The 230,686-nt window shown below is 47.7% G+C and carries 228 protein-coding genes, 1 tRNA gene, 4 pseudogenes and 1 riboswitch (2 of these 234 cut by a window edge); of the genes and pseudogenes, 97 read left to right on the forward strand and 136 right to left on the reverse strand.

Going from position 1 to position 230,686, the window contains the following annotated elements:
• Positions 1–3,105 carry the 3' portion of a multidrug efflux RND transporter permease AcrD gene (gene acrD, locus K9N75_RS15090; protein WP_064573299.1) on the forward strand. It extends 42 nt beyond the left edge of the window, so 3,105 of the gene's 3,147 nt are visible here — the last part of the coding sequence; its start codon lies off the left edge, out of view; it ends in the stop codon at positions 3,103–3,105.
• A 205-nt stretch (positions 3,106–3,310) separates the two neighbouring features.
• Here acrD and K9N75_RS22920 read toward each other — a convergent pair whose 3' ends face one another.
• Positions 3,311–3,379 carry a hypothetical protein gene (locus K9N75_RS22920; protein WP_488175268.1) on the reverse strand — a complete coding sequence of 23 codons (69 nt, stop codon included), beginning with the start codon at positions 3,377–3,379 and terminating at the stop codon, positions 3,311–3,313.
• 299 nt (positions 3,380–3,678) lie between these two features.
• On the opposite strand from K9N75_RS22920, the gene K9N75_RS15095 reads away from it, so the two are divergent.
• Genes K9N75_RS15095 through K9N75_RS15105 form a run of 3 tightly spaced genes read left to right on the forward strand, consistent with a single transcriptional unit; the run spans position 3,679 to position 5,854 of the window.
• The gene (locus K9N75_RS15095) at positions 3,679–4,065 is read left to right on the forward strand and encodes an ArsC family reductase (protein ID WP_095661664.1); all 387 of its coding nucleotides are present in this window, start codon (positions 3,679–3,681) and stop codon (positions 4,063–4,065) included.
• Positions 4,062–5,192, forward strand: a complete 1,131-nt coding sequence (gene dapE, locus K9N75_RS15100) for a succinyl-diaminopimelate desuccinylase (RefSeq protein WP_039188170.1) — start codon at positions 4,062–4,064, stop codon at positions 5,190–5,192. The genes K9N75_RS15095 and dapE overlap by 4 nt, the downstream gene beginning before the upstream one ends.
• On the forward strand, positions 5,189–5,854 hold the full coding sequence (locus K9N75_RS15105; protein WP_039188169.1) for a M15 family metallopeptidase: 666 nt from the start codon (positions 5,189–5,191) through the stop codon (positions 5,852–5,854). The genes dapE and K9N75_RS15105 overlap by 4 nt, the downstream gene beginning before the upstream one ends.
• A gap of 452 nt (positions 5,855–6,306) precedes the next feature.
• Here K9N75_RS15105 and K9N75_RS15110 read toward each other — a convergent pair whose 3' ends face one another.
• From K9N75_RS15110 to K9N75_RS15170, 13 genes are all read right to left on the reverse strand, one after another.
• On the reverse strand, positions 6,307–6,684 hold the full coding sequence (locus K9N75_RS15110) for a HumD family translesion DNA polymerase (protein ID WP_224451791.1): 378 nt from the start codon (positions 6,682–6,684) through the stop codon (positions 6,307–6,309).
• A 275-nt stretch (positions 6,685–6,959) separates the two neighbouring features.
• Positions 6,960–8,048 (reverse strand): tail fiber domain-containing protein, encoded by a 1,089-nt coding sequence (locus K9N75_RS15115; protein WP_224451792.1) that lies wholly within the window; start codon positions 8,046–8,048, stop codon positions 6,960–6,962.
• Between the two features lie 62 nt (positions 8,049–8,110).
• A complete protein-coding gene (locus tag K9N75_RS15120; protein WP_095661880.1) occupies positions 8,111–9,109 on the reverse strand; it encodes a DUF6453 family protein in 999 nt (332 codons plus the stop codon).
• A 44-nt stretch (positions 9,110–9,153) separates the two neighbouring features.
• Positions 9,154–12,330: a TipJ family phage tail tip protein gene (locus K9N75_RS15125; protein ID WP_224451793.1), complete on the reverse strand. Its 3,177-nt coding sequence runs from the start codon at positions 12,328–12,330 to the stop codon at positions 9,154–9,156.
• Between the two features lie 55 nt (positions 12,331–12,385).
• Positions 12,386–13,006, reverse strand: coding sequence for a tail assembly protein (locus K9N75_RS15130; protein ID WP_224451794.1), 621 nt, complete (start codon positions 13,004–13,006; stop codon positions 12,386–12,388).
• Positions 13,006–13,737, reverse strand: a complete 732-nt coding sequence (locus K9N75_RS15135; protein ID WP_224451795.1) for a C40 family peptidase — start codon at positions 13,735–13,737, stop codon at positions 13,006–13,008. The genes K9N75_RS15130 and K9N75_RS15135 overlap by 1 nt, the downstream gene beginning before the upstream one ends.
• Before the next feature lie 4 nt (positions 13,738–13,741).
• The gene (locus K9N75_RS15140) at positions 13,742–14,497 is read right to left on the reverse strand and encodes a phage minor tail protein L (protein WP_224451796.1); all 756 of its coding nucleotides are present in this window, start codon (positions 14,495–14,497) and stop codon (positions 13,742–13,744) included.
• Between the two features lie 63 nt (positions 14,498–14,560).
• Positions 14,561–14,902: a phage tail protein gene (locus K9N75_RS15145; RefSeq protein ID WP_061554354.1), complete on the reverse strand. Its 342-nt coding sequence runs from the start codon at positions 14,900–14,902 to the stop codon at positions 14,561–14,563.
• A gap of 63 nt (positions 14,903–14,965) precedes the next feature.
• The gene (locus tag K9N75_RS15150) at positions 14,966–15,253 is read right to left on the reverse strand and encodes a type II toxin-antitoxin system HicA family toxin (RefSeq protein WP_061554353.1); all 288 of its coding nucleotides are present in this window, start codon (positions 15,251–15,253) and stop codon (positions 14,966–14,968) included.
• 12 nt (positions 15,254–15,265) lie between these two features.
• Positions 15,266–15,562, reverse strand: coding sequence for a DUF1902 domain-containing protein (locus tag K9N75_RS15155; protein ID WP_061554352.1), 297 nt, complete (start codon positions 15,560–15,562; stop codon positions 15,266–15,268).
• Positions 15,563–15,719: 157 nt separating this feature from the next.
• Positions 15,720–16,571, reverse strand: a complete 852-nt coding sequence (locus K9N75_RS15160) for an ORF6N domain-containing protein (RefSeq protein ID WP_224451797.1) — start codon at positions 16,569–16,571, stop codon at positions 15,720–15,722.
• Positions 16,572–16,647: 76 nt separating this feature from the next.
• Entirely contained in the window at positions 16,648–17,298 is a 651-nt protein-coding gene (locus K9N75_RS15165; protein ID WP_224451798.1) for a BRO-N domain-containing protein, read from the reverse strand.
• Complete coding sequence (locus K9N75_RS15170) at positions 17,288–17,461, reverse strand: Arc family DNA-binding protein (RefSeq protein ID WP_131020467.1); 174 nt, start codon at positions 17,459–17,461, stop codon at positions 17,288–17,290. The genes K9N75_RS15165 and K9N75_RS15170 overlap by 11 nt, the downstream gene beginning before the upstream one ends.
• A gap of 115 nt (positions 17,462–17,576) precedes the next feature.
• Here K9N75_RS15170 and K9N75_RS15175 point away from each other — a divergent pair, with 115 nt between their 5' ends.
• Positions 17,577–17,951: an Arc family DNA-binding protein gene (locus tag K9N75_RS15175; RefSeq protein ID WP_131020468.1), complete on the forward strand. Its 375-nt coding sequence runs from the start codon at positions 17,577–17,579 to the stop codon at positions 17,949–17,951.
• Between the two features lie 21 nt (positions 17,952–17,972).
• Here the strand turns inward: K9N75_RS15175 and K9N75_RS15180 are convergent, their stop codons facing one another.
• From K9N75_RS15180 to K9N75_RS15285, 22 genes and pseudogenes are all read right to left on the reverse strand, one after another.
• Positions 17,973–18,407: a zinc ribbon domain-containing protein gene (locus K9N75_RS15180; RefSeq protein WP_131020469.1), complete on the reverse strand. Its 435-nt coding sequence runs from the start codon at positions 18,405–18,407 to the stop codon at positions 17,973–17,975.
• Positions 18,408–18,509: 102 nt separating this feature from the next.
• Entirely contained in the window at positions 18,510–19,037 is a 528-nt protein-coding gene (locus K9N75_RS15185; RefSeq protein WP_131020470.1) for an Ail/Lom family outer membrane beta-barrel protein, read from the reverse strand.
• A gap of 165 nt (positions 19,038–19,202) precedes the next feature.
• Positions 19,203–19,715, reverse strand: a complete 513-nt coding sequence (locus K9N75_RS15190) for a zinc ribbon domain-containing protein (protein WP_131020471.1) — start codon at positions 19,713–19,715, stop codon at positions 19,203–19,205.
• A 63-nt stretch (positions 19,716–19,778) separates the two neighbouring features.
• On the reverse strand, positions 19,779–22,841 hold the full coding sequence (locus K9N75_RS15195) for a phage tail tape measure protein (RefSeq protein WP_224451799.1): 3,063 nt from the start codon (positions 22,839–22,841) through the stop codon (positions 19,779–19,781).
• A gap of 323 nt (positions 22,842–23,164) precedes the next feature.
• Positions 23,165–23,778 (reverse strand): annotated as a pseudogene (locus K9N75_RS15200) (Rha family transcriptional regulator).
• Positions 23,779–23,921: 143 nt separating this feature from the next.
• The gene (locus K9N75_RS15205; protein ID WP_263481235.1) at positions 23,922–24,134 is read right to left on the reverse strand and encodes a DUF1799 domain-containing protein; all 213 of its coding nucleotides are present in this window, start codon (positions 24,132–24,134) and stop codon (positions 23,922–23,924) included.
• A gap of 86 nt (positions 24,135–24,220) precedes the next feature.
• On the reverse strand, positions 24,221–24,574 hold the full coding sequence (locus tag K9N75_RS15210; RefSeq protein WP_193065879.1) for a phage tail assembly chaperone: 354 nt from the start codon (positions 24,572–24,574) through the stop codon (positions 24,221–24,223).
• Positions 24,575–24,706: 132 nt separating this feature from the next.
• Positions 24,707–25,357: a phage tail protein gene (locus K9N75_RS15215; protein WP_008814335.1), complete on the reverse strand. Its 651-nt coding sequence runs from the start codon at positions 25,355–25,357 to the stop codon at positions 24,707–24,709.
• A 74-nt stretch (positions 25,358–25,431) separates the two neighbouring features.
• On the reverse strand, positions 25,432–25,869 hold the full coding sequence (locus K9N75_RS15220; RefSeq protein WP_224451800.1) for a hypothetical protein: 438 nt from the start codon (positions 25,867–25,869) through the stop codon (positions 25,432–25,434).
• 7 nt (positions 25,870–25,876) lie between these two features.
• Positions 25,877–26,296 carry a phage tail terminator-like protein gene (locus tag K9N75_RS15225; protein ID WP_193065877.1) on the reverse strand — a complete coding sequence of 140 codons (420 nt, stop codon included), beginning with the start codon at positions 26,294–26,296 and terminating at the stop codon, positions 25,877–25,879.
• Entirely contained in the window at positions 26,297–26,884 is a 588-nt protein-coding gene (locus K9N75_RS15230) for a hypothetical protein (RefSeq protein WP_131020481.1), read from the reverse strand.
• A gap of 2 nt (positions 26,885–26,886) precedes the next feature.
• A complete protein-coding gene (locus K9N75_RS15235; protein WP_131020480.1) occupies positions 26,887–27,237 on the reverse strand; it encodes a hypothetical protein in 351 nt (116 codons plus the stop codon).
• A gap of 1 nt (position 27,238) precedes the next feature.
• Positions 27,239–27,721, reverse strand: a complete 483-nt coding sequence (locus K9N75_RS15240; RefSeq protein ID WP_224451801.1) for a DnaT-like ssDNA-binding protein — start codon at positions 27,719–27,721, stop codon at positions 27,239–27,241.
• 5 nt (positions 27,722–27,726) lie between these two features.
• A complete protein-coding gene (locus tag K9N75_RS15245; RefSeq protein WP_131020478.1) occupies positions 27,727–27,933 on the reverse strand; it encodes a hypothetical protein in 207 nt (68 codons plus the stop codon).
• A 39-nt stretch (positions 27,934–27,972) separates the two neighbouring features.
• Positions 27,973–29,121: a major capsid protein gene (locus K9N75_RS15250; protein WP_224451802.1), complete on the reverse strand. Its 1,149-nt coding sequence runs from the start codon at positions 29,119–29,121 to the stop codon at positions 27,973–27,975.
• Positions 29,122–29,134: 13 nt separating this feature from the next.
• Positions 29,135–29,887 carry a DUF6651 domain-containing protein gene (locus K9N75_RS15255; RefSeq protein ID WP_224451803.1) on the reverse strand — a complete coding sequence of 251 codons (753 nt, stop codon included), beginning with the start codon at positions 29,885–29,887 and terminating at the stop codon, positions 29,135–29,137.
• A 129-nt stretch (positions 29,888–30,016) separates the two neighbouring features.
• Positions 30,017–30,481 (reverse strand): DUF2829 domain-containing protein, encoded by a 465-nt coding sequence (locus K9N75_RS15260; RefSeq protein WP_131019417.1) that lies wholly within the window; start codon positions 30,479–30,481, stop codon positions 30,017–30,019.
• 53 nt (positions 30,482–30,534) lie between these two features.
• A complete protein-coding gene (locus tag K9N75_RS15265) occupies positions 30,535–30,711 on the reverse strand; it encodes a GnsA/GnsB family addiction module toxin (protein WP_131019416.1) in 177 nt (58 codons plus the stop codon).
• Positions 30,712–30,753: 42 nt separating this feature from the next.
• Positions 30,754–31,866 carry a phage minor head protein gene (locus K9N75_RS15270; RefSeq protein ID WP_224451804.1) on the reverse strand — a complete coding sequence of 371 codons (1,113 nt, stop codon included), beginning with the start codon at positions 31,864–31,866 and terminating at the stop codon, positions 30,754–30,756.
• Positions 31,850–33,259 carry a DUF4055 domain-containing protein gene (locus K9N75_RS15275; protein ID WP_224451805.1) on the reverse strand — a complete coding sequence of 470 codons (1,410 nt, stop codon included), beginning with the start codon at positions 33,257–33,259 and terminating at the stop codon, positions 31,850–31,852. The genes K9N75_RS15270 and K9N75_RS15275 overlap by 17 nt, the downstream gene beginning before the upstream one ends.
• A gap of 3 nt (positions 33,260–33,262) precedes the next feature.
• Positions 33,263–34,822, reverse strand: coding sequence for a terminase large subunit domain-containing protein (locus K9N75_RS15280; protein WP_224451806.1), 1,560 nt, complete (start codon positions 34,820–34,822; stop codon positions 33,263–33,265).
• Complete coding sequence (locus tag K9N75_RS15285) at positions 34,819–35,400, reverse strand: terminase small subunit (protein ID WP_046457132.1); 582 nt, start codon at positions 35,398–35,400, stop codon at positions 34,819–34,821. The genes K9N75_RS15280 and K9N75_RS15285 overlap by 4 nt, the downstream gene beginning before the upstream one ends.
• Positions 35,401–35,428: 28 nt before the next feature.
• Here K9N75_RS15285 and K9N75_RS15290 point away from each other — a divergent pair, with 28 nt between their 5' ends.
• Positions 35,429–35,659 carry a hypothetical protein gene (locus K9N75_RS15290; RefSeq protein ID WP_224451807.1) on the forward strand — a complete coding sequence of 77 codons (231 nt, stop codon included), beginning with the start codon at positions 35,429–35,431 and terminating at the stop codon, positions 35,657–35,659.
• A 43-nt stretch (positions 35,660–35,702) separates the two neighbouring features.
• On the opposite strand, the gene K9N75_RS15295 is transcribed toward K9N75_RS15290, so the two are convergent.
• From K9N75_RS15295 to K9N75_RS15400, 22 genes are all read right to left on the reverse strand, one after another.
• Complete coding sequence (locus K9N75_RS15295) at positions 35,703–35,897, reverse strand: hypothetical protein (RefSeq protein ID WP_224451808.1); 195 nt, start codon at positions 35,895–35,897, stop codon at positions 35,703–35,705.
• Between the two features lie 2 nt (positions 35,898–35,899).
• On the reverse strand, positions 35,900–36,094 hold the full coding sequence (locus K9N75_RS15300; RefSeq protein ID WP_224451809.1) for a hypothetical protein: 195 nt from the start codon (positions 36,092–36,094) through the stop codon (positions 35,900–35,902).
• Between the two features lie 300 nt (positions 36,095–36,394).
• Positions 36,395–36,613: a hypothetical protein gene (locus tag K9N75_RS15305; protein ID WP_224451810.1), complete on the reverse strand. Its 219-nt coding sequence runs from the start codon at positions 36,611–36,613 to the stop codon at positions 36,395–36,397.
• 31 nt (positions 36,614–36,644) lie between these two features.
• Positions 36,645–36,887 (reverse strand): hypothetical protein, encoded by a 243-nt coding sequence (locus K9N75_RS15310; RefSeq protein WP_224451811.1) that lies wholly within the window; start codon positions 36,885–36,887, stop codon positions 36,645–36,647.
• Positions 36,888–37,471: 584 nt separating this feature from the next.
• The gene (locus K9N75_RS15315; RefSeq protein WP_224451812.1) at positions 37,472–37,999 is read right to left on the reverse strand and encodes a DUF2514 domain-containing protein; all 528 of its coding nucleotides are present in this window, start codon (positions 37,997–37,999) and stop codon (positions 37,472–37,474) included.
• Positions 37,996–38,610, reverse strand: a complete 615-nt coding sequence (locus tag K9N75_RS15320; protein WP_224451813.1) for a glycoside hydrolase family 19 protein — start codon at positions 38,608–38,610, stop codon at positions 37,996–37,998. Before K9N75_RS15320 ends, K9N75_RS15315 begins: the two co-directional genes overlap by 4 nt.
• A complete protein-coding gene (locus K9N75_RS15325; protein ID WP_375374062.1) occupies positions 38,600–38,851 on the reverse strand; it encodes a phage holin family protein in 252 nt (83 codons plus the stop codon). The genes K9N75_RS15320 and K9N75_RS15325 overlap by 11 nt, the downstream gene beginning before the upstream one ends.
• Positions 38,852–39,067: 216 nt before the next feature.
• A tRNA-Glu gene (locus tag K9N75_RS15330) sits at positions 39,068–39,151 on the reverse strand.
• A gap of 277 nt (positions 39,152–39,428) precedes the next feature.
• Positions 39,429–40,055, reverse strand: coding sequence for a hypothetical protein (locus K9N75_RS15335; protein ID WP_224451814.1), 627 nt, complete (start codon positions 40,053–40,055; stop codon positions 39,429–39,431).
• Entirely contained in the window at positions 40,052–40,255 is a 204-nt protein-coding gene (locus K9N75_RS15340; RefSeq protein ID WP_224451815.1) for a phage NinH family protein, read from the reverse strand. Before K9N75_RS15340 ends, K9N75_RS15335 begins: the two co-directional genes overlap by 4 nt.
• Positions 40,252–40,614: a RusA family crossover junction endodeoxyribonuclease gene (locus K9N75_RS15345; RefSeq protein WP_224451816.1), complete on the reverse strand. Its 363-nt coding sequence runs from the start codon at positions 40,612–40,614 to the stop codon at positions 40,252–40,254. Before K9N75_RS15345 ends, K9N75_RS15340 begins: the two co-directional genes overlap by 4 nt.
• Positions 40,611–40,901 carry a hypothetical protein gene (locus K9N75_RS15350; RefSeq protein WP_149228823.1) on the reverse strand — a complete coding sequence of 97 codons (291 nt, stop codon included), beginning with the start codon at positions 40,899–40,901 and terminating at the stop codon, positions 40,611–40,613. Before K9N75_RS15350 ends, K9N75_RS15345 begins: the two co-directional genes overlap by 4 nt.
• Positions 40,888–41,067, reverse strand: coding sequence for a hypothetical protein (locus K9N75_RS15355; RefSeq protein WP_224451817.1), 180 nt, complete (start codon positions 41,065–41,067; stop codon positions 40,888–40,890). Before K9N75_RS15355 ends, K9N75_RS15350 begins: the two co-directional genes overlap by 14 nt.
• Complete coding sequence (locus tag K9N75_RS15360; RefSeq protein WP_224451818.1) at positions 41,060–41,359, reverse strand: phage protein NinX family protein; 300 nt, start codon at positions 41,357–41,359, stop codon at positions 41,060–41,062. Before K9N75_RS15360 ends, K9N75_RS15355 begins: the two co-directional genes overlap by 8 nt.
• A 211-nt stretch (positions 41,360–41,570) precedes the next feature.
• Entirely contained in the window at positions 41,571–42,020 is a 450-nt protein-coding gene (locus K9N75_RS15365; protein WP_224451819.1) for a DUF1367 family protein, read from the reverse strand.
• A gap of 3 nt (positions 42,021–42,023) precedes the next feature.
• A complete protein-coding gene (locus K9N75_RS15370) occupies positions 42,024–42,224 on the reverse strand; it encodes a DUF4014 family protein (protein WP_127908280.1) in 201 nt (66 codons plus the stop codon).
• 5 nt (positions 42,225–42,229) lie between these two features.
• Positions 42,230–42,589, reverse strand: coding sequence for a phiTE_015 family protein (locus tag K9N75_RS22925; RefSeq protein WP_511177105.1), 360 nt, complete (start codon positions 42,587–42,589; stop codon positions 42,230–42,232).
• The gene (locus K9N75_RS15380; RefSeq protein ID WP_224451820.1) at positions 42,535–42,885 is read right to left on the reverse strand and encodes a DUF551 domain-containing protein; all 351 of its coding nucleotides are present in this window, start codon (positions 42,883–42,885) and stop codon (positions 42,535–42,537) included. The genes K9N75_RS22925 and K9N75_RS15380 overlap by 55 nt, the downstream gene beginning before the upstream one ends.
• A gap of 199 nt (positions 42,886–43,084) precedes the next feature.
• Positions 43,085–43,786: a replication protein P gene (locus K9N75_RS15385; protein WP_224451821.1), complete on the reverse strand. Its 702-nt coding sequence runs from the start codon at positions 43,784–43,786 to the stop codon at positions 43,085–43,087.
• Positions 43,783–44,721 (reverse strand): phage replication protein O, encoded by a 939-nt coding sequence (locus K9N75_RS15390; RefSeq protein WP_224452621.1) that lies wholly within the window; start codon positions 44,719–44,721, stop codon positions 43,783–43,785. Before K9N75_RS15390 ends, K9N75_RS15385 begins: the two co-directional genes overlap by 4 nt.
• 126 nt (positions 44,722–44,847) lie before the next feature.
• A complete protein-coding gene (locus K9N75_RS15395) occupies positions 44,848–45,189 on the reverse strand; it encodes a CII family transcriptional regulator (protein ID WP_224451822.1) in 342 nt (113 codons plus the stop codon).
• Positions 45,190–45,294: 105 nt separating this feature from the next.
• Entirely contained in the window at positions 45,295–45,504 is a 210-nt protein-coding gene (locus K9N75_RS15400) for a helix-turn-helix transcriptional regulator (protein WP_061553970.1), read from the reverse strand.
• 115 nt (positions 45,505–45,619) lie between these two features.
• On the opposite strand from K9N75_RS15400, the gene K9N75_RS15405 reads away from it, so the two are divergent.
• Positions 45,620–46,285 carry a LexA family protein gene (locus K9N75_RS15405; RefSeq protein ID WP_224451823.1) on the forward strand — a complete coding sequence of 222 codons (666 nt, stop codon included), beginning with the start codon at positions 45,620–45,622 and terminating at the stop codon, positions 46,283–46,285.
• Between the two features lie 120 nt (positions 46,286–46,405).
• Entirely contained in the window at positions 46,406–47,446 is a 1,041-nt protein-coding gene (locus K9N75_RS15410) for a P63C domain-containing protein (protein ID WP_224451824.1), read from the forward strand.
• 40 nt (positions 47,447–47,486) lie between these two features.
• Here the strand turns inward: K9N75_RS15410 and K9N75_RS15415 are convergent, their stop codons facing one another.
• The gene (locus tag K9N75_RS15415) at positions 47,487–47,861 is read right to left on the reverse strand and encodes a hypothetical protein (RefSeq protein ID WP_115103005.1); all 375 of its coding nucleotides are present in this window, start codon (positions 47,859–47,861) and stop codon (positions 47,487–47,489) included.
• A 546-nt stretch (positions 47,862–48,407) separates the two neighbouring features.
• Here K9N75_RS15415 and K9N75_RS15420 point away from each other — a divergent pair.
• The 23 genes from K9N75_RS15420 (at position 48,408) to K9N75_RS15535 (ending at position 59,856) form a co-directional block, all read left to right on the forward strand.
• Positions 48,408–49,010 carry an HNH endonuclease gene (locus K9N75_RS15420; RefSeq protein WP_224451825.1) on the forward strand — a complete coding sequence of 201 codons (603 nt, stop codon included), beginning with the start codon at positions 48,408–48,410 and terminating at the stop codon, positions 49,008–49,010.
• 460 nt (positions 49,011–49,470) lie between these two features.
• Positions 49,471–50,022, forward strand: coding sequence for a pentapeptide repeat-containing protein (locus K9N75_RS15430; protein WP_224452622.1), 552 nt, complete (start codon positions 49,471–49,473; stop codon positions 50,020–50,022).
• Positions 50,023–50,054: 32 nt separating this feature from the next.
• Positions 50,055–50,270 carry a hypothetical protein gene (locus K9N75_RS15435; protein ID WP_224451827.1) on the forward strand — a complete coding sequence of 72 codons (216 nt, stop codon included), beginning with the start codon at positions 50,055–50,057 and terminating at the stop codon, positions 50,268–50,270.
• A gap of 241 nt (positions 50,271–50,511) precedes the next feature.
• Positions 50,512–51,513 (forward strand): hypothetical protein, encoded by a 1,002-nt coding sequence (locus K9N75_RS15440; protein ID WP_224451828.1) that lies wholly within the window; start codon positions 50,512–50,514, stop codon positions 51,511–51,513.
• 30 nt (positions 51,514–51,543) lie between these two features.
• Complete coding sequence (locus K9N75_RS15445; RefSeq protein WP_224451829.1) at positions 51,544–51,663, forward strand: protease FtsH-inhibitory lysogeny factor CIII; 120 nt, start codon at positions 51,544–51,546, stop codon at positions 51,661–51,663.
• Between the two features lie 118 nt (positions 51,664–51,781).
• The gene (locus K9N75_RS15450; protein ID WP_224451830.1) at positions 51,782–51,988 is read left to right on the forward strand and encodes a hypothetical protein; all 207 of its coding nucleotides are present in this window, start codon (positions 51,782–51,784) and stop codon (positions 51,986–51,988) included.
• Positions 51,985–52,245 (forward strand): hypothetical protein, encoded by a 261-nt coding sequence (locus tag K9N75_RS15455; RefSeq protein ID WP_224451831.1) that lies wholly within the window; start codon positions 51,985–51,987, stop codon positions 52,243–52,245. Before K9N75_RS15450 ends, K9N75_RS15455 begins: the two co-directional genes overlap by 4 nt.
• Positions 52,226–52,909 (forward strand): Rad52/Rad22 family DNA repair protein, encoded by a 684-nt coding sequence (locus K9N75_RS15460; protein ID WP_224451832.1) that lies wholly within the window; start codon positions 52,226–52,228, stop codon positions 52,907–52,909. The genes K9N75_RS15455 and K9N75_RS15460 overlap by 20 nt, the downstream gene beginning before the upstream one ends.
• The gene (locus K9N75_RS15465; protein WP_224451833.1) at positions 52,909–53,370 is read left to right on the forward strand and encodes a single-stranded DNA-binding protein; all 462 of its coding nucleotides are present in this window, start codon (positions 52,909–52,911) and stop codon (positions 53,368–53,370) included. The genes K9N75_RS15460 and K9N75_RS15465 overlap by 1 nt, the downstream gene beginning before the upstream one ends.
• A gap of 12 nt (positions 53,371–53,382) precedes the next feature.
• The gene (locus K9N75_RS15470) at positions 53,383–53,895 is read left to right on the forward strand and encodes a hypothetical protein (protein WP_224451834.1); all 513 of its coding nucleotides are present in this window, start codon (positions 53,383–53,385) and stop codon (positions 53,893–53,895) included.
• 194 nt (positions 53,896–54,089) lie between these two features.
• A complete protein-coding gene (locus K9N75_RS15475; protein WP_224451835.1) occupies positions 54,090–54,470 on the forward strand; it encodes a hypothetical protein in 381 nt (126 codons plus the stop codon).
• Positions 54,457–55,014 (forward strand): ASCH domain-containing protein, encoded by a 558-nt coding sequence (locus tag K9N75_RS15480; protein ID WP_224451836.1) that lies wholly within the window; start codon positions 54,457–54,459, stop codon positions 55,012–55,014. Before K9N75_RS15475 ends, K9N75_RS15480 begins: the two co-directional genes overlap by 14 nt.
• Positions 55,007–55,852 carry a hypothetical protein gene (locus tag K9N75_RS15485; protein ID WP_224451837.1) on the forward strand — a complete coding sequence of 282 codons (846 nt, stop codon included), beginning with the start codon at positions 55,007–55,009 and terminating at the stop codon, positions 55,850–55,852. The genes K9N75_RS15480 and K9N75_RS15485 overlap by 8 nt, the downstream gene beginning before the upstream one ends.
• On the forward strand, positions 55,852–56,340 hold the full coding sequence (locus K9N75_RS15490) for a hypothetical protein (RefSeq protein WP_149228804.1): 489 nt from the start codon (positions 55,852–55,854) through the stop codon (positions 56,338–56,340). The genes K9N75_RS15485 and K9N75_RS15490 overlap by 1 nt, the downstream gene beginning before the upstream one ends.
• Complete coding sequence (locus K9N75_RS15495) at positions 56,340–56,528, forward strand: hypothetical protein (protein ID WP_149228806.1); 189 nt, start codon at positions 56,340–56,342, stop codon at positions 56,526–56,528. Before K9N75_RS15490 ends, K9N75_RS15495 begins: the two co-directional genes overlap by 1 nt.
• Entirely contained in the window at positions 56,529–56,831 is a 303-nt protein-coding gene (locus tag K9N75_RS15500; protein ID WP_224451838.1) for a hypothetical protein, read from the forward strand.
• Between the two features lie 211 nt (positions 56,832–57,042).
• Positions 57,043–57,327, forward strand: a complete 285-nt coding sequence (locus K9N75_RS15505) for a DUF5405 family protein (RefSeq protein WP_043494718.1) — start codon at positions 57,043–57,045, stop codon at positions 57,325–57,327.
• A 25-nt stretch (positions 57,328–57,352) separates the two neighbouring features.
• The gene (locus K9N75_RS15510; RefSeq protein WP_130974003.1) at positions 57,353–57,544 is read left to right on the forward strand and encodes a DUF4060 family protein; all 192 of its coding nucleotides are present in this window, start codon (positions 57,353–57,355) and stop codon (positions 57,542–57,544) included.
• Entirely contained in the window at positions 57,541–58,107 is a 567-nt protein-coding gene (locus tag K9N75_RS15515) for an MT-A70 family methyltransferase (protein ID WP_224451839.1), read from the forward strand. Before K9N75_RS15510 ends, K9N75_RS15515 begins: the two co-directional genes overlap by 4 nt.
• Position 58,108: 1 nt before the next feature.
• A complete protein-coding gene (locus K9N75_RS15520) occupies positions 58,109–58,327 on the forward strand; it encodes a hypothetical protein (protein WP_035503968.1) in 219 nt (72 codons plus the stop codon).
• A 47-nt stretch (positions 58,328–58,374) separates the two neighbouring features.
• The gene (locus K9N75_RS22840) at positions 58,375–58,587 is read left to right on the forward strand and encodes an excisionase (protein ID WP_375374063.1); all 213 of its coding nucleotides are present in this window, start codon (positions 58,375–58,377) and stop codon (positions 58,585–58,587) included.
• A complete protein-coding gene (locus K9N75_RS15530) occupies positions 58,526–59,593 on the forward strand; it encodes a tyrosine-type recombinase/integrase (RefSeq protein ID WP_224451840.1) in 1,068 nt (355 codons plus the stop codon). The genes K9N75_RS22840 and K9N75_RS15530 overlap by 62 nt, the downstream gene beginning before the upstream one ends.
• 77 nt (positions 59,594–59,670) lie before the next feature.
• A complete protein-coding gene (locus K9N75_RS15535; RefSeq protein WP_008814137.1) occupies positions 59,671–59,856 on the forward strand; it encodes a YpfN family protein in 186 nt (61 codons plus the stop codon).
• Positions 59,857–59,921: 65 nt separating this feature from the next.
• Here the strand turns inward: K9N75_RS15535 and ypfH are convergent, their stop codons facing one another.
• The 7 genes from ypfH to dapA all read right to left on the reverse strand — a co-directional run bounded on the left by ypfH (position 59,922) and on the right by dapA (position 70,166).
• The gene (ypfH, locus tag K9N75_RS15540) at positions 59,922–60,608 is read right to left on the reverse strand and encodes an esterase (protein ID WP_224451841.1); all 687 of its coding nucleotides are present in this window, start codon (positions 60,606–60,608) and stop codon (positions 59,922–59,924) included.
• 312 nt (positions 60,609–60,920) lie between these two features.
• Complete coding sequence (locus tag K9N75_RS15545; RefSeq protein WP_064573289.1) at positions 60,921–63,710, reverse strand: autotransporter YaiT-related protein; 2,790 nt, start codon at positions 63,708–63,710, stop codon at positions 60,921–60,923.
• A gap of 343 nt (positions 63,711–64,053) precedes the next feature.
• A complete protein-coding gene (locus tag K9N75_RS15550) occupies positions 64,054–66,027 on the reverse strand; it encodes a tRNA(Met) cytidine acetyltransferase TmcA (RefSeq protein ID WP_096080534.1) in 1,974 nt (657 codons plus the stop codon).
• Positions 66,028–66,131: 104 nt separating this feature from the next.
• Positions 66,132–67,010: a KPN_02809 family neutral zinc metallopeptidase gene (gene ypfJ / locus K9N75_RS15555; RefSeq protein ID WP_008814141.1), complete on the reverse strand. Its 879-nt coding sequence runs from the start codon at positions 67,008–67,010 to the stop codon at positions 66,132–66,134.
• A gap of 327 nt (positions 67,011–67,337) precedes the next feature.
• Positions 67,338–68,051 carry a phosphoribosylaminoimidazolesuccinocarboxamide synthase gene (gene purC / locus K9N75_RS15560; protein WP_039188164.1) on the reverse strand — a complete coding sequence of 238 codons (714 nt, stop codon included), beginning with the start codon at positions 68,049–68,051 and terminating at the stop codon, positions 67,338–67,340.
• A gap of 164 nt (positions 68,052–68,215) precedes the next feature.
• Positions 68,216–69,268 carry an outer membrane protein assembly factor BamC gene (bamC, locus tag K9N75_RS15565; RefSeq protein ID WP_064573286.1) on the reverse strand — a complete coding sequence of 351 codons (1,053 nt, stop codon included), beginning with the start codon at positions 69,266–69,268 and terminating at the stop codon, positions 68,216–68,218.
• A gap of 16 nt (positions 69,269–69,284) precedes the next feature.
• On the reverse strand, positions 69,285–70,166 hold the full coding sequence (gene dapA / locus K9N75_RS15570; protein WP_008814144.1) for a 4-hydroxy-tetrahydrodipicolinate synthase: 882 nt from the start codon (positions 70,164–70,166) through the stop codon (positions 69,285–69,287).
• A gap of 137 nt (positions 70,167–70,303) precedes the next feature.
• Between dapA and K9N75_RS15575 the strand changes: the two genes are divergently transcribed.
• Complete coding sequence (locus K9N75_RS15575; RefSeq protein WP_072036023.1) at positions 70,304–70,882, forward strand: glycine cleavage system transcriptional repressor; 579 nt, start codon at positions 70,304–70,306, stop codon at positions 70,880–70,882.
• Entirely contained in the window at positions 70,882–71,352 is a 471-nt protein-coding gene (bcp, locus tag K9N75_RS15580) for a thioredoxin-dependent thiol peroxidase (RefSeq protein ID WP_008814145.1), read from the forward strand. Before K9N75_RS15575 ends, bcp begins: the two co-directional genes overlap by 1 nt.
• A 67-nt stretch (positions 71,353–71,419) precedes the next feature.
• On the opposite strand, the gene K9N75_RS15585 is transcribed toward bcp, so the two are convergent.
• Positions 71,420–72,484: an AI-2E family transporter gene (locus tag K9N75_RS15585; RefSeq protein ID WP_008814146.1), complete on the reverse strand. Its 1,065-nt coding sequence runs from the start codon at positions 72,482–72,484 to the stop codon at positions 71,420–71,422.
• 378 nt (positions 72,485–72,862) lie between these two features.
• Here K9N75_RS15585 and bepA point away from each other — a divergent pair, with 378 nt between their 5' ends.
• From bepA to K9N75_RS15600, 3 genes are read left to right on the forward strand one after another with little or no spacing between them, the layout of a single operon-like run.
• A complete protein-coding gene (bepA, locus tag K9N75_RS15590) occupies positions 72,863–74,347 on the forward strand; it encodes a beta-barrel assembly-enhancing protease (RefSeq protein WP_020303645.1) in 1,485 nt (494 codons plus the stop codon).
• A gap of 9 nt (positions 74,348–74,356) precedes the next feature.
• A complete protein-coding gene (arsC, locus tag K9N75_RS15595) occupies positions 74,357–74,713 on the forward strand; it encodes an arsenate reductase (glutaredoxin) (RefSeq protein WP_008814148.1) in 357 nt (118 codons plus the stop codon).
• A 13-nt stretch (positions 74,714–74,726) separates the two neighbouring features.
• Positions 74,727–75,320 (forward strand): GNAT family N-acetyltransferase, encoded by a 594-nt coding sequence (locus tag K9N75_RS15600; RefSeq protein WP_008814149.1) that lies wholly within the window; start codon positions 74,727–74,729, stop codon positions 75,318–75,320.
• A gap of 358 nt (positions 75,321–75,678) precedes the next feature.
• Here K9N75_RS15600 and K9N75_RS15605 read toward each other — a convergent pair whose 3' ends face one another.
• The 10 genes from K9N75_RS15605 to K9N75_RS15650 form a co-directional block, all read right to left on the reverse strand.
• Positions 75,679–76,488 carry an SdiA-regulated domain-containing protein gene (locus tag K9N75_RS15605; RefSeq protein ID WP_224451842.1) on the reverse strand — a complete coding sequence of 270 codons (810 nt, stop codon included), beginning with the start codon at positions 76,486–76,488 and terminating at the stop codon, positions 75,679–75,681.
• Between the two features lie 126 nt (positions 76,489–76,614).
• Positions 76,615–76,752: a hypothetical protein gene (locus K9N75_RS15610; protein ID WP_224451843.1), complete on the reverse strand. Its 138-nt coding sequence runs from the start codon at positions 76,750–76,752 to the stop codon at positions 76,615–76,617.
• Positions 76,753–76,961: 209 nt separating this feature from the next.
• Positions 76,962–77,231 (reverse strand): hypothetical protein, encoded by a 270-nt coding sequence (locus K9N75_RS15615; RefSeq protein WP_224451844.1) that lies wholly within the window; start codon positions 77,229–77,231, stop codon positions 76,962–76,964.
• A 378-nt stretch (positions 77,232–77,609) separates the two neighbouring features.
• Complete coding sequence (locus K9N75_RS15620) at positions 77,610–78,176, reverse strand: hypothetical protein (RefSeq protein ID WP_224451845.1); 567 nt, start codon at positions 78,174–78,176, stop codon at positions 77,610–77,612.
• A gap of 22 nt (positions 78,177–78,198) precedes the next feature.
• Complete coding sequence (locus K9N75_RS15625) at positions 78,199–79,344, reverse strand: hypothetical protein (protein ID WP_224451846.1); 1,146 nt, start codon at positions 79,342–79,344, stop codon at positions 78,199–78,201.
• A 17-nt stretch (positions 79,345–79,361) separates the two neighbouring features.
• A complete protein-coding gene (locus tag K9N75_RS15630; protein WP_224451847.1) occupies positions 79,362–80,075 on the reverse strand; it encodes a fimbrial biogenesis chaperone in 714 nt (237 codons plus the stop codon).
• A 35-nt stretch (positions 80,076–80,110) separates the two neighbouring features.
• Entirely contained in the window at positions 80,111–83,110 is a 3,000-nt protein-coding gene (locus K9N75_RS15635) for a TcfC E-set like domain-containing protein (protein ID WP_224451848.1), read from the reverse strand.
• A gap of 85 nt (positions 83,111–83,195) precedes the next feature.
• The gene (locus tag K9N75_RS15640) at positions 83,196–83,771 is read right to left on the reverse strand and encodes a hypothetical protein (RefSeq protein ID WP_224451849.1); all 576 of its coding nucleotides are present in this window, start codon (positions 83,769–83,771) and stop codon (positions 83,196–83,198) included.
• Positions 83,772–83,985: 214 nt separating this feature from the next.
• Complete coding sequence (locus K9N75_RS15645) at positions 83,986–84,255, reverse strand: PapB/FocB family fimbrial expression transcriptional regulator (protein ID WP_224451850.1); 270 nt, start codon at positions 84,253–84,255, stop codon at positions 83,986–83,988.
• 144 nt (positions 84,256–84,399) lie between these two features.
• Complete coding sequence (locus tag K9N75_RS15650; protein WP_224451851.1) at positions 84,400–85,245, reverse strand: helix-turn-helix domain-containing protein; 846 nt, start codon at positions 85,243–85,245, stop codon at positions 84,400–84,402.
• 827 nt (positions 85,246–86,072) lie between these two features.
• Here K9N75_RS15650 and K9N75_RS15655 point away from each other — a divergent pair.
• The 5 genes and pseudogenes from K9N75_RS15655 to K9N75_RS15675 all read left to right on the forward strand — a co-directional run.
• Positions 86,073–86,300, forward strand: a pseudogene (locus K9N75_RS15655) (IS21 family transposase); the annotation flags it as partial.
• A 109-nt stretch (positions 86,301–86,409) separates the two neighbouring features.
• Positions 86,410–86,691 (forward strand): hypothetical protein, encoded by a 282-nt coding sequence (locus K9N75_RS15660; protein WP_224451852.1) that lies wholly within the window; start codon positions 86,410–86,412, stop codon positions 86,689–86,691.
• Positions 86,642–86,902, forward strand: a pseudogene (locus tag K9N75_RS15665) (integrase core domain-containing protein); the annotation flags it as partial. The gene K9N75_RS15660 and the pseudogene K9N75_RS15665, both read left to right, overlap by 50 nt.
• 104 nt (positions 86,903–87,006) lie before the next feature.
• Positions 87,007–87,372 (forward strand): hypothetical protein, encoded by a 366-nt coding sequence (locus tag K9N75_RS15670; protein WP_224451853.1) that lies wholly within the window; start codon positions 87,007–87,009, stop codon positions 87,370–87,372.
• 237 nt (positions 87,373–87,609) lie between these two features.
• The gene (locus K9N75_RS15675; protein WP_224451854.1) at positions 87,610–88,158 is read left to right on the forward strand and encodes a hypothetical protein; all 549 of its coding nucleotides are present in this window, start codon (positions 87,610–87,612) and stop codon (positions 88,156–88,158) included.
• Positions 88,159–88,262: 104 nt separating this feature from the next.
• Here the strand turns inward: K9N75_RS15675 and pstB are convergent, their stop codons facing one another.
• The 3 genes from pstB to K9N75_RS15690 all read right to left on the reverse strand — a co-directional run bounded on the left by pstB (position 88,263) and on the right by K9N75_RS15690 (position 93,016).
• Complete coding sequence (gene pstB, locus K9N75_RS15680) at positions 88,263–89,075, reverse strand: phosphate ABC transporter ATP-binding protein PstB (protein WP_224451855.1); 813 nt, start codon at positions 89,073–89,075, stop codon at positions 88,263–88,265.
• A gap of 66 nt (positions 89,076–89,141) precedes the next feature.
• Positions 89,142–90,815, reverse strand: a complete 1,674-nt coding sequence (pstA, locus tag K9N75_RS15685; protein WP_008814157.1) for a phosphate ABC transporter permease PstA — start codon at positions 90,813–90,815, stop codon at positions 89,142–89,144.
• A complete protein-coding gene (locus K9N75_RS15690) occupies positions 90,812–93,016 on the reverse strand; it encodes an ABC transporter permease subunit (RefSeq protein WP_224451856.1) in 2,205 nt (734 codons plus the stop codon). Before K9N75_RS15690 ends, pstA begins: the two co-directional genes overlap by 4 nt.
• Positions 93,017–93,184: 168 nt before the next feature.
• Between K9N75_RS15690 and ppk1 the strand changes: the two genes are divergently transcribed.
• The gene (gene ppk1, locus K9N75_RS15695) at positions 93,185–95,251 is read left to right on the forward strand and encodes a polyphosphate kinase 1 (RefSeq protein WP_004091971.1); all 2,067 of its coding nucleotides are present in this window, start codon (positions 93,185–93,187) and stop codon (positions 95,249–95,251) included.
• A gap of 24 nt (positions 95,252–95,275) precedes the next feature.
• Positions 95,276–96,799: an exopolyphosphatase gene (ppx, locus tag K9N75_RS15700; RefSeq protein WP_008814159.1), complete on the forward strand. Its 1,524-nt coding sequence runs from the start codon at positions 95,276–95,278 to the stop codon at positions 96,797–96,799.
• A 128-nt stretch (positions 96,800–96,927) separates the two neighbouring features.
• Here ppx and K9N75_RS15705 read toward each other — a convergent pair whose 3' ends face one another.
• The 3 genes from K9N75_RS15705 to phoB form a co-directional block, all read right to left on the reverse strand.
• Positions 96,928–97,884, reverse strand: a complete 957-nt coding sequence (locus K9N75_RS15705) for a PstS family phosphate ABC transporter substrate-binding protein (RefSeq protein WP_039188147.1) — start codon at positions 97,882–97,884, stop codon at positions 96,928–96,930.
• Positions 97,884–99,233 carry a phosphate regulon sensor histidine kinase PhoR gene (gene phoR / locus K9N75_RS15710; RefSeq protein WP_020303640.1) on the reverse strand — a complete coding sequence of 450 codons (1,350 nt, stop codon included), beginning with the start codon at positions 99,231–99,233 and terminating at the stop codon, positions 97,884–97,886. The genes K9N75_RS15705 and phoR overlap by 1 nt, the downstream gene beginning before the upstream one ends.
• Positions 99,234–99,342: 109 nt before the next feature.
• Positions 99,343–100,032, reverse strand: a complete 690-nt coding sequence (gene phoB, locus K9N75_RS15715) for a phosphate response regulator transcription factor PhoB (RefSeq protein WP_224451857.1) — start codon at positions 100,030–100,032, stop codon at positions 99,343–99,345.
• A gap of 218 nt (positions 100,033–100,250) precedes the next feature.
• Here phoB and sbcD point away from each other — a divergent pair, with 218 nt between their 5' ends.
• Positions 100,251–101,510, forward strand: a complete 1,260-nt coding sequence (sbcD, locus tag K9N75_RS15720) for an exonuclease subunit SbcD (RefSeq protein ID WP_224451858.1) — start codon at positions 100,251–100,253, stop codon at positions 101,508–101,510.
• Positions 101,507–105,193 carry an AAA family ATPase gene (locus tag K9N75_RS15725; RefSeq protein ID WP_224451859.1) on the forward strand — a complete coding sequence of 1,229 codons (3,687 nt, stop codon included), beginning with the start codon at positions 101,507–101,509 and terminating at the stop codon, positions 105,191–105,193. Before sbcD ends, K9N75_RS15725 begins: the two co-directional genes overlap by 4 nt.
• A 201-nt stretch (positions 105,194–105,394) precedes the next feature.
• On the opposite strand, the gene K9N75_RS15730 is transcribed toward K9N75_RS15725, so the two are convergent.
• Positions 105,395–105,751, reverse strand: a complete 357-nt coding sequence (locus tag K9N75_RS15730) for a DUF1294 domain-containing protein (protein WP_008814166.1) — start codon at positions 105,749–105,751, stop codon at positions 105,395–105,397.
• A 261-nt stretch (positions 105,752–106,012) separates the two neighbouring features.
• Here K9N75_RS15730 and K9N75_RS15735 point away from each other — a divergent pair, with 261 nt between their 5' ends.
• The 5 genes from K9N75_RS15735 to ptsP all read left to right on the forward strand — a co-directional run bounded on the left by K9N75_RS15735 (position 106,013) and on the right by ptsP (position 112,411).
• Positions 106,013–106,336, forward strand: coding sequence for a PTS fructose transporter subunit IIB (locus K9N75_RS15735; RefSeq protein WP_008814167.1), 324 nt, complete (start codon positions 106,013–106,015; stop codon positions 106,334–106,336).
• 48 nt (positions 106,337–106,384) lie between these two features.
• Positions 106,385–107,641: a PTS fructose transporter subunit IIC gene (locus K9N75_RS15740; RefSeq protein ID WP_224451860.1), complete on the forward strand. Its 1,257-nt coding sequence runs from the start codon at positions 106,385–106,387 to the stop codon at positions 107,639–107,641.
• A gap of 97 nt (positions 107,642–107,738) precedes the next feature.
• Entirely contained in the window at positions 107,739–108,848 is a 1,110-nt protein-coding gene (gene ypdF / locus K9N75_RS15745; RefSeq protein ID WP_224452624.1) for an aminopeptidase, read from the forward strand.
• Positions 108,845–109,888: an aminopeptidase gene (ypdE, locus tag K9N75_RS15750; RefSeq protein WP_130976066.1), complete on the forward strand. Its 1,044-nt coding sequence runs from the start codon at positions 108,845–108,847 to the stop codon at positions 109,886–109,888. Before ypdF ends, ypdE begins: the two co-directional genes overlap by 4 nt.
• Before the next feature lie 27 nt (positions 109,889–109,915).
• Positions 109,916–112,411, forward strand: coding sequence for a phosphoenolpyruvate--protein phosphotransferase (ptsP, locus tag K9N75_RS15755; protein ID WP_224451861.1), 2,496 nt, complete (start codon positions 109,916–109,918; stop codon positions 112,409–112,411).
• On the opposite strand, the gene K9N75_RS15760 is transcribed toward ptsP, so the two are convergent.
• The 3 genes from K9N75_RS15760 to K9N75_RS15770 form a co-directional block, all read right to left on the reverse strand.
• A complete protein-coding gene (locus K9N75_RS15760) occupies positions 112,408–113,289 on the reverse strand; it encodes an AraC family transcriptional regulator (RefSeq protein ID WP_224451862.1) in 882 nt (293 codons plus the stop codon). The genes ptsP and K9N75_RS15760 overlap by 4 nt on opposite strands.
• A 56-nt stretch (positions 113,290–113,345) precedes the next feature.
• Entirely contained in the window at positions 113,346–113,828 is a 483-nt protein-coding gene (gene sbmC / locus K9N75_RS15765) for a DNA gyrase inhibitor SbmC (RefSeq protein ID WP_224451863.1), read from the reverse strand.
• A gap of 164 nt (positions 113,829–113,992) precedes the next feature.
• Complete coding sequence (locus K9N75_RS15770) at positions 113,993–114,541, reverse strand: hypothetical protein (protein WP_130961463.1); 549 nt, start codon at positions 114,539–114,541, stop codon at positions 113,993–113,995.
• 286 nt (positions 114,542–114,827) lie between these two features.
• Between K9N75_RS15770 and K9N75_RS15775 the strand changes: the two genes are divergently transcribed.
• Positions 114,828–116,153, forward strand: a complete 1,326-nt coding sequence (locus K9N75_RS15775; protein ID WP_130974228.1) for an MFS transporter — start codon at positions 114,828–114,830, stop codon at positions 116,151–116,153.
• Positions 116,154–116,221: 68 nt separating this feature from the next.
• Here K9N75_RS15775 and mak read toward each other — a convergent pair whose 3' ends face one another.
• Positions 116,222–117,127, reverse strand: a complete 906-nt coding sequence (gene mak, locus K9N75_RS15780) for a fructokinase (protein ID WP_008814176.1) — start codon at positions 117,125–117,127, stop codon at positions 116,222–116,224.
• 301 nt (positions 117,128–117,428) lie between these two features.
• Between mak and rdgC the strand changes: the two genes are divergently transcribed.
• Complete coding sequence (rdgC, locus tag K9N75_RS15785; protein WP_008814177.1) at positions 117,429–118,340, forward strand: recombination-associated protein RdgC; 912 nt, start codon at positions 117,429–117,431, stop codon at positions 118,338–118,340.
• Between the two features lie 188 nt (positions 118,341–118,528).
• The gene (locus tag K9N75_RS15790) at positions 118,529–119,140 is read left to right on the forward strand and encodes a GntR family transcriptional regulator (protein WP_130996463.1); all 612 of its coding nucleotides are present in this window, start codon (positions 118,529–118,531) and stop codon (positions 119,138–119,140) included.
• An 84-nt stretch (positions 119,141–119,224) separates the two neighbouring features.
• On the opposite strand, the gene fucO is transcribed toward K9N75_RS15790, so the two are convergent.
• The 8 genes from fucO to K9N75_RS15830 form a co-directional block, all read right to left on the reverse strand.
• Complete coding sequence (fucO, locus tag K9N75_RS15795) at positions 119,225–120,376, reverse strand: lactaldehyde reductase (RefSeq protein ID WP_224451864.1); 1,152 nt, start codon at positions 120,374–120,376, stop codon at positions 119,225–119,227.
• A gap of 18 nt (positions 120,377–120,394) precedes the next feature.
• Positions 120,395–121,294 (reverse strand): dihydrodipicolinate synthase family protein, encoded by a 900-nt coding sequence (locus K9N75_RS15800; RefSeq protein WP_224451865.1) that lies wholly within the window; start codon positions 121,292–121,294, stop codon positions 120,395–120,397.
• Between the two features lie 90 nt (positions 121,295–121,384).
• The gene (locus K9N75_RS15805; protein ID WP_224451866.1) at positions 121,385–122,485 is read right to left on the reverse strand and encodes a mandelate racemase/muconate lactonizing enzyme family protein; all 1,101 of its coding nucleotides are present in this window, start codon (positions 122,483–122,485) and stop codon (positions 121,385–121,387) included.
• 232 nt (positions 122,486–122,717) lie between these two features.
• Entirely contained in the window at positions 122,718–123,713 is a 996-nt protein-coding gene (locus K9N75_RS15810; RefSeq protein WP_039188117.1) for an aldo/keto reductase, read from the reverse strand.
• 126 nt (positions 123,714–123,839) lie between these two features.
• Positions 123,840–125,195, reverse strand: a complete 1,356-nt coding sequence (locus K9N75_RS15815) for a PTS transporter subunit IIC (RefSeq protein ID WP_114445506.1) — start codon at positions 125,193–125,195, stop codon at positions 123,840–123,842.
• 11 nt (positions 125,196–125,206) lie between these two features.
• Positions 125,207–126,061, reverse strand: a complete 855-nt coding sequence (locus K9N75_RS15820) for an amidohydrolase family protein (protein ID WP_224451867.1) — start codon at positions 126,059–126,061, stop codon at positions 125,207–125,209.
• A 237-nt stretch (positions 126,062–126,298) separates the two neighbouring features.
• A complete protein-coding gene (gene ppnP / locus K9N75_RS15825; protein ID WP_004091927.1) occupies positions 126,299–126,586 on the reverse strand; it encodes a pyrimidine/purine nucleoside phosphorylase in 288 nt (95 codons plus the stop codon).
• Between the two features lie 127 nt (positions 126,587–126,713).
• The gene (locus K9N75_RS15830) at positions 126,714–127,667 is read right to left on the reverse strand and encodes an aldo/keto reductase (protein WP_008814178.1); all 954 of its coding nucleotides are present in this window, start codon (positions 127,665–127,667) and stop codon (positions 126,714–126,716) included.
• Positions 127,668–128,067: 400 nt separating this feature from the next.
• Between K9N75_RS15830 and K9N75_RS15835 the strand changes: the two genes are divergently transcribed.
• The 16 genes from K9N75_RS15835 (at position 128,068) to K9N75_RS15910 (ending at position 152,026) form a co-directional block, all read left to right on the forward strand.
• A complete protein-coding gene (locus K9N75_RS15835) occupies positions 128,068–129,357 on the forward strand; it encodes an MdtA/MuxA family multidrug efflux RND transporter periplasmic adaptor subunit (RefSeq protein ID WP_008814179.1) in 1,290 nt (429 codons plus the stop codon).
• Positions 129,357–132,506, forward strand: coding sequence for an MdtB/MuxB family multidrug efflux RND transporter permease subunit (locus tag K9N75_RS15840; RefSeq protein ID WP_224451868.1), 3,150 nt, complete (start codon positions 129,357–129,359; stop codon positions 132,504–132,506). The genes K9N75_RS15835 and K9N75_RS15840 overlap by 1 nt, the downstream gene beginning before the upstream one ends.
• The gene (gene mdtC, locus K9N75_RS15845) at positions 132,503–135,601 is read left to right on the forward strand and encodes a multidrug efflux RND transporter permease subunit MdtC (RefSeq protein WP_224451869.1); all 3,099 of its coding nucleotides are present in this window, start codon (positions 132,503–132,505) and stop codon (positions 135,599–135,601) included. The genes K9N75_RS15840 and mdtC overlap by 4 nt, the downstream gene beginning before the upstream one ends.
• Before the next feature lie 97 nt (positions 135,602–135,698).
• Positions 135,699–137,123 carry a multidrug transporter subunit MdtD gene (mdtD, locus tag K9N75_RS15850; protein WP_061059746.1) on the forward strand — a complete coding sequence of 475 codons (1,425 nt, stop codon included), beginning with the start codon at positions 135,699–135,701 and terminating at the stop codon, positions 137,121–137,123.
• Positions 137,120–138,502: an envelope stress sensor histidine kinase BaeS gene (gene baeS / locus K9N75_RS15855; protein ID WP_008814183.1), complete on the forward strand. Its 1,383-nt coding sequence runs from the start codon at positions 137,120–137,122 to the stop codon at positions 138,500–138,502. Before mdtD ends, baeS begins: the two co-directional genes overlap by 4 nt.
• 26 nt (positions 138,503–138,528) lie before the next feature.
• Complete coding sequence (gene baeR, locus K9N75_RS15860; RefSeq protein ID WP_174705394.1) at positions 138,529–139,233, forward strand: envelope stress response regulator BaeR; 705 nt, start codon at positions 138,529–138,531, stop codon at positions 139,231–139,233.
• A 173-nt stretch (positions 139,234–139,406) separates the two neighbouring features.
• Positions 139,407–139,748, forward strand: coding sequence for a YegP family protein (locus K9N75_RS15865; RefSeq protein ID WP_004091895.1), 342 nt, complete (start codon positions 139,407–139,409; stop codon positions 139,746–139,748).
• Between the two features lie 342 nt (positions 139,749–140,090).
• A complete protein-coding gene (trhP, locus tag K9N75_RS15870; protein WP_224451870.1) occupies positions 140,091–141,464 on the forward strand; it encodes a prephenate-dependent tRNA uridine(34) hydroxylase TrhP in 1,374 nt (457 codons plus the stop codon).
• A 649-nt stretch (positions 141,465–142,113) separates the two neighbouring features.
• On the forward strand, positions 142,114–143,013 hold the full coding sequence (yegS, locus tag K9N75_RS15875; RefSeq protein WP_008814186.1) for a lipid kinase YegS: 900 nt from the start codon (positions 142,114–142,116) through the stop codon (positions 143,011–143,013).
• Between the two features lie 220 nt (positions 143,014–143,233).
• A complete protein-coding gene (gene manD, locus K9N75_RS15880; protein ID WP_039188102.1) occupies positions 143,234–144,448 on the forward strand; it encodes a D-mannonate dehydratase ManD in 1,215 nt (404 codons plus the stop codon).
• A 16-nt stretch (positions 144,449–144,464) separates the two neighbouring features.
• On the forward strand, positions 144,465–145,484 hold the full coding sequence (locus tag K9N75_RS15885) for a Zn-dependent oxidoreductase (RefSeq protein ID WP_039188101.1): 1,020 nt from the start codon (positions 144,465–144,467) through the stop codon (positions 145,482–145,484).
• A gap of 96 nt (positions 145,485–145,580) precedes the next feature.
• Positions 145,581–146,864 carry an MFS transporter gene (locus tag K9N75_RS15890; RefSeq protein ID WP_224451871.1) on the forward strand — a complete coding sequence of 428 codons (1,284 nt, stop codon included), beginning with the start codon at positions 145,581–145,583 and terminating at the stop codon, positions 146,862–146,864.
• Between the two features lie 216 nt (positions 146,865–147,080).
• Positions 147,081–148,646 carry an MFS transporter gene (locus K9N75_RS15895; protein ID WP_224451872.1) on the forward strand — a complete coding sequence of 522 codons (1,566 nt, stop codon included), beginning with the start codon at positions 147,081–147,083 and terminating at the stop codon, positions 148,644–148,646.
• Between the two features lie 11 nt (positions 148,647–148,657).
• Positions 148,658–150,127, forward strand: a complete 1,470-nt coding sequence (locus tag K9N75_RS15900) for a mannitol dehydrogenase family protein (RefSeq protein WP_224451873.1) — start codon at positions 148,658–148,660, stop codon at positions 150,125–150,127.
• Between the two features lie 10 nt (positions 150,128–150,137).
• Complete coding sequence (gene yiaK, locus K9N75_RS15905; protein WP_224451874.1) at positions 150,138–151,163, forward strand: 3-dehydro-L-gulonate 2-dehydrogenase; 1,026 nt, start codon at positions 150,138–150,140, stop codon at positions 151,161–151,163.
• Between the two features lie 155 nt (positions 151,164–151,318).
• Entirely contained in the window at positions 151,319–152,026 is a 708-nt protein-coding gene (locus K9N75_RS15910) for a GntR family transcriptional regulator (protein ID WP_008814193.1), read from the forward strand.
• 36 nt (positions 152,027–152,062) lie between these two features.
• On the opposite strand, the gene K9N75_RS15915 is transcribed toward K9N75_RS15910, so the two are convergent.
• The 5 genes and pseudogenes from K9N75_RS15915 to K9N75_RS15935 all read right to left on the reverse strand — a co-directional run bounded on the left by K9N75_RS15915 (position 152,063) and on the right by K9N75_RS15935 (position 159,970).
• Entirely contained in the window at positions 152,063–153,019 is a 957-nt protein-coding gene (locus tag K9N75_RS15915) for a LysR family transcriptional regulator (protein WP_039188090.1), read from the reverse strand.
• A 225-nt stretch (positions 153,020–153,244) separates the two neighbouring features.
• Positions 153,245–153,922 (reverse strand): respiratory nitrate reductase subunit gamma, encoded by a 678-nt coding sequence (gene narI, locus K9N75_RS15920; RefSeq protein WP_224451875.1) that lies wholly within the window; start codon positions 153,920–153,922, stop codon positions 153,245–153,247.
• The gene (gene narJ, locus K9N75_RS15925; protein ID WP_061059742.1) at positions 153,919–154,641 is read right to left on the reverse strand and encodes a nitrate reductase molybdenum cofactor assembly chaperone; all 723 of its coding nucleotides are present in this window, start codon (positions 154,639–154,641) and stop codon (positions 153,919–153,921) included. Before narJ ends, narI begins: the two co-directional genes overlap by 4 nt.
• Positions 154,638–156,197 (reverse strand): nitrate reductase subunit beta, encoded by a 1,560-nt coding sequence (narH, locus tag K9N75_RS15930; RefSeq protein ID WP_224451876.1) that lies wholly within the window; start codon positions 156,195–156,197, stop codon positions 154,638–154,640. Before narH ends, narJ begins: the two co-directional genes overlap by 4 nt.
• A pseudogene (locus K9N75_RS15935) lies at positions 156,194–159,970 on the reverse strand (nitrate reductase subunit alpha). The gene narH and the pseudogene K9N75_RS15935 overlap by 4 nt, the downstream one beginning before the upstream one ends.
• A 472-nt stretch (positions 159,971–160,442) precedes the next feature.
• Here K9N75_RS15935 and K9N75_RS15940 point away from each other — a divergent pair.
• Positions 160,443–160,895: a hypothetical protein gene (locus K9N75_RS15940; RefSeq protein ID WP_008814199.1), complete on the forward strand. Its 453-nt coding sequence runs from the start codon at positions 160,443–160,445 to the stop codon at positions 160,893–160,895.
• Positions 160,896–161,134: 239 nt separating this feature from the next.
• Here the strand turns inward: K9N75_RS15940 and K9N75_RS15945 are convergent, their stop codons facing one another.
• On the reverse strand, positions 161,135–162,550 hold the full coding sequence (locus K9N75_RS15945) for a NarK family nitrate/nitrite MFS transporter (RefSeq protein ID WP_224451877.1): 1,416 nt from the start codon (positions 162,548–162,550) through the stop codon (positions 161,135–161,137).
• Between the two features lie 327 nt (positions 162,551–162,877).
• On the opposite strand from K9N75_RS15945, the gene narX reads away from it, so the two are divergent.
• Positions 162,878–164,656: a nitrate/nitrite two-component system sensor histidine kinase NarX gene (narX, locus tag K9N75_RS15950; protein WP_061059740.1), complete on the forward strand. Its 1,779-nt coding sequence runs from the start codon at positions 162,878–162,880 to the stop codon at positions 164,654–164,656.
• Between the two features lie 31 nt (positions 164,657–164,687).
• Positions 164,688–165,350 (forward strand): two-component system response regulator NarL, encoded by a 663-nt coding sequence (gene narL, locus K9N75_RS15955; protein ID WP_008814202.1) that lies wholly within the window; start codon positions 164,688–164,690, stop codon positions 165,348–165,350.
• A gap of 66 nt (positions 165,351–165,416) precedes the next feature.
• Here the strand turns inward: narL and K9N75_RS15960 are convergent, their stop codons facing one another.
• On the reverse strand, positions 165,417–166,052 hold the full coding sequence (locus K9N75_RS15960) for a DsbA family protein (RefSeq protein WP_374057959.1): 636 nt from the start codon (positions 166,050–166,052) through the stop codon (positions 165,417–165,419).
• A gap of 234 nt (positions 166,053–166,286) precedes the next feature.
• Entirely contained in the window at positions 166,287–166,748 is a 462-nt protein-coding gene (locus tag K9N75_RS15965; protein WP_008814204.1) for an inhibitor of vertebrate lysozyme family protein, read from the reverse strand.
• Between the two features lie 196 nt (positions 166,749–166,944).
• On the opposite strand from K9N75_RS15965, the gene K9N75_RS15970 reads away from it, so the two are divergent.
• Positions 166,945–167,799 (forward strand): hypothetical protein, encoded by an 855-nt coding sequence (locus K9N75_RS15970; protein ID WP_008814205.1) that lies wholly within the window; start codon positions 166,945–166,947, stop codon positions 167,797–167,799.
• Between the two features lie 68 nt (positions 167,800–167,867).
• Here K9N75_RS15970 and K9N75_RS15975 read toward each other — a convergent pair whose 3' ends face one another.
• The 6 genes from K9N75_RS15975 to upp form a co-directional block, all read right to left on the reverse strand.
• Positions 167,868–168,746, reverse strand: a complete 879-nt coding sequence (locus tag K9N75_RS15975; protein ID WP_020303637.1) for an endonuclease/exonuclease/phosphatase family protein — start codon at positions 168,744–168,746, stop codon at positions 167,868–167,870.
• A gap of 218 nt (positions 168,747–168,964) precedes the next feature.
• On the reverse strand, positions 168,965–169,765 hold the full coding sequence (gene thiD / locus K9N75_RS15980) for a bifunctional hydroxymethylpyrimidine kinase/phosphomethylpyrimidine kinase (protein ID WP_008814207.1): 801 nt from the start codon (positions 169,763–169,765) through the stop codon (positions 168,965–168,967).
• Positions 169,762–170,598 carry a hydroxyethylthiazole kinase gene (thiM, locus tag K9N75_RS15985; RefSeq protein ID WP_130954324.1) on the reverse strand — a complete coding sequence of 279 codons (837 nt, stop codon included), beginning with the start codon at positions 170,596–170,598 and terminating at the stop codon, positions 169,762–169,764. The genes thiD and thiM overlap by 4 nt, the downstream gene beginning before the upstream one ends.
• Positions 170,599–170,630: 32 nt before the next feature.
• A riboswitch (TPP riboswitch) is annotated at positions 170,631–170,727 on the reverse strand.
• Positions 170,728–170,847: 120 nt separating this feature from the next.
• Positions 170,848–171,555: a DnaA inactivator Hda gene (gene hda, locus K9N75_RS15990; RefSeq protein ID WP_004091837.1), complete on the reverse strand. Its 708-nt coding sequence runs from the start codon at positions 171,553–171,555 to the stop codon at positions 170,848–170,850.
• Between the two features lie 81 nt (positions 171,556–171,636).
• Positions 171,637–172,929, reverse strand: a complete 1,293-nt coding sequence (uraA, locus tag K9N75_RS15995) for a uracil permease (RefSeq protein ID WP_004091836.1) — start codon at positions 172,927–172,929, stop codon at positions 171,637–171,639.
• 207 nt (positions 172,930–173,136) lie between these two features.
• Positions 173,137–173,763 (reverse strand): uracil phosphoribosyltransferase, encoded by a 627-nt coding sequence (gene upp, locus K9N75_RS16000; RefSeq protein WP_035503097.1) that lies wholly within the window; start codon positions 173,761–173,763, stop codon positions 173,137–173,139.
• Between the two features lie 302 nt (positions 173,764–174,065).
• Between upp and purM the strand changes: the two genes are divergently transcribed.
• The 3 genes from purM (at position 174,066) to speG (ending at position 176,481) form a co-directional block, all read left to right on the forward strand.
• A complete protein-coding gene (purM, locus tag K9N75_RS16005) occupies positions 174,066–175,106 on the forward strand; it encodes a phosphoribosylformylglycinamidine cyclo-ligase (RefSeq protein WP_224451878.1) in 1,041 nt (346 codons plus the stop codon).
• A 12-nt stretch (positions 175,107–175,118) separates the two neighbouring features.
• Positions 175,119–175,757, forward strand: coding sequence for a phosphoribosylglycinamide formyltransferase (purN, locus tag K9N75_RS16010; protein WP_039188582.1), 639 nt, complete (start codon positions 175,119–175,121; stop codon positions 175,755–175,757).
• A 166-nt stretch (positions 175,758–175,923) separates the two neighbouring features.
• On the forward strand, positions 175,924–176,481 hold the full coding sequence (gene speG / locus K9N75_RS16015) for a spermidine N1-acetyltransferase (protein ID WP_008814211.1): 558 nt from the start codon (positions 175,924–175,926) through the stop codon (positions 176,479–176,481).
• 67 nt (positions 176,482–176,548) lie between these two features.
• On the opposite strand, the gene dld is transcribed toward speG, so the two are convergent.
• The 4 genes from dld to cysJ form a co-directional block, all read right to left on the reverse strand.
• Positions 176,549–178,294 carry a D-lactate dehydrogenase gene (gene dld / locus K9N75_RS16020; RefSeq protein ID WP_224451879.1) on the reverse strand — a complete coding sequence of 582 codons (1,746 nt, stop codon included), beginning with the start codon at positions 178,292–178,294 and terminating at the stop codon, positions 176,549–176,551.
• Between the two features lie 156 nt (positions 178,295–178,450).
• The gene (cysH, locus tag K9N75_RS16025; protein ID WP_064573213.1) at positions 178,451–179,182 is read right to left on the reverse strand and encodes a phosphoadenosine phosphosulfate reductase; all 732 of its coding nucleotides are present in this window, start codon (positions 179,180–179,182) and stop codon (positions 178,451–178,453) included.
• A gap of 39 nt (positions 179,183–179,221) precedes the next feature.
• Positions 179,222–180,952 carry an assimilatory sulfite reductase (NADPH) hemoprotein subunit gene (cysI, locus tag K9N75_RS16030; RefSeq protein WP_039188575.1) on the reverse strand — a complete coding sequence of 577 codons (1,731 nt, stop codon included), beginning with the start codon at positions 180,950–180,952 and terminating at the stop codon, positions 179,222–179,224.
• Positions 180,952–182,754, reverse strand: coding sequence for an NADPH-dependent assimilatory sulfite reductase flavoprotein subunit (cysJ, locus tag K9N75_RS16035; protein ID WP_039188572.1), 1,803 nt, complete (start codon positions 182,752–182,754; stop codon positions 180,952–180,954). The genes cysI and cysJ overlap by 1 nt, the downstream gene beginning before the upstream one ends.
• 556 nt (positions 182,755–183,310) lie before the next feature.
• Between cysJ and queD the strand changes: the two genes are divergently transcribed.
• Positions 183,311–183,670, forward strand: a complete 360-nt coding sequence (queD, locus tag K9N75_RS16040; protein WP_008814216.1) for a 6-carboxytetrahydropterin synthase QueD — start codon at positions 183,311–183,313, stop codon at positions 183,668–183,670.
• A gap of 65 nt (positions 183,671–183,735) precedes the next feature.
• Here the strand turns inward: queD and K9N75_RS16045 are convergent, their stop codons facing one another.
• Positions 183,736–184,050 carry an ElaB/YgaM/YqjD family protein gene (locus K9N75_RS16045; RefSeq protein ID WP_008814217.1) on the reverse strand — a complete coding sequence of 105 codons (315 nt, stop codon included), beginning with the start codon at positions 184,048–184,050 and terminating at the stop codon, positions 183,736–183,738.
• Positions 184,051–184,342: 292 nt separating this feature from the next.
• On the opposite strand from K9N75_RS16045, the gene alaC reads away from it, so the two are divergent.
• On the forward strand, positions 184,343–185,557 hold the full coding sequence (alaC, locus tag K9N75_RS16050; RefSeq protein ID WP_008814218.1) for an alanine transaminase: 1,215 nt from the start codon (positions 184,343–184,345) through the stop codon (positions 185,555–185,557).
• A gap of 711 nt (positions 185,558–186,268) precedes the next feature.
• Here the strand turns inward: alaC and K9N75_RS16055 are convergent.
• The gene (locus tag K9N75_RS16055; RefSeq protein WP_008814219.1) at positions 186,269–187,402 is read right to left on the reverse strand and encodes a 3-phenylpropionate MFS transporter; all 1,134 of its coding nucleotides are present in this window, start codon (positions 187,400–187,402) and stop codon (positions 186,269–186,271) included.
• Between the two features lie 305 nt (positions 187,403–187,707).
• On the opposite strand from K9N75_RS16055, the gene K9N75_RS16060 reads away from it, so the two are divergent.
• The gene (locus K9N75_RS16060; RefSeq protein WP_008814220.1) at positions 187,708–187,869 is read left to right on the forward strand and encodes a hypothetical protein; all 162 of its coding nucleotides are present in this window, start codon (positions 187,708–187,710) and stop codon (positions 187,867–187,869) included.
• 22 nt (positions 187,870–187,891) lie between these two features.
• Here K9N75_RS16060 and K9N75_RS16065 read toward each other — a convergent pair whose 3' ends face one another.
• Positions 187,892–188,692 carry a CDP-diacylglycerol pyrophosphatase gene (locus K9N75_RS16065; protein WP_020303634.1) on the reverse strand — a complete coding sequence of 267 codons (801 nt, stop codon included), beginning with the start codon at positions 188,690–188,692 and terminating at the stop codon, positions 187,892–187,894.
• Position 188,693: 1 nt separating this feature from the next.
• Entirely contained in the window at positions 188,694–189,365 is a 672-nt protein-coding gene (gene queE, locus K9N75_RS16070; protein ID WP_008814222.1) for a 7-carboxy-7-deazaguanine synthase QueE, read from the reverse strand.
• Positions 189,366–189,634: 269 nt separating this feature from the next.
• On the opposite strand from queE, the gene hutI reads away from it, so the two are divergent.
• The 7 genes from hutI (at position 189,635) to K9N75_RS16105 (ending at position 195,370) form a co-directional block, all read left to right on the forward strand.
• Positions 189,635–190,882 carry an imidazolonepropionase gene (gene hutI / locus K9N75_RS16075; RefSeq protein ID WP_224451880.1) on the forward strand — a complete coding sequence of 416 codons (1,248 nt, stop codon included), beginning with the start codon at positions 189,635–189,637 and terminating at the stop codon, positions 190,880–190,882.
• Positions 190,879–191,832 (forward strand): formimidoylglutamase, encoded by a 954-nt coding sequence (gene hutG, locus K9N75_RS16080; protein WP_224451881.1) that lies wholly within the window; start codon positions 190,879–190,881, stop codon positions 191,830–191,832. The genes hutI and hutG overlap by 4 nt, the downstream gene beginning before the upstream one ends.
• A gap of 12 nt (positions 191,833–191,844) precedes the next feature.
• Positions 191,845–192,579 (forward strand): histidine utilization transcriptional repressor HutC, encoded by a 735-nt coding sequence (gene hutC / locus K9N75_RS16085; RefSeq protein WP_008814225.1) that lies wholly within the window; start codon positions 191,845–191,847, stop codon positions 192,577–192,579.
• Positions 192,576–193,175, forward strand: a complete 600-nt coding sequence (locus K9N75_RS16090; protein ID WP_039188556.1) for a HutD/Ves family protein — start codon at positions 192,576–192,578, stop codon at positions 193,173–193,175. The genes hutC and K9N75_RS16090 overlap by 4 nt, the downstream gene beginning before the upstream one ends.
• 137 nt (positions 193,176–193,312) lie before the next feature.
• The gene (locus tag K9N75_RS16095; RefSeq protein WP_004091802.1) at positions 193,313–194,230 is read left to right on the forward strand and encodes an SPFH domain-containing protein; all 918 of its coding nucleotides are present in this window, start codon (positions 193,313–193,315) and stop codon (positions 194,228–194,230) included.
• Positions 194,230–194,688 (forward strand): NfeD family protein, encoded by a 459-nt coding sequence (locus K9N75_RS16100; protein ID WP_008814227.1) that lies wholly within the window; start codon positions 194,230–194,232, stop codon positions 194,686–194,688. The genes K9N75_RS16095 and K9N75_RS16100 overlap by 1 nt, the downstream gene beginning before the upstream one ends.
• 124 nt (positions 194,689–194,812) lie before the next feature.
• Positions 194,813–195,370, forward strand: coding sequence for a hypothetical protein (locus K9N75_RS16105; RefSeq protein ID WP_224451882.1), 558 nt, complete (start codon positions 194,813–194,815; stop codon positions 195,368–195,370).
• A gap of 34 nt (positions 195,371–195,404) precedes the next feature.
• Here K9N75_RS16105 and cueR read toward each other — a convergent pair whose 3' ends face one another.
• Entirely contained in the window at positions 195,405–195,809 is a 405-nt protein-coding gene (gene cueR, locus K9N75_RS16110) for a Cu(I)-responsive transcriptional regulator (protein WP_008814228.1), read from the reverse strand.
• 125 nt (positions 195,810–195,934) lie between these two features.
• On the opposite strand from cueR, the gene copA reads away from it, so the two are divergent.
• The 3 genes from copA to ybaK all read left to right on the forward strand — a co-directional run bounded on the left by copA (position 195,935) and on the right by ybaK (position 200,424).
• On the forward strand, positions 195,935–198,694 hold the full coding sequence (gene copA, locus K9N75_RS16115; RefSeq protein WP_224451883.1) for a copper-exporting P-type ATPase CopA: 2,760 nt from the start codon (positions 195,935–195,937) through the stop codon (positions 198,692–198,694).
• A gap of 107 nt (positions 198,695–198,801) precedes the next feature.
• Positions 198,802–199,614, forward strand: coding sequence for a TraB/GumN family protein (locus tag K9N75_RS16120; RefSeq protein WP_096080506.1), 813 nt, complete (start codon positions 198,802–198,804; stop codon positions 199,612–199,614).
• 330 nt (positions 199,615–199,944) lie between these two features.
• Positions 199,945–200,424 (forward strand): Cys-tRNA(Pro)/Cys-tRNA(Cys) deacylase YbaK, encoded by a 480-nt coding sequence (gene ybaK, locus K9N75_RS16125; RefSeq protein WP_008814231.1) that lies wholly within the window; start codon positions 199,945–199,947, stop codon positions 200,422–200,424.
• A 41-nt stretch (positions 200,425–200,465) separates the two neighbouring features.
• Here the strand turns inward: ybaK and K9N75_RS16130 are convergent, their stop codons facing one another.
• The 3 genes from K9N75_RS16130 to ushA form a co-directional block, all read right to left on the reverse strand.
• Entirely contained in the window at positions 200,466–201,185 is a 720-nt protein-coding gene (locus K9N75_RS16130) for an acid phosphatase (protein ID WP_004091793.1), read from the reverse strand.
• A gap of 213 nt (positions 201,186–201,398) precedes the next feature.
• Entirely contained in the window at positions 201,399–201,611 is a 213-nt protein-coding gene (cspE, locus tag K9N75_RS16135; protein ID WP_004091792.1) for a transcription antiterminator/RNA stability regulator CspE, read from the reverse strand.
• Between the two features lie 359 nt (positions 201,612–201,970).
• Positions 201,971–203,623 (reverse strand): bifunctional UDP-sugar hydrolase/5'-nucleotidase UshA, encoded by a 1,653-nt coding sequence (gene ushA / locus K9N75_RS16140; RefSeq protein WP_224451884.1) that lies wholly within the window; start codon positions 203,621–203,623, stop codon positions 201,971–201,973.
• A 325-nt stretch (positions 203,624–203,948) separates the two neighbouring features.
• On the opposite strand from ushA, the gene K9N75_RS16145 reads away from it, so the two are divergent.
• Both K9N75_RS16145 and ybaL read left to right on the forward strand, forming a co-directional pair.
• Positions 203,949–205,172, forward strand: coding sequence for an MFS transporter (locus K9N75_RS16145; protein WP_008814233.1), 1,224 nt, complete (start codon positions 203,949–203,951; stop codon positions 205,170–205,172).
• Positions 205,173–205,673: 501 nt separating this feature from the next.
• Positions 205,674–207,371 carry a YbaL family putative K(+) efflux transporter gene (ybaL, locus tag K9N75_RS16150; RefSeq protein ID WP_224451885.1) on the forward strand — a complete coding sequence of 566 codons (1,698 nt, stop codon included), beginning with the start codon at positions 205,674–205,676 and terminating at the stop codon, positions 207,369–207,371.
• Between the two features lie 641 nt (positions 207,372–208,012).
• Here the strand turns inward: ybaL and K9N75_RS16155 are convergent.
• The 5 genes from K9N75_RS16155 to K9N75_RS16175 form a co-directional block, all read right to left on the reverse strand.
• A complete protein-coding gene (locus tag K9N75_RS16155) occupies positions 208,013–209,314 on the reverse strand; it encodes an inosine/guanosine kinase (RefSeq protein WP_008814235.1) in 1,302 nt (433 codons plus the stop codon).
• Positions 209,315–209,416: 102 nt separating this feature from the next.
• Complete coding sequence (gene hemH / locus K9N75_RS16160; RefSeq protein WP_039188548.1) at positions 209,417–210,391, reverse strand: ferrochelatase; 975 nt, start codon at positions 210,389–210,391, stop codon at positions 209,417–209,419.
• 141 nt (positions 210,392–210,532) lie between these two features.
• The gene (gene adk / locus K9N75_RS16165; RefSeq protein ID WP_004091785.1) at positions 210,533–211,177 is read right to left on the reverse strand and encodes an adenylate kinase; all 645 of its coding nucleotides are present in this window, start codon (positions 211,175–211,177) and stop codon (positions 210,533–210,535) included.
• A 217-nt stretch (positions 211,178–211,394) separates the two neighbouring features.
• Positions 211,395–212,534, reverse strand: coding sequence for a beta-galactosidase BglB (gene bglB, locus K9N75_RS16170; RefSeq protein WP_008814237.1), 1,140 nt, complete (start codon positions 212,532–212,534; stop codon positions 211,395–211,397).
• Between the two features lie 62 nt (positions 212,535–212,596).
• Positions 212,597–214,174, reverse strand: coding sequence for an MFS transporter (locus K9N75_RS16175; protein ID WP_224451886.1), 1,578 nt, complete (start codon positions 214,172–214,174; stop codon positions 212,597–212,599).
• A gap of 573 nt (positions 214,175–214,747) precedes the next feature.
• On the opposite strand from K9N75_RS16175, the gene K9N75_RS16180 reads away from it, so the two are divergent.
• The gene (locus K9N75_RS16180) at positions 214,748–215,650 is read left to right on the forward strand and encodes an acetamidase/formamidase family protein (protein WP_130996439.1); all 903 of its coding nucleotides are present in this window, start codon (positions 214,748–214,750) and stop codon (positions 215,648–215,650) included.
• A gap of 8 nt (positions 215,651–215,658) precedes the next feature.
• Positions 215,659–217,002, forward strand: a complete 1,344-nt coding sequence (locus tag K9N75_RS16185; RefSeq protein ID WP_224451887.1) for an APC family permease — start codon at positions 215,659–215,661, stop codon at positions 217,000–217,002.
• Between the two features lie 303 nt (positions 217,003–217,305).
• Here the strand turns inward: K9N75_RS16185 and htpG are convergent, their stop codons facing one another.
• The 6 genes from htpG to K9N75_RS16215 form a co-directional block, all read right to left on the reverse strand.
• A complete protein-coding gene (htpG, locus tag K9N75_RS16190; protein ID WP_224451888.1) occupies positions 217,306–219,174 on the reverse strand; it encodes a molecular chaperone HtpG in 1,869 nt (622 codons plus the stop codon).
• Between the two features lie 175 nt (positions 219,175–219,349).
• Entirely contained in the window at positions 219,350–219,955 is a 606-nt protein-coding gene (recR, locus tag K9N75_RS16195) for a recombination mediator RecR (protein ID WP_008814242.1), read from the reverse strand.
• Entirely contained in the window at positions 219,955–220,284 is a 330-nt protein-coding gene (locus tag K9N75_RS16200; RefSeq protein ID WP_004091772.1) for a YbaB/EbfC family nucleoid-associated protein, read from the reverse strand. Before K9N75_RS16200 ends, recR begins: the two co-directional genes overlap by 1 nt.
• A gap of 50 nt (positions 220,285–220,334) precedes the next feature.
• Positions 220,335–222,338, reverse strand: a complete 2,004-nt coding sequence (gene dnaX, locus K9N75_RS16205) for a DNA polymerase III subunit gamma/tau (RefSeq protein WP_008814243.1) — start codon at positions 222,336–222,338, stop codon at positions 220,335–220,337.
• 381 nt (positions 222,339–222,719) lie between these two features.
• Positions 222,720–223,271, reverse strand: a complete 552-nt coding sequence (apt, locus tag K9N75_RS16210; RefSeq protein WP_004091760.1) for an adenine phosphoribosyltransferase — start codon at positions 223,269–223,271, stop codon at positions 222,720–222,722.
• 187 nt (positions 223,272–223,458) lie between these two features.
• Complete coding sequence (locus K9N75_RS16215) at positions 223,459–223,839, reverse strand: DUF454 family protein (RefSeq protein ID WP_174705393.1); 381 nt, start codon at positions 223,837–223,839, stop codon at positions 223,459–223,461.
• A gap of 129 nt (positions 223,840–223,968) precedes the next feature.
• On the opposite strand from K9N75_RS16215, the gene priC reads away from it, so the two are divergent.
• The 3 genes from priC to rsmS all read left to right on the forward strand — a co-directional run bounded on the left by priC (position 223,969) and on the right by rsmS (position 225,048).
• Positions 223,969–224,511: a primosomal replication protein PriC gene (gene priC, locus K9N75_RS16220; protein WP_224451889.1), complete on the forward strand. Its 543-nt coding sequence runs from the start codon at positions 223,969–223,971 to the stop codon at positions 224,509–224,511.
• 99 nt (positions 224,512–224,610) lie between these two features.
• Entirely contained in the window at positions 224,611–224,859 is a 249-nt protein-coding gene (locus K9N75_RS16225; protein ID WP_008814246.1) for a GlsB/YeaQ/YmgE family stress response membrane protein, read from the forward strand.
• Positions 224,860–224,868: 9 nt separating this feature from the next.
• Complete coding sequence (gene rsmS / locus K9N75_RS16230) at positions 224,869–225,048, forward strand: pleiotropic regulatory protein RsmS (protein ID WP_224451890.1); 180 nt, start codon at positions 224,869–224,871, stop codon at positions 225,046–225,048.
• 55 nt (positions 225,049–225,103) lie between these two features.
• Here the strand turns inward: rsmS and mscK are convergent, their stop codons facing one another.
• From mscK to acrR, 3 genes are all read right to left on the reverse strand, one after another.
• Positions 225,104–228,469, reverse strand: coding sequence for a mechanosensitive channel MscK (mscK, locus tag K9N75_RS16235; RefSeq protein ID WP_008814247.1), 3,366 nt, complete (start codon positions 228,467–228,469; stop codon positions 225,104–225,106).
• 177 nt (positions 228,470–228,646) lie between these two features.
• Positions 228,647–229,000 (reverse strand): DsrE/DsrF/TusD sulfur relay family protein, encoded by a 354-nt coding sequence (locus K9N75_RS16240; protein WP_008814248.1) that lies wholly within the window; start codon positions 228,998–229,000, stop codon positions 228,647–228,649.
• The gene (gene acrR, locus K9N75_RS16245; protein ID WP_008814249.1) at positions 229,000–229,704 is read right to left on the reverse strand and encodes a multidrug efflux transporter transcriptional repressor AcrR; all 705 of its coding nucleotides are present in this window, start codon (positions 229,702–229,704) and stop codon (positions 229,000–229,002) included. Before acrR ends, K9N75_RS16240 begins: the two co-directional genes overlap by 1 nt.
• Positions 229,705–229,843: 139 nt before the next feature.
• Here acrR and K9N75_RS16250 point away from each other — a divergent pair, with 139 nt between their 5' ends.
• Positions 229,844–230,686: the 5' portion of an efflux RND transporter periplasmic adaptor subunit gene (locus K9N75_RS16250; protein ID WP_008814250.1), read on the forward strand. The gene runs 348 nt beyond the window's last position; 843 of the gene's 1,191 nt are visible here — the first part of the coding sequence; it begins with the start codon at positions 229,844–229,846; its stop codon lies off the right edge, out of view.

Raw genomic sequence — 230,686 nt, forward strand, 5'->3', positions numbered from 1 at the left:
ATTGCCATTATTATCAGCCTCACTGGTCTGTTAGCGATAAACACTCTGCCTGTTGAGCAGTATCCAAACCTCGCCCCTCCAACGGTACGCATCAGTGCATCCTATCCGGGGGCTTCTGCTCAAACACTGGAAAATACGGTAACACAGATTATCGAACAAAATATGACCGGCCTAGATGGCTTGTTATATATGTCATCTCAGAGTAGCAGCACCGGCAGCGCCTCAATCACCCTGACCTTTCAGGCTGGAATAAATCCTAATGAAGCGATGCAGCAGGTGCAAAACCAGTTGCAAGGCGCGACGCGTAAGCTGCCACAAGATGTGCAGCAACAAGGTGTGACGGTTTCAAAGTCTGGCGATAGCAGCCTAATGACCGTTGCCTTTGTCTCAACCGATCACAGTATGACTCGGCAAGATATTGCTGACTATGTCGCCAGTAATTTACAAGATCCTATCAGCCGTATCGACGGCGTGGGTAGCGTGGACGCCTTTGGTTCCCAGTATGCCATGCGTATCTGGCTCGACCCCAACAAGCTTAATAACTATAAACTGACAACCCAAGACGTTGTTACTGCGATTAAAACCCAAAACAATCAGATTGCCGTTGGGCAAGTCGGTGGAACACCATCCGTCAATGGTCAGGCATTGAATGCCACCATGAATGCCCAATCACAACTGCAAACACCAGAACAATTTCGAGATATCACCCTCAGAGTCAATACCGATGGTTCTTATGTCACCCTAGGGGATGTTGCTACTGTTGAACTAGGGGCAGAAAATTACGATTATCTGAGTCGATACAACGGAATGCCAGCGTCGGGTATGAGTATCAAACTGGCTTCTGGTGCCAATGAACTCGCTACCGATAAACTGGTTAAAGCCAAGCTCACTGAGCTAGAGCAATATTTTCCACACGGCTTAAAAGTCGAATATGCCTATGAAACAACGCCATTTGTACAGGAATCCATCAAGGATGTTGTGAAAACGCTGTTCGAAGCCATTTTCCTCGTGTTCCTGGTGATGTATTTATTCCTACAAAACTTCCGAGCAACCTTAATCCCCACGATTGCGGTACCGGTCGTATTACTTGGCACCTATGCAGTGCTGTATGCCTTTGGCTTCAGTATCAATACCCTAACGATGTTTGCGATGGTGCTTGCCATTGGGCTTCTGGTGGATGACGCCATCGTGGTGGTGGAAAACGTCGAACGCGTGATGACCGAGGAAGGGTTATCCCCCCGAGAAGCTACGCGTAAATCGATGGCACAAATCCAAAGCGCTTTGGTCGGGATTGCCTTAGTGCTTTCCGCTGTATTTGTGCCAATGGCTTTCTTTGGTGGCACAACCGGTGCTATTTATCGCCAATTCTCCGTGACTATCGTTTCGGCGATGGTTTTTTCTGTTTTAGTCGCCTTAATTTTGACGCCGGCACTCTGCGCTACTTTGCTTAAGCCAATTAAAAAGGGTGAGGTTCACGGCCACAAAGGCTTTTTCGGCTGGTTTAACCGCGTGTTTGAGCGTAGTACTCATCAGTATGAAAACGGGGTCGCCCGCATTGTACGCAACAGCGGACGTACCATGCTGTTATACCTGTTGATTATCGTTGGCTTAGCATTCGCGTTCACTCGTTTACCAACCTCTTTCTTACCCTTGGAAGACCGTGGCGTCTTCATGACCCAGATCCAGTTACCCGTTGGATCAACGCAACAGCAAACACTGAAAGTCGTGGAGAAAGTCGAAAATTATCTGCTGCAAAGTGAGAAAAAAAACGTCGTTTCCGTATTCTCTATTATTGGCTCTGGCCCGGGCGGTAACGGTCAAAACGTTGCACGTATGTTCGTACGTTTGAAGCATTGGGATGAACGCTCCAATCCCGATGACTCTTCATTTGCCATTATCGATCGCGCAACCGCTGAATTTAATAAAATTAAGGAAGCTAGAGTTTTTGCGAGCAGCCCACCAGCGATCTCAGGATTGGGTAACTCGGCAGGTTTTGATATGGAGCTCGAAGATCATGCGGGTCTTGGGCATGCTGAACTCATGAAGGCGCGTGACACCTTGTTGGCCGCGGCGGCAAAAGAACCTCAGCTCACCCGTGTTCGCCACAACGGTTTAGACGATAGCCCACAGTTGCAGGTCAACATTGATCAACGCAAGGCGCAAGCGCTAGGCGTTAATATTGATGACATCAACAACACGTTAAAAACGGCTTGGGGATCAACTTACGTTAATGACTTCCTAGATCGTGGCCGTGTCAAAAAGGTCTATGTTCAAAGCGCGGCCCCTTACCGCATGCTGCCAAGTGATATCTATAGCTGGTACGTCAACAACAATAATGGCGAGATGGTTCCATTCTCTGCTTTCGCCAACAGCCAGTGGACCTATGGCTCACCACGACTGGAACGATACAACGGTAATGCAGCGCTAGAAATCGTCGGCGAAGCCGCTACGGGGATTAGTACCGGTACAGCGATGGATATTATGGAGCGCCTTGTCAGTCACCTACCTAACGGTATCGGTTTAGAATGGACAGGCATGTCCTATCAGGAACGACTATCTGGTGCACAGGCTCCGGCGCTTTATGCAATTTCGCTACTTGTGGTGTTCCTGTGCTTAGCGGCGTTATATGAAAGCTGGTCCATTCCATTCTCGGTCATGTTGGTCGTACCATTAGGGGTGCTGGGTGCCGTATGCGCAACGTGGGTGCGTGGGTTGGAAAACGATGTTTATTTCCAAGTTGGTCTGCTAACGATCATTGGTCTTTCCGCTAAAAATGCCATATTGATTGTGGAATTCGCCAATGAACTACATCGTTCAGGGAAAGACTTACTGGAGGCAACGCTGGAGGCGTGTCGTCTACGTCTACGCCCTATATTGATGACGTCGTTAGCATTCATCTTTGGTGTATTGCCAATGGCGATAAGTCATGGCGCTGGCTCAGGCAGCCAACATGCGGTCGGGACTGGCGTATTAGGTGGAATGTTTACCGCGACCATCCTTGCCATCTTCTTTGTGCCAGTATTCTTTATTTTGGTTCGCCGCCGCTTTCCCGGAAAAACGGCGTCCGCTATAGAACCAGATGAAATCATCCCGCCCAAAGAATAATCACTAAACCATCACCCTCTCCCGATGGCGGTGGTTTAACGCTGACAAATAAAAGGCAGCCCGCGGGCTGCCTTTTATTTGGGTGAAACCATGGTGTTTGGCTTGTCACAAATTATCAAGAATATTCGTTTAAAACGATCCACAAATTACCAACGGTTTTAAACTTATAGCCTCTACCTCGAGGGACTTTCTGACCAGTTTGTGATTACTGGTGCTTGTTTGACAACATGGCGTCAATAAACGCTTTCCAGTTGCTTAGTTCTGTATCAATCATATTTACGTCTTTGGTGGCTTACAAAATTTAGTACCCGATCATGATAACCTTTTACAGACCAATGGTGAATATTTGACCTAGTCGATATTTCTATAAGAACGACCATTAGGAAGCACTATTTAGATAAAGCGCAGCCTCAATTTACACAGTCGGAACACTCTTAGCGCTAACACTCTGGATCATGAGCTCTTTTTCCCGCATTATGTGTTAAATAATTTAACAACATCAACAAGTCAGGGTCTGCGCTACGCACCATGAATTCGCCAGATCGTGAGCTTAGACACAGGTACTCTTGCCGCATGACAGCAAATTTAGAAAAAGCACCTCTTTATCTTTATGGCATCAAGAACTGCGACACCATCAAAAAAGCCCGAAAATGGCTTGAAGAGCAACAGGTGGTCTATCAGTTTCATGATTATCGTGCCGATGGTTTAGAGCCGGCTCTGCTAAACACTTTTATCGCCCAATTAGGGTGGGAAGCGTTACTGAACACGCGCGGAACGACATGGCGCAAGCTGGATGAATCCTTACGCAACAGCATCACCGATGCCGATAGCGCAGCAGCATTAATGCTGGAACATCCCGCAATAATCAAACGCCCACTATTGGCACATAATGACCACATGTTGTTGGGATTTAAACCGGAGCAATATGCACATTTTTTAGCTGAGGAGAAAATACGATGACCTGCCCAGTACTTGAGCTCACTCAGCAGTTAATCAAATGCCGTTCTGTTAGCCCTGAAGATGCAGGCTGCCAAGAACTATTGATTGAACGTCTGCAAGCAATTGGTTTTACCATCGAAGATATGACATTTGGTGACACCCGTAACTTTTGGGCTTATCGCGGGGGTAATGGCCCAACGCTTGCATTCGCCGGCCATACCGACGTGGTACCAAGCGGGGATGAATCCAAATGGACCAATCCACCTTATGAACCAACCCTGCGCGACGGTATGATATACGGCAGAGGCGCAGCGGATATGAAAGGTTCGTTAGCAGCCATGGTCGTTGCGGCTGAACGCTTCATCGAAGCCAATCCTCACCATCAGGGGCGTCTGGCTTTCTTAATCACGTCAGATGAAGAAGCTAGCGCGGTAAACGGCACCGTAAAAGTGGTGGAAAAGCTGATTGCGCGTCAGGAGAAGGTCGAATATTGCTTGGTTGGAGAACCGTCTAGCACCGAGAAAGTCGGTGATGTGGTCAAAAATGGCCGCCGTGGCTCAATGACGGCCAACCTTTATATTCAGGGCGTACAGGGCCATGTTGCCTACCCGCATTTGGCCGATAATCCCATTCATAAAGCCGCTCCTATGATAAATGAGTTGGTCAATGAAGTTTGGGATGAGGGGAATGAATTCTTTCCCCCTACCAGTATGCAGATCGCGAATATTGCCGCGGGTACGGGTAGCAATAACGTGATCCCTGGCGAGTTATATATACAGTTTAATTTCCGCTTCAGCACGGAGTCGACCGTCGATTCGATTAAGACGCGGGTCAAAGCGCTGCTCGATCGCTACCAACTCACCTATAGTTTAGAGTGGAACGTCTCAGGCTTGCCTTTCCTAACCGCACGCGGTCATTTGGTCGATGCTGTCGTCAATGCCATTCAGCATTATGGCGAAATTACGCCGCAGTTACTGACCACCGGTGGAACCTCTGATGGACGCTTTATCGCACAGATGGGTACTCAGGTCGTTGAACTGGGGCCGGTCAATGCCACGATTCATAAAGTGGATGAGTGCGTTCATGCCGCAGACCTGCAAATGCTGAGCCGTATGTACCAAAGAATAATGGAGCAACTCGTCGCATGATCACGCCGGAAATGCTGACCGGACAAAGCACCGAGCATCTTGCCGTACTTTGTGGGAACCATCGTTTACAACCTGAGGCCGTTAAGGCTTTTCAGGCATTGCAATGCGCAGCCAAAGAAGCGGGATTTAATTTACAACCCGCCAGCACATTTAGAGACTTTGCTCGACAGCAAACTATTTGGAATGCGAAATTCAATGGTGAACGCGCTGTTCTCGATGAAAATAGCCAGCCACTGGATATCACAACGCTGACGGATGGTGAGTTATGCTGTGCAATTTTACGTTGGTCTGCACTTCCTGGCGCTAGTCGCCATCATTGGGGAACCGATCTCGATATCTATGATCCAGATCTTTTACCCGATGGGAAAAAACTTCAGCTTGAGCCATGGGAATATCTGGAAGGGGGATATTTCTATCCATTAAATCAATGGCTTTCAGATAATATGGATCGTTTTGGATTTTACCGCCCATTCGGTGATAAGCAGCAAGGTGTTGCGGTAGAGCCTTGGCATCTCAGCTATCGCCCCCTCTCCTCCTTGGCTGAGCATCAGCTAACGAAAGAGGTGCTCAAAAAAGCATGGCAAGATAAACACATTGCGGGTTCAGAATGGCTTATTCCACACCTGTCAGAGATTTTTTCCCGCTTTATTGCCATAAAATAAGCCTTACTTATATGTTTTAAACCGCCTGAATGGGCGGTTTTTTGTCTTAAGCTCAAGAAATTTATACATAATTGAGTGTTACCCCGTACTATTTTTATTGCGGAAACCCCGCATAACTTTACCTCTGAGGTTGTATACTTAACGCAGAGTGAATGGTGTCATGCAGAAAAACGGTTATTAAAATCCGTTTCACCGATGTTAGGTGGTTCGAATCAATGATGCATGGCTAGAATGGCAGCAACGTTGCAGTTCAGCCATTTAATTAGTCCAAAATTTAAGGTGGTAGCTATGCAATGGTTAGCCGCCACAAAACAAATAATAACTATATTTATCAATAACATGAAATCAATTTAGCTTGAAAAATATACGACAATTTACTACAAAACACTACATTTCAGGTCAATATACATCAATAACTTAGATGCTCATTTTGACCTGAAATTCTCCCCTCATCACATACACGGATTCTCATCGAACTCGCTCATCGACATGTCATTGACGACATGCGTCACCACCCCGAATATTTCAAATCCTGTTTCTTCATCTGCGAACGTCACATCATCATAATTTTCCAGTTTCGCCAAACAAGGCACCGGCATCGTTAACAATCTACGCAATACAAATTCACCACATAGCGCAGCAACAACAACGCTTCCGTGTACGGCCCTTTTTGAGCTATCGATCACTAGTAGCGCATCTTTCAGCACACCAGCGCTAGGACAATAGTCTGGACACTTCATAAAGTATGTTGCATGCGGTGTTTTAATGTATAGCTCGTCCAGACTGATTGGCTTGTCTGTGTAGTCCGCTGCCGGAGATGGGAAGCCCATATATCACCTCACAATATACTGTTTTTTTATACAGTATATTTACTGTATAGGTCGCTGTGAAGAGGCTTAGGAGGAGAAAGAGGGAAGATTCTGATTAGGTAGGAATTAAATATTTTGTAAGACTAAACCTTATTGTTACTCTGCTTTATCTCTGTATTATCCGCGCCTGACAATATCCATTTGAATCACTTAAACGCATTAGCGATCCACTGGTATTGTCTCTGCGCCGGAGTCTTGCATACGCTCCGGCGCAAACTTATGAAGTACTAGCAGGCTCATTCATTACGCAAAAGCAGATCTACCTTTTTCTTCAAATCTGCTAACGCCATACCCAGCTTTTCCCTCTCCGACTTCTCAGCCTTTAAGGCTGCAACCAGAAAACCAATCACCCCCATAGGCTCAACACCATAGGTTAAGTTATTTAAATCACTATCAGGTTCAACACCTTCCACCTCCCCTTCGTCGTTATATTTGGGGACTAAAGGCGATTTTGTGCTGATGATATCAGGGAGGATTTCTTTAAATTCCTGAGCAATGATCCCAGCAGATGGAAGCCCGCTATCTTTGAATAGGTAAGTATAACCGTTAACTTTGTCCAATTTTTCAAGCGGGTTTTCAATCGGTTCAATGTTATCTTTTGCATCTCGATCACACGTCTGAATAAGTGAAACGCATGATATGTTTCCTTGCGTATTAAAATCCCCGTTTTGACGCATAGAAAAATATTTTTCGGTTCCCGGCTTGGTTGCATTAGTTGTTACAAAGACCAAATCGCCAAAATTCTCACAAAACCAATAGGCCATTTGCAATAGTGTGGATGGATACTTAAACCCATATACACCCCAGCTGCTAGAGCTAGTAATTACGTGCACTGAGCCACCAACGTCTATTGGGGTAGTAACTCTCCCGCCTCCTTTATTATTCACCGTATCCCATCTTGGGTCGGTTTTAATATCGTTTATTTGTGTGACTATTCCACCCCATGCGGGGCCAGTAAAACTGCTGCCATCTGGAAGTTTTACGGTGACATTCCCTGTCGCACTAAATACCTGCTGCCAATTCTGTTTATCGTAATTCAGTCCACGCAGAGCCTGCGCTGTTTCTGCTGCAAGTTGCGCAGTAATAGCGTTCATTGTATCGCGCGGTACTGCTGACCATGCTGCACCCGCTTGAGTTGGCCCGTCATAATTTTTGAGCAGCGTAACGCCGGTGGCACTATTTACGGTTTTAACTGGCAGCGTATAGGTCACTCCACCCACGACAGAGACGATAAAGTCCCCTGCCTTTAAATCTGTGGTAAACGCCGTTCCTGCACCCAATACCGCTGCAGAGTTATTTGTTAATGTTATTGTTCCGGCTGACATAATGGCCTCTAAATGTATGAAATAAAAAACCCGCGCTCGGCGGGCTTATGGATTTTTAGGATCTAGACGTTGTGGTATAGAGTGGCGTCAAGTATTGGGCATGGAAGTGGATAATTGGCAATATTTGGCGTGGCGCCCCCCGTATTCAGACTGGTGTATTGATTTCGCGCTGACCGGCCAGATCCCACATTCCTACCATTTATCGTGAAACCTCGAATGGGTATAGTCCATAGGCCATTATTGATGGCGTCATAGCCGCAACGTCCCAGCGGTATCATTGGCTTATCTACGCCAGTATCGACGGTACCCGTTCCAATGTTTTTCGTTGTTACTTTTGAGAATGGAATATGTGCACTGCTATATACCAATCTCCCCGACTTATTCCAGATTGCTAGTCCATACTTCGGCAATGTTAGATTGGGAACTTCTCCGAACGCCGTGAGGTAAAGAGTCGTTGCGGCCGTTGATGAAATAGTTTTATCTGCATGGTTCATTTCAACCACTGCAGATGGGTTACTCCACCAGCCAAATACTGCATCTCCGGATCCGGCTATATCTGATACGTTAATCGTCGCATTAGCTGCAATAGAGCGCACGGCGTTGGCACGAACATAGCCGATTTTAATTGTGTCTGTGATAGCCTGTGGTGATGTGCCACCAAAGAATGCTACCCCATATGAATTACTACTTATTTTCGGGAAGGTTGTTGTTTGGTATACGCTAATTGATAGCGGTGCCTGCTGCGCACCAGGAGCATCGAGTTTAGTATTGAAATTTATAATCAAATTACTACCACTACGAGTAAATCCGGTAACGCTAACAAAATCCACGCCGACATAGGGCGATGGCGCAATGATTGCCGCGGTTGATACGTTGTATATCAGCACGATTTGCGCCGATTCTGGCACGCCCCCCAACACATTGAAGGTCATAGAGGTCGCAGTTGTATAAGCAAGATTAAATTCAAGCTTTGTAACAAACGTCAACATGCCGCTTGCAACGTCGGCAAGGTTAAACATCCTCCCCGTATTTGGGTTTCTCACCGCTAGACCGTAAGCCATATCTCCACCTTAAAAACAAAAGGTGGCCTAAGCCACCCAGGGAATTACCAAACGCCCGTTAATCTTCCAAATTGCGCCAAAACCACACCATTTTCATCCCTAGATGTGATTGTTTGGTTGGTCTGTTTCATTGCCCCCTGACCCGGTGTACTACCGTAGTTCTCAAAGGTACCATTTCTAAAACCAATTCTTAACCCAACGCTATTCTCAACAAAGTTATCTGATTGTAGATAGTCAGCAATTTTTGCCGATCCTATAGAAGCCTTTTGAATAAATGCGTCATCGATGAACACCTGCCCATTAACAACTGCAAACGGTGAGTACTGGGTATTACCGCTTCCGCTCATTAAAACAAACTGATCGGCATTGAACCCTATGCGAGTAACAACTGGTTTCCCTGTAGGTGCCAACACGGCTATCGACATGCCTGCATTATAAAAAACACCATTTATGCGAACGCCAGCTTTAAGAGCATGAATTGCCGTTGCACCATCAGCATCTACAGTTGCCGTTAGCTTGTCTTCAAGGACAGAGGTCACATCCTCAAACTGCGCCTGAACCTGAGTTTTCATCTCGGCCATAGCCCTATCAACTTCGGCAATCGTTGTCTTTACTACCAGAATATCCGCGCGAACCTCCCCGTATTGTGCCCACTGATGCTCTACAGTGGCGTTATTGGCCAGCGCATTTTGTATGATCCCTTCAATATTCGTATCAATATCACTGGTTAGCTTCTCACCATCTTCAGAGGTTAAAAATTCATCCCCAATGCCCTCCAGATAATCCCCCGCGTTACCGTTTGACGCACCACGGATCCACCCCGTCCAATCCCCTTGATTACCAGTACGATCAACAAGGCGCGCGCTATACCAAAACTCCTGCCCAGCCTTTAATCCAGTTTGCGTATAGCTTCGCTGTGGATAAGGAATATCAGAAAGCAACATGGCATCACCGCCGCCAGCGGTTGTGGAGTATTGAATTTCAGTTTTTAGCGTATCTTCAGCACCATCTGGAAATCCCCAAGAAAGCAAAATCCCCCACAATAGTGGATCAGCCTTGAAACCTACAGGCAACGGCGGCTTCCCTTCTTTCCCATTTAGAGTTATCTCTAGTGATGTATTCCATGGCGATGATATTTCGCTAGCGTTTATAGCCCGTACGCGAACACGATAACGCCCCGCGTAAATCCCTGTAACATCAAAGCCAGTAACGGAGGAGCGTGGCATGCTTATCCAGTTGCCATTGTCCTTGCACCACTCAGCCACATAAGCAATCGCATTGGGTGCGGCATCCCACCCTGCATGCATTGTAGTTACCGCTATACCCTGACTAACGATTGAATTGCTAGTGATTTGAATATTAGCTGGCGGAGCCTGCACACCTGGTGGAATTACCGTTATCGGGCGATCATCAATTTTCGCACCAGTATCAATGCGGGCGTATTTGTCAGGGTCATGCTCAACACAGGAAATATTGAAAGTGTTATCGTTGTTATCCTCAATGCTGATAACTCGATATAACTGAATAGCTAGGTCGTCAGCCTCAATACCCCAAATTGCCTCTGGTTCTGGCGTTTCACTATAGGCGGTTGAAACAGTGACAATGTCACCATTTACGGCAGTTATTGTGCGAGATTGCAATGATCCAGATGGCAAATTGACCTGCAGGCGTTCCCCTTCCTTGGTATCTGGCTTGCGGTCTAATTTAATGTTTCTGCCATTTACAGCAGAAATTCTCCCACTGTAGACACGCCCTGCTCTACGCTGGTCAGGAAGGCCAATAATATAACCGGGCATGGGTAACTGTCCCTCTAGCCCAGTAGTGAAGCTAGCGGCACCATCCTTGCTGTTGGTTAGTATGGCCCATAACCCCCTACGCCTAGCTTCGGTTTGGCGAGTGCAGCCAATCGCTGATAATTCAATTTGATTCACACTATACCGACGCATTAGTTCAATATCAGAAACAGCCTCAATTTCGTCCTGATAGTTGGTTGTAGGGTTTGACCAACTGATTAATGCCTGGGTAACGCGATTGCGCTGGCTGCCGCCTGTGTAGTTAATCTTTCCAATGATATTGGCGTGGGTGAAGTTGCGGAACACATCCCTTGGCATGTCCGCAATAACTGAAAGTTGGTTGTTCATCCATGAAGTCATACCTCGGAAGATCCCAGCTATATCGCGCAGCACTGTAAAGGCATCCGCTTGCGACTGAATGTATACGTCGCACATATAGCGCGGTTCCATTCCATCACCACCACGACCATCCGGTACCAACTGATCGCAATATTGAGCGATACGATAAAGCTCCCATTTATCAACCTGCGCAATACCCAGCCGGCGACCGAGCCCAAATCGCTTTTCAATAATTAAATCAAAAAGAACCCACGCAGGATTGTTGCTAACGGCAAATTTAAAAGTTCCATCCCAGCTCGCAGCATAGGTTCTTGTTCTTGGATCATAACTGGTTGGAACGCGGATTAACCTTCCTTCTGGTCGGCAACTGATTTTAGGGATGTTCGAGAAAAGCCTAGAATCAAATTCAACAAATAATAATGCTGTATTCGGATAGCGTAATTTGGCGTCAATAACCTCCGCGATAGCTTCAATCATTGACTTACTGGCTATTTTTGCACTCGTAGAGTCGGCGGTGATGCGTCGAATGCGCACTTGCCATCCGGTATTAGCCCTAGGTAGGTTAATGCGATGACTACGCTCGTAAAGCGTTGTAGTTTTGCCATCTACCGCCGTTTTTAATACCGTCTCATAGGGCCCGCCATCTACGGATAAATCGATTTCGTATTGAACTTTATAACCTACCAAGTCACCGTTATCTTTTTGCTCTTGGAGTGCGGGAAACCCAAGGCGAATACGAACAGCAGATAACTGCGTGTTGTTAATGGCGCGGATCCACGGCTGTGATTTTTTTAATTCGGTGTTAACCGTGATTTCATTTTCTACGCTTGGGATCCCTTTGATATACGTCTGCGCCTGCGTACCTGGCCGATATTCCCATGTAACGCCCGGAAAATTATTGCTTCCGTCAGCGTTTATAATTGGCGTTCCATCCAGATAGATATGCTTACCATCCAACGTACCGCCCAGTTCGCCTTCCGCAAGCGCTAAAAGAATCTTTGCGCGGGCAACTGACTGTAGGCTATCTGGTGATTCTGAAGGCTGGCGACCACTACCGCCTCCGCCTTTGTTACCTTGGATTAATTGCATAATTCCTCGCATAAAAAAAGGCCGCCCGTAGGCAGCCTATTTGATTCTTTTAACGCTATTGCTGATCTTCAGCGTAAATGCCTGCCGAAGCGATGGCACCGCCTATTTCGCGGTTATTGTCTTGCGTATAAAGGACGCCAACGGGATTGCCTTGCGTCGTGGTATTCACTGGCCCGCCGAAGGCGTAAGACGGTTTATTATCTGGACCCTCACGCATTGAAAGGCCCGTTGGTTGTGGTGCTATCATCTGCATGACACCACCGATAGCCATAGACGCACCAATTAGTGCCGTATTCCATGCCGCAGTGGCACCTATCACACCAAAGCCCACGGGCCCTAATGCAATAGCACCAGCAATTAAAGCCACACCAAGAATAGTCTGAAATACACCTCCGCGCTTACTCCCTGTGATTATTGGAGCTATGCGTATTTCTAGGCTTCCTGAATTATCGGACAGCTCACCTTCACCTATATTCTTCTTTCCTTTAAAGATGGCGTATTCCAAGCCACGTTGGGCGGAGGAATTCATGAAGGACTCAAAGCCTGGGATAATGACTGATAGCGCTTTTACCGCTTCTTTCGGTGTTTTGACCGCAAGCCGATGCACTCGACCAAACGTGCTACCCAAAACACCGTAGAGCCGAATGGTTTTTAATTCTTCATCTAATTCGCTCATCACATCAAATCCTTATATCTAACGATTTTCATCGTGCGTTCGACCCAATAGCCACCGTACGGAACTCTTTGGCTAAGCTGCCCATACATATGGTGTAATAACATTCCATCCTCAACCAGTATCCCAGCGTGGCTCCATTTATTGGATTGCACTTGCATCATGATCATATCGCCTTCGCGCGCAGGGCCTTCAAACTCACGAAAGCCGCATTCATACCAGCAATCTTGATAAAAGTTTTCTTCGTACCCGTCTTCCCACCATGGATATTCAACACTGTAATTGGGCAGTTCAATCCCATGATTCATGCGGAAATAGTCGCGAATCAGTGACCAGCAATCAGCGTGACCAAGGTCAAATTGACGTCCAATTAATGGCCTGTCGCCGCGCGGGTAAATTGTTCTTACGTCCCCTTCCGGCCATGATGCGATAACCCAAGGTAGGTTGGTTTCATCGCACAGGTTTTTATCGCGCTCAGAGGGCTGAGTAGTGGCATCAGGGTGGCTATGCACAATAGCAGTGACCGTTCCCCAGTCTTCCGCCGTTGCGTAGTCCTCCGGCGACAGAATAAAACCGTATTCTGGCCCTTCTTTTTTGTTCTCATTCGGCAGGAGGATATTACGGCAAGGGAAATAACGTTCTACGCGGGATTTTTGGGCAACTACGCCGCAGCACTCCAGCGGGTAAGCCTGTTTGGCGTGGGCCATGATGGCCGCTAACGTTTTATCTTGCATTGGTCTATCTCCGAATCAAAGAGCTACCAGGAAAACCACCGAAATCTAATTCGGCCATTTCTCCAAAACGTAATTTACAAGATGATAAACAACCTGAGCATGCATCTTGGCTGGGATCGTCCGTTGGTTTATCGTCCATGGTAAACATGCCGTTTTGTCCCGCATATGAGCAGCCAATACCGGTGCGGTATTCGTTATTCATGGCCCATTGGCAAAGCGAGTGAATTTGTCGGGTAGGAATGCGCAGGCCTTGTAAGTCGATCGGGCTACTTAACGTAAATTCGACTTGTTCGTCGTTTTCACCGCTTCGGCTATCGATGAAGAAAACCTGCGTAAATTCTTGTTCTGGATCGGCTTCGGGATTACCTTCTGGAAAATTGCGCGCATCTAAATAATGTTTGAATGTTTCGTGAACGGTCACTTTCGCTTGAACCATATCTTGATAAGCAATGCACATAGCGCCGATCGTGCCGTCTAAGTTTGCTACTGTTAATTTAGGCTCTGCCGCTGTTCCATCTGTTGAATATGAAAGGCCGGAAAGCTCACACGGCCACGCGCCATATTCTTTACCTTGCCACCATATCGACTTCGCTTTTAATTTCGACTCGTCCCCGCCGGCTGCCGCGATTTCCTCCGGTGTATGGGGAATAGTGTCATTATGAAAGCGCAGGATCCCTGCGTTGAATGCTTCGCCATCAACTTCAATAAGTCGAATGCGGTTACCTGGTTCAAGCTTTTGAACGTCGCTAGTAATTTCCATGATTACCCCATAAAAAAAGGCTATCCGAAGATAGCCCTTTGTTTTGTGATCGATTGATGCGCTTTACGGCGCGTATGATTGTTCGAATGTAGCCGATACCGTCATTGTTTTGCCGCCCACTGGCGTTGCCCTGATAGAGTCACTAGCAATGCGATATAACCCCTGTTTGCCATATGGCGGCGTCCAGATAAAGGACTTAATCACATGGCGCCGAACGAAGGAAAGGATCGGGAGCATTTCACTTTCTAAGCCACTGAAGCTTAAAGGCCAGCTTTGTTGCTCTGGGTTAATACCATCGGCGGCTACTTGCTCGTAACCATCGCCAAACTTGACCGTTCTAACGCGCTGACTAAAAGAGCCTTCCGGCTGTCCCTGCGTTCGCCATGTGAATGTTTCTAAGGCCATTTGACGTTCTCCAGTCGTAAAAAAACCCGCACGAGGCAGGTTTATGGGAATTAGCATTTAAATCTATTCGCTTGCTTCTAAGCCTAGCTCGCTAAGTGTTGCATCACCTCGGCATAGGGCGTGGAATTTTCTAGCGTTAACACCAGATTGATTTGCCATCGACTTTATCAGATCCCTTGAGAAGGGTGAGTGGTGCTTGTCGACTGTGACTACATATTTTTTTCTTTCTTTTACCGCAACCCATTGCTCATGAGATGTTCCCTTTTTGGGTTTCATCTCAAAGCCAAGCAACCTTAATCCATAAATTACTTCATCATATTTTAGTGGCGTGAGTTTCTTTACAAAAAACATAGTAGTGAGCCACTAAGATGGAATGTTGCATGGTTCATTGAACAATTTCCCATTCTTTTGAGAAAAGAACATTCGGAACCATACAGAAAAGTATTTCACCCATAGTGAAACTGGTGCTTTTCTCTTGTTCAGTAGGTCGATAGTGAATTCGGGCTCTGAAATAGCCTCTTCTACAAAGTCAGTGATTTGCGACTCGAGCTTGCTCATCGCCTCTTGAATTGTATCCGCTTGAGCGGCAAGGGAGAGATCTAAGCAAACGGCAACATAGACGCCATCCTGACGGTACGCCATGCAACGTAAGTACTTCATACAATCTCCATAATTAACCTTTGGTTTACGTAAAGAGTATAACCAAGGCTATACCATTACTACAAGTATTACTGTATTTGACGCGGTATTCGCTGTGGGATTTAAGAAAAACCCGCACTTAGCGGGTTAGGGTAGGAGCCTACACTTTTTTTGTAGGTCAGATTCCGATCGTAGCCAGCAATTTACCAAATTGTGAATTATAAAAATGCGGCTGAGTTTCGCGAGGGTTGCGATCGCTCGTTACATTCTTTCCAAACCGCAATCCGGATTCAGTAATATTCCAGAATTCCTTTTCCCCACCTTTGCTACTAGCACGCTTCATCTTCTGAATAATTCCATTTTTCTGAAGTAACTTATTAACTGATGCGGCAGATAAGCTAACGCCTGATGCCTTAAGCAAATGCGTTAAAGAGAAGGTTACCTCACTAGAGCCTCCTTCATTAGGTGCATCAATCCCATAGCTAGGTAGAGTATCTGGAACTCCATAGTGTTCAAAAGTCTTACGTAGCATTTGTAACTTGCCAGTCTGCGGCAAATTTAGCATTCGAGCAGCAGACTCGTTAAGCATCATGTGCATTTGAACTTTTGCCGAAGCATCACCATGACTAAGCATATGCTGCACAGGATGAAAATATGCCGTCTCCATCTGCTCAAAAAAATCCCAAGCCTCATCGGTATCAATGATCTTGGACATGCGAGCTGCGCCCTTTTCTGTCCATAGCGTGATTGACCTAGCTCGCTTACCAACAGAGTAACCATCAGTTACTCTGTTCTTGAATTCCTTCAACTCTGAGCCAGTCAAAAGGAAATAATGTTTACCATCTTCGAAGTGATCGAGGTTTCTAGATAGGTTATTACGGATATTTACTTCATCTGTACCGTAGCCAGCAGCCAGTGTCTCAGTAGTGACCACCCGAACTCCCTTCCATTCAATTACTGGAAAAGTATCAGGATCGACAGTAGGTAAATAGTTTGCTACATTTACAGCAGTTGATGTTGATTGTTGCATATAAGACTCCAATCATTAGTTGATGTAAGCCGCCAGCTCCACACTGGCGGTTTTTCTTTATGCGTCACCGCATAAATCAGTGAGTTAGCTTGCTTTTCTCCGCTCTATCAAGTCCAAGGTGTATTCCGTAAGTTAATGAACCCAGAGATTTGAGGTGATCAACCAACTCAGCCGCTACAGGCGAGTTTATAGCCCTCAGTGCTGGGTCTAGCCGATGACACCATGTTTCGTAGATAAACTTAAAATGCTTGCGAGCAACTGTCATATTCCTTGCGTGCATCTCAAAATCGAAAGCTGGATTAACGTTCCCCTGCGCCACTTCGCGATCCAGAATATCCAGCACCCAGCGGCGGAACTCTTTGGCAACAGTGGTGCGTGAAAACATCCCCATTAGATGTGCGCTGCGAAGTGAGAAAACCCGAGAATCCTGTACTCCACCGGGGGTGGTCACTTTAACCACCCCTGTCATATTCACTGTAAATTCATCTGCATGTTTGCGATAAAGACGGTGGATTGCTTTATCATCAGAGTACCCAAGCGCTTCACCAACTTCTGCGGCTGTCAGCCAGATTTGCCCTGCCATCTCCATGTAGGAGAAGTTGGTATTGTGGAAAGTTAATTCTTTGTTCTGTATACTGTTCATGTCGGTTTTCTCGCAATGATTACTGACGTTAGAAACCCCGTTCGTGTTCGCGCACTGCGGGGTTTCGCTATTTTTACTGACCATTCGCCCTTTCCTCTCTCAAGCAACGAGCCAAGCGCTGCACAATCGCAGAGTTAATTGAAATACCATCCATCTCTGCCATACGACGGATTTCTTCTTTCATGCGCTCAGGTAAGCGCAGTTGAAAACTTTGGCTTTTACGCCCTGTATACATTACGTCGCTCATTTATTACCTCTCATCGAGTGGTGTCAAGTTGGTGCTAGAACCAATTTAGCACTATTTATGATGATGTCAAGTAGGTGCTACTATGATAAAAATTTGCATCACAGGGTCTGTATCAATGAGTAAGTTTCCAAGCCAAGAGATGGATAGATTCAATATTCGCCTGCCATCAGGAATGAGAGAAGCTATAGCCGAAAGGGCTAAAGAGAATGGTAGGTCAATGAATACAGAGTTAATATTCATCATTGATGAAGCTTTGAAATCACCTATACCATCACAAGTTGATAATTCTAGGTTCATGAAAACCTACAAAGACCTAGCAGAAAGAAAACCATCAAATCCAGAAGAGTTTGAGAAATGGGAAAGGGAAATGACTGACGTTACATTCTTCCTCATGGAGCAGATAACTTCTTATACCCAGATGTATCAGGCTCTAAAAAGTCTTCATAACACCTCTATGGTAGATGTATTCAAAAACAAAAAGCCCACCTAGTGGGCTTTGTTCTTTCCGTTATTAGTTTCGGTACAGAGCTATTGATGCAATTATGGCTGAGAACACTACCAATACTAGGATAATTGGATACTTCATGTTTACGCCATCAAGTCGACTACTTTTGACTTCGCTCTGTTCATTGCGCTCACTAGATTTCACAGATGTAAGGCTGCTACCACAGTGTTTGCATTTGATAGCCTCTGTACTTACAAGCTCGGAACAGTATGGGCATTTTACATGGCTTAGAGTTGCCTTTAACCTCTCACCAAACATAGCAAGCAACAGTCCACAAAGGACTATCAAGCCACCAACAATGATATTATTTTGCTTAGCCGCCAATAGCCCTATGTTATTAACCCTATAACCACCATCAATCACTACGCTAGCATCCATGAATAGCGCGGAAATCAACCACGCCAATCCAATACCCATGACAACAAAGCCAAAAACCCTCATAACCCATCCTCGTAAAGTGCATATAACAATATGGTAGCAGAGGTAAGGTTGGGAGTGGTGTAAATAAAAGCCCACGTATGTGGGCTTTGTCATTATGATGGATTAGAATCGATAGCCAACGCCGATAACGAAGGTATTAACCTTCACCTCATCAAGCTTGCTGTATTCATATGATGCATCGATAGCTACATTAGGGATTGGATTAAACTGCAAGCCAAGCCCATACATCATTGAGGTTTTGCTTTGGCTTTCAGACTGACCGAAAGCGGATGCTTCAATTTTCCCCTTTGCCGCACCGATTAATCCATAAGCACTGATGTATTCATTAAAGCGAAATGAAGGGCCACCAGCAAGTGAGTAATAGTCAAGCGTCCCCGAGCCAACTTTACGACTTCCATAATAGAAGTCGTAATCCTGAGTGGTGTAAGTGAATGAGCCAATAAAGCCAATCTTGTCATTCATCTCATACCGATATTTTAAGTTAAAACCTTTTGGATTCTCATCTAACCCAATATCGTCCTGCTTCGCATTGCTTTGTGCATATCCAGCAGAAATAGTGCTTTCACCAGCAGCTTGGGCGCTAATTGGCAATAAAGGTAAAAGTAATGACGCTAATAATATTCTCTTCATGTTTTCATCCTGAAATGTAAAAAATCAATTTATATTATCAGGTGATATCGCGATGATAAATAAAAATATAAATAATAACCAAAGGTAATATATTGGTATTGCCTAACCCAATACCAATATTTAGATAGCAAATTAATTATTTATTAATGTTTTATTTTTCTATATTTAAACATTCATATCCTTATTGATAAAGTCAATAAATAATGCATATTGTTTCTTATTAGTGAAATTTTTCACTTGCTCTAGTTTTGAAATCACTAATGGATCTTCCATCCCTGAACCACTCATAGCCAATGCAGCTATTTCAGAAATTGTGTTTTTATTGAAATCCTTTCCTGCCCATACATCTTCTGCCGAAAATTCTCGTTCCAAAATGCTGACATCGTTTTTTTCAAGAACCCCATGCTCAACAACCAATGGAACATCACTGCCGCAATGTTTGCATTTAACAGCCTCACCCTTAATTAATTCTGCACAAAATGGACACTTTTTCATTCCATTATTGATGCTATCGGTTTCAATTTTTTTAACATCAGGCTTCATAAGCATGGAGTGAATTAAGGCAACAATGAACAACAGAGTTCCATAAATCCACCATATGATAAATGAACGCCCTTTTCTTTGCGCAATGAATGCAGGAATAAGACCTATGAGTACGAAACTAATGAATAACTCCACACACTTACCCTCTGTAATGATTTGTCACATCATAACAGAGGGGCTTAAGGTAGAAGAAAATGTTTATCGCCCTACCTTGTTTTGAATTGCAGTTGTTATGCGCCCAGACTGACCCAAAGCCCTATCTAGTTGCTGAGAGACTATCGCTATCACTTCATTTTTTGCTGCTTGGCTAATAGCCTGATTTTGCTGCGGGCTACCATTCTGTTGCTGTTGCTGACCTTGAACGACAATATTCATACCACTTAAATCAACGGCAACGCCACCAGCACCAGAGCCGCCAGTTAAGCCAAACATTGGGGCTCGACTCATTGACTGAGAGCCAACTAACCCACCATTTGCATAGCCGCGCATCAGCGCGTAAAGATTATCCGTACCGATCCGGCTCGTTGATTCCTTGGTGAAAACAAATTCACCACCATGGACAATGCCTTTAGGCTCATGCTTTCCACCATCGCCTGTATATCCACCTTTATCAAAACCACCAAATCCAGTAGGCAATCCCATTGCACCAATGCCGCCAACTGAACCTGAAGAACCACCAGAGCCCATGCCAGCCCATCCAAGCGCCGCCTGAACCGCGTAAGCCACCAGCATCTGGTTTATAACCTGCAAAATCATCTTAAGGATTGATGTTCCAAACTCCTTAATATTTGCCCTGCCGGTCGTTGCCATTTCAGTCGCCATATCTGAAAGGCCCTGCATTGTGGTTTGGCCTATCTGTGCAGTTGACTGAAATACATTAAGAGCATTTTCGGCAAACTGGGCGATACCGAGATTTAACCCGCCAACAAAGTCCAGATCGCGAGCATCGGCTTCGCTAAATCCCTTATATAGTTCCTCTTTGGCTTTGTTATATTCGGCTGTGATTTTTGCTAACTGAGCCGCATCGGTAATACCCTCTAGTGATTTGTTGTAGGTCTTATTTAGCTGCGATTCTTGCGCTTCACGCTGCGTTCCCTTCGTGGTTTTCCCGAAACTCTTCTCCGCTTGCTTATTACGCTCTTCAATCTCTTTAGCGTAATCGCTCATCGTCTTCATAGCCTTTACGGCTTTATCGCGCTGCGCGTTCTCCTTGGCGATATTTGCTTCAAGCTGAAGGCTTGCGCGGATTTCGCTTTCACGCGAAAGCAAAGACTTTTGATCGGCGGTTAGAATGGATTTGTTTTTCAGGTCTGCAATCTGCTGATTAAATTCAAGCAAGCGGCTTTCTTGCTGCGTCATTTTGTCAGTGATTGAAGATTGCCCACGTAAAACCGCTAGACGCTGTTGGCTAGCTGCTAATTCCTTTGTAGCGGCATCATCTGTGATCGCCTTGGCGGCTTTTGGCTTTTTAGTCTTACGGGCTTGGGCTTCGGCAAATTCTATATTTTCGCGCTTTATTGCTGCGTCTTTGGCTTCCTTAGACGCATAACCGCTGCGGATCTCCAATAGTGTGCGCTGGTGCTTTTCCTCGGCCGTTTCATATTTCTTATTCAATGCTTGGGTAGCATTATATTCACGCTTTTGGCGATCCTGTTCGTTTTGTTCTGCTTTATCCTTGGCGACTTTTATATCGCGTTGAAATTTTTCCTCCTGAAGTGTAGCAATCTCGGCGCTAGTATCTACGCCCACATTTACATCAGCCATACCTAGCGCGCGCGCCTTGGATGCTTTCTGTAAGCGTTCGATCTTGTCTTCGATAGTATCTTCACGGCCTACGCCCAGCATCGCATCCCAAGCGCTTGAAGCAATGCTTTTGATGCTATTCCAGCCAGTTTCTAAATATCCGAGACTATCGGTAACATCTGCCGCGCGCTGCTGCATTGTGTCTGCGTAAGCATCCATAGCCACGCGGGCAGCTGCCGTTACATTCCCCGTTTCCGATAGCTTGGTGATGCTTTCCAACTGCGTAGCGGTCAGGAAGTGCAATTGCTTGTCTAAATCCTGCGCCGCGCGCAATGGATCTTCCTTCAACCGCTTGAAGTTCTCGATCGTGGCGCCTACTGATTGGCCGGTGGCCTTCTCCATAGCCAGCGCCGAGCGTGTAACGCTTTCCAGCTGGTTAGCGCCAAAAGCGCCAGTGCCAACAACCTTAGCCAGCGCCGCGGCCGCCGCGCCCTGCATTCCGCCGGATTTAGCTATGGTTTTAGCCATTTCATTAAGGCGATCAGTCGTCACACCTGCGTAATTGCCAGTTAGGATCAGCTGTTTGTTAAACTCTGTGCTTTCTTGGGCTCCTTGATAGTAAGCAACACTAAGCGCTATGGCTGCTGTAGTGATCCCTCCGACTAATAACCGCATTGGGGTTAGTTGAGAAGCTAAAGCCTTTGCTGCGTTACCGATCCCTCCGAAAGAGTCTTTAATCTGCCCCCCCTGCTGTATAGCTATCATATAGATAGGCATACCAGATGCGAGAGACGTTACAACGTCGGTTATCTGCATAGGGAGTTGGCGCATTGCTTGGCGGTATTGGCCTGCCGAGATGGTGCTGCTCTTCCAAGCGTTTTCTTGCTGCTTAAGGCTTGCAATGAATGGTGCGGCTTCTTGGGTGGCACCTAATTGAGCGGCTTTATAGGCTAAAATCTCTGAGTTAGTTTTACCCTGAGTTTCTGCCTGCTCCCGCAACCGGCTAATAAACGACTCTTTGGCTACGGTAGCTAGCTTATCAGCCTGCGCCGCTTCTTTAGCGGCCTTACCTGCGGCGCTATTCTCATAAACTGACCGCTCTAAAGAATTCGTAAGGTTATCGATCCCCTTCACACTGGCCGCATAATCAGCAGGATCGATAAGCCCTTGGCGGAGGCCTTCGCGTAGTTTGTCTGACATTGCCGCCAAGTTGTCGAATGCCACGCCAACCGGATCCACTCGACCACGTATGGCCACCAGCTCGCGCTGTAACCCTTGGAGTTCTTTTGTTGTCCCTTCATAGGAACGACGAACCTGTTCACGGATAGCAGATCCAGCGGCAAAGGATGCGTTAACATCCTTAACTTTTGCCGCTGTTTTCGTGTTTGAATCATTCAGGCTATCTGCCGCCGTTGCCGCTTTATTACTGGAAGCAGAGAATTTATCTAACTCATTTGCAGCGCGTTCTATGCTGCTGGTATCCGCTACAAGCGAAATCCTGCCAATTTCATCGGCCATATAGCCCTCACAATTTATTTATCCTATAAAAAAGACCTCACTTAGGTGAGGCCTTGTTAATTTTGGAGGCAGCTAAAGAGCCGTTGTGAAAATGACTCTCAACTTATTGATTTTTATTCCAAGGCGCTATTTAGCACCTTGCTTAAGCAGCAGATGAAGACGTATCTAACCCTCTGATTTCATTAATTTCTGTCAGAAAGCCAGATTTACCAAATAACTTCTTACTCAATGCAGACATGTATTCAAGCACGTCAATCTGCCTAAGCCATGCGGATTTCAAATCCGACTATCCCAAACTCTTCAAGTGTAGTGGCTATTCCCTATCAGGCTGCTTTATCCGGTAATCCGGGTATGGTGATTTGGCTCTTCTGCTCGATTCGTTCAATCTTGGCTAATAGAGCTGGTTTCTTTACTCGTCCCCAGCGGTTCAGTAATCGCCCTGACATGCTGGCAACATCTTTCTCTTTCATGTATTCGAGCATGACGGCGTTACGTTCTGCTTCATAGCTTTCGCTGTATTTTCTTAGCTCGCTGGTCATCCAGTTGAAGGCGTTAATGTAGGCCTCTTTAACTGCATCAGCCTTTGCCCCATTGAAGCCCATGACCAGCATGACAAAGCCGCTGAAGTCCATGCGGTAATACTTTTGCTTCTTATCAAATATCCCTAACTCATTGATTTTCTCGACAACCCAAAAGTGGGCCTTCGTGAAATCAGCCGAGCAGTGAAGGTTTTCCAGTGCGCGAATAACATGTTGATGTCTTTTGCCAAATGCCTTGGCGATCTGGAATGTGTCGGTAACCGGCTCACCTTCTGCCGCCGACACTAGCTGACGAAAATCAAAATCAGGGATGGCCTGTAAATTGTTCATAGCGTTTGCCTTACTTTGAGATGAACCTTTGCCGCATAGGAAATCAGTCCATCGAGGCTCGCCAGCACTAACTGACTTCCTCAAAGGCTCATTTCAAAGGGTAGGGTTCGATGTGGTTATTTGCGCTGCGGTGCGCGGTGAAATGCATATAAAAAAACCTCACCGAAGTGAGGCTCTGTTAGGGTTGGATAAGGATTTTTAGGGTATTAAATCATGTATTTTTATGAAGTAGCCTAAGTGCGGCGGCTTCCATAACTCTAAGATCACTCAACGCGCTTGCCTCGTCCTCTACTCCTTTCACCTTCATAAGCCACGGCAGGCAGTTATAATCCAAGCCGCTAACGCCATTCATGCCGGTTCGCCATTGCGTAGCCATGCATATGAACACGTTAAAGGCGGGTGCAATATCCGGCCAGATTTCCACGATTTCATCATCGTAATCATCGGGGCTAAAGCCAAAGGCGTTATTTATGGGGATTTCAGGCGTATAGAATGCCTCGGCAAGCGCTATTAGTTTTTTTCGCGGATCGCCATCATTTCGCGGGTGTAGGCACTGGAAATAGAATCAAACGCGCGCGCGTAGTTTTCCAAAAGGGTGATCACATTATCGCGATTGAACTCTTCCGGCAGTTCCCAGCCTTGGCAAATTTCCATCAAATAATCCGCGGTGGGCTCATTGGTAAATTTATTCTCTTCACGTTGCGCGGCGAGCTTTTCGCTTAGCGCTTTTTCTAAGGATTCAAGCTCTGCGCGTTGTTTATTCTTGAATGTAATGATCAGTTCGCCATCATCATCTCCAGCACGGGGAATCATCACTGGAATGGAGAAGGTAGGGTTAGGGTTGAAGCAGACTTTTTTAGCCATGAAAATTGTTTCCTATTGAATTAAATTATTTCGGATATCGGAAGGAATAGCCCGTCAGTGCGGGCTATTGGCATTAAATAAACATTGTTATTTTTTTGGTGCGGCGGCGCTCGCTGGCGCAGTAGCGCTAGCCTATTTATAGGCAGTCAAACCAGATTGAAGGTTTAGCGTTGCCGTGACCGTTTCAACCGTGTTCACCGCAGTGTTAGGAATATCGTTAAAGGATGCCTTAGCAGACCAGTAGCGATTCTCTTTTGCCTTCGGCACAAACATGTAAGCGGCTAAGGTGTCTTGCGAGCTATCCGCTTGTCGCAATAGGTCATAAAACGGAAGGCTTGAATCATGGGCAATTGTGTATGTTTGGACGCGGGCAGTTTTGAACGTGTTTACGTTGCGCTGCGTTGTATCGGATAAGAACTGAAGCTGTATGCTCTGCTGTTCACCACCTGAGCTAGCCACTTCAGTAATTTGAGACATTTCCTCCCATGACTTAATGACTCGGAAGCTACCTGCGCCGCCACCAGCGGCAAAATCGCCGGTGTTCAACGTATTAATGTCTTCGAGCGTTACAGAGGATTCAGAGGCTTCTTTAACTCGCGCGATAACCTCATCAAGACCAGGCCACGCCGAGCGGATGTGAATAATATCGCCGGCTTTTGCCTTGGTTGCTTCGGCAGTAGTGAAAACAGTTTCGGCCGCGTTGGTTGCCGCGGTGACGGTTTCGGCTTCCGCATAAGTTTTAGCCAGATAAACATGCGAGCCATTAGGCAATGCAAATCCCATAGGGAATACTCCAATTTTAGGTATAAAAAAACCGCCCTAATGGCGGTGTGTTTGGTTTTGCTTGGTGCGGAATGTTATCTACCGTTTAATGCTTGCCAGATAGAACCGCCGGGGCGTAAGGCCGTTGAAATACCAGTGCGAATTAATGCATTGATATCTCCGTTGGATAATTGCTTTTGCCCTAATGGCAAGTCCTCAGCATAAGGCGCCTGTTCAATAGTGAAAGCGGGGGCATAGTAGACGGGCTCGCCATTTTTCGGCTTTTCAAATTCCTTACTATTGGCGATCGCGCTTTCGATAACTTCGCTAACGTTGGCAGCTGTAACAGCCTTCTTATTGATAAACGCTTCATTAATGAAAACCTTCACTGATTCGGATTGCACCTCTTTCGATTCGGTACCAGTACCCAGCAAGCCAGCTGGCAGGCGTTCAACCAGTTCGAGAAGATGCGAAACCTTAGCGATCGCCGCGTCAATATCGCTGCTATCAATTTTGATTTTAATTTCTGCCATGATTATTTCATCCTGTAACGGTGTCGGCCCGATAATCGATATTAACGGGGATTAAATAACGGGTATCACTAGGAAGCGGCCGCATTCGATACGGTACCGATTCAATGTATGCGGTAAATTCGCCGCTGGTTAGCTCCAAGCCGGCCGGAAAGGCTTTCAGGATACTATCTGCCACCTCTCCCGCTTTCGTCTTTCCTGAGCCTGCAGGCGCTACCACGTCCACTTGAAACACGCCGCGGAAGACTTGCAGCGCGCCGGCAATATCAATGCCAAGCGTTTTAGCAGGCAAGATATGCGAGCGCAGATAAACCGCCCTACTATCTTTTGGCTTGAATGGTATGTTCTCCATCGCAATTTCCAATCCTAGCGAGGAGGCAATAGCAGCCAGTTTTGTTTCTAAAAGCTGCGTTATGAGTGTCGTTGACATTTAGCCCTTAACCTCCTGAATAGCCTCTTTTAGAATTGCTGGGGCATCTTTTGCAACAATACGGATCATGCCATTGGGGGCCTGCTGGGAATGACCTTCTACCTCCAACCGGTATGCATACGGCACGTTATTCACAAAGTAGATAGCCTTAGCGCCGACCTTAAACTGCTCTAACACCATATTGCCAACGGCCATGGTCATTTTTCCACTTGGATCAATGCGCCCTGTCTCTCCACTAGGCTCATTACCTATACCAATCTGCCAGTTACCTTTAAAGCGCCCAGCTCTATATTCTGGCGGAGCCTTAATATCCATGCTGTCAGAGATACGGGATTTCTTTTTAAGCCTTCCCGTTTTGGTTAGATTGGCCGGATCAAGCTTGGCGGCTTCATTGGCCTCGAATACCGCGACGTTATATTGCATAGCAGTCTGGTTAATGGCCCATAACTCAGGATTACCAACGGGAGACATATCGACAAGACGCCCGAGAATTTTAATCCCCGTTCGTCTTACAACCTCTTCCATCTTTACCTTGGATCCCTCAACGAAGAGATTGATTGATGACATGAACTGATCGCTATTTGCCATAGTTACGCCCTTAGTTGGGGTTTATATAAAATGACAACGCCAGCCGGTTTGATAGGATTTGGCTGTATAACTCGATATCGTCTACCATCTACATCAATCCAATCACCTATCTTTATTTCAGTTTCAGCAGTGGCTGCGATTTGAAAATCCCCTGATTCAATCAGTGTTCCATCGATTTCACTTAGCTTGTATTGCACTACAACCCCAGTGATCGATAAGGTTAGTTCGGGAGTTTCAATCTCGATACCACCCACACTTTCGGCCCCGCCGCCGCGCAAAAGTGAGAATTTTTTACCATTCTTAGCAATCAATTTAACGGCTCTCTTCTGAGATTTTTGGTAATTAATTGCCATGCTACCCCCTGACTACACGAATCTGCCCTGCGCCGGTAATGAATCCCTTTAATGCCCCATTTAGCCATGTTATTTTTGGTGCCGAGGATGTTGTTCCTTCTGCGTAAGTAACGCTGATAGCGCCGGATATTGACTCCTGAATAACATCACCACCGCCGTCAATCACAGGAGCTAAATCGATATTTTGTGCATCAATAGCTAATCTGCATTGAGACTGCACTATCTGTTTCGGTATCGCATTATCAATAATCGGATAACCATCAAACATAATACCCGTCCGTGGCCATGCTAGCGGCTGATCACCAGACTTACGGTTTCCCTTCCATGAAAGACCTGCCAGATAGTCCATTGCTTGCATCAGTAGTTGTTCGCAATCATCATCGCTATCAGGGATTTCATAGCCACGTGTTTTGGCATATCCCCTCAGGTCTTCTAAGCTGGCGTAACTATCAAATAATGGCGAGTTTAAATCAGTCACTAGCATGGTATTTACTCCCTAATCATCCAGCCTTCAGATTTCCACTGTTCAACACTATCAGGATGAACATCGGCTTCATGCGAATGAACGCCATCTGGATCGCGATGCATTTTGATAAATTTAACTTTGGTTTTCTTAGGTGGGACTGGTTCTTCTACGTTTGGTTTTTCCATATCACCAGTATCTTCATTGCCCAATTCAGTATTTTCGCTAGCCATTTAACACCTCGATTGAAAGGGCCGAAGCCCTTTTTTATATTATCCAAGGATTAGCGTGCTGTGCTCAGCCTTAACCGATGCCACACCCCAAGCTAAGCCAACTTCGTAGCGAACCTGACGGTATTGACGGTACAGAGCGATTTGGAAGGTGATACCGGAAACCGGATCCGTAACATTCATAACGTCATCGGCAGTATCTCCACCCTCTGGCATTGCTGGGGTTCTCGATGCCAGAATGAAGGCATTGCGATCAAATGCCATATTTGCTGTATAGGCACCACCCACGGTAATTTCCGCATTATCAGCAGTATCTTGCTTTAAGCCAGGCGCTGACAATGTGATTACTGATGATGTTGCAGCGGCCACAACATATTTATGATCATCACCGGCAAAGGTAACAATCTCACCAATCTTCACGGTACCTGTTCCAGTATCCACGGAAATCAGACGATCACCTTCTTTGTGCCCGCCAGCCTTGTTAACCAAGTAGCCAGTTGCAGAACCACCAGCGACACGTTTAACACCAGCGGAGTTATGAAGATTAAAGCCTTCAATGCGCCCAATAATACCCTCACGCAGCAACTCTTCCGTACCTGCTTCGTTAGCCTTAAATAGAACTGACTGCTTACCACGGATATTAGAGATGGCAGCGGAGCCTAGCACCATCTGCAGATCGGTAGTTGGCGCACCGTTATCCTCGAGCACACGACGAGCATCAGCAAAGTCGGATAAGTCCTCCTTAATGCCAAATGGCGTGGTACCAGCGGTACCTACAGCGCGGGATGAGCCGTAATATAGCGCACCAATATCGCTATCAACCTCATTGGCAAGCGCACGGAAAGCCTGCTTGAACTGATCAGCAAGGATTGTGTTGTAGGTTCCTGATGGTCCAATTGCCAATTGCTCTTCGCCATTCCATTGAACGGGAGCCATTTTTGATTTGGTGATTTTCACCTGTACATTACTAATTACCTGACCAGCATCGCCGGCAGCAGTTGGACCCGGTACGATATCAACAGTTTTCGCTACGGGTGCGACTGGAGCAGTGACGTCCTGATCTTTAGCTGCGGCATCCGCTTTAGTGTTACGGGCAACGGCTGGAATAAAGCCAGTCTGCTCACGTGAAACGACATCAAGAGCGGTATAGATGGTGGGGATTAATCCAGTTAGTGTGTTGTTTGCTGCCATTTTATTACTCCAATTAATCTACGATTGTCGTTCCGTCTTTGAGCGCTGCGTTTTTGCCCGCCATATCTAGCGCATCAAACGCGGAACGTTTAAGGGTTTTTTGTCCTTGCTGGTGTTGAGTTTGTAATGCCCCACCACCGCTATTACCGGTTGCCTTTAAGATGTGGTCTTTCTGTGGGTACTGCTCCACTAAAAACTCTAGCGCCTCATCAAAGTCAGCTAATTCACCAGGTTTGGTGCGAGAAAAAACTTTGTTTCCTGATGGGTCATACGCCACAACCTTTCCATCTTCGATTTTGAATGACTGACCAAATCTGGCCTGAACAAAATCAGCAGGAATGGCTACCTTATCTTTAATGAAAGACGAGCTACCGAAGCGACCGCCAATCATTTCTTTATAAAGCTGCTCCTCCAGTGTTTTGGCTTTATTGCCAGCCTCATCCAATTGCGTTTGAAATGCTTTGGTGATCTCGGCCTTAACCTGATCTACCGCACCAGCATCAATCAACTTTTTCTGGTCAATTTTTGTTAGTGTCTCGATTGCCTCCAGCGCTTTGGCTGGATCTGAGATACCCGCAAATTTTGCAAGTTGAGATTCAGCCAGCTCCTTTGCCTCTCGGTGTGTTTTGGCTTCACCGTTCAGCGCAGAGATTTTGCTTAATGCGGCTGTAGCGTCGAATGGAATTTCTTTTCCGTCGTCATGGGTATAAACAGGCATGCCATTTTCAACAACTACATTTCCTTTATCGTCTAACTTTAACTTCATGATTTTTCCTCTGGCTTTCCAGCCGCTATAGAAGGTCATCCGACCCGTTCGTCGCTTCGCATCCGCTATCGACAGGCAATAAAAAAGCCACCCGCGGGCAGCTAGTCATAATTAACTAAAGTGTCGCTATTAAATAATTTGCCAGTCATCAGCTAACACATCAGTCTGACTAGCCAACCACGGAACAATCTTCTCATCAGCGGTTTTCATGCCAATCCATGGAAGTTTAGTGGCATCACTAAGCGGGAGGTTGTCAACGTCATAATCCTCAGGGGAGACCAATCCTAGCCACATATCTTTCCCATTCCATCCAGTACGAGAAACTAACATTCCAGCCTTTAGAGCTTCAATAGCCAGGCCAAAGCTTACCCCTGAGACCGGGCGGTATGCTTTATTGAATATCTCTTTTGGGCTCCAGCTTACATAGCCATCAAAGCGCTCGGTATTAGGCTTTCCACCATCCAAATACTCAACCAAGTAACCTTCATCTGCGCCATTCTCATCATCAGGGAGTTTCCAGCCTCGAAAATCGTTATACGCCTGACGAGTCATGGGAACTGCATTAATTAATTTTGTGCCAATATGTTTATTCATTTAATCACCTTGATATAGTTTACTATCTAGCTTATTTGAGCGTTATCATCCAATTAAATCAGCGTCATGCGTACTACTGGTTCTATCTGGCCCCCTAAAGCTTGGGCTTGGTGAATCTCCACTTCCACAACACTTAGTCCAGTTTTTTCCTTCAACTCTATGATTTTTTTTCCGATAAGCTCTGAAATCTCGCCTTCAATACGTGATTTAATTTCTGCTGCCGTTGCCATGGATATCTCCAGATAAATTTCATATTAATAATGCATTAGTTTTCACAACCCAGCTTCTTCAAATGCCCTAGCATCTAACTCTCGCAACTGTTCTAGCGTGAGCCATTCACCCTTATCAGAATAGAAAGAGTCGTAGCTCATACCACCATCCTTAATTAGCTGGTAGCGTACGGGGCCAAGAACCTGAGTTTGTCTGTACGCACTCTGGCGCTGCAGCCATTCCCCATAAGACGTTTCCGCTGGTAGTTGCCCATCCATACTGGCTCGAGTAGCTCCGCTTAGTTCGCCCTTCTTAAACCCAAGCTCCTTCCATGACTTGGTAATAAATATCTCACCACTTCGGCAATTCCAGTGAATGCGCCCAGGTCCTTGTAGATATGGGATTTTATGGCCTAGCGGCTTATTTTCGAGAGAATACATCAAGCGATCGCGAATTCGGCATTGCGCAGAGGTCTTGGTGTCGAGCGTACTGCTCCACTGCTTAGCTTTGATAATGTCGCTATTTTTCTCGGCGAATTTGTTTCTTGCTACTGATGCAGTGTGATTTATGGCTGTTTTGACAATGCTAGCGGCATTTGCCCTGCTAACATTGAGTGCGCTATCCAGAAAATTATTAGCTCTCGCCCCCCTTACCCTTTTGGCGATTTCCTGCACCGTCTCGCCTTGAAGATACCCTTGACTCACAGCATTAGTAATTCGTTTAAGACGATCATCTTCAAGGTTTTTAGCCCAATCCTTTAATAGCCTACCCTGAAAAGGTCTAGCCATTGCAGCGGCGTAAACCTGTTCAAAAGAAATACCCGCCAATGGGAATCTCTCTAATACCTCAACTGGCAGTACGGCATTGAATAAATCCAACTGATAGCCGGCTTCATGCTGTGAGAAATCCCTCAAATCCACCTGCAGACCATCAAACATACGCTGCGTTGCTATCCGATTAACTTCTCGCACATCCACCAGCATGCTTTCTAGTCGCTTTACCGTGAAGCTATTGGGATCTAGCTCATCCAAGGCAACCATAAGCTTGGCTGAAAGCTCAGCATCGCCTTGGTTTAGGAGCTTAATCATTCTATTAGCAACGCCAGCAGAATAGCGATTAACAAACAGCATGTGCGCTATGACTTCATCGCCTAATTTGTCATTCAGCGTTGCCATTGTTATTACCACCCACAAAGTTTGGTGCCGGGTTGTTTAGTTCATCTAAAATTAACTCCGGCTTGGCGTCTGGATCGATAATTTTTAGCGACTGCAATGCGCGAACGGCATCGATAGGTCTAATATCTCCACCCTGCCTCAGAGATTGGATTGCTATAGCAGCTTGAGAATTTAAACCCTGCTCAGCAGTCTCGATCTCTGTCCGAACGTCAACGCTTCCACCCTCCGACAGACCAAGGTATTCAGCCATAATCTGAAGAATATTATCTAAAGCATCTTCTAGACTGTTTGCCATGGTATATAGCGGAGACTGCTCCTGCATTTTTTCTTCGTTGACCTGATCTAACGCCTTGGTTGATGTGTTTTCCGTTCTTAACATCTTTGCACCGGCCATGCGCATTTGCATTTCCAAGGTAGCTAATGATTCCTTTCCAGATCCGATAGCCGCTCCTGAATGCTCGGCGTACTCAATACCCTGCTTAGAGCGATCGGTAAACTCAGTAGCACAGGATGACCCAATGGTTAGCTCTTGATTCTCTCCAAGACCAAATACCATTAGGATTGGAACTCTTGCTACGTGCAAGATGTTGTCTTGCTCACTCTGGCTTTGCCAGTGTTTGATGTTTAGTAATGCCAAATTTAATAGAGGTGGTACTCCACGCATAAATCCAATGCGTTTTGTGTAGAGCTGGATAAATGCAATCCCTTTGCGGGATACTTCCCATTCTTCATGTATCGCCCATGCAACAGAACCGTCTTCGCCTTTTGATTTGCGCCAGATGGCAACATGTCCCTCTGATATGTGGCGAATTTGCTCTATCTTTTTTTGCCCGAAGTCGTCACCGTCTTCCGTTACGGTTTCTTTTATTCTTAATTCAGTAACGATAACCTTGCCACCCTCGGTCTTTGATTTCCAACCAATTACCTGCCTAGGGTTAAGCATGACAACGTAAGGGCGAACACCAAGTGCTTTTTCGTCAGCTACTGTCTTTACTGATTCGTTATCCACTCTTGGGTATTCCACCAGCGCATAGGCTACGCCGTATTGTTGGGCAAGGCTAAACCACTCCTGAGCCCATACATCCAATCGATTCCCTTCGAGATCAATATTTTTGCAGAGATTAACGATTTCACTTGGCGTGGTTTCGCTTAACTTAGTTGGCTCTGAAAATACGCGTCCCACATTTTGCTTTATGGTTTCTTCGTACACAGGGAGAAGTGTTGCTTGAGATAGGCGCGTTTTATAAGACTCATCATCTTCGTTTGGCCAGCGCGGCATGTATTGCTCACCTAACTGACGCATGTATAACGTTCCACCCATCAGGGCGTCATTAATATCCCACGCCTCGATCATGTTGTTGTAATCTAGGTTGGGTGTTGAGATATCAGGCATGATTTACATCCGTAGTTTGGTGACTTTACCAGTTGGTTTGTAATGAATGTGTAATGCGCGGTAACGTGTAGCATCCCAGTCATGGTCTTCCTGAGTCGTATCTACGTCATCAGGATTCTTACCATCACGAACAAGAACTGGTACTCGGCTTATCCAGCCGCGGCAGCAGTCGAATACATAGAATGCTGGTTTCTCGGGGATGCCTGACTCTGACTTTTTGGCCTCGATGACAGATTCAAGCATGTCAGCGAATATGGATGCGCCATTGATTCGTGAGCCGGGCTTTTTGTCTGCGGCAATCCACTTCACCCCCTGATTTTCCATCTTCTGCGCTATCGATAATTCGTTGTCACCAGTATTGAAAATTGCACCATCTGCGGGGCCAGCCTTAACTGATTTACAAATTCCCGGAATGATGTGCATCTGGCCTTGTCCTTTAGTCTCTATCGGCTCTTCGACCTCATCACCAGTCAGGCGCTTATCAATCCAAGCAATGCCCTTGGCAACGTTGGTTGAAGACATATTCAACCCTTTATTGAGCTCATCAGGAGGGCAGCCATACCATTCTCCTATCAGTATCAATGAACCAGATGGAGGGCAGAACTTACGGCCATTTGGAAGCGTTGCTTCGGTGCCATCAGACTGAGCCCACCACAGATTGGAAAATGGTTTGGATTCGCCCCAGTCATGTGATCGGTCAACAGTCCAACTATCCGGTATCTTGAATGGTTTGATGACGTGCAGCGATTCATTCCACAGATGGTCAAATCGCCCGCCGCTGGTTACGTCCCATGAACCCTCTACCCACGCTTTGCGCTTGTTAGGGTCTTTGATGTTCATCAGCGTGGCGATGTATACAGGATCGAGATATGGGTTCTCTTTGAATGAGCCATGAATTGCTACGCGAGTAAGCGTAATCTCTTCATCCTGCTGCGTTTGTGGGTTAGGCACCATCTGCTTATCGCGGATGATGGTTCCACGCGGCGCTGGGTCAATGAATCGCTTTTTAACCCATGTATGGCCTATGCCGAATGGGTTTGTGGTGTTGAAAGTCTCTAGCGGGATATTTGACAACAAGCTGCCATCTGGCAGTGGATAGTCCTGAGGCCTAAATGACGATCGCCGACAGGAGAACATAGATTCGTAGAAATCAGGATTTGGCTGCTTTGTTAGCTCGTTAAATCCGATAAACGGGAATTCTTGCCCATGGTAATCCCAGTAATCTTTTTCTTCTTTGCCGAACCTAAAAAGCAACTCTTCACCTGTTGGCCACACCCATCTCAGTTCTGAGGCAGAGTTTAAGAATCTCGCTCCATCACCAAACAACCGATACATACGTTTAGACTGCGTGATGATGTCTGCAAGGTTTTTATACTCGGTATCGAATATCACACCTCGCCAGAACGTGCCGTAGCCAGTGCCAACCAAACGACGAAATCTAGCCAACTGCGCCGCTGTTTTTCCGGGGCCGCGAGTACCCTCGAAAAGAATCTCATCACATGGGCAACTCAGAGACAGTGACTGCGATCCGGGTAACGGCTTCCAAACTACGTTGTAGTTCATTTGCCCAGTACCTCGCCTTGCTGTTTCTGTGCGATTGCCTCCCATGATTCAGCACTGTCGCAGGTTGGGACTGGCATGATGTTATGAGTAGCAGTGACCTTCTGATCAATCTGCTCTTTGAAAGCCATCACGGAAACATGCTTACCAAGTAGCTCCAGATTCTTAACCTTATCTGGCCACTTAATCTTCTTCATGATCCCAGCTAATTCTCTGCCGCCGTCCTCGCCAGTGTTCTCAAACATCTCGGCTAAGTCGAACCCTGAGATATATCGACGCCACGATGAAGGCCATTCGCTAACAGGCTTAAGCGATAAATCATCTCGAACAATATCGAGAACATCCATTTGGTCAATTTCTACCAAACGTCTCAAAACATAAGCCGCGTCGATGTTAACCTGCTCATTGCGTTGAGCTTTCAGTTGCGCGATGCTGTTCTGGATGTCAAGTTTTGACAACAGTTGGGCGGCGATGCGGTTTGCAGTCTTTTCGCTGTACCCCGCCCGAATAGCCGCTTGTGTGGCATTTAAATCGATGAGGTACTCGCGACAGAACATTTCTTGTTTGTCAGTGAGTGCCATTATATTTCTCTATATGAGGTAAGCACGAATGGGCAACTTCTCGATTCATGCTGGTTTGGTTAACGGCGATCTTATGCCGATAGTTAATGAAAACTTGAGCTCAGAGGAGATAGTTACTGGCTTTACTGGTGATGATACTGGAGCACCGCCAAGCTCTGTAACTATTAAGATTAAGACTGACTCAGGCAAACAAGTTGAGGTTGTTATCCCAAATAGCTCAGCTAATGCTTATGTTAAAGTCGATGGCTCTATGATTTAGTCAAATTAACCACAGTAAGAGAAAGTCAGCCATCTGCTTTCTCTTATTCTTCTTCCTGAATGTCGCAGACCATTAATGCTAAAGCTGCAACGGAAAATTCTTTTTTGCTGGCCTCTTTGAGCAGGCTGGATAGTTTATCTCTCAGCCCTAAAATCTCTTCGCGCTCTTTCTCTTCAAGCTCAGAAATCATCCCTAGTATCGCAAGGCGCTGCATCTTTTCTTCTTTGGTGAGGGCCATGTTTACTCCTGAGTTTCTTCCGCTACCGGCTTGAATGTGATTTCACTCAACTCATCCGGCTGAATGTATGTCCATGAACCGTCATGTTCTGCAATAGCAAACAGACCGTTAACCAGTCTTGGCTCTTTTGTTGTCATGACGCCCTCGTATGTGGTTCCGTCTTTCTTTGTTGCTTTGACGTTGTACTTATCAGCCATAAGCGAACATTCCTCTGATTTGTGAGTATCCGCCCTCGGGCGCTATGTGAACTTATGCTGCAATATCGTGTGCTCTCAGTGAAAACACACTGTATTGCTCCATGATTCTTCTGCCACGGTTCATGTTACCGCCATGAGAGCGAGTGGTAATCGCTCGGCATTGGTCGTTATTGATGTCTCTGTACGCTCACGGCTAGGAGAGGCACCGGTTATGGCTAATACAGAGATGCTGCGACAACCCTACGCAATAGGTAATAAAAAAGGCCGCCAGAAGGCAGCCTTTATAGCTAGGTCATTAAGTTACTCAGATGTAATACCAGAAACAAAATCATCACTTCCGAGATGATGGGAACCATACTTAGCTTCATGACCATCACCTAATTCCGCTGCTTTCATTTCTGCAGCATCTTTAGAGCCATAAACACCAGCAAGATGCCACGGTGCAGAACGAACTACACCCCAACCTAAAACCCATCCTGAATTATCAGGATCTTTCTTCAGACCATTTTCAACAAACATAATTATCTCCTTTGGGTACCCGGAGATAATCTTATGACAAACAAGCCTCTGCTTCTAGAGAACATAGGTCAGCGCGATTATGCAGCACTTGAATATCACCATCCGCCTCAACAACATCATAATTTCGTGAGTATGGTGAAGATAGTTTTCCAGTAAATGTATCAGATACAAGAAGAGTGCTTCCCTGATATACCTTGATATCTACAGATGTTCCACATACGACACCATCAATGTGTTGCTCAAGGCCTTTAATAGTGACCGTTAATTTTCTCATACTCTTTCTCCAGCAACGAAAAAAACCGCTCGGGAGCGGCTTGATTAGTAATAATTACCTATTTTTTGCATTATCGTAGGTACTCATAGAATGCCTGCTGTAATACAACAATCATCAATATCAGACACGATTAAGTAATATGTAGCACCCGCTAGCGCTTGCATGATGGATAAATACACCTCAAATGCTACGTTTAGGTCAGAAAGCAGGAGCGCTTTCTATCACATAGCTGATAGCTCGTAGCTTCGCCGCATCTAACATCCTTCTCCCCCATTACTGTTAGATGCGGTTTTTTTTGCTCAAAACCATACCGGCCACATCGAACCAAACTTGATAAATCGCCTATCGTTACTATGCTTGTTATGTGATAGTCACCTGACGTCACATATCGATGCTCTTTGCTCCGCCGCACTAAACTCACCACAGTCTTTTAGTGCGGCGTTTTTTTATCAAAAATCCAAATCGTTACCAAGCTCATACATAACAATAAAAATTATTGTGTATATTCATTAAGCCAATCAACTGTTGGCTATTCATTTATTGGATAACTCACCCAGAGTGGCCCCTGCTTCGGCGGGGGTTTCCTATCTATCAGGCACTAGCCCACTATAAGCTTGTTCACAGGCTAGTCCTCTGACTCTTGCCTCATCAGCAATTGCTGCCATTCTTCCCGCCTCTTCATCAGCACGCTTGAACAGGTCGGCAAGCAATTGGGCTCCGCTTGCTGTCTGGCCTCCGCGGGTAGTTGGGGAACCGCAGGCTCTTTCACGGTCTGCCAGTCGATGGGCGAGTTTGTCGGCCTGTTCGTGCAACCTACTAGCGACAGCATTGGCAGAAACAGCATCATTATGAGCGGCATATATTTGTTGGCTGGCATTCTGTATCACCTTGTTGATAGCCTGCTGTCGGCGCTGTTCTTCTATTCTAGCTTCTGTATGTCGCTTGGCTAGAGCATCAGAATCATCTTTATCACGCTTCGCCCATTTCAATTGCCAAGATTTATCAGCGCTGTCATAGCCGACGGAGTAAGCCCCTAATAACGACAAAGCCACCAGCGCTATTAACGTTAGTGGCTTCCAGTAAATCTTGAGTAAACCAGCAAACTCTCTCATACCATCAACGCCGCCCGCGCTTTGTTGTAGCGTACCTTGCGATCATCGATACCGTTCAAGCCGCCGTTGATAATCTGCGTCACTCGGTAGACGTCAGCACCGTAGGCCATACAGCCTTTTGATGTGTAGAACCATGCAGCCGAACGCGCAGCTTGTAGCTCTAGCTCGAGCAGTTCTGGCTTAGTCACCAGATCAAGCTTTAGCGCTGCGCCACATGCGCGATAGTTATCAAGTCCGGTAATCTGGATAAGGCCGCGGCCTCGATACTTCCAACCATCGCCGGAGGCTTTATTACCTAAGCGGTTGGCATAAACCAGATTAGCGATGGCATCTTGTCGCGCTGGTTGCTGCGTCGTTCTGCCAAGGGCATTGGCCTGCTGCTGAGTAATACGCTTACCAAATACAGTAACCAAAGCACCCGGTGTGTAATTCAGTGATTCAACAACCTGCCGAAACCCACCAGACTCATGACCCACCTGAGCAATAAACATCGCCTGATCGGCTGCCGCGGTAATGCCAAATTCTTTCATTGCCGCGTCAATGTGCGGAAACCATCGAGACGCTAAATCAGCACTGATGTCAGCTGCCTGCTGAAAATCACTAATTTGCATTTTTCATCCCCGTAATGCGCTCCCAGAAGAAGCTGAGCGCTACGCTACCCATCGTCCCGCTCATGCCTGATACGACAAGCACGTAATAAATACTCAGGCCGGATTCAATACTGATCAGGCCACCAATCAATCCGGCAAAGCCAGATACAGCAACTTGAGCGAAAGCAGCTACCCAACTCCACGCCGTTTTATTTGTTTTTGTATCGATGATGTATTTAACGAAGCCGCCGTAAATGGACATAGCGGCAATAAGAACCCATACGACTAAACCGTATGAGCTCGGGTCTTTGTTTGGCATACGCATATCCACCTCCCCGATAGGGAACGGCGCTTTATTGTGTGTAGGGAATAGCGTCACCCGTATCCATGCCAGACAAGGAATGTGTGAGTGCGGTTGGTTGGTTTTGGATGACGCTAAATGCAAAAAGCCCCGCACGATGGCGAGGCTTGAAATTAAAGTTGTGGGCTGGAATTGAACCTGCATCTGACCAATATGACAACGGGGTGAAAGCCCGGATGGATTTTAACCATCTACCACAACTGTCATGAGCACTGACAGGCGTTGTCACAATCAGCCGCGAGTTTTCAGCTTCTAGCATACTCATGGCGACTGATTGCCGTTCCGACTAATACTCATGCAGTTGTGCAGCACACCAACCGCTCCGGTTTACCCTTCTTCGCTGAGTGATGTGCTGAAAACTAAAAAGGCCAGCGATTAAGCCAGCCTTTTCTTTGTTACTGCGCTCTTTCGCTTTTGCTCCCGAGCATGCATCAAATTTATACTAATGCTTGCCCTTTTGCTTTAGCTATTCGTGCTATTAAGCTGCTTGATGTAGAATTTCTTTCTCCATTTCTCTTTTAGATGAGTAATAGAGTTCCCCATCAAGAATATTTTCAGCCCATTCTATTCTATTGCGAGACTCTTTTGCTGATATCCCTTTCAATGCAGAAAGCGATCGAATCAGGTCTTGCGAGCTTTTGCGCCTACAGTATTTTAATCTAGCCATAGAACGAATCGGGTTATCTCTTCCTAACACCTTCGTTATCAGTCGCTCCATAAAGGCGGCATCATCTGATTCTTTGGCGAGAGCGATGATGTTGCCTGCTGCTGATTTTGGAATGATGATATCTCTGGCTCTGCGGTGTAGTTCTTCATCTCGATATCCTTGGGCAAAAAGCTCCGTGACAGTGCTTTCTATCTGCTTGCTTTTCTGTTCACTCCATTCGCATCGCATCATTAAGCGACCTATTACATTGACCTCTCCGCGTGGAGACTCATCGCCTCGCATATGATCACCCCAAACTCTTAGCATGTAGCGTATCCACTTCCGCTGGGAGTCGTTGATAGTTTTCCATCCATTGCCAAACAAGCGCCGCATATCCGTTTCACGACGTATGAATGCCAACTTAGATAGCTGCTCAATGTCATATCTATCTTGTCTCATCGCTTACCCCACCTATTTTTCCCACTATCACCGCGTGATGTCATGAATACGCCATTCACTATTGCGTGGTGCTTAGCCTCTTTGTCGTTGAGGTATTTTGATATGGTTTCTCTATTGATGTGTAAGCGTCGTGCTAGCTCACTCTGATTGCCGTATGTATCGACTAGCATGTCGGGTATGGTTCGGATTTCGGCATTCATATCCCCTCCAGTTCGGTGATGACCACTTCCAGCTTTCCGCCCTTCACCATCTCACCGCGCCGTACTCTGAAGTCATCAATCTGCTCGTCGTCTTCCATGAATCCAGCATGCACAAGCGAATCAAAGACGGCCTTTTGCAGGTTGTCTAAGTCGCGACGGCGTTTGTCTGGTACGTGGGCAGTGATTGAGAATTTGAGTCTGGAAGTAGTGTGAATATCGAGGTTTTGCTGGTGGATGATGGTGATAATGTCTTGTCGGTATTTTGTGCCTTTCTCGCTGATGTAGTGCCGTTGCCTTGCGTGTCGCCAGTAGGTATTCAGGCTCGGCGGGTACGGCAGCGTTAGCCGGTATGTTCTCATTTCACTGTTATCCTCCCCTCTCTTGCGAGGCGTTGGATAGTTAGGACAATGGCCTTATCCATTAGCGCTCTGCGCTCATCCCTGCTTAGTTCCTTGCCGTTGTCTATAGAGTTGTGGCATTCAGGACAAATAGCCGCTGTGAGGCTGTCATCGCATTTTAATCCCATGCCTTTTCCCTCGTTTCGATGAGCTACCTGCACGCCATACGTTCCGCACAGTACACAATCCCCTAGTTCGCCAACGGCAGATAGCCATTTTCGGCTGCGGAATGCATTAGCCTTGAGCAATTGGCACCTCCGGCGTTACCGCTGCGATAAAGCAGATGAAAAGCACGATGGCGAAAATAATGGTCTTTACTGTTGCTGGGTTAATCATCGGTGTTGATACGTATGCTACCTGCTCTTTCTTGGGATACTTATGCTTGTGTTTATACTTGCTTCTACCCCTAGCCATTCTCACTCTCCTTCATCATCAGGTAGACGATCATGGCGTCTCGGAGAGGCTCGCTATCACTGTCACCATCCCAATTGATGTCGATGCAGTATTCTTTCAAAATCGGCCATGCGTCGGATGGGCAGCTAGTAAAACTGAAACCATGCTGCGCCCTGCTCAACTTACCGTCGTTAATCACAAAGACGGCACGACCAGAGATATCGAAACAAATCCAATCTTTAAGTTCAGGATGGCGTGAGATTGCTACCGCTTTGTTAATCTCAAAGTCGCCCATCTTGCTGTAATCAGTCATGTCTATCTCCAGATTTTGGATGTCTGTATTTTTGAATTAGGTAGGTAATTTGATTCAGGGAGAAATGCTTGAACGAACCAGTGACGATTGTCTGCTGATAGTGATTTAGTGGCCTGCACTCCGTTGTTTTTGTATCTATCGAGTAGTTGATTAGCTTCTTCTGTGGTCATGGGTTCGTGTGTGAACCACGTTCGCTTCATCTGTACCTCCGCTAAAAAAAGCTCTGTAGCTGATTGAGGATATTTTCGTCTCTCGTTCCGGCGAAAATATGTTTGATGGCTGCGTTAATCATCGCTTTGTAGCAACTTTCGAACTCGTCCGCTTCCATGTTCGCGTATGCCAAGCTCTTGGCTTCAGTTCGTATCTCACCGTTTAGTCGCACCGTCTGCTCGTAAAAACCTGCGAGTATCGTTAGGTCTTTGCGGAAACGGTCAAACTGGCTGTGCTCATCCATATGCTCAAGCCCTGCCTTGTTTGCACACCAGTACTGAAAGCAGAATTTGAAGAAGACGAACATCTTTTTGTGAAATATCGGATTGCGGGTTAGCTTGAAATCAGCGGTATAGACTTCACCGTTTTTGAACTTGGTTAGGCGGGGTAAATCGTGTTCGAACATTGGTACAAAAACGCCACCGGCATTTTTAACCATGTCGATTTGCAAGCGTTAGTCCTCTTTGATTGGATTCCATTTGTTGCGCCATTTGCGGATTGGCTGAAGGGCTAAATCGTCATACCAGTCTGCAAACTTCTCTACGTGGTCATGCAGAGCGATGATTAGTGCTACTGGGAAGATTGGCAGCACAGCGATAAGCCAGGTAGTGACAATCACTGCATCCTTTAGCCTGTTACGCCTGTATTTCTTCATGGCCATCACTCCCCCTTAACCTTGATGCCAGCGGTGCGGATTGCCTTGCGTACGGCGATGACAACCTTATCCTTCCCGTCCTCATGCCCCATGGCATAAGCACCTTCTTCACCATCTTTCCATGTATCATCGTTGGCTTCAGGCCAGTCAATATCTAACTCCACCGCCTCGCGGCTTGCTTGCCATGCCCACCACTGACCATCAATTATCTCGTCCGTGTAACCATCATCACAACGCAGACTTTCCCAGCCATCCATAGGCTCGCATTCGTTATTTTTTTGCCATGCCGTTTCAAACTGTTCACGACTTGTCATTTGCTCTCCTGTGGTGGCTCTGGTAGTGGCTGCCAGTGGGTTGGACTGCATACCAATGCGCCAGCCTCACATAGCCCATATTGGAACTCGCCATTTCCAAGATGAAAGCCGACAAACTGCTCCTTGGTATCTGAGCAATAAATCTGAACATCAACGCTTTGATCTGGATATTCGTCTGAGCACTTGATCCAGCCTTCACACTTATCGACTTTTCTATACTCGTCCAGTGCAGTGGCGATGGTGTCTACCGGATCGCTCTCTTGTCCAATAATTTCATGGACACTGGCCTCTGTTTCCACATCGAAAAAGTACTTAAGCGCTAAAACTATTTCTTCACGACTTGTCATGACTATCTCCACCCTATTGTTGGTGCTGGCTCATCAACTCCATGCAGCTCTTGCGTGTCAGTTTCAAAGGCATCTGCTCGCCAAGAATCAACGCGATCAACCATCCCATCGTAATGTGTCTCACATGATGTGAATCCGTGATACGTGAGGCCATAGCCGTATTCGAGATGCTGGTGACACATGCAACACTTGCTCATTTCTAACCTCTGCGCGGTAGGTTTAGCTTTTTGCGAATATCTGCAATTTTCTGTAGCCCAGCTTCATTGCTGATCGGAATGTGTAGCTTTTCCAACTGAACAACTGGCTTTGGTATTTCTTCACCAGACTCAATGCGCCGCCCCATGATCACTAACTCTTCAGTGCAACTCTTGCGGAGTTCTGATTCAGACTGGTTCTTGCCGCGCATCTGCGAATATAACTTTGTCACCATCCAGTACGCCGCGTTGCTAGGCCACGGATAGGACTCTGGTGACGAATACAATCCACGGTTAGCGCAGTATTCCATCACTAGGCCATACAGCTCCTCGCTACTTGGCAAGCCGTTAGCTTTCAGAACACCTTGTTTGCACCATGCGATAAATTGACCGGGTGAAGGCCAGAACGGAGACTCACTGGATCTGGCGTGTTGCATCCCTGCCGATAGCTGCTCTCTGGTTCGGATTCCATTCTCAGCGAATGCAGCAATCCACTGTTTTTTTGCTGCGTTCTCGTCTTCAGGTCTACGCAGGTTGGTTTGGCTTGCTGCTGGGAACACCTGCTTTAGCTGGCGAAACAGAGCATCAACCAAGTTTTCAGCATCAGGATTAACTACCCCCTGCATTGCCTGTGTAGCTGGGTTGGACATTCTGGCCAGCGCCGAACCATCTCGGTTTGCGATAGCGCTCATCAGTCGATGTGTCATATGAAATCCTCCCATGACTCTCTGCTGTTCCAGTGCGGTACCGGATCAGTGTTTAGTCGTTGGCTTCGGTTTGGTTTTCCCATCTGGGCTGATAGGGTTCCCCATTTTTTCCGCAGAGCTGCTGGGGATAGGATATTTGAGCACCAGAACGAATCTCGGTTTGCCCAGAGGAATAACTCACAAATCTCTTTGTGCGTTCGGTTGTCTTGCTGTCTCATCAGTCGAACTACGTTTGCCCAGTCCGCCCAGTTAGGCTCTTTGGCTGAGGCATCAACAACGCAGACCTTCTCGTAAATCCAGCGACTAGCCCTGTCGTCCTCCTGAGTCCCCCACTTTGATCCAGTGGCTGAGTAAACAAACGCATCTGGATGAGCTGAGAGAAACTTTTCCAACGCGGCGTTTGAGGATTCGTGAGAATTCTCAGACGATAGTCTTTTAATATTATTGTTATTACCTTCTTGTTCATGATGTGCGGGTTTATGTGCGCCTTTATGTGCGGCACCACCGCCGGAAGCCGCGCCATCGCTGGGTTTGTTATGTGCGTGGTAGTGTGCGGCTTTATGTGCGGGTAAATTGTCTGTTTTTTCGGCATATTCAGCGTAATTTAAGATGGTTATCACCGTCCCTTTTCGCTTCTCTCCGTCCACAGAAATCATCCCTTCCTTGACGAAAAAGTTCAGCATCCTAACCACTGCATCACGACTGGTTGGCTTCCCATTTCTATCACAAAGGGAAAGCCCTAATTCAGCCGGTGTCACGACCAGTTGACCGACTTGAAGATCCCATAGGTTACCTTTGAAATTAACTGTACGGGGCTTTCGCTGAGCCCCTAATAACAGGTCTTCCCAGAGAGTGCGAAGGAATACATCCTTTGACCATGATGTCTTCTTAACGCTTCGGTACAACGGGACATAACCAAGCTTCTGGTTTTCCATCCGGTTGCTCCTGCGCTTACGTTCAGCATTAAAGTCAAAGAGCTCAGCTGTAGACATTGCCTCCCCCTTTGCTGTTTACACATTTAGAATGTGGTGCCATAATTACTCCTGTGAATTGATCCAGTACTAGAAAGTCATAGTGATCTGAGAGTCGTCAGCTGTTACCGCAGTTGGCGACTTTTTCTTTTCTGAGTTGATAATCATGCTCAGCATTCGTAGTGACTTCGCTATCTCAGCGGCTTCATCACCTGCAATTGATAAGATCGAGTCTTCTTTGCAGAACCCGATGACCTCCAAGAACTTAGCCACCCTCTCCACAAAGCATTGCTTCCCTGTCTGCATCCTGCTGATTTGAGACTTATCCAGCCCCATACCCTTAGCGACGGTAGCTAAACCTAATCGGCTTATTAGCCCCCTGATACGAACTTCAATCTCTTGTGAGTTGTTGCGTGTTTTTGCATGTTCCATTTGTGATACTTCCTTTGTTGAATAAATAGTTACACCACCGTTTAGGTGGTTGGGGTTTCCCCACATTGCGGCAGGGAGGCTAGGACTGTTAAAGAACGGTGTTGCTTAAGCGGCTTTGGGTGGGAAAACGTCATCCAATCCGACGCTTGCCCCTAAACGGTTAAAAATTCCGACAAACTGACGACATTGATTGATGTCCATGCCGCGGCGCCCAGTCTCATAGTGACTGATAGTCCCTGGAGTGCAGCCAGCCAACTGAGCAAGTTCTGACTGTGTTAGCCCAAGGGCTTCGCGAATATCTCGCAATTTATTCATGTACTCCTCCTTATTTAATGCAAAGTATACATATCGTATTCAAAAACAGCAAACGAATATATACGGTTTGTGACTTTAGAGTAATCTATACAGAATGTATAATTAGGCTATGAAAATGACATGGTATGACTTAGCTAAAGAGCGCATGAAGGCTCTAGGCGTTACACAGGAAGATATCGCTGTTCACTTAGGAATTACTAAGGGAGCGGTTAGCCATTGGCTCAACGGAAGAAGGCAGCCGACGCTCCAAGAAATCTCGGCAATTTTTAATCGTTTAGGTATTAAAGATCCTGTATTCAATACTGATGGAACATTCAGCTTACAGCATGGTGAAAACCCAGATACCTTGCCTCCTGAACCTCAGTATTCATACCCTCTATTCACCAGTGTTCAGGCTGGGTCATTCGGCGCAGTTGGTTCTTACACTGAGCAAGATGCTAAGGACTGGATTGGCACAACCAAAAAGGCTAGCGATATGGCTTTCTGGCTTGTTGTTGAGGGTCACTCGATGACAGCTCCAACTGGCAGTCGCCCCAGCTTCCCCGAGGGGATGCTAATCCTTGTAGATCCTGCTGAGGACGTTGCTTCTGGCGATTATTGTGTTGCTGGGATTGATAACGATGCGGCTGTGACATTCAAGCGGTTTGTCATTGAAGATGGTAAGCCTTGGCTTGAGCCGCTCAACCCTAACCCACGTTATCAAAGTCTAGAGTGCGGTACTAATTGCCGCATTATCGGAAAGGTGATCAAAGCCCAGTGGCCTGAGGATACGTTTGGGTGATAGGTATGATAAGAGAGAGGTCGCAGAGATGCGGCCTTTTTTACGTTCAAAAATAAGTGTTGCACGTAACAACGAACATATGCTTATAATGTTCGTACTTTCACAACACGAGAAATTAAGATGACAGACATTACTGAGCAAGCAGAAGGCGAAGCACCAAAGGGCAGAGCGAAGGGTGGCAAAGCAAGGGCCGCAAAAATGACCCCTGAGGAACGTAAAGAATCAGCACTCAAAGCTGCTCAGGCTAAAAAAGAGAAAGCAGCTCTGCCTACCGTTATCAACGAAGGTAGGCTACGCATTGGCGATACCGATTTGGAGGTTGCGGTATTAGATAACGGAACTAGAGTAGTCACAGTAACTTCAGTGTTTGAGGCGCTTGGAAGGACTCAGCGTGGATACAAGAAATCATCAGAAAATCAAAGATTTATTGGTGAGATCCAAATGCCTCCTTTTATGGATGCAATGAACCTAATTCCATATGTAAGTCAAGACCTTAAGGATCAGATCCCCAGAATAAAATATAAAACTGAGTCAGGCTTCATTAAGGAAGGCCATAACGTACTGATTTTGCCGTTAGTCGGCGATCTTTATCTTCGTGCCCGTGAAGATAATGCAATAAAAACAAAAGAACAAAGCGCTGTCGCTCAGAAAGCAGAGGTGCTTGTTCGTTCCTTAGCGAAGGTTGGTGTCATCGCTCTTGTTGATGAAGCCACTGGTTACCAACGAGATAGGGAACGAGATTCTTTGGCAAAAATTCTGGAGGCGTTCGTAGCCAAAGAAATACAGCCATACATCACCACATTCCCACCAGAATATTATGAAGAGCTTTTCAGATTAAGGGGGCTGGAATATCCGCCTTCTAATCCTAAGTTTAGGCCACAATACTTTGGCTTATTAACAAATGACATTGTTTATAAGCGATTAGCTCCAAACATATTAGAAGAACTGAAAAATAAAACAAAAACCGCCTCAAAAAGAACAAAATTATTCCAATCATTAACGCCTAACATTGGTCAACAAAAGCTAAGAGAGCACCTCTCATCTGCGGTAACAGTGATGAAGCTTTCGAGCGATTACACTGATTTCATTTCCAAAATGAATAGGATTCACCCGAGATTTGATGACATTATCCCCCAAGAGTTGGATGATTCAGATAAATAATCTTACCCCCACCCCGCCGCCGAGCGGGGTTTTTATTGCTCTACGAACGCCATCCTTCCGCATCCCTCTTTTTCTCAAGTTGCTGAACCCTCTCGAAATCCTTTCTCTTTTTCATGATTATGATCAGCTGATAATAACCATAATGGGAAGGTGTATAAAATTCCAAAGGGCTTTTCTTACCTAACACCTCCTCATATTCCTTAGCCTGAGAATCATGTTTTTCTTTTAACGCGGGTAAAGCAAGCTCTGCAAGCGCAACATGCTGTTCGCATAGTTGTACCGCTCTTTCAAGATTATCTCCTTCTTCTCGTAGCCTGTAATGCTTCTTAATCTGCTCCTGAAGTTTGAAGTGAATATCCACGATCTGCTCTGCACTCAACCATCTCAGCTTATCCACCCACTCTTTTGTATCCATACCCCCTCCATTTTTTGGCTCACTTTATCACCAAAAAATATCTACGGCACTCACATTAAAAATAAATACGCATATAAATCATAACAATATGTATACAATGCAAGTTTTGTATACATAACGTATTGCATCATATGAATACGATACGTATACTTCATTCATCAACACGGCAGGACGCACTAACCAACAGGAAGTTGGATGCTCTTTAACAATCAGAAGGTATGCCGAGAGGTGTACGAAATATCTAACCAATAACAGGAGGTGCCAAATGGTGCACTAAAGCGGTTAGACCGCAGCCGAAAGGCAATGCAGCAGTAATGATGCTGCCCTGAGTCGCCATTGAGCGAGCCTGCTTAGCATCGGGTTAAGGTTTCTAATTAAAAGTAGCTTCGGTAAAGCAGCGCGAAGGCCAGACGCGCACCGGTTATTAGCGGCGATAACGCGACAGATACTCAAGGGCATGAGCGCGCTCACTGCGAGAGTGTGAGTCAAAGAAACTTATTTATACGAGTCATAGCGCGTATAGCTGAGTAACTTGGAGAAAAGCACATGGCCGAGAATATCAAAAGAATCCCCTTGCCTAGCCAAGAAGAGTTATTGAGCGAATTCAGATATGACGCAGATAGCGGCCTTCTCTGGTGGGCAAACCGTAAACCCGGTCGGGTGTTAAGTAACAGCTGTGGGACTTTAAATAAAAATGGATACATGTATGTGAGGTTTAATAGCAGGCTCTATACATTACATCGTTTGATTTGGAAGATGCTGACAGGGAGAGAACCTGATCATATTGACCACATCAACGGATGTAGGATTGACAATAGAATCAAAAACCTAAGAGAGGTTACAAGAAACCAGAATAACCGAAGCATTGGTTTAACGAGAGCTAATCGTACGGGTTATATCGGTGTTTTTTACTCGAAAAGGTATAACCGCTGGATGGCTTCAATATCGGTAAATAAGAAAAAAATATCTCTAGGTATGTTTGTTGATAAGCGTACCGCCGTAGAGACATATAACAGAAAGGCCATGGAGATTCATGGTGAGTTTGCCATGAGGAAAGTTCAGCACAATATTTTAATTCTCTCTAAAGAATTCGGAGAAATCCATGAACGCAAAACAACGCTGCAAATTACGCCGTTTAGAGCGCCGTAGTGAAGAAAGAAACTCAGCCAATGCAGAGCGACGGTTGGCACGAAAAATCGCTACCACGCTCTCTGGATGCTCAGAGAGAACAGTAAAAGCACTATCCCTACCGACACCAAGAGCAGCTAAAGAGCTTGAGGTTGAGGTGAAACGAAGTAACCACCGTATTTGGTACAAAGACACGAACCCGCTTGGAAGCAAGATTCATGCGGTGCAGAAATCACGCGGGAAGAGCATTCCCTTAATTTAGAGAGGTAGGTATGGAATTTGAAAAGCGCTGGATGGGGATCTTTCGCGAGGCTAAAAACGAATATCGCGAGAAGGCAATTCGCTTCAGAGAATGCGACACCATGCGTCGATGCTACGTCGAGTTGGCTTGGAAAAATAGAGCTAGTCAGTGTGAGTGCAAAATCAAAATGATACAGGTCGCTTAGGCGGCCTTTTTTTATTGGGTGAACAAGGGTGTGAGATGAATACCGCAGATTTACGCAAGATTCTTGATGAACACAAAATTTGGATTGAGTCATTTAGAGAAAACGGATCACGTGCCTACCTGAGCGGTGCCTACCTGCGCGGTGCCGACCTGAGCGGTGCCTACCTGCGCGATGCCGACCTGCGCGATGCCTACCTGCGCGGTGCCTACCTGCGCGGTGCCGACCTGAGCGGTGCCGACCTGCGCGGTGCCGACCTGCGCGATGCCGACCTGAGCGGTGCCTACCTGAGCGGTGCCGACCTGAGCGGTGCCGACCTGCGCGGTGCCGACCTGCCAGATCACACGTTCGTAATCATGGGGCATAAATATCCAATCACCATCACCAATGGTGAATATGTTCGAGCAGGATGCCAGAACCATACAGTTGCAGAGTGGCGCAAGTACAGCAAACAGGAAATTGCTGATATGGATGGACGTTCAGCACTGCGCTTCTACCCTGAGCTGCTAGATATCATAGATTTTTATCTTGGTAAGGGTGAGCGTCCAAATTGGCTTAAAGAGCCAAGTGAAGAAACTGAGGCCGCCTAGCGGTCTTTTTTATACCCAGAATGGAGATAGATATGAAAGGTGATAACGGCGGGCCTGCATTTCCAAATGTTCCAGATGGAGCTGGTGATAAGTGGAATGATTGGGATAAGGGAATGTCTATGCGCGACTACTTCGCAGCTAAAGCGATGCTCGCAATAGGTGTCACATATCACGATGACCAGCATGATGAGATAGCAACAGTATCCTACAAAATGGCCGACGCAATGTTAAAAGCCCGTGGCGAGTAATGCACATCGCAGGTATTCACTGAGTATCTGCTGTGAGCAATTCTCTGAGCGTCACCTGCCCGCTCAATACGATGATAGGCAGATAGATAACGGGGTGAGCTATGTAGCCTGTAACGCTGGCGAGCGAATACGTATCCACACGGAGTTTTGATTTTGCCCCTCTCGTTAGGGGCTTTTTTATACCCGAAATTCATCGCAAAGCGTAGGCATTTTGCAATGAAACCAACAAAGGAGATCGCCAGTGAGCGAGATTACAGATTTAGTCGTCATTGAGAAGACCAATGCTTTAGCGGTCTTCACCAGCCAAGAGCAGCTAGACCCACTTATTGAGGCTATCGAGAAAGAGGCTCGCAGTCTGGTGCCGGACTTATCGACAAAGAAAGGCCGAGACGCTATCGCATCTCTGGCGCATAAAGTTGCCCGTTCAAAAACCTATATCGACAACGCTGGCAAAGACCTTGTTGCCGAGCTAAAGGCGCTGCCAAAGCAGATTGATGAAAGCCGCCGATTAGTGCGTGAGCGGCTGGATGCGCTGAAGGATGAGGTTCGACGACCACTTACTGAGTGGGAAGCTGAGCAGGAGCGTATCAAGGCCGAGGAAGCCATGAACGCTAAGCATGAAGAAGCTCTGGCAATGAATGCAGAGTTCGACCTTCAGCGCGCAGCGGAGATTGAAGCTGATCATGAAATGGCTTTACTCATGAACGAGAAGATTGACCGCGAACGCGAAGAAGCACGACAAAAAGCAGAGCAAGCCAAACGCGAGCATGAAGAACGTATTAAGCGTGAGGCCGAAGAGAAAGCGCGGCGCGAAGCAGACGAAGCGGCAAAGCGTGAAATCGAAGCGGCGGCGGCCAGAGAGCGTGAGGCTCTTTTAGCAAAAGAACTTGCGGAACGTGAGCGCATCGAATCTGAGCAGCGAGCCGAACGCGAGAAGCAGGAAGCCTTAGCGAAAGCAGAACGTGAACGCATCGCCGCCGAGGAAAAAGCTAAGCGTGAAAAAGAAGAAGCCATTCAGCGTGAACGTGCAGCGGCAGAGGCCAGAGAACAGGCTCGATTAGCCGAAGAAAAGCGCATCGAGGATGAAGGAGCTCGCCGCGCAGCAGATAAAGAACACCGCAAAACAATAAACAACAAAGCACTACAAGACCTTATCGCCGCAGGTGTGCCGGAAGAATGCGCCAAGCTGTGCATCACGGAAATAGCTAAAGGCAACATCACCGCAATCAGCATCAACTACTAATCAAATTCAAAGCAATTACAGGAGCTACCCATGATGAATTATGCCATCGCGGGCGGCGCTCTCATGGGCGCTTCTCAGATTACCGAATCACAACTAGACCGCATCGTTCGTATCGTCACGCAATTCTTCTCACCACTCTGGAGCAAATAACTATGACTGATTTCATGAGAGAACCACGCCGAATCCAAGCGGTGAGAGCTTGTCGATTTCTGCGCTGGGTTAAACGACTTCCCGTAGTTAAGCACTTATTTATCAAAGGTGATCCGCTATGAACATCACATGCACATCGTTCGCTAGTAAGCATGGAGTGCGTCAAGGCGAGTTCGTTATGGAGTTGCAAGGCGTTTCCATAGCTGAGCAACCAAACAGCGAGAAAGAGCTTAGAGAGCTTCTGGCAGGTATGGATATTCAAACTATTTGTGAATACCTGAATGACATGGGATTCACGGTAACCAATAAACAGGCGGCAGCATGATAGACGAAATCTTAAAGAACTATCGCCAATCTCAGGCGCACCTCGAATCATTAAATCAAGTTCGTTTCATGCTGAAAAACGGAACGATTAGCTCAGAAGAGCTAGCCATCATGGCTCTTGACCATATGGGAGTTAAAGGTGAACTAGTCGAGCAGGTTCGCAGTAGAGCCAAAATTCAGCGAGATAAATTCTTAGCCGAAATGATGGGAACCATTAATTCAGCAGTAGGAGCATGCCATGAATCTGGAAGAGCTTGATCACCCTTTTGCACCAGAGGATATCGAATGGCGAATTCAACAAAGCGGTAAGACTAACGCAGGGAAAGTATGGGCGATGGTTCTCTGCTACGTAACGAACCGAGCCATCATGAAGCGACTTGATGATGTGTGCGGTAAGGCAGCATGGAGAAATGAATATCGTGATATTCCGAATAACGGCGGCGTTGAGTGTGGCATCTCAATCAAGATTGATGGTGAGTGGATCACCAAGTGGGACGCAGCCGAGAACACTCAAGTCGAGTCAGTCAAGGGTGGCCGATCAGGAGCCATGAAGCGAGCGGCTGTGCAATGGGGTATCGGTCGATACCTATACAATTTAGAAGAAGGATTTGCTCAGGCATCAGCAGAAAAGATTCAAGGATGGAACAGAGCAAAACTGAAGGATGGAACACAGTTCTATTGGTCACCGCCAGCATTACCATCATGGGCTCTTCCAGCGCAGAAATCAGTTGCCGAGAAAAAGAAAGAGCCCTCCCCTGACGATATTTTGTCGCGCTTCACTGAGGCCGCTCGCAGCATGGCATTACCTGAGCTAACAACAGCATATAACTGGTCATTCAAGGCATTGGTTAGCAGTCCCGATCACCAGTCTAAATTGACTGACGTATTTACCATCAGAAAAGAAGAATTGGAGGCAGCGTAATGGCGAGCAGAGGCGTAAATAAAGTAATCCTTGTCGGGAATTTGGGGAATGATCCAGAAGTCCGTTATTTACCGAATGGAGGCGCAGTGGCAAATATCACGCTGGCCACATCCGAAAGCTGGCGAGACAAGCAGACTGGTGAGCAGAAGGAAAAAACTGAGTGGCATCGCGTAGTACTATTCGGAAAGCTAGCTGAGGTTGCGGGTGAATATCTGCGTAAAGGCTCTCAGGTCTATATCGAAGGTGCTTTGCAGACTCGTAAGTGGACCGATCAGGCTGGCGTTGAAAAATACACCACTGAAATCGTAGTAAACGTTGGTGGCACCATGCAAATGCTCGGCGGTAAGCAGGATTCATCGTCTAAGCCAGCGCAAAACAGAGTCCCGCAGCAAAGCGGGCAGCAAGCACCGCAGAGCAACGAAGAACCTCCAATGGACTTTGACTCCGACATTCCCTTCTAACAGGTAACCACCATGACGCCGCAGAGCATACTGCGCGTCCTCAGCCAGCACCCCGACAATAACATCACCGAATTCCACAGAGCACTTAACTCAGTGGGCGGCGTTTTTACTGGCGGCGGTGCCACTGGCGGGGTGACGCTGAACTCTAAAGAGCCATATTACAAATGGCGCAATCCTGAAAAGAACGAGTACATAAGTTTCAACAACCTCCTCGCAATCAGAGAATATCTAACAGCGGAACCGTGGGGAGATATGAAGATAGGCGGTACGGTTTACCGGCTAAGAGATGATATCGATGTAGATGCTGTTATCGAGAAAATCACACCAAAGCGACCACCACCTAAGCCCATCGTTATTCACATGCCAAAAGCTGGACAGCGCTATATCGGCAAGCGCGGCATTGAGTACACCATCATTTCAGCCTCAGACCGCAGCATCGTTTATAGCTTCAACGGCAAAACTCATCAGTCACTCGAACCTACCAAATTCATGTACGGCATGGAGCTGATATCCGATGCCGCATAGGAGATACTCTTGAAAAATCGCAAAGCAAAAATGCTTCTACTCCACGCCCATAAAAATTGCTACCCGAGTCAATGGTTGAACATTAGCAATCGCCGGATGGTTCTCTTTTCGCGTGGCGGAGTAACTAAGGAAGGCCATCAATTCAAAAATAGCGCGGCGCAGAACCGCTGGATGAATCATGTGAGGTATCTGTGATGAACAACCTACCAATACAAACCTACGAATCAGTAGTTCAGCAGCGTGACGCTCTAGCCGCTGAGAATAAGGCTTTGATAGAGCAAGCTGAAGAGGTATACGCGGCGGGATATAACCATGGGCACCTTAATACAGTCGATGGCATTGCGTACTCAGCAGGGACTAAAGACGAGTTCTATCAGCTTGCCATAGAACTGATGAATGAGGCAGAAACCACAGAAACTGACGCTTTCCTTGCTGATGTACGGGCTCAGGGAGTGGATGCTGCAATCAAGCATCTGCATAAGATATTCGACGGAACGGACTATATTTGCGAGCCGTTGAGATCTCTGGTGTGGTTGGCTCAGGCGCTTCGCAAGGGGATTAATGATGCACAGTAACAGCAAAGAGCGCGTCCTCAAATTCAACGATGAAATGCTTGCAGCGTTATTAGCAGGAAAAAAGACACAAACCCGCCGTCCAATCGATGGGTTCGATGTTTTCGAATTAGTTAATGATGGCGCTGGTGCGGGAATGTGGCGCGTACATGGGCCAAGTTTGCAAGATGTGAACGAGCTTAATGAAAGCGACGAAGTAATCGGAACAACGCCAGCTGGCACGTATGAAAAATCGTTAGTACGTCCAAAGTTTATTGATTACTACTGCCCTTACACGCTAGGCGGCCATTTTATTAATGCCTGCAATAAAGACGGTGAGCCAATTTGCGGAATTTACGTAAATGTACGCGTAGAGCGATTAAACGATATCAGTGAAGAGGATGCGAAGGCCGAAGGCGCACCGACTGAATGCTGCGTCATTGGGGGTAAGCACTTTCTCGGTTTCCGCAGTCTGTGGAAATCAATCTACGGAGAGGAAAGCTGGAAGGCCAATCCATGGGTTTGGGTAATCGAATTTAAGCGTGTGCAGGAGCATAGCAATGACTAAGTTAACAACTGAAGTGCTAAAAGAAATTATCGGTTCATATCCAGAAGACTCGGATGAAATAGAGTGTGTCATGGCTCGACAACTTCTGGCATACGAGCAAGCAGCAGAAAAACCGTATGGATATCTTGAGCCTTATGATTTCCCGCGCACTACAGCAACGCTTTACCCAGAGAAAGATAGATATGCGGTTATGCCGATCTATGCAGCACCGGTATTACCTAAACAGCCTGAACACTCACGCCAGCACTTTGAAAGCCTATGCAATCAGTTTTGGAATTGGGCTGAGTTAGACGAAATCGATCAAGATGAAGAACCGCTGCTTGAATGGAATGGTTCTAACTACACCAACCGAGTAACCGCTGCGCTGTGGAAAATGTATCAAGCAGCGCCCGCACAACCTGTAATACCAGAACATTGTCAGATGACTCCTGATGAAATGCTTTGTGATTTTTACGAGGTCAGTAACTGGCCTGATTTAGTAAGGGAGTTGGTTAAACACGTCGAGCAGTTACAGGAGTCCGCAAAACGTAATGTTAAACCTTGGGAGGATACATTCCCCGAGACGCTTCTTCCAGCGTATGTAGATAGGATTACGCGAGCTAATGACGCCTGCCGCGCCGAGATGCTTAAGAATGGCAAATCCGCGTCAACTGAATTACCAAATCACTCCGAATTGTCAACCGACTCTCCGGTAATTCCGGATGGTTGGAAGCTGGTTCCTATTGAGCCAACCGCTGCAATGTTCCATGCATTTAATGATGATGACTATGGCAGAAAGTCTATGCGTGAACGCTATATACAGATGATTGAAGCAGCGCCAGCGCAGGAGAGCGAATAATGACTCATGACGAGTTATGCCTACGCGCTGAGCGCTATTTACGCTCTAACGGTTTTGGCGTGGTATTCCACGATAAATTCAAAGCCTATACCGGCACCGGAGAGCAACCAGATGCGATTGGATTTCGAAATGGTGTCTCATGTTTGATCGAGGTGAAATGCTCCCGCGCTGACTTTCACGCAGATAAGAAAAAGCACTTTCGTATAAATCCCGAAACAGGTCTAGGTGATTGGCGTTTCTTTATGTGTGAGCCTGACGTTATCAAAGTGGAGGATCTGCCAGATGGATGGGGATTGCTCTACGTAACCGGCACCAGAGTGAAAAAGGTTCACGGCTTCCCGTCTAACACTGCGTGGTATTACAAAAAGCCATTTAAGGCCAACAAGCAAGCCGAATGCGATTACATGTACAGCGCATTACGCCGGATGGTTGTTCGTGGTCATTTCAAAGAAATTTACGAAGGTCTGCCAAAGCAGGAGAGCGAATAATGCCAACTCTTAATTATGACCCAGCAGATCCGGACAAAATGAAACTTCCAGTCGGAAAAACGTGCGGTGATTGCGTACATATTCGGCGTTGTAAGGCTATTTTCGGACACACTGAAGCTGATACTTATTGCGATTGGTCGCCCTCTCGCGCTGCATTTTCAGAGACCACAGCACAGGAGCAGAAATAGATGACCGTCACATATAACGGATTTTTGGCATTCGAAAAGTATGAGCCGAAGCCAGAAGATGTATGCAATTTCTGTAAAGGAATTTGTGGCAAAGAAAAAATGGTCGGTGGGCCAGATAGCTTATCAATATGCTTACCATGCATTGAGCTTTGTAATGAAATTGCTCATGAACGTAAGGCCACTGAGCGCAAAGAAGCCATTACAGAGATTACTCGACTGCTATTGAGTGAATCATGGCAAGGTTCTGAAGCGGCGGCAGCTCTCTATGATGCTGGCTGGCGTAAGGTTGATAATCCATGCTGATAGCCGGTTATATCCTTCTAGTCAGCGCCCGCGGATTAGATGCTTGCGACGCCCTCCCCGTTACACCTGAAGTTATGCCAAAAGAAACATGTGAACAATGGATAAAGCTGATTCACGAGAAGCGGCCTAACCACGTTCTAATTTGGTGAAATTACACCAGATTAATAGCCGCTAACCAGCGGCTTTTTTATTGCCTGAGTTTGGAGAAAACATGCAAATCGAAATCGGCGAATACGTCATTACGAGTGACACATACAACCTGATTCTCAACGAGAAAAAGGTAGCAAAGGAAGGTAAATCTGCAGGTGAAGAGAGGCTTCAGTCCATCGGGTTCTACTCAAAAATCTCCACGCTTATCTCTGCATTAATTCAGCGCGAGGTTCTGCTCTCTGACGTCCAGTCATTGCAGGCAATGCAGCAATTAATAGAGCGAGTTTCATTGCAGTGTGAAAAGGCTTTCAAGGACTTTAACAATGCGACACATCATCAAGGGTAATCCAACACAGATAGAACGCTAAGCAATGGAAGCTGCGCTCAATCAGCATCAAGCCAAGTACGGTGATTACGCCCCATCTAAAGAGTCAAAAAACTACACCGTTTTAGTTGATGGAATGAAAATCGTCGTTGAAATCATGAACCGTAAAAAATCATATGTGGCTACATCGATGATGCGGCCTAGGGATTTATCCAAAGTGTGGGGGAATGCAGCGTGAATAAATACAAACTGATTTATGCAGACCCGCCATGGACATACCGAGATAAGGCGGCCGATGGCGAGCGCGGGGCATCATTCAAATATCCCACAATGAGCATATTGGATATATGCCGCTTACCTGTATGGGATTTGGCTGATGAGTCTTGTCTGCTAGCGATGTGGTGGGTGCCAACGATGCCAGCCGAAGCGTTGAAGGTTGTCGATGCTTGGGGATTTAGATTGATGACTATGAAGGGATTCACCTGGCACAAAACAAATCGTCGCAAAGGAAACAGTGCGATCGGCATGGGTCACATGACAAGAGCTAATAGCGAAGATTGTTTGTTTGCGGTTCGTGGCAGGCTGCCAGAGCGATTTAACGCAGCGATCTGCCAGCATCAAACTTTCCACCGCGCTGAACATAGCGCCAAGCCCCCAGAGTTTCGCGATCTGCTTGTCAGCTTACTAGGCGACGTTCCTCGCATTGAGCTATTTGCGCGGCAACAAGCTGATGGTTGGCATTCGTGGGGTAATGAGGTCGGTTGCAACATCGAGTTCCAGCAAGGAGTGAAAGCGGCATGACATGACAGCAGAACAAGACAACGCGATACGCAATGTTGCGCGGCGATGCAACGAAGCAATGAAATCTGCAATAAAGTCCGCGCCAAAAAAAACCAACATCGACACAATCACCCGCCCCATTCTTCTCAGCTACTACGAAACAATTGAACCTATGGGAATTTCATTCCTTAGGTTCCTTTGGGTTATTGGCGTTTTGAATGGGCAGTTTGAGGATAAATGATGCTAACACTTGAGCAATGGAACAAAACGCTTCCCAAGCCAAAGAATATGGAAACAATACGCCGCTGGGCTCGGAATGGTCAGATATGTCCGCCGCCAATATTTGATGGACACCAATACTTTGTTCGCGAGGATGCAGAAAAACGCGTTAATACTCAGCCAACAAAATCACCCGGCACTCTTCTGATGAGAATTAAAAATGGCACGGAACAGAAGTCACACTCGCCGCGATCTGCCTCCAAATCTGTACGTCAGAAATAACGGATATTACTGCTACAGAGACCCACGGACGGGTAAGGAATACGGACTTGGCAAGATAAAGCGTGATGCAGTAAATCAGGCCATCGAGGCCAATCTTCAGCTAATGGATAGTGCATCCACTAGGCTTGTCGATAGGTTGTCAACTGAAGCTTCAATGCTCTTTCATGACTGGCTAGACCATTATTCTAAAGTTATAGATAGTAGAGGGCTAAAACCCAAAACATTGAAAGAGTACAACGGCAAGATACGCACCTTACGAACTATCATCGACAACGTTCCAATTGAGAGCATTACAACAAAGGACATTGCTTCCATACTGGCTTCGTACTCAGCAGACGGGAAAACAACGACGGCTAAGTTAATGCGAATTGCGTTGCTGGACATTTTTAGAGAGGCAATTGCTGATGGTCACATTACCAACAACCCTGTAGAGGCGACGAGGAATCCCCGATCAGAGATTAAGAGGTCGCGCTTATCTCTTTCCGAGTACAAAGAAATCTACCTATGCTCTCTTGGCCTTCAACCTTGGATCCCGCTGAGCATAGAATTAGCGCTAATGACAGGGCAACGAGTGAGTGATATCAGTAAGATAAAATGGAAAGATATTCGCGATGGGATGCTGTGGATTGAGCAGAAAAAGACGGGGAACAAACTTGTTATTGACTTGGATCTAACTCTTGATGCAATTGGAGTCAGTCTAAAGGATGCGGTTGAGCGTTGTAGGGCGCTGTTTGGCAGATTCGATAACATCATATGTTCTCAAACTGGGACTCAATTGACCACGACAACGATGGCGAGAGGATTCGCAAAAGCGAGAGAGCTATCGGGTATCACGTGGGGAAAAGAACCGCCTAGTTTTCATGAATTACGAAGTCTGTCCGCAAGGCTGTATACTGAAGAGAAAGGGACTGAGTTTGCCCAAAGGTTGCTAGGCCATAAGTCAGCAGTGATGACAGCAAAATATCAAGATAATCGCGGTAGTGAATGGGTTAAAGTCGCCACCTGATTATGATTTAATTTTGACTAATAATGACCTTTGCATTTTAACCAATTGATTAATAATGATTTTAAAAGGTGATAACTATGCAATGGTTAGCCGATTACTGGTGGATTATTCTGTTAGTTCTGATCGGGATGGTATGGAATGGGATGAAAGCCTTGCTCAAAGTAGACCACAAAAGTTTTCTGAGCAATAAGCCTGAATTGCCTCCACATCGCGATAACAATGCGCAATGGGACAATGATGATGACTGGCCTAAAAAGAAGTAACACTAAGTTAGTTCTCATCAGAAGTAAAAGGGCAATTTTTATTGCCCTTAGTTAGCACATCACTATTATTTAAAAGCGATCAAATCGCCACGTTTACCACTCAGAGCTTCATCCCAATAGCGTTGAGGAATGTAAGCACGTAAACGCTCTAGCGCTAAATCCATCATATTCTGATCGATGGCATGCCCAATCGGCTCGATATCTAAAGTAAAGTCAGATCCGTATGTTTGCATACTCTCTGCAGCCTGATGTGCGTTATCGATAGCAATAATCGTATCCTCATTACCATGAATCAGGTGAACGACCGTATTTCCTAAACTTTTTTCAGGTAATGCGGCAAAACGACCACTGAAAGATACCACCCTTCCGGCCAAATTTGGCGTCACTTTCACGGCTTCAAGCGCCATAATCGCTCCCTGAGAAAATCCGACTAGTGCGGTGGCCTCAGGATTAACATCAGCAACACGCTGCCAATATCGCACAATTTCAATAAACTGAGGCATAACCTCATTAATACGCTCGATGCGGTTCTCTTCTGTTACCCCATCCACCGAAAACCACTGCAAACCTTGGCCGCTCGGGATCTGATAGGGTGATCCAATGCTAATCACCAGTGCTTTTGGAAAAGCTTGAGCAAAATACTCACCAATCGTTCCCATAGACACCGGATTATCGCCAACCCCGTGAAACAGCAAAATCAGCTGTTCTGCCGGTGTTGCAGGGCTTTGGACAACATGATGTTCGTGCTTCATTAGGTCACTCCTCGGTTAATTAAAACATGCCACTTATTGGCATCATTTGTTAACCACCACTATACGCCGAAGAGTTTTGATGAAAATCGTATTTCCTTGATGAGGTTGTTCTATTTTTTTGCTGAACGCTAATCAAAAACGAGATAAAAAAAATGGCCCCGAAGGGCCATTCAACTTAAGGGACTCTCCGCTCAGCCTAAACTGCGCGGAGAATTCATACTAGGCAACAGCCCAAAATCCTTTCGGCACAAACTCTGTTACTTGGACGCTAGCAAAAGAGATTGCATACTGTCGCCAGGGCGTATGAATCTATTACCAGCTGTATTTCACGCCAGCGTTAACAGCCCATGGTTGGTCGATATCACTACCACCCATATAGCTTGCGCCTGCGTAGGTGCTGAAGTTCTTAGTGAAGTTAAACTGACCGCCTAAACCAACGCGAACTGCTGAACCACCAACACCGTTGTCAATGTTGTCGCCGTTGATGTCTGCATCGTTGCTGCCCGCATCATCATAAACGTATGCCAAAGTCGCATATGGAGTCAGAGACTGGTCGTTTGCATAGTCGAAGCGATAGTTAGCATTGATACCTGCTTCGTAACGCAAGCTGTTATAACCTTGGTCAGACACATCCATGCCATTGCTGGTACGGTAGTCATCGCTGTTCATGAACAGACCAGAAACGCTAGCATATGGGCTCAATTTACCCTGAGTATCAAGAGCGATGTCGTAGCCGACTTTCAAGCCGAAGCCCCATGCATCAGAGCTGGTAGAGCCCGATGTGTGGTCGCCGTTGCTCATATCAGCATCCAGATCGTTGCTGTAATGAGAGTAGCTTAAAGAGGTATCCAAGAAGACGTTGTTGTCGAACTTAGCAGAAGAGTAGACACGAGCAGACTGGCTGTCCTGATCTACGCTTCCGCTGTGGTCGCTAACGTCGCCTTTAGCGAAGCCTGCGGACATACCGACCAACCAGTTTGCATAGTTGCCGTCGATAACCTTATCCACACCAACCATGATACCGTTGATATCTTGATCGTAATTGATCTCACCGCCGTCGCCGTTAACATGACCGCCGAAGTAGCTCACCCATGCACCACCAGTGTCACCCGCGTTATCACGAGTTTGAGTCTGGCGACGTTCCAAAGTGTCCTGCTCCATGTGCCAGATGTTGGCGTTTGCAGAAGGAATGCTCAGCGCCATATTGGCAGCATCGGTCAGATTACGCTGGTCCAGAACGACAGTATCGCCGCGCTGCTCTGCTTCATAGGTATAAGCACCTAGGTCAGCACGGTTAGCCGCGGTGAACGATGCGCTAGTATCTGCATTATTGTCGTACACACGAACAATTTCTTTGTCTTGATAATCAGCGATAGAACCCTGCCCAGTCGCGTTATCTACGCGAACAGAGTAGTTACCGCTCACATCGCCGTTAACTGCCAAGTGGCCGTCAGAGTTGATAGCAATAACACCGTGGTCGTAACCAGCAGCATTAACATCATTGGTCACATAACGCGCATTGCTCATATCTGAATTGAGCACGTACTCACGGCTGCCAACATTCAGAGTACCTGCATCACTTAATACCAAGCTGTGAGTATCGGTCTGACCCAAACCTAAGTTCAGTTCACCGCCGTTGGTCACAGTGATTGTGTTGGCATACAGTGCTGCAGTTTCCTCAGTCAGGATAACCTGACTGCCGCTATTGATGTTCAGTGAATCAGTAGCAACGCCGTTGTTATAGCCATACGAATTAGGAATCGTCGTACCGGCACTGTTGCTATCGCCGATTTGCATCGAAGAACCGTTATTCAAGGTAATGCTATCAGCCAGCAAGCTTGAATTCACAACATTAACCTGAGAACCGTTGTTAATGGTCAAAGTGTCAATGTTAGATGTTTTGCGGGTGTCCCACTCAGAGTTATTATCCAGAGTAACGTTGAACAAACCGCTCTGATAAACAGAAGCTGAGGTGAAATCGCCATTTACATCGAACTCATCTGTTGGCCACAGGCTATTAGGGCTGTAATCATACAGAGTATTCGTATGTTCAACAGAAGACACCGCAGCACCAACCCACTTACTGCCGTTGGTTAATGTCAGATTTAAAGAATCTTGATCATCCCAACCATTGGTGTCTTTAACATTATCACCGTTAGAATCATGGCCAGTTGGATCAAAGTTATTATCGAATACGCTGGAGAACAGAACATCGCCAGTCAACGTTGAATGATCAAACGTCGCCGTGGTTTGCATAGCGTTATCAGTACGACTTGCCATAACAATCAGTGCCGCATCATCAAGGCCTGCAGTACTCGTTCCTGCGTAGTCACTTGGTTTGCCTGATTGGCCATAGAAACCTGTATTATCCAATTCTGAGTAAGCACCTGAAGTGACCACAGAATCTTTAACAGTTACGGTATCAGTAAAAATTTCTGGGCTATTGGTTGCACTATCAGGCCAATAGTAACCTTGAACTAAGGTGATACCTGCAACGTGGGAATTGTTCTGGATAACTACATTTGCTTCCTGATCCAGAGTAATTGCATTACCCATTGCGTAGGTATTATAAAGATCATGATCACGAACATCATTTGTCGTCACGTCATAATCATAATGTTCGTAGGTATCATCGATCGTAGAGTTATCAACGGTCAGTTGCAGTGTACCTAACTGATGGTCAGTATCATTAGCACACTCATCGGTTACGCAGGATGATGTAACCATACCGTGAATTGTACTGTTAGAGATATTTAATGTATCAGCAGTATTTGATGAATCATAGCCAAGGTAATAGGTTGAAATAACACCATTAACGACAGATTTATTAATTACTGGATAGATATCACCATCATAATATCCGTCAGTTGAATTATTCCAGCCAACATACCCATCATAATCTACATATCCATCAACATAACTACCAGCATTGAAAGTATCGTTGACATAAACATGATTACCGTAGCCAAGATCGTGGCCGTAGGTATCGTAGGTAGTACCTGAAATATCATTTGTAGCAGCTACAGCAGCTTGAGCTGCGATAGCCATAGAGCAAGCCAATGCCAGACGCGTTAAAGCAGTCTTATTCTTCCAAGAAGACATCTGTTATTCCCTCAATATAGGCAACGTTAATCCATAACCCATCAGAGATGAATATAGTTATGAATTGTTGATACTTTTAAAATATATGAAACTATCTGAAAGTGCTTTCGCCAAAGTTCAGCGGAATTAAATAATAATTAAGAGGTAGATTTAATTCAACTAAAAAAAACTTTTAAATATGGTAACAACCGTCATCTCGAAAATATAAAAAGCCCTCACGATAAACGACTTGTTAAATAAATAAATTTAATTCTTAATTAAATAAAAAAGAACATACAGAGAATAAGAAAATAAAAGTAAAAATAAAAAACACCCTGAAGCTTAATATTAAGAATGGTTTTAATTAGTTATTAAGAATGCTAGCCAATACGGTCCGCAATCTAGTAATCAGCTCTTTTTTACCGGATATTTTATATTTATCACATAATCCCCTCACATCACCACTCTCATTTATACAGTTTTTTAGAAAGCAACTTAACTCGTCATCAGAAAGATGATTTGCGTATCTACTTAGTGCATAAACAGAAACGTCAAACGGGCGATAACAATGAGCGAAACCGTGAAGTTCATCGCAATCATCCTGATTCAGCGAGAGGTCTTTTTTCACGTTAATGGGCAGTCTTATATTGAGTTTTTTTTCGATAAAGTAGCCATCACGCTGCAAACGTAGCTGCAATCGGCGTAAAAGTGGCTGTGATTTTTCACTTAGAGGTAATATCGCCATCGCTGTATAGCAGCCACTGCTCGCTTCTAAATGCGTTCCAAACCTGACAAGTTGAAAACCACACCGTTGCCAAAACTGATGCAGTTCGGGCGTATAGCCAAAACTAACAGAAACAAAGTCTAACTGTTCTTGCCGCGCTTGATGAACAACCGCAGCCACTAATGATTTAGCCACGCCTTGACGTCGCCATTCGGGAAATACGGCAATTCGGCTGATTCTACGAGAACGTAAAACTGCGGCTACCCATTGTCCACCATGGGCTGCTAATGACTGCGCAACTAAGTTGCCTTTGGGGCGGCGTTCCCCTGCCCATACGGCTTTAGCTAGCGACTCATCTAATCCCCCCTCATCGACGGCCCATAATGCGGCAACAATATTGCTATCAACAAAGCTTGCATGCAGATGATTTCCCACGCCGTCCATTAATCGGCGCAGATCCAGTGGCGTAGTCTTATAGTGGGCGCTGGTTAAAAGAGCGTAGAAATCAGACATCACTTGTGGCGAAGAGTGCCATTCATTTTGGCTTAATTTTTTTTGTTTAAGCTTCTGGCCGTGCTCGAAGGGTTCTTGTGGTTCCGCAAATAGCAAAAGCGAACCCACCCACGCTTCAAGAGGATCATGCAGCGCCCAACGCATGGGTTGTTCTAAGGAATAAATTTGACACGATGGAAGAGAAGAACAAAATTTAAGCAAAAAACCCCGTCCGGTACCTTCGTACCCTTGAACCGTCGTGGTTAAAAGGACATGGGGGAAAAATGAGATCAGTTCACTTAGCATCGGTGCTGGAATTGCTGCGGCTTCATCAATCAGTAACCAATCAACATTCTCAGGAACTTTTTGCCGACATTGCTCCAATAACATATCGGGGGCATGAAACTCCCCCTTTGTGCCACACTGAGATAAAACCTGAGTCGATACTCTATTTGGACCGGTAACCCAACATACTCCCGCCGTCCGTGCAGCAAACATGCCAGCCAGCGTTGACTTGCCGCGCCCGCGCTCACCAATCACGACGCTCACGGGATCGTTATTCGTCAATAAAGCCCGTAATATCGCTTCTTGTTCCCGCGTTGGCGATCCGTCAGGACGCTGCCACTCGGGGCGCGCTATTTGAAGCTCAGTAATTTTTTTCGGCTCCCCTTGCTTCCACACAATAATGTCAGGGTGCTGTGAAGTTACACGCTGGAAATGCCGAACAAAATAAGGTGTGGCGATGGGCTCGCCCTGTTCACTCCAACGTAAGCTATCCATATCCGGTAAGCACGGCCACTGTTCCCAGTCTGGAACCAGCAAAATCAACCAATGCCCCGCACTCATCGCCCCTGAAACAGCGGCCAGAGCTTCCGCATTAACACCCTCGGCGGCATTGAACACAACATGGGCAAGCTCTTGTCCCAACAGACCTCTCGCTGCACGAGTCGCGATAGAGGCTGTGCCCTCCGGCGCATTTTCTCCAACCCACAAAACATTAGGCTGAAGCGAAGACAGGTTCTCTTCTATAACTTGGCGATGCCACGTTGTATCACCGCTCACGATTAGCACACGGCGAATCCCCATCCGCTGCATAGAGGTGATAGAAGAAGAAAGTGGCATACGGATCCGTTTAGAGAGTCAAAAGAAGAGGATATTATACTCGAAATAAGAAGTATTAGGGCTTTGCGCCCCGCAACATCCAATGCGAGGCACAGATAGAGTATTTAATTAGCAGATGCAAATGTGTTACAGCTACTTGGATTTCCACTATCAAAACCGCGTTTAAACCATGTATAACGCTGTTCTGAAGTTCCATGAGTGAAGCTATCTGGGATGACACGTCCTTGGCTTTGTTGTTGCAAACGGTCATCACCAATAGCTTGCGCGGCATTCAACGCTTCTTCTAAATCCCCCGCCTCCAACACTTGCTGATTTTGCATGTTATGGCCCCAAACGCCAGCGAAGCAATCGGCCTGAAGCTCCATCTTCACGGAGAGTCGATTCTGCTCAGCTTTGCTTGCCCCTTGCTGCATTTGGCGTACCTTCTGCTCAATACCCAGCAGGTTCTGTACGTGGTGCCCAACTTCATGTGCCACCACGTAGCCTTGAGCAAAATCACCGTCTGCACCTAATTTATTCTTCATCTCTTGATAGAAAGAAAGATCAATATAGACGGTTTTGTCTGCTGGGCAGTAGAAAGGCCCCATAACGGACTGACCCGTTCCACATCCGGTACGCGTCGCGCCTCGATACAATACCAGCTTAGGATCCTGATACTGTTTACCCATTTTCTGGAATAACTGACTCCAGGTATCTTCGGTGGAAGCCAAAATAACCGAAGTAAATTTCGCCATCTGGTTATCCTGAGCTGAGTTGGCTGGCTGGCTGTGTTGCTGAGTTTGTCCCATTGGGGCTTCGCCATTAAGCAGCGGTGTTAGATCCACGCCGTAATATCCCGCCACCAATACCACCACCAGCAGAATTAGGCCGCCTTTGCCACGCGGTACACGGAAACCACCGCCACCGAAACCACCGGATGAACCCGTGGAATCGCCACGTCGATCTTCAACGTTGTCGCTTTCGCGACGCCCTTGCCAGCGCATAGTTAAACCTCAAAAATGACATGATGGGTTAATGGTAGGAAATTGCTGGCGTGAATACCATAAAAAGGAGAAATCAGATAATGAAATACTTCATGAGAGGAAAACATCCGATGCTTCAGCGCATCAGTGAAGTATAAAAACAACAACAGAGGCCAAGGCCTCTGCTGGTCACTTAAGCGTGATTTTAGGGGAAGTACACCGATGGGGTCGTAGCAGCTTTAGCTGCCGGAGCGCCCCGCGGTGTGCTAGCCCCGTGTATCTCGAGCTCTTAAACGATCAGCATTAGGCCAAGGCCTCTGCTGTTTATTCAAATAGTAGCTTTGAAGATTAGTCTAATTTTACACCAATACGATGCGCAACTTCTTCGTAAGCCTCGATCAAACCACCTAAGCTCTGGCGATAGCGATCTTTATCCATCTTGTTCAGAGTTTCTTTATCCCACAAACGGCTGCCGTCTGGAGAGAACTCATCACCAAGCACGACCTGACCTTTAAACAAACCGAATTCAAGTTTAAAATCGACGAGGATTAAGCCCGCATCACCAAAAATTTTGCTCAGCACATCGTTAACTTTGTAGCTCAGCGCTTTCATCGTGGCCAGATTTTCGTCGCTCACCCAACCAAAGGTACGGCAGTATGATTCATTCACCATCGGGTCATGCATCGCATCATTTTTCAGGAATAAATCGAAAAGTGGTGGATTCAGTGGCGTCCCTTCTTCGATGCCTAAGCGCTTAACCAGAGAGCCCGCTGCGCGGTTGCGGATCACACATTCAACCGGAACCATATCCAGTTTTTTAACCAAAACCTCAGTGTCAGAAAGTAAGCGTTCCATCTGGGTTGGGATCCCCGCCTCTTCCAACTTGCTCATGATGAAATGGTTAAATTTGTTATTCACCATACCCTTACGATCAAACTGCTCAATGCGCTGGCCGTCCAGTGCTGATGTATCATTTCGGAACTCAAGAATCAGCAAATCCGGGTTTTCAGTGGTATACACGGTTTTTGCCTTGCCGCGATACAACTCAGCGAGCTTTTGCATTTTGCTTACTCCATAGGTTTAGGAACACGAGAACTGAAATCCGCAGCTTTAGGTTAAAGCGCATCAATTTAGGGGCATTATACGCCAGCCAAACGATTGCGCATTAAAAAAATGAAATAAAAAAGAGGCCGAAGCCCCTTTTTGTCTTTACTAACGATTGTTAGCTACTTACTTACATTTGACTTAGAAAAAGCGGCTTGGAACACACTGACCAGCGCATCATTCTGCGACTGAGTCAATGGAGCGCCTTTGCTGTCTAAGAATTGTAAGCTGGTACGGTTATCTAAGTCACCCACCTGAATCTTGTAATCGCCTTCTTTGAGTTCTGGATCTTTCGCGCCCAAATCATCCCAGCTACTGCTGCTAATAGATTTGTACGTGACAGAAATAGTCCCCTGTGGACGGCTACGATCGGTCACTTTCATGCCAATCAGCTCAAGCGTGGATGGTAAGCGATCCCAGACGGCAGTATAAGGCGCACGTGCAATCAAAACAGGCAAGCCCGTATCATCCGCACCGCTCTGCACGTCAATATCCCCTACCTGACGGTTGGCACGCGCATTAGCCTGATCGGTCTGATATTTATCCAAGCCGCTGACGACGTTATTCAGTACAGAAACCGCATAACGCTGTGTTTGAGAATCCTCACTGATCGCAGTTTCACCCTGCTTCAAACCCAAAGATTTCACGACAACCGCAGTCTGATAGCCTTGTGGTTGCACAGAGATCTGATAACGGCCTTCATACTGGACGTCTTCATCACCACGCTGGAAACTAATCCAGTCTGTCGTCAACGTCTGACCTGCATCATTGCGGCTAGCAATCGGGTAGTTCAGTCCTTGAACCGCTTGTGTCACCTGAGTCCAAAGGCTACTCGCCCCTGGAGTACTCTCAACCAACACAATGGCAGCGCCGTTAACAAACTGACCGCGAGAGCCGTTCAACAAAGCCAAAGGCTGTGCTGGTGGTCGAATATCCAACGCTTTACCCACTTCACCTTTAGCCGTGGCCAAGCGAACATCGTAGGTTCCATTTTGCACCGGCAAAATCATACCCGCAGGTGTTTTCAATTCGGACAACGTCGTCGCATCAAGATAGGCCTCATCGCCGCTCACCTGACGCTTATAGCGCTGATCGGTCGAGCATGCAGACAGCATCATGACCAAAGAAATGCCGACGACAGTCGCTACCGCCGACTTTTGTACTGAGTAAGCCATTCAATCTCCCTAAGAGTTACAGCAAGCCGACGTGTTTTAGCGCTTGTTCTACGACAGGGCGAGCCTTATCGCTAATTGGCGTCATTGGTAAACGCATCGTGTCGGTTGCTATCAATCCCAATACCTTACAGGCCCATTTCACCGGTATCGGATTTGCTTCTACAAATAACTGTTGATGCAGCGCCATTAAACGCTGGTTCAGCTTACGAGCCTTAGCAAAATCGCCATCGGCTGCCAGCTTACAGAGTTCAGCCATTTCACGCGCAGCAACGTTTGCTGTGACAGAAATAACGCCCTGACCACCCAGTTGCATAAAGTCCAGAGCCGTTGCGTCATCGCCGCTTAGCAAAATAAAGCTATCGTCGTTGACCAGTTCTTGGATCTGACTAACACGACTTAAGTTCCCGGTCGCTTCTTTTACAGCAATAATATTTTTGATTTCTGCCAGACGCGCAATGGTTTCTGGCAACATATCGCATCCCGTACGCGAAGGTACGTTATACAAAATTTGTGGTAAATCAGTATGTTCCGCAATTGCTTTAAAATGCTGGAACAGACCTTCCTGCATTGGCTTATTGTAATACGGTGTTACCGTCAGGCAACCCACTACGCCCGTATTATTAAAACGCTCAGTCAACGCAATCGCTTCCGCGGTCGCATTTGCTCCAGCGCCTGCGATTACAGGGATTCTGCCATCAGCAAGATCCAGCGTCTGTAACACCACATCGACATGTTCGTCGTGGTTTAAGGTGGCAGATTCGCCGGTGGTTCCCACGGACACTATCGCAGATGTCCCGCTGGCCACATGATAATCAATCAATTTCTTCAAGCTAGCGCGATCGACCTGACCTTTGTCATCCATCGGCGTAACCAGCGCAACAATACTTCCCGTGAACATTGACAGTCCCTCCACAAACAGGTTCCTCATGGTACTTTTGAAAGCGATCGCAAAGCAAGTAAACATCTATGTGCTAACTGCTTGTCGAGCCGTTTTTTTTATGTTTACCTTGGGATACCATCACAAAGTCAGGAAGAATGCTCTTGCCACAGCCCAATCAACACTATTTAGTCATCACCGCCTTAGGTGCAGATCGCCCCGGTATCGTCAATAACATCACCCGCCATGTCAGTAGCTGCGGGTGTAATATTGAAGATAGCCGTTTGGCAATGTTGGGCGAAGAGTTCACTTTTATTATGCTGCTCTCGGGTAGCTGGAACGCTATCACGCTGATTGAATCCACTCTGCCGCTAAAAGGTGTCGAAATGGATTTGCTGATCGTAATGAAGCGTACAACATGGCATGAACGTCCAACCATGCCAGCCACCGTTTGGGTACAGGTTGAGGTAAAAGATTCTCCGCACATCATTGAGCGCTTCACCGACTTATTTGATTCGCACCATATGAACATCGCCGAGCTGGTGTCCAAGACACAATTAAGCCAAGATTCAACAGCACCAAAGCTGTATATTCAAATCACAGCACATAGCCCTGCAAGCCAAGATGCAGAAAGTATTGAACAAGCTTTCGAGAAGCTCTGTACAGAACTCAGCGCACAGGGCAGTATTAACGTCGTGAACTATTCCCTGCATGAAGATAAAGACGGAGAGCAGTAATGAGCCCATTGAAAGCCGGTAGCATCGCTCCTAAATTTACCCTGTTAGATCAAGATGGTGAGCAAATCAGCTTGGCCGACTTCCAAGGTCAGAAAGTTTTAGTCTATTTTTATCCAAAAGCCATGACTCCAGGTTGTACAGTTCAAGCCTGTGGCCTGCGCGACAATATGGATGAATTGAAAAAAATGGGTGTAGAAGTGTTAGGTATTAGCACTGATAAACCTGAAAAACTTTCCCGCTTTGTAGAAAAAGAAGTTCTTAACTTCACATTGCTGTCTGATGAAGATCACAAAGTCGCTGAAGAGTTTGGTGTCTGGGGCGAAAAAACCTTTATGGGTAAAACCTATGACGGCATTCATCGCATCAGCTTCCTGATTGATGAAGAAGGCAAAGTTCAGCACGTATTTGACGATTTCAAAACCAGTAACCACCACGACATCGTACTGGACTATGTAAAAAATAACGGCTAACTCATCCGCCGTCATAAAACGTCAACGCCCTGCACATGCAGGGCGTTGTTTTTTCTTAGCTCAATGATTAATCCGCTTCCGAGATAAACTCATCTGGCCACGCATGAATGACGGCTTTCACTAGGGTCGCCAGCGGGATAGCAAAAAATACGCCCCAGAAGCCCCACAGCCCGCCAAAGATAATCACCGAAAGAATGATCACTAGCGGATGCAAGTTGACTGCTTCGGAGAACAGCAGAGGCACCAATAAATTCCCGTCTAGCCCCTGCACCACCAGATAGGCAATAAACAGCGTCCAGAAATCCGCACCCAGCCCCCACTGGAACAGCGCCACAATAACCACCGGAATGGTCACCAGCACTGCACCGATATAGGGGATTAAAACTGAAAATCCAACCAATACCGCCAGCAACAATGCATAATGCAAATCAACAACCAGAAACACCAGATAGGTCGCAATACCGACCACCACCATTTCGAGCACTTTGCCTCGAATATAGTTGGTGATTTGCTGGTTCATCTCAATCCATACCTGCCCTGCTAAACCACGGTCGCGAGGCAATACTCGACGTACAGCATTCAGCATCTGCTCTTTATCCTTTAACAGGAAAAACACCATCAAAGGCACGAGAATCAGATAGATCGCTAATGTAAGAAGTCCTACTAGCGACGCCAGCGATAATTTCACCACCGACTCCCCCATCACCGCCATTTTGGCGCGAATATTTTCGACGACCATATCGATAATCCCCGCATCCACCAGCGCCGGATAGCGACTAGGCAGTGTGGCGGCAAACTCATAGAAGCGAGTGACCATTTTGGGCATGTCAGCCATCAAATTAAATCCCTGCTGCCATACCGCAGGAGCAATGACAAACACCGACAGCAAGGTAATTCCGCCAAACACAATGAGTACAGCAATCACTGCCCATACTCGAGAGAAGCCGATTAATTGCAGTTTATGCGTTGGCCACTCGAGCAGATAGGCTAAAACAATCGCCACCAGCAACGGGGCAAGTATTCCGTTGAAAAAATAGATAATACAAAAACCGACTAGCAGGATCGTCAGCAATGCTACTGCCTGCGGATCGGTAAAACGTCTCCGATACCACTGCATTAACATATCAAGCATGCGGGTCACTCCTTAAGCTGCACAAACGTGTGGTTCTTATCCTTGAAAAGAGCTGGCAAAAATCGCCAATAACGTAAAATGATAATTTTTGCTGTCATGAGGACATGGAGTCCATCAGGCTATGGTGGCAGAATAAGCCAACAAGCAAGAAACTTCGCCATTCTCAACACAGGATCACGCTTGAAAATGGGCGCATACCCAAAAATTTCATGTTAGCGGGTATATTCATTTGTGGAATGAGTGTAATTGAGTGTGACAAAGTTAAGAAGAACTCTTATCGGGGTTTAGTGTCAAAAATGCCATGACTGACTCTTACAAATGCGTTGTATCCCATTGATTAACGCTTTCACCAGATGAAACTGAATGGAACTGTCACGTATGACTTCTCGGTTTAAAACATCGGTTATCGCAACGATAGTTGCTGGGCTATTGCTCACTGGCTCAATGCCAAGCAAAGCAGATCCTAGCGATGACCAACTGCCTGACATTGGTACAACTGCGGGAAACACGCTGAGTATTAACCAAGAGCTGGCGATGGGTGATTTTTATGTGCGTCAGTTGCGCGCTAGTACACCGCTGATCAACGATCCACTTTTGATGGAGTATATCAATGGGCTCGGCGCAAGGCTGGTCGCTCATGCTAACTCGGTACGCACACCGTTTCACTTCTATTTGGTTCGTAACGACGAAATCAACGCCTTCGCCTTCTTCGGAGGCAACGTTGTTTTACACTCCGCACTCTTCCGATATACCGATAATGAAAGCCAACTGGCCTCGGTTATGGCGCATGAAATTTCTCACGTCACCCAGCGCCATTTAGCACGTGCGATGGAAGAGCAGCAGCGTACTGCGCCGCTGACATGGGTCGGTGCACTCGGTTCAATCTTGCTGGCAATGGCAAGCCCACAGGCTGGTATGGCTGCGCTTAGCGGTACATTGGCAGGTAGCCAGCAAAATATGATCAGCTTTACGCAGCAAAATGAGCAAGAAGCAGACCGTATCGGCATTCAAGTGCTACAACGATCCGGTTTTGATCCGCAAGCGATGCCAAATTTTCTGCAAAAGCTATCCGATCAGCTACGCTATTCATCCAAGCCCCCAGAAATTTTGCTGACTCACCCCCTACCCGATAGTCGTTTATCTGATACGCGCAACCGCGCTAATCAAATGCCTCCGCACCCAGTTCAGTCCTCACAAGATTATTTATTAGCGAAGGTACGCGCTCTTGGCATGTACAGCGGTGGACAAGATGGCAATACGTTCCTGACGGAAGATGTGCTCAAGGCGATGGAAAATGGCAACGTGCGCGAACAAACCGCCGCTCGCTATGGTCGTGCCATTTTATTTAGCCAAACAAACAAATATGATGATGCCCGAAAAATGCTACAACCTCTGCTTGACAGTCAGCCCGATAACATCTGGTTTATCGACTTGATGACAGATATCGATCTGGAGCAGAAAAAAGCACCAACTGCGATTGCCCGTTTAGAGAAAGCGTTAGCCAAAAACCGCACTGAGCCCGTCTTGCAAATCAATCTGGCAAACGCTTATGTCGAAGGAAACCAAGCCGCTAAAGCATCGCGGATACTCTATCGTTATACCTTTGAGCACCCTAATGATCCTAATGGTTGGGATCTACTCGCTCAAGCTAGCACAGCACAAGGCCTTCGTGATGAAGAGCTTTCTGCTCGCGCTGAAAGTTTGGCACTGTTAGGTCAGTTAGATCAGGCGATTGGCTTACTCAGCAATGCCAGCGCACTGATGCCCGTTGGCAGCCTAAAACAGGCTCGCTACGACGCGCGTATCGATCAGCTTAGACAACTACAACAACGCTTCAAGCAATACCAACGCGGAGGCCGTTAAGGAAAATCCATGACGCAACGAGTAACGATTTATCACAACCCACGCTGCTCCAAAAGCCGCGAAACCCTCACGCTGCTGCAAGAACAAGGCATCGAACCCCAGATTATTCAATATCTTGATACTCCGCCAGACGCGGCCACGCTGAAAACACTGTTGAAAGATCTCGGTTTCAGTTCCGCCCGTCAGCTCATGCGCCATAAAGAAGATATCTATAAAGAACTCAATCTGGCGGATGAATCCCTAACGGAAGATCAATTGATCGATGCCATGGTCAATCATCCTAAATTGATCGAACGTCCCATCGTCGTTAAGGGAAAAAAAGCGCGCATCGGCCGTCCTCCTGAGCAGATATTAGAGATCCTGTAATTCGAGGTTTGATATGGAACAGCCCGTCTTAAAAGGCAAACTTGTTGAGCTGCACCCAATACAGGTGGAGCACCGCCAGCCAATCATTGATGCTGCATCAGACGGGCAACTTTGGGAGATGACATTAACCGTGATCCCAAGCCCGCAAACCATAGATCAATATCTCAATCACGCTTTCGAAAACCGCGACAACGGCAGCCATATCCCCTTTGTGATTATCGATGCGGCAAGCCGCAAAGTCGTGGGGTGCACCCGTTTTTGGAAAATTGACCGCGCCAACCGAAAACTGGAAATTGGCCATACGTGGCTGAGCCAATCTTTTCAACGTTCAGGCATCAACACTGAAGCTAAATACCTCCTTCTAACCTACGCCTTTGAAGTGATGGAATGCGTACGTGTACAGTTCACCACCGATGAAAATAACACCCGCTCACGCGCCGCGATCTTGCGCATCGGCGCCCAACAAGAAGGCATCATTCGCCATGAACGAATCATGCCCGATGGCCGAAAACGCAATTCTGTGCGATTCAGTATTATTGACGATGAGTGGAAAGTGATTAAGGCGGGGCTTGAGGGGAAAATGGCTGGGAAGCTTGGTGTGAGTTAGTGGGTGGGTTCTCACCGATCGTTTCTGCAGTTACTGTATAAGGTTCCGCCCGCCAGCCAATAACCTAACCCAACTCACTCATGCCCCCGTAGCCCGTATATAATAGGCAGTGGGGGGAAGGGATGATTTATTTTTTTGTTATCAAATTCAATTATTGTGTATTTTCATTCATCGCGTAGTAACGCAACATTCAGAATATAACCATCTGGTGTAAACCCTGAAGCACCAGACCCCCAGTAAAATTGCGCCTCATCAATGCTAAAGGGTGTACTTCATAATGATAATACGCACAAGAGCACTGAAAACATGGGAATGTAACCAGAACTGCTGCAAATACAGATGGTTACCTCCTAAGTACTTATAGGGGGGCTGGTAACATTTTTAAGACATAAAACAAATTGGGTTCACTGACGATATAAAGTCTATCCTGATGAACCGCTATTCCTTCCGGTTGAGGAATGTGTTGGATAATATCCCCTAAGTCAGACTCTCGGTATATGACGCCATTGATATCCATCTCTCTAACCATTTTACTCTCATCAGACAACACATAGAGACGTTGGCGAACCTCGTTCCAAGCTAACCCTGAGATATCTTTTGTTGAGGAGAATAGTTTTTGAATTTTAAAACCACGAAGATGCCCTCGCAAAAAGCCATCTATTTTATACACCGCCGCGGGGAATTTCTCGTTCGCAATAAAAAGGGTATCGTGTTGTTTTGAGTACTCTATACCTTCAATACCGTAGTTACGCTTTCCACCCAGATCAAACACGAAGTGAGGCGCAAGCCGCGTATAATGCATATCCGAAAGGTCTAGCGCAATGAGGGTGATAGACCGCGTTCTCTCCTCAGCAATAAAAAACAGGTTATCCTCAATAAAAGTGATGGACTCGGTATCCTCCATATTCGTCAGGGGTATCTGTTGCAACACATTACCTTCCTCATCCAGCTGCATGACTTGGGAAGGTCTGTTCGTGACGGCTATCAATGTTTGGGTTGCATCATCCCAAGTGAGCCCTGAAAGGTTGTCAGAAACCTCCATAATAGCCCCCTCATAAAGAACACCGTCAATCAGGGGCGGGGAACGAGCTCCGGTGATGAAGAACAAATAGCCCAGTGTGGCAATGGATATCACCAGAAGGTATTGCAATTTTCTTTTATGTTTCACAACCAAATAAACCTTATAAAATCATGCACAATTTTATTGTTGAAAATAAATACGCCCATTTTGAGTACGTCACTTAAGAAACGATACGCCCAATTATTGACAGTAACTGCCTGCGTATTTTCTCATTTAGGGATAGCTGACATTCACTTTATCCAGCGTCTCCATCAAATCCATGATTTGCTCTGGTGTAATGGCGCCGCTATAGGTGACTTTTATTTGTTTCACCGCTTCATTACGCATGCCCTCAGCACGCACTTCTGTCACAGCAGCATGGCATCATCAATAACAGGAATGTCCACAGCGAACATGTCAATAGCGTCATGCCATCTCTCTTAAACATAAAAAAACCATGCGTCGGCGGTCTCCCCTTCTAAAGCTCACCGCACCGAGCTTGAATAAAAACGCTTTACTGCCAAGATAAAAACGGAGGTGGCCAATCCCCTCTACCACGCTCCGTTGTCATCAACACCTCATCAGTGGTTGTGGCATGTATGGCTGGCCGCGTATTCACGGCTAATCCCATACACATGGCGTAATCGACGGCTGCCCACCACGCTCAGCAAGCACGCTAGGCTAAAACACCCCCGACTGTCCCATAGCCACACCTGCATATCGCCACTTTTGTACACAAGCCAGCACTTAATGCCGTCATTGCCCATCATGATGAACGTGCCAAGCAGCAATAAAAAATACCCACCGCGCCCCCTACCCAGCGACCACGCATCGGATAGGTCCCCCCCCACAGCGCCCCCCCGGTAAGAGACCGCCCCATCCCCAGTGGATAATCATCTTAGAGATAGCCGAAGACTGCATGGCCATACCAGCAATCCGTAATTAGGATTAATGTAAAAATGGGGAAAATAGCTGCTGACTATACCAAGACGAATGCGGCGACCTGCCCTCTGTGATGAACCACGAACTATTATCAACAAAGTACGTCATAAGGCCGACCAGACTTGACACCATGAATTTAACTAATCTCTGTATGGCAACCCGATAGTAACGCTGCAGACTGCTAATAAAGCTTGCAATCAATTACCATAATTCGAACACAATAACTACCGAGAGCCATCGCAATGCCACACCCTATTAATAACCTGATATATCTACCTTGTATAAGCTTACAAATCACGTATGGTAATGCCAATAGTAATACCTCCAACACACTTTCCGCCTCCAGCTTTATAAACCGTACTTAGATCAGGGAATTTTATATCAAAAACACCCTCACCAATTGCTGAATTATCGCCAAATGTTGGCGTCCAGGACGTGTAATCCATTAAACCAACCCAACTGCGTCCTATATTTTTTATTTCAGAGTAACCAGTTCTTTCAGTCCCCCAAAGAAAAGGAGGAAACTCCGATACAGAAAAGTCATCAAACACTACAGGGCCGCTCTCCGTAGAACATGACAAATAAAGAGCATTAATGATAATTCTGTATTGCATTTCCAGACGACCATTTGATATAGCCCTGTATTTTAGTTGTATAGGGTTAAATGTTTTTAATGAGTCATCCCACTGAAGATTAACGTTATCTCGACCAATCATATCAACCTGAAAACCAATGCCCTGATGCCTAGGAGGATCAACTAGCATACGCACCGTTAAATTTAATTCCTTAGTCATTGTCGCAACTGCAACACTGGAACTAAAAAAAACAGCAAAAAAAATCAAAAAAAGATTCACGTCACATACCATTCATAAATGATTAAAACAATTCATTGGTCTCAAAGACCAACGTAATATCTTCAGTAAAGATAACCCTGTTTGACGTTATGATTGTGGCACTGGCTTTGGCATCGAGACGAAAACTCATGTTTAAACTATCATCTATCGAGTATGTTTTGAATTCAGCCACAGAACCTTTCCCAACTTTTCCATCGATTAACTTAAATCTTTCACCACTATTAAGAGATGTTATCTCCATTTCATATGGGATTGGCGAATGGCCGGGAACATCGGCATACATCTTTCCTATTTCACTATTTTTTGAACGAGGAGTCACTTTTAATGACTTTCCTAATGCCCCACTAACGGAAATGAAAGTAGAACCATTACCGACATAGTCATTTCCACCAACCTCACTTACAAAAATTTGTAAGTATGGCGAAGCCGTAGTTACTGAATTAATATATGGCTTATTATCCCATACAATATCCAGAATAAAGCCACCAGTGAACAAATCCTTGCTGCCTGTTGAAGGATTAGTTATGTTCACCTCAGTAGACTGAATATGCGCACTGCCTTTGTAAATATCTGCCGGATAGTATTTTTCATTAAAAATATTACTAAAGTTTTTTCCATCTTTAATCTTCCATTGATAGTTCGCACTATTCACCAGGAAAGGAGTCACCGAGTCCTGAAATGAGAAAGCATGACTGCTGGTTGTGCAGAAATTTTGTCCCTTGGGCTTCGCAACAGATTTGAAGACTCCCGGAGAAACCAGATGCGATAAATCACTTCCCTTACAGGTCCCTTCTATTACAGCAGTTCCATCATTACCATTAGCGGAACTTGACGCATCGAATGCAACCAGTTCAAGAGGTATTTCTATTGCTGCACCATATTTTTGTCCAACCAGTTTAATGATGGATGTGTTGCCAGACAGACTAAACCCTGCATACCTCTGTGAGCCTTCTGAATCCCCGGAGAATGAATTAACAATGTTATCAGGATTACTTAGCTGGAAGCCTTTCATATCCGGATCCAGATTTGCATTGGCCGAAGTAAAAGAACCAGAAAGTAATCTGTCAGTTGTTGTTGTCAGGTTCAGCTGCAAGGATATATTTTTAGCCTGTGCCCCTCCTGCAAAAGCAAAAAAAAACAGGAAAAATAAATTTTTTAAGTTTTTCATAAAATTACATTTTCAAATTAAAACACCTGGTTGTTACGGTAACTACGGTTATGATTAGTAATGTCAAAACTCATCGTTTTCTGGCGTAATTCCGCTGGAACTACAAATTGTTTTTGACGACCTGCAGGTGCCAAAAAGGATGCTTCACACAGTTGCTGCTTTGACTTTTTAGCCTCTGCTCCTTTGCATGCGTTTAGCTCTACGATAACTAACGTATTTCCTGAGTTCTTAACTGTCAAAACGCCTGTTTTTTTATTGTAGTCAAGATTGTACTTAACATCAGATATCTGAGCGGGCAAGATATAGTATGCCTTGAAACCTATTTGCATTGACATCTGATTCACTTTTTTTGAATCGGTTATGTGTGGTTGAGGTAAAAAAGACACTGTATAAATCTCATCACGTTCACGTTTCCGGTTCTCATCAATCATATTGACTGCTACCTTTTTGCTCTCTTTGCTGTCAAGAATAAACAAGTCAGGATTGACAGTAATCTGCCATGATTTCAGGTTGTCTCGAGAATAGATATTTTCAACAGGCTTATCGTTAACATAGTTGACTTGAGATATTTCAGTTTTGACGTATACAGGTATCTCTGTGTCATTCACAATATTATAAAAATCACCTTGTTTATCCTGACCACTAATCAGGATCATGTTATCGATACCAAGGGCAATAGTCTGATGGCTGAAAAATGAAGTTAACAGTACTGCAAAAATATGCTTTTTCATTATACCTTCTTTTTAAAACATTAAGCTGCCGATATTTAATTCATGGCAACATTAGTTATAGAATTCCCAGTAGCGACAGGTTGTTTCATTGCACCGTATTTGTTAATTAATTGTCTTTGCTGTGGCGTCAATTTTTCATTAAGCGTTCCATATACTGCATATGCCTCGGATTGCATCTGTGTAATTCTGACGGACATGCCTGCCTTCTCAAGCTGGTCACTCAACCGTAATGCATTTTCATAACTACGGAATACGCCAAATCTCCATGATTCCATGAGCTTTACAGCAGAATAGTTTGGCTGTTTTCTTTTGTCTTTTAGCAAACTGGATAAAACGCCAAAAGACGAAGACACTTCATCTGGTATGTTCTTATCCTTGGATCTGCTGTTGGATAAGTGAGCAACTGCCGGTCTCTTCAGACTAGGAGAATCTTTTGCCAGCAGCCGTTGGCCACTACCTGAATGCAGTGTTTCACATTTCACGCCATAAAGACGTGTTAAAGGCTGAGTCAGATTAACATTACTTTCCTGCAAACAAAGCATGTCTGAAGAGACAAGACGGAAAAAATCTTTCCCCTTGAGAAAAACTTTAAACAACCCATCTTCCAGCTTATCAACTTTTAGACAGGAGCCTCCCTGACATTCGATTTTGTCAGCAGGAAAGCCGCGATTATCATATATTTCTGCAATAATTTGATACTCAGGCTGATAATCTGTCTTGATATATAACGTGCTACCCGGAAGGCTAAACCCCTGAGCCTGGTCACTTTCTGTGTTGTGTACACCGAATGCTGAAGACTGAAGCCTGGCATTCCATTGCTTATACTTTTCCAGTGGAATGACTTTATCGCCACCCTGAGCAAAATAATCCTGATTACTTAAAATTTTATCATCTTTTTTTAAGGTAAGTTGTGCATGAGGCCGAACGTTTGATTTGCTCCCTTGCTCTTTCATAATTAATCTCTCCCTTACCTCTTCTGGCGTACTGTCATTGACGATCAAATAACTTTCTGCCGCACTGTTGCTCAACCAAAAACCATGGCGATTAAGAATCTGGCTGCCGGATAAAGTGGCAAACATGGAGTTCTGGCCTCCACTCTGAGGTTGCATCGTGGCATTTCCATTGAAATTAAATGATTTTTGACGCGTACTTAATGACGTACCTACTTTTCGTTGTTGATTTTTTCCACCAAAACTCTCACCCACTGACAGAGAACCGTTGCTACGCTCACCATTAAGAAAATTGTATTGCAAAGTGGCATCAGTCACTGACTGACTTCCTTTATTCCAGCGTGGAGAAATTTGAACACTGGTATCTCGACCTAAGGGCATAGAAAAATTAATACCAATATGAATATTATCTGTTTTACTTCCACGACCGTCTGGCGTGGTGTTTTTATAAATATTAGATGAAATATTCACACCCAGATTAGAGTTATATACGAATGGCATATTATAACCCGCATTATACCCAATGCTGTTACTGTAACTTCCTGATTCACTATTATTACGCTGATAGAACAGACTCAGATGGCTATTACCCGGTCCAAATCCTGCATGGCTTGATATCATGATCTGTTCATAGCTACTATTTCCCAGCAGTGTTTCAGAAAGCACTCGGGGTGTATTGGCTTTCTGTGTATCAGCAGACAACCGTGATCCTTTGTTGTCAACATGTTGTCCGGCTTCATAACGACTCCAGTTCAGATTAAAATTTTTCCAATTTACTGATGCTGTATTGTAGTAACGCCCATCGCTAAATACGGATGAAACCCCGCTGACAGTCAGTGATGGCGTCACTAACCACTTTCCACCTACTTTTAAAAGCTGCTGACCAGCGGCGTAGGTAATACCCATGCCAATTTGTAGTGGATTCCAGAGGCGCCAGACAACATCCCCTTCAGCCATTTCCATTTCTGGCCCATTTGCATTATCAGAGCTTGTGCGAGCCACCCCCAGACTAAAATCAGTACTTCCGGTGTTGAGCTGAAAATCTGGCGTATTGATGATACGTTCAAATTGCTCACTCAAAACGTTATCACCAGATTTAACTTTTACAGTTACGCTGTAATTCCCGACAGGCAATTTTTCATAATTAATAAATTGCTGCCCAGCCTCCATTGGTTCGCTATAAATAAGCGTATTTTCCCGCCATATCTCGACTGCTCCAGCCTGCGGCACATAAAAGTATAAACGCTGGTAGCTTTCTCTTCCGCGGCGAGCCAGATTGCGTGAGGACGAAAGATACACACCTTCTTTATGTAACGAAGCGATAGACAATAAACTTGTACTGTTTAACGTATTAAAATTTTGACTACGCCCCGCCAGTAAACGTAAAGGGCCAGACTCTAAGTCATACAAAAATTCTGGTACAGAAACATCCTGCTTACCACTGTTTGATGTAACGTATAACTCATTACGGATATGACCGAAAGGCAATCCTAAAATTGTACGATTATTAAGATTATAATTCCATTGCTCACCAAAATAGCTACTGTACAGTGAGGGAGAATTTATCAGTGACAAACGGTCATTGTAGTTACTGACATATTCAACTTCCCCCGTTTCCTGTACATAAGCTTGTTCAGAAAGTATCAGCCGCACTTTGTCTGCGTTGTTATCGATAACCACGGCAAACATTTCTCCTTCGGGTAAAGTCACCTGACAGGTTTCTTTGCTACCATTGCACGAATAGCTATCCATACCTCTTACAAAAGAATCATTAACGTCATCAGCAATTTTTTTACTGATGTTATTATTGACAAGAAAATCATAAATTTCTTGCTGACTGGTTTCAGATACAATGCTAACTTGATAGTCACTCATCATAGCATTGACAGGTAAAGATTCACCATTGATCAGAACAATGCTGACGTTCTTTTCTTTTGATATAAAGAGCTGGCGAAACTCTTCAGGTGCAGAATTATGTAATGCCAGTACGCGTGAAGAACTGTTACCCTGTGCTTTAGCATCTAGGGAAAGGCACATCAATAAAAAAATGATTCCAAGCCTTTTTTTCTTGTCAGCTTTTTTCATTGATGCCTCATTAAACTCGGTCTCACACGTTAAGATATGCTCCCACTAAATAAATGACATCGTTATTGTGAGAGCATATGAATAATTAAGTCACATCAGCTGTAAATACAACGGTAGATGTGACCATAAAATTATCACCTTCAGTAAATGTTCCGTCAGGTAGTTCACCCGTGCCTGAAATACTAATATCAGCATAGTCAGTAGTGGTACCTATAACATCAACTGCATCAATAGCAGCACTGGAACCCACTTTCAAAACTTCGCTACCTATAGACAATTTTAATTTTGGCGTCGCTGAGGAACCTGCAACAGCATTTAAGCCCGTAAATCTTTCAGAAGACGCCAGATAGGCCTTGATTTTTGATCCTGCGGTTAGTTTTGAACTGGTCTTTATACCAAAACTGACAGGCGCTAATGTAAATACTTTTCCATCGTCAGTTCCATTATCACTAATGGAGACTGTACCGATAGTAGGCACAAAAGGCTGTGAAGGATCAAGCGGACTTACAAATGACAGACCACCACTGGCCGTAGGTTTCGTCGGAACCGTACCCTGCCATTGCAAGGTCATATTATTAGTAGTGGTTATCGCTTGTGATGCAGTAGAAAATACACCAATGCATACTGCTAAGGATAGCAGTGTATTAATTTTTTTTGACACGCTCACTCCATTTTTAATTACAATATAAAAACCAGATTTTAATATATAGAAAAATAAACCATACTTTCATACGACCATTCATCTATCCCAGAAATAGTTGCTTATAAATCTTATCAAGATATCAAATCCAACATACTCAAATATTAAAAATCATTCAGCAGGGATGACGCCGTTCACTTTCTCCCTTTCCAGAAAATGGATGATTACTCTGTTCCTATGAAGCCCTGCTGTAATAAGGCTGCAAATCGTAAACCATTTTACTCACATGCTGCATATGTTTTATTTTTACGGAGAGATAACATTGAGAGACGCTATGTTTATCGCAAACAACCGTACGCGAGAGCCCTCCAACAAAGTATTCACTTAACGCTTTTATTACTTTATCACTTCTAATGCCAGAAACTTCAATAAGCGACATAAAATGCTGTTCAGAAACCTTTCCAGAATACAAGTGATATTTATCATACAAAAAGCACTCTTTCATTACATACCTGTATTAATGAATATCTATATTTGTGAATGCTAATGTTAAGATGAGAGCGAACCACTTATGTTTTAACTAATTTGAATCAAACACTAATCCTTTCAATTCGCCCATGTATGTTAATTTTCTGTATGCAGCAAAAAATCACCTGTTACATTCTGAAGTTACCGGGATATAGAGTTCGCAATTCACATTCTCTTCAGAAAACAGATCTGATTTATAACGAATAAATGTTTTTCCTCCAAACCATTGGAGCTTATTGTCTGTCAAAGTTTTAATATGAGTCAATCGTGAAAAAACAGAATAATCATACCAGGATCCTGAATAGGTAATTTTTGCATATTTGCCTGGTAGCATTACTTCTATTCTTTCATTGGAGCTTGCTTCCGGGTCATTAAGGATGACTTCGACTCCTACTCTTCCCAGACGACCAGACATTACAGATAAACTATCCGAAATACTTATCGAAACCCATAAATCCTGCATTGACTGAGCACTTTGAAATTGCCTTTTTATCAATCTGATAAAATCACTTTCATCATAGTTGATATAATCCTCAATAAATGAAGCAGTTCCTTTTATAACCACCTCCTGCGTTACATCAATCATATCAAACTGATGCTCACTCAAATCAAACAGTAAAGGTGGTTGTAATAAGCTAAAATCCCAATTTGATGCCTCCCTGTACTCACTAGGCGTTTGAAAGAAAAAACGCCGAAATGCCCTTGAAAAATTCTGAGCACTAAAGTAGTGAAATTGAGTAGCAATTTCAGTGATCGATAAATTTGTTAGTCGCAACAACACTGCACACCTTGTCATTCTGCGCTTGTGAATATAGGCGCCTAAACTCACTTTATATTTTTCAAAAAATATATTCTCGATGGTCCTCCTACTGTAACCAGTTGATTCTACTAACTCTTCTACCCCAACTTTATTGTAAAGCTGATTTTCTATCCAGAATAATATGTGCCGACTTATCGTGTTTTTCATCTCATCTCGTCCTGTAATTAAGATACCGGTAACAGCAACACCCTGCGTTTCATTTTCCGCAATTCTTCTGCAATTTTATGTAAATTATAAAAATTACTACTTTTTTTGTTATTCCTGCTTTTCCACACTTGGAATGTAGTTTGGAGCATTGACCAAACAGTTTTCTATATAAAAAACCCAATCTTATTATCGCATTACGATAGTTGGTTTACGCAAAACCGACGGGGAATCTTCACTCTTTAATTTGATTTAAGAGACTTTCATACCCAACCAACTTTATGCTGATGAGTCCCCTTATGGCAGTCATAGTCCTTCAACATCGTGAGAACATCACTATCAAAAAGCTTTTCCGACTTCAGAGCTTCAGAGCTTCAGAGCTTCAGTAGCCTTTTAAGGCCGAAGTCGAGAATACTGCCAATCCTTCACTATTTACACATGGTGCAAGACATTTGGCGACGTGGAAGTTCCTGAGGTACAACCACTCAAGCCCGCTTAAGAGGAGAACGCCCACCTCAAAAATCTGCTTGCTGCAGTCATGCATGATAAAGAGATGCCTCTGGGGTGAAAGTTCTGGCGATAGACATGAGTGGAAAAACGTGGAAGGTATATGCGAATTAGCGGATCTGTGGCAATGTCGTGCCTGCAACCTGTCAAGCCTGTTCCTTTCAACCCGCAGTTATTCAGCTCAGTATCCGATTGCTGCCACCTGAACATGTCTCGTTCTTTTGTTAGCGCCAGTGATATAAGACGGTAATTCACCGTTTTGATCGTCCGCTCCACCCAACACGTTGTTTCCTTGAGGTTCTCATACCGGAAAGGACATCAACGTGCTGAGCAGAGAGGACTTTTACATGATAAAGCAAATGCGCCAGCAGGGTGCGTACATTGTCGATATTGCGGCCCAGATTAGTTGCTCCGAACGGACTGTCAGACGCTACATCAAATACCCTGAACCGCCAGCCAGAAAGACCCGCCATAAAATGGTTAAGCTGAAACCTTTTATGAATTACATCGACATGCGTCTGGCAGAAAATGACTGGAACACCGAGCTTATGCAATCCGCTGACCATGATGTATCGCATCAGGCTATGGCAGTGAAAACAGTAGACATTGAACCGCACCGAGTTTCTTGGAGACTAAACTCTCACTGAAAGGAGACCCAAAATGAAATCACAATCCGCCAAACGTTATCCCCCTGAACTGCGCGAGCGCGCTGTCAGAATGTTGTTGGAACACCGTAATGAGTATGGCTCTGAACTGGGTGCCATTCGTGCTATCTCGTCAAAAATCGGATGCCATTACGACACTCTACGAGCCTGGTTACGTCAGTATAAAAATGATGTTCGTGATGGTGTTAACCCCGTCAGCACTGATGATGGCGGACTGAGCACCAATGGACGCGGAGGTGCTAGCGTCGACAGGCAGCACAGGCGACTCTTACGATAATGCCCTGGCCGAGAGTCACAATGGTCTTTACAAAGCGGAGGTTATACACCGTAAGAGCTGGAAAAACCACGCAGAAGTGGAGCTTGCGACACTGGCATGGGTGGACTGGTTCAACAATCGACGGTTACTTGAACGGCTAGGACACATACCGCCGGCAGAAGCCGAAAAAGCGTATTATGCTTCTATCAGGAATAAGGATCTGGCAGCCTGAGCTTCCGGACTAAAAACTCTCCAAAAAATCGGGGCAGTTCAGTCACTACAAAATAAAAAAGTTAGAGTAAAAGTTACCGCTGAAGCCGGTGGGAGTTACATGCAATGAAAATGATGAATAAAAAATTACTGACAATAATCATTGGGGCATCGTTATTACCAACAATGGCAAATGCAGATATTGATGGAACACCGCTCACCACGAAAATAAAAACATCAAGCAGAGTTGAGGCCACTACAGAGTTATATAGTGTAGGTCATCGCTCTGTAATAGACATTAAATCTTGGCATAAAACAGTTGACGGTAAACAATCTGACATCACATCAACATCTATACTCACCTCAAGAATGTTAATTGGTCCAAAAAATGGACAAGAAATATTTGTCTACGATAATAACTATGGTGCTAATGAACAATTATTATATGAGTGCAATATTTATACAGAATACTACCATCACTATTACCTATAATGTATTAAAAATCACAACCTGAGCAACGAATGAAATCACTTTTTAATAAATATACATGTCGTTAACAGTGTCTTTGTCACTATAGAACATGGAATTTTATCTTTATATTTAGACGACGCGAATATTTACTCAATTAATCAAAGCGAATATTTATTCATACCTAAGAACACAAGGATTAATATTGTCTCAACATCTCAATATCAAAATGTTAGAGTTATTGATATTCCTATTGCTATAATGTCAGAATTATATCCAACGCTAAATAAAACAAAACCAATAAAAAAAGGAGGTAATATATACAAACTAAGCAATAGCATAGAACATAGAATTATTTATCGTTCGCCATGCAACGAACTAATAAAAAAAATATTTAGTGAGTTTAATGAAAGCAAATCACCCGTGCATAATGATCATCAAATGAAAAAAACGATGATCTTCATACTGCTCAATAATCTCGTTAACATGTCAGGGTTTATAGATCTGTTAGCAAAATGTATAAAACCCACATTACATGAAAGAGTATATGATCTAGTGACACGGGAGTTAAATAAAAAATGGACTATAAAAAAAATAACTTCAGCTCTAGAAATAAACGAGTCCTCACTAAAAAGACAGCTTGTTATTGAAGGGACGTCTACAAAAAAAATTGTCAATGAGGCTAGATTCAATATGGCGATCAGATTAATAAGAGGAGGAAAGCATAAAATAAAAGATATTGTGTTGATGTGCGGCATAAAAGATAAAAACACCATACAGTTTTTATCGGATGTTTTCTTTAACAACTGATGTAAAAACGCGCTACTATATATAAAAGAGAATAACTCCACTATTAATGGAGTTATTAATCAATTCGATAAAGTGAGATCTATAGCACGATCAGCATAAATAAATCACCCATACCGACCCGTAATATAATCCTCAGTTCTTTTCTGCCTTGGCGAGGTAAATAAGGTGTCGGTATCTGCATATTCCACCACTTCTCCCTGATGGATAAATGCGGTGTAATCGGATACTCGTGCGGCCTGCTGCATGTTGTGCGTCACCAGTACCACGCTGTAATTTTGTTTTAACCCAACAATCAGTTCTTCAATCGTTAGGGTTGAGATGGGATCTAGCGCCGACGTTGGCTCATCCAAGAGCAATACTTCCGGTTCAATGGCGATAGCGCGGGCAATAACCAGTCGTTGCTGCTGACCGCTGGAAAGCTTAAAAGCGTTTTCTCTCAAACGACCTTTCACCTCATGCCATAATGCGGCCTGTCGCAGCGCTCGTTCAACGGTCTCATCTAAGACGCGGCGATCGCGCACACCGTTTAGCCGTAGGCCATAAACTACGTTTTCATAGATGGATTTCGGAAACGGATTTGGCCGCTGAAACACCATGCCTACACGACGACGCAGCGCAGCCACATCAACATCATTGCCGCTCACGCGGCTACCGTTGACGCTTACCTCACCTTCCACGCGACACTGTTCCACTAAATCGTTCATACGATTAAAGCAGCGCAGCAACGTTGATTTTCCGCAGCCAGAAGGCCCAATCAATGCGGTTACCCTATTCTTAGGGACGCGTAAATTCACGTCAAACAGCACCTGTTTGGCACCATAAAACAGATTCAGGTCTTGAGCGGCCAACGCCGTTTGCTCTGCTGGCAATGCTTGGACATCCAATAGGGGCAATGTTTCCGGTGCGGTTAAACCCACGGGATTGACTCCTCACAATAAATACCTATCCCTGCGGAATTCGAAGAATAGATAGACAACAAACCGTTAAAGCGACAACGCACGATACTTCTCACGTAAATAATGACGAATCGACATCGCGGCTAAATTCAACCCGACCACCAGTGTCACTAACAAAAATGCAGTAGCAAACACCAGCGGACGAGCAGCCTCAACATTCGGACTTTGCAGTGCGCCGTCATAAACTTGGAATCCTAGATGCATAAATTTCCGATCCAGGTGCAAATAAGGGAATACGCTATCAATTGGCAATTCAGGCGCTGACTTCACCACCCCAACCAGCATCAGCGGGGCGGTTTCACCGGCAGCTCGCGCAATGGCGAGGATCAGCCCTGTTAGCATCGCAGGCACAGCCAAAGGTAAAACAACACGGCGCAGCGTTTCTGCTTTCGTGGCCCCCAATGCCAAAGATCCTTGTCGTAACGAGGCGGGAATTCGCGCCAACCCTTCTTCAGTAGAAACTATCACCACCGGCAGCGTTAACAGTGCCAGCGTGAGTGACGCCCACAGCAGCCCCGGCGTGCCAAACGTTGGATTCGGCAGCGATTCACTAAAGAGCAGCTGATCTATCGAGCCACCCAGTACATATACAAAGAAACCCAAGCCAAAAATACCGTACACAATGGAGGGCACCCCCGCCAAATTCACGACCGCGATACGAATCAAGCGAGTAAACCAATTCTTACGCGCATATTCATGCAGATAAACGGCGGCAATCACGCCCAAAGGCATCACAATCACGGACATGAGTATCACCATCAGCATAGTGCCGAAAATTGCAGGGAAAACGCCGCCTTCGGTGTTGGATTCTCGCGGACTATCCACCAGAAATTTTTTAACCTGCTTCACCCAGTGGCGAGCTTTGTCGCCCGTACTCATCGCATTCGGCTGCCAAGCATCGTGAATTTCATAAATCGGAATTTCTCTCTGCACGCCGTTCATATCACGTAATAGAACGCTATCGCTTTTTTGCTCTCTACCCAGCGCATCTATACGAGCAATCAGCTGTTGGTGTTTACGCTCCAACTCCTGACGCTCGGCTTTTACCTGTGCTTGTAAACGCGCATCCCATTTCCCCTTCATTTCGGCCTGTCGCTGTGTCAAACGCAGGCTCTCAAACTGGGCGCTGATGGCAGAAAGCTGATGTTGGCGCAAATGAGTTATTTTCTGGCTGAGCTCTTTAGTTCTGGCAATTCGCCTCTCAAGATCGCGTACTATTTCGCGGCCGACCAAAGGTTGACCATTCTCCAGTAGCCCAACCAAATAACCATAAGCATTGCCGTTATGCTCGCGCTCCAGAACCAGTAGATCTTTAGGCTTACGTGTATGACTGATATCCGCAGCCATCACCACTAAAAAATCCTGATTTTCCCACTCACGGTTGCCGGTTTTAATGAGAAAGCGTGAAAGCTGGGCGGGGGCGTTCGGCGCTAATTTCACGCCGGCATCCAACAGCTGCTGACGCGGAACCTGAGTGATGCCGTAGCGCTCCCCGATAATATGCTGCCCGCTTTTCAGCTCAAACTCATAGACGGAATGCGGCCAGAAATAACGCATTCCCTGCCCCGCTAGCAAAGCGATCAACCCAATCAGCGCTAAGAGGCTGATAGTCACGGCGCCAGCGCTGAGCCAAATCCACGGGCGTCCACTGCGTATCCAAGGCGTTTTTGCCACGTTTTGAACTGGACTCTGAGTACTCATAGTCCTTCCCGATCAGCGCTGTAGCGCAAACGTAGTTTCAAACGCACGGCCTCTGCCAACGTGTTAACAACAAAGGTAAACAGGAACAAGACCAGCGCCGTTAGGAACAGCACGCGGTAATGCGCGCTTCCCACTACGGCCTCTGGCATTTCAATCGCAATATTTGCCGCCAATGCTCGCAGACCTTGGAACGGCGTATTATCCAATAGCGGTGTGTTACCCGTCGCCATCAGCACAATCATGGTTTCCCCTACTGCCCGCCCCAGACCAATCATCAAAGCGGAAAATATCCCAGCACTGGCGCTAGGTAACAACACTCTCATCAAGGTTTGCCACTGGGTCGCACCCAACGCCAAAGAGCCCTGAGCCAAGCTGGATGGCACGCTAAACAGCGCGTCTTCTGCCAGAGAGAAAATAACCGGCACTAATGCAAATCCAAGTGCAATCGCGACTACCAACGTATTACGCTGATCGTAACCGTCGCCCAAACGTTCATGCAGCGGCATACCCCATAATAAAATCTCTACATGAGGTGCCAACATGAACCATAGCACCAGCAGTACCGTCAGCAACGGTAACAACACGCAGACGTCAAACCGATAACCTGCCCGCTGAGCCAGCGCAGGGAAAAGGCGCGTCCAGAGCGCGGCTCCACCAACAATCACCAAAGGGATTAGCACCGGAAGCGCCAACAAAGCTAAAAGATGGTTCTCAATGATGGGAGCCAGCCAAATCGCGGCGACTAAACCAATCACCACCGTAGGAAACGCACCTATCATCTCTATCGCTGGTTTTACTATGCTTCTCTGACGCGCAGACATAAAACAGGCGGTATAAATCGCTCCAGCTACCGCCAACGGCGTTGCAAATAAAAGCGCATAAAAAGCGGCCTTCAGTGTGCCAAAGACGACAGGCCATAGGCTGTACTTGGCCTGATAATTATCGCTACCTGACGTGGTTTGCCACACAGAGTCCGGCTGTGGATAGTTCTCAAACCAAGTCGGTTTAAGCAGCGTTCGCCAACTGATTTCAGGATAATCGTTACTCAGTGGATACCAAAACGCGCCCTTCATCGTCTCTACCAGCAGCCCTTTTCCCTGCGGATCGAACCATGCGGTTTTGACTCCTGATTCGATCGACGTCTGCAATACCGCGTTTTCGCGTAGAGAAGAATAGAGATCCAGTTTTCCACTCGGTGCCAACGCCGCAAATACTCGCCGGTACGGTTCATTAATCAACATGCTATCGGCCAAGGCTGGTTGATAATGTCTAATTTCAGTCAGTTCGCGTTGGCCGTTACGCTGAACATCAAACCATTGGCTAATTTGGCCTTCAGCATTTTGTAGCAACAGGGAGCTGGCTCCCGGCAGCAATGCCATGCGGACGATATTTTTCTGTGCAGTTTTTTGTGGATCGAAAATAATATTCTGGCCTTTGCCTACCGCCGCCTGGCTTAGCGGGAAAACGGTAAGTTGATTCGGACTGAGCACAAACAGGCGACTCCCCTCTGGAGACAGTAACACCTGACTCACGGGGGCATTCACTTCAATCTGACGCACCTGCCATCCCGTCTGGGCTAGCTGACCTAACAATACTCGGCCATCTTGCGTCAACGCCGCTACCATTGGCTGATTTTGTTGTGTCCCTAGGCTAACCTGACGCAGTGGCTGATGCTTATTATCAAACGGTTCCGGTGCTGAACCACGAAGATAGACCCAGTCTGGGGCGAAGTGGCCGGTATCTCCGGTTTTACCCACTGGGTGGAACTGCGGGCTCACTAAGAGCACCTTGCCATCCACGGTGGCTAATACAATAGTGTAAGTATCGCCGTTCATACTGGCGACAGCACTGGGGGCAGACGTTGTAAGCTGCTGTTCCTGCAACGATTGCAACGGCTTATCGGCTGATTGAAGCGCAAGAAACATCCCTTTTCCATTCTCATCAATGCGCCATACCATTTGATGAGTCGCATCAACGCCGACGGCTAGCGCGTTGCCATTTTGCGGCCAAGCCAGCGCTTGAGGTTGACCAATACTGGCGGGTTTAAACAACGGCCAGACAGCAACCAGCAAATAGACAAAAATTAACATCAGCATAGCTAGCACCACCATCCCGCCCGCGCTAACGACGTAGCGAGTCAGGCGATCTCGCCAAGCTCGACGCTTATCACGTATTAATAACGCAGGTGTAGTGTGATCCATGCAAATTCCATTAACAGGGCGAATAAAAGCGACACAGCATAATATGGCATCATTGTTAACGCTACATTACTGTTTGGTCATTGGACTTTAGCGTCAACTTCTCGCCATAATAAAGGCAGACACTGGGTACTCCCACTTTTATCGTCGCTGTCTAGTATTGGAGTCGCAATGGGTCAGGAAAAGCTCTATATCGATAAAGAACTAAGTTGGTTGTCATTTAACGAACGCGTTCTACAGGAAGCCGCAGACAAGAGCAATCCGCTCATTGAGCGCATGCGTTTTCTGGGAATTTACTCCAGCAATCTGGATGAATTCTACAAGGTTCGGTTTGCCGATCTGAAGCGCCGTATTCTTATCAGCGAAGAGCAAGGTTCGACCGGCGCCTCACGCCACTTACTCAAAAAAATTCAGGCCAAAGTGCTCAAAACCGATCAGGAGTTCGATTCGTTATACAACGAACTGCTGCTAGAAATGGCGCGTAATCAGATTTTCTTGATTAACGAGCGCCAACTCTCAGAGAACCAGCAGGTATGGCTGCGCCAATATTTCAAGAATCACCTACGCCAGCACATCACTCCGATTCTGATAAACAATGAAACCGATTTGGTCTCGTTCCTCAAAGATGACTACACCTATCTAGCCGTCGAAATTATTCGTGGTCATCACACCAGCTATGCGCTGCTGGAGATCCCTTCCGACAAGGTTGAGCGCTTCATTATACTGCCGCCGGAAACCCCGCGTCGCCGAAAACCTATGATTCTTGTCGATAATATCCTGCGCTACTGCCTAGATGATATTTTCAAAGGCTTCTTCGATTATGACGCGCTGAATGCCTATTCCATGAAAATGACTCGTGACGCGGAATATGACTTGGTGACGGAAATGGAGTCCAGCTTGATGGAGTTAATGTCGTCAAGCCTAAAGCAACGTCTCACCGCAGAGCCAGTACGCTTTGTTTATCAACGGGATATGCCGGATGAACTGGTTGAACTGCTGCGTCAGAAATTAGGGATATCCTCCTACGACTCGGTGATCGCCGGTGGTCGATACCACAATTTCAAAGACTTTATTAAATTTCCGAATGTCGGCAACGCCCATTTGGTGAATAAGCCGTTGCCACGTTTGCGCCATATCTGGTTCGATAAATTCCGCAACGGATTCGACGCCATCCGCGATCACGATGTGCTGCTTTACTATCCGTATCACACCTTCGAGCACGTACTTGAACTGCTACGTCAGGCCTCGTTTGACCCCAGCGTGCTAGCCATAAAAATCAATATCTATCGCGTCGCCAAAGATTCCCGCATTATCGAATCGATGATCCATGCAGCACACAACGGGAAAAAAGTGACCGTCGTGGTGGAGCTGCAGGCACGCTTCGATGAAGAAGCCAACATCCACTGGGCGAAGCGTTTAACCGAAGCCGGCGTGCATGTCATTTTCTCCGCGCCAGGGTTGAAAATCCACGCCAAGCTGTTCCTGATCTCTCGTAAAGAAGGCGATCACATCGTTCGTTACGCTCATATCGGTACCGGTAACTTCAACGAAAAAACCGCGCGTCTGTACACCGACTATTCCCTACTCACCGCCGATGCGCGTATTACCAACGAAGTGCGTCGGGTGTTCAATTTTATTGAAAATCCGTATCGTCCGGTCAGTTTCGAGCATTTGATGGTATCGCCACAAAACTCGCGTCGTATGCTTTACCAGCTTATCGATCAGGAAATTACTAGTGCACAGGCAGGGCTCAGCGCTGGGATCACGCTGAAAATCAACAATCTAGTTGATAGAGGCTTGGTCGATCGCTTATATACCGCCTCTTCGGCTGGGGTAAAAATTCGCCTTTTGGTACGTGGCATGTGCTCGCTGGTGCCAAATATTCCGGGCGTTAGCGAAAACATTCAGGTTATCAGCATCGTCGATCGATTCTTGGAACACGCGCGCGTCTACGTGTTTGAAAATCATGGCGATCCGCTGGTATATCTCTCATCTGCCGACTGGATGACGCGCAATATCGACTATCGTATTGAAGTTGCCGTATCTCTGCTCGATCCAACGCTGCGCCAGCGCGTATTGGATCTGTTGGAACTGCAGTTCAGCGATACCGTCAAAGCACGTTTTCTTGATAAAGATCTCAGTAACCGCTATGTTCCGCGCGGAAATCGCCGCAAGGTACGCTCTCAGTTGGCTATTTATGATTACCTCAAAGCTCTTGAACAACCCGATAACCAATAACAATTACAGACTTATAGGCCGCTTATGCCGCTAACTCATTCTAATAATAAACCGCAGGAAATTGCTGCTATCGATTTAGGCTCTAACAGTTTCCATATGGTTATTGCCCGTATCGTTAACGGCGCGCTTCAGGTTCTGGGACGCCTGAAGCAACGGGTACATCTCGCCGATGGCCTAGACAGCAACAACATGCTGAGTGAAGAAGCCATGGAACGCGGCATCGCTTGTTTGGCATTGTTTGCTGAGCGTTTACAAGGGTTTCCTGCAGAAAACGTCTGTATCGTTGGCACCCATTCGTTGCGTCAAGCCGCCAATGCGGAAGAGTTTCTCAAACGGGCAGCAAAAGTGATTCCCTACCCGATTGAGATTATTTCCGGTCACGAAGAAGCTCGCCTGATTTTCATGGGCGTAGCGCACACCCAGCCAGAAAAAGGGCGCAAGCTGGTGATTGATATCGGCGGCGGCTCCACGGAAATGGTGATCGGCGAAGATTTCGATCCGCTGCTGGTCGAAAGCCGCCGGATGGGCTGCGTCAGCTTCGCTCGACAGTTCTTCCCGAACGGCACTATTAGCAAAGATAACTTCCAGCGTGCGCGCCTAGCTGCGGCGCAAAAGCTGGAAAATATGGCATGGCAGTATCGCATTCAAGGCTGGCAAGCTGCTCTCGGCGCGTCGGGTTCGATCAAGGCGGCCCATGAAGTGCTGATTGCTTTGGGCGAAAAAGATGGGCTGATCACGCCAGAACGTCTGGAATTGCTGCGCAGTGAAGTCCTCAAGTACAAACGTTTTAGTGAGCTGACACTACCGGGGCTATCAGAAGATCGCCAAGCCGTCTTTGTACCGGGGCTCTCCATTCTCTGCGGTGTGTTTGATGCGCTGGCGATTAAGCAGCTACGTCTTTCGGACGGCGCATTGCGCGAAGGGGTTCTGTATGAGATGGAAGGCCGTTTCCGCCATCAGGACATCCGCAGCCGCACCGCACGCAGTTTGGCGGAACATTACAATATAGACCGCGAGCAGGCTCAACGTGTGCTCAGTACGGTACAACAACTTTATGCGCAATGGATGGCGCAGAACAGCAAACTGGTGCATCCACAGTTGGAAGCACTGCTTAACTGGGCGGCGATGCTGCATGAAGTTGGCTTAAGCATTAACCACAGCGGCATGCATCGCCATTCGGCCTATATCCTGCAAAACACCAACCTACCGGGGTTTAATCAGGAACAGCAGTTACTTCTAGCAACGTTAGTACGTTTCCACCGCAAAGGCGTGAAGCTCGATGAACTGCCACGTTTAACGCTGTTTAAAAAGAAACAGTACATTCCGCTGATTCAAATTTTGCGACTAGCGACGCTGCTAAACAACCAGCGCCAGTCCACCACCACGCCGGAATCACTAGAGCTAGAAACGGATGGTTTCCACTGGATCCTGCGTTTCCCTAAAGGTTATTTGCAACAAAATAACCTTGTACAGCTGGACGTGGAAAAAGAGCAGTCATACTGGAAAGATGTTGAAGGCTGGCATCTATTGGTAGAAGAGCAACTGTGAAGTAAAAATATTATATGAGCCATCCCCGATGATAAATCAGGGAAATATGAAACCTAGTCGTACTTATTTAGCTGGTGGATAATACCACCAGCTTTATTTCAGATTATGGACAATTTAATTAGGTGTCTTTACTTCAACCCCAACTCCGCTCTCACTCGTGCGATATCAGCCGCCGACAGCGGCATATAGCCATCCTGTAACACCAGCTTTTGCCCTTGCTCTGAAAGCACACTATCCATAAACGCCGCAGTTAATGGCGACAGAGGCCGCCCCGGTGCTTTATTCACATAAATGTAGAGATGGCGCACCAGCGGGTAACGACCTTGCACAATATTTTCAGCCGTCGGTTCTACCGCAGGGCTGCCAAATTTGCTTACCGCTAGCGTTCGCACACCGCTGGCGCGAAAACCGATACTGGCATAGCCAATGCTGTTGAGTGAGCCCGCAACGGCCTGCACCACTGACGCAGAGCCCGGCAGTTCGTTCACCCTTGGGCTGAAATCACCGTCGCACAGCACCTGCTGTTTGAAATAGCCATAGGTGCCAGATGCAGAATTACGGCCATAGAGCGAAATGGCACGCGATTTCCACTCCCCTCCCAATCCCAACTTTTTCCAGTGGGTGATTGGGGAAGCTTCACCACAGCGCAACGTGGTGGAGTAGAGACTATCGAGCTGATTAAAACTAATTTCACGCAGCGGATTATCCTGATGCACTAACACAACCAGCGCATCCAACGCCACCGGCACCGCCAGCGGTGGATAACCATAGCGTTGTTCGAAGGCTGAAACTTCTGCCGCCTTCATTGGCCGGCTCATCGGACCTAACTGTGCTGCCCCCGCAGCTAACGCCGTTGGCGCACTGGAAGACCCCGCCGCCTGTAGCTGAACGTTCACGTTGGGATTATCTTGCGAAAAATTCGCCGACCACAGCGACATCAGGTTCACCATGGTATCGGAACCCGCGCTAGAAAGATTACCTGACAGCATGGATTGGTTTGCAGTAGCCAGCGACGGGTAAATAATAACGCTACAAACGACACCAACAAGCGCCGCTCTCCAATACTTTAATTGACGTCCCTGCATCAAATTTCCTTACTCGGAAGCCCTTTCTGGCCCTTGTTTTTTGCCGTTGGTTTTTCACTGTCCAACGGTACAATTAAATGGGGTGGAAGAGTAAAGACGAAACGCGTTCCCAAGCCAATTTCACTCATGATATTCAACGTGGCTTCGTGATGATTCAACGCATGCTTCACAATGGCCAAACCAAGGCCGCTGCCGCCGGTTTGCCGCGAACGCGCTTTATCTACTCGGTAGAAACGCTCGGTTAAATGCCCTAAATGCTCTGGCGCAATGCCCGGTCCGTTATCGCTCACCTCAAACTGTGCGCCCTGCGCTGTTTGCTGCCAGCAAACCTCGATTTTCGTGCCGTCAGGCGTATGGTTCACTGCGTTATACACCAGATTCGATACCGCACTACGCAACTGATCGTCATTGCCAAACACCTTCAGTTTGTCATTAATGCGGAAAGTGATTTCATGGCGACCATTGCTCAATGAGAGAGCTTCTCGCTCCAACATATGGAGCATTACCGGTATATCGACAATTTCATTGAGTGCAATCGGCGGTGCGGCTTCTATTTTTGACAACGTCAGCAGCTGTTTTACGAGACTATCCATGCGTCTGGTTTGTTCCTGCATGGTAACCAGCGCTTTTTGTCGCACCGGCGCCGCCATATCTTCATCGTTCATCATTTCCAGATAGCCCTGCAACACCGTTAGCGGGGTACGTAGTTCGTGGCTAACGTTGGCAAAGAAGTTACGGCGAGTGCCTTCTAATTGTCGTGTTTGCGTGACATCACGCGCCACCATCAGAAGCTGGCCTTCGGCATAAGGCATCACACGAAATTCAACAAAACGGCCATTATTCAGATGCAGAGTAAGCGGACGAGTAAAATCTTGGGATTGCAGATACTGAGTAAATTCGGGGTAACGCAGAAGGTTGAGAATATGCTGACCATTGTCTTCCGGCCAACGGAAGCCCAACAAATGTTGGGCCAGTCCATTACACCAAAAAATATTCCCTTCTTCGGTTGTCATGATGATCGCATCGGGGAGAGATTCTGCCCCGCTACGAAAACGTTTAATCAGTAATGCTAGTTCACGCCGTCTGCGACGGTTACGTTGCTGCATCTGGTAGAGGCCGTAGAACAAGGGTTCCCAACTGCCTCGCCCTGCGGGGGGGGTCATGCTACGGTCAACCCATAGCCAATGGGAAAGACGCAGTTGGTTATAGCAATGCCATCCCAAGAGCGCTAAAACAGCAGTCAATAGAAACCACGGCAAATAGCCGATCAGTAGCCCGAGGATCAATGCTGGAATACAGCAAAACACCAGCTCCAGCAGCAATCTTTTCCAGGATAGGCGTTCAAGCACGGTGTTGGCTCTTTATTCTTAACGGAATAGACATAAGGGCTTCCCCAGAATCGTCAAAGCCGCACTCATGCGGCCTTATTCTTAAACGTGCACATCGCGAGCATAGGATTCAAAAACGTGCCGAGAAACGATAACCCGTACCGCGTACGGTCTGCACCATTTTATCATGCCCGCTCAGCTCAAGCGCTTTGCGCAAGCGGCGAATATGTACATCAACGGTGCGATCTTCTACATAAACGTTAGTGCCCCACACATGATTTAGCAACTGCTCACGGCTATAGACACGCTCTGGATGCGTCATGAAAAAATGCAGAAGCTTAAATTCGGTAGGTCCCATATCCAGCGGGGCTTCGTTAGCCATAACGCGGTGCGAGGTCGGATCAAGACTCAACCCCTGCACTTCAATGACCTCTTCCACCGCCATCGGGGAAATTCGCCGCATTACGGCCTTAATTCTTGCCACCAGCTCTTTCGGAGAAAAAGGTTTGGTAATGTAGTCATCCGCCCCCACTTCTAAACCACGCACCCGATCCTCTTCCTCTCCGCGTGCAGTTAGCATCATCACAGGGATTTCACGCGTTAGCGCCTCGCGCTTAATATGCTTGATGAACTGGATCCCTGAACCGCCGGGTAACATCCAATCCAATAAGACTAAATCAGGATAAGGCTCAGACAAAGAGTTCACCGCGCTGTCATAATCCTCTGCTTCTACCGGTTGGTAGCCGTTTTGCTCAAGAACAAAACACACCATTTCACGAATTGGCGCTTCATCTTCTACTACCAATATGCGTCTGGCCATTGTTAATCCTGCTTAAGTTTGGTTGCGGGCGCCATTATGCGTCAGATTTATGACAGATTTATGAAAAATAACAGTATACCCAATATCACTGTCATAAATGTTTTTGTAAACAGTAAACCGAACTTATGCCGACGGCTTCACGTCCTCCCGAGTTTGCGTATAATCCCTCTATTCTCCGTAGCCCCTAGGCTACGTTCAGCAAGGACGGCAGGAGTACCATGCGTCTTATTCATACTTCAGACTGGCACCTCGGTCAGCATTTCTATACCAAAAGCCGCAGCGCAGAACATCAAGCTTTCTTAAGCTGGTTGATTAAACAGGCTAGCGAGCATCAGGTTGATGCCATTATTGTGGCAGGTGATGTGTTTGATACCGGATCGCCGCCCAGCTATGCGCGCGAGCTGTACAACCGCTTTGTGGTAGAGCTACAGACAACCGGCTGTCAGTTAGTAGTATTAGGTGGAAATCATGACTCGGTAGCCACGCTGAACGAATCGCGGGATTTACTGGCTTGCCTAAATACGCAGGTTATCGCCAGCAGCGCGGGGGATTTACAGCATCAGGTTCTGCCCTTAAAGCAACGTGACGGTTCTGTCGGCGCCATCCTGTGCGCCGTGCCCTATCTACGTCCACGAGACATTCAAACCAGTATGGCGGGTCAATCGTCGGCTGAAAAACAGAATGTGCTACAGCAAGCCATCGCCGAACATTACCAGTCGCTATACGATCTCGCAGCCGCTCAACGTGATGCATTAGGCGGAAACCTCCCGATCGTCGCCACCGGACATCTCACAACGATCGGCGCAAGCACCTCTGACTCCGTGCGTGATATTTACATTGGCTCGCTGGATGCGTTTCCAGCTTCGGCATTTCCGCCCGCAGACTATATCGCGCTTGGGCACATACACCGGCCACAGCGTGTGACCAGCAGCGAACACATTCGCTACAGCGGCTCTCCGATTCCACTGAGCTTTGACGAACTGGGCAGCGAAAAAAGCATCTGTCTGGTCGATTTCACCGGTTCGACGTTAGAAAAAGTCACGCTACTGCCGGTGCCGCAGTTTCAACCCATGCAGCTTATCAAAGGCAGTATTGAGCAAATCGAACATCAACTCGCCGCGTTTAAAGATTGCGATAACGAAAAACCTATCTGGCTGGATATCGAAATCAGCAGCAGCGCCTATTTAAACGATCTACAACGCCGCATCCAACAACAGACAGAATCTCTGCCAGTTGAGGTTATTTTGCTACGCCGCAGTAAAGAGCAACGCCTCAGCGCTCTCACCCGCCAAGATAAAGAAACGCTCAGCGAACTGAGCGTCAGCGATGTGTTTGAGCGCCGCTTGGCGCAAGAAGAAACCGAGGATGAAAACGTGCTCGCCCAGCAGGCGCGAATTCGAACCCATTTCCATCGAGTGCTGGATGCTCTGGTACTAGAGCAAAATCAAGACGATACCGCAGAGGGGCATAACGCATGAAAATCCTCAGCCTACGCCTAAAAAATATCAACTCGCTCAAAGGTGAGTGGAAGATCGACTTCACGCGCGAGGATTTTGCCAACAATGGTCTTTTTGCCATTACCGGCCCAACGGGGGCGGGGAAAACCACGCTGCTTGATGCGCTATGTTTAGCGCTTTATCACCAAACGCCGCGTTTGAAAGTTTCGCCTACGCAAAATGAGCTTATGACCCGGGGTACCGCAGAGTCCTTGGCCGAGGTTGAATTCGAAGTCAAAGGCACCGGATACCGTGCATTCTGGAGCCAGCGCCGCGCCAACAACAAACCAGAAGGCAATCTACAAGCGCCGAAGGTAGAGCTGGCATACATCGCCGACGGCGAAATTATCACCGATAAAATTCAAACCAAGCTGCACAAGATTGCCGAAATCACCGGCTTGGATTTTGGCCGTTTTACCAAATCGATGATGCTGTCGCAGGGGCAGTTTGCCGCGTTCCTCAATGCCGATCCCGCCGAGCGCGCAGAGCTACTGGAAGAGCTGACCGGAACCGAAATTTATGGCCAGCTTTCCGAACAAATTTTCCAGCGTTTCAAACAGGCCAAAATCGATCTCGATGCGCTACACGAACGTGCTGCGGGTGTAGAACTGCTGAGCGAAGAGGCGCTTGCCCAGCTCGCCGAACGCTTGGCACTGCTACAAAACGAAGAGCAACACCAAGAGACGGCACGTAAAACGCTGACGTCTGAACTTCAATGGTTGCAAAAACACCAAGAGCTGACGCAAAACCGCGAGCTATGCAATCAACGTACGACGCAGGCGCAGCAGCAATGGTTGGATGCACAGCCTGAGATTTTGCGCTTAGAGCGCAGCGAACCCGCAGAGAAGCTGCGTCCGCTGTTACAAAGCCTACGACAAACCCGCAGCGACTTATCACTTCTGCTCAAAAGCCAGCAACAGCGCCAAGAACAGCAACAGCGACTAGCCTCGCAGTTGGAACCGCTCCAAACCGCCTCGGCCCATGCGTTAACAACGAAGCAGCAACAGCAGCAGATCCGTACAACAACGGAAACGCTGATTAACCAGCACGTTGTCCCGCTTGATGCTCGTTTGGCACAAACCCGCGACGCACTCACACAACAGCGGCAAAAGCTGACGCAAATCGACGCAGAAAAACAGCAGCATAATACCGCGCTCGTTAAGTTGCGTGAGCAACTGCAAAAACAGCAACGAGAGCTCAGTCAGCTACAACACATTCTGACGCAAACCGCTCCGCATGCAGAATGGAATAACCATCTTGGCCGTTGGAAAAGCCAGTTCGAGCAATCTGCCGAATTACAGCAGACGCTGAGCGATCTGCAAAAACGTATCGCCAACGCCGAAAAAGTGATTACCGCTGACGCTGAAAAGCTCACGCTTCAGCAACAGGCCGGAGCATCGCTCAACCAACGTTTAATTGAGCAGCAAAAACGTTGCGCCGAAGCCGAAGAACACTATCAACAAGCCCAGCAGAACCACAACCTACAGCAGTTAGAGGCGATGCGTGAAAAACTGCATAGTGGACAACCCTCACGCCAGATACTCCTGCAAACCAGCCCGCTGTTTGAAAAAGCGGCTCAGCGGCAGCAACAGCTCCAACAGCAAACCGCTCAGCGAAGCCAAGAGCTGCAAACGCTCGAACAGCAGTTAGCGGCCAAGCGATTAGCTTATAAGGAAAAACGTCAGCATCTCATCGACTTGGAAAAACAGATCGATCTACAGCGACGCGTGATCGGCCTTGAGCAAGAGCGAGCACGCCTGGTAGCTGGCGATCCCTGCCCCCTCTGCGGATCGTTGGAGCATCCGGCAGTTGAAAACTATCAAGCACCGATTCTTTCTGACAGCGAGCAACGACGCGATGCCCTACGCCTAGAGGTAGAAACCCTTAGCCGCGAGGGGAGTGAACTTGGAGAACGACAAAAACTGTTGCTTCAAACTCAAAGTCAGCAACAGCAAGAAACTCAAACCGTCGACCAAGAAATTACCCAGTACCAACACCGCTGGGAACAGGCCACCGCTTCGCTTGAGCTCAAAATAGCGATTGAAGATCGCTCCGCGTTAGAAAACTATCTGGCGGATATCGTTCAACAAGAAGACAGCATTCAGAAAAGCATTCGCCAACAAGAAACGCTGAATAAAACGTGGCAGCAGGCTAAAGATGAGCTGAATAAAATTCAGCAAGAGACGAGCCACACTATCCAGCAAATCACCTTACTGGAACAAAGCATTCAAACCCAACGTCGGCAGTTGGCAGAGTGGCGCGAGGAATACCACAAACAAACCTCACACCAGCAACAGCGCCAAGAGCGTTTAGCGACAGAGTTGCTGGAGCTGCATTTAGTTGCGCCACTCGCGGGTGAGGAAAACGAATGGCTGGCTGCCCGTGAACAAGAGTTCTCCCTCTGGCAACAGCGTCAGCTTCACAGCCAAAAGCTGACGTTAGAAAACACACGTCTCAGCGCAGATGAACAAAACCTGAGCCAAACATTAGCAACGCTGGAAAAACAGTGGCTAACCCAGCAACAGCTTTGTGCGGAACAGGAAAAGCTGCTCGCCCAGATGCAGGCAGAGCGCCAAACGTTGCTTGATGGTCGCAGCGTAGATGACGTACGCCGCTCATTGGTTCAGGCCGAACAGTTAGCCGAACATCAATTACAACAGGCGCAGAACGCCGAGAGCACGGTTCGCCAGCAGCTAGATAAACTGAGCGGCGAGCTAAGCAGCGCCCAGCAACAGCTATCACAGTTGGAACAACGGTTAAGCCAACAGCAAACTGATTTCGAACAGGCTCTCGCTGCCAGCCAATTCCGCGATGAAGAGAATCTGCTCGCTGCGCTGTTAGATGAGAATGAACACCAACGCCTAACGACGCTACGCGAACACAGCAAAAATCAGCTTTCACAGGCGCAGGCGTTCTTACAACAGGCTGATGCCGCGCTAGCTGACTGGGTCACTCAGCGCCCTGCGACGTTAGCGGATGACAGCACGCTAGAGCATCTAAACCAGCAGTTAACGGCGCTTGCTGAGCAACTGCGTGAAAATAGCGTTCAACAAGGACAAATTCAGCAGCAAATTCGCAGTGACGCCGAACGAAAACAAGGGCAGCAAAGCCTGTTTGCTCGTATTGAGCAAAGCCGTCAGGAATACGAAGACTGGAGCTATCTCAACCAGCTCATTGGTTCTAGCAGTGGAGATAAATTCCGCAAATTCGCACAGGGGCTGACGCTAGATCACTTAGTCTATTTAGCCAATCAACAACTGTCTCGTTTACATGGACGCTATTTGCTGCAGCGTAAAACCAGCGACGCATTAGAACTGGAAGTGGTTGATACTTGGCAAGCTGATGCGGTACGCGATACCCGAACCCTTTCCGGCGGTGAAAGCTTCTTGGTGAGCTTAGCGCTGGCGCTGGCGCTGTCAGATCTGGTTAGCCATAAAACCAGCATCGATTCTCTATTCCTCGATGAAGGCTTTGGTACATTGGATGCAGAAACCCTCGACACCGCGCTCGACGCACTCGACACGCTCAATGCCTCCGGCAAAATGATCGGCGTTATTAGCCATGTCGAAGCCATGAAAGAACGAATACCGGTGCAGATAAAAGTGAAAAAGGTGAATGGATTGGGGATAAGCCGGTTAGAAGCGCAGTATGCCGTGGGAGAGTAAAGGTTTCACCGACGGCTGAAGAGAGTCTATGAGTGGATGGAGTAAGTTTCGACCGCCTGTCGTTTATGGAAAGGCCGTGTAATGTTTCGTTCGCCAGTCAGCAACTGCGCTTTCATGAGATTGCTGACATGGGCGAACGATGAGGGGCGCCAGCGCACTGTTCATCAGATTTCAGTGCATTAGGCGCACGAAATTCTCCCCCTACCACTGCACGCCAATCCCATACTGATAAACCCAATACATCGCGCCAAGCGTTACCGCCAAATTCAAAATCACCGTAATGATGAAGTAAGTTTTATACGGTTGTTTCTGTGTCTTATGGCGAAAAATCTGCTGGCCGAGAATCGCACCTACCCAACCGCCAATCAGTCCGAAAAAGAGTAGCGTCATTTCTGGAACACGTTGCCATGACTTCACGGCGGCTAGTTTATCTATGCCATAAATAATCAGCGTTAACGCATTGAGCAACAAGCACCACATCACCAACGGATGCATTGAGAACAGACTGCCAACCGCAGCCAAAACAAGAAGAAGGTAACAAAAACGATTGATATTCATGCGATAAGCCGATTGGAATGAAATAAAAAAAGCCTGCGTATAGTGAGCTACCTCATCCCATCATGCAACTCTAGTCCTTCTGTCACACGCTCATCCTTGCAATGCGAGTCAGCTCACACTTCAATATTAGTGGTGCAAATGTCCAGTAAATGCAGGTTTTGTCCAATAACCTATGCCCTTTCTTAGCCGCCATACTCCTTTCATCGCTTAGCTCTCCCGAAACGAGAGCGATCCTCCCCAATACCTAACGCAGAGGTGTTTATGTCAAAAAAATTTATCGCATTGTGTGCATGTCCAATGGGATTAGCTCATACCTTCATGGCGGCGCAAGCGCTGGAAGATGCCGCCAAAGCCGCAGGCTATGACCAGATAAAAATCGAGACTCAGGGTGCTGATGGCATCGAGAACCGTTTAACCGCACAAGATATCGCAGAAGCAGACATCATCATTCATTCGGTCGCCATCACTCCAGAAGATAATGAACGCTTTGAAAACCGTGATGTGTATGAAATCACGCTACAAGATGCGATTAAAAACGCAGACGGAATTATCAAAGAAATCGAAGAAATGATTCAGGCTGGCTAATCAATATTCGCTTCTGACTTTCAATCACATCATTAGGGATAACTATCAATGGCGATTAAAAAAAGGAGTGCAGTGAATCCCTCAGCAAATGGCGGTGCTTCACTGACAGCGAATCCGGCATCAACTCCACTGGCAAAACCAAGTATCTGGGGCGATTTACCTCAGCACGTGATGTCTGGTATTTCACGTATGGTACCAACGCTAATTATGGGGGGCGTCATCCTAGCCTTCTCCCAGCTCATTGCCTACGCGTGGCTCGATGTCCCCCCTGATATGGGGATTCTGGACGCCATCAATACCGGCAAGTATGTTGGATTTAATTTATCCTTGATGAAGTTCGCTTATCTGTCGCAGTCCTTTGGCGGCATTCTATTTAGTTTTGCTATCCCGATGTTTTCGGCGTTTGTCGCCAATTCTATCGGCGGAAAGCTAGCCTTTCCCGCGGGCTTCATCGGTGGGCTAATCGCAACTCAGCCAACGCCGGAACTCACCTGGGATCTCAGCAAACTGCAATGGGTTACCCATTCACCGGTTCCTTCCACCTTTATCGGTGCGCTGATTATTGCTATCGCCGCAGGGTACTTAGTGAAATGGATGAATGCAAAAATCCAATTGCCACAATATCTGCTGGCATTTAAAACCACATTTTTACTGCCTATTCTCTCTGCCATTTTTGTCATGCTGACAATGTATTACATCATTACGCCGTTTGGCGGCTGGGTAAACGCATGCATTCGCGTGTTGTTACAAGCCGCTGGTGATAAAGGCGTTCTGATGTATGCGGCGGGGATTTCAGCAACGACCGCAATCGACCTCGGTGGCCCAATTAATAAAGCCGCGGGGTTTATCGCCTTTAGTTTCACGACAGATCACGTGCTGCCGGTTACCGCACGCGCTATCGCTATCGTCATCCCACCGATTGGCTTAGGGCTGGCAACATTAATTGACCGCCGTTTAACGGGCCGTCGTTTATTTAGCAGCCAGCTCTATCCACAGGGAAAAACCGCCATATTTCTCGCATTCATGGGGATCAGCGAAGGGGCAATTCCCTTCTTGCTCGAAAGTCCATTAGCCTCAATTCCGGCATACATGACAGGTGCAATCGTTGGTTCTACTGCCGCCGTAGCGTTAGGTGCAGTGCAGTGGTTCCCTGAGTCAGCCATTTGGGCATGGCCTTTAGTCAGTAATTTAGGCGCTTATATATTCGGCATTGCCTTAGGTGCAGTATTGACCGCGCTGATTACCATCTTCATCCGCAATATTCTGTATAAAAAAGGCAAGTTGCATATCGAGGCTATGTCCTGATTCAGAACTCAGCGCGTCACCGCTACTACTCGCGTACCCTGACGAACGGTAGCGGATGACACTCCAAATTTATCCTTCCGAGCTAAGCGAGCATGTCATGCACCAACCTTCTCTCACCGCTATCTCACGCTATCATTCATGGTTGAAACAGCAAAATTTGGATGCGGTGATCGTTAATTCAAAACAGAATAAGTTTGCTCATACGGGATTACTTAGTGCATCTGGTTATGTCTTTATCACTCGCACCAGTCAGCACATTCTGGTTGATTCTCGCTATATACAGGAGTTATCGGCTAAATCAGACGATTATCAGCTCCATTTAATTGATGGCCAAAACAGCGCCGCAGACCACATCAACCAAATTATTGCATCTGAAAACCTCGAGCAAGTCGGCTTTGAAGGCCAACATTTAAGCTACAGCGACAGCATAAAACTGATGGACAGCATGAATGCCGTTCTGAAACCCGTCGATTTGGATGTCCTACGCCAAATCAAACACGCGTCGGAAATTAGCACGTTAAAATCAGCCTGTCTGATGGCAGACCGAGCCTGTGCTTATATCCGTCACTACATTCAGCCGGGCATGACAGAACATCAGATCGCAACAGAGCTCGAGTGGTTTATGAAGAATGAGGGCGCTGAAAAAACCGCCTTCGACACTATCGTCGCGAGCGGTATTCGCGGTGCGATGCCACATGCGAAGGCATCAACAAAAAGAGTCCAAGCCGGCGAATTTATCACTCTTGATTTTGGTGCCCAACACCAAGGCTACTGTTCCGATATGACTCGAACGTTTCTCGTCAGCGGTTCTCAACCACAGGCCATTGAAGAGCATCCTCTGTATGGAATCTACCAAATCGTTCTGCAAGCCCAACTCGCCGCTATTGCCGCCATTAGTCCAGGGGTGCGTTGCTGTGACGTCGATAGGGCCGCCCGCGATGTCATTAGCTCTGCGGGGTATGGTGACCGTTTCTCTCATAACACAGGTCATGCGATTGGCATTGATGTCCATGAAAACCCGCGATTTTCCCCGAGCGATACCACTCAATTACAGCCCGGAATGCTACTCACCGTTGAGCCAGGCATTTATCTACCCGAGCGTGGTGGTGTTCGTATCGAAGATGTCGTGCTAGTCACTGAAAACGGCTGTGAGGTTTTATATCAGATGCCCAAGCAGTTGCTGCTTACTGGGGGAGAAGCCCAATGAATATTGATTTACTACAGGCATTATCTAACGCCGATGCGATCGCATCGTCCGAGCAGGAAGTGCGAGACATCCTGATTACACATGCCAAACAGTGCAATAAACCGATTTCTTTTGATGGGCTGGGTTCCACGTTGATTAGGCTAAACCAATCCACTGGGCCAAAGATCATGATATGTGCTCATATGGATGAAGTCGGTTTTATGGTGCGCAACATCACGCGCGAAGGCGCAATTGAAGTCATCCCGATCGGCAACGTCCGTCAACTCGCACGTTTTATGCAGCCAGTACGAATCACCACCCAACAGGGCAATAAAGTTCATGGCCTATTGGATGCGGAACTCCATGGCGGTGAATCACGAAACCTATGCGTTGATATTGGTGCAACATCCGCCGAGGAAGTGAACAACAGCGGTGTAAGAATCGGCGACCGTGTTACCTATGATAGTGATTTCAAAATATTGACGCCAAATTCCAGAATCATGGGGAAAGCTTTCGATGACCGGCTTGGGTGCTACCTGCTGATCGAATTGTTGCACGCATTGTGCGACGTAGCGTTAAACGCAGAAATCTGGCTCGTGGCTTCGTCAAGCGAAGAGGTTGGAATGCGTGGCGGGAAAACAGCGGCCAATATCATCAAACCCGATTTAGCGTTGATTCTCGATACCGCCTGCTGGGCGAAAAACTTTGATTATGGCGCTGCCAACCATCGCCAGATTGGTCAAGGGCCAATGTTGGTGATGTACGATAAAACGATGATTCCCTCCCCTCGCCTTCTGGGTTTTATCCAAGATATCGCGTTGCAACATCATATCCCACTACAAACCGATATGTTCAGCAACGGTGGCACCGACGGAGGCAATGTCCATCTGTGTGGTCGTGGTATCCCAACGGCGGTTTTAGGCGCGCCTACGCGTCATGGACACTGCGCAGCTTCTATCGCTGATTTGCGCGATCTTAAGCAAACCCAACAACTGTTAATCGCTTTGATAAAGCAGCTAAATTCAGATTCAGTGCAGCACCTGACGGATTTTTCGCATTAACTCGGCTTCAGAAAAGGATTTACCATCATGTTAAAGATAGCGTTTCTCTGTCCTCTGCCTAACGGTCTGCACGCCCGCCCTGCCTATGAACTTAAAGAACAGTGCAGTCAGTTTGATAGTGAGATTATCTTTATTAACCAACGGTTAGCGCACCGTGCCGATGCTAAAAGCTCATTGGCACTCATCGGCACGGGGACATTATTCAACGACGCCTGTCAGCTTGAAATTCATGGTCATGATGAAGAAAAAGCTTATCGCGCACTCGGCCTTTATATTGAACAACGTTTTGCCGATAGTGATAGCGAACCCGAACCCGCCGCCGTCGCCACCTCGCGCGCGCTGCCACGCTCTCTTTCTCGCTTTCAGCCCTCGCTGATTCAAGGCTATGGCTTATCAGACGGCCTTGGGCATGGTGCACTTTTTATCTATCGTCACACTAGCCTTGATGTGTACAAGTCACAACCTGCCACCGTGCAAGATTTACTCTTACTTGAACACAGCATCATCACCTTAGCCGAACGGCTAAACCAACAGTTGGCGAACCTGAAGGGGCAAAGTAAAACCATTATCAATGCGCATCTCTCGTTAATTCAGGACAAAGAGTTTAGCCAAAATATTGTGCGCCATCTGAAGCAACGTAAATGCAGTTTAGCCATTGCCGCCATTGAAAATATGGAAGAGGTATGCGGAAAATTAGCCAATTCAGCCAGCGAATATCTACGGGAGCGCGTACAGGATATTCGTGATATCACAGCACAGTTGCTGCAGGTCGCGTACCCAACCATTAACTTGGGTACGCCATTAACACTATATAAGCCAACGATTATTGCCGCCGATGATATTACACCCAGCCAATTTTTAAGCTTGGATCGGCAATATCTACAGGGCATGGTTTTAGCCCAAACGGGCCGCACATCGCATACGCTGATCCTCGCCCGCTCATTTGGCATCCCGGTATTATCCGGCATAGAACTGGAAGCCTTACAACAGCTAGATGACAAAGACGTATTTATTGATGCTCAATTTGGCGTTTTGGTTACTGAGCCTAGCGACGACGTGCGCCATTACTTTGCCGTTGCCATGCAGCTCGAAGAAAAAAATCGAATTCGACAGCTTAAAATGGCTGACTTACCTGCAGTGACACGCGATGGTCGCTGTTTAGAGATAGGCGCAAATATTGGCACCGCTCAAGAAGCGCCTGCGGCATTTACCCACGGCGCAGAGGGCGTCGGCTTATTCCGCACCGAAATGCTATTTATGGATCGTGACAAAGCGCCTGATGAACAAGAGCAGTTCGAAGCCTATCAGCAAGTGTTAATGAATGCGGACAACCACCCAGTTATTTTCCGAACCATGGACATCGGTGGTGATAAAAAAATCAGCTATCTCAATATCCCACAGGAAGAAAACCCATTCCTTGGCTATCGCGCCGTGCGCATTTATCCAGAGTTCACCGAGCTATTCACTATTCAACTACGCGCTATTTTGCGTGCTGCCACCGTGGGCTATGCCCGTTTAATGATCCCTATGGTGCACACGCTGGATGAGATTTTATGGGTCAAACAGCAAATCAATGCAGCCCAGCAATCGCTGAAAAATGAAGGGTTACGTTATGCAGAAACCATTGAGCTCGGTATTATGGTCGAAGTGCCTTCAGTGTGCTTTATCATCGATCATTTCTGCGATGAAGTTGATTTCTTCAGCGTAGGCTCCAATGACATGACACAGTACCTCTATGCCGTGGATCGCAATAATCAGCGCGTTGCCCACCTGTATAACCCTATCACTCCGTCATTCTTACGCATGCTGCGCCAGATTATTGATGTTGCTCACCGGCGCGAACGTTGGGTCGGTCTATGTGGGGAACTCGGTGGCGAAACTCGCTATCTGCCGTTGCTCATTGGTCTTGGCCTCGATGAACTGAGCATGAGCAGTGCGCGCATTCCGGTGGTCAAAGAGCTCGCTCGAAAACTTAATGCTCAAGAATGCATTACCTTGGCCAATCATGCTTGTGAGTGCAAATCAGCGGAAGAGATAGAGATCTTGCTCGATTCATTGGCGATCCCAGCAGATCAGAAACCGTTGCTCGCTCTTGAAAACATCATCGTTCCTGCCCACATGACGCGCAAAGAGCAAGTTATCCAGTACCTGTGCGGCAATCTAGCCATGCAAGATCGTACTGATAATCCGATAGAACTCGAGGAGGATATTTGGCAGCGCGAAGATATTGTCACCACCGGAGTCGGTTTTGGTTTTGCCATTCCGCATACTAAATCGCCTCACATTAAGCACTCCAGCATCAGTATTGCTCGGCTGGAGCAAGAAATTGACTGGCAATCGGAAATGGGCAACGTCGATTTCGTTATTATGCTCACGCTAGGCGCTCAAGATAGCGTCAGCCATGTAAAAGTGTTTTCTCAGCTCGCTCGCAAATTAGTGAAAAAAGAATTTCGCGAGGCAATGCGTTCAGCAACAGATGCCAGCGCGATTTTGGCGTTACTACAGGCAGAGCTAACGTTTTAAACGGATAGAAACTGCTTTCTGTATTCTGAAGGCGTTAAACCAAACTGCCGTTTAAACAAACGACAAAAATAGTTGCCGTCGCTGTAACCACAGCGGCGAGCAACCTCATTTACATTCAAGTGATACTTCTGCAAAATCATCTTGGCTTTCCCTAACCGCACCCAGTGCAAATAATCAATAAAACTCATATTTCCTTCCAATTGAAAAATACGAGACAAATGATTTGCCGTTATATTGAAAATAGCGGCCGTACTCTCACGGCTTAATGCGCCAGCATAATTATCCTGAATATACGTACAGATGCTTTTATAAAGAAAAGCCCCACGCTGTATCTTATTGACAGGGGGCAAACAGAGTTGGCTATGACACACATGCAGCAGGCTTAACACCAGATATCGACTCACATTAAGATCTGTGACTCTCGCCCCTAAATAGCTTAATGCTTGTAAAATATGCTCCAGTTCACCGGCATTTTGCTGAGGAACCTCCAATTTACGCAGCCGATGAAATCCCGCAGACGCAGCGCGTTTATCAAAGAAGCTAAAGCCAATGTATGACGGAGTAAAAAGCAGGCTCAATAATAAAACGTCTTTCTCCCATGTTGGCTGGCTGTTGCTATATGCAGGGATGAAAAGAAGATCGCCATGCGTTAACGTTCCATGTCTCAGATCATCGTCATTCAACCGCGCACTGGTGGTATAAGTTCCGCGCAGAACAATGTCGAGACGCGGAAATTTTACCGTAAGGCCACCCATCCCCTGTAGATGGCCTTGGCTATCCTGATAACGTTGAGCAAAAAACGTGTGCTTAAGCTGCTGTGGATTCAGCACCAGCCCGCTCAAAAGCTCGCTAAAAAAAGCCTGTTCCGTCAGAGACATATTCCCTCGTTATCAGTTGCGGTATCGTCAGGAGCCCCTACCGTGCTCACCGCTAATCAAGCACTCTCTTCGGCCTTCTTCACCGGCACGCACATTTCAAAATCCCAGATGCCACTTTCAGTGCCATCATTGTGGTATTTTTCAAAACAGGGCGCATTAATCGGCACGTAGCCACTACGAGGCAACACGTCGTTGAAAAACTCCATCCACGGCCGACCAAAATCCCCGTCCTCAACGTGAGCCTGCGCTACGGCGTAAAGCCCACCTTTTAAGGTATCGATTCGCACGCCTTCGCTGTTCGCCGGTAAAACGAAATCAGGTTCAACGGAGATCACGGTATCAACGCACATCTCTTCCGGTGGCACTTCTTCAGGATTGTCATAATAAATAGCCATCCAGTCGCCACTCTCTGGAACATTGTTATTTTCGATCCACTGATATAGCTTTTGGAATCCCTTGCCAACATTTTGGTCAAGCGGACCAACCATTCGAATGCCAGCAAAAACACGCTCAGCGCGCTGCTCTACTATCATCTCCATCGTAACGCCCTCTGTTTAACAATAAAGAGTGAACAAGAAACAACTGTATCCATAAACAGTATTACCAATGATGTCAAAAAAGCCAACTTCATATGTTCGCTTCTGTGATTGACTGCGCTTATTTGAATAATCGACGCCCAGCACATCATGAGCAAACAGCGTCACTACTTCAGCGTGAAGCTTTGCGTCAACATCACAGGTTCAGTTCTGAGCTGATCTTTCATCGCGAGCTTCACCGTCCAAACGCCTTTAGGATCCTTCTCTTCTCCCATAAAACCAACGGCAGCATTGGTCATGTAAATCATCTCTGGAGCGCCCCCTAAAACACCATGGAAGCAAAGACGATTCTTTTCAGTCATCGCCACGGTGCCATCTGGCTGAATTATCTGGATATCGCAACTGATATTAACAACATGTAGTGGATTACTTTTCGGATTAGAAAAGAAGCTGAGAATATAGATGGTCTCACCCACTTTTGCTTCATTAACCTTTTTATAAAAAGGGGACGTGCCTGAAGGCGTATTCCATTTTTCCTCCCAGTCGGCGTCTGGGGTGATGATCATCATTCCGCCAAAACCGTCCACTGAACGCCTTGATGCCGTATCCGCTGCGGGGCAGTTATTCTTATCCTTCCAACCGTATGATTGGCTAAAAGACGCCGATGAAAGGCCAAGAAAAAGCGTGGTCACCAGAAACGCCATACGTAATTTCATCAATCAATCTCCTTGTTAATTTGGCCACCGTCAGCCAAGTGTTCCCTACGTTGAGAAATTATAGCGCTGCGCTATGCAGAAAGATTTTATTCATTTACCCCAAGTGTTTATCGTCATTTATTCATAGCGACTACAGGCCACTGCCGCGCTTATTTATAAAGAACTAATAAGCTTACAAATAGTTACATTGGTTTTTATGCACAAAAAAGAAACACCTACCAACATCACACTTTTCATTGCTAATAACTTGTAAAAAAAATGAAAACAAAAACACAGGAAGTAGCACATGACATCATCTGCCTCAGCGCCTACACAGGCCAACGCCCGAACCGTATTCCGCGTAACCAGCGGTAATTTTCTAGAGATGTACGACTTTATGGTATTTGGCTACTATGCCAGCGCCATTGCCGACACTTTTTTTCCCACCCAAAGCCCCTTCGCCTCGCTGATGTTAACGCTGATGACCTTCGGCGCTGGCTTCTTGATGCGACCACTGGGAGCCATCGTGTTAGGCGCTTACATTGATCATCATGGACGCCGCCGTGGTCTGCTAATTACTTTAGGATTAATGGCACTCGGCACGCTGACCATCGCCTGTACGCCGTCCTATCACAGCATTGGTATGGCCGCACCGCTTCTCATTCTGGCTGGACGTTTACTTCAGGGGTTTTCTGCGGGTGTGGAACTGGGAGGTGTGTCCGTTTATCTGTCTGAAATCGCGCCGAAAAACCGTAAAGGCTTTTACGTCAGTTGGCAATCAGGCAGCCAACAGATTGCCGTGATTTTTGCCGCATTGCTCGGAGTGACGCTGAATCAGTATTTAGGCAAAAGCGTGATGACTGAGTGGGGATGGCGTATTCCATTTATCGTCGGCTGCTTGATCGTGCCTTTCCTGTTTTATATCCGCCGTATGCTTGAAGAAACAGAAGCCTTTAACCAACGCAAACATCGGCCTAGCATGGGTGAGATCACCCGCTCAGTCGCCAGTAACTGGCAGTTGGTATTGGTTGGCATGTTTATGGTGGTAACAACCACGGTATCGTTCTATCTGATCACCGCATTCACCCCAACCTACGGGAAAACTGTGCTGCAGTTCACCGCACAGCAAAGTTTCTTGGTGACGCTGTTGGTCGGCCTGTCCAACCTGTTCTGGCTGCCGGTAATGGGAGCGTTGTCAGATAAAGTTGGGCGTCGTCCACTGCTTTTGCTGTTTAGCGCGTTGATGCTGCTGACGTCCTACCCTTCTCTGAGTTGGTTAGTTGCTCATCCTAGTTTTGCCCACTTGGTGGAAGTGGAACTGTGGCTGTCATTTATGTACGCCAGCTATAACGGCGCAATGGTGGTGTGTTTAACCGAAATTATGCCGGCCGAAGTACGAGCATCTGGTTTCTCCATGGCCTATAGCTTAGCCACTGCCATTTTTGGCGGTTTCACTCCAGCAATTTCCAGCTATCTGATCCACGCTACCGGTGATAAAGCCATGCCAGGATTATGGCTTTCTGCCGCAGCAGCCTGCGGGCTGGTGGCCGCGATTGCTCTGCCAGCGATTCAAAAATTGAATCACCAACGCACGGAGACAGCGCCTAACCACGGTGTCGCGACGCCAAAGTAATTGCACGACTTAAAATGACGGAATAATACCTTGTCCCGACGTTCTTAGCGGAAAGTCGGGATTTTGTCTCATAGCGGCCAGAGCCATGCCGCGCCGCGCACGCCGCTCGAATCGCCGTGTTTAGCCTTTCTTACCGGCGTTTGACACTCACGTCCAAATACCCACGAAGAAATCAGCGGTGGAACCGTGGTATATAAGCGGTCAACATTGCTCATTCCTCCACCCAATACCACAACGTCAGGATCGATAATATTAATCACATGAGCTAAAGACTTAGCCAACCGCTGCTCATAGTGCGCTATCGCCTTTTCCGCACGAGGATCGCCTTGACGCGAGAGCGACATAATCTCTGCGCCAATGCGTTTTTCCCCGCCTAAGCGCTGATAGTCAGTCTCAAAGCCAGTGCCGGAGATAAACGTCTCAATGCAACCGGATTTTCCGCAATAGCATGCAACCTCTTTCTGGTACTGCCACTCGTCTTCATTGAGCCACGGTAACGGATTATGTCCCCACTCTCCTGCAATACCGTTGCCACCTGCGTGAACCCGACCATCAATAGCAATACCCGATCCACAGCCCGTGCCGATAATCACCGCAAACACCAGATGGGCACCGGCGGCAGCACCGTCCGTGGCTTCCGATACAGCAAGGCAGTTAGCATCATTGGCAAGGCGAACCTCTCGCGATAGACGAGCGCAGAGATCTTTGTCGAGCGGCTTGCCATTCAGCCATGTGGAGTTTGCATTTTTAACCAGCCCAGTAAACGGCGATAACGTCCCTGGAATTCCCACACCAACGCTGCCTCGCTGACCGGTTTTTTCTTCGGCTAACTCCACCAGCCCAGCAATAGCTTCAACGGTTTGCGCATAGTCATCCCGTGGCGTGGCAATGCGATGACGAAACAGCTCTCGCCCATCGTTTTCCAGCGCGATAACTTCAATTTTAGTGCCGCCTAAATCTATACCAATACGCACATTGCCCCCTCGCAAAACGGATAGTTGATCAGGGCTAGTGTGCAGAATTTCTCAGATAATTAATACTACAGCCGCCCCTCTTTATTCGTTATCATGCGCCCTGTTTAATGCTTATTTTTGTATACCCCAAATAATTCGAATTGTGGGTCGGCGACAAACTTATAAATCCCCTAGCGCAGACTAAAGTCAGTGGCTGGGATGAGTGAGTACAGCTCCCCGCCCCGCAACGTGAAATATGACGGGCATAAGCTCACATTGCTAAAACATGGCGCGCGATGCGTCACGATCAGGGACAACGCTAATGCTATGGTTTAAGAATTTATTGGTTTACCGTCTGAGCCGCGACGTTCATCTGGTTCCAGATGAAGTGGAAAAACAGCTGGGCTCTATGGCTTTCACGCCCTGCGGTAGCCAAGATATGGCAAAAACGGGCTGGGTTTCACCGATGGGTTCTCACAGCGATGCTCTGACTCATTACGTCAACGATCAAATCCTGCTATGCGCCCGCAAAGAAGAAAAAATCCTGCCGTCGCCGGTATTAAAACAGGCGCTTCAAGCCAAAATTGAGAAGTTGGAAGGCGAACAGGGCCGTAAGCTAAAGAAAACGGAAAAAGACTCGCTGAAAGACGAAGTGCTGCATACCTTACTGCCGCGTGCGTTTAGCCGTTTCAGCCAAACGTGGCTGTGGATCGATATGGCTAACGGCCTGATTATGGTTGACGCCGCGAGTCCAAAGAAAGCGGAAGATACGCTGGCGCTGCTACGTAAAAGCTTGGGTTCATTGCCCGTGGTGCCATTAACCATGGAAAGCCCAATTGAGCTCACCATGACCGAATGGGTACGCTCAGGCGAAGTTCCCGCAGGCTTTACGCTGCAAGACGAAGCCGAGTTGAAAGCCATTCTGGAAGAAGGCGGCGTCATCCGCTGTAAAAAACAGGATCTGGTATCCGACGAAATTGCGGTACACATTGAGGCTGGCAAACTCGTCACCAAGCTGGCGTTAGACTGGCAGGAGCGTATTCAACTGGTGCTGTCGGATGACGGCTCGCTGAAGCGTTTGAAATTCTCTGAGACAATTCGCGACCAAAACGAAGATATCGATCGCGATGATTATGCTCAGCGTTTTGATGCCGACTTTATTCTGATGACCAGCGAACTGGCTGCATTGATCAAAAACTTGGTCGAAGCGCTAGGCGGTGAGTCAGAGAAGTAAAGACGGTACCTAACATCATTCGAGTTGCAGGAAGTGTCAGTAAACCTGCAACTTGCATGATGACGGATATATAAAATTGCGCCAACACGGACATTTTCAGGTAATCTGCCGTCTATATTGATGTCACCACGCTGAACGGATAGTCCGCTTGGCTTTATCCACGATTTTTGCGATAACTCAACGAATCTATGAACATCAGTGAAAAAACCTATCATCAACTCAAAACTAAAATTATTGCCAATGAGTTGGTTGGGGCTGTATCTGAAAATGAACTTTGCCAGGAACTGAATGTTAGCCGCACCCCCCTACGAGAGGCCATATTTCGTTTGATGACCGAGGGGTGGATTGAGCCATCAAAAAATAAAACTAAAACCATCAAGCCAATCACATTCAGTGAAATAAAAGATATCTTCCAAATAAGAAAGGATATCGAAATCATGGTGCTCAATTTATCTTGGGATAACCAGAATGTAGCGCTGTACACCGCCATCAGAGACAAAATCCAGCTTGGCTTTAAAGCTGAGAATCAGGATTTACTTCTTGAGGCAGATAACGAACTACATGAGCAAATGCTCACTGATTGTCATAATGAAATTGTCACTAAAATGCTGTCATTTATCTACGACCGCTTACGGATGCTGCGTTCGCAAAAAATGAAAAATGACTCAATATTAGAATCATCGGCAGAGCATTTGAAAATCTGTGATGGCATCATCAGTCGAGACATTGAGCAAACACGCCAAGCTATCGAACAGCATGTAAGTCATTCCTATGCCCGATTATTTTCTAGTTTTAAATAAGATTTTATCTGGAATATGACATAGCCAGAAGGTCTGACCATGCCATGGATATACGATGACTATGCTTATGCCCTGTCAGTGCTATCAGTAGATACTGCGATACAGCTGCTTAATGTCATCTAAATGTGCTTCGCGTGGATTCCCACCGGTGCAAATATCAGCTAATGCTGCCTCTGCCAATGCGTCAATATCGGCCTCTAACATTCCCACTTCACGCAGAGATGCAGGGATGCCTACATCGCTATTGAGCTGGAAAACCGCATCAATGGCTGCTTTGCGCGCCATAGAAATCGGTACATCGTTCATATTACTCACGCCTAACGCCGCCGCAATATGGCGATACTTTTCACCCGTATATTCTGCGTTGTAAGCCATGATATGAGGTAACAAAACCGCATTCGCGACACCGTGCGCAGTGCCATAAAACGCACCGAGCGGATGAGCCATTCCGTGCACCAAGCCTAATCCAACATTAGAAAACCCCATACCTGCAATATATTGTCCCAATGCCATGTCATCCATCCCCGCCTGTACACCTTTAACTGACAGACGTAACGCACGACCAATAATTTCAATGGCCTTGAGATGCAGCATATCGGATAGCTCCCACGCACCTTTAGTGATGTAACCTTCTATCGCATGAGTCAGTGCATCAACGCCCGTAGCGGCCTTCAGGCTAGCAGGCATGCTGGACATCATGTCTGAGTCAATAATCGCGACGATAGGTATATCATGCGGATCGTAGCAAACAAATTTACGCTTTTTCTCGATGTCAGTGATGACGTAATTTATCGTCACTTCAGCAGCCGTGCCTGCTGTGGTAGGAATAGCGATCATCGGTACAGATTTATTTTTCGTTTCTGCACCCCCTTCTAAACTACGCACATCGGCAAACTCAGGGTTATTAATAATAATACCGATCGCTTTACTCGTATCCTGCGGCGATCCGCCGCCTACCGCGATCAGATAATCGGCATCGGCCTGTTTGAAAGCGGCAACACCCTGCTGTATCACTTCAATGGTAGGGTTAGGAATCACTTTATCGTATATGCTATAGGCCAAAGCTGCCTGCTGCAAAATATCAGTTATCTTCGCAACCACATTATATTTAATGAGATCAGCATCGGTGACAATGAGCGCCTTGCGAAATCCGCGTTTCTTTATCTCATCTACCAACGAATTAATTGACCCCGTACCAAAATAAGAGGTCTCATTTAAAATCATTCTATAAGTCATCGTTTATCCTTTACTTTTTTATGAAGGGTTAATATCAAAAATAATATCGATAGCCTGACATTCTTCCGCCGTAAGCTCCCCACCGAAATTACGTGATAACGGACGCGTAGAATGAAACTTACGTGATAAGACCGTTTTTATCGTCGTGACAAAATCATTGCCGATGGTATATATCGAAGAAAGCTTGCTGATTTCACGCTGAATAGAGCTAAGCTGATGAAGATCGCCCTTTTCCCATGCTCCCCACGCCTGTACAAAAAGCTCTGGGACAATGTTATTCAGCCCTGAAATAACACCGGAGCCACCCGCCAATAAATTTGGAACAAAATATTCGTCATAACCCGAGAGCACGACGAAATCAGTACGGACATCGACCATCGTCTGAATCATCAAACGGTTGTGCGATAGGCAATCAACGGTATCTTTAATGCCCACAAAGTTTGGAAATTCAGTCGCCAGTTGAGCAACTAAGCCAGCATCTAAATCGCACCCGGTACGCGCAGGGAAATTATAAGCAAACCATTTACCCCTCAGCCGTTTTCCTAATTCACGGTAATAGCACAGCAGCTGGTGCGACGTTTGATAAAAATAGTAATGCGGCAGCACCATGACCGCATCATAGCCGCAGGCATAAGCTTCTTCGGCTAACGCAAGCATATCGGAAACACAGGTTGATGAAATATTCGCGACCATCGGCAGAGGCGACATACCGCGTGCTTCACGCAGCAACATTAAGCGCTCTTCCTGACTTAATGACGTAAATTCACCAATGCTTCCCATCAGCAGAATAACGTTGATTTCTGCCGTCGTCAGACGCTGCATATGCTCAGCAAGTCCCGATAGATCAATCTCACCTTGTGGGCTAAACGGGGTTATTGAAGGACACCAAACGCCTGAAAAATTGACTGTTTTAACCATGGTACTGTCCTTTTTGCAAATCATAAAAATGAAAGACTGCTTTATCTAAAATAGAGTCTGTTTTTCATAACAAGGTTTTTCATAACAAGGTCATTCGATAACAATATGCACCAATGTCTCATTCTGAATTTTTTCCCAATCCCAACGAATACCTAAGCCAGCCTCTTCGGGTGGAAAAGCAAAACCGTTTTCGATGGTCACAGGCGCAAGAGTCACACTGTCAAGCTGAGGAATATATTCCAACCAGCGACTGTTGGTAATCGCACAGCATAGGGAGACATGAAGCTCCATTAAGAAGTGAGGGCAAACGATTTTATTAAAACATTCAGCCATATGAGCGACTTTCAACCACGGGGTAATACCACCGATACGCGCCACATCGACCTGAATAATATCGGCCGCATTATTTTGCAAATATTCTTTAAAATGCTGAATTGAATAAATTGATTCCCCTACTGCCACAGGAATAACCGTGGATTCGCACAGTTTTTTATGTGAGTCCACATCATGTGCTAAAAAGGGTTCTTCAATCCATGACAAGTTGATGTATTCAAGTAAGGCCGCGCGCTGTTTACCCTCTGAATATTTAAATGCCTGATTGCAGTCGGTCATAATCACATAATCATCCCCTACCGCTTTGCGCACAGCGTCTAAGCGTGCAATATCGCGAACTGGGTTCTCCGAGCCAATTTTAATCTTCGAACCACAAAACCCTTTTGCTTTAACGGCTAAAGCATCATCCACTAATTCTTGCGTACTTAAATGTAACCAACCGCCCTCGGTGGTATATAGCCGCATTTTTGATTTTGCCCCTCCGGCGACTTTATACAACGGGAGTTGCATTCGCTTGCATTTTAGATCCCATAGCGCCGTGTCGATGGCGGCAAGAGACAGTGACGTAATAGCTCCTACCGACGTCGAATGGGTAGAAAACAACAATGACTCCCATATTTCCTCAATCATGGAAGCATCGCACCCAATCAACCTGGGTAAGAGATGATCTTTAAGCAAGGCAATAACGGAAGAGCCGCCCGTGCCGATGGTGTAGGTATATCCCTCCCCAACCAGACCACTTTGAGTGGTCAGTCGAACAATCGGTGTTTCCTGCGAAATAAAAGACTGTATCGCATCGACACGTTTAACTTTCGGTTCTAAATTCACCATAAATATTTCGGCTTTGATAATTTTCATTGCTATTTCCCTTACTTCCTTGCTTGATGTCATTAACCAATACCCTCCATGCTTGAAGTTGCTTCTACGTTGGCTATGTTCGCTCGTCCAAATCACTTCACCTTCGTAAGCTCATCAGAATTTACTTACTTGCCACGTGATTCAGCCAAGCATCCCCTGAAAGTGCCAGCCTTTTGTGATGCGACTTCAATTATTTTGGGTATAGATTTTTTATTTTCTAAACAGTTTAACGTTATTGAATACCAATATTGGCGAGTGCATCCCACAATGATTGAGGAATATTCATATTGGCCCACTGATAATTTTTTTCGGCCTGTTCTATCGACTGTACGCCACAGGTCACCGTCACCACATTTTTATTTCTAAGCGGAAACTGCAAAGCCGCAGCACCAATAGGAACATCATGTTGCTGACAAATAGTTTCAATTTCATTAACTCGTAATAGCGTAGCGTCAGGAACCTTGCCATATTCATATATGGATAATTTTTTATCCTTAGCCACCAACACACCGGTCGCAAATGGTGCAGCAACAGCGACCGATACACCATTTTTCTCACACTTTGCAAAAAAACTCTGATGATCGGTTTCTAGTAAATTATAACGATTAGCCAGCATAAAGATGTCTGGTGAGGCATAATCCATCACCTCCATTAAAATATCCTCTTCGTTGGCTCCTACACCCCAAGCTTTTATATCGCCATTACGTTTAAGTTCATCCAGCGCCTTTTGACCCGATTCGCAAAAGTTTTTGAAATGATAACGCTCTTGTTCCGTTTTTCCGTAGGTATAAGTCCCCAGATCATGAACATAGAGAATATCGATATACCGCACCCCTAAGCGCTGTATTGAATCCTCATAAGAACGCATAATGCCCTGATAAGAATAATCAGCGACACGATCAAACGGGTTTTCATTAAAGAAGAAATCGCCTGCTTCGAGACCGCTTTGATGCTTTCTCGATTGCAACAGGCGCCCTACTTTTGTAGACAATATATAGTCGTTCCGTTCAATTCCCCTCAACCCTAATCCCAAACGCAGTTCAGATAGCCCACTGCCATAATGTGGTGCGCAATCAAAATAACGCCATCCCACCTGAATAGCTTTATCTACAATAGCAATCGCTTCAGCATTGGTTAGCTCTTTAAACAGATTAGCTAGGCTTGCTGCACCAAATGTTAGGCTTGGCACAGATAAGCCGACACTCTTAATTTCATTCATGGTAATCATGATAATCTCCACAATTCAATGAGGAACGGAATTTACTGACTGATTTTTTAGTCGTTATGTTATTAGCTATACTTTAGCAATCTTGTTTAATAAATTAATAAGTGATATTTTTTAAATAACTACGTTCTAGACTGTTTTAATGGTTTTTTCTTTAATATTAAAAATCAATTTTAAAATAATGATAATCACCGCTGTAGCAGCCAGCGTTAGAACACCAGAGAAAATAGGATTCATATCTTTTAACAGTTCGAACATTTTATAAAACAGATATGAGAATGCATGCGAACCACCGTCAATCGATGAAGAAAGCATTTCTTTCGGCACGTTTAAATGGGCTTTCTCTGCCAATGCCTGAGACACAACGGCAAGGTCAGAACCAAACCATAAAATACCACACACAATCACAATTCCATTGATTAAGCCACGGAACATATTCCCATTACATGCCACGGTGCCAAATACCACAAACATGGGTAGATAGGGAATATCAGCAAAAGGCATCATAGTATTAAAGGGTAAAACAGTGCTAATCAGTATTGTTATCGGCACCATCAATATACCAACGGATAATACTGCGGGATTTTTAAAGGTGATTTCACCGCTAATACCAAAATAAAGTGCTTTAGTCGGGAAGCGTTTTTTTACCCATTCTGAAGCAATTTCAGTAATAGGGACTAAACCACTCACCAATACACCCGCCATCGTAGGTAACAAGACCATCACGGCGGCAAAGTTCATTCCGCTTTTAACAATCTCACTAAAAGGTAATGCACCTAAACCCCCGATGATAACGCCAAGAATTGCCCCCATGGCTAAGGGACTACCAAAAAACCCGAGCTTAGCTTCAATTTTATTAAGATTAAGATCGATTTTATTAATCACGGGGATACGGTCAATAATGCGATCCATCAAGAACGCCAGCGGTGCCCACGCCACGATTTCCGCCTGCGTTATCGTGACATTAGGCGTATCGCAGAACGTCTGAATATGCGGTGCAATGTAGTCGGCGATCTTGAGCGTGACAATAAATGTTAGCAGACTTGCAAAAACCCCAATCCAGAAAGAGCCCGTAACCTGTTCAACAATGACGCCTGCAAATACAAAGTGCCAATAGTTCCAGAAATCCACATTCAGCGTTTTGGTCGTATTGGTAGAGATCATTATTAAGTTAGTGATAAAGCACAGCGCGTAGACGACAGGCAGAGACAGCGCAGCTAGACTAAATGCGCTAATGAGCGGCCAGCCTAAATCTAATACCTCATAATGCAGATTGAGGTTTTTGACCATGGCTTCCGTTGAACCGCTTAAAGAACTCACCATAAAACTAATAAGCAATGATAAACCTAGAAAACCAATACCCACCGTCATCGCATTTTTTGCCGCAATACCTAGCTTAGCGCCGAAGATCAGGGCGAAAATAAACATAATGATGGGAATAACCACAGCGGGGCCAAAGCCCAATATATATTGAACGACTTCCATGATGTCTCCTGTTATTTCAGTGAATAAACGTGTTCGGCAACTGCGTGATAGAACTGCTCCATAGAGTAATGAGGATGTGATTTAAGATAGCGTTGACACAGCGAAACGATGTCAGCGTAATGAAGCGCCAATAATGAAACCGGCCAATCAGAGCCAAACATCACGCGCCGATCGCCAAATGCGTTAAATACGGCATCGATATAAGGTTCTAAGTCTTTATAAGCTTGGTCTTGATCTTTCCAACACCCGTAATTTGCTTCAGTCGCGATCCCAGATAATTTGCAATAAACGTTTGAATAACGTTGTCCAATAAAACGTATTCCTTCTTGCCATTCTTCAATCAGGCACTCGCGAATAATAGGTTTGGCGCAATGTTCAATGACAAACGTTGTATCTGGGCACTGTGATATTAGCTGAGCGACGCATGCCAACTGCGATGGCGTAATCAGAAGTTCATAAACCAACCCCCTTTCTCCCACGCACCGCACACCATCGATAAAATCAGGATCAATCAAATGTTCAGCAGGTAATCCTTGCGACATATAGCGAATGCCTTTCAGCTTGTTCGACCGGCTGATTAACCTGTCGAGATCGCTGCCCACGCGTTGTCCTTTGGTCATATCTGCCCAGCCAACCACGCCTTTAATTTGTGGCGTATCGGCAGCAATCCTCAAAAGCCATTCGCTTTCTTCTAACTGTGGGACGGCCTGTACAAGGATCGCACCTTCAACTTGGTGACCCTCTAAGACGTCGAGAAGATCTTCGATGGTGAAATCTCGGCGAATAGCCTCCAGATCGGCAGTAATCCATTCAAAGTGCTCGCCTTCGCACACCCAAAGATGGTTATGAGTATCAATAATTTTCATTCTATTTTCCTTGTATTCATATTGTATACAATGTGAATACAATAATCTTAACTGATTAAAGTACAACCCGCTAAGTGCAATAATGCCTAAGCAGTCACAAATTTTAATCTTGGGAATTCGTCAGAAAATTAGATAACTCGCGGAAAATATTGAGAAATTAAGAAGAATGAACAGCAAAAGAAGAAAAAAGAAAGGGCTAGGTTAAACACCTAGCCCTAATAACGATCGTTCGCGATATTAGCTCAAATACTTACACAGATACGACGTTGGCTCTGCCACCTGCAAGTTAAACTCACTATGACCCGGCACAAAGAAGGTTTCTCCTGATGAGAACACCTGCCAATCAGGCGCACCCGGAATCAACACACGCAGAGCACCTGTAATGACCGTCATCTCTTCCGGTTTATCGGTTGAGAAGGTGTATTCCCCTGCGTCCATTACGCCAATGCTTTGACGCCCAATGCTGCCACTGTCAAAACCAATCGACTTTACTTTACCAGCAAAATACTCATTTACATTCAACATACTATGGCACCTGTATTGAGAAGGGGTTACTGCATATTGGATGAAAAAACCGGTGCTGTCACTGACTTAGTTCACACTGTGAGAGGCCAGCGAAAGTTATCGCCTCAAGCGTTCACTTACTGAACGTTTAGTAGGCGCTAGCGTCGGTAATTAGTGCAATTTGCGACTGGCTCAGCGTTAAACGCGCCGCCAACGCTAATTCCTCTAGCTGCTGTAATGACGTCGCGCTTGCAATCGGCGCCGTGATCCCCGGCTGAGCAATCTGCCATGCCAGCGCCACAGCCACCGGTGAAGCATCAACCTCATGAGCCACCTGCTCTAAGGCATCGAGAATACCTAATCCCCGATGATTGAGATATTTCGCCACAATGCCATCGCCACGTGCACTCTTATGCGCATCCTCGGCGCTGCGGTATTTCCCCGATAGGAAGCCGCTCGCCAGTGCATAATAGTTAATGACGCCCAAATGCTCTTTTTGCACGAGAGGAGCCAGTTCGAGCTCAAAGTTCTGGCGGTCATACAGATTATATTCCGGCTGAATTGTCTCATAGCGGGCTAATCCCAGCTCAGCGCTCACCTCCAACGCTTTCGCCAAGCGCTCAGCACTGTAGTTGGAGGCACCAATGGCGCGTACCTTACCCTCTTTGATTAACGCATCGAAAGCATTCATGGTTTCCGCCAACGGCGTATCGCGATCGTCATCATGAGACTGATAGAGGTCGATATAATCCGTTTTCAGACGGCGTAAAGAGGCTTCTACGGCTTCGCGAATATAACGCGCCGATAGCCCTTTGCGATGTTCCCCCATCGGTTTGCCTACTTTCGTAGCAAGAATAATGTGATCGCGTTTGCCACTTTTTTGTAGCCAGTTGCCAATAATCGTTTCAGATTCGCCGCCCCTATTTCCCGGCACCCAGGATGAGTAAACATCAGCGGTATCAATGAAGTTCAACTGATGCTCCAACAAAGCATCGAGCAGGCTAAAGGACGTTGCCTGATCGACCGTCCAACCAAACACGTTGCCACCAAATGTCAGGGTAGGTACTCGAATGCCAGAGCGGCCCAGTTCGCGTAGTTTCATTGCAGTCTCCTGTCTTAAGGTTTGTGAAAACGACGTTGATAACGAATACTAATAACACTAATTATTCACTGTGACGAAATACCCTAAATAATTCGAATGGTATGGGCGGCAAGTGAGCTCCTCTCGATGAGCTTACTCTCGTCAGTGATTCGAGTAAGTAAACGTGGCCAACAAAAAGACAACTTGAAGTATGACAGGGTATAGACAAATCAGGCTAAATACAGAAAGGTCTTACGCTCGCTGACCTATCTTCCACATTTCCTTCATTTTTAGATCGAGCCTAAGGCCTAGAATAGTAAACTGTGATGAGTAACTAATTTTTGTGGGTGATTGGGCCACTACGCCCAATATTTATATTTGCGCATAAGCGCGGATATTTCTCTGGAGAATTCTGTCTGCAATGAGTGCTTTCAATAAACCGACCTCCCGTAAACGCCTTTGGTGGGCGATAGCCATTATCGTTGTGGCTGGTGTGATTGTTTGGCGTTACACCAGCAGCGGCAACGCTGACAAACCTGTCGCGGGCGCAGAACAGGCACAGAAAGGCAAAACGGGGGGGAAAGCCGGTGGACGCCGTGGCGGCAGTGGAATGCTCGCACCGGTGCAAGCCTCGGAAACGCGCACGTCCAATGTGCCTAACTACTTAACAGGTTTAGGTACGGTAACCGCTGCAAATACCGTCACCGTCCGTAGTCGCGTTGATGGGCAACTGATGAAAATCCACTTCACCGAAGGCCAGCAGGTGAAAGCGGGAGATTTATTGGCAGAAATCGATCCGCGCCCGTTTCAGGTGCAGTTAGCTCAAGCTCAGGGTCAGCTTGCCAAAGACCAAGCCATTTTAGCTAATGCTCGACGCGATCTAGCGCGTTATCAAAAGCTGAGCAAGACCAATATGGTTTCTCAGCAAGAGTTGGATACTCAGGCATCGTTAGTGACTCAGACTCAGGGCAGCATTGTGGCCGATCAGGGCGCCGTTGACAGCGCCAAACTACAGCTGACCTACAGCCGCATCACCGCACCGATTGATGGACGTGTCGGCTTGAAGCTGGTCGATGAAGGTAACTATATCACCAGCGGTGATACCACCGGCTTAGTGGTGCTTACCCAGACACATCCTATTGATGTGGTTTTCACTCTGCCTGAAAACAATATCGCCAGCATTCAGCAGGCACAAAAAGAAAACGGTAAGTTAGAAGTAGAAGCATGGGACCGCACTAATCAGCACTTACTCACTACCGGAACCTTGCTGAGTATGGATAACCAGATCGACACCAGCACCGGCACCATCAAAATTAAAGCCCGTTTTGATAACCAAGACGACACGTTATTCCCTAATCAGTTTGTTAACGTTCGTTTGAAAGTATCGACTCAAAGCGACGCTGTAGTGGCTCCTGCCGCTGCGGTACAGATGGGAAATGAAGGCAGCTTTGTGTGGGTGCTAAACGATAAAAATCAGGTCAGCAAACACGCCGTGTCCGTAGGCACCCGTGACGCATCAGAAGTGGTGATTACCGGTGGACTTTCTGCCGGTGAGCGAGTGGTTACTGACGGTATCGATCAGCTTACGGAAGGTGCAACCGTTGAGGTCATTGCTCCGCACACAGAAAATGCGGCTCAGACTCAGGCCACTTCCGGTAAAGATAAAGATGTTTCAGCTAAGCAGACCACTGGTAAACAGGACAAGTCATAATGCAACATATGCCTGTCGGTTCTGAAGAGCCTAAAAACGAGATCCCCGCCACCGGCGGGCCTTCTCGCCTGTTTATACTCCGCCCAGTTGCTACCACGCTGCTAATGGTGGCCATCCTGCTTGCCGGTATTGTGGGTTACCGCTCACTTTCGGTTTCTGCCTTGCCAGAAGTAGACTATCCGACCATTCAAGTTGTAACGCTCTATCCGGGTGCCAGCCCTGACGTGACCACGTCGGCCATTACCGCCCCCTTAGAGCGTCAGTTTGGGCAGATGTCGGGGCTGAAACAGATGGCCTCGCAAAGCTCAGGCGGCGCATCGGTTATCACCTTACAGTTCCAACTCAGCCTGTCACTTGATGTCGCTGAGCAGGAAGTTCAGGCTGCTATTAACGCGGCGACCAATCTTCTTCCTAACGATCTGCCCTATCCGCCGATTTACAGTAAGGTTAACCCTGCCGATCCACCGATCATGACTATCGCCGTCACCTCCGACGCCGTCGCCATGGCGCAGGTGGAAGACATGGTGGAAACGCGCATTTCGCAGAAAATTTCGCAGGTCAGCGGCGTTGGCCTCGTCACCCTTTCCGGCGGGCAGCGCCCTGCCGTTCGAGTACGTTTAAATGCACCGGCGGTTGCGGCTTATGGTTTAGACAGTGAAACCATTCGTACTGCCATTGCTAACGCCAACGTTAACTCCGCCAAAGGGAGTTTCGACGGCCCGACGCGCTCGGTTACGCTATCCGCCAACGACCAAATGAAATCGGCGGAAGACTACCGCGATCTGATAGTGGCTTACTCCAACGGTGCGCCGGTGCGTTTAAGCGACGTGGCAACCATTGAGCAAGCGGCAGAAAATACCAAACTGGCAGCGTGGGCAGACAAAAAACCCGCCATTATTTTGAACGTTCAACGCCAGCCAGGCGCTAACGTCATCACCACCGCTGACAGCATTCAGGCGTTACTGCCACAGCTGACGGAAAGTTTACCGAAATCAGTTAAACTCACGGTGTTAACCGATCGTACCGAAACCATTCGTGCCTCCGTTAGCGATGTGCAAACTGAGTTACTGCTCGCCATCGCACTGGTGGTTATGGTGATTTACCTGTTCCTACGCAACGTTCCGGCCACGATTATCCCCAGCGTCGCCGTGCCGCTATCGTTGGTGGGCACATTCGCTGTCATGTACTTTCTTAATTTTTCGATCAACAACCTCACGCTGATGGCGCTGACCATTGCCACCGGATTCGTGGTGGATGATGCGATTGTGGTGATTGAAAACATCTCCCGCTATATCGAAAAAGGGGAAAAACCGCTCGATGCCGCATTGAAAGGCGCAGGGGAAATCGGTTTTACCATCATCTCGTTAACCTTCTCACTGATCGCCGTACTCATCCCGCTGCTGTTTATGGGCGATATTATTGGCCGTCTATTCCGTGAGTTTGCGGTCACGCTAGCGGTGGCAATCCTCATTTCAGCGGTGGTTTCTCTGACGCTAACGCCAATGATGTGTGCCCGCATGCTCAGCCACGAATCGCTGCGTAAGCAGAACCGTTTCTCCCGCGCCAGCGAACGTTTCTTTGAGCGCGTGATTGCTAAATATGGCGAATGGCTAAAAGTCGTCTTGAATCATCCTATGCTGACGCTAGGCGTTGCGCTCAGCACGCTGGTGTTGACCGTTTTACTGTATATTTTTATCCCTAAAGGATTTTTCCCGATTCAGGATAACGGCCTGATTCAAGGGACTGTGCAGGCTCCACAGTCCGTTTCCTTTAGCGAAATGGCACAGCGCCAGCAAAAACTGGCGGCTGAGATTTTGAAAGATCCTGACGTTGCGAGCCTAAGCTCTTTTATCGGCGTGGATGGCACCAACGCAACGCTAAACAGCGGACGTTTGCAAATCAATCTCAAGCCGTTAGATGAACGCAAAGATCGGGTACAGCAGATCATCCCGCGCCTACAAACTCTGGCCGACAAAATTCCCGGTATTAAGCTGTACCTCCAACCGGTGCAAGATCTCACTATCGATACACAGGTGAGCCGTACCCAATATCAATTCACGCTGCAGGCCATGTCGTTGGATCAGCTCAGTACATGGGTGCCAAAGCTGATCGGTGCACTGCAAGAATCCCCCATGCTCAAAGACGTAAGCAGTGACTGGCAAGATCAAGGTCTGGTCGCTTTTGTCAACGTCAATCGCGATACGGCAAGCCGCTTAGGCGTTACCATGGCTGACGTTGACAACGCGCTGTACAACGCTTTCGGTCAACGCCTGATTTCAACTATTTATACTCAGGCTAACCAATATCGCGTGGTTCTAGAACATAATCAGGATCATACCGACGGCTTAACCGCCTTCAACGATTTGTACTTGACCAGTTCAGACGGTAAAAACGTGCCGCTGAACACCATCGCGACCATTGAAGAGCGCTTCGGGCCGCTGTCGATTAACCATGTCGATCAGTTCCCATCAACGACGGTGTCATTTAACGTTGCCGATGGTTACTCGCTAGAGCAAGCGATGAAAACCATCACCAGCACTGAGCAACAGCTTAATATGCCGGTAGATATCACCACCCATTTCCAAGGTGCCACGCTGGCGTTTGAATCTGCCTTGGGTAACACGTTATGGCTGATTGTGGCGGCAATTGTGGCGATGTACATCGTTCTGGGTGTGCTGTATGAAAGCTTTATCCATCCTGTCACCATTCTCTCGACGCTGCCTACCGCCGGTGTGGGGGCGTTGCTGGCGCTGATTATGGCCGGCAGTGAGCTGGATGTGATTGCCATTATCGGCATCATTTTGCTGATTGGTATCGTGAAGAAAAATGCCATCATGATGATCGACTTCGCGCTTGCCGCCGAGCGTGAACAGGGAATGGCACCTTACGATGCAATTTATCAAGCCTGCCTACTGCGCTTCCGCCCTATTCTGATGACGACGCTCGCGGCCTTGCTCGGCGCATTACCGCTGATGCTAAGCACCGGCGTGGGGGCTGAACTGCGCCAACCGCTGGGGATTTGTATGGTCGGCGGCCTAGTGATGAGTCAGGTTCTAACACTGTTTACCACGCCAGTGATTTACCTGCTCTTTGATAAGGTTTCAAGAAACACGCATCCAGCGAAAGATCCACAGGAGAGCACCCAGTGAGATTCTCGCCGTCTAAAGGTTTCTTCGCTTTATTTATCAATCGGCCGGTCGCCACCACGCTGCTGACGCTGGCGATCACCCTGTGCGGGATTTTAGGTTTCAAGCTATTACCTATTGCTCCGCTACCGCAGGTAGATTATCCGGTCATCATGGTGAGCGCCTCTTTGCCGGGTGCATCGCCAGAAACCATGGCGTCGTCGGTGGCCACGCCGTTGGAACGCGCCCTTGGTCGTATTGCGGGTATCAGCGAGATGACGTCCTCCAGTTCGCTGGGGAGCACCCGCATCATTATCCAGTTTGATTTTAATCGCGATATCAACGGTGCCGCACGCGATGTACAGGCCGCCATTAACGCGGCGCAAAGCTTACTGCCATCGGGAATGCCAAGCCGCCCTAGCTATCGTAAGGCGAATCCGTCTGACGCGCCGATTATGATCATGACGCTCACGTCAGACACCTACGATCAGGCAAAGCTTTACGACATTGCCTCGACTCAGCTGGCGCAAAAAATCGCGCAGGTTGACGGCGTAGGCGACGTTTCCGTTGGGGGGAGTTCACTGCCTGCCGTACGCATCGAGCTCAATCCTGAAGCCCTATTTAATCAGGGTGTTTCGCTCGATAACGTACGAACGTCGATTGCCAACGCCAACGTTCGTCGTCCACAGGGATCGATTGAAGCGAACGATAAACGTTGGCAGGTGCAAGCTAACGATGAAATTAAAACTGCGCAGGATTACCAGCCGTTAATTATTCATTACAACAACGGCTCGGCGGTACGTTTAAGCGACGTGGCGAACGTGAAGGATTCGGTCGAAAACGTGCGTAATGCCGGCATGACCAACGCCAAACCCGCCATTCTGATCATGATCCGCCGTAGCGCTGATGCCAACATTATTGAAACCGTCGATCGCATACGCGCACAGATCCCCGAGTTTCGTGCACTGATCCCGGCGTCAATTGATCTGCAGGTGGCACAAGATCGTTCGCCTACGATCCGCGCCTCGCTTGACGAAGTGGAAAGTTCGCTGGCGATCGCCGTGGGATTGGTAATCATGGTGGTGTTCTTGTTCCTGCGTTCGGGCCGCGCCACGCTGATCCCTGCCGTTGCTGTACCGGTTTCATTGATCGGCACCTTTGCCGCTATGTATCTGTGCGATTTTAGCCTGAATAATCTGTCGCTAATGGCGCTCACCATTGCGACCGGTTTTGTCGTGGATGATGCCATCGTCGTGCTGGAAAACATTTCTCGCCACGTTGAGGCAGGAATGAAACCGAAAAAAGCTGCGCTCATCGGCGCACGAGAAGTGGGCTTCACTGTGCTATCGATGAGTCTGTCGTTGATCGCTGTCTTCATCCCATTACTATTGATGAGCGGGTTGCCGGGACGTCTATTCCGTGAGTTTTCGGTTACGCTCTCCGTGGCGATCGGCATTTCACTGGTGGTATCCCTGACATTAACCCCCATGATGTGTGCCTATCTGCTTAAGCAGCGCCCTTCACGCCATCAGGAACGTATTCGTGGCTTCGGCAAGCTGCTGCTGAAACTCCAACAAGGCTATGGCAAAAGTTTACGCTGGGTGCTGGATCACGCACGCTGGGTGCTACTGATCCTGATAGCGACGATTGGGTTAAACGTCTGGCTGTATATTTCCATCCCCAAAACGTTCTTCCCCGAACAGGACGTTGGTCGTTTGATGGGCTTTATTCAAGCAGACCAAAGCATTTCATTTCAGGCAATGCGCGGTAAGCTGCAAGACTTCATGAAAATCGTGCGTAACGATCCAGACGTGGATAACGTGACCGGCTTTACCGGTGGTTCTAGTACTAACAGCGGCATGATGTTTATCTCATTGAAACCATTGAGCGAACGTAAAGATAGCGCCCAACAGGTTATCGCTCGCCTACGTGGAAAACTGGCCAAAGAACCCGGCGCCAATCTGTTTTTAATGGCGGAGCAAGATATTCGCGTTGGTGGCCGTCAGGGAAATGCGAGCTATCAATACACACTGCTCTCCGACGATCTCAGCGAACTGCGCAAGTGGGAACCTAAGATCCGAGCCGCATTCGCCAAGCTGCCCGAACTCGCCGATGTCAGCTCTGACCAGCAGGACAAAGGCTCAGAACTGGCGTTGACCTACGATCGTGAGAGCATGGCGCGGCTGGGTATCAACGTTGCCGACGCTAACAGCTTGCTGAATAACGCCTTCGGCCAACGGCAGATTTCGACTGTTTATCAACCACTCAATCAATATCACGTGGTGATGGAGGTCGCGCCGGAGTATACGCAGGATGAAAGTTCGCTAGACAAAATGTTTGTGATCAACAGCGATGGCAAGGCTATTCCACTATCCTATTTTGCTAAGTGGCAACCGGCTAATGCCCCACTGTCGGTTAACCATCAAGGCTTAACCGCGGCCTCAACCATCTCCTTCAACCTGCCAGAAGGCAAGGCGCTGTCAGATGCCTCAGCCGCCATCGAACGCACCATGACGGCATTAGGAGTGCCGAATACGGTACGCGGCACTTTCGCCGGTACTGCTCAGGTCTTTCAGGATACGCAAAATTCGCAGATCGTTTTGATTCTGGCCGCTATCGCAACGGTGTATATCGTGCTCGGCGTATTGTATGAAAGCTATGTGCACCCGCTGACCATTCTGTCGACGCTGCCTTCAGCGGGCGTCGGGGCACTATTAGCATTGGAAATGTTTGGCGCGCCCTTTAGCTTAATTGCCCTGATTGGCATTATGTTATTGATAGGCATAGTGAAAAAGAACGCTATCATGATGGTCGATTTTGCCCTTGATGCCGAACGCAACGGCGGTATGAGCGCACGTGACGCGATATTTCAAGCCAGCTTATTGCGCTTCCGACCAATAATGATGACCACATTGGCGGCGCTGTTTGGCGCTCTGCCGTTAGCATTTAGCAGCGGCGATGGCGCAGAACTGCGTCAGCCGCTGGGGATAACCATTGCGGGTGGTCTGATCATGAGCCAGCTATTAACGCTCTACACGACGCCGGTGGTCTATCTCTATTTTGACCGACTCCGCAGTCGTTTTAGCAAAGTAAAAACGCTGAAACCGCTGCCGAGATAGGCCTCATACAACGGCACATTACCGGACAATTGAGCGGAAAACGGCAGGAGGCATGCCTCTTGCCTAAATTATTGTTTAAACAATCGGAGTTTTATCCATGCCTGAACAATCCGCTTCAGTTCGCTGGCAGCTATGGATTGTCGCCTTTGGCTTCTTCATGCAAACGTTGGATACCACCATCGTTAACACCGCGCTGCCCGCAATGGCAGCCAGCCTCGGTGAAAGTCCGCTGCGCATGCAGTCGGTGGTGGTCGCCTATGTGTTGACCGTGGCGGTAATGCTACCGGCTAGCGGCTGGCTTGCCGATCGGGTGGGAGTAAAACGCGTTTTTTTCAGCGCCATAGTCCTGTTTACGCTCGGATCGCTGTTTTGTGCGCAGGCCGAAACCCTCAACCAATTGCTGATGGCCCGCGTATTACAAGGCGTCGGCGGAGCCATGATGGTTCCAGTGGGGCGTCTGACCGTCATGAAAATTGTGCCGCGCAGTCAATATATGGCAGCGATGACCTTTGTCACCCTCCCCGGCCAAATCGGTCCACTGGTCGGCCCGGCATTAGGTGGTTTTCTGGTGCAATACGCCAGTTGGCACTGGATCTTTCTGATTAACTTACCGGTAGGAATTGTGGGTGCGATCGCCACCCTATGGCTAATGCCTAACTACAGCATGCAAACTCGTCGCTTTGACATTCGAGGTTTTGTCATGCTGGCGATTGGTATGGCGACGCTCACGTTGGCACTCGACGGCCACAAAGGGCTCGGACTAGATACCAGCATGATTTATGGCTTGGTACTTTCTGGCGGAATCGCATTAGCCAGTTATTATTGGCATGCCAAACGCAGCGACGCCCCGCTGTTTAGCCTAGATCTGATGAAAACACCGACCTTTTCACTTGGGCTCAGCGGCAGTTTTCTAGGGCGTATCGGCAGCGGAATGTTGCCCTTCATGACCCCGATATTTCTGCAAATCGGCATGGGGTTCTCGCCGTTCCACGCCGGGCTAATGATGATCCCAATGATTATCGGCAGTATGGGCATGAAGCGTATCGTGGTGAGAGTAGTGAATCAGTTTGGTTATCGGCGCGTATTGGTCTGCGCCACGCTGGCGTTAGCGGCGGTCAGTCTAGCTCTGCCGTTGAGCGCGATGTATATCAGCCTATGGATAATTCCCGTGGTGTTATTTTTCCAAGGCATGATCAATGCCATGCGCTTTTCATCCATGAATACGCTGACCCTCAAAGATTTACCTGATGAACTCGCCAGCAGCGGCAACAGTCTGTTATCGATGATCATGCAACTCTCAATGAGCCTTGGGGTAAGCATTGCCGGTCTGCTGTTGGGCTTGTTCTCTCATCATCAAATCACCGCTGACAGCGCGGCGATCCATCAGGCATTTTTGCTCACTTATGGCTGTATCGCACTGATTATCGCCCTTCCCGCGCTGGTGTTTTTACGTGTACCGGACGATACCTTAGAAAACAACACCCTTGAACGTACCGCGCGTCGCCGCAAGGAGAACTCATGAAGCTTGGCATTACCGGCAAACTGTTTCTTGCCATCTTCTCCACCTGCATTCTGGTGCTGATCACCATGCACTGGGGCGTTCGGGTCAGTTTCGAGCGCGGCTTTATTGACTACATTAAACACGGCAATGAACAACGTGTTCGCCTGCTCGCCGCCGAACTGGAAGAACGCTACGCGCAGGCCGGAAACTGGCGTTTTCTGCGTCATAATGACCGCGTGATTTTCCAGATTATGCATAACATCGAACAAAGTAACGAAGGTAACGATACGCTCCCCCCACACGGCTGGCGCACACCGTTTTGGGTAATTGATAGCCGCAACCGTAAAATGGTGGGACCGCCAGGCGACATTCCGAGTGAAGGCACACGCCAACCCGTGATGTATCAGGGCCAGACCGTGGGTTGGGTCGTCACTACGCCACCCGAACGTTTAACGCGTAATACCGATATTAATTTTGACCTTCAGCAAAGACGTACCAGTTGGATCATTGTGGCGCTAGCGACATTGCTAGCCGCAGCGGTGACATGGGCGCTGTCCCGCAGCATGCTGGCACCGGTAAAACGGTTGGTCAACGCCATGCATAAATTGGCAGCAGGAAATTTCTCGACGCGCGTTGAGGTGGAGTCACGCGACGAATTAGGCAAACTGGCACAGGATTTTAACCAGCTCGCGATTACACTTGAAAAAAACGAGCATATGCGCCGAGCATTAATGGCGGATGTTTCACACGAACTGCGCACACCGCTGGCGGTGCTGCGTGGAGAATTGGAAGCGATGCAGGATGGTGTGCGCCAGATGACGCAGGATTCGCTCGCGTCGTTGCAAGCCGAAGTAGAAACGTTAACTAAATTGGTCAATGATCTGCACCAGCTCTCTATGTCCGACGCCGGTGCCCTGGCCTATCGCAAACAGCACATTGATGTGATTCATCTGGTTCAGTTGGCTGCCAGTGCATTTCACGATCGTTTTAGCTTAAAAAATATCACGCTCTCGCTCGATTTACCGGAGAAAGCCTGCGTATTTGGTGATCCCGACCGTTTATTGCAACTCTTCAATAATCTCTTCGAAAATAGCCTGCGTTACACTGACGGTAACGGACAATTGCAAGTTAAAGGACAAATCAGCGACACCGCCCTTCAGCTCTACTGGCAAGATAGCGCCCCCGGTGTGACCGACGAGCAACTTGAAAAGATATTCGAACGTTTTTACCGCGCGGAAGGCTCACGCAACCGCGCCAGCGGCGGCTCTGGCCTCGGCTTATCAATTTGCCAAAATATTGTTGAAGCACATAGCGGCGTAATGGTCGCAGAGCATTCTCCACTGGGAGGCTTAACCATCAGCCTGCAATTGCCGCTTGATACGGAAAACTATAAAAGGTAATGGATATGAACAGTATCACTGGAAGTATGGCCATCGACCCATCAGGGCAACATGTATTGATCGTCGAAGACGAACCCAAGCTAGGTCAGCTCCTCATCGATTATCTCACCGCTGGCGGCTACCAGCCTCATCTCTTGGCTGATGGCAACGCGGTGCTGCCGTATGTGCATCAAACACCGCCGGATTTGATTCTGCTTGATTTGATGCTGCCGGGTACCGATGGGCTCACATTATGCCGTGAAATCCGCCGTTTCTCCGACGTCCCTATCGTCATGGTAACCGCAAAAATAGAAGAAATAGACCGCCTATTGGGATTAGAGATTGGCGCAGATGATTACATCTGTAAGCCATATAGCCCGAGAGAAGTCGTCGCTCGCGTGAAAACTATTTTGCGGCGCTGTGTACGCAGAACCGAAGCCAATGCAGAACCGATGTTAATCATCGATGAAAATCGCTATCAGGCCAGCTTCCAAGATCAACTCCTAGACTTAACGCCCGCCGAATTCAGGCTATTAAAAACGCTGGCAACTCAACCTGGTACGGTACTCTCTCGTGAACAGTTGCTAAACCACCTGTATGACGACTATCGGGTGGTGACCGATCGCACCGTAGACAGTCATATAAAAAATCTGCGCCGCAAACTCGAACAGCTTGAAAACGGCGAGCCGTTTATTCGTTCGGTTTATGGCATCGGTTATCGTTGGGAAGGCACTGCGTGTAAAGTGCTGTAAACGTTAACTCTGGCTCCCGCGTCATCGCGGGAGCACGACGTTTATCTCCCTCGTCCTCTCCTGCAAATATTCAGCCATTGTCTATACTTACCTTGATTTATTTAGCATGAAAAGTATCCATCCTCATTAGCGCAGTTAATTGAATACGGCGATATAGATTTAAGGAGATACCCATGGCAATCGGCTATTATGAAATTAAAAAAGCGAAGAACGGGCAGTTCCACTTTAATCTGAAAGCAAGCAACGGCGAGATTATTCTCTCTAGCGAGATGTATGCCAGTAAAGCATCCGCCGATAATGGCATCGCCTCAGTGCAGGCTAATTCACCCGACGAAGCACAGTTTGAGATAAAAAATAGCAGCAGCGATCAACCCTATTTTGTTCTCAAAGCGAAAAACCATCAGGTGATTGGCACCAGTGAAATGTATAGCTCTGAGAGCGCCGCCAAGAAAGGGATTCAGTCGGTGGTAAAAAACGGTGCGACAACAGATATTAGGGATTTGACGCACGGGTGAAGCATGGCGGCTAACGCGAATTAATCTTTTGTCATCTGTATAAAGTTTCTGCACGCTTATCACTACCGGTTCCTTCTGGCATAAGTGAGCGCACTCAGATCAGGGGTGGGCGCAGGGACGCGCCGAATATGCGCGATTGCTGTTCGTTCCGCCAATACCGGAATAATAAACCAATATATGTGCGCAGAAGTCTCCACATGCCACCGTCTTCTAAAGCGCATTGGCCTTCGATTACCCACAGCATTTGTGCGGAACCGCTGAACCCTCTATAATGCCCGCCTTCACTGTACCTGCGGGTACAGACTGACTTGTGATCAGACCTTTAAAGAGAAATACAAACCTATGTTTACTCCGGAATTACTCTCTCCGGCCGGTACGCTGAAAAACATGCGTTATGCGTTCGCCTATGGCGCAGATGCAGTTTATGCCGGTCAGCCTCGTTACAGCCTGCGTGTCCGTAACAACGAATTCAACCATGAGAATCTGGCTCAGGGCATCAATGAAGCTCACGCTCTGGGGAAAAAATTCTATGTGGTGGTGAATATTGCACCGCACAATGCCAAATTGAAAACCTTCCTACGTGACCTGAAGCCCGTCATTGAGATGGGGCCTGACGCGCTGATTATGTCAGATCCTGGCTTGATTTCGATGGTGCGCGAAGCTTTCCCCGAGATGGCGATTCACCTTTCCGTACAGGCCAACGCGGTTAACTGGGCGACGGTGAAATTCTGGAAACAAATGGGACTAACCCGCGTGATCTTGTCGCGCGAACTTTCTCTGGAAGAAATTGAAGAGATCCGCCAGCAGGTTCCTGATATGGAACTGGAAATCTTCGTGCACGGCGCATTGTGCATGGCCTACTCTGGCCGCTGCCTGCTGTCTGGCTATATCAATAAGCGCGATCCCAATCAGGGAACCTGTACTAACGCCTGTCGCTGGGAATACAAAGTACAGGAAGGCAAAGAAGACGCCGTTGGCAATATCGTACACATCCACGAACCTATCCCAGTGACCGAAGTACCGGCAGTTGAACCCACTCTGGGTATCGGTGCACCAACGGACAAAGTGTTCATGCTGGAAGAAGCAATGCGCCCAGGCGAATACATGAGTGCGTTTGAGGACGAACACGGCACTTACATCATGAACTCCAAAGATCTGCGCGCTATCCAACACGTTGATCGCTTGACTAAGATGGGTGTTCATTCGCTGAAAATCGAAGGCCGCACTAAATCTTTCTATTACGTTGCACGTACCGCTCAGGTCTATCGCCGTGCAATTGATGATGCTGTTGCGGGCAAACCTTTCGATCCAACGTTGCTGACTACGCTAGAAGCACTGGCACATCGTGGCTATACCGAAGGCTTCTTACGTCGTCATGTACATGAAGATCAGCAAAACTATGACTACGGTTACTCCGTCTCTGATAGCCAGCAGTTTGTTGGTGAGCTTACCGGCGTCCGCCGTGATGGTTATGCAGAAGTCGTGGTGAAGAATAAGTTCTCACTCGGAGACAGTGTTGAAATGATGACGCCAAAAGGCAATATTCACTTCACATTGGAAGCCATGCAAAACAAAAAAGGCGAGCCGACCGATGTAGCACCAGGAAATGGGCATATCGTTTACATCCCTGTACCTGAGGATTTAGATTTGGAGTTCGCGCTGCTCATGCGTAATTTGCAAGGAACGGACACTCGTAATCCGCATTCTGCTTCTTAATATCTATCTAGGCGTAGCTGATTCTTAAAAAGCTGCGCTTCTTTATCTATTTTTTGTCATTAATATTTCGAATATAAGATTAAGATCACACTTAATCTTATCTCATATCGATATTATTGAGTGGCAAAAAGATATAACGAAAAAGCAATACTAGGAACCACCTCCTTGCCAGCCCAATCTCCCTTGGGCTGGTTTTCTTTTTTTATACAAATACTCACATCCCTAAACTTCCCTTTATAAAAACCGTACTCATCAACTTAATAAATCCAAGAAAATCATTAAAAATCAATAACAAAAGAGAATAAATTCATTTCATTTTTAGTTAATTTCGTTAAGTGATTTATTATTATGATTAACCATAAGAAAAAAACAGCTTAATAGGAATATATATCACCAACATGATGACTCATAATTTCCCAGATGATTACCCCTCCGATTAATTAATTAAAAGCACTCATAATCTATTTAGCCAATTCGTTTATTCCTACAAACTGAAACCTTTCAGCTTAAGTAAATCCCTTATATTTTCCAATGAGAGCGGTTTCATTATTATTTATTAATATGAATAATTTTATCGGTAAACCATAAGAACCATCTATGTTATAACAATGTAAGCACTAACGTTTTTACCCGTTTCAGGAGATCACTCATGCATCAACAACACTCTGCGCTCATCATCTTGAATGGTAAAGGTGCTGGAAATGAGGAAGTACGCGAAGCAATTGATGGGCTGCGTACTGCAGGTCATACGCTACATGTTCGCGTCACTTGGGAGCACGGTGATGCGAAGCGCTATGTGGCTGAAGCCGTTGAGCTTGGCGTTGAAACCGTTGTCGCAGGCGGTGGAGATGGCACCATTAACGAGGTCTCGGACGCACTAAGTCAGCATAGTGAATCATCGCGTCCTGTATTAGCCGTATTGCCACTCGGTACCGCCAATGATTTTGCGACTGCCTGCTTAATTCCAGAAAATCCGCAGTCTGCACTTCAGCTTGCTTTACAGGGACGAGCCGTCCCCATCGACTTCGCCCGCGTCAATGGAAAGCGCGTCTTCATCAATATGGCGACGGGGGGATTTGGCACTAAAATCACGACTGAAACCCCTGAAAAATTGAAATCAGTGCTCGGTGGAGCCTCCTACTTCCTACACGGCATCTTACGCATGGATACGCTAAAAGCGGATTTCTGCCAGATATCCGGCCCTAACTTCAATTGGGAAGGAAAAGCACTGATTGTCGCCATCGGCAATGGTCGTCAGGCCGGAGGTGGACAGCCGCTGTGTCCAGAAGCACGCATCAACGATGGGAAACTCGAGCTACGCGTTCTCACTTCTGACGAGTTGTTACCAGCACTTCTTGAAAGCTTACTCAAGGGCGAAAGCAATAAAAATGTCATCGAAGCCTCACTGCCTTGGCTGGAGATTAGCGCACCTCACGACATGACACTCAATCTAGACGGCGAACCCCTAAGCGCCAAACAGTTCCGCATCGAAATTGAACCTGATGCGATAAACCTTCGTCTTCCTCCAAACTGCCCGTTAATCGGATAAGTTAATACGATTTATTGACTCCACCGCTCTCCCCTTCTAGGGGAGAGCGTTCTCTTTGCATTACTGCTGTCCCTCCGCAAGCCTCCTTTCTCATCAAAAAACGTGATCTACGCGCGCACTTTTTGAACTAAATACTTGTATGGTAGTTATATCAGATCTATGTTTCCGACATCGAAACGCTCGCAAAGCAAGTCCAGAAAACAGTGGTGAGGGAGTTCAAATGAAGATCGTTAAGGCCGAAGTATTCGTAACTTGTCCAGGACGTAATTTTGTCACGGTAAAAATCACTACCGATCAGGGACTCACAGGCATCGGCGATGCAACGCTCAACGGCCGCGAATTGCCAGTGGCTTCTTATTTGCAAGATCATGTTTGCCCGCAGTTGATCGGCCGTGATGCTCACCGGATCGAAGATATCTGGCAGTTTTTCTACAAAGGTGCGTACTGGCGCCGTGGACCAGTTACGATGTCCGCGATTTCTGCCGTCGATATGGCGCTGTGGGATATCAAAGCCAAAGCCGCCAATATGCCGTTGTATCAGTTACTTGGCGGGGCATCTCGCGAAGGCGTCATGGTTTACTGCCACACGACCGGCCACTCGATTGATGACGTGCTTGAAGATTATGCCAAGCACAAAGAGATGGGATTTAAGGCTATCCGCGTTCAGTGTGGCGTTCCAGGAATGAAAACCACCTACGGCATGTCAAAAGGAAAAGGGTTAGCCTACGAACCGGCAACCAAAGGAAACTGGCCGGAAGAGCAACTATGGTCAACTGAAAAATATCTCGATTTCACACCGAAACTATTTGAAGCCGTGCGCTCTCGATTTGGCTTTGATGAGCATCTGCTGCACGACATGCACCATCGTTTAACGCCTATTGAAGCGGCACGCTTTGGTAAAAGCATCGAGGATTACCGCCTATTCTGGATGGAGGATCCTACCCCCGCAGAAAACCAAGAGAGCTTCCGTCTCATTCGTCAGCATACCGTAACCCCGATTGCCGTTGGTGAGGTCTTCAACAGCATTTGGGACTGCAAACAGCTGATCGAAGAGCAGCTAATCGATTATATCCGTACCACGATCACCCACGCCGGTGGCATTACCGGTATGCGCCGTATCGCAGATTTCGCCTCACTGTACCAAGTTCGTACCGGCTCACACGGCCCTTCTGATTTGTCGCCAATCTGTATGGCTGCGGCACTGCACTTTGATCTCTGGGTACCTAACTTCGGTGTTCAGGAATACATGGGATATTCCGAGCAAATGCTGGAAGTCTTCCCACATAGCTGGACATTCGACAACGGTTATATGCATCCAGGAGAGAAACCCGGTTTAGGCATCGAGTTTGACGAGAAATTGGCCGCCAAGTATCCGTACGAACCGGCATATTTACCGGTCGCTCGCCTAGAAGACGGCACTCTATGGAACTGGTAAATAAGAGGATTTATTGATGAAAAGCGTTGTAATACAGCAACCAGAACAATTAGCGATCGAAGAGCGTCCTATCCCCCAGCCACAGGCAGGGGAAGTACGTATCCGCGTTTGTAGCGCGGGGATCTGCGGCTCAGACGTACATATTTTTCGTGGGCATAATCCGTTCGCCAAATATCCTCGCGTTATCGGTCATGAATTTTTTGGCATCATTGATGCCGTTGGCGACGGTGTAGAAAACGCACGCATCGGTGAACGAGTGGTTGCCGATCCGGTAGTTAACTGTGGTCATTGTTATCCCTGCTCTATTGGGCGGCCGAACGTCTGTACCGAGTTGCAGGTGATCGGCGTCCACCGCGACGGTGGCTTTAGCGAATATGCCTGTGTCCCCGCCCGCAATGCGTATTTAGTGCCTACCCGCATTCCCGATGCGGAAGCCACGATGATTGAACCGTTCTCTATTGCAGCAAACATATGTGCGCAGGTTAAACCACAACCTAATGATATTGCACTGGTTTACGGTGCAGGACCAATGGGGCTGACCGTCATACAAGCCCTGCGCGGCGTTTATGGCGTAGCAAAAATTATCGTAGCCGATCGTATTTCAGAGCGTCTGCAAATGGCTCAAGACAACGGAGCCGATCGCCTAATAAACAACACCAATGTCGATGTCGCTGACGTATTAGCACAGGAAAATATCCGCCCAACATTAATTATTGACGCCGCATGTCATCCGTCGATTTTGCCTCAGGCTATTGCGTTGGCCTCACCCGCCGCACGTATCGGCATCATGGGATTCTCATCCGAACCGTGCGTACTCAATCAGCAAAGTATCACCAGTAAGGAAATCGCGATCTTCAGCTCACGCCTAAATAGCGCACGTTTTCCGCAGGTTATTGAGTGGATGACGGAGAAAAAAATTCATCCCGAAAAGCTGATTACCCATAGCTTCCCGCTTGAACAGGTTAGAGATGCATTAGTGCTGTTTGAACAAGATCAGAAAACCTGCTGCAAAGTACTTTTAAGTTTTCATCAGTAAGTCAGAGCGACTAATCCGTTAAATGCGAACCCGCTAAATGCGTGCCTCTTAGGCGGCACGCACCCTACAACATAATAATAACTGCGTGGAGTACTTATGTTTAAGAACTTGCGTTGGACAATCGTTTTTTTATTATTTTTAGTTTACATGATCAATTACTTAGATCGTGTCGCACTTTCCATTACGTTGCCGATGATCGAACAAGATCTCTCGCTCAACGCTGAACAGTTCGGGATTATTTTTGGCAGTTTCTTCTTTGGGTACGCCGTATTCAATTTTATCGGTGGCCTTGCAGTAGACAATTTCGGGCCTATGCTGGTGCTCGGCGTCGCGGTTGGATTGTGGTCAATATTCTGCGGCTTCACTGCCCTCGCCTCGGGTTTCTACTCCATGCTGATCCTTCGTGTACTTTTTGGCATGGCTGAAGGCCCGATTTGTTCATCAGCCAACAAAATGATCAATGGCTGGTTCCCTCGCAAACAGGCTGCAACCGCAATGGGATTACTCAGTGCCGGTTCCCCCTTGGGCGGCGCAGTCGCAGGCCCGATTGTCGGCTATCTGGCACTGGCCTTCGGCTGGCGTCCTGCATTTATGATCATCTGTGCTATCGGCATTGTCTGGATGCTAATCTGGTTCTTCGTGGTATCCGATTCTCCAGAGAAAAGCCGTCACGTCAGCCAAGCTGAACGCGCGTTAATTGCACAGCAGAAACACGAAGAAGCCACAACGGACACCAACCAGCAGCCTGGCCATTCGCTCATGTTCTATATGAAGCAGCCAATTATTCTGGTCACCGCTTTTGCTTTCTTTTGCTACAACTATATCTTGTTCTTTTTCCTAAGCTGGTTTCCCTCATATCTGGTACAGGCACATGGTCTGAACATCAAAGAAATGAGCATTACCACCGTTATTCCGTGGATCGTCGGCTTCATTGGATTAGCGTTGGGCGGTATCATTTCTGACAAAATTTACCGTATAACGGGCAAGCTGCTGCTTTCACGCAAAATCGTGCTGGTCGTGTGTTTGCTCGCATCCGCTATCTGTGTCGCGCTGGCTGGAACCGTCACTCAGGTTATACCGGCCGTGATACTGATGTCGGTTTCCATTTTCTTCCTATACGTCACCGGTTCGATTTACTGGGCGATTATTCAAGACGTGGTGCATAAATCACGTATCGGTGGTGCCAGCGGCTTTATTCATCTTATCGGCAGCATATCCGGCATTGTGGGGCCAATCGTGACCGGGTTTATCGTGCAAAATACAGGAAAATTCGATAGCGCATTTATTCTGGCGGGCGGTGTCGCCGCGCTCGGCGCAATTTTGGTGCTGTTTGTTATCCGGCCTTCACGTTCTGAACCGGAATTAGCCCCTCATATTTAACAGCCAAACTTAACACCCTGTGTAGATAAACATCCGCGTTTATCTATACCCTAAATAATTCGAGTTGCATTGAGACGGTAAATAAGCGAGCACCGATGAGCTAACTCTAGCCAGTGATTCGGGTAAGCGAACGTAACCAACAAAAATGCAGCTTGAAGTATGACGGGTATACACAGAATCGAATTCATATCGACATTAACCAGCAAAGGATTTTATATGTCGCGTATCACTCGAAAAATAACCATTCCCGTCAGTATTGGTTATGGACTTACCGATATTATGGGCGGTGGCGCTTTCACTATCATTGGTGCATGGCTGTTGTTCTTCTATACCACTTTCGTTGGGTTAACCCCCATTGAAGCCGCCTCAATTGTAGCGATTGCACGCATTGTCGATGCCATAGTCAGTTTATTTATGGGGAGTTTTACCGATCACTTCTATAAAACCTATTTAGGTAAAAAATTTGGTCGCCGCCGTTTTTTCCTGTTAATTGGTGCTCCGCTGATGCTGGTGTACTCGTTGCTATGGATAACGGGAATGAACTACTGGTTCTATCTCACAATCTATCTCGCGTTTGAAATTATCGCCGCTATCGTATTGATCCCTTGGGAAACATTACCCTCTGAGATGACTAAAGATTTTAACGCCAGAACTAAACTCTCCACCTGCCGGATGTTTATTTCAGCGTTAGGTACTTTTCTAGCGACTTTTATTCCTGGTTTGCTGATTAAACATTTTGGTGAAGGAAATGCCAATGCTTACCTATTCAACGGAATCGCCTTTTCAATTGTCTTTATGGTATGCGTATTTATTTCTTGGAAGGTCACATGGGAGCGTGAACTAACCCCCGAAATGTATGCAGAGCTGGAAAAATCTCAAATAAAAAGATCGGCCAGGGAGAAAGTAAAAGCAGTAGGAAATCTATTTAAAGACTATATTTCAACCTTAAAAGTGAGAGCCTTCAGAAAACACCTATCCATTTATCTACTCTCATTCACCGCCAAAGATGTCTATAACACCGTTTTCGTATTCTTCTGTGTCTATTGCTTAAGTATTTCCTCGTCATTTGCCGCAAGTTTGCTTTCGCTGAGCATTGTGGGATTACCTGTCACCCTGCTCGCTGGGGTTGCCATGATTAAATATGGACCCGCTAAGCTGTATGTTTTCGCCTATTCAATCATGCTTCTCTGCCTCGGTGGATTGCTCTGCGTCTATCTGTTCCCAGTATCAAATCAGGCCATGGTTCTTATTGCACTGGCGGCGTTCTATCAGGTTGGCCGCTGCATATTAGAATTCACCCCGTGGAACGTTTTCCCGTTCATTCCTGATGTGGACGAAATGATTACACGCCAGCGTCGAGAAGGATTATTTGCCGCGGTAATGACCTTCTCACGCAAAACCACCGTCGCTATCGCCACTTTTATCGTTGGCATCCTGCTGCAAACCGGCGGTTTTGTAAAAGGCAGCTTGGTACAGCCCCCTGAGGCAACTCACACCATCGCCCTGGTGTTATTTATCGGCACCACGTTGCTGTTGGTCGGAGCGCTCATTCAGGCACTTTCGTTCCGGCTGAATAAGACCACCCACAAAATTCTCGTGGATGAAATCGATCGCCTAAAAGCCAGTGGATCAAAACTCAGGGTGGAGGCAAAAACCAGAGGCGTTATAGAAGATCTCACCGGCTATCGCTACGACACGCTGTGGTGCGAAGAGTCCAATAACGCCACTCAAGATGTCGCGGTTCCTGAGTTAATAAAACCAGCACCACTTCGCCAAGAATAATGGATATCACTATGAAACAGACCTTATTGCAGGCTAACGCCGTCGTTCCCACCTACTCTCGCGAACGACTGATTCCACGCATTGCACATATTGGCTTTGGCGCCTTTCATCGTGCACATCAAGCGGTATACGCCGATCGGTTAGCTGCCGAACACGGCAGCGACTGGGGATACTGTGAGATCAACCTGATTGGCGGCGAGCAACAGATCCAAGACTTGCACCAACAGGATAACGTATTCAGCGTGGCAGAAATGTCAGAGCAAGGCTGGCAATGTCGGGTGGTGGGCGTGGTTCGCCAAGCATTGCATGCGCAAATTGACGGTATTGATGCCGTTCTTGACGCCCTCTGCCAGCCAGAAATTGCCATTGTCTCTCTGACAATCACGGAAAAAGGTTACTGTCACTATCCCGCCAGCGGCGTACTTAACCTTGAACATCCATTAATCATTCATGATATTGCGCACCCACGGCATCCGCACTCAGCCGCAGGCGTTATCGTCGCCGCGTTGGCTAAACGCCGCGCCACTCATTTGCCCGCATTTACCGTGATGTCATGTGACAACATGCCGGAAAATGGTCATGTCACCCACAATGTCATTTGTGGGCTGGCCGCGGCCCAGTCGCCAGATTTGGCTGAATGGATCGAGAAAAATGTGACGTTCCCGTCAACCATGGTCGATCGCATCGTTCCGGCAGTTACCACCGCAACATTAGCGCAAATAGAACAGCAGCTTGGCATGGCCGATCCCGTTGGCGTAGCCTGTGAGCCATTTCGCCAATGGGTCATCGAAGACAATTTCGTCGCAGGCCGCCCCGCATGGGAAAAAGTGGGGGCGGAACTGGTAAGCAACGTATTACCTTATGAAGAAATGAAGCTGCGAATGCTGAACGGTAGCCACTCATTTTTAGCCTATCTCGGCTATCTGGCGGGTTATCAACACATTAACGACTGCATGCAGGACGAAAACTATCGCCTTGCCGCTCGCACTCTGATGCTGGATGAACAGGCGCCCACTCTCAGCGTGCCAGACATCGATCTTGCCGCCTACGCGGATTCACTAATCGCTCGCTACGCGAATCCAGCGCTGAAACATCGCACCTGGCAAATCGCCATGGACGGTAGCCAAAAACTGCCACAGCGCATGCTGGACTCTGTACGTTGGCACCTCAGTCATGGTTCTAGCTTTGAGCTGTTGGCGCTGGGCGTGGCCAGTTGGATGCGCTACGTAGGCGGTATCGACGAACGAGGTGATCACATTGAGATCAGCGATCCGCTGCTGGCTGAGATCCAAACCGTCGTCACAGGCTCTTCGCAGGGGGAAAAGCGCGTGGATGCCTTGCTGTCGCTAACTACTATTTTTGGCCACGACCTCGCCAAACAGCCTCGATTCACTCAAGCCGTTCACGCGGCCTATCGCGCCCTGTTAGAAAAGGGGGCAAAAGCCACCGTCGCACACTATCTGGTTCAGCTCAAAAAATAAGGTGTACAACATGCAAAGAATTACCTTCGATGTCATGAAAAACACAGTCAAACAAGCCTTCATTAATGCGGGATTAAACGCAGCACGGGCCGATATCTGTGCTCAGATCCATACTGAGTCTAGCTGCGACGGCATTTATTCTCACGGATTAAACCGTGTCGCACGTTTCGTGGATTACGTGAAGCAAGGCTGGATTGCTATTGATGCCGCCCCCACCTTGGTTAAATCGCTTGGGGCTATCGAAATTTATGACGGTCAACGTGGGATTGGTATCACAAATGCCCTGTTTGCCACAGAACAAGCCAGTAAAATAGCGAAAGAGAACGGTATTGGTATTGTCGCACTGCGCAACACCACTCACTGGATGCGCGGTGGAACCTATGGTTGGAAAGCCGCAGAAAAAGGGCTGGCGGCAATTTGCTGGACCAACACCGAATCCTGTATGCCTGCTTGGGGCGCGAAAAATACTCGCCTTGGCAATAATCCGTTTGTGATGGCAGTACCGCGAGAAAGCGGTCCTTTGGTGCTCGACATGGCAATGTCACAATATGCCTATGGTAAACTACAGGTCACACGCTTAAAAGGTGAAAAACTTCCCTACCCCGGCGGCTACGACAAAGACGGCAACTTAACCGATGAACCGGGCCCGATTGAGCAATCCATGCGTATCTTGCCGACGGGCTATTGGAAAGGCTCAAGTATGGCAATACTGCTGGATGCGATGGCGGCGCTGCTGTCTGCCGGTGAACCCACCAACGGGATAGATAAGATTCAAAAAGGGAGCTGTACCGGCGCTAGCCAAATATTTATGGTTTTTGATCCAACCCAACTGGGGGGGCATGACTTTACCAACAAAATGGCCGACAGCGTGGCCGCCTATGTGAAAAGCTCGGAGCCCGCCGAGGGACAAGCTGCCGTTTATTACCCAGGTGAACTCGAAGTCAAAACCCGCCGAGAAAATCTCGCCGAGGGCATTCCAGTTGACGACGGCGTTTGGGATGACGTTCTCAAACTCGCTGCGACAAACGCGCGATAAAAGCACACACATTCCGGCTCCTCATACGCCAGTGAGGAGCCATGATCCAAGCGATTCATTCTCGCTAAATCCCTGTATCAGCAACGGCAAATCTTTAGCAAACTTATGCTAGACTGATGCGACTTCCCCCTTAAATACAAAATGACGCCATACGCATGTCAATGCATACTCCGCAGCAAAATTATGACCTAAATGGCAACTTGCCAGTCAATCAGCAAATCTATCGCTACCTGCGTAAAGACATCGTTGAATGCACGATCCCGCCGGGTACCTTGCTGTCAGAAAAGGAAATATCGACCCGTTTCAATGTGTCACGCCAGCCGGTACGAGAAGCATTTATCAAATTAGCTGAAAATGGCTTAGTACAAATCTTGCCTCAGCGTGGCACTTTCGTGCAGAAGATCTCCGTGAAACGCGTTGCTGACGGACGTTTTATCCGCAGTGCCATTGAGTGCAGTATTGCTCGGCGAGCCGCTGAGTTAGCTACAGCAGAACAGTTGCTGATGCTGGAACACAATATCAGTCGACAAAAGTTGGCCGCTCAGCACAATCAAACCAGCGAGTTTCTCGCGCTTGATGACCAATTTCACCAGCTATTAACGGAAATAGCCGATTGCCCGCTAGCATGGGAAACCATTGAAAATATCAAAGCGACGATGGATCGGGTTCGTTTTCTCACTCTCAGTAAGGTATCCCCTCCTGAAAGTCTGATTACCCAGCATGAAAAAATCTATCAGGCAATTGCCGATCACAATCCAGAGTCCGCTGAAAAGGCTGTGTTAGTGCATCTTCAAGAAATGATCCACACCATCACACCAATCGAACAGCAGAATCAGGATTGGTTCGCACAAGAAAATTTATAGAATAACCGTTAGGAATATAACGCCTTAGTCGCAGACTTAGTTATCTTCTGGCCTATTTAACAACGCTGTAGGGATCTCTCTCTTTAAACGATCCAACATATGCGTAAAGGCGCGATTTTGCAGAGAGCTTTTATTATAAATCATATAAATCGTGGTTTTTAACATCTCAAACTCGGTTTTTAGCGAGCGAACTTTGAATGATGAGCCAAAACGATCTAATAAACTTTGTGGAACAACGCCGATAGCATCGGTATTTTCAACCACGCTAATAATCCCCAGCATAGAGTTACTCGAAAATAGAAAATGACGTTCACCTAAAACTTCGTTCAACATCACCTTATGGGTTAACACTTCAGCATCATCCAAATTCATCGAGGTAAAACGCTCATTGGCAACATCAAGTTTAGTTAGCGTATCGCCAACACGTGGATGATCATTGCGGCAAATAACAGCCATCGGTTCTACAGAACATGGCGTACAGACCGTCGAGAAGCTCACATAAGGGCTTGGACTAAAAATAATATCGGCTTTGCGAAAATTGAGTAGCTCTTCTGTACTACTACGCTGGGTGTAAGAGCTGTAATGCACAATTTCATAATCCATTCCGTCATTTTGTAAACTACGTACCACGGTAGGTAACAACGCCATACTCATAAAAGGCGGTGCGTAAACCACAAATTTAGTTTTAAGAGCCATATCAGGCGTTGGGTTAATTGCCTTATTTAACTGCCCCATACTCTGAGCCAGTTGCTCATGTAAATTCGCCGCTACGGTGGTTGGTGAAATCCCTTTGCCTTCTCGAATAAACAAAGGATCAGAGAAGTGATTACGCAATTTTTGTAGCGACTGGCTCACTGCAGAAGGCGTCATTCCTAAAGAGGCGGCTGCATTACTGACACTGGAATGGATAAAGACCATTTCGAAAATGGTTAATAGGTTAAGGTCAAAAACCTTAATTTTACTAAGTGAATTACGTTCGTTGCGCTCAGCCATAAAGAATATGCTCTTATTTAAATGATCATTAATTTGATTGTTTTCATCCTAATTGATAATTAAATTAAATCCATTAACCAGCGCTACATGCCTTGTTAAGTTATTATAAACAACTAAATGAGGCTACATAGCAAGAGCAATGAGCGAAAGTCACGAAGTTTTATAAGAGATAAAAAAAAGCCTCGTGTTCTTAATGAGATACGAGGCTTGTTAAAACTCAAAATATCAATGACGATGACGAACGATTTGGTACCGACGCGTTAAATACTCCACGGGAACACTCCAGATGTGCACTAAACGGCAGAATGGAAATAGCACAAATAGCGTAAGCCCTAATACGATATGCAGCTTGAAAATGAGTGCTACGCCCTCTAAGTGCTCAGCCGCCCCTGCGTGGAAGGTCACAATTGACTGTGCCCATGCCACCAGCTTCATCATTTCGCTGCCGTCCATATGTTGAGCAGAGAACGGAATCGTCAGCAGTCCCAAGCATACTTGCACCACCAACAGCGTCAAAATAAGAATATCGCCAACGCTTGAGGTCGCACGTACGCGTGGGTTAGTTAAACGACGCTTCAATAGCATTACGCCGCCAATCAACATCATCACACTACATGCACCACCTGCAAACATCGCCATTTTCTGCTTAACCGGCACAGGGAGAAACGACTCATACATCCAATGCGGCGTCAGCATGCCAAGAAAATGCCCAGCGAAGATACCTAAAATCCCAATATGGAATAGGTTAGAAGCCAGACGCATTCCCTTTTTATCCAACATTTGGCTAGAGCCCGCACGCCAGCTATATTGACCATAGTCATAACGTATCCAACTGCCAATAATAAAAATGGCGCCTGCCATGTAGGGATAAATATCAAAAAAGAACTGGTTGAGATAATTCATTGACGTTCTCCTGCCACCGGCGTGGCGTCCAAACTGAGGTACTGCGGCGCTACGCCTCCGGCAAAGCGACGTTGATGTGCATTTTGCTGTGCCGAAGCGCAGCCTTCCTCACCAAGAAACTTCACTTGTTCCTCTTCCCACACGGCATCCAATGCAGCTGGAGTATCGTCCCGTGCCTCCTGAGCCACTTTGTCGCTAAGCTGTTCACTTTCAACATGAGTGCCTGAAACCGCTAGCAACAGATCAAATAGCGTCGCGTAGTGGCTTTGGCGATCTTTCAAACGCGCGCCCAGCAAGGCAAGAATTGGCACAATATCCAGTAAACCTTGGCGCGCCGTTTCACGATCGCGACTCGCGAGGAACTCGAGATACATTGGCAGAAAGTCCGGCAACTCGCGGCTATCGATCTCTAAACCTGCCGCGCTATATTGCGCCATCAAATCAACCATCGCCTGACCGCGATCTCGAGACTCACCGTGCACATGCTCAAACAACAGTAATGAGGTGGCACGCCCGCGATCGAAGAGCTCACAGTACTGCGCCTGTACATCCATCAGATCATGGCTTGTGAAGTCACGGATGTAAGCCATCAACTGAGCAGATTGCGCCAGCGTTAACTCATTCGCATCATCCAGCGCGGCGATCAGCTCCTGCTGGTTTTCCCATAGGGCTTCATCGGGATAATCCAGCAGACGAGCCACAATGCGTAGCGTTATCATGAGCGTTTCTCCCCATGAATATCCGCATCACGCGGCGTTTTCTGCGTCACGTCGATGGCATCAATACGGCGGCTATTAAACAAATTAAACGTGGTATCACTACCATGACAGCCATCACCAAAGCTGAAACCACAGCCCTTACTTTCAGGGAAGGCCTCGCGAGCCTGTTCACGATGACTTGATGGGATCACAAAGCGATCTTCATAGTTGGCGATTGCCAAATAGCGATACATCTCTTGTGCCTGAGCCTCAGTTAACCCCACCTGCTCCAACGCGCTGGTGTCGGTGACGCCGTCCACGGTTTCAGCCCGTTTGAAATGACGCATTGCCAACATGCGTTTTAACGCCAGCAACACCGGCGCGGTATCACCTGCGGTCAATAAGTTGGCAAGATACTGGACGGGAATGCGCAGACTTTCGACATCAGGCAGCACGCCAGAATGTGGCAACGCTCCAGCATCCGCCGCCGACTGAATGGGCGACAACGGCGGCACATACCAGACCATCGGCAGCGTACGATATTCAGGATGCAATGGCAGAGCGAGTTTCCAATCCATCGCCATTTTGTACACCGGCGATTTCTGGGCTGATTCAATCACGCCCTGCGGCACGCCATCTTTCAGCGCCTGTTCGATTACTGCGGGATCGTTAGGGTCGAGGAAAATATCCAACTGACGCTGATACAAATCCTGCTCATTCTCTGCTGAAGCGGCATCGGCAATCTTATCTGCGTCATATAGCAATACGCCCAAGTAACGAATACGCCCCACGCAGGTTTCAGAGCAGATCGTTGGCTGTCCGGATTCAATACGTGGATAACAGAAGATGCACTTCTCCGATTTGCCACTCTTCCAGTTAAAGTAGATTTTCTTGTATGGACAACCGGTCAAACACATGCGCCAACCGCGGCATTTATCTTGATCAATCAATACAATGCCGTCTTCTGAACGCTTGTAAATCGCACCACTCTGGCAGGTCGCAACACAAGCCGGATTCAGGCAGTGTTCACATAGGCGCGGCAAATACATCATGAAAGTGTTTTCGAACTGACCATACATCTCTTTTTGCATGTTGGCGAAATTCTGGTCTTTAGCGCGTTTTTCAAACTCACCGCCCAGAATATCGTCCCAGTTCGGACCATTTTCGATTTTCTTCATGCGCTGACCGGTGATCAGTGAACGCGGACGCGCAATGGGCTGATGTTTGCTTTCTGGCGCGTTTTGCAGATGATGATAATCGTAGTCAAACGGTTCGTAATAATCGTCTAAACCCGGAACATCAGGGTTGGCGAAGATTTTAGACAGTAAACCAACGCGGTTCCCCATGCGTGGTTCGAGTTTACCGTTGATCTTACGGATCCAGCCGCCCTTCCACTTTTCCTGATCTTCCCAGTTGTGGGGATAGCCAACGCCCGGTTTGCTTTCAACATTGTTGAACCAGGCATATTCGGTGCCCTCACGGCTAGTCCAAACATTTTTACAGGTCACAGAACACGTATGGCAGCCAATACATTTATCGAGATTTAGCACCATACCGACTTGAGAACGGATTTTCATTTGGCCTTCTCCTGCTGGCTATCCTTTTGATCTTGCGTGTAATCGTTACCTTCATCGTCTAACCAGTCGATACGATTCATCTTACGTACCACGACAAACTCATCGCGGTTAGAGCCCACGGTGCCATAGTAGTTAAAGCCGTAGGCCAGTTGAGCGTAGCCGCCAATCATGTGTGTCGGCTTCGGTGAAATACGTGTCACGGAGTTATGAATTCCCCCTCGCTGGCTAGTGATTTCCGAGCCCGGAATATTCACGATACGTTCTTGCGCGTGGTACATCATGGTCATACCCGCAGGAACACGCTGGCTGACCACCGCACGCGCAGTCAGCGCGCCGTTGGCGTTAAAGGCTTCAATCCAATCGTTATCCTCGATACCTAATTCTTTGGCATCATCTTCACTCAGCCAAACAATTGGGCCACCGCGGCCTAAGGTCAGCATCAACAGGTTGTCGCTGTAAGTAGAGTGGATCCCCCACTTCTGGTGTGGCGTCAGGAAGTTCAACGCTTTTTCTTTATTACCATTCGGCGTTTTCCCCATGACCGGCGCCGCGGCGCGAGTATCGATAGGCGGACGATATACCAGTAGGCTTTCACCAAAGGCACGCATCCACTCATGATCCTGATACAGCTGCTGGCGGCCACTCAGCGTACGCCAAGGAATGAGCTCGTGAACGTTGGTGTAGCAGGCGTTGTAAGATACATGTTCGTCTTCTAAGCCAGACCATGTTGGGCTAGAGATAATTTTGCGTGGTTGCGCCTGAATATCGCGGAAGCGAATTTTCTCGTCTTCCTTGTTTAACGCCAGATGTGTATGGTCACGACCCGTAATATTGCTTAAGGCCTGCCATGCTTTCACCGCAACTTGACCGTTAGTTTCAGGAGCTAACGACAGAATGACTTCCGCAGCATCAATGGCCGTTTCAATTTTAGGGCGACCGGCTGCTGCGCCGTCTGGCTGGGTGTAGTTCAGCTGTTTGAGGAAATCGACCTCAGTCTGTGTGTTCCAACTGATGCCTTTACCGCCGTTGCCTAGCGTATCCATCAATGGGCCGAGAGACGTGAAGCGTGCATAGGTATTTGGGTAATCACGCTCCACTGCGATAATGTGCGGCGCGGTTTGCCCTGGAATTAGGTCGCATTCGCCTTTTTTCCAATCCTTCACGCCAAACGGCTGAGCCAACTCTGCGGCAGAATCGTGCTGAATAGGTAAGGTGACAATATCGGTTTCTTTACCCAGATGCCCTTCACACAGGCGCGAAAACGCGTCGGCGATACCTTTATAGATTTCCCAGTCGCTTTTAGATTCCCAAGCAGGATCGACGGCGGCAGACAATGGATGAATAAACGGATGCATATCCGACGTATTCATGTCGTCTTTTTCATACTATGTTGCCGTTGGCAGCACGATATCCGAGTATAAACAGGTGCTCGACATGCGGAAATCCAGCGTCACCACCAGATCCAACTTGCCTTCAGCGCCGTTGTCTTTCCACTCGACGTCTTCAGGCTTGACGCCACCCGGCTGCCCCAAATCCTGCCCCTGAATTCCATGTTCAGTACCCAGCAAATATTTGAGCATATACTCATGCCCTTTACCGGAAGACCCCAACAGATTGGAACGCCATACAAACAGATTACGTGGGAAGTTTTTCTCATCGTCAGGCTGCTCAGCAGCAAATCGAATTGAACCGTCTTTCAGGCTTTTTACCGTGTAATCAACCGGAGACATCCCTGCCGCGCGTGCCTGCTCGGCAATGTGCAGCGGGTTAGTTCCCAACTGTGGTGCTGATGGCAACCAGCCCATACGTTCGGCGCGCACGTTCAGATCAATCAGGCTGGCGCTGAATCGGGTTTTATCCGCCATGGGCGATAACAGCTCTTCGGTACCCACCGTTTCATAACGCCATTGGCTTGAATGGTTATAGAAGAATGAGGTGCTATTCATGTGGCGCGGTGGACGCTGCCAATCTAGGCCAAACGCCAGTGGGGTCCAGCCAGTTTGCGGACGCAGTTTTTCTTGTCCAACATAGTGAGCCCAACCGCCGCCGCTCTGGCCTACGCAACCACAGAAAATCAGCATATTGATAAGACCGCGATAGGTCATATCCATGTGGTACCAGTGGTTGACACCGGCACCCACGATAATCATCGAGCGTCCGCGCGTTTTTTCTGCGTTTTGTGCAAACTCACGCGCAATACGTACGATGTTTTCTTTGCTTACGCCGGTGACCAATTCAGCCCACGCAGGAGAATAGGCTTTCACATCGTCATAGCTCTGCGCGCAGTTGTCATCGTTTAAGCCGCGCTCAATGCCATAGTTGGCTAACGTTAGATCATATACGCTAGTCACTAAGGCACTTGAACCATCGGCTAACTGAAGGCGTTTTACCGGCAGTTTATGCAGCAGAATGTCCTGCAGTTCAACGCTGTTAAACGGATCGCTCTCACCGGTTTTGATACCACCAAAGTAAGGGAAGCCCACTTCAGCAAGCTCGTCATAATTATCCAGCAGACTGAGCTGTAGCTTAATCTCTTCACCGCTGGTGCCATCACGTTGTTCTAAGTTCCATTTGCCTTTTTCGCCCCAGCGATAACCGATAGAACCCTGTGGAGCGGTCAGTTCGCCATTTTGGTTAATTGCCACAGTTTTCCATTCAGGGTTATTTTCCTGGCCTAGACCATCAACCAAATCTGAGGCACGCAGCATACGGCCAGCCGCATAATATCCACCCTCGCGCGGTTCCAACAGCACCAGCATTGGCATATCGGTGTATGTACGCACATAGTCGGCAAAGTATTCTGTCTGACGTTGTACGTGGAACTCTTTCAAGATCACGTGCCCCATCGCCAGCGCCATCGCACTGTCGGTGCCCTGTTTAGGGTTAAGCCACTGATCGCAAAGTTTGGCAATTTCTGCGTAGTCTGGTGTCACCGCTACGGTTTTGGTTCCCTTGTAACGAACTTCGGTAAAAAAGTGCGCATCAGGAGTACGCGTCTGTGGAACATTCGAGCCCCATGCGATGATATAAGAAGAGTTATACCAATCAGCAGATTCAGGAACGTCGGTCTGCTCGCCCCAAGTCATCGGTGATGCCGGTGGCAAATCACAGTACCAGTCATAGAAGCTCAAACATACGCCGCCGATCAGCGACAGATAGCGAGCACCAGCGGCATAGGAAACCATCGACATCGCCGGAATCGGTGAGAAGCCGATAATACGGTCTGGACCATACTGTTTGGCGGTGTAAACGTTAGACGCCGCAATCAGCTCGTTGACCTCTTTCCAGCTAGAACGCACGAAACCACCGCGGCCTCGCGCCTGCTTATATTCTTTCGCCTTTTCGCTGTCGCTGACGATAGAAGCCCATGCATCTACCGGATCGCTATGCTGTGCTTTTGCTTCACGCCAAAGCTTCATCAGGCGCTTACGCATCATGGGGTATTTCACGCGGTTAGCGCTATACAGATACCAAGAGTAGCTTGCACCGCGTGGGCATCCACGAGGTTCATGGTTTGGCAAATCAGGGCGTGTACGAGGATAGTCCGTCTGCTGGGTTTCCCAAGTGACTAGGCCATTCTTGACGTAAATCTTCCAGCTGCATGAACCTGTGCAGTTTACCCCATGGGTAGAACGAACGATTTTGTCATGCTGCCAGCGGCTACGGTATCCGTCTTCCCAGTCACGGTTTACGTTCCATTCTTGGCCGTGGCCGTCAGCGAACGTTTCACCTTTCTGTTTGAAATAACGGAACCGGTCAAGAAATTTGCTCATCCGGAGTTCTCCTGGTACGGGGATTAAAGCCCCTGTCATTATTGTGAAATATGCATGATGCATTGCTCAGATTGGGCTCAGCCTACCGACCGTTACGCGCGCGGAACTTGATTGCGATCAAGGCAGAATGGGAGGTCATAACGTCAGGCTGGGTGAAATACCACCAAAGGATAACAACGCAAAAATCATTTATTTATATGAAAAATAAAGATTAATTTAAAACATTGAGATTTTGTTGAGTAAAATTTGAGGTGGAAGACTATTTAGGGGTAGGTAGCCGTTTTTAACGCTGAAAATAAAAAATGGGGGGATGAATTAAAGCAAACTCAGATAGTATTAGTAATAATAGTAACAGTATGAAAATAACGTATTGTGTTTTTTCGCCAGACATATCAGCATCTCGCGGCAAAATATCCGTTTCTGGACAAAATATCTCTTCCAGAAGCTGTTTTCATCCTTGAGGTTGATCCTGATGATCACGATAAAACCCGTGCTGCTGTCCCTTTTAGTTGGGCTTCCGCTGTTCGCCAGCGCTAGCGAATCCGATACGAGTACGCCCATTGAACGCCAGAAATGTGGCAAGAATATCAGCCTGACGGTGCGAGACGTCGATAGTGGTCATGCCGTGATTGGGTTGATTAATCATAAAACTAAATCCTGGGATTATTTCTATTCACAGCATGGTTTTATTAACTATCGTAAGTATTCTCAATATGTGCCCGTTTGGTATGACACTAAAGCGAATAAATATGAGCTGGTTAAACAAACGGCGGCTTCAAGCGCCCCTATATTTTGGGGCGCGGACAAAGCCGGTAATTATTTGCTTTCTCTCGGTGGACACAACTATCGCTGTGGCGCTTTAAGCGCGCCTGAGACAAATTCACGCAGCACCAACGAAAACTTAAACGCGGTCTATGGCGAATAAACAGGCGCGATGCTTGATAAACGAACGCCAGATAAATAACGCGAGACATAAAAAATCCCCAGCCATTTTAGCCTAATGCTTGTCAGTTAAGCCTGATTTTAGGGAAAGTACACCGATGGGGTCGTAGCGGCGAAGCCGCCGGAGTGCCCCGCGGTGTGCTAGCCCCGTGTATCTCGCTCTCTTAAATGAACAGCATTAAGCAATTTTAGCCGGGGGTTTTTTATATATTGATGAAAAAATTAGCGTGATTTTTTGGTCGCTAACGTTTTCAAATTTCGCCCGTAAACAAACCAGGTAATCAGAATACAGACCACATAAAACACCACGAAAACCTTCATTGCGCCAGCCGGAGAGCCCGTCAGCGCCAGAGAAGTACCAAACGCTTTAGGAATGAAGAACCCACCCGCTGCCCCAATCGCAGAGATAAAGCCCAATGCTGCCGCTGTGTCAGTGACCGCTTCGCGTTGAGCCTGCTCATCGCTCCCCCCATGAGCCTTGACGCTATCTATCGTGATTTTACGAAATACCACAGCGATCATCTGGAAAGTAGAACCACTCCCCAACCCCGCAGTTAAGAACAACAACATAAAGACGCTGTAGAACGCGATAAATGAGCCACCGATACCGTGCGTTGGTAAGGTCAAGAACAGCAGCGCGGCAAAAATTGCCATCAATACGAAGTTAATCAGGGTGACGCGAATCCCCCCAAAGCGATCGGATAACGCGCCCCCCACTGGACGAGCTAACGCCCCTAAGAAAGGCCCAAAGAACGCATAATGCAAAATCACCACATCTGGGAACTGTGTTTTCGACAGCATGGCAAAACCAGCAGAAAAACCGATGAATGAGCCAAAGGTCGAGAGGTAGAGCACGCTCAATATCCATAGATGTGCACGTTTTAATACCGGTAACTGCTGGCTCAAAGACGCTTTAGACGCCGCCAGATCGTTCATTCCGAACCAGGCAAACAGCGTAGCGATGATCAGGAAAGGAACCCAGATCCAAGCCGCATTCTCCAGCCACAAACTGCTGCCGTCGGGCTGAGTATGACCCGTACCACCAAAAATACCGAAAATGCTGATTGAAATAGCGATAGGCGCAATCAACTGCATCACGCTTACGCCCAAATTCCCCAAACCACCGTTTAGCCCCAGTGCGCCGCCCTGTTTGTTTTTCGGGAAGAAGAAACTAATGTTAGCCATGCTGGAAGCAAAGTTTGCCCCGGCAAAACCGCACAGCAGGGAAATCGTCACAAACACGCTAAACGACGTCGAGGGATCCTGCACGGCAAAACCCAGCCATACACATGGGATCACTAAGAAGATGGTGCTAATTGCCGTCCAGCGACGCCCGCCAAACATAGGGATCACAAAGGAGTATGGCACCCGCAAAATAGCGCCAGAAACAGACGGTAGCGCAGTTAACATAAACAGTTGGTCGGTCGTGAAGTTAAAACCAACTTTGTTAAGATTTACCGCCACCGCGCTGAATAACATCCAGACGCAAAAAGCGAGTAATAAACAAGGAATTGAAATCCATAGATTACGCTGAGCCGTTTTCTGGCCTATTTTCTGCCAAAACTCTGGCTCTTCAGGGCGCCAGTCCTGAATCACGCCCCCTTTTTGCTTTAAGTCTGGAGCGGATGCTTGTGTCATATAAACCTCTGCTTTTATCCGGTTAAGTAGCGGAGTTGTACGCATCACGCACCTGAGCAAACTTGATACAAATCAAGCCGCTGTAAGGTAGCAATTTACCGTAATTAGCCATAACTCCCTTAATGAGTAGTCGGCTTTATGATAAATATTTCTGAAGAATCATCTGGTTAAAAGCGGGTGAAAATGGCATTCACTGCGTGAGTAGCATAGGCAAATATTAAGGGTTACTTCCTTATGGGTATGGGGTTATTCACTAGGATGATTTAAAAAGGCCTTTTAAGGGCATCTTTCCCTTTGCTGACTCATTTCGACCGCCGGTAAATCGCTATGAAACATTTCTGTGCCCGTTTTTCAATTGTCAGTCAGGTGGCAGCTTTAATGCTGTTGCTGGGTATCATTGGCATTGCAGGCATGAGCGTTTCAGGTTGGATGGCACAAAGTATTCAGGGCAATGCCCATGCGATAAATACGTCTGGATCTCTGCGTATGCAGAGTTATCGCCTGTTATCGATGGTACCGTTAAATAGCAGCAATCAACGCTATCTCGATGAGCTGGAAAAATCTTTAAATAGCCCAGTCTTGCTCTCTGCGGTCAAAGAAGAACATCTCAACGGTCAGTTCACCGCGCTACAGCGCTACTGGCAAGAACAGTTGCGTCCTGCGTTGATTGCATCTAAGCACCCCGCTGACGCCAGAGAAAATGTGGTGAGATTTGTCGGGCATCTCGATGAGTTGGTTTCCTCTATCGATCATCAGACCGAACAACGTTTAACCATGGTCGGCGTGGTACAGAAAATTTTTATCCTGCTGACGTTGCTACTTCTGGCCGGAACCGTTTTCTATTTACGCCGCCGTTTACTACACCCTTGGCGCCAACTGGTAAGCATGTCGCAAACTATTGGACAAGGAAATTTCAGCCAACGCTTTCAGCAAACCACGCATCAGGATGAGATGGCCATCCTTGGTTCAACGCTGAATGCCATGTCATCAGAACTGTCGCTGATGTATGGCAAGCTTGAACAGCTCGTCGAACAAAAAACCAATGACCTGCAAAAGAAAAATCAGGTGCTTTCTTATCTTTACCGAGCCAGCCGCCAGTTACATTCGCGGGCGCCACTGTGTTCCCGTTTGCTACCTGTTCTGACCGAGTTACAGGAACTCACCCCGCTGCACTCCTTACAAATTCGCCTTTATGAAAATAACAGCGATGAGCAGTTTGACGAACTGAACTGTGTTGAGACAGAGCGCCCATTGCGCTGCCCCGATAGCCACTGTGTACAGTGCTTAAATCAGCCTGAGCACCTGCATACTGCACCTAGTCATACCGTAAGCTGGCGCCTCAACGATCAGGCCGGTAAGTATGGTCTGATTCTTGCGCAGTTGCCTGACGGATTTAGCCTTCAGCCGGAGCAACAGCAGCTGATGATGACGCTGGCCGAACAGATCACCAGCACATTAGCGTTAGAACAACAGGCTGACCAACAACAGCAGCTTGCGGTGATGGAAGAACGCTCCGCCATCGCGCGCGAACTGCATGATTCCATTGCACAGTCTTTATCCTGCCTCAAGATGAAAATCAGTTACTTGCAGATGCAATCTACTGCGCTGCCCGATAATATTCGGGAGCAGCTTCAAGAAATGCGTGAGGAGCTAAATGCAGCTTACCGTCAGCTACGCGAACTGCTAACCACTTTCCGACTTAAGCTCAGCGAACCTGGGCTGCTGGCCGCGTTACAGGTTACCGTAGCCGAATTTAATCAGCGCTTTGGCTTCGATATTCAGCTGGATTATCAGCTTCCCGCCAAGTCAGTACCACCGCATCAGGCAATTCATCTAGTACAAATCGCCCGCGAGGCACTAAGCAACATTCTTAAGCATGCGCAGGCAACGCAGGTAGACATCAGCGTTGCGATGCAAAACGACGACATTGTTATGTGCGTTCGAGATAACGGCCTTGGCATAAGCGATACACCTGAGCGACACAACCACTATGGGTTAGTGATTATGAGCGATCGCGCCAATAGCCTAAACGGAGAGTGTGCCATTTCACGCCGAGAGAACGGCGGCACGGAAGTGCGCGTTGTCTTCCCACAGGAATCACGTTAATTCCGCGGCATCTGGTTTAGAGGAGAGAGTGATGAATTCCGAATTAGCCCCAGAAGATCAATACACTATTATATTGATTGACGATCATCCGATGCTGCGTAGCGGCGTAAAACAACTCATTAGCTTAGAACCACAGCTCAAGGTGATTGGTGAGGCCAGCAGTGGTCAACAAGGTATCGAATTAGCTGAAAAACTCGATCCTGATTTAATTTTGCTCGACCTCAATATGCCTGGTATGAATGGGCTAGAAACGCTGGATCAACTGCGCACCCGGACGCTTTCTGGCCGTGTGGTGGTATTTAGCGTTTCCAACCATGAAGACGATGTGATCAGCGCGCTAAAGCGCGGTGCCGATGGCTATCTGCTGAAAGATATGGAGCCAGAAGATCTGCTGCGATCTCTACATCAAGCCGCCGCTGGACAGGTGGTGCTCAGCGAGGCACTCACCCCCGTTTTAGCCGCTAGCCTGCGTGAAAGTCGGCCTTCCTCTGAACGTGACGTCCAACAGTTAACACCGCGCGAATGTGACATTTTGAAGCTGATTGCCCAAGGGCTACCTAACAAAATGATCGCTCGTAAACTCATGATTACCGAAAGTACGGTAAAAGTTCACGTCAAACACTTACTGAAAAAGATGAAGTTAAAATCACGGGTGGAAGCTGCCGTTTGGGTGTTACAAGAAAAAGTGTTTTAGTCTGAGATTTAAATAACCAAAAAGCCCGCTAGATGACCTAACGGGCTTTTTTATTAAAAGAGAGTTTTATTTATTGTGATCGATTAGGAATTTCACTACATCGGCATACTCGGTGCGGTAACCTTCTACCGTCTTCGACTGCATACCATCATTTTTAATCTGATATTGTCCATCTACGTAGAATGATGGAGTGCCGCGCACGCCGAAGGCTTCAAGTGCATTTTTTTGCTTAGCGGTAATCGATTTCACCATAAAGCTATGCGCTGCCCCATCATATTCTTCGGCAGGGATACCCGCGTTAATAAATACCTGACGGATATCTTCTTTGCTATTAATTGATTTGTTTTTCTGCACGGCGTCAAAAAGAGGCTGTTCAACTTTGTCTTCAACCCCTAAAGCAATCGCGATAGACCATGCCTCGGTAAGCTCTTCTCCCATTGCGCCCAAGAAGCTAGCGTGATACTTCACCACCTTTTCGCCCTGAGGTAAGCGCTCATTCACCGCTTGTCCTACTTTGTAAACGTTGGCAAATTGGTTGCACGGTGGGCAATAAAAGGAGAAAAACTCAACAACCGCGGGGGCATTCGGTACTTTATTCTGCAGTTTTATGTACTGTTTGCCTTCTTGATAATCCGCCGCATGCGACGCAAAAGCGAATAATGAGAATGCGCTGAACAACGCCAGCAAAAGATACTTTTTCATATGTTTGAGCATTACCGTTATTAGAGAGTGAAACATCGGCAAAAATGTTAGCATCAACACGCAAAAAACCACGCCCTATTTACGGTTAATTACACAGAAATACAAACTTGAGTATTAATTGCTCGCTGATAATTTCGATAGAAATAACCATAAAAAGAGTCAAAAATTAAAATTTTTATTTCCCGAGCACTCTTAATGCTCGGGAAATATATAACAAAAGTACGTTATGACAGATTATTTCCAGTCTGGCTTGCTTTCAATTTGGTTAGTGAGCATCGCCTTCATCTGCTCGTTCGGCTTACCCAGCCACTGATATTTTGCATACTTGCTTGGGTGTTCAAGTGCATCTGGAGTATCCGTGATTTCCACACGAACGCCCCATGCCTGCTTCTTATCGCTACTAAATGCCACATACATGAAGTTATTGGCGCAGTCGTGGGGTTTGCAAATATTCCCTATCTGATATTTTTTGCCTTGCCAAGTTACCCATTCAGGAGGGGTTGAGGTGCCAGTACCTTTGCGGGCCCAAACAGGCAAATTTTTCTGCCCCTTCACCATCTTTTGCCACGTTTGTTGATAGCCTGATTGCTGTACCAGCTCCGACGTTGAAATAGGGATATTTACAGCAAAACTGGTCGAACTGATCCCCAGTACGACACCAAACAACGCGATTCTAAGCATTTTTTTATCAATCATAGTCAACATCCTTTGCGGCTCTAATATCTAATGCAAATCTAACAATTAAAAACATACGAATATTCTATATGACCACGCGACAAGCCAAAAGTTGATCCATACCACGAAAGTTAGGACAAAAAAGCGGGAAACTCACGTTGGTATGACAACTTAGGGTAAGCTATCAACCAACAGAATCGACTTGAGAAACAGGAATATGTTCACGCTCCCATCGTTGCCACCACTTGATAAAAGCCTTCACAGCGCCGAGCTTGCGCACCCACTGAATAAGCTCGAGGAAGATAAGATCTCGCAAATGGTGGCCGATCTGGATTTGAACGGCTCAATGAAAGAACATTATCTAACGGGTTGGATGGGGCTCTGTCCGTTGGTGATGATCCGCAATTACCAAGATAAACGCGGCACCTCAAACGGTTTCATGCTCACTCGACCGGGGCATTTTCGCTTTAGCGTGCAAGCCATCACCTTCCGTATTCCCAAATTTCTACTGTGGGCAACATTTCGACGTAAGCCTCGCACCATGGCATTAATTGCCTACCAGCAACTAGGTGAAAACGGTGGCGGACTGATTCAGTATCGCAATATTCTTGATGCCGAGATGAAAGAAACCGTGAACCAACAGTGGCGAGATATTAACGACTATCTTGGTGCCGCCTGTTATCAGGTTGAAAACGATTACCCACTTTGGCAAACGCTTGAAAATGAAGTTACCGAAGATAAAGCCGATGCTCTAGCGAATACGTTGGCCAGTAATGGGAAAAAACTGCAAAAAGACGATGAATTTAGCGGCCTATGGCAGGGTGAACTCTTTATTGCAACTCGACCTGCTGGAGAAACCTCGCCATGTACATCGGTAATGATTAGCTGGCATGACGGCGACGGAATTGGCAGCTACCTTTATGGCTGGCTACAGGATGAACAGGGGAAGAAGCAGTTAGCCTTGGCGATTCGCCCCGGAAAAAACGAGCAATTTTTCACGCTCAATCGTTTTGATGCAGAACACATACAAAGAGCCAAAGCGCTATTTAGTTTGGTGACCCACCGTGAATAAAGGCTGGGCATGAATATGTCTGAGGAAATTCTCGATGAAGAGAGAGATCCTCAGACAATCACGTCATCTTATTGCTCTAGCAGCTTCATCTTAACAATCACTGGAATATGATCGCTGGCAACCGGCCAATTCACCGCCTTCCATTCTGCTTTCTTATTCGGAACCGTAAGCTCTTCAATTTTCCACTGCTGTCCACGGAAAGCAAAAAGGTGATCTAAGTCGAGAGCAGGGTTCGCTGCAGGCCACGTTCTCATATCAGCCCCTTCAACAACCAACGGATTCCAATAGCGTTCAAGCTCTCTAATTGCAGGTCCATTGTAGGTATCGTTGAAGTCACCAGCCAAAAGTTTAATCGATGAAGCGATATTATTGAACGACGAGTCGGTATTCCCGATCGTCACGTTTTCTATCTCACGAATTTGCTGCAAACGGATCGTAGGATCTTCTTGCCAATCAAGATGCGTACTCATCATGATGATAGGGGAATCAAAATGTGGCACCTGAATTTGAGTCACGAGTAAAACTCGCTGCTCCCCATCTCCTGATGGCAGAGGAAACACCTGTTGCTTATCGATTGGATATTTGGAAAGCAGCGCAACGCCGTACTCACCACCTTCGAAATCAATCGCTTTACCAAATGCAGCGTGCATACCCGTTAACTTAGCAAGCTCGGCAACTTGATCAACCTTTCCGCTGCGCTGCGTATTTTTATCGACCTCATTCAACGAAATAATATCGGCATTCATCGCCTTAATCGCTTTAGCAAGCGTGCTGAGATCGGATACCCTTGCCGCAGCCATATTGTAATTAGCAATAGTCAGCTGAGGCGCTTGAGATTCGCTATAGATTTTATTTGGCGTACCATTTTTTTCAGGAGTCAGAACCTTTGTATCGGCGTGGGCTGCAAAAACAACAAATGGAATAAGGCCTAGAATTATTTTTTTCATTAATGTCACCTGGTTAATTTATTTGCCAGTACATGATAATCACGATTTCCAAGCAAAAACTGTTTGGTATCAAAATGAAGAAAGGTCACACTTAACTCGGATGACTAAATATCTAAACCTCGTGTTACATCACAGTTTCCATGCAAGTGTGATTCAACTTACATAATATAAATCAGCGAGTTACACAAAATCCTCTCTTCATTTGGCGTCTCAGGCTTTTACCACCACTGATGAAAATGATGCACGGGTCCAATCCCTTGCCCGACCTCTAATGAATCCGCGGCTTCCAGCGCATTTTGCAGATAATTTTTCGCCATGAATAACGTTTCACTCCAACTATGATGTCGAGGACGCAGTGCAGCTAGCGCCGCAGATAACGTACATCCGGTGCCATGAGTATGACGGGTGTGAACTCTGGGAGCCGTAAAGCGCTGCTCACCGTCGGCGCTAAATAGCCAATCAGGACTTTCGTTATTGCTTAGGTGTCCACCTTTCATCAACACTGCTTGACATCCCATCTCAAGCAACGCGTACCCTTGGCGGCGCATTTCATCTTCATTTGTCGCCATGGGACAGGCTAACAAGGCCGCGGCCTCCGGCAAATTGGGAGTAATCAACGCCACGTTGGGCAGTAGCAGTTCACGGACGGCTTGCACAGCTTCAGGTGCGAGTAGCGGATCGCCGCTTTTTGCCACCATAACGGTATCTAACACCACAAAGGGGATCGTGTAGCGCTTTAACGCCTGAGCAACCTGCGCAACAATTTCTGCATTCGCCAACATGCCGATTTTCGCACTATCGATACGAACATCGGTTAATACTGAATCCAGCTGTGCCCCAACAAACAAGGGGTCAATCTGATAAACCGACTGTACTCCACAGGTATTTTGCGCCACTAGTGCGGTGATCACGCTGGTGCCATAAGCTCCCAGCGCTGAAAAAGTTTTTAAATCTGCCTGAATACCCGCGCCACCGCTCGGATCCGTTCCTGCAATAGTCAGTGCATTAATTCGCTTCATTGAATATCTCCTGAACGTAAAAAATCCTGCGGGGAAAGTTGGTACAGAGAGTCGAGGAAAGCGGGAATGAAACTGCCAGGACCGGATGAATGACGCACAGCTCGTTCACCGGCCAGCGACATCACTCGGCACGCTGTCGCTACTGCCAACAACCTATCAGGCTGTTGAACGCTAAACGCCGCCACCACGGCGGAGAGTGCGCAACCAGTGCCGACAACGCGTGTCATCAATGCATCACCACCGTTAACCGCGTAGGTTTTATCTCCGTCAGTCACGTAGTCAGTCACGCCGGTGACAGCAACGATAGCGCCCGTTTGCTGCGCTAAAGCTTGCGCTGCAGGCAAGGCATCCAAAGAACCATCAACACTATCAACACCGCGCCCACCGGGAGCTGTTCCGCTTAATGCGAGGATTTCAGAGGCATTCCCGCGAATAACCGCAGGTTGAAGAGATAAAAGATGATTAGCGAATTCGGTACGATAGGTCAGCCCCCCAACGGCTACGGGGTCTAAAATCCAAGGTTTTTGGTTTTGCTTGGCCGAGGCAATGGCTGCCAGCATCGATTGCGCTCGTTGCGCATGCAGTGTCCCGATATTAATCAACAAAGCGTCAGCTATGGAAGAAAACTGAGCAGCCTCTGCAGGCTCGACCACCATTGCGGGTGATGCACCCAAAGCCAGTAGGACATTGGCGGTGAACGTCTGTACGACTTCGTTAGTGAGACAGTGTACCAACGGGGCACAACAGCGAAACTGAGTAAAAACGGCTGCGGCACGGTCTGTGGGGAAATCGATGAGTAAGTCGGTGGGGCATGTATTGGACGTGATAGACATATTCCTCCCAACCGGCGGTCAAGAAGACGATGCCTTAAAGCATCTGACTTCCCTACGCTGGCATTATCCAGATCAGGTAATACGGGTATTTCTCAGCCTTCACAAAGAAGGGCACCCCGAGTCATTTAAAACACACTATTACGACGATGTTCCGTTCAAATTAGAACGGACAAGGCTGATAACAATCAGGTAAACAGCCTATGGTATTAAACTCTGGCACAACATAGATGCCAGACAAAAAACAAAATCTTAAAGCGACAATATCTCTTTCACAAACGGGATCGTCAGCTTGCGCTGTGCGGTGATCGACGCCCTATCCAACTGATCCAACGTCATAAACAGCGTACGCATTTCACGATCCAGACGCTTTAGTAGGAAACGTCCGACATCCTCTGGCAATTCAAAACCGCGCAATTTAGAGCGTAGCTGTAGTGCTAAAAGTTTGTCTTCGTCGCCGAGTGGCTGGAGTTTATAGATTTGTCCCCAGTCCAGACGCGAGGCCAAATCGGGTAAACGCAGATTCAGTTGGCGCGGAGGGCGATCGCCGGTGATCAATAGGCGTGTGCGGCCGGTTTCAAGGATGCGGTTATAGAGATTGAAAATTGCCATCTCCCACTCCTCTTCTCCCGCGATACATTCGATATTATCGATACACACCAGAGAGAGTTGCTCCATGCCATCAAGAACCTCTGGCACAAAGTAGGCGCGTTTATCCAAAGGCACATAGCCCACGGCTTCTCCGCGTTGGGAAAGTTCTGCGCAGGCCGCATGCAGCAGGTGACTTCGTCCCCCACCCTCACGCGACCAAAAATAGATATAGGTACCATGCTCCTGCTGCAAAGCGCCCTGCAATGCAGCTAACAGAGAAGAATTCTCTCCCGAATAGAAACTTGCGAAAGTCTCGTCATCAGGTAAATAAAGTGGCAGTGAAAGCTGTGCCGGCGTATTCAGAAGCACCTCAAACCAAAACAGGCAAAAAAACGCCGCCAGTTTAACACATAAACCAGCGGCTGTTGAGTTAGGATCTGAAGGATCGAATTAACGAGCAGGCGTTTGCTCTTCTTCCTGTTCGTCGATGATCACTTCTTCACCACGCACCATACTGATCACTTTGAATAACAAGCTCATCGCGATACCCACGATCGTTGCCAAAGCCATGCCTTTCAGCTCAGCCGCACCAATATGGATCGTCGCGCCGCTCACGCCGATGATCAAAATAATCGAGGTCAGGATCAGGTTCTGCGCTTTGTTGTAGTCCACTTTAGACTCAATCAGTACGCGGATACCAGAAGCACCGATTACCCCGTACAGCAGTAGGGACACCCCGCCCATCACCGGTACGGGTACCATCTGGATCGCCGCAGCCAGTTTGCCGATGCAGGATAATAGAATCGCCAACACCGCTGCACCGCCGATAACCCATGTGCTGTATACCTTAGTGATCGCCATAACGCCGATGTTTTCACCGTAAGTGGTATTGGGTGTTGAGCCAAAGAAACCGGAGAACATCGTAGACAGACCGTTAGCAAACATCGAACGATGCAGCCCCGGATCGCGTAGCAAATCTTTCTTCACAATATTCGCCGTAACAACTAAATGACCAACGTGCTCTGCAATAACCACCAGCGCGGCGGGTAGAATCGTCAGAATCGCAAACCACTCAAATTTCGGCGTATAGAACGTCGGCAACGCAAACCAGTGTGCTTCACGGATCGGCGTTAAATCGACAACGCCCATCGCAAACGACAGGGCATAACCCGCCAGCACACCAATAAGAATAGGAATAATTGCCAAGAAACCACGGAACAGTACCGAGCCCAGCACGGTCACACCAAGAGTGACCATAGAGATCGTAATCGTCGTGCTGTCTACGGAAGCCCCGTTGGCAGGCAGCAATCCAGCCATGTTGGCCGCGACCCCAGCCAACTCCAAACCAATTACGGCCACAATCGCGCCCATCGCTGCGGGTGGAAACATCACATCCAGCCAGCCGGTTCCCGCTTTTTTCACAATTAGCGCGACCAAACAAAACAGTGCGCCGCAGACGATAAACCCCCCTAATGCAAGTTCATAACCCAACGGTAAAAGCAGCATCACAGGGGAAATAAAGGCAAAGCTAGAGCCCAGATAAGCGGGGATTTTGCCCTTACAGATGAATAAATACAGCAGCGTACCAATACCGTTAAACAGCAAAACCGTCGCAGGGTTAATCTTAAATAAAATAGGCACGAGCACCGTTGCCCCAAACATGGCAAACAGGTGCTGAAAGCTCAACGGAATCGTTTGCAAAAGCGGTGGGCGTTCGCTTACTCCGATGACGCGACGAGTCATGGTTACATCCTCTAAGTGATTTTATTGAATTATCAGGTGTTGTGTTTTGAACTTGGCCTCACCCTAAATATTGGGAGTTGCATCTAACCGCCTAGGTTCACTCCCAAATCACTTGGTCTCATCAGTGAACCTCGCCAGCACAAATGCCGCTTCATATATGAAGGATACAGGCCAAAAAAAAGCCGACTCTCAAAGCCGGCTCATCTTTTATTTAGTACCAAATATCTTATCGCCCGCATCGCCCAAGCCAGGAATGATGTACCCCTTCTCATTCAAGCCCTGATCGATAGATGCGGTATACAGCTCAACGTCTGGATGTGCTTTTTCCAGTGCGGCAATACCTTCAGGCGCAGCAACCAATACCAGCACTTTAATGCTATGGCAGCCCGCTTTCTTCAGCAGGTCGATGGTGGCAATCATAGAACCGCCGGTTGCCAACATTGGGTCAACCACCAGAGCCATACGCTCATCGATGTTAGAAACCAGTTTCTGGAAATAAGGTACAGGTTCCAGAGTTTCTTCGTCACGGTAAACGCCAACGACGCTGATACGCGCGCTTGGTACATGCTCCAAGACGCCTTCCATCATGCCCAGACCTGCGCGCAGGATTGGAACCACGGTGATTTTTTTGCCTTTGATCTGATCTACTTCGACCGGACCGCACCAACCATCAATAGTGACTTTTTCTGTTTCTAGGTCTGCGGTCGCTTCATAGGTCAGTAAACTCCCGACCTCTGATGCCAGTTCGCGAAAACGTTTGGTGCTAATATCGTTCTCGCGCATCAAGCCCAGTTTGTGTCTTACGAGCGGGTGTTTTACTTCGACGATCTTCATCATTTCATCTCCCAGGTAGCGGTCAGCGCAAAAAAAAATCGCGAGATTATACCGCCTTTTAATTTCTGCGCCACCGTTAAAATCATGATCCAGATCAGCTTAGATGAGATCTACACGGATTACAGGAAAAAACCAGATCCCCTTCACAAGCCGCTCGCAAACGTTTGCCTAGACTGTTAGAATTGCCGCGCTCTTGAATATTTCAGGGTGGTTTCTGTTATCTGATGTGAGCTTAGGCCACGCGACCACTCGCTTTATCACAGATACCAGAACTCATCCTAACCGCCATGGGGATTTTCGCAGTGACCGACAAAACCGCTCTCAGTTACAAAGACGCAGGTGTAGACATTGATGCTGGCAATGCCTTAGTTGATCGCATTAAAGGTGTGGTAAAAGAAACTCGTCGCCCAGAGGTCATGGGGGGGCTGGGTGGATTCGGTGCGCTCTGCGCCCTACCACAAAAATATCGCGAACCAATTTTGGTTTCTGGCACCGACGGCGTCGGCACCAAGCTACGTCTGGCGATGGACTTGAAACGTCACGATACTATCGGCATTGATTTAGTCGCAATGTGCGTCAATGACTTAGTCGTACAGGGCGCCGAGCCGCTGTTCTTCCTCGATTATTACGCTACGGGTAAACTGGACGTAGATACCGCGGCTAGCGTTATCACCGGTATCGCTGAAGGCTGTAAACAGTCCGGTTGCGCATTGGTCGGTGGCGAAACCGCTGAAATGCCCGGTATGTACCACGGCGAAGATTACGACGTCGCCGGCTTCTGTGTCGGCGTGGTCGAAAAATCAGAAATCATCGACGGCAGCAAAGTTGAAGCGGGTGACGTATTAATCGCACTCGGCGCAAGCGGCCCTCATTCGAACGGTTACTCTCTGGTTCGCAAAATTCTTGAAGTCAGCCATGCCGACCCACTCACCATAGAGCTAGAAGGCAAACCACTCGCCGATCATTTATTGGCTCCCACTAAAATCTACGTAAAATCAGTTCTGAAACTGATTGAAGAACATGACATTCATGCCATTGCCCACCTGACCGGTGGCGGATTCTGGGAGAATATCCCACGCGTTCTGCCGGAGGGTACTCAGGCCGTCATTGATGAATCCAGTTGGCAGTGGCCTGCAGTCTTTAACTGGCTCCAGCAGAACGGTAACGTCAGCCGTCATGAAATGTATCGTACCTTTAACTGTGGCGTAGGTATGATTATCGCTCTGCCAGCCGTAGAAGCCGATGCCGCTATCGCACTCATGAATGCCAACGGTGAAAAGGCGTGGAAAATCGGTACAATTGCCGCTTCCACCAGCGAAGAGCGTGTGGTGATTAACGCATAAGCGGTTCATGTTATGAAAAACATCGTGGTTTTAATTTCCGGCAACGGCAGCAATTTACAGGCGTTAATCGACGCCTGTCATGAGGGTCGGATCCGTGCTCGTATCAGTGCCGTATTTAGCAACAAGGCCGATGCCTATGGGCTTGAACGCGCGGCACATGACAATATTCCTGCTCATTATTTAGATCCGAAAGCCTTTGCCGACCGCGATGCTTTCGATCTTGCCTTGATGCATGAGATCGACAATTACCATCCCGACCTGGTCGTTCTCGCTGGGTATATGCGTATTCTGTCGCCGCGTTTTGTTCAGCACTATAATGGTCGGATGCTCAACATCCATCCGTCGCTGTTACCAAAATATCCGGGTCTGCATACGCACCAACAAGCGTTAAACAACGGCGATGAAGAGCATGGCACCTCAGTGCACTTCGTCACCGATGAGCTCGACGGTGGCCCAGTCGTATTGCAAGCCAAGGTGCCGATCTTTGAGCAAGATAGCGAAGACGAGATTATCGAGCGCGTTCAGGTACAAGAACACGCCATCTATCCGCTGGTTGTCAGCTGGTTTGTCGAAGGCCGTTTAACGACTAAAGACGATGCGGCTTGGCTAGACGGCGTTCGTTTGCCACCGCAGGGATATGCGCCGGACTAGTATCGTTACAATCACGAATATTCCTTTAAATCCCCGGTTTTAGCTGGGGATTTTTGTATTTACGCTTCCGTGGCTTTTTCTGACATTAACTAACGCTATAATAAAACTCGTAGTATTCACTACATCGGCTATTCAGCTGAAAATTATGACAGTGAGAGGAATCAACATGTCCAGCGACAACAACGTCAGATTACGTCCCCTGGAACGGGAAGATTTGACGTTCGTTCATCAACTCGATAATAACGCCAGCATTATGCGTTACTGGTTTGAAGAACCCTATATTGCCTTTGTAGAACTCTCTGAGCTGTATGACAAACATATCCACGATCAGAGCGAACGTCGCTTCGTCGTTGAGCATGACGGGGTAAAAATCGGTCTGGTAGAGTTGGTAGAAATTGACCACATCCACCGCCGAGCAGAATTCCAGATCATTATTGATCCAGCCCATCAAGGCCACGGCTATGCCAGCAAAGCTGCCAAGCTGGCAATGGATCACGGATTTTCCGTGCTCAATCTCTACAAGCTGTATTTAATCGTCGACAAAGAAAACCAAAAGGCGATCCATATCTACAGCAAGCTTGGTTTTGAAATTGAAGGCGAACTGATCCACGAATTCTTTATCAACGGTGAATATCGCAATGCGATCCGCATGTGTATTTTCCAACCTGACTATTTGGCGAAATACAAATCACCGACGCCGCCGGTGAATCCAACCGGACTCTGATTTTAGTTCGCCGGATACAGCAGAGCCCGATTTTATCGGGCTCTGTTTGTTCATCTCATCCTAATATTTACTTCTGGTGATGCTCACAGCCACATCCCCAGTTTTTCAATTTAGGTGTTTTACCAATACCAGGATTCAATGTATTGGTAGGATCGTTTTGCTGATAGAACGCTTTTAACTGCGGTTTGGCCTGATATAAGTGGCCCACGTTATGCTCCGCAGGATATTCCGCGCCACGCTGATCCAGCAGCGCCAGCATTTTATCTTTCAGCGCATGCACATCGACGCCTTTTTTGACGATGTAATCCTGATGGAAAACGTAGCACATGAAATGCCCGTAATAGAGGCGATGTACCAGCGCATCATCAAACTCCGGCGGCAAGCGTTCAAACCAATCATGATCGTTACGACGCAGTGCGATATCCAGCGCCAAAATATCCTCAACCTCTTTGCTGTGCACCGCGTTATAGCGTATTGCGGCGCCTGCCGCGGCAAAACGGTGTAAGAATGCCTTCGCCCCTTCTTCCGGTGTGCAGACAAAGAATTCACCTTCGGCCTGAGCAAAGTAAGATTCCAACCATGTGCGGGCTTCTTCAATACCTTCGCCTGACATTTTTAGCATCAGGTGATGTTCAAAACGGTCACGATACTCTTTCAATCGTTTAGGCAAATGCGATGGCAGCAAATGACTCAAGGTTTGCATCGTACGATCGACCAGATGTGAGGGTAAGAAAGGCACTTTGCCAAATAAGGCATCCATACGGCCTTTGAGCGTGAAGAAAGTCGGCATTTTGTCGGTGCCTAACTTGTCGATCATCACAAAGGTGTCTTTCCCATAGACTTCAGCGATATCAAATATATCGCGGTGCATGTATTCACCCGCGACCGGCAAATTTTTAAAGTTGGCCAGCATATGACGGCGCAATTCCGTCAGCACCTGCGGCTGGTTAGTACCGATATAAAACACCTGCGAAGATTTTTGTGCCGGAAAAGTATCTAAACGAACCGCAAATACCGCCAACTTGCCTGCGCAACCAGAAGCTTCAAACAAACGGCGCTCGTCTGCGTTAAAACGCGAAGGCGTGTCAGCATCAACATCACGAATACGCTCAGCGTAATCATGGTCTGAAGCCTGACGCTCGTCATGCTCGACGTCTTGTGGAGTGTACTGTTGTGCCTCCAAACGTGTCAGGATCTCTTCCGGCGTACTGCCTAACTCAATGCCCAAGTGGTTGATGAGCTCAACCTGTCCCAGTTCATTTACCCGGCCATAAAGCGCCATTTCGGTATAGGCAGGGCCACGGTGAACCAAGGAGCCACCCGAGTTATTGCAGATCCCTCCCACTACCGATGCGCCGATACACGAAGAACCAATGACCGAATGCGGTTCGCGCCCAAGCGGTTTTAGCACGCGTTCCAGATGCCACAGCGTGCTGCCAGGCAAAGCAACCACCTGTTTACCTTCATCTAGCACCTGAATTTTATCCAAACGTTGGGTGCTGATAATGACGATCTCTCGGTCATAATCGTTACCACTCGGGGTAGATCCTTCCGTGAGCCCGGTATTGGCTGCTTGCATCAATACAATTTTATCGGCCTCTACGCAGGCTTTGAACACCTTCCACTGCTCCAGCAAACTGCTCGGAAAAACGACCGCAAGCGCATCACCCTGCCCTGACCGAAATCCCTTGCGATAACGCTCGGTCTTGCGAGCATCGGTAAGAATATGGGATTTTCCCACGATCTCTGTGAGTTGATGAATGAGCGCACGTGAGTCAGATAACTGATTTCCAGCGTGAGGTTGTACCTGCATAGCCATCGTCCTTTTATTAGTATGATGAATCCTTTCGAGAATACCGCTTTTTGAACGAATGTGAAAAAAATTATACTAATTAGTTAAAGAAATAATTTCCCCACACGCCAAAAAAAGCCCGACACAAAGGTCAGGCTTTTGAAGTACAAAACACGGCTACTCATGCAGCCCGCATTCGCGTTTTAGGCCAAAGAATCGCGTTTCTTCCTCCGCCATCCCCGGTTCCCATTTGCGCGTGGTATGCGTATCGCCAACGGAGAGATATCCCTGTTCCCACAACGGATGATAGCTCAGACCATTTTGCTGTAAATATTGATAAATTTGCTGATTATCCCAGTCGATGATCGGCAGAATTTTAAATACGCCACGTTGAATAGCTAACACAGGTAAATGTGCTCGACTACCTGACTGCTCACGGCGTAGGCCTGCAAACCACGTTTGCGCTCCGAGCTCTTGCAGCGCACGGTTCATCGGCTCGACTTTATTCATATCGTTATAGCGTTCTATGCCTTCAACGCCCTGTTCCCAAAGTTTGCCATAGCGCGCTTCCTGCCATGCCGGTGACTGTACTGCGCGGTAAACTTTAAGATTCAAATTCAGCTTTTCGGTAAGCGAATCAATAAATTGATACGTTTCAGGAAAGAGATAACCCGTATCCGTCAGAATCACGGGAATCGTGGGCAGTTCACGCGTGACTAAATGCAACGACACCGCAGCCTGAATCCCAAAACTGGAAGACAACGCAAACTCGGCAGGCAAATGCTCCAACGCCCACTGCACTCTCTGCTGCGCACTGAGCTTCTCCAACTGAGTATTGATTTCAGCTAAAGCCATCACCTGCTCAACTTTTGGGAGCGCTTTTAATTCGTTCAGATCTAATTGGGACATAATCAAAGTCCTCCACATCAATGCGCCCTAACAAGCAACTTAGTCATAGAAGTCTCTTGCCGGATCGAGTACTGGCCGCACAATTCCTGCTCGAATAGTAAAATCGCCAAAACCTTCATCTGTATGGCGCTCTTTTGCCCAGCGGCCAACCAGTTCGTCAATCACAGCAAGAATTTCTGCGTCACTAATGTTCTCTCGGTACATACGCGGGATACGGGTTCCAGCGCGGTTGCCACCGAGATGGAGGTTATAGCGGCCAATTGCTTTACCCACCAAACCAATTTCCGCCAGCAGTGCACGACCACAGCCATTTGGACATCCGGTAACGCGTAGTACAATATGTTCATCGCCCACGCCGTGGCTTTGCATAATTTCCTCAACCTGCGTAACAAACTGAGGTAAAAAGCGCTCGGCTTCCGCCATTGCCAGCGGGCACGTGGGATACGAAACACAGGCCATCGAGTTTTTACGTTGCTCGCTGACGCTGTCATCCATCAACCCATGCTCACGTGCAATTCGCTCAATGCGGGCTTTGTCTTCTTCAGCCACGCCCGCCACAATCAGATTCTGGTTAGCGGTTAAGCGGAAATCACCGGTATGGATTTTGGCTATTTCAGCCATGCCCGTTTTAAGAGGACGATTTGGATAATCCAAAATGCGTCCATTTTCGATAAACAGCGTGAGATGCCATTTTTTGTCGATGCCTTTTACCCAACCAATACGATCGCCACGGCCAGTAAATTCATAGGCGCGTACCGGTTCAAAGATGACACCCGCGCGCTTTTCCACTTCAGCTTTGAAGTTTTCGACTCCCACGCGTTCCAATGTGTATTTGGTTTTGGCATTTTTACGATTGGTACGGTTTCCCCAATCGCGCTGGGTAGTCACTACGCCTTCGGCCACAGCCAGCGTATGCTCAACCGGGATAAAACCTAACTCGCTGGCAGTACGGGCATAGGTTGCCTTATCGCCATGTGCAATAGAGAGCCCGCCGCCGACCAATACGTTGAAGCCAACCAGCTTGCCGTTTTCAGCAATCGCCACAAAGTTAAGATCGTTAGCGTGCAAATCGACATCATTCTGCGGAGGGATGACTACCGTAGTTTTAAACTTACGCGGCAGATAGGTCGCGCCTAAAATCGGCTCTTCGTCGGTAGTCTCTACTTTCTCCTGATCCAGCCAGACTTCCGCATAGGCACGAGTACGTGGCAAAAGATGCTCAGAGAGTTTTTTCGCCCACTCATAGGCTTCTTGATGGAGCTCGGACTCCACTGGATTTGAAGTACAGAGCACGTTACGGTTAACGTCGTTAGCCGTTGCTAACGCATCCAGCCCTAGACGATTAAGCAACTGATGCACCGGTTTCACATTCTGTTTGAGAATACCGTGGAACTGGAAAGTCTGGCGGTTCGTAATACGAATGCTGCCATAAAGAGTGCTTTCGTCAGCAAACTTATCAATACCTAACCACTGCTGCGGCGTCATCACCCCGCCCGGTAAACGGCAGCGCAACATCATGGCATGACGAGGCTCCAGCTTTTGCTCGGCGCGTTCAGCTCGGATATCGCGATCATCCTGTTGGTACATGCCGTGAAAACGGATCAGCAAGAAATTATCGCCGTTGAATCCGCCTGTTAGCCCGTCATTTAAGTCTTCGGCGATAGTACCACGCAGGAAGTTGCTTTCGCGCTTCAGGCGCTCAGCGTCGGCCAATGGCGCATCTACCACCAGCGGCCCTGGATGTTTGCTGCTAAAGGTATAGTTGCTCATTAATAAACGTCCCGCTGATAGCGGCGCTCAACGCGCAGCTCACTTAAAAATTCATCGGCTTGTTCGGCGTCCATACCACCGTGTTCAGCCAATAGCTCCAGTAACGCCTGTTCAACGTCTTTCGCCATGCGGTTGGCGTCTCCGCAGACGTAAATATGTGCGCCCTTTTCAATCCAGCGCCACACTTCTGCACCTTGTTCACGCAGTTTGTCTTGAACATAGACTTTGTGATTTTGATCGCGTGACCACGCCAGATCGATACGGGATAGAACCCCCTCTTTGACATAGCGCTGCCACTCCACCTGATAGAGAAAATCTTCGGTAAAATGTGGGTTGCCAAAGAATAGCCAATTGAGCCCTTCAGCGCCCTCAGCCGCACGTTGTTGAATGAAGGCTCGAAACGGTGCAATACCGGTGCCTGGGCCAATCATAATCACCGGCGTTTGCGGGTTTGCTGGCAGTCGGAAATTATCGTTATGTTCAATAAATACGCGTAATTCGCCCTCTTCCTCTAGACGATCGGCCAGATAACCCGAGGCGCCACCGGTGCGAGCGCGGCCTTCAACGTCATAGCGCACCACACCAACGGTGATATGAACTTCATTACCCACTTCTTCTTGCGCAGAGGCGATGGAATAGAGACGTGGCGTCAGTGGGCGCAGCAGTGCAACCAGTTGCTCAGCGTCCAGATCGGCCGGAGCTTGACGGATCATATCCGGCAGCGGGGTTGTCTGAGCATATTGTTGCAGCTGGTGCTTATCCGCCAGCAGCTCAATCAACCGTTCATCACGTGACAGAGAGGCATATTTCTCTACGATCACGGTGGTATTTTGCGTAAGCTCCAAATGGTCAGTCAGCGCTTCGCGCAGCGTCAGCGTTTGCCCATTAAGCGTGATTTTTTCATCGCCCGTGCGCCACACCAGTCCGATAATCTCTTCAACTAAATCAGGATCGTTGTGATACCACACGCCCAACGCATCACCCGGCTGATAACTTAAGCCCGAGTCGCCCAGATCAATTTCGAGATGACGAACGTCTTTATCAGAGTTACGCCCCGTGATTTTTTGATTTACCGCGAGCGTCGCAGTCAACGGCGATTCTTTGCTATAAGGGCTGCTGAGTACCTGCGCCACACTTCCGGCAACGCTGGCCTGAGCCTGTGCGGGCGTAGCTTGTGGTACGCGCTGTTTAAGCACCTCAACAACCTGATTACGCCATGCTTCAGCGGCAGCCTTGAAATCGACGTCCGCATCTGCGCGATCTAATAAACGCTCAGCGCCAAGTTCACCTAAACGTGTATCAAAGTCTTTTCCGGTCTGACAGAAATTTTCATAGGATGTATCACCCAAGCCAAACACCGCAAACGCAGTCCCTGTCAGCTGTGGGGCTTTTTTCGAGAACAAATATTTATGCAGCGCTACGGCTTCCTCTGGCGGTTCACCTTCCCCTTGCGTAGAAGCAACGACCAGCAGCAGTTTTTCCTGTGCAATCTGCTTGAATTTATAATCACCGGCATTAACCAACGTAACGCTCAGACCAGCAGCGGTGAGATCATCGCGTAGCTGTTCTGACACGCGCCGAGCATTGCCCGTTTGCGAAGCAGAGATCACGGTGATTGAAGCCGCGACGGCTGGTGTTGGAGCCACAGCCACAGCACCTGGTTGTTGATTGACCATTCCCCAGAAATAACCGGATAGCCAAGCCAGCTGGTTTGGTGAAAACTCACCAATCGCCGACTGGAGCTTTGCCAACTGCTCGGGCGTTAGTGGCAGCATAGAAGTAGGAGGAGCCTGAGTCGTCATTGCTAAGTTTTCCTTGCACAGTGATCCCTGTGGCACTTCAAGCAGCCTCAGACTGAGCTTTTAGAACCATGGGTGTGACGAATGATGTAGCGTTTTTTGTAAGGTTACCTAGCTGGATAATAACAATTAAATAAGTGATGGAAATAACAAATAACGATTTGAACTAAACACTAATTCTGATTAGTGATAGAGGTGGAAGTGTTTTCAATAAAAATCATTAAAATCAGTTATAAACATATTTTTAATGAATAAATAGACGCATTATGAATAGATTCATTTATATATTCTGCACATCCCAAAGTCTTAGCAATTTAAATAAAAAATTGACTTAGCGCTGGGCTGACGTTGATAGGAAGGATGAGAGAGAAGAAAATGAAGGTAAACGACCCTGAGATAAACACACTGCCAATCGCCTATACTGGTTGAATGGTCGCTTTCCCTGCTCGCTTTTTCCACTCTTTAAAGCAATAGGATTAAACCATAGATGCGGTAAAACTACCGCCAACGGGCGCTTTCCGGTAGTATGCGCAGGTTTTTTAGGTTACGAGGCGTCATCATGACAACCACCCTGTTTAAAGATTTCCAGTTCGAAGCTGCGCACCATCTACCCCATGTTCCAGAAGGACATAAATGTGGACGCCTGCACGGTCATTCGTTTTTAGTTCGCATTGAAATTACCGGCGAAGTTGATGCCTATACCGGCTGGGTGATGGATTTTGCCGAGCTGAAAGCGGCGTTCAAACCGATTCTGGATCGCCTCGACCATTATTATCTAAACGATATTCCTGGTCTGGAAAATCCCACGAGCGAAGTCTTGGCACAGTGGATCTGGCAACAGCTCAAGCCTGAACTCCCTCTGCTGAGCGCGGTATTGGTGAAAGAAACCTGTACTGCTGGCTGTACCTACCGCGGCTAATGACGTGAATGCGTGACCGGTATTACACCGGTCACATTCATTGAGTTAACGACCTGACATTTTTATCAGCGTTTAGAAAGCAGCAACCCAAGAATCAGCCCCGCCGTAGCTCCAATTCCTACGCTGTGCCATGGTTTATTACGCACATAACCGTCCACCTCACAACAGGCACTTTTCACTCGTTCGGTCATTGGACACGGTGTTTCGCCGCTAATTCTTGCCTTTACTTCACGCAGCGTATCTTGCGCACTTCGACGTAGCGATGCGATTTCATCCTCAGTTTTATCTGCGCCTTCTTGCAATACGCCTTCCAAGGCATCTGCTAACAATGACACTTCTTCTTCGATTGTGCGTTCAACTCGGTCGGTTTTTCTAAACATAGTGCTCCCTCTTTGCAGTATCAAAATCATGGTCACATGCCTGCCGAAAAAAACGGTGAGCAGATTTAACGTTAGCTAATAAGCATAGTTGAAAAAAAAGAGAAACTCGGCAATTAAGACTCGGACTGTTCTGGAAACGCCGTCAAACGCGAATAATCATCGGTTAAAAAATCCTCTCGACAGTTCCCTCAGCTTCGCTTATTTTCGTTAATAGCCGGTTTGCAATGCTCCAAGCTTAAACAGGCAGCGTCGCTCGGACGGTCCGGGCGCTAACGTAATCTCTGAGGTATCTATGACAGATTCACGCACTCCGCGTCGCTTTACCCGTATTGATCGTCTTCCCCCTTATGTATTTAACATCACCGCTGAGTTGAAAATGGCTGCGCGTCGGCGCGGCGAAGACATTATCGACCTGAGCATGGGGAATCCAGACGGCCCTACGCCGCCACATATTGTCGAAAAAATGTGTACCGTGGCGCAGCGTGAAGATACCCACGGCTACTCGACCTCGCGCGGTATACCACGCTTGCGTCGTGCGATCTCCCATTGGTATCAGGATCGCTATCAGGTAGACATCGATCCTGACAGCGAAGCCATTGTCACTATTGGCTCCAAAGAAGGGCTGGCGCATTTAATGCTAGCAACGCTAGATCATGGCGATACGGTTCTGGTTCCTAACCCAAGTTATCCTATTCATATCTATGGCGCAGTTATCGCAGGCGCTCAGGTGCGCTCTGTGCCTCTGGTATCCGGTATCGATTTTTTCAACGAGCTGGAGCGTGCCATTCGCGAAAGTATTCCTAAACCGAAGATGATGATCTTAGGTTTTCCTTCCAACCCTACCGCACAATGCGTTGAATTAGATTTCTTCGAGCGCGTTATTAAGCTGGCAAAAGAGCACGATATTTTAGTGGTACACGACTTGGCCTATGCCGACATCGTGTATGACGGATGGAAAGCACCGTCTATCATGCAAATTCCTGGTGCAAAAGACGTGGCGGTAGAGTTCTTTACGCTGTCAAAAAGCTACAACATGGCAGGCTGGCGTATCGGTTTTATGGTGGGTAATCCAGAACTGGTGAGTGCCTTGGCGCGTATCAAAAGCTATCACGATTACGGCACCTTTACCCCCTTGCAGGTTGCGGCTATCGCCGCGCTCGAAGGGGACCAACAATGCGTCAGAGATATTGCCGAACAATACCGTCAGCGCCGCAACGTATTAGTAAAAGGTTTACACGAGGCGGGCTGGATGGTTGAAAACCCAAAAGCCTCAATGTATGTGTGGGCTAAAATCCCTGATGCGTACGCACATCTAGGCTCACTCGAATTTGCCAAAAAACTGTTGGCCGATGCCAAAGTGTCAGTTTCACCCGGTATTGGTTTTGGCGACTACGGCGACACCCACGTTCGCTTCGCCCTGATCGAGAATCAGGATCGCATTCGTCAGGCGGTACGCGGGATTAAAGGGATGTTTAGGAAGGATGGAGTGATAGCGGGGAAAAGTTAAGGTTTGGAACGTCAATAGCCTTTGGGATTACTGTGACTATGGGATTGCAGTGAAATATTTCGTTCGCCGGTCAGCAAATGCGTTTCCATGACACCTCTGGCGAAGGCGACCGATGAGAGCCCCGTTGCGCGGGGGCTCTCAACTCGCGCGCTTTTATCCGAGACGCCATCTCCGCTCCGGTTTGGTATCGCCCATCCAGGGCGCCCCAAACTCCGCCGGTACATCCCTGTACCGGCGGCTCTCCCTACCAAGACTTAAACTAAAACCAAAAGAAGGTTTTGATTTTATCTTTTGGTTTTGACGTTGACCTTTTCCGGCACGTTGTTCTTCAGCCGAAGAGAGGAATGAAGGCTAGGATTCGCCGACAGGACGTCGGCGAAAGAACGACGGAGGCATGGACAAATTTGCCTGGAGCAAATTTGAACAACGCTTGCGTTGGCCCCGAAGGGGTGAGGCGCAGGGATGCGCCGAATACTCGCGATTGTCGTTCGTTCCGTCAAGACCGGAATGATGAAACGAGGGGACCCGCGTAGCGGGCTGGAAGGGGGTGCCAAGCTGGGGTGTCGGGGGGCAGCGATTGGCCCCCCGACTCGGACGCCTGCACAAGTCTTATGTGATATTCGATGCTTTAGGCGTACGAAACCTTACACAGTTCTCGTTTAGATTTCAGTACCTTAGCCGTACAAAATCTTACCCCCACACAAATGGCTTTCACTGTACCTTCGGCCTAAAGAAAATCACTGGCAATACCACCAGCGCCATCGCGTAGAACATTCCGCCCTGATAATGCTCAAATAGGAAACCTGATAGCATCGTCATTATCGCCACGCTTCCTCCCATTCCCAGCGCCGAATAAACCGCCTGTAGACGAATAACATCGCCGCCCTGCCGCGCTGAAATAAAACGCATCGCCGCAAGATGGCAAACAGTGAAAGATCCGGCATGCAAAATCTGAATCAAAATCAGCCAGGGTAAGGCGGTGGTTGACCCCATCAAGCTCCAGCGAATCACCGCGCAAATGCACGATAACAGCAGCAACTGAGAAACTGACATACGACGAAATAATCGTTTACTCAGAGCAAAAATGATCACTTCAGCCACGACGCCGAGCGACCAGAGATAGCCCACTACCGATGCTGAATAGCCAGCTTCCTGCCAATAGATAGTGCTAAATCCATAGTAGCCCGCATGAGCGCCCTGCAATAAAGCCGCGCACAACAAAAAACGCCATACCGGCGCTTCTGTTAATAAAATCTTCCACGGAGTGGTATCTTGCACTGCACTCGCTTTCGGCGCGTCTTGCGGCATATGGCGCGGACGTAGCAGCATTCCAAGCAGCATGGCGACCAGCCCCGCCCACAGGCAATACATAATCGCTTTATGGCCAAACGCATTCACCACTTCGCCGGTTACCGCAGAGCCAATCACAAAAGCCATCGAGCCCCATAACCGGACTTTTCCATAATCCAAACCAACCTGACGCTGCCATGTGGCGGCTAAGGCATCGGTTAAAGGGATCAGCGGGCCATAGAAAAGACTAAATCCGGCCATCACGACCAGCAGCCAAGCCCAAGCGGTCCCAAATGAGAAGGCGATAGAGCAAATTAAGGCAAGGAGAGCAATTAGACGAAGTGCAGTAATAAGTTGAGAGGTTTTTTTAACTGAGGGAGCAATAAACAAACTACCGAGAAAACGGGCTATCATCCCAGCGCCTAGCAATATGCCAATCGACTCTGGTGAAATTCCCTCGCCTTGTAACCACAGGCTCCAGAACGGCAAAAATATGCCAAAAGAGAAAAAATAGGTGAAATAACTCAGTCCTAACCAACCCGCAGACGGCAACATTTTTCCTCCTTAATTTTAAACGCGTTACTTTGACAGAGGCCTTCTATGCTGGCAATCAATATCGTCGGAAAATCAATTAGAAAACCCATATCCCCACTGATGCCGACGGGTCGTATTCAAAATATTCTGAAGATTTTTAATTTCCATCTGTGGATTGGCTTACTATTTGATTGCAAACGATATACGACGCTGAAACCGTTTAATCTTTTGTGAGATGCGGATCTAAAATTAGGATTTGATTGATTCCATCTACGCCAAGGCTAGCTAACATAGGCACCCCCGTACTTTGACTAGGACGATGACGAGTGACCCATTCCACTTCGTTAGAAAATATTGATGCACTCAAGGCTGAAATCAATCAGGAACTTTCCATGATGGAATTTGACTTAAAACTGCAAATTTCGCACGATGTTTTAGCCACCTATTCGGAAAAAGAATCCGAAGAAACTCTTGAAGCCACGGCTTGAATCACGCAAATCTTTCCCCGGTTCACTGAGCCGGGATTGCCTGCAGCAGCTCACAGCGTTTATCCAATAACGACTCTACTGAAGCCCGATTGCGCTCCCCCATCCCTACCCGCGTTGCCAGCAAAATAAATCCGGGCTGCGTATCAAAGGTTGTGGGTACGATAGCAACACCGTAATAAGCCAATTGTTCTGGCGTAAGGTTAAACGGCTCGGCCAATGAACGAATCGGATATACCCCCATCAACGTCGGCTGAACGACGCGTTTGGCGTAAAATGCATGACGCAGCAACGTATCCGGTAATAAAGTCCACTGTTCGCGAATAAAGGGTCTTTCCGCTTTGAGCTGGCGACGCACATCTTCGCGCAGACAGGTGAGATGAATATGAAGCTGATTCTGACTGCGCCCATAGGCTGAATTTAGCGCCAGCCCCAACACATCGTCCGGTATCGGCTTGCCATATTCGTAGGCTAAACGGTGGCGCATCGTCCACGCAAGACCAAAATAGTCGGGCGTATCCTTCTCCAACAGCGCGGAGCTTTCAATTCCGCTCATTCGGGTATTAGGCACTAAAATAAAATGGTAATGAAAACGGGGATTTTGAATCACGGTAAAACCGTGCTGTAGATCTTGAGTTGGAGTGTAGATCTGAGTGCAAGGCGCGGGATCGTGTTTTTGCTGATAATTCACCCGACATACTTTATCAACTACGCCCCATAAGGCATCGGACTTGGCGCAGCCGCTGAGCAAAAACACCAATATGAGTGGTGCGATACTAAAAATCGTTCGATACACATTTAGCGTCGCACCTCTAAACATCAGCATACTAGGCGATATTCAAATACTTATGGGTTTGCATCGATAAACGCCAGTTACGCGCAATGCAGGTTTCAATGCACAGCTTGGTAGCACTCTCTTTTTGGCTAATCGGTTGAAGCGCAATAATACGTTGCTTATCATCGTGCAACACCGCCAGTAGAGTATCTAAATCTTCAATATCTCGCTCGCGAGCCACGGGGTGTTTCACCTCATCGGCACGTATCAAAGCAGATTCCAACACCTTCATGCCGCCCTTCATATTCACCTTTGGCGACACAGTGACCCAAGTGGCGTCTGAACAACGAATTTCATGCGTACCACTGGTTTCTATCTGGCACGAGAAGCCGTGCTGGTTCAGTAATTCCGTTAACGGGCGTAAATCATGAATGCACGGCTCACCGCCGGTAATCACTACATGGCGCGCGGTATAACCACGTTCGTGCAGGATCGCCAAAAGTTGGTCAGGTGTGGCACTCCCCCATGCATCGCTCTCTGCGGTCTTGATCAGAATCTCATTCATGCCGATTTCGCGCTCAGGCAACTGTTCCCACGTATGCTTGGTATCACACCAGCTACACCCGACTGGACAGCCTTGCAGGCGAATAAAAATAGCCGGAACACCGGTGTAAAAACCTTCCCCTTGCAGGGTCTGGAACAATTCATTTATCGGATACGACATGACACTCTCATTATTAACAAAATCTTCTCACCCTATACCCCAAACAGTTGGCGCTGCAGCTAACGCAGAAGCAGCTTCAAGTATGGGAGATAACAAAAAAGCTGCCCATATTGTCGCAGATTTGTCTCTGCTTAGCCAAACCACACCGCACGCCGTCAACTCTGCGTATACAAGTCACAATTAGATAACATTTCAATCAAAAACGTTTGACACCCTTCGCGCTTTCGAAAATAAATGTATATACAACTCTATACCACTTTGGGGACGTAATGAATTTATTGGCTTCGGACGTTATTTGGCGCAACGGGCGCTTAGCAACCATGAGCACACAACAAAAAGCGCCCTATGGGATTATCGAGCGTCATGCGCTGATCGTGCGCGATAAACATATTATAGCCGTGATCCCTGAAGATCAGATTCCAGCAAAGCATCCGCTTCAGGTGGATTTACAACATCGGCTAGTGACCCCCGGACTTATCGACTGCCATACACACCTTGTTTTCGGTGGCGATCGTGCCTATGAATGGGAACAACGTCTGAATGGGGTTTCCTATACGGAAATCAGCCAAAACGGCGGCGGGATCAATGCTACCGTTCGAGCCACCCGCGAAGCTTCACCGGACACGCTACTCACCCTCAGCCAGCAACGCCTGCATGCATTGATGGATGAAGGGGTAACAACGGTAGAAATCAAATCGGGTTACGGGCTGGATTTAATTAACGAAGAAAAACAGCTACGCGTAGCGCAGCAGTTAGCGCGGCAAAATGCCGTAGATATCAGTCCTACGCTGCTTTCTGCTCATACGACACCACCGGAATACCGCGGACGCGCCGACGCCTATATTGATCTCATCTGCGAAGAGATTCTGCCTCAGCTATGGGATAAAAAGCTCTTTGAGTCGGTTGATGTGTTCTGTGAAAGCGTAGGTTTCTCACTGGCACAAAGTGAAAAACTGTTTGCCGCCGCCCATCGTTTGGGCATTCCCGTTCGCGGTCATATGGAACAACTCTCCAATCTTGGCGGCAGTCAACTGGTCGCTAGCTATCGTGGGCTTTCAACCGACCATATTGAACACCTTGATGAAACGGGAATTCAGGCTCTGGCACACAGTCAAACCGTCGCCGTGCTGCTGCCCGGCGCATTCTATTTCCTGCGAGAAACCCAGCGTCCACCGGTTGAAATGCTACGCCAATATCATGTTCCTATGGCGGTCGCCAGTGATTTCAACCCCGGAACCAGCCCTTTTGCGTCTCTGCGTCTCGCCATGAATATGGCCTGCGTACAGTTTGGACTCACGCCAGAAGAAGCTTGGCTCGGCGTAACCCGTCACGCCGCTCAGGCGCTGAACCGCCAACACAGTCACGGGCAACTTGCTGCCGGTTTTCAGGCTAATTTCGCCGTGTGGGATGCAGAAAAGCCAGTGGAAATTATTTACGAGCTGGGGAGAAACCCTCTGTATCAGCGAGTTTATCAAGGTCACCCAACTGCAAAAAAACCTAACGAGGACGCACAATGAGCCATTGGCAACCCACGGCCACTGACGTGTGGCAAGGTCGTAACGATTTGGCGGAGTCTCCTGAAGCACTGCGTTTATTTCAGGTGGTTGGGCAACAAGATAAGCCAAGGCCAGTCGTTTTGCTGGGCTTCGCCTGCGATGAAGGGGTAAAACGAAACCACGGCCGTATTGGTGCCGCCGCCGCTCCCGATGCACTGCGTAAAATGCTGGCGAACCTCGCGGCTCACGCTGGACACCATCGTTTAACCGACGGCGGCACGCTGATGGTGGGAGAAACACCGCTGGAAGAAGCGCAGGAAACATTCAGCCAAGGCGTAACAGCCTACCAACAACGCGGAGTGCGCACATTAGTCTTCGGCGGAGGACATGAAACCGCCTTCGCTCACGGTTTAGGGATCTATCGTGCTCATCCCAACAAAACCGTAGGCATTATTAATTTCGACGCCCATCTGGATTTGCGCCGCAATGACGTCGCCACGTCCGGTACCCCGTTCCGCCAGTTGGCACAGCACTGTGAACAGCACCAGAAACCATTCCACTATTTATGCGTGGGAGCCAGCTTAGCCGCCAATACGCAAGCGCTGGTCAATGAGGCTCATCGGTTAAAGGTTGAGATCGTTTGGGATACGGATGCGCTAACCCGAACGCTTGACGATCTCTGCGATCAGATCCGCACGTTTATGGGAATATGTGAGATCGTTTATCTCACCGTCGATCTCGATGTATTACCCGCATGGCAAATGCCTGGGGTTTCAGCCCCAGCAGCGGTAGGTTTACCCATTGAGCGCCTGTTGCCGCTGATTGGTGCAATATGTGAAAGTCCCTCATTGTGGGGAGCTGATCTGGTGGAATACAATCCGTCATTGGATCCACTACAGTCGGGTGCGCGGACGGCGGCGCGAATCGCGTGGCAAATCCTACATCAATGGAACATAGGCGAGCGCCCATAAGGAATATTATCCATGACACTTTCCGCTGATTTATCAACTTTATCCACGCCTGCGCCTTTGTATGAGCAGGTCAAAAAAATGATCACCGATAACATCAGTAATGGAACTTGGCCGCCAAACCATCGTATTCCTTCAGAGGCCGAGCTGGTTGCTCATCTGGGGTTCAGCCGAATGACCATCAACCGCGCACTGCGTGAACTGACTCATCAAGGATTGCTGATCCGTATGCAGGGCGTCGGTACTTTTGTAGCTGAACCCAAAGGGCAATCTGCACTGTTCGAAGTACACAGCATCCGCGACGAAATTCTGGCACGTAATCACCGTCATCACTGCAAAATTATCTTGCTGGCCGAAGCACAGGCCAACAGCGAACAGGCCGCTGCGCTCAACCTTGGCGTGGGCTCCAAGCTCTTTCACTCAATCATTGTGCATTACGAAAACGATACACCGGTGCAAATTGAAAACCGCTACGTGAATCCTGTCGTTGCACCGGATTATCTTCAACAAGATTTTCAAAAGATTACGCCGCATGACTACTTATCTCGCGTTGCGCCACTCACGGAAGGCGAACATATCGTTGAAGCGGTATTGCCCTCCGCCGAAGAAAGCCAGTGGCTACATATCCATGCCAGCGAGCCTTGCCTATTGATCGAACGCCGAACTTGGTCTAAACATCATAATGTTACCTATGCAAAATTGCTGTTTCCCGGAACTAGGCATCGCTTAAAAGGACATTTCACCTCATGAATCAATGGCAGATCCTACGATGGGCTGATTATCATTCGATGCCCTGGAAAAATGGACAAGGCGTTACACAGGAAATCATGCGCGTGGATTCGCCCAACGGGCGGGACTTTCGCTGGCGTCTTTCCATGGCAGAAGTCACCACCGATGGTGATTTTTCTCGTTATACCGGCTATCAACGCATCCTTTCCATTTTGGAAGGTGAAGGTTTGCAACTCAAAATAGATGGCCGCATCGAACCTCCATTGTTGATCTGCGGAATTCAGCGTTTTTCCGGCGATAGTCGCGTCAGCAGCACGCTACTGAATGGGAAAGTGCGCGATCTTAACTTGATTTATGACCCACGCTATTACGGTGCTCGACTACAGTGGGTGACGACCAGCCCCAACATGCCTCCCCTACGCTGCCACGCGAGCACCATTATTTTATTTTGTCACGACGGCGAAATTTCTCTTACCCCTGTAGGGGGCGGCAAATCTATTACTCTTAATAAATACGACAGCGCGGTGCTCGTCACGCCAAGACCGCAAACCCATACCGTTGAACTCGACGGCCATGGGCATCTCGGTGTGTTTGAACTGACAGGGTTCGATCAATAAAACAAACGATGCTGAGAATGCGCTTAAGCATCTCTTATTTATTCTTTCCGCCTGTTAAACATGTCAGTCTGCCGCACGATTGGTTAAACTATAACTAATCGAGTGGTATGTAGCTGCTCATTAACAGGAGGTTATCGATGTTTACCGTTATTCCCGTCTTAGTGGTTGTTGCGTTGGTCATCGTTTGGTCAGGGATTAAGATCGTGCCGCAAGGCTTCCAATGGACCGTTGAACGCTTTGGCCGCTATACCAAAACATTAATGCCAGGCCTGAATCTCATCGTCCCCTTTATGGATCGCGTTGGTCGCAAGATCAACATGATGGAACAGGTTCTGGATATTCCTGCCCAAGAGATCATTTCGAAAGATAACGCCAACGTCACTATTGACGCCGTCTGTTTTATTCAGGTTATCGATCCAGCGCGTGCCGCCTATGAAGTCAGCAATCTAGAGCGCGCCATCGTCAATTTGACCATGACAAATTTCCGAACAGTCTTGGGGTCAATGGAACTGGACGAAATGCTGTCTCAGCGCGATCACATCAATGGCCGTTTGCTGCATATTGTGGATGAAGCGACTAATCCTTGGGGCGTTAAAGTTACCCGTATCGAGATCCGCGACGTACGCCCACCGGTTGAACTGGTTGCGTCCATGAATGCCCAGATGAAGGCAGAACGTACTAAACGTGCCGATATTCTGGAGGCCGAAGGGGTACGTCAGGCAGCCATTTTACGCGCCGAAGGTGAAAAGCAATCTCAAATTCTGAAAGCGGAAGGTGAACGCCAGTCTGCATTCCTACAGGCAGAAGCACGTGAGCGTGCCGCAGAAGCGGAAGCTCAGGCGACGAAAATGGTTTCTGAGGCAATTGCCGCCGGTAACATTCAGGCGATTAACTATTTCGTGGCACAGAAATACACCGATGCGCTACAAAAAATTGGATCTGCCACCAACAGCAAAGTCATCATGATGCCATTGGAGGCCAGCAATCTGATGGGCTCAATCGGCGGTATTGCTGAACTGCTTAAAGAAACTGGTCCGGTTAAAGGCAAATCATAATGGTCGAATACATTGCCCAAAATCCGCATGGCTTCTGGCTGTCGCTGGGTGGTGTGCTGTTAGCAGCCGAATTACTTGGGGCGGGCGGATACCTGCTGTGGAGCGGGATCTCTGCCCTGATAGTCGGTTTGTTGACATGGATTTTTCCCTTCGGTTGGGAGTGGCAGGCAACGCTGTTCGCTATTCTCACCGTCGCAACCGCTTTTCTTTGGTGGCGCTGGCTCAAGCGTAGCCAACCAGAATCGAAAAACAACGACGACTTGCTCAATCAGCGTAGCCGACAGCTCATTGGCGCCCGTGCAACGTTAGAAGCGCCTATTGTCAATGGCAATGGACGTATTCGGATTGGCGACAGCAGTTGGCGAGTGACCTGTTATCAGGATTTGCCGACAGGCACCGTCGTTGAAGTCGCGGATGTTGAAGGGATTACCCTGAAAGTCAAAGCCATTAGGTCATAACATGCTAATTTTGGCGGCGATTTGATATTTCCGCCAATAATCTGAGTGACACCGTTAGCAAAGACGTAATTACAGCGATAGGGAAGAACATACTCAAGATGACGTTCTCGATATGGAGATCATTATGATTGATGCGTTTTCAAGAAAACAAATCGCGCAGGCAATTCGCCAATTTTCTATCGGCCGCATTTCTAACTATCAATATGAACAGCGGGTCAGCACTTGTATTTCAACTGAAGATGCCATCGTTAAGCGTTTCATGTCCGACGCTGAGTGGATCACTGATGACGATGAATTCAGCCTGAAAGACGAACAGTTGCTCACCGCTCAGGAAAGAGAAGAAAACGCCCGCATTATTTTATTTTTACGTTCAAATTTAGAATATCGCTGGCCTGAACCCGAAATCACCGCACTATCGTGGTCCTATATCACGGGGGCTTCATGCTTTCTTCTCACCATCATCCTAGCCCAGTACTGCACACAAAGGCTCTGGCAGGCGACTTTAGGCACGGTGATTCTGGCCTGCCTATGGACTCATCATTTAAGAAATAAAAGAAAGAAGCGTGAACAGGATGCGCTCATAAAAGCATCTGGTGGCGATAAATCCGTATGGCCTTTCTATAATCATGAGGAATATCGCCAAGCCTTAGCACGGCCAATTTATCTGGCAGGCCCTCGATAAAACCAGCTATAGCACAGAGATACCACCATACTATTTACTTACCGCGATGGCAGCATCCCGCCAGATTATTAATAATCGGACAATCGGCGCTATCATCGCCGGGGCACTCATCGGCCAGCGACATTAAACGTAACCGCATTGCCTGTAACTCTTCAATCTGATGCTCTATTTCAGCCACTTTTTCTAACGTACGGCTTTTAACATCGGCACTATGACGGCTTTTATCTCGAAAGAGATCGACCAAATCGCGACATTCTTCTAGCGTAAACCCCACTTGACGAGCCTGACGCAACAAAGTGAGCTCTTCAATATGCTTTTCGGCGTAAAAACGGTAGCCGTTATCCGCCCTATTTGGCGCAGTCACCAGCCCCTTCTCCTCATAAAACCGGATAGTTTTACTGGTGAGTCCCGTTTTCTTGGCAACTTCACTAATATTCATTTTTCCTCCCGCTTGACCTTACCCTTGCTGGAAGGTTTAAGCTTAGTCCAAGTGAAAAATAGCATGTCATTCACCGGTCGGCCAACATCCTTGGATTGAACGGTAATACTCAAGAGGAATTCATTATGTCACAAACACAGCTGTTCGCACTGCAAGGCTTGTCCTGCATGAACTGTGCGAAAAAAGTAAAAACTGCGCTAGAGGCGCGCCCTGATGTTGAAGTCGCTCTGTTGAATAATCCGCGTTACGCTAAAGTCACCGGCGACGCCGATGCCCAGACCATCGTCTCAACCGTTGAACAGGCGGGTTATCATGCCACGCTGGCGGGTACACCAGACGTTACGCTAGCGTTAAGCGGTCTGAGCTGTGGGCATTGCACCGCCAGCGTAACCAAAGCGTTGGAAGCCGTCGCAGGCGTTGATGCTGCCGATGTGTCTCTGGCTGAAGCTAAGATCTATGGCTCTGCCGACGCCACTGTGCTGATCGAAGCAGTCAAAGCGGCTGGCTATGAAGCCGCTCTAGCCCAAGGTGAAAGCCACCCAAAAACTGAGCCGCTGACACAGTCTGCATCTAACAGCACGACAGCAACACAAGCGCCGGAAACTCTGGCAGCGGCTGAAACATCATCTCCGGCCATCCCTAGCACTGCGGATACCCTCGCAGACACCGATGACAACGTCCAATTGCTGCTCGATGGCATGAGCTGTGCCAGCTGTGTTCTGAAAGTACAGAATGCTTTACAAGGGGTTCCCGGCGTAGAGCAAGCGCGAGTTAACCTTGCCGAACGCAGTGCATTAGTCACAGGACATAGCGATCCGCAGGCGCTGATTCAGGCAGTTGAAAAAGCGGGTTACGGCGCCGAAATCATTCAAGATGAAGAAAAGCGCCGCGCACGCCAGCAAGAGTCCGCTGAGAAATCGGTGAAGAAATTCCGTTGGCAGGCGGCGTTAGGTTTAGGCCTTGGTGTTCCGCTGATGGCGTGGGGTTTATTCGGTGGTTCAATGGAACTGACGGCGACCAACCAAAATAATTGGTTGATCGTTGGCCTGATTACGCTTGGCGTCATGGTATTTGCTGGGGGGCATTTCTACCGTAACGCATGGCGTAGCCTAATGAACGGCAGTGCGACAATGGATACCTTAGTGGCATTGGGTACCGGCGCCGCTTGGCTGTATTCCATCACCGTAACCCTGTGGCCACAGGTGTTTCCGATGGAAGCACGTCATCTCTATTATGAAGCCAGTGCGATGATCATCGGTTTGATTAACCTTGGTCATGCCATGGAGGCCCGTGCTCGCCAACGTTCGAGCAAAGCGCTTGAACGTTTGCTGGATTTAACTCCGCCAACCGCTCGCGTCGTCACCGAAGAGGGAGAGAAAACCCTCCCGCTGGCGGATGTTAAGCTAGGAATGACACTTCGCCTAACCACCGGCGATCGTGTGCCAGTTGATGGTGAGATCATCTCCGGAGAAGTGTGGATGGATGAAGCCATGCTTACCGGAGAACCCATCCCACAGCAGAAATCCACCGGCGATCAGGTTCATGCGGGTACCGTGGTACAAGATGGTAGCGTGCTGTTTCGCGCAGGTGCCATCGGCAGCCAAACCACGCTGGCGCGCATCATCAAACTGGTTCGTCAGGCGCAAAGCAGCAAGCCTGAGATTGGCCAGTTGGCTGACCGTATTTCAGCTGTGTTTGTTCCTACCGTCGTCGGGATTGCAATCTTCAGCGGTCTGATCTGGTACTTCTTTGGTCCACAACCACAGATTGTGTACACCTTAGTAGTTGCAACGACGGTGCTGATCATTGCCTGCCCTTGCGCACTAGGTTTGGCGACACCTATGTCGATTATTGCCGGCGTAGGACGCGCAGCAGAGTTTGGCGTATTGGTGCGTGATGCAGATGCGTTGCAGCGCGCCAGCGAGCTCGATACCTTGGTATTCGACAAAACCGGTACGTTGACCGAAGGACAACCAAAAGTCGTTGAAATTCATACGTTCAACGATGTCAGCGAAGCTCAGGCATTGCAATGGGCTGCTGCGTTAGAAGCGGGCTCAAACCATCCTTTGGCACGTGCCATCACAGAACGAGCAGAACGTTTGGTCATTCCAGATGTGACGCAGTTCCGCACCTTGCGCGGTTTAGGCGTAAGCGGAGACGTCGAGGGCTATACGCTTCTGCTGGGGAATGATTCGCTGATGGAACAACAGAAAGTGGATATCAGCGACGTGAAGGCGCTACTGAAACAGCAGGCCGAGCGTGGAATTACGCCCGTATTATTATCAGCAAACGGTAAGCCCGCGGCGCTGCTTTCCATTCGAGATCCCCTGAGAGGCGACAGTGTCGAAGCACTACAGCGTTTACACGGGCTGGGCTATCAGTTGGTCATGTTGACCGGCGATAACCCGCTAACCGCCAACGCCATTGCCAAAGAGGCTGGCATTGACCGAGTCATCGCAGGTGTGATGCCAGAAGGCAAAGCGGATGCAATTAAAGCCTTGCAGTCCAAAGGACATAAAGTTGCGATGGTTGGCGACGGTATCAACGACGCCCCTGCTCTGGCACAGGCGGATGTGGGTATAGCCATGGGAGGAGGTAGCGATATCGCCATTGAAACGGCTGCTATTACTCTGATGCGTCACAGTCTGACCGGTGTGGCTGACGCGATTGAAATCTCCTGCGCGACACTGCGCAATATGAAACAAAACCTGCTCGGTGCCTTTGTGTATAACTCACTGGGGATCCCGATTGCTGCAGGTGTGCTCTACCCGCTCACCGGAACACTGCTTAGTCCAGTGGTCGCTGGTGCAGCAATGGCGCTGTCATCCATTACCGTAGTCAGCAACGCCAACCGTTTATTGCGCTTTAAGCCCAAATCTAAATAAAGGCTAAATCGACACCAAACGCGACAAAAAGCATCGAGATTTCGGTGCTTTTTTTTTGCCTTTGCCTGCACACTGCACGTAGCATAGAAAAAAAGGAAAGGTGATCAATGAAACACTGGCTGCGTAAACTTGCTCTCTGGTTGGGAATTGTCCCCACGACGACCTATGCCTATCCTGCGCTGGATATCCACTTGCAAGGCGGCGTAAACCTGCATCTGGTGGGAAGCATCCATATGGGTACCGAAAACATGTCCCCTCTTCCCGATACGCTAATTCAACGGCTAAAACAGGCGGATGCGTTAATCGTTGAAGCCGATATCACCCGCTCCTCCCCCTCTTTTGAAACTCCTGAGACAGAAACTCCGTTGGAGTTTCACCTCTCTCACGAACAATGGTTACAGGTGCAACAGCGCTGTCAAGAAACGGGAATTCCGGTGAGCGCCGTTCAGTATTTTCCCGCCTGGCGCACCGCGTTGACCTTACAGGCACAGCAGGCTCATCAGTTAGGTCTACGCTCTGAATATGGCATCGACTATCAGATGCTGCGTTTTGCACAGCAACGTTCACTCCACGTCATCGAACTTGAGGGAGCTGATACGCAAATGGCGTTACTGCACGCATTACCCAATAATGGGATCGTGCTACTGCAAGACACCCTGACACATTGGCATACCAACGCACGCTTGCTGCAAACGCTGATTAGCGGATGGATATCGCCGACGGAGTCGATCTCAACCACCGATCTACCCTCCACTTTCAGCGATGAGCTTTATCAAGTATTAATGGGCGATCGCAATCAAAAATGGCAAAAAATGCTGCTGGCACTCCCTGCAGGAAACTATGTGGTCGCCGTTGGCGCTTTACATCTCTACAGCGAAGGCAACCTGCCAGAACTCCTCGCGCCCTATACCGCACATTAGGCGAAAAAAATGGCCAATATTTCTATTGGCCAGTCAAAGAGGAATTTCATTATTATCGTTATGCTACAAAGATAGACGTTCTGTTTACCCTCGTAGTTGCCAGCATAGGGTAGCAATGCCGCTGTGATTCTGGCAATAGTTATTCTGTGGATGCTGTAGCCAACAAACATTTAGCGCACGAATAAATAAGCAACCGAACCTGACGTTGATGAATAACAGCGTTATCATTGTGCTCATTGTCATGTTGCATACACAGAGTTCGAGTTTGCATAGGTTCGCTAACCCCACAAAGATGCAGCTTAAAGTATGATGGATTTAGAGGTTTAAATAATGACTCCCGCTGTTCTTCTGCTTGAAAAAAATAAAGTGCCTTTTACCCTCCACCAATACCATCACGACAGCGACGAAACCAATTTCGGCGATGAAGTCGTTCGTAAGCTAGGTTTAAACGCCGAGCAGGTTTATAAAACCCTGCTGGTTTCCCTTAACGGAGACGCTAAAAATTTGGCCGTTGCGGTAACCCCTGTGGCTTCAATGCTTGATTTAAAAAAAGTGGCCAAAGCATTCGCCGCCAAAAAAGCGGATATGGCCGATCCACAGTTGGCACAGCGCGTTACCGGTTATCTGGTGGGAGGTATTAGTCCACTAGGGCAAAAGAAACGCCTACCCACCGTTATCGACAGCGGTGCGCAGCAATTTGATTCGATTTATGTATCCGGCGGAAAACGGGGGCTTGATATTGAACTCTCAGCGCAAGACCTTAGCCGTATGACTAACGCCAGCTTTGCCGAAATTGCGAAACGAGATTGACGAGTTCTGTTTATCAGAACCCGTCAACATTGAGTTTTCACTCAATGAGCTTGGTTTAACTTCTGCACTTCAGCTTTAGCCTTCGCTAACTGCGCTTCAAAGGCGGGGTTATTGTGTAAGGATGCAACCACGGCGCTGCCGACGACACGGGCAGCGTCTACGTCACTTTGCCAATGATAGCCACAGATAACGCGGCTCTGCCCAAGATCATAACCTCGTTTGAGGATTTCATTCTGTCGAGCAGGATTCACTTCAGCCAGCACCAGCGCCACTGACCAGCCAATAGTGGTATGACCCGAAGGGTATGAACCGTTGGTTGACAGCTCTTTCTCATCTTCTGGGCGACAGGTTGCTTCTTTATAGAAAGCAAAGGGACGTACGCGGTTATAATGTTGCTTGGCTGAACGCGTCGCATACTCGCCCGCATCCTCTTTCATCGTCGTAATCAGAGTGAAGGTTTCAGGGGTTTTTTCTTTCGAAATTGGGAAACCAAAGGCCGTGGAGAAATTTCGCGCCAAGCTATCTTTAGAAACATCGGCGTCATCATACGCCTGCTTTCCACGCTCTGTGCTGCGCTGTGCCTTCCCTTCATCATAGTGAGCTTTGTCACTCAGGAAATCGATGCTGGTGTAAGCGGGTGGTGGAGGCAGCAGCTTTAAGCTGTCGGGTGCTTGTTCATATTTAAGATAATGATCGTCGGCAGCCATGCCATAACCAGAGACTAATAAACCAACTAACGTTGCTAAAACTATTTTCTTCATCGGTGTGTTTCCTCCTATCTGGCATCTTAAATGCTCTGATCGTTGCCAACCGTGACAGGGATAACATTTGCCTAATGAATGCTAATAGTTATTTGATAATTAAAATAAAAACGGCGCAACGTTGAAAAACACCGCGGATAAAAATGCAAAAACCCGCACTAGGCGGGTTCTTGATATGCAGTCACTTAGCGTTTCTGCATGCGTTATTGGCTATTACAGCGCAACAACGTTTACTGCTGATGGACCTTTAGCGCCGTTCTCGATAGAGAACTCAACTTTTTGGCCTTCATCAAGAGTTTTGAAATCATTGCTCTGGATTGCAGAGAAATGTACGAATACATCTTTGCTGCCATCTTCAGGAGAGATGAAACCGAAACCTTTACCAGCGTCAAACCATTTTACTAAACCAGTCATTTTATTAGACATAGATACTTCCTTTAATTATTTTTTGAGCCATCAGCGATTTTAAAAATCACTTGGCGAATGTGGTCGTCTTCAGAGAGTTACTTATTGAAAAGTTCTTATTTGGCACTTAGGAGAAGACTCACAAGAAGAAGAGGTATCTATGCGGATAGCGCTTGAACTGAGGACTGCTTTACTAAAACTGCGTTCATAAGGTCTGTGTTTCAAACCGATGACGCTATTTACTCATACCTGACCTAAGTTATCAAGAATTATTTTCAAATAATAATTTCTCTCATCTAGACGGCTAGACTGGTGGAAGTTTAGGTGGGCCATATTTAGCGTTGACGGAGAGCAAAACCTACCCTCCGTCATACACGACTTTACTGATAAACAATCTCGCCTTTCGGCTCATAGTCTGACACTTTGAGCGGAGAGTGCTTTTCGATGTACTGCTTTAACACCTCTGCGTCCACAAACCCTGTATTCACATAGCTTGGCAGCTCACTGACGATCGGATAATCATCGCCACCCGTGGCGTTAAAATTGAGCAGCGCCAAACGGTAGACTTTGTCAGCCTGTAATGGCTCTCCTTTAATTTTCACATCGCTAACGCCTTTTCCATCCGCGATTAAGCTCACGTTTGAGAATTGAGCATAAGCGCCAGAATCCACTTTTTTATTGGCAACCACGGCGAGATATTTTTCGAGATCGCTACCTTTCATCTCCACATACGCCACGGTGTTGCCAAACGGCTGCACTTTCAACACATCTTTGTAGCTGATATCTCCCGGTTCGATAGAGTCTCGCACGCCACCGCCGCTCATAACTCCCAGATCGGCCTGAGTGCGCTCCATCTGCGCCGCTAGCAGCAAGCGCGCCATATTGGTTTGTTCAAAGCGAACTTTGCTACGATCGCCCTCTAATTTTCCATCCACGCTACCGACTTTAACTTCCAACTGTGCTTTGCCCTTCTCTTCAAACGGCGTCAACAGCTTAAGCATTTGTGGGTTTTGCTCGATTTTATGGGTGTAATATGCACGCTCAACGGTACCATCATCTTTGGTCACTTTTTTGCTGAGGTTCACGGGAATAAGCTGGTAGTGTTGCAGCGTCAGCGCGCCGTTTCGGAAGGTAAAATCAGCGCGACCAACATATTTGCCCCATTCATGCGCCTGCACGATCCAAGTACCATTCTGGCGATCGGGGGCACATGGTGTCCCTGGCACATAATCAACCTGCTTTTTATTCTCTGACGCCATGCACACCGGATCTTGTGAGTGGCCGCCGACAATCATGTCCAGATATCCCGCGGGGAGCTTGCGCGCCATTTCAACGTCGCCGGGTGCATTGGAACCATGCTCGCCGTTATCATAGTGTCCCATATGGGTGGCCGCGATGATCACATCCGGCTTTTCGTTTTGTTTGATCTGCTGGATCAGCGTCTTAGCTTCCACTGCCGGATCACGGAATTCGATCCCTTTTAATAATTCAGGGTTGCCGATCTTCGCGGTGTCATCGGTGGTTAAACCAATCACTGCAATTTTAATATCTTGCTTATCGAAAACTTCGTAAGGCTTAAATAACCGTTTTTCAGTGCCTTGCTGGTAAATATTGGCTGAAAGCAAAGGAAAGGTCGCCCACTTTTCCTGCTGACGTAAAACAGATAACGGGTTGTCAAACTCATGGTTACCAATCGCCATCGCATCATAGCCAACTAGATTCATGCCACGGAAATCAGGCTCTGCATCCTGTAAATCTGATTCGGGAACGCCAGTATTGATATCCCCACCGGAGAGCAACAATACGCTACCGCCTTGCGCCGCAACCTCTTGGCGTATCTGATCCACCAGCGTTTTCTGCGCAGCTAACCCATATTCTCCGTTAGCATTTTGCCAAAAGTGACCATGGTGATCGTTGGTATGCAGAATTGTGATGTTATAGGTTTTGTCTTTTTCCCATGCGGCAGCCCACGTCGGCACCAGTGCGAGCGCTACCGCTAAAGCGCACGCTGTTCCTTTCAGAGCAAATTTCATACGGGTTCTCCGTGTCGTCATATTCATCATCCCATTACCGTTCTAATTATTATGCTTATTCGATTTAAATCACCGCGTTGAATGATCAGTCTAAAATTCTAACGGCTAATTTGTCGGATCATTTCATTTTTTTGCGAGCGCTTTCAAATTACAGCCCACATTTGCCAGCAATGGTGAACAAATAACCGACGAGAAGATAAAAACAACGGTTGACCAAGAATGATAAACTTTGTCATTGTTAGCGTGATGACTATCTCTATTTATCAGCCTGCACATAACCTGTACATAAATAGCTCCTTAACCAACAACATAACAAAAATACACTATGACTGACCGCATCGATCCGGTGTCCGATTCCGTGACACAAAAGCCCGTCAATCGCACCTCGTTCTCCATTCTGGGTGCTATCAGCGTGTCACACCTGCTGAACGATATGATCCAATCGCTAATTTTAGCGATCTACCCCATTTTACGCGGGGAGTTTTCACTTAGTTTTGCGCAGATAGGCCTCATCACCCTGACCTATCAGCTCACGGCCTCATTGCTGCAACCGCTCATCGGTATGTATACCGATAAACACCCTAAACCCTATTCTTTACCGATAGGCATGGGATTCACGTTGGCTGGGCTTTTACTGTTATCGGTTGCACCTAGCTTTAGCGTGGTGCTTATTGCCGCTGCGCTGGTGGGGACGGGCTCGTCAATCTTCCATCCCGAATCTTCACGCGTTGCACGTATGGCCTCCGGTGGTCGTCATGGTCTGGCACAATCGGTATTTCAAGTTGGTGGCAACTTTGGTAGCTCGTTGGGGCCTTTGCTGGCGGCGGCGGTTATTGCGCCTTACGGTCAGGGAAATATCGCCTGGTTTTCTCTGGCAGCACTGCTCGCTATCGTTGTACTACTGCAGGTGAGCAAGTGGTATCAGCATCAAACGCGTCAAAGCAAAGGTAAGCCTAAAGGCCAAGGGGCGGTAAAAGTGCTGCCACGCCGTACCGTGGTTATCTCTCTATCGATACTGCTCGTGCTCATTTTTTCAAAATACTTCTATCTCACCAGCATTAGCAGCTATTACACCTTTTATCTTATTCATAAGTTTGGTGTTTCAGTACAAAGTGCACAGATTCATTTGTTTGCATTCCTGTTTGCTGTCGCCGCCGGAACCATTATTGGCGGGCCTTTAGGCGATAAGATAGGACGTAAATATGTTATTTGGGGCTCAATTCTGGGTGTCGCACCGTTTACGCTCGCTTTACCCTACGCTTCTCTGTACTGGACGGGCATTTTAACCGTCATTATCGGCGTTATATTGGCTTCGGCATTTTCCGCCATCTTGGTTTACGCACAAGAGCTCATCCCAGGCAAAGTCGGCATGGTTTCTGGCCTATTCTTTGGTTTTGCCTTTGGTATGGGAGGCTTGGGAGCCGCTGTCCTTGGCTATGTCGCCGATCTCACCAGCATCGATTTGGTTTATCAGATTTGTGCATTCCTGCCATTACTCGGCATCTTGACTGCTTTACTGCCGAATATAGAGCATAAAGACGCTAACTAGCCTTAATAACCCGACTTATTCTGTAGGATTGGTCGGGTTATACTCTTCCCAAAGCCGCGTACCACATGAACTTGCCTGACAAAACCTTCATTTACTGCCATTCGCACGTTTTTTTTCTAATTTCTGACTGATTTCCCAAAATTAACTCAGCAGAATATCGATAAATACAATAAACTTATTAGAGATACCTATTGATTTCACGAAGCAAAAGCACCACTAAAGGTACTGCTGCGTGAGAAATTGCGGTTTTAGTACCCCAATAATTAGAGTTGCGTCGCAAAAACCTGAGTCTTATGAGCCGTTTTTGTATCGTTGCCGACTGGACGAAGCCTTGCCGTACGCCAGCTTAGTTTCGTAAGGAACGAGCACTGCTAACACAGATGCTGCTTCAAGTATGACGGGTATACACACATTAATTGAAACTGTAGCCATGAAACGGCTTCAAGTTAAAAAAGGTATTTTTATTATTTAGCTGTTCGTGCAGTGCTAGAAGGAGTCTAGATGCATCACTCAACCCCGCTTATTACGACAATCGTTGGAGGCTTAGTTCTCGCCTTTCTTTTAGGTATGCTGGCAAATCGTCTGCGAATATCTCCATTAGTGGGCTATTTGGTCGCAGGCGTACTTGCTGGCCCGTTTACACCCGGCTTCGTGGCTGATACCTCACTCGCCCCAGAGCTGGCCGAAATTGGCGTTATCTTGCTGATGTTCGGTGTTGGTCTGCACTTCTCTCTAAAAGATTTAATGGCGGTTAAAAACATCGCGATACCCGGCGCTATTGCACAAATCGCTGTGGCGACATTGCTGGGTATGGGACTTTCGTCGTTATTAGGTTGGGATTTAGTCACTGGCTTAGTTTTTGGCCTGTGTTTATCCACCGCGAGTACCGTGGTATTGCTGCGCGCTTTGGAAGAGCGGCAGCTAATTGATAGCCAACGTGGTCAAATCGCCATTGGCTGGCTGATCGTAGAAGATCTGGCAATGGTGCTAACACTGGTTCTTTTACCTGCTTTCGCCGGAATTATGGGCGAAGGGCAAAATATGCAGTTAAAAGACCTACTGATTGAGCTTGGCATCACGCTGGGTAAAGTCATCGCCTTTATCACCATCATGATCGTGGTGGGACGCCGTTTGGTACCTTGGATTTTAGCCAAAACTGCCAGTACAGGCTCACGCGAGTTGTTTACCCTTTCCGTTCTCGCATTAGCCATGGGCGTCGCCTACGGTGCCGTCGCAATCTTTGACGTCTCTTTCGCACTTGGCGCCTTCTTTGCCGGCATGGTACTTAACGAATCAGAGCTTAGCCACCGAGCTGCTCACGATACATTGCCACTGCGAGATGCATTTGCAGTGCTGTTCTTTGTTTCAGTAGGGATGTTATTTGACCCAATGATTTTGGTCGAACAACCCCTCGCTGTACTGGGCTGCTTAGCAATCATTGTATTTGGTAAGTCCGTTGCGGCATTCCTGCTAGTGAAGATGTTTGGTCACTCTAAACGTACTGCGCTAACGGTTTCCGTCAGTCTGGCTCAGATTGGTGAGTTCGCCTTTATTTTGGCTGGTTTGGGGATTTCCCTGAATATGCTATCACCGGAAGGTCGTAATCTAGTGCTCGCAGGGGCTATCCTGTCCATCATGATTAACCCGCTCCTATTTACTCTACTAGAGCGTTATCTGGCCAAAACGGAAACTATCGAAGACCAGAGCCTGCAAGAAGTCACTGAGGAAGAAGAGAAACAGATCCCAGTTGACCTCTGTAACCATGTACTTCTGGTTGGCTACGGGCGTGTAGGCAGCCTTATCGGCGCTAAACTGCATGACGCAGGCGTTCCACTGGTGGTTATTGAGAACTCCCGCCCACGCGTTGAGGCGCTTCGTGAGCAAGGTATTCATGCGGTACTGGGTAATGCAGCGAATCCCGAAATGTTGGAGCTAGCGAGAATTGATTGTGCACGCTGGCTGCTACTCACCATTCCAAACGGCTATGAAGCCGGTGAGATTGTCGCCTTTGCCCGCACCAAGCGAGACTCTCTGGATATTATCGCCCGAGCGCACTACGACGATGAAGTCGCCTATATTTCAGACCGCGGTGCGAATCAGGTGGTGATGGGTGAACGTGAGATCGCCAACAGTATGTTGGAATTGCTGCAGGTCGATAAGATGACGGATCAGGATAAGATGCAGGGGTGTGCAATATAATATTACGGCTGCCGCTTTCAGATTATCCATGTTGAATGGTGTAGGTTTGTACACATAAGTTTACGATGTAGATTTCGTACGCCTAAGGCACCGAAACCGACATGCACTCCGTGCAGGCGTCCGAGCAAGGCGGCTCAATCGCCGCCGCCTTGCATCCGGGCTTGGCACCGTCCTTCAGCCTGCTTCGCAGGTGCCCGAATCTCGTCATTCCGGCCTTTACGGAACGAACGGCAATCGCCATCCTGGCTCCTCCGTTCTTTCGCCGACATCCCTGTCGGCGAATCCTAGCCTACATTCCTCTATTCGGCTGAAGAACAACGTGCCGGAGAAGGTCAACGTCAAAACCAAAAGATAAAATCAAAACCTTCTTTGGGTTTTAGTTTAAGTCTTGGTAGGGAGAGCCGCCGGTACAGGGATGTACCGGCGGAGTTTGGGGCGCCCGGGATGGGCGATACCAAACCGGAGCGGAGATGGCGTCTCGGATAAAAAGCGCGAGAGTCGAGAGGTTGCGCGCTGGCAACCTCTCGTCGGACGCCTACGCCAACTGCGTCATGGAAAAATTGATGCTAACGGGCGGGCGAAATCTGTCACTGCTCCCACAAAGGCGAATCCTACATAGCTAGGTTATCCGCCCCCATCTCTTATCTCTCCCAATACGACTCTTCTAAACTATCTTCTCTTTCTGGCAGGCCACGCGTTAGGCGTGGAGAATGCTGGTTTAGCACTTGATAGCTGACCCGGTTGGCATATTTACACACCTGAGCCAATGAAGAATAAGTGAGATAAGTACGCTGGTGTTTGCTGGAGTTCGGCACATTGGTGCGGTGGAAACCGTTAGCCGCAATATCGTGCAACAGCGCAGCCAATGCGCCGTCGCCTGCACCGTTGGTGTTCATAATCTTCTCTGGCCCCCCCATATAAGGCGCAATATGAGAGTAGATTTTAAACGGAACTTCACAGGATACTTTACGCATTGGGCGGCTGAATTCGTACAGGTTGAATTCAGGAATAACCCCTGGCAGCAGCGGATGCTGGGTTTTGCGTTTCCCATCTTCTTCGGTATAACCTGCCATATATAAACCGACCGGCCCAGCGGTGCATAATACTAAATCGACCCACTCAAGCGCTTTATCAGACGCCGCCAGTGGGTCGTTGAGTCCGGTTAAAGCTTCGGCCTCTTCTTCATTCATGGCAACGATCGTCACGTTATCGCGCAAGAAATCGCGCCACCACTGTGGATCGTCGGCGATCACAAACTTGGTGCCTAATGTCAGAACCACCGGCACATTGTGCTTTTTAGCATATTCAATGGCTTTCATGGTGGCTTCACGCATCGGCTCCCCCGGTTTGCAGCGCACCAAATAGGCGGTAAGCACCAGCGCTGATGCGCCTGCGATAACATCCTCAGGAATGCTTTCAGGCCGCAGTTGATTCATCATCCCAGGGCTGATGGCAAACGTACGTTCGCCATTTTCGCTGATGAGCGTGAAGCAACGACCAATCGCACCATCAACCCCTTGCAGGTAGTTAAGATCGGTACGACTTGAGGTATTACACAGATAACGATAGGCATAGCTGCCAATTTTCACGTTACTACACATTACGCCAAGCAAAATCGAACGGTCATCGGCTAGCACAGAGTAATTGTGCATCGTGTTGCCAATCGTGCCGCCAGCAAACTCGTGAGTAATGAGCTTGTTATCGGTTAGCTCTTGATACAGGGCTTCGGCAACATCGTCTTCGATCACCAAGGAATGCCCCTGACTTAGGCGGTAACGAGTAATAAATTCGTCGCTGACTTTCGCTTCAATATCCACCAGCGTTTGGTCGATACCGACCACATAGGAGGTATCAATTTCGCTTTTCTGCGTTGCATGTAGTAACGGATCGCGCGCATTTACGGGGAAATAGTGTTTAGATTTGCGTTGGCCAGGGAATTTCATCAGTGTCGTCAGTGGTTGTGAAAAGGAAGCCGAGAATTCTAACACATCACTTGCTTAATCGTCAGAGCCAGAAGCTCTGACGCAAAATTTCATCGCAGAATATCAGGCTGAACGCCCTATTTGTTCCATGACTAACTGATAAAACAGTTCAATATGCAAAGCATCGTCATTTAGCGCAGGAATGTATTCAAACGTCTCTCCTCCCGCTTCAATGAAGAATTCTTTATTTTGTACCTTAATCTCTTCCAGCGTTTCCAGACAATCAGCAGAAAAACCAGGGCAAATCACCTGAATATGCTTTATCCCTTTTGCCGGCAACTGCTCAATCGTTTTATCCGTAAACGGCGTTAGCCACGGCTCACGACCGAAACGCGACTGATACGTCATCATGTAACGCTCAGCGTCTAGTCCTAGCGTATGAGCCACCGCTTGCGTAGTCGCTCGGCAGCGCTGTGGATAGTCATCGCCCTGATCGGCATAACGTTGCGGAATGCCATGGAAGGAAAACAGCAACATATCAGGTTGACCGTGCTGAGCAAAACTAGCACGAATGCTGCTACACAGTGCGGCGATGTAAGCGGGATGTTCAGCATAGTCGCGAATAAAATTCAGCGACGGTATGCGACGCATACTTGCAAAGTGTCGGGCTACGCCATCAAATACCGCGGCGTTGGTCGAACACGAATACTGCGGGTACAACGGCAGCAGGATAATACGATCGACGCCTGCATCATGAAGTTTATCAATCGCACTTTTTAATGCGGGCTGACCATAGCTCATCCCCAGTTCTACAGGAATATTCGGCAAACGAGCCTGTAATGCGGCCTGCTGGCGGCGGCTATAGACCATCAGCGGAGAGCCCTCTTCCATCCATACAGATTGATAGAGTTTAGCCACGCGTGGGGAGCGGATCGGCAGAATAACGCCGTTCAAAATCGGCCACCAAATCAGGCGGGAAACATCCACGACGCGCTTATCGCTAAGAAACTCAGCCAAATAACGCTTTACCGCAGATGACGTTGGGGCCTCTGGCGTGCCCAAGTTAACTAATAGTACGCCGAATTTTTCTTGCTTCATTGCAGGCCTCAGTTCAATGGAGATAGATTATTGTAACCAAGTTAACGCATAACCCAATCTATTACTCTCATCGGTAACAGACTGATAAATTATAGATATAAAAAAGGCGGCCATCAGCCGCCTGTGTTATTCGAGGCTAAATTAACCCAGAATCGTTTCCAGTTCTGCACGCACAGCGGCAACAGACTGAGTACCGTCTAATTTGACGTACTTGGTGTTACCTTTCGCCGCTTCGGCGCTGTAGTAACCAATCAGTGGTGCGGTCTGCTGATGATATTCAACCAGACGTTTACGCACGGTTTCTTCTTGGTCGTCTTTACGGGTTACCAGCTCTTCGCCAGTCACGTCGTCTTTACCTTCAACCTTAGGTGGGTTGAATTTGATGTGATAAACACGGCCAGAGCCCTGATGCACGCGGCGACCGATGATACGCTCAACGATCAGTTCGTCAGGAACATCGAATTCCAATACGAAATCTACGCTGATACCGGCTTCTTTCATTGCGTCAGCTTGAGGGATCGTACGTGGGAAACCATCCAGCAGGAAACCGTTGCGGCAATCTTCTTGAGTGATGCGCTCTTTAACCAGAGCAATAACCAGCTCATCGGTCACCAGCATGCCAGCGTCCATGATTTCTTTTGCTTTTTTGCCTAATTCGGTACCGGCTTTCACTGCTGCACGTAGCATGTCACCCGTAGAGATTTGCGGAATGCCGTATTTCTCCATGATGAACTGTGCCTGAGTGCCTTTACCCGCGCCAGGAGCGCCAAGCAGAATGATACGCATCGCGTAAATCCTCTTAAATTATTTTTTATAAAATTCAAAAACGCTAAACCTTACCATTTTTGTGACCGCTACCTCAAGGAATCGGGGTACTGCTGAAACGTGAAACTCGCATAATAAAACGGGCGACGGTGATTTTTATCTCACCTTCGCCCGTTTTTAGCCTTATGCCTTAAATAAATTGGCGAGGTATCGTGCCAATACGTCGCAAGCTGTCACTTTATAAATAAACCCGCATGTACTCGGACAGACACAAGATAGCCATCGCCTGACCGTATGGCATCGAGGTCAGCGGAATTTGGCGATAATAGTCATAATCACGCCCCATCGCCGTACCGAACGAAACATTGGTCAGCTCTCCCTCTGCGTTAATATTTTTTATCACGCCTTTAACCGCTTTCTCAGCCACTGCCGCATATTCAGCACCGATGTAGCGCTTCCGTACCGCTTTAAGAATGCCGTATGCAAAACCTGCGGTGGCGGATGACTCAACGTACGAGTTTGGATCATCGAGTAACGTGTGCCACAAGCCACTTTGATCTTGGCATTTCGCTAACGCGACCACTTGGCTTTCTAGTACCTGAATCAAGAAACGTCGGGTGGCATCATATTCAGGCAAATCGAGCAAGTCGATAAACTCAGGAATGACCATCGTCAACCAGCTATTGCCGCGAGCCCAACGTGCTTTAGCAAAGTTATGATGACCTTCGAACGTCCAGCCATGAAACCACAAACCTGTCTCACGCTCCATCAGATGCTGGGTATGCACTAAAAACTGATATTTCGCCTCTTCAATATATTCGGGTTTATTCAGCAATTTCCCGATCTTCGCTAGCGGTAACACGCTCATCATTAGCGTATCGTCCCAGAGCTGTTGGTGATTTTCTTCTGCCAACGTAACGTGCTGCATTCCCCCACGCTCGGTACGCGGCATTTCATACATCACCCACTCGGCCCAACGTTCTAGATAAGGCAGCCAACGCGGATCACGCGTTTCTTCATAGCGATACGCCAGCGTGAGGAAAGGACAGACCGTATTCACATTTTTGGTTGGTGTACCCTCGGCAAAGCGCGCGCTAAACCAATCATCAATGATAGCTCGCATCTGTTGGTCGCCCGTCTGCTGATAATATTGATAAATACCATACAAACCGATGCCGTGAGTCCATTCCCAGCCAGCCCAACCCTTAGTATCGATAACACGGCCATCATCTAGTCGCAGTAAAAACTCTCCGGTTTCATCGCTGATATTAATCAGATTATCGGTCATTTTGCAGATCAAGTTTTTAAGCTCACTACGCGCTATAAAGCGTTCTGGCTGACGTAAAAGCGGGCTATGTTTTACCGGATATACGAGCATGAAAACTCCCTTCATTCATTAATTCAAAAATGTTTCGCATTCAGGACAGAGTGGTACATCACTCATGCATTCTTTAAAATATGCAGAGGCTTAGGGGCCGATTTATCTCGATTGAGATAACCAATGTTGTTATTCCCCCATAGAGACTCGTAAGGCATTCCTGCCAGCATTTCGACGGTCGCTTTTGCCTCAGGCGTGATTTGTTCAGGAACAATATGGCCTGCATCGCGCATCTTGACGGTTTCCTCACGCAGAATGCTGTGCGTATGCAAGTTGAGTTTGAAGCGCAGGGAGATATAAAAACCGATGCACAGTACGCAAACGGTGCCCACACTCAAAATCATCAAAATGGTATGGCTTACCGCCGGAGCCTGAACACTTTGGCCGGAGACAAAACCGGAAAACTCCATCACAATCCCGACCAACATCACAGCACAAGCCTGAGAGGCTTTGCGTGTTAGTGTCATAATCCCCGCAAAAATACCTTCGCGGCGTTGACCCGTGATCACCTCATCCACATCGGCAATATAGGTATAAGTATTCCAAGGGACGTAGTTAATGCCACCACGTCCCAGCCCTGCAACTGCAGAGATCAGTAGCAATAGAGACATGGCATCATTCATTCCTGCGTAATACAAAACGCCATAAGACAACGCACTGAGTCCAAACAACACTACGACTAAACGATAAGAAGGTGCAGGCCCAAACTTGATACACAACGGAATCATGCCAATCACAGCAATAAATTGCATAATCGCCATTGTTCCCATGAGACTCGAGGCCACTGTCGCACTTTGCATCAACACAAAGACCACATAATAGGTAAACACCGCATTAAAGACGTCCTGAGCAATATACCCCCCGAGATACATCCCCAGATGCTGACGGAAAATACGAATTCTCAATGTTGAAGTTAATTCAACATTCAAGCGCTTCAGGCTTTGTAGCAAAGTGAGTTGCTGCTTCTCCCGCTCGGCTTTTAGCTGGGCCTCCGACATATCTTCCCTTGGCCGTTCCCACGTGAAAAAATACACTAGCGTTAAAACCACTGCGCAGATGATCGAAAACACCAAGCTTGCATAGAAAAAGGAGATAGCGTTGTCTTTTCCCAAATATTTCAATAGAAAACCGGGTAAAAATGCCGCCAAAATAGCAGAGAGCTGAGCCATTGAAATACGTGCGCCAGAAAATTTGGTTTTCTGTTTAAAATCATCCGTCATTTCAGGCACTAATGTTTCATACGGCACCAAAATCATTGAATAAACAACATCAAAGAACAGGTAGGTCAGCAGGTAATACCAATAATGCATCTCGCCAATCCACATCAGGCTGTAACTGAACACCAGAGGGATACCGAGCAGAATAAAAAATTTACGCCGCCCGAAACGCCGGCCTAAACGCGTAGAGCCGAAATTATCGGTTAAAAATCCCATCAAAGGACTGACGACAGCGTCTAAAACACGCGCCATCGCAAAAATAAATGTTGCTTCGATTGGGCTAAGTCCACAAAACGTGGTGTAGAAATAGAGTAACCACGCTGCTGTCAAAGCCGTGGTACCTGCTCCGAGAAAGTCCCCAGAACCGTAGGCTAAATAATTCATTAGCCCAATTTTGCGTCTGTTTTGCAATGGCATCGTCATTACTCTCATTCCCCGTAGTTTCTTTTATGGGCGATCCGAGAAACATTTCTCTAAAACGAAAAACATCAGGCTCAGAAAACCCTCCCTATGGGTCTAAAGTAGATTTATGACCGATTGAAAACCTTTGAACGTTTGCCACCGATGGACCGTCAATGGCAAAAATATAAAGACGCTACCGATCAATCTCTCCATTTTTATAAAACGATGTTTTGTTTTTATCAAATCCCATGTTTAAAAATGGAATCACCTTTGCAAAACACCCATGTATTAGGCGATTCATTAAGAAAAAACTAAAAATAACGAATTTCATTTCGTCCTGATTTTTTGTGATTTACATCATGCTTATTCGCTCTTTACACGCCAACGCCAAAGAAAACCGCCATCAATTGACGCAACAAAAGCACATTCTAATTAGGGATATTTTGACGCCCAGAAAGGGCCGCTTGTTAGCGCTTGCTCGTGCTGAGGTAGGTATGATTAATTGAATTATGTAGCACCTTATTAGCACCACTCCGAGGCGTTACTCACCGCCACTAATAATAAAAAATCATGCAATCACAACAGGGAATCATCATGGAAAAAATACTTCGGACACAGGTTATTTACGCTATGTCGCGTCATAACCTACCAGTCGCTCACGTACCAAGCGGCAGCGACGTTTGTTTTGAAACCTGCGACTGTTTCAGCGACCAGATAGCCTCTGAACAAGCCGTATTTAATGAACTGGATTGGAAACATATTAACCCTGCAACGGGTCCAATCTTCGTGGAAAACGCCCAGCCCGGCGATGTGCTGCGCGTAGAGATAAAAAGCATCATCCTGCACAGCCAACAGGCCGTGATGGTCACAGCACCGGGGCTTGGCGTTATCGGCGATGAACTGGTACAGCCACAGATCCGTACCGTACCCATTGAGGACGGTTATGCGCACCTACCCGGAGGCGTTCGCTGGCCGTTAAAACCGATGATTGGGGTGATTGGCGTGGCTCCCTCTGGAGATGAAATATCGTGCGGCACGCCCGATGCACACGGTGGCAATATGGACTGTAAAATCATCACCGAAGGCTGCACGCTGTGGCTGCCGGTGAACGTAGAAGGGGCATTATTCGCCCTCGGTGATTTACATGCCGCCATGGGCGATGGCGAAGTCTCGGTCTGTGGGTTAGAAGTGCCTGGCGAAGTGGTGGTCAATCTGAGCGTGATTAAAGGTCATCCGTTGCCTACACCAATGATGAGCACCGCTGATACCCTATACACGCTGGCCTCCGCCGCAACGTTAGATGAAGCGGCACAGATTGCCACCCGCAATATGGCACACTTTGTCGCTGAACATACCCCCATCTCGCTGGCCGACGCAATTAACCTGCTAAGCATTACCGGCGATCTCCAGATCTGTCAGGTGGTTGATCCATTAAAAACCTGTCGTTTCGCCCTGCCCCGCGCAGTTGCCAACCAACTGAAGCTGACGCTGGAATAGGGGGAACCATGTCTGTAGAACAATTTGGCTATAAACAAGAACTTCACCGAACGCTGACGCTGAAAGATCTGATTATTTACGGCATGATTTTCATGGTTCCTATCGCACCTTTTGGCGTTTTTGGCTACGTGTGGGAAGGGTCGCAGGGGATGGTAGCACTGGCCTATTTGATTGGCATGTTAGCGATGTTCTTCACCGCCATGAGCTACTGGTCAATGTCAAAAGCCTTTCCCGTGTCGGGTTCTGTATATGCGTATGCGCAACGAGGTATCCATGAAACCGTCGGGTTCTTTGCCGGTTGGCTTATTCTGCTAGATTACATTTTGGTGCCATCGCTGCTCTACATCGTTAGCGCCGCTGCGCTCGGCCCGATTTTGCCGGGGATCCCTGCGTGGGTCTGGATCGTCGCCTTTATTGTCATTAATAGCATGATTAATCTGGTCGGCATTCAATTCACCGCCAAAGCTAACCGCTATATCCTGATCGCAGAAATCATTATTCTCGCTATTTTTATTGTAGTGGGACTGGTAGCACTGTACGGCGGAGAAGGAGCCGGTCGTCTAACGCTATCGCCTTTGTACAACGCTGATAAATTCAGCCTACCGCTCGTGATGGGCGCGGTATCCATCGCCGTGCTGTCGTTTCTTGGCTTCGATGGGATCTCCACCCTTTCGGATGAGAGCAAAGGGGGAGCCGATGCGGTCGGCATGGCTTCACTTGGCGCACTGCTGCTGGTTGGTGGGCTGTTTATTCTGCAAACCTGGATTGCCGCTGATTTGGCCTCGGGCAGCACGTTTAACAGTTTAGATACTGCCTTCTACGACACGGCAAATCTGGCGGGTGGCACATGGCTCAAGCAGGCCACAATTTGGGCAACGGCACTATCGTGGGGGATCGCCAATGCGCTGGTGGCACAGGCGGCAATTTCTCGTATTTTGTTTGCCATGGCGCGCGACCGCAAACTGCCTAGAATATTGGCGAAAGTGCATCCACGCTTCAAAACGCCCTACGTGAGTACGCTGCTGGTCGCCGTGATTTCACTAATATCTGGTTTATACTTCAACGGCAGCATCGACAACCTTAGCCGTCTGGTGAATTTCGGTGCGCTGGTCGGGTTCTTCATTCTTCATTTATCGGTAATAAACCACTACATCATCCGCCAGAAATCAACCCAATGGGTGCGGCATCTGCTGCTTCCCGTGGTGGGTTTACTGATTATTGGCTTCGTGATTTATGAAATGGACATTGAAGCAAAAGTGCTCGGTCTAAGCTGGCTGGTTATCGGCATTGTGTATTATTTAGTGCTGCGCGTGGTGCTTAAACGTAGCGTAGATCTGGAGCTCGAGGGGTAAAACCGAGCGTTTAAACATCATTGAGATAACTACCTAAAAAGCGACCAATCGGCCTAATGCTGATCGTTTAAGAGATCGAGATACACGGGGCTAGTACACCGCGGGGCGGTTATGGAACACATCTATGTGTTCCACCCTAGGGGGCAACGCTAAAGCGTTGTTCAACTTTGCTCCCGGCAAAGTTGTCGGCAGCTAAAGCGGCTACGACCCCATCGGTGTACTTCCCCTAAAATCGCGCTTAAGTGACCAGTATTAGCCAATCGGCCGCTTTCATTTAGATACTGATATCTAACAACTCACACATCACGCCATCAGCAGATCATTCACTCGTTTAATAAACAAGTTTGGATCTTCTAAACTACCCCGCTCAGCCAAGAGAGACTGATCCAGCAATAGCTCAATCCACTCGCCAAAGCGCGCTTCGTCCTGCTCATCCGCGGCTCGTTTCACCAATGCGTGATCGGGATTTAGCTCAAAGATGTATTTGATTTCTGGCGCAGCCTGACCCGCAGCAGCAAACAGTTTTGCCATCTGCGTCGTCATTTCATCAGCGTCAGTCGTCACGACGGCCGGCGTTTCAGTCAAACGATGTGTCAGACGAACATCCTTCACGCGGTCGCCCAGCAGTTTTTTCACGCGGTCGACGAACGGTTCTAGCGCCTTTTCAGCCTCTTTCTGCTCGCTGGTTTCTTCATCGGCAAGCCTATCCAAAGATTCATCTTTTTTGCTCACCGACTGGAATGGTTTACCATCAAACTCGGTCAGATAGCTCATCATCCACTCATCGATACGATCGGAAAGCAGCAGAACTTCAATGCCTTTCTTGCGCAGCAATTCTAGATGTGGACTGCTCTTCGCAGCGGCATAGCTGTCAGCAGTGATGTAATAAATCTTCTCTTGGCCTTCCACCATACGACTGATGTAGTCAGTCAGAGAAACATTCTGGATCGCGCTGTCGTTATGCGTTGAAGCAAAGCGTAGCAGTTTGGCTATCGCCTCAGCGTTGCCGCCATCTTCTGCTGGGCCTTCTTTCAGCACTAAGCCAAATTGCTGCCAGAATTTCTGATACTTCTCAGCATCGTCTTTGGCCAGTTTATCCAGCATTTGCAATACACGCTTGGTCAGCGCGGCGCGCAGACTTTGAGTAACGCGGCTATCTTGCAAAATCTCACGCGAAACGTTCAGCGGCAGATCGTTGGAATCTATCAGACCCCGTACAAAACGCAGGTAATTTGGCATGAACTGTTCAGCGTCATCCATAATGAATACGCGCTGGACATACAGCTTCAGACCATGCTTGTGATCGCGGTTGAACAAATCCCAAGGAGCCTGTGCAGGAATGTATAGCAGGCTGGTGTATTCCTGCTTACCTTCAACGCGATTGTGGCTCCAGGTCACAGGATCGGTAAAATCATGCGCAATGTGCTTATAGAACTCTTTGTACTCTTCGTCTGTAACTTCAGACTTGGTACGCGTCCACAGAGCCTGTGCTTTGTTGATTTTCTCCCACTTCTGCTCGCCGTCTTCACCTTCGGTGGTCAGAATCTCTACTGGCAAGGCAATGTGGTCAGAGTATTTGCTAATGATATTACGCAAGCGCCAATCATCAAGGAACTCATCTTCGCCTTCGCGCAGATGCAGGGTGATTTCAGTACCGCGCTCGACCTTCTCGATATCGGCAATGGTGTAATCACCTTCCCCTTCGGACTCCCAGAAAACAGCCTGATCTGCGTTGACACCGGCTGAACGGGTACGAACGGTCACTTTATCTGCCACGATGAACGCAGAATAGAAGCCGACGCCAAACTGTCCAATCAGTTGGCTATCTTTAGCCTGATCGGAACCCATTGATTCCAGAAACGCTTTGGTTCCTGATTTAGCGATAGTCCCCAAATTGTCGATAACTTCATCACGGGTCATACCGATGCCATTATCGCTCAGGGTCAAAGTGCGGTTTTCTTTATCCGCAGAAATACGTACGTGCAGATTGCCGTCACCCTCATACAAATCTGGGTTAGAAAGCGCACGGAAACGCAGCTTATCCGCGGCGTCAGAGGCGTTGGAAATCAGCTCACGCAAAAAGATTTCTTTGTTTGAATAGAGTGAGTGGATCATCAAATGCAGAAGCTGTTTGACTTCTGACTGGAAGCCACGGGTTTCTTGGCCTTTCATAGTTTTGCTTTTACCTCAGTTGATTGCACTCAGACAAAAAATGTTAACAGGTAAAAAATGGGGATGGGATGTTGAAATTCAAGGGTAAAAAATAAATGGAGAAGAAAAGAAGTGCGGCGTGTAATCCAGATCACTTTAATCCGTGATGGATCACACGCCGATTTTGCGCAGCCGGTTAGAACCTCACCGGATTACGTCCAGCCAGAGAGTGTGACAACGTGGTGCCGTCAACCATCTCCAGCTCGCCGCCAACCGGTACACCATGAGCAATACGTGTCGCTAGCACACCGTGTGCGCTACACATCTCTGCAATATAGTTGGCCGTTGCTTCGCCTTCAACCGTTGGGTTAGTCGCCAAAATCACCTCGGTGAGCGGCTCCTGCCCCAAACGTTCTTCCAAGCGATCCAGACCGATATCCTGCGGGCCAATTCCGTCTAACGGAGACAGATGCCCCATCAAAACAAAATAGCGGCCGGAGAATTGACCCGTTTGCTCTATTGCATGAATATCCGCTGGACTCTCCACCACACAGATTTGTCCGTTCTCTTTGCGACGAGAATTAGAACAAATCGTACAGATATCCTGCTCAGTGAAAGTACGACAGTCTTCACAATGACCAATTTCAGACATTGCTCTAGTCAACGCCTGCGCCAAACGCATCCCACCGCTGCGATCGCGCTGCAGCATGTGGAATGCCATGCGCTGCGCCGATTTCGGGCCAACGCCCGGCAGGCAGCGCAGCGCTTCCATTAATGATTCAAGAAGCGGGCTGGTTTGCATCAGAATGGCATCTTAAAGCCCGGCGGCAACTGCATACCGCTGGAAACTGAAGCCATTTTCTCTTTCTGGGTTTCTTCAATACGGCGAGCCGCGTCGTTGAAAGCCGCTGCGATCAGGTCTTCCAGCATCTCTTTGTCGTCTTCCATCAGGCTTGGATCGATTTCGATACGACGGCAGTTATGTGCACCGTTAATGGTCACTTTTACCAAACCCGCGCCAGATTCACCGGTAACTTCCAGTTGAGCGATTTCTTCCTGCACTTTCGCCATTTTGTCTTGCATTTGCTGGGCTTGCTTCATCAGGTTGCCCAATCCGCCTTTACCAAACATAGTGTTCTCTCTTTGCGTGGGGCTGCGTCGGCATCATGCTGACACAGCAGTTAAACAGGGCGGATGCTCTCTTCATCCAGTTCGGCGTCAAAGAAACGTCGCAAAGTCTGGATGTTGCTATCCGCAGCAATCGACTGGCGAGCCTGCGCCAGTTTTTCTTCGTAAATCGTCTGCCGCCATTCCAGCGGCGTCAGTCGCTCTGGGTTATCGTCTTCGATAATCGTCAGCTCAACCGGACGACCATAATGTTCACTCAGCGCCTGAGACAAAGTCTGTTGCGCAGAAGCGGAGTTTAAATGACGTTGCGAAGAACGTAAATGCAGAAGCACCTTGCCCTCTTCTGCTGGCTCACGAAACGCATTCAACGCCAACTGTTGAACCAGCTTAGGTAAACGCAGCTGATTCAACTCCGCCGCCCATTCATCACGAGTCAACGACTCCTCGGCCAGCTTTGCCGCCAGCTCAGGCGTTTTTTCATATTCCAGCGCGGTCCGCAACGCTTTCGGCGTGGCGATCTCCTCGCGCTTGGCCTCTACCGCTTTCGTCTGTGCTTTCCAGCGATAGGCCTCTTTTTTTAGCGGTTTGGTTTCTGCTGCCGCAGCCTGACGCTGCTGGCTACGCTCCGTCACTGATGCCAAACGCTCCAGTGCTGAGCTTGCCGGCCGCGCGGTGACTGGCGCTGCCGGCTCATTCTTTTTTGGGTCAGTACCCCCACCCGTTTTTTGACGTAGCTGACTTCTAGCCTGTAACAGCTGAGCCGTTGCGTCAGATAAACCAGTAGGTTTTGCCGTTGAACGCACCGGTGCTGCTTCTTGAGGCTGGAATTGCCCCGCAGGCGGCATGCCTTGCATATCGGGTGCCGAATGCTGTGTCGGCATATAGCTAGATGGCGCCGCCGATGCGGTACTGTGCACAGGCATACTTGGCAGTGCGGTCTGAGGTGCCGCCACTGGCTCAGCAATCACCTCTTTTGGGTGAAAAGCCAACGCGCGCAGCAACGTCATTTCCACCCCCATGCGTCGGTCTGGCGCATAGGTCAATTCTTTGCGACCGGTCAGCAACACCTGATAGAACAACTGCAGATCTGAAGGTGGCAGCGTACGTGCGAGCTCGCGTAAACGCTGCTCAACGGAAATATAATGGCTATCCAACGCATTTGGCAGCAGTTGTAACATCGCAATACGGTGCAGCAACGTCAGGGTTTCAATCAGTAGATTTTCCCAATCCACGCCGCGCGAAGCCGCTTGCTCAACCAGTGCCATCACCTTTTCGCCATCGGCATCCACCAGCGCTTCAATGATCGCCAGAGGCTGCTCATCATCCAGTGTGCCAAGCATCTGCCCTACGGTTTCAGCAGTGATTTGGCCTAATCCCATCGCGATCGCCTGATCGGTCAGGCTAAGCGCATCACGCATACTGCCTTCGGCAGCACGCGCTAACAGTTGCAGAGCGCGTGGCTCGGCGGTGAATCCTTCCGCCGTAGAGATCTTTTCCAACTGGGTGCGAATTTGCTCAACGTCTAATGCTTTAAGATGGAACTGTAAGCATCGAGATAAAATTGTCACCGGCAGCTTTTGCGGATCGGTGGTAGCCAGCAGGAATTTGACGTGCGGAGGTGGCTCTTCCAACGTTTTCAACAGCGCATTGAAACTGTGACGGGAGAGCATGTGCACTTCGTCAATCAGATAGACCTTGAAGCGACCACGCGCCGGTGCGTACTGTACGTTGTCCAGCAGGTCACGCGTATCTTCAACTTTAGTACGCGACGCCGCATCAATTTCTAGCAGGTCGACAAAACGTCCTTGCTCGATTTCACGGCAGTTATCGCATACGCCACACGGCGTAGAAGTGATGCCCGTCTCGCAGTTCAGTCCTTTCGCCAACAGGCGTGCAATGCTGGTTTTACCCACGCCGCGAGTACCGGAAAACAGATAGGCGTGGTGAATACGCCCTAAGGAAAGGCCGTTGGCTAGCGCGGTCAGAACATGTTCCTGACCCACGACGTCAGAAAACGTTTGTGGACGCCACTTACGGGCAAGTACCTGATAGCTCATTGATACTCATCATTGATTTGTAAGGGGTAATTTCAGTATGACTGCAAAAACCGCGATGCTGATCGGGGTTATCATATACCGACCGGGGTTCACTCCGTTTACCTACGCTCTGATTTCTAGACAGAGACATATAGTTGAATCATATGTGGAGGCAAACAGAACAATCTCAACTATTGATTAGCTTAGCCGCATTTGAGGGCGACATATTCGGTTATTGTAACAGTAGCTTTATGCTGATTCCTAATTACTTTCAGACAAACAAGCGCGAAGTCGCGGCGCCAGCGAAGAGAAAAAGCCTCCGTCGCCAAGATGATAAAATGCAAAAGCCCCGCATTCGCGAGGCTTGGTATCTGTTCTTAGTCGGGGGCTTATCCGCAGAAATTAATGGCCGGAGAAGTCTACCAGACTATAACAGTTGATCCCTTGAGCCGTCAGGCGCGCTTCGCCACCCAAGTCAGGTAAATCAATAATAAATGCGGCATCAGTAACCACGCCACCTAAACGACGGATCAGTTTGACCGTGGCTTCGATGGTGCCGCCGGTAGCCAGCAGATCGTCAACAACCAGAACGTTATCGCCCGGCTGAATGGCATCCTGATGGATTTCCAGCGTGTCGGTGCCGTATTCCAATTCGTAGCTTTCACTCAGGGTCGCACGCGGGAGTTTGCCCGGCTTACGCACAGGAACAAAACCTACGCCAAGCGCCAGTGCAACAGGCGCACCAAACAGGAAACCACGAGCTTCAGTACCCACGACTTTAGTGACACCCGCATGGCGGTAGCGTTCAACCAGAAGCTCGATGCTCAGCGCATAAGCCTTTGGGTCTTCCAGCATGCTAGTGACATCACGGAACAAAATCCCTGGTTTTGGGTAGTCCGGGATGGTTTTAATGCTTTCTCTAAGGAATTCGATTTGTTGTGCTGTAGCGGTCATAAAATTGTTGCCTGATAAAACAGCGGGTCCGGGCTAACGCAAGCCACCTGAACTTCCCCCGATGCGTAACCTGTCTTTTCAGGTCAACGAAATTCGGATATAGAAACAAGGGACAGGGAGGTAACCCGCGCACGAAAACGCTCAAATCTATTGAAACTGGCGAAAAAATGCAACTGAAGAGTTTAGTTCACGGCGTTTTTTGTTGCTCTGCATCAATAACCGGCAGACGCCACATAAAGAATAGCAGGCCAGTTAAAATAACCAGCAACAAAATACGCACCCACCACAGATTCACCAACCACAATGAAAGCGCGAACGTCAGAATAATGAAAACAATCGCCTTTGGCTTAGCTCCTGATGGCAAACCTCGATGCTCTTGCCAGTGACGCAAATAGCCGCCAAACCAAGAGTTATACAGCAGCCAACGGTGAAAGCGTGGTGATGAGCGGGAAAAACACCAAGCCGCAACCAACAAAAACGGCGTTGTCGGTAGCAAGGGCAGCACAGCCCCTAAACAGGCGAGAGCAAAAGCTGTCCATCCTAAAATAATGAGTAATAAACGTTGCATGGTGTATCTTGCCCTATCCCCTGCGGCTCCAGTACCATTCGATGTTACACGAGCTGCGTACTTAAAGTCATTGGCGATACCCGCCCCAGCAATTAACTCAACCAAAGCAATCACCGTTAAGGCTCACTGATGTCAAGCCAGCAGCTTCTGCAAATTCTAGATCAACGAATAACTCAACTGGAACTGGCGCTGAAAAACAGCAGCTATATGCCCACCTACCAGCCACGTTTTGATCGCGCGCTGTTTGCCTGTACAGAAACAGGACTAAAAGACTATTTGCAGGAACTGCAGCGCAATTTCTCTCGGCTCTCTGATGAAGTAGCACGCAATCATCCGCAGCAGGTCAGCTTCTTGGCTGAGCGAGTGGTGGTACAGATTGGAGCCCTCCAGCGCGAGCTCGCAACGCAGCAATTACGCCGTCAGGACAGAAAAAAACGGCGCTCTCCCCTATCGATTCTACAGCAACAATTGGTAGAAACACGCGGGTACGAGCAGCGTCTAAACGATATGCTATATGAGCGTGAAAGTCAGTTAGGTCAATGCCAAACGCTAGTGCAGCAACAAGGGATCCAGCAAGAGCTGGTTGCCCTGGAGGCTCGTCTTAGCCGCTGTCGTCAGGCGTTGAAAAAAATTGAACACCAAATAGAGCAACTGGAGCTCGGGTTTTCCTAAAATTCTGAAAATATTATATATAGATAGAAAATAATTCTCTTCATCTTATAAACCAATAGAATGAGCCAGCACGCAATATTCGTTTAAGGGAGAAGAAAAATGGGCATCATTTCTTGGATTATTCTGGGTCTCATCGTGGGTATTCTCGCCAAATGGTTCATGCCGGGTAAAGACGGTGGCGGTTTCTTTATGACGGTAATTCTGGGGATTGCCGGTGCGTTAGTCGGTGGCTACATCAGCGCGTTCTTCGGCTTGGGTACAGTCACCGGCTTTAACATAGGTAGCCTGATCATTTCAATTTTAGGTGCTATGCTGCTGCTGTTCATCTATCGCAAGCTGAAAAACTAAGGAATCGAAATGTCGCTCGAGAACGCCGCCGCTGAAGTACAGCTCGCTGTAGATTTAATCTATCTGCTGGAAAGTAACGACCTCGACCCCGAAGTGGTCTTAGCGGCCTTGGAAATAGTGAAAAGCGACTATGAATCAAAGTTAGCGTTAAAACATAGTCAGGCCGTTTTTCCACTCAGCAACTCGTAATGTCTTGAGCCTTATTAATAGGGAGTGGCTAGCTCCCTATTATATTCGCAACGACTTACGCCAGTGATTCACCACCAGCGCTACCGTCCAAGTCTTTTTTGACCACCTGCACCTCTTTACCTTCCTGATTATGCAAATACACTTCCAACTGATTGAAAGCAATATTGATATCATTCTCACGGCATAGCTGATCAATACGGCGGTTAAGTTCGTCGACGGTATAACTACGGTCACGCAGCTCGCGCACATACAAGCGCAACTCATGATCTAACGTGCTGGCACCAAACGCCAAAAAAAATACCTGCGGCTCAGGGTCGGTCATGACGCGTGGATTTTCCTTGGCCGCTTGTAATAGTACCTTTTTCACTTTGTCCAGATCAGATCCATAGGCAACCCCCACTTTTATCAGCACTCGCGTGGTGGTATCGGACAGTGACCAGTTAATCAGCCTCTCGGTAACAAAGGCTTTGTTGGGGATGATGACCTCTTTGCGATCAAAGTCGGTGATCGTCGTAGCACGAATTCGAATTCGGCTTACCGTGCCCGAAAATGTCCCAATAGTTATGGTGTCTCCGATACGGATCGGACGTTCAAATAAAATAATCAGGCCCGAAATAAAGTTACCGAAAATCTCCTGTAGACCGAAGCCTAGCCCGACGGATAGGCCAGCGGCGAGAAATTGCAGTTTGTCCCACGATACGCCAAGCGAGCTAAAGAAAATAAGCGTTCCTATCACGATGATGAGATAGGTCAGTACCGTGGTAATTGCGTAAGAGGAGCCCTGTCGCATCTGGAGGCGAGAAAGCACTAGCACCTCTAACAAGCCTGGCAAGTTACGCGTCAGTACATAGGCAATAACCACCGATAGCAGCGCGAACAATACGCTGCCCAACGTGACCGCCTGTAATGACTGGCTCGCCCCAGAACCACTGCTGTAATGCCATAAAGTGATGCTATCGAGATAAGAGATAACCGTCACCAAATCTGACCAAATCCAATACAGTACGGTACCGAAAATCAGGAACAGAACCATGGTAGTCAAACGCAGAGACTGACTGTTGATTTGGTCGATAGCCAGCGGTGGCTCTTCGACAGGTTCAAGGCCTTCAGCCCCTTCTCTCGCCACGTTTTGCTGACGACGAGCCAGAGCGCGTCGATAGGCTAAGCGTCGCGCCGCCACGCTCAAACCTCGGATCGCGGAAGAATAGATGACGGTCCAGAAAATCATCAGATACAGGCTATCCAGCCAGCGGATCCCTAAACTGAGCGCCGTATACAGATAACCGAAAGCAGTTAGAACCATCAGCACTAACGGCGTTAATGCGAGCAGTGTCACCATGATTAAACGCACGGTGTGAGAATTCTTCTCTCGCCATGCATCACGGCAGATAGGAAACACAAAAGCTGAGATTAGCCCTAATGTGATCAGTACTACCACCTGACCAATAACATCTTCGCTCAAGCGCAGAGGGGCTTTTTCTCCCAGTACACACCAGAAAATGAGTGGGATCAGAACTACACCGACCCGCCGAGTCACGCGGCGATAGTGGGCACACAACAACGGAGAAAGATTAAAGTGTTTTTCCGATACGCCTCCCGGTTCAAGCAGGCGATAGGTTGTTGTGATAAACATCCAAAACATCGCAAACTGCAGCGACAGCGACCATAAAAAGTTATTAATACTGATATCTGAGCGATAGCACCAAAAGCCGAATGCTAGAATTAATAACGTTCCCGGTAAGCCCTTAAGCATGGTGAGACCAATCGCTTTGGGCGTATGTAATTGCGTATCGCGTTTAAGCTGCCCGACTTCGTTGCCCAATTTCTCCAGCAGTTCATCTATTTTGTGATAACGCCAGCGGAAAAGACCAAAAAGCACGAGCAGAGGAACGAGCACAAACATCGAATTAAGTGCGCCTTCAGCTAAAGCCCCTGGCTTGAGATCAAAATGCAGCGAATGAGATTGCCCCTTCAGAGCACTGGGTAAGTCAATGAACCAGTTGAGATTCATTGGCTTATTACTGCTTACCCAAAAAATTTGCTGAGTCAGCGTATGCTGAAGATACTCATTCACACTCAGCAATTGCTGCTGGTTGATTTGCAAACTTATTGCCAAGGTGAGCTGGCTGCCCAACTGTTTATTCAGTTGATCCAGTAGCTCACGGCGTGCATCAACAATATCTTCAAGCGCACTGACAACGTCATCAGAAGGCTTTTCTTTGCTTTGGCTGATCAGCTGTGTAACGTAATCATTGCCCTGATAAAGCGCATCACGCTTTTCATTAATATCGAACTGTTCTAAACGTAGATCGGCAATCTGCTCGGCAACGTTATTGGTCAGTTTTTCCGTAGGCAGATTTTGCTGCTGCTGATACAAAATGCGGGACAACAATAAACTGCCTTTTAACACCGTAATCTGCTCTTTCAGATTGCGTTCGGCCTGTAGAGAACGATCGAGCCAATTCTTAATACGAATATTTTCCTGCACCAACGCGTTCACGCCTTCGGTCGCCTCAATCAGCCGTTTACTCAGTTGACGGTTGATATCGAGTTCTTGACCAATAATGGGATCGTGCTGGATGTCCTGAGTGGCATCGTCAGGATTTTGCGCTTCTTGCGCCGTTTTCTCCGACAGGGTTAGACGCTTACCGTTTTCCACTTCGCGCACCAACTGAACCATACGCTCTAGTTGGTTAATGCGCGCATTGGCATAGTCACGTTGCTTCTGTAGAGAATCTTGTAATGCGGTATTCGCCGAGAGGCTCTGACGCTGGTAATCAAGCGACATGTTCAGCATTGTCATCTGCGTATTCAGCATGTTTTGTTGCGTAGTGCGCATATTACTCGGATCAGAGAGCGCATTACGGATCTGCTGGATCTGCTGCGACGTCTCCATCATGCTGCTTTGCGCACGTTCTGGCTGAGTCTGCAGAGAAATAAGCTGGCTGTTAAAGTTGGCTAAATCTTCCTGTGCGCTCTGCAATGCATCCAGAGTGCTCCCCATTTTGTTTTCTAACTGGCGTAGCGTCAGAGTAGAAAGTGAGGTGCGCGTGATCGCTTCGCTATCAGCCTGCCGGATGGAGTCTAGACCATTGAGAGCCTGATTTAATTTAACCGGTGCCTGCTGAACCTGCTGTTTTAGCTGTTGGTTTTCCTGTTTGAGACGATCTATGCCGTCAAGAAATTCGAGCGTACGGTTCAAATCCTGCTGCGCAAGTTTCTCTCCCGGGGAAAGTGTTTTTTGTTTGTTCAGCGCATCGAGCTGGCTCTGAACTTCAGCGCGCGTCAATATATCGCCGTTGAGCGCCAAGGCATAACTAGGGGTTAAAAGTGCCAGTATGCTGAAGAGCAACGCAACCAGATAGAACTGAGGACGCCAAGCAAACTGAGCAGGACGAAATTTGATACGGCCAGCCATCATGGGAATAAATCATCTAACAAGAGGAGTGATTAGCGTAGCACGAAGATATTCAGACAATGAATAGGGAAAAGGAGAAAACAAAATCTATTTTTGTGGTGCTTAGTAAGCCGAAAATTAAGGACGATATCTCTGTGGAAATAAAACGCATATCGTCCAGTACGTCAGCAAAAATTAAGATCAGAAAGTGAGCACCTTATCGGCAGCCAGAGTCCACTGTGCCAATTCAACCAAAGTACCAATTTCTACCCCGTCAATCAGTGGCAAAGCGCTAATACCACGCCCATCGGCGCAAGTTTTACAGAGTTTAAATGGCACTTGCTGGGCCGTTAGAATCTCAATCATCTGCTGAAGGTTATACCCTTCGTGAGGTTTTTGGCCTGCCAAGCCAGATGTTACCGCATCAGACATTAAAAATACTTTCAGTTCGATATCGCCCTGCTGCTCTTTCATCGCGATAGCTAAACGCAGCGCATTAAACAAAGACTCTTGGCCATATCCAGCCCCGTTGGCGATCAAAACAATTTTTTGCATCATGTTTTCCTTTTATTCAGCGGCGTCATTGCCACCGCACATGCCGGCGCTTCAAACGGCATGCTAACAGCGCCCTTTAACAAATATTCGCTGTACTTGATCATGTCGATAAAGCTGTCGACCATTAGAGACGCTTCTGCTTTAAGATCAAAGCTTTCAGGCATAAAAAGCCAGCTTTCCATTATACCCGTTATATAGGAGCGCATCATTATCGCCGTACGTCGGGTATTCAGTTCAGCAGGCAACTGTTGACACTCGATACAGTTACGTAGCACATTTTCTATACGCTCAAAGTTTTCGAGGTACAGTATCCTGCGAATATCGCGTAAAGAACGCATCTCGCCGACAAATTCGCATTTATGAAATATAATTTCCATCAACGCCTTACGCCGTGGATCGTCAACGGTTGCGACCAAGATATAAATTAGGATTTCGCGCAAAATCCTAAGTGGATTATCTGGGTACTTTGTTTGATACTCTATCTCTAAGTCACTGACTTTTGATTCGGTCAGATCCCAGACCTCATTAAAAAGGTCTACTTTGTTTTTAAAGTGCCAATAGATTGCGCCACGTGTCACACCTGCCGCGTTGGCAATATCCGTAAGCGAGGTTGCTGAAACCCCGCGTGCGGAAAACTCAACTACAGCGGCTTCAAGTATTTGCAGCCGGGTTTCTTGAGCTTGCTCTTTGGTTTTTCGTGCCATGGCGTTATTTTTTTAATGTGCTTTGATTTACATACATTCATGAATGTATGTACCATAACATGCAGTTTTAATTAGCGCAGCAATGGGTTTTCACAAATGATCCAATACCCATTTAATAATCGGACTCTTGAGGTTAAATATGAATAAAAACAGAGGGTTAACGCCTCTGGCGGCCGTGCTAATGCTTTCTGGTAGTTTACTTCTTACAGGATGTAACGACGGGAACGAGCAAAAAGGTCAGCAAAGCGCACCTGAGGTGGGTGTTGTCACGCTGAAAGCTGAGCCGTTGAACATCACCACTGAACTTCCTGGCCGTACGTCTGCATATCGCATCGCAGAAGTTCGTCCACAAGTTGGCGGTATCATCCTTAAGCGTAACTTCGTTGAAGGCAGTGACATTCAGGCCGGTTCTTCCCTGTATCAAATTGATCCAGCGACCTATCAGGCTGCTTATGACAGTGCGCGTGGCGATTTGGCTAAAGCCGAAGCAGCTGCAAACATCGCTCGCCTAACGGTAAATCGCTATAAAACGTTGGTGGGTACTAAGTACATCAGTCAACAAGAATACGATACTGCCGTTGCCGATGCGCGTCAGGCAGATGCCGCTGTAACCGCGGCAAAAGCGGCCGTGGAAACGGCTCGTATTAATCTGGCTTATACCAAAGTCACTTCGCCTATCAACGGACGTATTGGGAAATCCAGCGTTACCGAAGGGGCATTAGTCACATCTAATCAGGCCAATGCTCTGGCAACTGTGCAGCAGTTGGACCCCATTTACGTTGACGTCACTCAGTCAAGTAACGATTTCCTGCGTTTGAAAGAAGAGCTGGCTAACGGCACTTTGGAACAAGAAGGTGGGAAAGCGAAGGTTGAGTTGATTCTGGAGAACGGCCAGAAGTACCCACAGGTTGGCGCTCTGGAATTCTCAGACGTCACCGTCGATGAAAGCACTGGCTCAATCACTATTCGTGCCGTATTCCCT

Source organism: Hafnia paralvei (assembly GCF_020150375.1).
Lineage (GTDB): Bacteria > Pseudomonadota > Gammaproteobacteria > Enterobacterales > Enterobacteriaceae > Hafnia > Hafnia paralvei.

What these genes read in the sequence shown, in the direction of transcription:
- K9N75_RS15300 (WP_224451809.1), bottom strand. Translation starts at nt 36,094, where the DNA reads ATGGCTGATAAGTACAACGTCAAAGCAACAAAGAAAGACGGAACCACA.
- pstA (WP_008814157.1), bottom strand. Translation starts at nt 90,815, where the DNA reads ATGAGTACTCAGAGTCCAGTTCAAAACGTGGCAAAAACGCCTTGGATA.
- rdgC (WP_008814177.1), top strand. Translation starts at nt 117,429, where the DNA reads ATGCTATGGTTTAAGAATTTATTGGTTTACCGTCTGAGCCGCGACGTT.
- K9N75_RS16185 (WP_224451887.1), top strand. Translation starts at nt 215,659, where the DNA reads ATGTCTGTAGAACAATTTGGCTATAAACAAGAACTTCACCGAACGCTG.
- K9N75_RS16215 (WP_174705393.1), bottom strand. Translation starts at nt 223,839, where the DNA reads ATGCAACGTTTATTACTCATTATTTTAGGATGGACAGCTTTTGCTCTC.
- acrR (WP_008814249.1), bottom strand. Translation starts at nt 229,704, where the DNA reads ATGGCACGAAAAACCAAAGAGCAAGCTCAAGAAACCCGGCTGCAAATA.
- K9N75_RS16065 (WP_020303634.1), bottom strand. Translation starts at nt 188,692, where the DNA reads ATGCTGATGTTTAGAGGTGCGACGCTAAATGTGTATCGAACGATTTTT.
- yegS (WP_008814186.1), top strand. Translation starts at nt 142,114, where the DNA reads ATGCATCAACAACACTCTGCGCTCATCATCTTGAATGGTAAAGGTGCT.
- K9N75_RS15230 (WP_131020481.1), bottom strand. Translation starts at nt 26,884, where the DNA reads ATGGCAAATAGCGATCAGTTCATGTCATCAATCAATCTCTTCGTTGAG.
- K9N75_RS15735 (WP_008814167.1), top strand. Translation starts at nt 106,013, where the DNA reads ATGTCAAAAAAATTTATCGCATTGTGTGCATGTCCAATGGGATTAGCT.
- mdtD (WP_061059746.1), top strand. Translation starts at nt 135,699, where the DNA reads ATGCCTGAACAATCCGCTTCAGTTCGCTGGCAGCTATGGATTGTCGCC.
- K9N75_RS15370 (WP_127908280.1), bottom strand. Translation starts at nt 42,224, where the DNA reads ATGAAGAAATACAGGCGTAACAGGCTAAAGGATGCAGTGATTGTCACT.
- K9N75_RS15495 (WP_149228806.1), top strand. Translation starts at nt 56,340, where the DNA reads ATGCCAACTCTTAATTATGACCCAGCAGATCCGGACAAAATGAAACTT.
- ypdF (WP_224452624.1), top strand. Translation starts at nt 107,739, where the DNA reads ATGCACCAACCTTCTCTCACCGCTATCTCACGCTATCATTCATGGTTG.
- K9N75_RS15420 (WP_224451825.1), top strand. Translation starts at nt 48,408, where the DNA reads ATGGCCGAGAATATCAAAAGAATCCCCTTGCCTAGCCAAGAAGAGTTA.
- K9N75_RS15380 (WP_224451820.1), bottom strand. Translation starts at nt 42,885, where the DNA reads ATGACAAGTCGTGAAGAAATAGTTTTAGCGCTTAAGTACTTTTTCGAT.
- dld (WP_224451879.1), bottom strand. Translation starts at nt 178,294, where the DNA reads ATGCAGGTACAACCTCACGCTGGAAATCAGTTATCTGACTCACGTGCG.
- K9N75_RS15820 (WP_224451867.1), bottom strand. Translation starts at nt 126,061, where the DNA reads ATGAAAATTATTGATACTCATAACCATCTTTGGGTGTGCGAAGGCGAG.
- K9N75_RS15125 (WP_224451793.1), bottom strand. Translation starts at nt 12,330, where the DNA reads ATGCAATTAATCCAAGGTAACAAAGGCGGAGGCGGTAGTGGTCGCCAG.
- K9N75_RS15095 (WP_095661664.1), top strand. Translation starts at nt 3,679, where the DNA reads ATGACAGCAAATTTAGAAAAAGCACCTCTTTATCTTTATGGCATCAAG.
- uraA (WP_004091836.1), bottom strand. Translation starts at nt 172,929, where the DNA reads ATGACTCGTCGCGTCATCGGAGTAAGCGAACGCCCACCGCTTTTGCAA.
- K9N75_RS15475 (WP_224451835.1), top strand. Translation starts at nt 54,090, where the DNA reads ATGAACAACCTACCAATACAAACCTACGAATCAGTAGTTCAGCAGCGT.
- K9N75_RS15545 (WP_064573289.1), bottom strand. Translation starts at nt 63,710, where the DNA reads ATGTCTTCTTGGAAGAATAAGACTGCTTTAACGCGTCTGGCATTGGCT.
- K9N75_RS15705 (WP_039188147.1), bottom strand. Translation starts at nt 97,884, where the DNA reads ATGCAGGGACGTCAATTAAAGTATTGGAGAGCGGCGCTTGTTGGTGTC.
- hemH (WP_039188548.1), bottom strand. Translation starts at nt 210,391, where the DNA reads ATGAAGCAAGAAAAATTCGGCGTACTATTAGTTAACTTGGGCACGCCA.
- ppx (WP_008814159.1), top strand. Translation starts at nt 95,276, where the DNA reads ATGCCGCTAACTCATTCTAATAATAAACCGCAGGAAATTGCTGCTATC.
- K9N75_RS15435 (WP_224451827.1), top strand. Translation starts at nt 50,055, where the DNA reads ATGAAAGGTGATAACGGCGGGCCTGCATTTCCAAATGTTCCAGATGGA.
- phoB (WP_224451857.1), bottom strand. Translation starts at nt 100,032, where the DNA reads ATGGCCAGACGCATATTGGTAGTAGAAGATGAAGCGCCAATTCGTGAA.
- K9N75_RS15210 (WP_193065879.1), bottom strand. Translation starts at nt 24,574, where the DNA reads ATGGCTAAAAAAGTCTGCTTCAACCCTAACCCTACCTTCTCCATTCCA.
- K9N75_RS16100 (WP_008814227.1), top strand. Translation starts at nt 194,230, where the DNA reads ATGGTCGAATACATTGCCCAAAATCCGCATGGCTTCTGGCTGTCGCTG.
- arsC (WP_008814148.1), top strand. Translation starts at nt 74,357, where the DNA reads ATGACGCAACGAGTAACGATTTATCACAACCCACGCTGCTCCAAAAGC.
- K9N75_RS15165 (WP_224451798.1), bottom strand. Translation starts at nt 17,298, where the DNA reads ATGGTCAGTAAAAATAGCGAAACCCCGCAGTGCGCGAACACGAACGGG.
- apt (WP_004091760.1), bottom strand. Translation starts at nt 223,271, where the DNA reads ATGACCGCTACAGCACAACAAATCGAATTCCTTAGAGAAAGCATTAAA.
- K9N75_RS16120 (WP_096080506.1), top strand. Translation starts at nt 198,802, where the DNA reads ATGAAACACTGGCTGCGTAAACTTGCTCTCTGGTTGGGAATTGTCCCC.
- ptsP (WP_224451861.1), top strand. Translation starts at nt 109,916, where the DNA reads ATGTTAAAGATAGCGTTTCTCTGTCCTCTGCCTAACGGTCTGCACGCC.
- hutI (WP_224451880.1), top strand. Translation starts at nt 189,635, where the DNA reads ATGAATTTATTGGCTTCGGACGTTATTTGGCGCAACGGGCGCTTAGCA.
- upp (WP_035503097.1), bottom strand. Translation starts at nt 173,763, where the DNA reads ATGAAGATCGTCGAAGTAAAACACCCGCTCGTAAGACACAAACTGGGC.
- cueR (WP_008814228.1), bottom strand. Translation starts at nt 195,809, where the DNA reads ATGAATATTAGTGAAGTTGCCAAGAAAACGGGACTCACCAGTAAAACT.
- K9N75_RS15630 (WP_224451847.1), bottom strand. Translation starts at nt 80,075, where the DNA reads ATGAAAAAGCATATTTTTGCAGTACTGTTAACTTCATTTTTCAGCCAT.
- K9N75_RS15445 (WP_224451829.1), top strand. Translation starts at nt 51,544, where the DNA reads ATGATGAATTATGCCATCGCGGGCGGCGCTCTCATGGGCGCTTCTCAG.
- K9N75_RS15120 (WP_095661880.1), bottom strand. Translation starts at nt 9,109, where the DNA reads ATGGCTTACGGTCTAGCGGTGAGAAACCCAAATACGGGGAGGATGTTT.
- K9N75_RS15105 (WP_039188169.1), top strand. Translation starts at nt 5,189, where the DNA reads ATGATCACGCCGGAAATGCTGACCGGACAAAGCACCGAGCATCTTGCC.
- K9N75_RS15625 (WP_224451846.1), bottom strand. Translation starts at nt 79,344, where the DNA reads ATGAAAAACTTAAAAAATTTATTTTTCCTGTTTTTTTTTGCTTTTGCA.
- K9N75_RS15225 (WP_193065877.1), bottom strand. Translation starts at nt 26,296, where the DNA reads ATGTCAACGACACTCATAACGCAGCTTTTAGAAACAAAACTGGCTGCT.
- yiaK (WP_224451874.1), top strand. Translation starts at nt 150,138, where the DNA reads ATGCAAAGAATTACCTTCGATGTCATGAAAAACACAGTCAAACAAGCC.
- K9N75_RS15740 (WP_224451860.1), top strand. Translation starts at nt 106,385, where the DNA reads ATGGCGATTAAAAAAAGGAGTGCAGTGAATCCCTCAGCAAATGGCGGT.
- K9N75_RS15385 (WP_224451821.1), bottom strand. Translation starts at nt 43,786, where the DNA reads ATGACACATCGACTGATGAGCGCTATCGCAAACCGAGATGGTTCGGCG.
- K9N75_RS15255 (WP_224451803.1), bottom strand. Translation starts at nt 29,887, where the DNA reads ATGAAGTTAAAGTTAGACGATAAAGGAAATGTAGTTGTTGAAAATGGC.
- K9N75_RS15815 (WP_114445506.1), bottom strand. Translation starts at nt 125,195, where the DNA reads ATGGAAGTCGTTCAATATATATTGGGCTTTGGCCCCGCTGTGGTTATT.
- K9N75_RS16180 (WP_130996439.1), top strand. Translation starts at nt 214,748, where the DNA reads ATGGAAAAAATACTTCGGACACAGGTTATTTACGCTATGTCGCGTCAT.
- queD (WP_008814216.1), top strand. Translation starts at nt 183,311, where the DNA reads ATGACAACCACCCTGTTTAAAGATTTCCAGTTCGAAGCTGCGCACCAT.
- K9N75_RS15325 (WP_375374062.1), bottom strand. Translation starts at nt 38,851, where the DNA reads ATGTCCATTTACGGCGGCTTCGTTAAATACATCATCGATACAAAAACA.
- K9N75_RS15395 (WP_224451822.1), bottom strand. Translation starts at nt 45,189, where the DNA reads ATGGAACATGCAAAAACACGCAACAACTCACAAGAGATTGAAGTTCGT.
- K9N75_RS15530 (WP_224451840.1), top strand. Translation starts at nt 58,526, where the DNA reads ATGGCACGGAACAGAAGTCACACTCGCCGCGATCTGCCTCCAAATCTG.
- narX (WP_061059740.1), top strand. Translation starts at nt 162,878, where the DNA reads ATGAAACATTTCTGTGCCCGTTTTTCAATTGTCAGTCAGGTGGCAGCT.
- K9N75_RS15600 (WP_008814149.1), top strand. Translation starts at nt 74,727, where the DNA reads ATGGAACAGCCCGTCTTAAAAGGCAAACTTGTTGAGCTGCACCCAATA.
- K9N75_RS15835 (WP_008814179.1), top strand. Translation starts at nt 128,068, where the DNA reads ATGAGTGCTTTCAATAAACCGACCTCCCGTAAACGCCTTTGGTGGGCG.
- K9N75_RS15220 (WP_224451800.1), bottom strand. Translation starts at nt 25,869, where the DNA reads ATGGCAGAAATTAAAATCAAAATTGATAGCAGCGATATTGACGCGGCG.
- dnaX (WP_008814243.1), bottom strand. Translation starts at nt 222,338, where the DNA reads ATGAGCTATCAGGTACTTGCCCGTAAGTGGCGTCCACAAACGTTTTCT.
- K9N75_RS15725 (WP_224451859.1), top strand. Translation starts at nt 101,507, where the DNA reads ATGAAAATCCTCAGCCTACGCCTAAAAAATATCAACTCGCTCAAAGGT.
- ypdE (WP_130976066.1), top strand. Translation starts at nt 108,845, where the DNA reads ATGAATATTGATTTACTACAGGCATTATCTAACGCCGATGCGATCGCA.
- K9N75_RS16130 (WP_004091793.1), bottom strand. Translation starts at nt 201,185, where the DNA reads ATGAAGAAAATAGTTTTAGCAACGTTAGTTGGTTTATTAGTCTCTGGT.
- K9N75_RS15840 (WP_224451868.1), top strand. Translation starts at nt 129,357, where the DNA reads ATGCAACATATGCCTGTCGGTTCTGAAGAGCCTAAAAACGAGATCCCC.
- bglB (WP_008814237.1), bottom strand. Translation starts at nt 212,534, where the DNA reads ATGCTCGTATATCCGGTAAAACATAGCCCGCTTTTACGTCAGCCAGAA.
- K9N75_RS15635 (WP_224451848.1), bottom strand. Translation starts at nt 83,110, where the DNA reads ATGAAAAAAGCTGACAAGAAAAAAAGGCTTGGAATCATTTTTTTATTG.
- baeS (WP_008814183.1), top strand. Translation starts at nt 137,120, where the DNA reads ATGAAGCTTGGCATTACCGGCAAACTGTTTCTTGCCATCTTCTCCACC.
- narH (WP_224451876.1), bottom strand. Translation starts at nt 156,197, where the DNA reads ATGAAAATCCGTTCTCAAGTCGGTATGGTGCTAAATCTCGATAAATGT.
- K9N75_RS15645 (WP_224451850.1), bottom strand. Translation starts at nt 84,255, where the DNA reads ATGAAAGAGTGCTTTTTGTATGATAAATATCACTTGTATTCTGGAAAG.
- queE (WP_008814222.1), bottom strand. Translation starts at nt 189,365, where the DNA reads ATGTCGTATCCGATAAATGAATTGTTCCAGACCCTGCAAGGGGAAGGT.
- cysH (WP_064573213.1), bottom strand. Translation starts at nt 179,182, where the DNA reads ATGTCCCAATTAGATCTGAACGAATTAAAAGCGCTCCCAAAAGTTGAG.
- K9N75_RS15405 (WP_224451823.1), top strand. Translation starts at nt 45,620, where the DNA reads ATGACATGGTATGACTTAGCTAAAGAGCGCATGAAGGCTCTAGGCGTT.
- K9N75_RS15305 (WP_224451810.1), bottom strand. Translation starts at nt 36,613, where the DNA reads ATGTTTGTTGAAAATGGTCTGAAGAAAGATCCTGATAATTCAGGATGG.
- K9N75_RS15675 (WP_224451854.1), top strand. Translation starts at nt 87,610, where the DNA reads ATGTCAGAATTATATCCAACGCTAAATAAAACAAAACCAATAAAAAAA.
- K9N75_RS15235 (WP_131020480.1), bottom strand. Translation starts at nt 27,237, where the DNA reads ATGGCAATTAATTACCAAAAATCTCAGAAGAGAGCCGTTAAATTGATT.
- K9N75_RS15175 (WP_131020468.1), top strand. Translation starts at nt 17,577, where the DNA reads ATGAGTAAGTTTCCAAGCCAAGAGATGGATAGATTCAATATTCGCCTG.
- manD (WP_039188102.1), top strand. Translation starts at nt 143,234, where the DNA reads ATGAAGATCGTTAAGGCCGAAGTATTCGTAACTTGTCCAGGACGTAAT.
- K9N75_RS15320 (WP_224451813.1), bottom strand. Translation starts at nt 38,610, where the DNA reads ATGCAAATTAGTGATTTTCAGCAGGCAGCTGACATCAGTGCTGATTTA.
- K9N75_RS15490 (WP_149228804.1), top strand. Translation starts at nt 55,852, where the DNA reads ATGACTCATGACGAGTTATGCCTACGCGCTGAGCGCTATTTACGCTCT.
- K9N75_RS15965 (WP_008814204.1), bottom strand. Translation starts at nt 166,748, where the DNA reads ATGATTGATAAAAAAATGCTTAGAATCGCGTTGTTTGGTGTCGTACTG.
- K9N75_RS15805 (WP_224451866.1), bottom strand. Translation starts at nt 122,485, where the DNA reads ATGAAAATTATCAAAGCCGAAATATTTATGGTGAATTTAGAACCGAAA.
- K9N75_RS15170 (WP_131020467.1), bottom strand. Translation starts at nt 17,461, where the DNA reads ATGAGCGACGTAATGTATACAGGGCGTAAAAGCCAAAGTTTTCAACTG.
- K9N75_RS15145 (WP_061554354.1), bottom strand. Translation starts at nt 14,902, where the DNA reads ATGGCCTTAGAAACATTCACATGGCGAACGCAGGGACAGCCGGAAGGC.
- fucO (WP_224451864.1), bottom strand. Translation starts at nt 120,376, where the DNA reads ATGACTTATAGAATGATTTTAAATGAGACCTCTTATTTTGGTACGGGG.
- K9N75_RS15250 (WP_224451802.1), bottom strand. Translation starts at nt 29,121, where the DNA reads ATGGCAGCAAACAACACACTAACTGGATTAATCCCCACCATCTATACC.
- K9N75_RS15460 (WP_224451832.1), top strand. Translation starts at nt 52,226, where the DNA reads ATGAATCTGGAAGAGCTTGATCACCCTTTTGCACCAGAGGATATCGAA.
- K9N75_RS15180 (WP_131020469.1), bottom strand. Translation starts at nt 18,407, where the DNA reads ATGAGGGTTTTTGGCTTTGTTGTCATGGGTATTGGATTGGCGTGGTTG.
- K9N75_RS15245 (WP_131020478.1), bottom strand. Translation starts at nt 27,933, where the DNA reads ATGGCTAGCGAAAATACTGAATTGGGCAATGAAGATACTGGTGATATG.
- baeR (WP_174705394.1), top strand. Translation starts at nt 138,529, where the DNA reads ATGGCCATCGACCCATCAGGGCAACATGTATTGATCGTCGAAGACGAA.
- K9N75_RS15280 (WP_224451806.1), bottom strand. Translation starts at nt 34,822, where the DNA reads ATGAACTACAACGTAGTTTGGAAGCCGTTACCCGGATCGCAGTCACTG.
- bamC (WP_064573286.1), bottom strand. Translation starts at nt 69,268, where the DNA reads ATGGCTTACTCAGTACAAAAGTCGGCGGTAGCGACTGTCGTCGGCATT.
- K9N75_RS15345 (WP_224451816.1), bottom strand. Translation starts at nt 40,614, where the DNA reads ATGAGAACATACCGGCTAACGCTGCCGTACCCGCCGAGCCTGAATACC.
- cysI (WP_039188575.1), bottom strand. Translation starts at nt 180,952, where the DNA reads ATGAGCAACTATACCTTTAGCAGCAAACATCCAGGGCCGCTGGTGGTA.
- K9N75_RS15810 (WP_039188117.1), bottom strand. Translation starts at nt 123,713, where the DNA reads ATGATTACCATGAATGAAATTAAGAGTGTCGGCTTATCTGTGCCAAGC.
- K9N75_RS15895 (WP_224451872.1), top strand. Translation starts at nt 147,081, where the DNA reads ATGTCGCGTATCACTCGAAAAATAACCATTCCCGTCAGTATTGGTTAT.
- K9N75_RS15650 (WP_224451851.1), bottom strand. Translation starts at nt 85,245, where the DNA reads ATGAAAAACACGATAAGTCGGCACATATTATTCTGGATAGAAAATCAG.
- hutG (WP_224451881.1), top strand. Translation starts at nt 190,879, where the DNA reads ATGAGCCATTGGCAACCCACGGCCACTGACGTGTGGCAAGGTCGTAAC.
- K9N75_RS15510 (WP_130974003.1), top strand. Translation starts at nt 57,353, where the DNA reads ATGGAAGCTGCGCTCAATCAGCATCAAGCCAAGTACGGTGATTACGCC.
- K9N75_RS15940 (WP_008814199.1), top strand. Translation starts at nt 160,443, where the DNA reads ATGATCACGATAAAACCCGTGCTGCTGTCCCTTTTAGTTGGGCTTCCG.
- adk (WP_004091785.1), bottom strand. Translation starts at nt 211,177, where the DNA reads ATGCGTATCATTCTGCTTGGCGCTCCTGGCGCGGGTAAAGGCACTCAG.
- K9N75_RS15295 (WP_224451808.1), bottom strand. Translation starts at nt 35,897, where the DNA reads ATGGCCCTCACCAAAGAAGAAAAGATGCAGCGCCTTGCGATACTAGGG.
- alaC (WP_008814218.1), top strand. Translation starts at nt 184,343, where the DNA reads ATGACAGATTCACGCACTCCGCGTCGCTTTACCCGTATTGATCGTCTT.
- narL (WP_008814202.1), top strand. Translation starts at nt 164,688, where the DNA reads ATGAATTCCGAATTAGCCCCAGAAGATCAATACACTATTATATTGATT.
- K9N75_RS15215 (WP_008814335.1), bottom strand. Translation starts at nt 25,357, where the DNA reads ATGGGATTTGCATTGCCTAATGGCTCGCATGTTTATCTGGCTAAAACT.
- K9N75_RS16240 (WP_008814248.1), bottom strand. Translation starts at nt 229,000, where the DNA reads ATGCAAAAAATTGTTTTGATCGCCAACGGGGCTGGATATGGCCAAGAG.
- K9N75_RS15730 (WP_008814166.1), bottom strand. Translation starts at nt 105,751, where the DNA reads ATGAATATCAATCGTTTTTGTTACCTTCTTCTTGTTTTGGCTGCGGTT.
- K9N75_RS15520 (WP_035503968.1), top strand. Translation starts at nt 58,109, where the DNA reads ATGACAGCAGAACAAGACAACGCGATACGCAATGTTGCGCGGCGATGC.
- K9N75_RS15500 (WP_224451838.1), top strand. Translation starts at nt 56,529, where the DNA reads ATGACCGTCACATATAACGGATTTTTGGCATTCGAAAAGTATGAGCCG.
- K9N75_RS15130 (WP_224451794.1), bottom strand. Translation starts at nt 13,006, where the DNA reads ATGAGCGAATTAGATGAAGAATTAAAAACCATTCGGCTCTACGGTGTT.
- cspE (WP_004091792.1), bottom strand. Translation starts at nt 201,611, where the DNA reads ATGTCTAATAAAATGACTGGTTTAGTAAAATGGTTTGACGCTGGTAAA.
- K9N75_RS15790 (WP_130996463.1), top strand. Translation starts at nt 118,529, where the DNA reads ATGAACATCAGTGAAAAAACCTATCATCAACTCAAAACTAAAATTATT.
- K9N75_RS15550 (WP_096080534.1), bottom strand. Translation starts at nt 66,027, where the DNA reads ATGCCACTTTCTTCTTCTATCACCTCTATGCAGCGGATGGGGATTCGC.
- K9N75_RS15340 (WP_224451815.1), bottom strand. Translation starts at nt 40,255, where the DNA reads ATGAATGCCGAAATCCGAACCATACCCGACATGCTAGTCGATACATAC.
- bcp (WP_008814145.1), top strand. Translation starts at nt 70,882, where the DNA reads ATGAGCCCATTGAAAGCCGGTAGCATCGCTCCTAAATTTACCCTGTTA.
- ypfH (WP_224451841.1), bottom strand. Translation starts at nt 60,608, where the DNA reads ATGAAGCACGAACATCATGTTGTCCAAAGCCCTGCAACACCGGCAGAA.
- K9N75_RS15140 (WP_224451796.1), bottom strand. Translation starts at nt 14,497, where the DNA reads ATGGAAATTACTAGCGACGTTCAAAAGCTTGAACCAGGTAACCGCATT.
- cysJ (WP_039188572.1), bottom strand. Translation starts at nt 182,754, where the DNA reads ATGACGACTCAGGCTCCTCCTACTTCTATGCTGCCACTAACGCCCGAG.
- K9N75_RS15465 (WP_224451833.1), top strand. Translation starts at nt 52,909, where the DNA reads ATGGCGAGCAGAGGCGTAAATAAAGTAATCCTTGTCGGGAATTTGGGG.
- ybaK (WP_008814231.1), top strand. Translation starts at nt 199,945, where the DNA reads ATGACTCCCGCTGTTCTTCTGCTTGAAAAAAATAAAGTGCCTTTTACC.
- K9N75_RS15115 (WP_224451792.1), bottom strand. Translation starts at nt 8,048, where the DNA reads ATGTCAGCCGGAACAATAACATTAACAAATAACTCTGCAGCGGTATTG.
- K9N75_RS15260 (WP_131019417.1), bottom strand. Translation starts at nt 30,481, where the DNA reads ATGAATAAACATATTGGCACAAAATTAATTAATGCAGTTCCCATGACT.
- K9N75_RS15355 (WP_224451817.1), bottom strand. Translation starts at nt 41,067, where the DNA reads ATGGCTAGGGGTAGAAGCAAGTATAAACACAAGCATAAGTATCCCAAG.
- K9N75_RS15270 (WP_224451804.1), bottom strand. Translation starts at nt 31,866, where the DNA reads ATGGCAACGCTGAATGACAAATTAGGCGATGAAGTCATAGCGCACATG.
- ushA (WP_224451884.1), bottom strand. Translation starts at nt 203,623, where the DNA reads ATGAAATTTGCTCTGAAAGGAACAGCGTGCGCTTTAGCGGTAGCGCTC.
- K9N75_RS15690 (WP_224451856.1), bottom strand. Translation starts at nt 93,016, where the DNA reads ATGGATCACACTACACCTGCGTTATTAATACGTGATAAGCGTCGAGCT.
- priC (WP_224451889.1), top strand. Translation starts at nt 223,969, where the DNA reads ATGTCAAGCCAGCAGCTTCTGCAAATTCTAGATCAACGAATAACTCAA.
- K9N75_RS15400 (WP_061553970.1), bottom strand. Translation starts at nt 45,504, where the DNA reads ATGAATAAATTGCGAGATATTCGCGAAGCCCTTGGGCTAACACAGTCA.
- K9N75_RS15915 (WP_039188090.1), bottom strand. Translation starts at nt 153,019, where the DNA reads ATGGCTGAGCGCAACGAACGTAATTCACTTAGTAAAATTAAGGTTTTT.
- purN (WP_039188582.1), top strand. Translation starts at nt 175,119, where the DNA reads ATGAAAAACATCGTGGTTTTAATTTCCGGCAACGGCAGCAATTTACAG.
- narI (WP_224451875.1), bottom strand. Translation starts at nt 153,922, where the DNA reads ATGAATTATCTCAACCAGTTCTTTTTTGATATTTATCCCTACATGGCA.
- K9N75_RS15900 (WP_224451873.1), top strand. Translation starts at nt 148,658, where the DNA reads ATGAAACAGACCTTATTGCAGGCTAACGCCGTCGTTCCCACCTACTCT.
- K9N75_RS15455 (WP_224451831.1), top strand. Translation starts at nt 51,985, where the DNA reads ATGATAGACGAAATCTTAAAGAACTATCGCCAATCTCAGGCGCACCTC.
- K9N75_RS15275 (WP_224451805.1), bottom strand. Translation starts at nt 33,259, where the DNA reads ATGCCTGATATCTCAACACCCAACCTAGATTACAACAACATGATCGAG.
- ppk1 (WP_004091971.1), top strand. Translation starts at nt 93,185, where the DNA reads ATGGGTCAGGAAAAGCTCTATATCGATAAAGAACTAAGTTGGTTGTCA.
- K9N75_RS16055 (WP_008814219.1), bottom strand. Translation starts at nt 187,402, where the DNA reads ATGTTGCCGTCTGCGGGTTGGTTAGGACTGAGTTATTTCACCTATTTT.
- narJ (WP_061059742.1), bottom strand. Translation starts at nt 154,641, where the DNA reads ATGATAACGCTACGCATTGTGGCTCGTCTGCTGGATTATCCCGATGAA.
- K9N75_RS16090 (WP_039188556.1), top strand. Translation starts at nt 192,576, where the DNA reads ATGAATCAATGGCAGATCCTACGATGGGCTGATTATCATTCGATGCCC.
- K9N75_RS15135 (WP_224451795.1), bottom strand. Translation starts at nt 13,737, where the DNA reads ATGCAAGATAAAACGTTAGCGGCCATCATGGCCCACGCCAAACAGGCT.
- K9N75_RS16225 (WP_008814246.1), top strand. Translation starts at nt 224,611, where the DNA reads ATGGGCATCATTTCTTGGATTATTCTGGGTCTCATCGTGGGTATTCTC.
- K9N75_RS16045 (WP_008814217.1), bottom strand. Translation starts at nt 184,050, where the DNA reads ATGTTTAGAAAAACCGACCGAGTTGAACGCACAATCGAAGAAGAAGTG.
- K9N75_RS15505 (WP_043494718.1), top strand. Translation starts at nt 57,043, where the DNA reads ATGCAAATCGAAATCGGCGAATACGTCATTACGAGTGACACATACAAC.
- K9N75_RS16095 (WP_004091802.1), top strand. Translation starts at nt 193,313, where the DNA reads ATGTTTACCGTTATTCCCGTCTTAGTGGTTGTTGCGTTGGTCATCGTT.
- K9N75_RS15885 (WP_039188101.1), top strand. Translation starts at nt 144,465, where the DNA reads ATGAAAAGCGTTGTAATACAGCAACCAGAACAATTAGCGATCGAAGAG.
- ybaL (WP_224451885.1), top strand. Translation starts at nt 205,674, where the DNA reads ATGCATCACTCAACCCCGCTTATTACGACAATCGTTGGAGGCTTAGTT.
- K9N75_RS22925 (WP_511177105.1), bottom strand. Translation starts at nt 42,589, where the DNA reads ATGCAGTCCAACCCACTGGCAGCCACTACCAGAGCCACCACAGGAGAG.
- copA (WP_224451883.1), top strand. Translation starts at nt 195,935, where the DNA reads ATGTCACAAACACAGCTGTTCGCACTGCAAGGCTTGTCCTGCATGAAC.
- thiD (WP_008814207.1), bottom strand. Translation starts at nt 169,765, where the DNA reads ATGAAGCGAATTAATGCACTGACTATTGCAGGAACGGATCCGAGCGGT.
- dapE (WP_039188170.1), top strand. Translation starts at nt 4,062, where the DNA reads ATGACCTGCCCAGTACTTGAGCTCACTCAGCAGTTAATCAAATGCCGT.
- K9N75_RS16145 (WP_008814233.1), top strand. Translation starts at nt 203,949, where the DNA reads ATGACTGACCGCATCGATCCGGTGTCCGATTCCGTGACACAAAAGCCC.
- K9N75_RS16155 (WP_008814235.1), bottom strand. Translation starts at nt 209,314, where the DNA reads ATGAAATTCCCTGGCCAACGCAAATCTAAACACTATTTCCCCGTAAAT.
- K9N75_RS15390 (WP_224452621.1), bottom strand. Translation starts at nt 44,721, where the DNA reads ATGGAAAACCAGAAGCTTGGTTATGTCCCGTTGTACCGAAGCGTTAAG.
- rsmS (WP_224451890.1), top strand. Translation starts at nt 224,869, where the DNA reads ATGTCGCTCGAGAACGCCGCCGCTGAAGTACAGCTCGCTGTAGATTTA.
- K9N75_RS15430 (WP_224452622.1), top strand. Translation starts at nt 49,471, where the DNA reads ATGAATACCGCAGATTTACGCAAGATTCTTGATGAACACAAAATTTGG.
- K9N75_RS15285 (WP_046457132.1), bottom strand. Translation starts at nt 35,400, where the DNA reads ATGGCACTCACTGACAAACAAGAAATGTTCTGTCGCGAGTACCTCATC.
- K9N75_RS15315 (WP_224451812.1), bottom strand. Translation starts at nt 37,999, where the DNA reads ATGAGAGAGTTTGCTGGTTTACTCAAGATTTACTGGAAGCCACTAACG.
- trhP (WP_224451870.1), top strand. Translation starts at nt 140,091, where the DNA reads ATGTTTACTCCGGAATTACTCTCTCCGGCCGGTACGCTGAAAAACATG.
- hutC (WP_008814225.1), top strand. Translation starts at nt 191,845, where the DNA reads ATGACACTTTCCGCTGATTTATCAACTTTATCCACGCCTGCGCCTTTG.
- K9N75_RS15770 (WP_130961463.1), bottom strand. Translation starts at nt 114,541, where the DNA reads ATGAAATTACGTATGGCGTTTCTGGTGACCACGCTTTTTCTTGGCCTT.
- bepA (WP_020303645.1), top strand. Translation starts at nt 72,863, where the DNA reads ATGACTTCTCGGTTTAAAACATCGGTTATCGCAACGATAGTTGCTGGG.
- K9N75_RS15470 (WP_224451834.1), top strand. Translation starts at nt 53,383, where the DNA reads ATGACGCCGCAGAGCATACTGCGCGTCCTCAGCCAGCACCCCGACAAT.
- K9N75_RS15775 (WP_130974228.1), top strand. Translation starts at nt 114,828, where the DNA reads ATGACATCATCTGCCTCAGCGCCTACACAGGCCAACGCCCGAACCGTA.
- K9N75_RS15480 (WP_224451836.1), top strand. Translation starts at nt 54,457, where the DNA reads ATGATGCACAGTAACAGCAAAGAGCGCGTCCTCAAATTCAACGATGAA.
- ypfJ (WP_008814141.1), bottom strand. Translation starts at nt 67,010, where the DNA reads ATGCGCTGGCAAGGGCGTCGCGAAAGCGACAACGTTGAAGATCGACGT.
- K9N75_RS15945 (WP_224451877.1), bottom strand. Translation starts at nt 162,550, where the DNA reads ATGACACAAGCATCCGCTCCAGACTTAAAGCAAAAAGGGGGCGTGATT.
- purC (WP_039188164.1), bottom strand. Translation starts at nt 68,051, where the DNA reads ATGCAAAAGCTCGCTGAGTTGTATCGCGGCAAGGCAAAAACCGTGTAT.
- K9N75_RS15160 (WP_224451797.1), bottom strand. Translation starts at nt 16,571, where the DNA reads ATGCAACAATCAACATCAACTGCTGTAAATGTAGCAAACTATTTACCT.
- dapA (WP_008814144.1), bottom strand. Translation starts at nt 70,166, where the DNA reads ATGTTCACGGGAAGTATTGTTGCGCTGGTTACGCCGATGGATGACAAA.
- K9N75_RS15185 (WP_131020470.1), bottom strand. Translation starts at nt 19,037, where the DNA reads ATGAAGAGAATATTATTAGCGTCATTACTTTTACCTTTATTGCCAATT.
- K9N75_RS15760 (WP_224451862.1), bottom strand. Translation starts at nt 113,289, where the DNA reads ATGTCTCTGACGGAACAGGCTTTTTTTAGCGAGCTTTTGAGCGGGCTG.
- sbmC (WP_224451863.1), bottom strand. Translation starts at nt 113,828, where the DNA reads ATGGAGATGATAGTAGAGCAGCGCGCTGAGCGTGTTTTTGCTGGCATT.
- K9N75_RS15585 (WP_008814146.1), bottom strand. Translation starts at nt 72,484, where the DNA reads ATGCTTGATATGTTAATGCAGTGGTATCGGAGACGTTTTACCGATCCG.
- K9N75_RS15670 (WP_224451853.1), top strand. Translation starts at nt 87,007, where the DNA reads ATGAAAATGATGAATAAAAAATTACTGACAATAATCATTGGGGCATCG.
- K9N75_RS15910 (WP_008814193.1), top strand. Translation starts at nt 151,319, where the DNA reads ATGTCAATGCATACTCCGCAGCAAAATTATGACCTAAATGGCAACTTG.
- K9N75_RS16105 (WP_224451882.1), top strand. Translation starts at nt 194,813, where the DNA reads ATGATTGATGCGTTTTCAAGAAAACAAATCGCGCAGGCAATTCGCCAA.
- K9N75_RS15360 (WP_224451818.1), bottom strand. Translation starts at nt 41,359, where the DNA reads ATGACTGATTACAGCAAGATGGGCGACTTTGAGATTAACAAAGCGGTA.
- sbcD (WP_224451858.1), top strand. Translation starts at nt 100,251, where the DNA reads ATGCGTCTTATTCATACTTCAGACTGGCACCTCGGTCAGCATTTCTAT.
- K9N75_RS16200 (WP_004091772.1), bottom strand. Translation starts at nt 220,284, where the DNA reads ATGTTTGGTAAAGGCGGATTGGGCAACCTGATGAAGCAAGCCCAGCAA.
- ppnP (WP_004091927.1), bottom strand. Translation starts at nt 126,586, where the DNA reads ATGTTGAATGTAAATGAGTATTTTGCTGGTAAAGTAAAGTCGATTGGT.
- mscK (WP_008814247.1), bottom strand. Translation starts at nt 228,469, where the DNA reads ATGATGGCTGGCCGTATCAAATTTCGTCCTGCTCAGTTTGCTTGGCGT.
- K9N75_RS15800 (WP_224451865.1), bottom strand. Translation starts at nt 121,294, where the DNA reads ATGGTTAAAACAGTCAATTTTTCAGGCGTTTGGTGTCCTTCAATAACC.
- htpG (WP_224451888.1), bottom strand. Translation starts at nt 219,174, where the DNA reads ATGAAAGGCCAAGAAACCCGTGGCTTCCAGTCAGAAGTCAAACAGCTT.
- recR (WP_008814242.1), bottom strand. Translation starts at nt 219,955, where the DNA reads ATGCAAACCAGCCCGCTTCTTGAATCATTAATGGAAGCGCTGCGCTGC.
- K9N75_RS15290 (WP_224451807.1), top strand. Translation starts at nt 35,429, where the DNA reads ATGGGCAACTTCTCGATTCATGCTGGTTTGGTTAACGGCGATCTTATG.
- K9N75_RS15450 (WP_224451830.1), top strand. Translation starts at nt 51,782, where the DNA reads ATGAACATCACATGCACATCGTTCGCTAGTAAGCATGGAGTGCGTCAA.
- K9N75_RS15310 (WP_224451811.1), bottom strand. Translation starts at nt 36,887, where the DNA reads ATGAGAAAATTAACGGTCACTATTAAAGGCCTTGAGCAACACATTGAT.
- K9N75_RS15110 (WP_224451791.1), bottom strand. Translation starts at nt 6,684, where the DNA reads ATGGGCTTCCCATCTCCGGCAGCGGACTACACAGACAAGCCAATCAGT.
- K9N75_RS15575 (WP_072036023.1), top strand. Translation starts at nt 70,304, where the DNA reads ATGCTCTTGCCACAGCCCAATCAACACTATTTAGTCATCACCGCCTTA.
- K9N75_RS22840 (WP_375374063.1), top strand. Translation starts at nt 58,375, where the DNA reads ATGGAAACAATACGCCGCTGGGCTCGGAATGGTCAGATATGTCCGCCG.
- K9N75_RS15240 (WP_224451801.1), bottom strand. Translation starts at nt 27,721, where the DNA reads ATGCTAGTGACTGATTTAAACTCGCCATTATTTGATAGTTACGCCAGC.
- K9N75_RS15335 (WP_224451814.1), bottom strand. Translation starts at nt 40,055, where the DNA reads ATGAGACAAGATAGATATGACATTGAGCAGCTATCTAAGTTGGCATTC.
- K9N75_RS16175 (WP_224451886.1), bottom strand. Translation starts at nt 214,174, where the DNA reads ATGACGATGCCATTGCAAAACAGACGCAAAATTGGGCTAATGAATTAT.
- K9N75_RS15970 (WP_008814205.1), top strand. Translation starts at nt 166,945, where the DNA reads ATGTTCACGCTCCCATCGTTGCCACCACTTGATAAAAGCCTTCACAGC.
- speG (WP_008814211.1), top strand. Translation starts at nt 175,924, where the DNA reads ATGTCCAGCGACAACAACGTCAGATTACGTCCCCTGGAACGGGAAGAT.
- K9N75_RS15960 (WP_374057959.1), bottom strand. Translation starts at nt 166,052, where the DNA reads ATGAAAAAGTATCTTTTGCTGGCGTTGTTCAGCGCATTCTCATTATTC.
- K9N75_RS15415 (WP_115103005.1), bottom strand. Translation starts at nt 47,861, where the DNA reads ATGGATACAAAAGAGTGGGTGGATAAGCTGAGATGGTTGAGTGCAGAG.
- K9N75_RS15975 (WP_020303637.1), bottom strand. Translation starts at nt 168,746, where the DNA reads ATGAAAAAAATAATTCTAGGCCTTATTCCATTTGTTGTTTTTGCAGCC.
- K9N75_RS15195 (WP_224451799.1), bottom strand. Translation starts at nt 22,841, where the DNA reads ATGGCCGATGAAATTGGCAGGATTTCGCTTGTAGCGGATACCAGCAGC.
- K9N75_RS15660 (WP_224451852.1), top strand. Translation starts at nt 86,410, where the DNA reads ATGAAATCACAATCCGCCAAACGTTATCCCCCTGAACTGCGCGAGCGC.
- K9N75_RS15150 (WP_061554353.1), bottom strand. Translation starts at nt 15,253, where the DNA reads ATGTTTTTTGTAAAGAAACTCACGCCACTAAAATATGATGAAGTAATT.
- K9N75_RS15265 (WP_131019416.1), bottom strand. Translation starts at nt 30,711, where the DNA reads ATGGCAACGGCAGCAGAAATTAAATCACGTATTGAAGGCGAGATTTCA.
- K9N75_RS15485 (WP_224451837.1), top strand. Translation starts at nt 55,007, where the DNA reads ATGACTAAGTTAACAACTGAAGTGCTAAAAGAAATTATCGGTTCATAT.
- K9N75_RS15155 (WP_061554352.1), bottom strand. Translation starts at nt 15,562, where the DNA reads ATGAAGTACTTACGTTGCATGGCGTACCGTCAGGATGGCGTCTATGTT.
- K9N75_RS15535 (WP_008814137.1), top strand. Translation starts at nt 59,671, where the DNA reads ATGCAATGGTTAGCCGATTACTGGTGGATTATTCTGTTAGTTCTGATC.
- K9N75_RS15865 (WP_004091895.1), top strand. Translation starts at nt 139,407, where the DNA reads ATGGCAATCGGCTATTATGAAATTAAAAAAGCGAAGAACGGGCAGTTC.
- K9N75_RS15830 (WP_008814178.1), bottom strand. Translation starts at nt 127,667, where the DNA reads ATGAAACTACGCGAACTGGGCCGCTCTGGCATTCGAGTACCTACCCTG.
- thiM (WP_130954324.1), bottom strand. Translation starts at nt 170,598, where the DNA reads ATGTCTATCACGTCCAATACATGCCCCACCGACTTACTCATCGATTTC.
- K9N75_RS15410 (WP_224451824.1), top strand. Translation starts at nt 46,406, where the DNA reads ATGACAGACATTACTGAGCAAGCAGAAGGCGAAGCACCAAAGGGCAGA.
- K9N75_RS15890 (WP_224451871.1), top strand. Translation starts at nt 145,581, where the DNA reads ATGTTTAAGAACTTGCGTTGGACAATCGTTTTTTTATTATTTTTAGTT.